The organism is Bradyrhizobium sp. AZCC 1610 (assembly GCF_036924515.1).
Lineage (GTDB): Bacteria > Pseudomonadota > Alphaproteobacteria > Rhizobiales > Xanthobacteraceae > Bradyrhizobium.
In genome coordinates this window covers 57,672-284,010 of sequence record NZ_JAZHRR010000001.1, presented here as the reverse complement: position 1 = coordinate 284,010, position 226,339 = coordinate 57,672, and the positions used below count along the sequence as shown (strand labels likewise).

The window sequence follows — 226,339 nt, the reverse complement described above, 5'->3', positions numbered from 1 at the left end:
TTGACCTCCACCTCATCGAAATGCGGCCGGTTGGCGACGTGGTAGTTGGGATTGATCTTGGCGCGGAGCATGTCGCCCGGCTTGAAATCCACGAACATATAAGCGCCGGTGCCGACCGGCTTCAGATTGTGCGGCGCCTCGCGCGACTTGGCGCCGACATAATCCTTGAACAGGTGTTTTGGGATGATCATGCCGTAGTTGCCGACAAAGGCATCGGCCCAGAACGGTGTCGGCTTGGCAAAAGTGAGGCGGACGGTGAAGTCGTCGATCTTCTCGACCGTGATGTCCTTGTAGTTGCCGATCGAGACTGCCGCTGTCTCCGGCGTTTTGGCATACTCCCAGGTGAAGACGACATCATCGGCCGTGAACGGCATGCCGTCATGCCATTTGACGCCGCGTTTCAGCTTCCAGACCACCGAGCGGCCGTCCTCGGCCAATCCGTCATTCTCCTTGCTCGGAATCTCGGCAGCGAGGATCGGAACCAGATTGCCGTCGCCATCCCATCCCGCCAGCGGCTCGTAAAAGATCCGGGAGCCTTCCTGATCCTTGGTGCCGACGGCGAAATGGGGATTGAGCAGGGTGATGGCCTGCCAATACATCAGTTTCAGCACGCCGCCGCCGCCGGCCTTGGTCGGCTTGTAGGGAAGCGCGGTCGCCGCCATCGCGACCCCGGACTGGCTCAGCATCATCCCGGCCATCGGCGCCGAAAGGCCCACGGCGATCATTCGCTGGACAAAGGCCCGCCGCGACAACCGGCCGGTCTTGACGTCTGCAATCAGGCCTCGAAGTTCCGGTTCTTTCATGGGGCCGACTCCTTAACTGTGCTGAATGGCTCGTCACTCTCGATCAGGGAAATGGATCAGGTCAGCGCGAACCTGTCAAAGCAGGATACGGGCCATCCCGTCATGCCAAGCCCAACTGAGGCAAGGTGACGCGGCGTCAGCCGGCCATGGGAATTGCGGTGGCAGTGCACTCAATCGACACGTCACGCCTTCGCGGGCAGCGGCTGCGAATTAAGTGCACCGTAATTCAGCCGGCCGATGGGGCGTATGGCGATTGTTCGCTCGCGCGCCATTCTGCGTGCAGAAGGAAACGATTTTCGGCCAGGAGCTCCAATCGCTTTTGCGCGGGGTGTCGCCACCAACAATTCTGTTGCGCAACGACTACCCGGCGCATTCACTTTTGACTGCGCCGAAGAAGCCGCGCACCGATCTCCGCCTGATCACTTCTTTCCGAACGAGCTGAACAGTCCGCCCAGCACCTTCGACGCGATCCCGCCCAGCGCGCCGAAGCCGCCGGTGGCGCCGATCACGCCGGTGATGATCGGAATCAATGTCGCCAGTGTCGAGCCTGAAACCGGCGCGGTTGTGGCGGGCGCCTGACCGGCGATCGCTCCCAGATTGAAAGGCAAACTGAGAGCGCCTATCGACTGCAGCAGCGTAACGATGCCGAGCGCGCCGGTAGAGAGCTGCACGCTCGGCCGCGACATGGCTGGCGCAAGCGGCTCGGCGGGGGCATCCGGTTTCTCGGTGCCTGGGAACGGCTTGCCGGTCAGCCGCTCATAGAGCATTGGCATCAACACCATGATGGGATCGACCGACGCCGCGGCGGCGCCCGGCTGCTGCGGCAGTACCGGTTGCGAGCCGACCGGTGCCGGGACGGTGTTGACCGGCTGCGCGAGCACCGGCGCGTTCGCGATCGGCGTGACCGCCGGCGTCGTCAGTGGCTTGCCTGTCGCAAGCACCGTCAGAAGCTGCGTGATGTCGAGTTGTTTGCCGGTAAGCGCCGACTGCAGAATCAGCGGCAGCAGCAGTTCGAGGCCTTGGCCCGGCCTGGCAGAATCGGCGGCCATCGGTTTCTCCTTCGGTAGCAACATGAGAATGAGCGGGAGCAGTTGATGCAGGTCGAACGCGGGCGGGCCGGCGGCCGAGCCCGTCTCCACCACCGCGACACCGGGCTTGACCGCCTCGGCCCCAAGGGACACGCCGAGCGCCGCCGCCGTCTCTGGCCCGACCGCGCCATCGACCACCATGCCCTCGGCTTCCTGGAAACGCAGCACAGCCGCTTGCATGTTCAGCCCAAACTCACCGTCGATCAAACCGGGATCGAAGCCCTTAGCGGCCAGCGCCGCCTGGATGCGCGCAACGACGGCCATGTCCATGTTCGGCGCGTCGACCTCATAGATGATGGCAGGCGGGTTGACCTTGATCGGCGCCGCGGCGCCATAGGAGATCCCGGGAATGAGAATGCCGGTGTGCCATCCGCGGCCATGCACGGTATCGGCCACCACGCCGTAGCGTCGCCCCTTGGCCTCGATAGTGCCGCCATTGCCGTCGCACACCGCGATGTGGCCCATCTTGCCCGGACCCGGTGGATAGCGAAGCACGATGCCACCGACAGTCGCCGCCGCCTCGTCCACGGAAACACGCTTGCCCAGCCGCTCGAGGTCGGCCTTCCAGGCGCCCGTATAGGCATCTGCCTTGGCCGGCGGCGCGGTGTCGTCAACGCATCCGTAAAGCGTGCCGGCTTCCTGATAAACCAGCCATGAGACAAACTCGGCGCAGTCCCACGGACCATGCCAATGCGGATCGTCCTTCGGTATCTGCGTGTTGACGTATTGCTCGCCGATATGCGCGCGGGCGCGCTGCACCAGACCGGCGCCCGACGGCACGCCGCTCGCGGGTGGCTGGACAACGGCTACAGCAGGCAGCCTATCGAAGAAGGCGTCGGCGCTACCGGCCTTGTACATTCGATGTGCCTGGCGCCACTGCTCCTCGGTCAAGTTGTTGCCCTTGCCCGACTCGCGGCCCGCAATGGCCTTCAGCAAGGCAATCGCCTGCACGGGATGGTCGACTATTTCCTTTGTCAGTATGGAGTTCGGATCATGGCCGGGCACGCCGAAGCCGTGCGCGCCGGTCCACTTCGTTCCGGCTTCGCCGATCCGCATGCCGACATAGCTGCGCGACAAGAGATCGAAGTTGGAGGCGGCGCCGTTCACCGGCGAGGGAAAGCGCGCGATCTTGTGGCCGCCACCGATGATGCCATAACCGGTCTGGCCGAAACGCGCGGCGCGTGCGCTGGGATATTGTGCGCCGGGATTGTTATAGCGGAACGATGCGACCTCGCTGCCTGCGACGTCGTCGCGATTATCAGCGGTTGAGGGGTCGGTAGATCTTCCGATTTGACCCATAGCGCGTTCCCCCGTTGGTGTGCCTGTTGCCGGTTTCCTCTTCGCCAATCGCTGCGTCCTCGGCCTCGGTTTGCTGCTCATTCGCCGGCCCGTTTGCCCGGCGGTGCCGGGCACCTGTCGATGCAGTTCGCTTTTCAGCACGAACATCCGATCGCCGCAGCCAATGACAGCCAGCCGGTCGCCACCCTCAGCATCGATATTGGTTCGTGCAGCCGGAGGATCATTACTCACGGCGAACAGTGAGAGCTTACATCGTCCAGTAGTATTCATGTGTGAGGTAGCTAACAGTTGTGATGCTGGATCTACTTGCGGCGATGGCTCGCGCGTCTGCTACCGCAACGCATGAAGCTTCGGTTCGAACGCAACTGCGCTCGCCTACCCATGAGACTTTACATATGCGGATTTCGGCTTTCACGGCCATCACCTGCAATTGAGTGCGTTGGCACGGCAGTTCCCGGAGTTGTTGTCTTGACCGCACTCGCGTTTGTTACAACGATTGACGATCAGTACACCAAGTTCAGGAGCTCGCATGTCCTCGACATCCGATCTGCCGCGTCTGAACCGGAGAGCTTTCGTTGCCGCGGCTGCCAGTGCGGCAATCTGCACGCCGGCGCTGGCCCAGCATTCGGGCCATGGCACGCCGTCAGGCACAGCCCTGCCTGAAGCGGCCCCCTCCTCCGACCCGTTCGCCCGGCTCCAGGGAGGCACGCCGCATCACCTCACGACCGAGCAGATTGCCCAGCGAAAGGTGGAAAGTCCCGCGCCGAAGGGCCCGCAGGGGCACTGGACTCCCAAGGCGGCATTGCCGCTGCCTCGAAGTGAGATGGCCTGGGCCACCGCCTGGGCGGGGCGCATGCATATTGTCGGCGGCTATGGCGAAGGACGCGTCGACCGCGCCTATCACCATGTTTACGATCCCGGGAATGACCGATGGTTCAACGCCGCGCCGTTGCCGCGCGGCGCCAACCACGTCGCTGTCGTGGCGGATGCCGGCCGGGTCTACGCGCTCGGCGGCTTCATCGAGCAAAATCGCAATCCGGATCCGAATGCGTTTGCTTACGATGTGGCTAATGACAAGTGGACGGCCATCGCACCGCTCTCGCGGTCGCGCGGTGCCGCCGCAGCCGTCGCGCTTGACGGAAAGATCCATCTGATCGGCGGCGCCGGAGCTCCGACCAACGAGCGCGCCAGCGTCGGCTGGCATGAGGTCTATGATCCGCAAACCGACAAGTGGGAAATCCGAAAAGCGCTACCTGCGGCGCGCGACCATGTCGGAGCTGTCGCCTATAACGGCACGATCCATATCATCGGCGGCCGCTTCAACACCTTTGAATACAACACCGACCTTCACCACGTTTACCTGCCCGTATCAGACACATGGAAGGAGCGCGCGCCGCTGCCTACTGCGCGTTCCGGCCACGGCCTCGTCGTCTATCGCGACCGCTTGTTCGCGATGGGCGGCGAATACGGCGTGCAAGACAAGGGTCAGATAACGCAAGGCGCTGTTTTCGGTCAGATGGAGAGTTACGATCCTAAGACGAACACCTGGCAGTCTCATGCGCCAATGACGACGCCGCGGCACGCGGTGGGCGCCACCACCATTGGCGACGCCATCTACGTTGCGGGCGGAGGAGCCGTAACCGGCGGGGCGGTCCAGTCGTCCGTGCATGAGGCTTTTACGCTGGCCGTTTGACGGCGTCAGTCGCTGCCGGCGCCCAAAATCGGAAACGCAAAGCCGCGCGGCGAAAGCAAAACGACCTCCGCTCCCGGCTCAGCCTTTAAGCGCAACGGCTCCCTCTCCGCTGATCGCGCGTTCCAGGGCATCGATCAGCACCTGAATCTCGATGAACTTGTTGCGGGCCCGTTCGGCCTTGTCGCGGTCGAAAGGCGCGGCCAGCACCTTCGCATGCGCGTCCCTGTCCTCGACCATGCGCGCACGGGCTTTATTCAGCGTTTCAAGTCGCTCGCTCATTTTGGGCTTCTTTCATCAGAGGGATTGGCGCCATGCTGCCGGCGCGAATCTCAGGGTATACCTGATACAGCCACTGATGCCATCGATCAGTTCATCAAGCGATGCGCGGCGCCGAATCCCGCGCGTCGGAAAAGCCGAACCAGGCAAGCGGCAATGCGAGGCCGCAGAGAAGCGCCATTGCAAGAAACGCCCCTCCTCCATAGCTCGCATAGAAGAATCCCGAAAACAGCGTCAATGCGGCAGTCACAACGCCGGAACCAAACGCGTAGAGAGCTTGGGCGGTTGCGGCCAAATGGGCGGGAATGAGACTTCCCATCATACGCATGCAAGCGAGATGAAGCAGAGCGAAGGTCAATCCGTGCAGGGGCTGCAAAATCGCGAGCACCATCACGGAGCTCGTCATTGCCGCAATCGACCAACGCATGATTCCGGCCGCGGCCGCCAAGGCAGCCGCGCCCCGCGCACCGAATCGGTTGAGCAATGCGGGACCGATCAGAAAGAACACGATGACTTCTGCAGCGACGGCTTCCGACCACAGTACGCTTATGACGAAGGTATCTATTCCGGCATTGCTCCAGCGGATGACGGCAAATGCATCGTGCATGGCGTGGCTGCCATAGACCAAAGCCGAGACGAGAATCAGGATTCGAAACCGCGCGATGCCAAGAAGTCCGTGAACCTCGCTCGCAATCTTTGATGCGCCGCTGTGCGGCGCCGATTGAGCTGCACCCCCGGGCACCAACGCGGTTGCTCCGGCGGCGACGACAAGCAGAGCAGCATTCAACCAGATCACGCGCGTGAGGTCGGTGGGGCTTATGATCTGCCCGATGACCAGCGTACCGCAAACGAAAGCCGCCGACGCCGAACCGCGAATCCAGCCATATTCAAACGGCCTCCCCGCTATCTGCGGCCTGGCTGCGTTGACCGACAACGCGTCGGCGATCGATGTCGTTGGCGCCAGCGCTGCCGCTTGAACCAACGCCACCAGAAGCAACAGCCAGAAGCCATCGGCCCAAAGCAATGCAACGGCTGTTGCGGCCGCCAGGCCAGCGCAGCATGCGAGCACAAGGCGCAACGATTGCACGACGTCGGCAAACATCCCGACAAGGGGACCAGCGACAAGCCGCATCAACAACGCAGCCGCCAGGATGATGCCGATCTGCTCTGGCGTCAGCGCTCTGGTCTCGAAATATTTCGGCCAGAACGGCGAGGCCACGCCAAACGCACCATACAGCGCGGCGTAAAGAGCGATGTAGGCAATCGGCCCACGAGAGCCTCTTCCGTTCCGATTACATCGGAACGGGTCTCTCGATTCTTGGTTTGACGCGTTTTCTTTACGCGAACCGGCTTCCACTTCGCTTGAAAACGCTCTTACGCGCATCTCCAAAAGTTCCCCTCGGTAGAACTACGGGTGCGAATACCATCTCGCTGCCGCAGTTAATCCGCGAAATGTCCACATCCGACTTCTATCCGGCCGGCCATCACCCACCACGAATGGAATGTTGATGCGATATCTCTTCGCCGTTGTGATTGCTGTGTTTGTAGTCGCCGCGGATTTTGAAAGTTCCAGTAACAAGTCAATATGGACGGAACCATCTTTCGTCGCCGAAGCGCAATCGGAACCTGCCGCACCATCGAACTCCCAAACCGGAACTGCGACTGCGTCGGCTGAATCTTCGCAAGGAGAGGAGGCAGAAAATGTCGCCGCGCCATCTGAGACGACGACGGCGGCTGATGCCGCGGCTCATGCCGCTGCGTCGACCAACGAGGAACCCGCACCATCGAATATGATCTGTGAAGCGGTCAAGGCTGCCGCCGAGGAACACGATCTCCCGATCGGATTTTTCGTGCGCCTGCTGTGGCAGGAAAGCAGGTTTCGTTCCGGGGAAGTCAGTCATGCAGGCGCGCAGGGCATTGCGCAATTCATGCCGCGGACGGCCGTCGAAATGGGTTTGAAAAACCCGTTCGATCCGTTGCAGGCGATCCCTGCGTCGGCAAAGTTTCTTCGCAAGCTCTATGATCAGTTCGGAAATCTGGGACTTGCCGCAGCAGCATATAATGCAGGCGGCGGCAGGATCGAGAAGTGGCTCTCGCGCCGTAGTTCGCTGCCGAAGGAAACGCGCGCTTACGTCAAGATCATCACCGGCCACAAGGCCGAAGCCTGGACTGAAGAAGAGAGCACCGTCCACATGCCGACCGAACTGCCGCAGAAGGCGCCATGCGAAGGCGTCGGCGGCCTGTCGCGGCAAGACCAGATCGCTGCCGTGAATGTCGACCTGACGTCTTCCGCCAGCGCACTGTTGCGCAAGGCGGAAACTGTTGTTGCCGAGAGCAAGAAGTATGTTGCCGAGAGCAAGAAGTACGCGGCGGTCAGGATACTGCGTGTCGCAAGCTCGGCGGCTCGACATGCCAGTGCGGTATCCCGAAAGACAAAGGCCCGCGCTGTGCTGTTGGCAGCAAAGGCATCGGCGCGCAAGGCGGGGAAACAATCCGTCGTGCGTCTTGCGTCAGCTTCGAACCGGACGAAGTCATCGCGGGCGGCGCGGGAACTGTAATTGTTGCCGCCAAACGAAAGAGGCCCGCTGCTCGCGGGCCTCTTTGCTGTCAGCTTGTTGTCTCACTACCAGCCGCGATAACCGCCGGTGCCGAAGCTGAAGCTGATACCGGGTCCACCGCCATAATAGCGAGGTCCTCCGTAGTAACCGTACCGACGCGGCGCATAGTAACCGTAGCTACGATAGTACGGCCTGTAGTGGTGGTGGCCCCAATGGCGATAGTAGCGGCGGTGCGCGCTGAAGTCGGTCGAGGATTGCGTAGCAATCCGGGATTGCGTGACATCCGTCGACGGTTTCGCCTTCACCGCATTATCGGCGGCGTAAGCGGCGGAACCTCCGATCAGCGTGGCAGCACCAACGGCGAACATGACAGCTAGCTTCTTCATCGTCGAACTCCAATGAACGTGTCGGAGCTAACCGATCGGCGCGCGTGACGTTCCGGCGTGCGACATAAAGACCGTGCTCGATGCTTGAACGAATGTTCATGTAGATTAACGCGCATCACGCGCCGGAATCGCTGGCGTTGGGATAGAACAACTGCTCGCCGTTGATCTTGTAGTCGGCGATCGCCTTCTGGCCTTCCGACGACACCAGCCAGTCGATGAACTGCTGGCCAAGATCCTTCTTGACGCTCGTATGCTTCTCCGGGTTCACCAGCATGATGCCGTACTGGTTGAACAGGCGCTTGTCGCCTTCGATGGCGATGCCGAGTTCGTTGCGGTTCTTGAACGACAGCCAGGTGCCGCGATCGGCGAGCACATAGGCGTTGGAGGCCGACGCCGTGTTCAGCGCCGCGCCCATGCCTTGCCCGATCTCCTTGTACCAGGGGCCTTTGTCCTTCGCGATGTCGATGCCGGCGACCTTCCAGAGGTTGAGCTCGGCCTGATGCGTGCCGGATTTGTCGCCGCGCGAGATGAAGTCGGCGCCCTTCGTCTTGATCGCACTGAGCGCTGCAACGATGTCCCTCGATCCCTTGATGCCGGCCGGATCGGCCTTCGGGCCGATCAGGATGAAGTCGTTGTACATCACGGGATAGCGCTTGACGCCAAAACCTTCGGTCAGAAATTTTTCTTCCGCTGGCTTTGCGTGGACGAACACCACGTCGGCGTCGCCCCGGCGCGCGGTGTCGAGCGCTTGTCCCGTGCCTTGCGCCACCACCTTCACGTCGATGCCGGTCTTGGCCTTGAACATCGGAAGTAAGTGGCCGAACAGGCCGGAATCCTGCGTCGAGGTGGTCGAGGCCACCACGATCGATTTGTCCTGCGCAACGGCGTGGCCGGCGAATACGAGAGCGACGACTGCGATCACCAGACGGCGTGTGAGCATGTTCATGTGTTTTCTCCCATTAAACGAGTAGTTCGCCCGCGAGGAATGTTTTGGCCTCGGCGGTTTGCGGCCTATCGAAGAACGACGCAGCCGTGGCGGTCTCCACGATGCGGCCGCGGTGAAGCATGACGACGTCGCCGGCGAGCCTGCGCGCCTCGCCGAGATCGTGGGTCGCCATCACGACCTTGATGTTGCGTTCGCTGACGGCGCGGATGATGTCTTCCACCGCCTTGGTGGAAACCGGATCGAGGCTCGCGGTCGGCTCGTCCAAGAACAGCACCGCCGGATCGCGCGCGAGCGCCCGCGCCAGCGCCAGCCGCTGCTGCTCGCCGCCGGATAACCTTCGCGCGGCGCGGTCGGCCAGGGGTCCGAGACCGACCAGTTCGAGGAGCTCGCTGGTGCGGCGCGCATGCTCCGCGTGCGGGATGCCGGCGGCGCGCAGCGCGAAGCGGATATTGGCGGCGGCGCTGCGCCGGAGCATCGCCGGGCGCTGAAACACGATCGCGCGCCTGAGCGGCGGAACATGTTCCAGGCCGCCCCAGGTGATGCGCCCGCGCGACGGCGCGAGCAGCCCCATCGCCACGCGCAGCAGCGTGGATTTCCCCGAGCCGTTGGGGCCGATCAGCACCGTGGGCGGGCCCGGCAGCAGAGTGAGCGCGATATTATCGAGGATCGTGACGGCGCCTGCCGCAACCGTCACGCCATCGAACACGATCGGTAGTTCTTCGGAAGGCGCGCGCATGGTCATCCCGCCAATCGCTCGCCGGCGCGGCGGGCGGTCCAGGCCAGTGCGTTGACGGCGATCACGATCGCGATCAGCACGAGGCCGAGGCCGACTGCGAGCGGCAGGTCGCCCTTGGAGGTTTCCAGCGCAATCGCCGTCGTCATCGTGCGGGTGAAGCCTTCGATATTGCCGCCGACGATGATGATGGCGCCGACCTCCGCCGCCGCACGGCCGAAGCCGGCGAGCAGCGCGGTGACCAGGCTGAAGCGCGCATCCCAGATCAGCGCCGCGACCCGGCCGAGGGGACTAAGATTCATCGCGGTGAGTTCGTCGCGATATTCGATCCAGAGATCCTCGATGGTCTGGCGCGTCAGGGCGGCGATGATCGGCGTGACCAGCACGGTCTGCGCGACGATCATGGCGGACGGTGTGAACAACAGGCCGAACGCGCCGAGCGGCCCGGAGCGCGACAGCGTCAGATAGACCGCGAGACCGACGACGACCGGCGGCAGGCCCATCAAGGCGTTGAGCATGACGATGACGCCCTGGCGTCCCGGGAATTTCGTGAGCGCAATCCAAGCGCCCAGGGGAATGCCGATCAGCGCGGCCAGCACCACCGCTGACAGACTCACATAGAGCGACAGCCGCACGATGGCGAACAGCGCGGGATCGCCAGAGAGCACGAGTTGAAGGGCAGTTACGTCGTTGGGCATGGAAATTCCGTTTGACTGACACCTTGCGCAGATGGTGCCGGTATGGTCAATTTCTGTATTATCTGCATTTACATGCATATTGGTGCCTATGCCAGAGCTCCTCACCACCGACGAAGCGGCCGAGTATCTGCGGCTCTCGGAGCGCAAGCTCTACGAGCTGGTGGCGGAGCGTGCGGTGCCCTGCAGCAAGGTGACGGGGCGCTGGCTGTTTCCCCGCGCAGCGCTCGACCGCTGGGTGTCCGCCGGCCTGATCGCGCCCATGGCGCTGGCGCGGGTGGCGCCACCGCCGATCGTCGGCGGCAGTCACGATCCGCTGCTGGAATGGGCGCTGCGCGAAAGCAATTCCGGCCTCGCCAGCCTACCCGAAGGCAGCGAAGAGGGCCTGCGGCGGCTGACCCGGGGCGAGGTGATGATTGCCGCGATCCATCTGCATCGGTTGGATGGCGACGACGAAACCGCCAATCTCGATGCGGTCACCGACGCGCCGGGGTTGCACGATGCGGTCGTGCTCGGCTTTGCACGGCGCGAGCAGGGCATTCTGGTCGCGCCCGGTAATCCGCTGGGCTTAAGCGACATGGCCTCGATCGCCACGTCGCGGGCACGCATGGCGCAACGCCCCACTGGGGCCGGCGCGCAATTGCTGCTGCTCGCGCTATTGGCGCGCGCCGGCATCGCGCTCGACGAGCTGAAACTGGCAAAGCCGGCCTTTCCGACCGGACCCGACATCGCCCAGGCGATCCGCGCCGGCCGCATCGATTGCGGGATCGCCACGCGATCGGTCGCGCGATCGGCCGGGCTCGATTTCCTGCCGCTCGCCTGGGAACGCTTCGACCTCGTGATGCGGCAGCGCGATTATTTCATGAAGGGGCCGCAGGCGCTGTTCGACTTCATGCGCCAGGCCGTGCTGCGCGACCGCGCGGCCGAGCTCGGCGGCTATGACGTCAGCGATGCCGGCGTGGTACGGCTCGTGAATTAGAGGATATCGATCGCCAGCGGATCGCCACCGCCGCGCCACCAAATCGCCTAACGACTCAACGACGCCTATTGCAGCGGGCCGCGGGCAGCAAGGGAGGAACTGATGGATACCCCAACGTCTGCCGCACTCGACGAGAAAACATCTCCGCCGGAGCAGGCTCTGGCGACACAACCCAGCAAAGAGAAATCGAATCCCTCCGGCCCGCTGGAGATCACCGCGGAACGATTCAACTCTTCTGTCGCCCGGTTGACCACAAATTCGATAGACGAACTTCACAAGTTGGCTTTCGAACTCCAAAAAATGCAAGAGTTCCTGAAGTCCGAGGTCGACAGCGTGCAGCGCCAAATCGACAGCGCGGTGGCCGGCATTAATATCATCGTCGAAACTATCGGTCCGTGGAAGAGCATGGCGGGCTCACAAACACCTCCATCAGGCACTCGCAATGTCCGCGCGGGAGGACCGGCAGCCAACATTGAGCAACGCAATCGCGTCGGATAGCAACGGCCGAGGCGCCGCTCAGCGACTTGCTGGCTGCGGCGGACTCTGGATGCATCACGTTTTCCAACCATTCTCAGTGCAGGCGTTGATGGAGCCGCTAACGAAAGCATCGGCAGATCAGCCGCACCGCGCACAGCTCGGCCGGATGAACGTGACGGCTGGTCAGACCAAACGCCGTCCCACTCCGCCAACCCAGCGGCGCTGAGGGATCGAGCGGTGATCTAAAGCATCAGGCTCCAGAATCCATGGTCCGCGATGGCCGCCAGCTCCGTCCTCGCATCAACCGCGCAACAGCACGGCCTCCCGAACGGTCTGGCTCGAGCCTAAGACGGAGACGACCCCGAGCGCCATCAGCAGCACGCCAAGCCAGGTTGCCATCCAACCCCGCCCGTCATCGGCCGCCTCGGCGATGGGAAAGGCGACCGGCGCGGCCGGAGGCACGGAGGCGGCAACCGCGCCGCTGGCAGCCGGTGCGGCCCCCAGAAGCGCATCGACGTCGACCTGGCGCGGCGTCGCGCGGTCGGGCGTGAGCTGATCGGTCGCGAGCTTTTCGATGGGGGCCGGCGGCACGAAGGCCACGGTCCCCGTAGCCAGGACGGAAGCCGCATCAGCCAACTTGAGCTCGCGCGCGGGCCGCATCGGCTGAGACGTTTCCGCCGGTGCGGAGCGCGGCAGCTCCGCACGCGCATCCACGACCGCTTTCCGCTTGCGCCGCGCGGCCTCATCCTCCTCGGACGCGGCGACACGCGCCTGCGCGGCGCGATGGCGAACCTGCGTCTTCACCGTCGCGATCCCCTCAGCGGCCTGGAACCAGCATTTGCGGTGGCCGTCAAAACGATACACCCAGTGCTGGCCGGCCGCCGTCGACTTGCCGGGCCGCGGCAAGCACTCCTCTTCCGCGGAAGCGGGCGGAGTGGCTTGCCGGGGAGCGGCATTGAAGAAGTCGGCAAAAGGATTCGAAGACGCAGGCGAAGTCGGGAGACTTGCGAGAAGGACAACAGCGGCGAAGCAAAATCGCAAATGACCGGACATGGAAACCCCCGGTGTTGCGCCCCCGTGAGCGCGACCTTTCGCCGTGACCTAGGTCGCAATGCGGCTCAAATCAGGCAACGCGGTGGATTCATTCAGGCCCGGAAACGAGTTTCGGGCCCGAATGCTGCACGACAAAGCAACCCAATACCGCGCTCCGGTCATCGTCGAGCCAGCGCGGGACAAACTTTCCGGACGTCGAATATCGGAAGGTGTGCTGAGTATGCCAATAGATAGCCCGACCCAAAAGAGCAGCTCAGCAGCAGGCGTTCACCGGTCACTCTGAATGCGCGGGTTTGCGCCCAGCACGTCGCTTTGACGGCGGCTTCCTTTACGCGAACCGGGATCTGCTTCGTTCGAGAACGTCACGTTACCGCCGCCCGGGTAGCCACGCGACATAGCCGGCCTCGCCGAGCCGCTTCATCACGTCCTCCAGATGCGCGCGATCTCTCGTTTCGATGACGACTTCGAGCAGCGTGCCCTTGGCCGGCAGGTCCGAGAACGTGCGCTGATGCGAGACCTCGATGATGTTGGCGCCGGCTTCGGCCAATAGCGCCGAGACCGACGCCAGTTGCCCTGGCCTGTCGACTATGTCGATGGCGATCTGCGTCAGCCGGCCCTCGCGCGCGAGTTCGCGGGTCAGCACGGAAGCGATCAGCCGGGTATCGATGTTGCCGCCGGTGAGCACGAGGCCGACATTGCGCCCGGCAAAACGCGCCGGCGCTGCCAGCACCGCGGCAAGGCCCGCCGCGCCGGCGCCTTCGACCACGGTCTTTTCGATCGCGATCAGCATCGCCACCGCACGCTCGATCTGGTCTTCGGTGACCAGAACGATGTCGTCGACGAGACGGCGGATGATCTCGGTGGTGATCCGGCCAGGCACCTTGACGGCGATGCCTTCGGCGAGCGTGTCGCCGCGCATCGGCAGGCTCTCGCCCTTGATGGCGTTATACATCGAAGGATAGAGCTGCGCCTGAACGCCTATGATCTGCAGCTCCGGCTTCAGCGATTTGGCGGCGACCGCCATGCCGGAAATCAGCCCGCCGCCGCCGATCGGAACCACCAGCGTATCGAGCTGCGGCACGGAAGCGAGCATTTCGAGCGCGATGGTGCCCTGGCCTGCGATAACATGCGGATCGTCATAGGGGTGGATCATGGTGAGGTTTTTCGCCTTGCCATGCGCGCGCGCGAACTCGGCGGCCTCCTCCAGCGTCTTGCCGGAAATAACGATCTCAGCGCCGTGACGCCTGGTGTTCTCAATCTTCACCATCGGCGTGCCCACGGGCATCACGATGGTGGCGGGAATGCCGAGCCTATGTGCGTGATAGGCCACGCCCTGCGCATGATTGCCGGCCGACATCGCGATCACGCCGCGCCGCCGCTCGTCCGGCGACAGCGCCAGCAGCCGGTTGAGCGCGCCGCGCTCCTTGAAGGTCGACGTGAACTGCAGGTTCTCGAATTTAAGCCAGAGATTGCAGCCGCAGATCTCGCTCAGCGTCCGGCTCTGGTCGCATTCGGTGACGATGACCGAGTCGCGGATCGCAGCCGCCGCGGCTGTGACGTCGCTGGACGTGACGGCAAGACCTACTTCTGAAGCGTGCTGGTCCGGCGGGGCGTTCTTGGGGGCTTTCGGCATCTCGGGGGCCTCGTTGAAAGGCAATCGTATAAGCCTTTTCCGCCGGACGCGCCTCCTCCGAATCTCGTAAAATCCCGCCCCATGAACATGGGTGTCGCAAAATGCTCTCGCGGCGTTACACTTGCGAGGGTCGCAGGGACAGGCGGCCGGAGTTTTCAGATGAATTCATTGAACGATGAGCCGAAGGTGGAGGCCATCACGGTGGTGCTGGTCGAGGACGACGCGCCGACCCTTTGGCGGCTGCAGGACGCGCTGGCCAAGGCCGGATATCAGGTCAGGGCCGCCGGCACGCTCGCTGAAGCCCGCGCCTGTCTCGCGCAGGGCGCGCCAAGAGTGCTGCTGACCGACCTGCAACTGCCTGATGGCCACGGCGTCGACCTGATCCGCGAAACGCGGCGGCGCTTTCCCGACACCGAGATCATGGTGATCTCGATCCTTGGCGATGAGGAGAGCGTGATCTCGGCGATTACCGTCGGTGCCACCGGCTATCTGCTCAAGGACGCGTTCCCGACCGATATCGCCGCCACCGTGCGCGACCTCGTCGCCGGACACTCGCCGATCTCGGCCTCGATCGCGCGCTTCATCGTGCGCCGGACCCAGAACACGCCCGAGCCGCCGCCCGGCCCCGCGCTCAACACCGCCAAGCTGACGCCGCGCGAGATCGACATCCTCTGGGGCATCGCCAAAGGTTTCAGCTACGCCGAGATCGCCAGCCATCTCGGCCTGTCGCGCCAGACCGTGCCCGGGCATATCAAGAACATCTATCGCAAGCTCGAGGTTCATACCCGGGGCGAGGCAGTGTTCGAGGCGGTCCAGCAAGGCTTGATCAAGCTGTGAACGACCACGGAGACGACGCGCAACCGGACTTGCCTGGCCGCGAGCGGCGGCGGCTGCAGACGTCCCGTCTCGTCCAATACCTTTTGCTGCAGGCGCTGATCGTGGCCGCATGCATCTTCGCGCTGCGGCAGTCGCTGCCGGAGCCTCCGGCCGAATATCAAGTCACGGCGTTCAGGCTCTCGGAAAGCGGCACTGAGCGCGCAGTGACGCTGCCGTATTTTTCACCGCTGCGCCACGCGATGAACGACCCGCCGCGCTTCGCCGGACAGTTCATCCGGCCGGCCAGTGAGGCCGCACGGGCCTGGTCGGTGTTTCTGCCGCGGTTCACCAACGGCGTCGAGCTCACCGTCAACGGCGTCGTGATCCTCGACAGCCGGCGCGACCCCGCCGCCAACCGTCCCGACCGCAACACGGCGCAGATCGCGGTGATCCCCGCGTCGGTGCTGCGCGACGGCGCCAACGACGTTTCGATCAAGTTGTTCATCTGGGGCCCGATCTCCGGCTTCCTGGACCGCATCTGGGTCGGCCCGGACGAGCTGTTGCGTCCGAGCTATAATCTGAGAACGCTGATCTTCGTCACCTTGCCGGTGGTGTTCTCGTCGTGGCAGGCGATCCTCGCGGTCATCCTCGGAATCATGTGGGTGATGCGACGCCATGAGCCGGCCTATGGCGTTCTGGCCGCGGCAATGGCGGTGGGTGTCGGGCAGGCGTTCCTGCAAACGCCGATGGGCGAGACGCCATTTTCCCGGCTCAACGTGATCCTGATTTCTTCGGCTCCGATTGAAAGCGGGCTGGTGCTGACATTTGCGCTGCTGTTCGCGGGCTGGAAATGGCAGCGCTACGGCTGGATCATTTTCATTCCCGGCGTGCTGCTGGCGCTGGCCGGCCTGTTCGGAAACCAGGCGATGGTGCGCGCGCTGTTCCTGTATCTCGCCGTGCCGATGGTTGGCGTTTCCCTTCTCATCATGGCCGTCGTCACCGCCCACTCGATGCTGAAGCGGCAGAATGTCGCGAGCCTGCTGCTGGGCTGCGCGGTCACGATCATGCTGACCTGCTGGGCTGTCGACCTGCTCTCGGTGTTTGGCGTGATGCCCAACCGCATCTTCACCGCGCGGCTGTCCTATTCGGCGATGCTGGTGGCAATCGGCGCGGGGCTGACCTGGCGGTTCGCCCGCGCGCTGAACGAGGTCGACGGCTTTGCCGGCCGCCTTGTCACCCAGGTGCGCGAGGCGGAAGAGAAGCTGAAGGCCAGTTTCGCCCGCGAGGAAGAACGCGCCCGCGCCGCGGCGCTGGCACGGGAGCGAACGCGGCTGATGCGCGACCTGCATGACGGGCTCGGCGGCCAACTCGTCAGCATCGTGGCCTTGAGCGAGCGCGGCAATGGGAGCGCGGGAATCGGCGATGCGGCGCGCGCGGCGCTGAAGGACCTGCGCCTCGTCATCGATTCGATGGACGACATCGGCGGCGATCTGATGCTGGCGCTGGGCTCGTGGCGCGAACGCGCCACGGCACAGCTGCGTCCGCATGACATCGCGCTCGACTGGCGCGCGGTCACGGCGCAGGGGCTGCCGGTGCATCCCGAACTGCGGCCGTGGCATGTGATTCAGATCGTGCGGCTGCTGGATGAAGCCGTGACCAACGCGGTCAAGCATGCCAATGCGCGGCGGATCACGGTGAGGATAGAGACGCTCGCAGGCGCCGATGGCCTCGAACGCGGCTGCATCACCGTCGAGGACGACGGCAGGGGTTTTGAGATCGCGTCGGATGGTGCGGCGGCGGGCGCGATAAAAGCGGCGCGCGGCTTGCGCAACATGCGAAGCCGCGCGGCGCGCTGTGGCGCGGAGCTGGAACTGAGCTCCTGCGCCCAAAGGACGGACCAAGGGACTGATCAAGGCACGCGCGTGAGACTGACATTGCCCCACCGCTTTCCCGACAGCGACGGCGCTGCCGGTTGACTTGCGTCTCTTCGTTTTGACGGGTTTTCTTTACGCGAACCGGAATCCATCCCCGGATCAAGTCCGAGGACATGCTTCGCTTGAAGACGCTTTGGCTCAGCGGCGGCCGACGCGATTGACCGGGCCACCGCGGTTCATGGGGGTGCCGGGACGGACGCCGACGCCGGGAGCACCGACGCCGACACGGGCGACGCCGACGACCGGTGTAGCGACCACCGCTGCCGCGACCGGCGTCGGCCGCGCCACGCAGCCCTTCGGAACGCCGACCGTCTTGCAGTAAACCACCGCGGCCTGGGCCGAACCCGCGCCCAGCGCAAACGAAGCCACGGCCGAGAACACCGCGAGCGTCAGACCAGCGCTCAGCCAACCTGTCTTTTTCAACATCTGTCATCTCTCCCGAATTGGGCGTGCAGCTCTTTGCGATGTGCCGATCGGTCACCGCAGCCGACGCGAGATGTACATGGTCCATGAGAGCCCGCAGCAACATCCCATGAAAATGGTGTGGGCGCGCGCGCAAGCTTGCAGGGCCGATTTCCGACGCCATGAACATGGCATGGACCCCGGACGCAACCTCGACGAGCTTCCGCGCGCTTTCAACTCCCTAATTCTCGTCGAAAGGTGATTCATGAAATCAATCCACGTCGCAGCCACCGCGCTGATCCTGTCGCTCGCCGCCGGCTCGCTGGCTCAAGCGCAATCCGGACCCACCCCCCAGGAGCAGATGGCCTGCCGTTCGGACGCCGGAAAATTCTGCGCCGAACATGTCGGCAAGCCGCCGCAGATGAATGCCTGCCTGAAGGCGAACAAGGCGAAGCTGTCGGATGGCTGCCGCAAGGTGGTGGAATCGCGCGGCGGCTAGCGCCTCATCCGGGAAAAGTCGTTACCGACTTTCTCCCGGGACAAACGCAAAGCGTTTGCCGGACATCATGCGCAAATAGAAGCTGGAGCGCGATGACGTTTCAAAATCATCACGCTCCAAGATGCAGTCGCGATCGCCGGAGAAGAAATCAATCATCCTGATCGAACAGCCTGATCCGGGGCATTTCGCTTCTGGCTGGCTCGGCGAACATGTCCCTTCTCCTGGGCTCGGCGAACATATCCCTTGGCTCGCCTTCTTCCCGGATTCTGATCCGCCGCGGCTCGGTCACTTCCCGGACGCTCTCTTCGGCCGCCTCGAGTTCCTGGTCGCGCGGCTGCTGGAAGCGGCGCTTGTCGGCCCAGCGCTGTCGCCGTTCCGCGCGCCGCTTTTCGGCGTCCGCGCGTTTGATGTCGGCGTCGCGGGCCCTGGCGAAGGTATCCCGAGGCGCGGCGGTCTTTTCGTCGGCCTGGTCGGCGGGTTTGGCAGGTTGCGGTGGTGGCGGTGCGGGTTGCGCGGCTGCTACTTTGTTGGTGGGCTTCTCTTCAGCAGGAGGAGCATTGGCGGCGGAGGGCGCTGCCGCCTGTGTTTGCGGCTGGGGCTGTTGTTGCGTCTGCGTCTGCGCTTGCGGCTGCTCCTGGGCGGGCGCGGGAGCGGGATTTGTCGCAGCCGCATGCGGCACCGGCTCCGCTGGTGCCGTCGAGACGGTTATCGGTTCCGCCGACATCCTGCGTTCCAGCTTGGAGACCGTCTGCGAAGGCGGGCTGACGATGTTCGCAGCCAGATATCCTCCGCCGAGACCGGCGCCGACCGCCACGATCACAGTTCCCACGCCTGCAAAATAAGCCGTCGATGTCCGCATAATTCGGCTCCCTCGTCGACGCGGGCAACGCGTGGGCTGGGCCGATGTTCCGGCACGTCACGGTGTGGAAAATGGAACCGGCGGCGCTGCAATCGCAGCGCTCGCAGCTCAGATCATCGCGGCAACTTTTTCCAGACCGATGATGCGGGCGAGCGAGCGGACTTCGCTCTTCTGGTCTTCACGCAACTGGAACAGCAGCGGCATCGCCGCCGATTTCAACTGCTGGACTTCTGCGGATTCCGGATCGATCTGCACGCCGCCTGCATTCGGGTTGGCCTGACGGCCCGCGTGAATCTTGCGGGCGACGGCGCGCAGCGCGGTTTCCACGGGCGGCCAGTAGGATTCCTGAGAGGCGGACAGCTTCAGGCGGTCCTTGATTCCAGCGATCTGGCCGTCACTCAGGAGCGCGTAGTTCTTCTGCTGCGGCTGGGGCTTGGCAACGGCCTTGGGCTTCGGCGGCGTCGCAGGTGATGATGCGGCAGGCGCCGTCGGCGCGGCAGGCGCAACTTCCTTCGGCAGCCCGATATCGACGGGAGCGGTCGACGCATACGCCTGGCGCAACGGCTCGCTCAGCGCCGCGGTGGTCTGCGGGGGCTCGTAGGCGGCCAGCGCGTAGCTCACGACGGCCAGCCGGTCCTTCTTGTTTTCCTTGTTCGAAACCGGCGTCTGGACGGCCGCCGCAGAAGCCAGTTGGGGCTGCGCTGAGGGTACGCTGTCGCGGCCGAGAATGGCGGTGGCGGCAGCGCCGACCACCAGAAAACAGATCAGCGCAACGATGGTCATCGTTTTGGTCAAAAAGGTCTCCATTCCCGCCGACGTTTGGCCCTTTTGCCGAAAACTGGACGACAATTGAGGCGTTACGATGCCAATCGGAGCCGTAACGCGATCAAAAAGCTGGGGAAATCGTCCCGAAACAGCTCGGAATCAGGCCGCCGCGCCCAGTTCGTAGGCGTCCTGGATGTCGGCAACGATGTCGGACGCCTCCCACAGGGCCTCGGGGGCGATCGCCTGCAGGGTAACGGTCCAGTTGCTCTTGCGGTTGCGGGGCATGCTGACGACCTCAAATTCGATACCACGGCACAGCGGATGCCGATCGAGCGCAAACATCACCCGCCGGGAGATCTCGTGGAGGGTCGCCGGGGTTTTGGCAGCAAGATATTGATCGAGATCCATTCCACACCCCTTCGATTTGCCGTCCGTCCGACCGTGGCGGCGGACCAACCTCTGGGGCTATTGTTGGGGCTGATGTGGTTAACGGCGCGTTAAGCCTCCCAATGGCACGAGCCGGGACCTGAGCGAACGGCGGAGAGGGAACAGCCCGGCATGGCTGAAGCGATACCTCAGACGACAACGGCCGCGACCGGGCCGTCGGTTCGCGCCGCGCTGGCGGCGGCCATCGCGATTTCAGCCTTCGCGCTGTCGACCGCGACATTCGAACTGTCGATGGCGGACTGGCCGTCCGGCTTCGTCCTGCTCGTGGTCGTGCCGCTGGTGGCGCTCGTGTTCTGCGGCGGCGCCCTGTGGTCCGCGACGCTGCTGCTGCGTATCGGAAACGGCGGCGCGAAGTTTGCTCTTCCTTTCCTGATTTACGCGCTGACGCTCGCCGTCCTCGTTTATGCGCCGCTGCAACAGATCGCCTTGCAGCAGAATTTCTACTGGCATCGGCAGAATCGCGAACGGATCGTGGCGCGGATTGAGGCCGGCGAACTCAAGCCGAACGTCAGCCACAACGAAAACCTGATCGCGCTCGGCGAGCGCGAGCCCAATGTTTCCGCAGGCGGCAACGACATCGTCGTCGAGCAGGCCGACGAAGGCACCTACGTGCTGTTCTTGACCTCGCGCGGCCTGAAGCACTATTTCACCGGCTTCCTGCACGTGCCGCCGGGCGGCGATCCCAAAAAGTTCTTCGAGTTCGAAGACAAGCCGCCGAGCCGGCTCGTCCGCTACGACAAGGATTGGTATTTCGTGGCGAATTAGGGTGATGGTTTGGCGCGCATCGTCCCGTGCGGCCAGCCGCCCGCGACGGTGCCGAGTGCGATCCCGCCGATGATCAATGTCATCGCCAGAAACAGCGACGGCTCGATCGGCTCGTTCAGCATCACGGTTGCGCTGATGATCCCGAGCAGCGGTGTCGCCAGCAGCCACAGCGAGGTGGTGACGGCGGGCAGGCTCCGGTTCACCATCGTCATCGCCCAGTTGGCGAACGCTGTGCAGACGATCCCGCTATAGAGCATCAGGCCGGCGAGGCGTGCGGTCCACACGATGTGCGGCGCGCCTTCCGTGATCCAGGCGATGGCGGAGAGCAGCACGGCCGCCAGCAAGACCTGCCAGAACACGAGCTGGAAGGGCGTCGAGATCCATTTGTGCGCCCGGACATAGACGATGTTGCCGGCCCAGCAGAACGCTGCGAGCAGAATCAGGCCGCTGCCGAACAGCGCGTTGCGGTCACCCCAGTTCAACGTCCGCGGATTGAAGATGACCGCAAGCCCGGCCAGACCACAGCCGATACCGATCGCGCGCTGTCGCGTGATGGGCTCCGACAGAAACATGGCGGCGCCGATCGCGACCCATAGCGGCGTCGTATAGCCGAGCACGATTGCCCTGCCCGCCGGCACAAACTGCAGCCCGGCCGCGACCAGCGCCGAAAACGCCACCAGGTGCAGGATTGAGGTGCAGAACACGATCGGCAGGTCGCCGCGCTTCGGAATGATGAATTGCCCCTGCGTCCACAACATCGGCGCCAGCGTCGCAGCGGCGATCATGCAGCGCAGTGCCGTCGCCCACAGCGGCGGCACGTCCTGCACGATCATCTTCGTCACCGGCCAGTTGGTCCCCCACGCGAGCACGACGCTGGCAAGCAGCACCGCCGCGCTGCGGGTTGAAAGTCCACTGGCCATCTCGAACGCGTCCCGTCATGAGCCGATCTGCATTGCCTAGCCTTCCAACTGGCCCTAGTAAAAGAACCAGTCTTTGCAAAATCACAGAGCCAGTTATGGACGAGCTGTTGCCCGGAATGCTCCATCTGTCGCGGGACGGCGGTGACACGCTGATGCGTCAGCTCAGCGACCAGTTGCGCGGGTTGATCAGCGACGGACGCCTCGCGCCCGGCCGGCGCCTGCCATCGAGCCGGCAGCTCGCGCAATCGCTCGCCCTGTCGCGCAACACCGTCTCGTTCGCGATCGAGCAATTGGCGGCGGAAGGCTATCTGAGCCTTTCGGCCGGTCGTCGTCCGGCGGTGGCGATAGGCCTGTCGCTCGACGGCGGCAAACCGCAATTGCAAGGCAACCGCGCCGCGGCCGGCCGTTTGAAACTGTCATCCTGGGCGCGCGGCCTGCCACAAACGAACTGGCCGCCTGTCCATGCCGGGCGTCCGCGGCCGTTTCAGCCCGGGCTGGCCGATGAGCGGGAATTTCCGCACGACCTCTGGAGCCGCCATCTGCGGCGTGCGGCGCGCAACGCATTATCGCGGCGTGACAGATCCATCAATCATCCGCCGCTGCAGCAGGCGCTGTTGCAGCACCTGGCGGTTCATCGCGGGATCAAGGCAAAGCCGGGCCAGATCCTGATCGTGCCGACTGCCCAGGCCGGCATCACCCTCATCGCCACGGCGCTGCTCGAACGGGGCGATCGCGCCTGGATCGAAAGCCCCGGCTATGGCGGCGCCCATGTCGCGTTACGGGCCGCAGGCGCCATCGTCGCCGCCATTCCGCTCGACGCGCAAGGCATGACGATCGGCTCACGCAAGCACGTCCCTCGCCTGATTTTCGTCACCCCGTCGCACCAGTACCCGACGGGGCGGCTGATGCCGGTCGGCCGCCGCCTCGAACTTCTTCGTTATGCCGACGCCGCGGGCGCCTGCATCATCGAGGACGACTATGACGGCGAATTTCACTACGAAGCGCGCCCGGTGGCCGCGTTGCAGGGGCGCGCGCCGTCGCCACACATTTTCTATCTCGGGACATTCTCGAAATCGACCTATGCGGACATCCGTGTCGGCTACCTCGTCGTGCCCGAAGCGCTGACCGATGTGTTCGAGATCGCGCAGCGGCACATGGGCATGTTGACGTCGGTGACGATGCAGGAGGCGCTGGCCGATTTCATCAGTTCAGGCGCCTATCTCGGCCACATCAGAAGAGTGACGCGGCTCTACAAGGGCCGGCGCGATCGCATGCTGCAAGCGCTGGCCGCGGAAGCCGGCGACCGTCTCAGCGTCGAAGCCCCGGCCGGCGGAATGCAATTGCTGGCGCGATGCCGCCCCTCGGCGAACGACCGACAATTGTCGGCGCGGCTACTCGAAGCCGGTGTCGTCAGCCGTCCGCTATCGAGCATGCTGTATCACAAGACGAATGAGCACGGCCTGTTTCTCGGCTTCGCGGCATGGAATGAAAAGGAGATCGATCAGGCCGCGCGCATCCTCGGCCGGATCGTTCGCTAGAACTTATGGCCGTATTCGCGGCGAACTAGCCGGCCGCCCGCCTCGGCTTTGCATTCGCGGCCTCGTCCGCAGGCGCCGGAACCTGCATGAGAATGGTTTGAGCTGTGGGCGCTATTTCCACGCCGCACTCCTGGAATCGCCGCTTCATGCGGCGGTTGAATTCCCGCTGCACCGGCCAGCGGCCGGCATCGGTGCAGCGAATCTGGCCGACGATCGAGGCCATCGAGCCGTCAACCTTGTCGACGCCCCACAGTTCGAGATCGCCGCGGATCAGGTGCTGGAATTCCACTTCGCGGCGCATCTCGGCGACGATGTCCTTCAGGATCTGGCCGGCGCGGTCGGTGTCTTCCTTGTAGGACACGTTGACGCTGACGGCCGCATTGCCGGCGCCGCGGCTTGAGTTGGTGATCGTCGTCACGGCACTGAACGGCACGATGTGCACCGAGCCGTCGCCGGAGCGCAGACGAAGGGTACGGATCGATACGTTTTCCACCACGCCTGACAGGCCGGACAGTGTGACATTGTCGCCGACCTGGACGGTATTTTCGAGCAGCAGAAACAGCCCGGTGATGAGGTCCTGCACCAGCTTCTGCGAGCCGAAGCCGATGGCGATACCGACAATGCCGGCGCCGGCGAGCAATGGCGCGACGTTGACGCCGATTTCGCTCAGCGCGGTGAGGCCAACGACGATGACGATCAGGCACAACAGCGCCGTTCGCAGCATCGGCTGAAAGGTACGCAGCCGCGCCGCGCGCGCGTAGTGGCCCTCGCGCGAGAGCGCATTGATCTTGCGATCCAAGAGCGCGTTGCTGATTTCCCAGATCGCCGCCGCAGCCAGCGCGGCAATGCCGACGGTCACCACCGCCGACAGCAACCGGCTGCCGATCTGGCCGCCATAGAACCAGATGATGGCGTCGACGCCCCAGACTTCCAGCAGCGCAACAAAGCCGATGAAGGCGATCACCGCCGAGACGATGTTGCGCAACAGCGGAAGATAGCGGTTGGCGCGGGTCTCCAGGCCGGGGAAGCGGCGCAACAGATCCGGGCTGATGCGAAAGCCGCGATCGATCAGGCTCAACACCAGGATGGTGGCGAGACGCATGATCAGCACGACCGCGATGGTGCCGACGAAATATTGCAGCAACAGCGCGTAGCCGTTGCGGATGTTCAGCGCCCACACCGCCCACAATGCGAGGTCGAGGGCGATCGCAAGATAATGCCAGAGGCCGGCGACGCGGTTACGTATCCTGGCCGCGGCGCCGACGCGGCCAGCCGGCGCGCGAATGGCGTCGGCAACGGGCCTTCGGCATTGCAGGATGACGACGACGACAAAGAGATGCACGACCAGCATCACCAGGCGGAGCAACGCCGCGTAGCCGGCGCGGTGCAGGCCCAGCAGCAGCGCCACATTGGCGAAGGCGATGCCCGAGACGGCGACGGTGACGATGCGCCGCGCCCATATCTCGATATAGGCGGCGGTTTCGGCGCGAACGCGAAACAGGCCGAACGGCCCGGCCAGCGCCCGCACGACGCAGATCAGCGCGCGCGACAGCGCATAGGCGTTGACGACCGCGAGGATCACGAGCCGGGTGGTTGAGAGATCGCCGATCCCAGTGCCCAGCAACATCGTGGCGATCCCGATGAAGACGAGCACCGGGAGCAATTCGAGCGCGAGACGTCCCAGCACGAAGGGCAGCCGGACCAGCGACTGCCAGGTGCGCGCCAGGCTGAGCCGGCGTTGCTGCAGCTTGGGCTCCGCGACAACGTCAGCGGCCGACGATGGCGGATCGACGATCGCCAGCGTCTGCACCGGGGCACGCGCGGTTTGCGGAAGGCGCGCTTCCAGAAGCGCCACTGGCCGCTTGATGAGGCGGAATACCAGCCACTCGGCGGCGAAGGCGCAGAGGAATACCAGCGCTAATTTCCACGCGATGTCGAACAACTGATGATAGGCGGCCGGATCATTGGCGGTTCGCACGAACCAGTAATAGAACGCCCGAAAATGCGTCAGCGTCCGCACGACGTCGGCGACCTCGCGCGAGATCTCGCCGACCTGCTCGGACACCGAAAGCAGGAGCTGCGCGCCAAGGCTGTCCGCCGTGAGCGGTATCGCGGATTTCGGCTCGCCCGCTGCGGCCTGCGGTTGCGGCGAGGCATTGGCGATCGCGCGCAACGTCTCGATGATTTGCGCGCGCTTCTTGTCGTCGGAAAGCGTATCGAGCGCCCGCTTGGCCTGATCGGGCGTCAGGGCCTCGACGTTGCCTGCGGCAGGCGCCGCCGGCGCAACGCCTGGCTGCGCGAAAGCCGGGAAGGCATACAGGGCAACGGCCAGCAGGATCAAGGGGAGGAACTTGTGCGACACGAAAGCCTCGCTGAATAAAATGCGCCCGACGGCGAAACCGGGGACGGTCTCGCCTTCGCGCATGCGTCATGTCGGATTGCCTGTTTTCGCCGTCGTCTTGTGTCGGAAGTTTGCCACGGCGGCGGTTTTCTCTTGGCATTTACCGCATCACAGCCATGCTGCAGCGCTTACTCGCCGGGAACTTCGCCAACCGCGGCTAGATGAAAGGCGCGAAATGTAACGCCCTAGCCGAGTCTTACACGCGCGGCGGCCGCACGATATTCCGCGAGCGTGCGCGCGACCATCTCATCGACGGACAACACCTCCGTCACGCCCGAGACGGAATGGCCTGCGCTCCAGATATCCTTCCAACGCTTGGGGCGGTTCTCGCGCGCGCCGATGTCGATGTCCTTGCCGATATCGATCGCGCCGCGCAGCGGCAAATTATCCGGATCGAGGCCGGCCGCCTCGATCGATGGCCGCAGCATGTTGGTCTGCAACCCCGTAAACGCCGACGTCAGCAGGACATCGTCGGCCGTGCTGGCAACCAGCAGCTCCTTGTATCTGACATCCGCCATGCTCTCGCGCGTGGCGATGAACTTGGTGCCCATATAGGCGAGATCGCAGCCGAGCGCCTCGGTCGCGCGAAGGGCGTGGCCGTCGGTGATACCGCCCGCCAGCACCAGCGGCCCATCGAAGAACGCGCGCACCGCGCACGAACACGAAGGGATTGAGCCAGCCGGTCTGGCCGCCCGCGCCGGCCGTCAGCAGCACCAGCCCGTCCGCGCCGGCGACAACGGCACGCTCGGCGTGGCGGATGGAGGCAACGTCGGCAAACACCAGCGCGCCGGCCTCATGCAGCGGCCCGATCACCGGCGCCGGTGATCCGACCGAGGTGATCACCATTTCGGGCCGGTGCCGCAGCAGCACCTGCAGATCCTGCCCCAGCCGCGCATTGGAGCGATGCACGATCAGGTTTGCGCAGACCGGTGCTGACAGTTTGCCGCTTTCATCCGCATGCGCCTTCAACCTGATGTCGATATCCGTCAGCCATTCGTCCAATTGTTCGGGACTGCGGCAGTTTGCTGTCGGGAAAGAGCCGATCACGCCATTGCGGCACGCGGCTACGACAAGCTCTGTGCCGGAGACGAGAAACATCGGCGCCGCGATCAGCGGCAGGCTGAGGCGGTCGCGAAAGCGCGAGAGAGCATCGATGGATGGCAAGACGTTTCTTCCTCGCTTGAGCAGCGTGCTTGTTGTGCTAGCGTCACCGCCAACATTGGCACGACAAAGCCAAAGACAAAAGCAAGCGGGAGGAAGAAAGATGAGCAATCCGCTCTATGCGTTTCCGGCGGTGTGCGAGCAGACGTTGCGGACGCTGGCGCGCTACCCGGAGCGGACGGCGTTCAGCTGGCCGGGCGGATCGATCACCTACCGCGGCGCGACCGACATGATCGGGCGCATGCAGGCCGTGTTCATGCAGCTCGGCTTCCAGCCCGGCACCCGCGTCGCGTTTCTCACCGCCAACCGCGCCGATACCTGGTGCGCGGGCTGCGCCGCGCAACTGTCGCGGTTCGCGATCACCTGGCTGCATCCATTGGGTTCGCTGGACGACCAGCTGTTTCAACTGGAAGATTCCGAAGCGCAGATGCTTGTCGTCGACGGCGTCACCTTCCGCGATCGCGGCGGCGAGCTCGCCGCCAGGGCATCAAGCCTGAAAACCATCTTCACACTCGGCCCGGCCGACTACGGCGCCGATCTGCTGCAGGCGATCGAGACCGCAGGCAGCGCCACGGCGCGCAGCTTCGCCAGCCCCGACGATATCGCCACGCTCAATTACACCGGCGGCACCACCGGAAAATCCAAGGGCGCGCTGCGCTATCACCGCGATGGCGGCTTTGCCAATGCGATCCTGGCCGATTTCGAAATTCCGGATACGCCACGTTATCTGACGGTGGCGCCGATCAGCCACGTCGCCGGGACAAAAGTGCTGCCGACGCTGATGCGCGGCGGTACCGTGCACATGCTGAAGGGGTTTGATCCCGAAGCCGTGTTCAAGACCATCGAGCGCGAGCGCATCAATTTTACGCTGTTCGTGCCGACGATGATCTACGTCATGCTCGATCATCCCTCGCTCGACAAGACCGACCTCTCCTCGCTCGAACTGTTGCTGTATGGTGCGTCCGCCATGTCGCCGAGCCGACTGGTCGAGGGCATCGAGCGGATCGGGCCGGTGTTCTCGCAGCTTTACGGCCAGACCGAATGCTATCCCGTGTCGGTGCTGCGTAAGGCCGATCACGATCCCAGAACGCCGGAGCTGTTTTTGTCCTGCGGCTTCCCGATCGCCGCTTGTCAGGTCAAGATTCTCGACAATGACGACCAGGAAGTCGCCACCGGCGACGCCGGCGAGATCTGCGTTCGCGCCAGCCATGTGATGGCCGAATACTGGAAGCGGCCGGACGCCACGGCGGAGACGCTGAAGAGTGGCTGGCTGCACACCGGCGACATCGCGCGATCAGACGAGCGCGGCTACATGTTCATCCTCGACCGCAAGAAGGACATGATCGTCTCCGGCGGCTTCAACATCTTTCCGCGCGAGGTCGAAGATGTGTTGTCGCAGCATGCCGACGTCGCCATGGTCGCCGTGGTCGGCGTGCCCGACGACAAATGGGGCGAGGCCGTCACCGCCGTAATCGTGGCGCGCGAGGGCGCGAAGCCGAATGCGGACGAGCTGATCAACCTGGTGAAGGCCAGGAAGGGCTCGGCGCACGCGCCCAAGCACATCAAGTTCGTTAACGAGTTGCCGATGACCGGCGTTGGCAAGGTCGACAAGAAGGTGCTGAAGGCCGGCTTCTGGGCCGGCCGCGAGCGGATGGTGGGATAGGCGCTGCTTCGTGTCCCGGACGCGGTGCAGCGCCATAAGCGCGTTCACGCGCGTCTTCGACGCGCTATGGCGCTGCTCCGCAGAGCCGGGACCTGCCGACACGAAGAAGCCATTGGCTGGGTCCCGGCTCAGCAGAGCACCACGCCGTAAGGACGGCGTGCTGCGCAGCGTCCGGGACACGAGCGAAATTGCAGGTGTAGAGCAACAGCAGAAACGAGGCGATCTCGGAACAGATCGCGCGGTGCTAACAGCCGCCCGCCATCGGCCGCGCGGGCGGAGCAGTCTTTATTCTCAACCGGCCATGCGCCTCTCGATGGCCGCCTTCGCCTTGTCAAAATTGTTGGGCACCTCGATGTCGACTTCCAGCGTCGAGACGGTCTTGCCCCGCTCCAGCTTGACGATCACCTTGTCCGGATCGAGCGCCACGTGCTTCGACACGACGGCGAGAATCTCCTCACGCAGCGTGACCAGAAGGTCCGACTGACCGAGCAGCCCGCGCTCGTGCGACAGCAGAATCTGCAGCCGCTCCCGCGCAACGGGGGCGGTCGCGTTGCGGCCGCCGAACAGGCGCAGCAGCCTCATGCTCATGCAGCCCTCCGTCCCAGCAAGCGGTTCATGAAGCCCTTGCGCTCGGCCGGCACGACCATGGCGACCTCTTCGCCCATCAACCGGCGCGAGGCGTCGATATAGGCGCGGGCCGGCGCGCTGTCGGCATTGTTCAGCGTCACCGGAGTGCCGACGTTTGACGCTTTAAGCACATCCTGACTCTCGGGAATGATGCCGAGCAGCGGGGTTGCAAGGATTTCCAGGATGTCGTCGATGGAGAGCATCTCGCCGCGCGCAGCGCGCGCCGGATCGTATCGGGTGATCAGCACGTGTTTCTCCACATGCTCGCCCCGCTCCGCCTTCACGGTTTTCGAATCCAGCATGCCGATGATGCGGTCGGAATCGCGCACCGAAGAGACCTCGGGATTGGTGACGATGATGGCTTCGTCCGCATAGCGCATGGCGAGCGTGGCGCCGCGCTCGATGCCTGCGGGACTGTCGCACAGGATCCAGTCGAACCGGCTCTTGAGCTCGCCGACGACGCGACCAACACCCTCGTCCGTCAGCGCATCCTTGTCCCTTGTCTGCGATGCCGGCAGCAGCCACAGATTTTCCAGGCGCTTGTCGCGGATCAAGGCCTGCGGCAGCTTGGCGACGCCCTGCACCACATTGATGAGATCGAACACCACGCGGCGTTCGGCCCCCATCACGAGGTCGAGATTGCGCAGGCCGACGTCGAAATCCACCACCACGACGCTTTGCCCGCTTTGCGCAAGCGCCGCACCGAGCGCGGCCGTTGTGGTGGTTTTTCCAACGCCACCCTTTCCCGAGGTAACGACCAGGACCTTGGCCATACTTGATCTCCTTAGCCGATTAGTTCAGCGGGGTAATTTTCATGGTGTCGCCCTGCAGCCAGGCCTGCGCCGGGCGGTTACGGAGCGTTTCGTCGATTTCTTCTGCAGTCTGGTAGTAGCCGTCGATGGCGAGCAGCTCCGCCTCGATCTTCTGGCAGTAGATCCGCGCATTGGAATTGCCGTTGACGCCCGCCATCGCGCGGCCGCGCAGCGTCCCGTAGATGTGGATCGATCCGCCGGCGACGATCTCCGCGCCGGAGCCAACCGAGCCGAGCACGGTGACGTCGCCCTCGATGAAGACGATCGACTGCCCCGAACGCACCGGGCTATCGAGCAGCAGCGAGGTCGACTTCGGCTTGGCCTCCGGCTCGGGCTTCTGCGCCGGTTCGTTTCGCGTGATCACGCAGGCGCGGCCGCCGGTCAGCAAGGGCGGCATGTTCGCTGCAAGGCGCTCTTCGTCCACGCCCTCGATGCCGAGAACGCGGATGCTGCGCTCGTTGAGGCTGCCGACGAGATGGGCGATGGCGGAGCTGGAGAGGTCGACGGCTGCGAGATCGAGCACGATCGGCTTGCCGACGAAATAGCCCGGCGAGCGCGCCAGCGTAGCGTCGATCTCGGCGAGCCATTCCACGATCGGCACGACGGGGCTGAATACGAACGCGACATAGGAACGGCCGCGCAGCCGGACCAGTTGACGCGTGGGATCAGCTCGGACGTCCATGATGTTCGACTCGCCTTTCTTATTGAATGGTTAACAATCGGCCAACTTGGTTAACGAGTAATTAATGCGACAACCCGCGCTACGCGCGGAAAACAGCGCAACTGACGACGAATCTGGCGCATTTGTGGCCGATTCTTGCTGCTGACCGCGAGGAATGCGCGCCAAAGCCTTTGCAAACAGGGGTCTCGTGAGTTGTAGTTAACAGGAGCTCAACTTACTTTTGTCACGTTTCCGACCTAAATTTGTCCTCGCGCGGCTCCAACAAACTTATGTGTGCTGGCGGACTCCCTGGGTCTGACAGCTCGTTCCGTCGGGCAGACGGACATTTGCCGGCAGGGGGCTTAAGGCAGTGGAAGCCGTGGGGATGGTGTGTTCGCGAGACATGAGCTCGCAGGCAGGTGTCGTCGAACGAAGAGACGACGCGCTGCACCTTGATTCAAATCTTCCAGCCACACTTGGCAGCGCCTGGAGGACGGACGTGGATTGTTCCGCGCGCCTGCTCCATCGCCTGGATCCCTTGTCCGACAAGCCCGCAGCCGTTATCGCCGCCAACAAATCCGCTGGGTAATCCGCCAAGTGTCATGAGGAGTAAGCGTATGAGTAGTGTGAGCGAGCAGGATCATCTCAATCCCCGCGATCCCCTGTACTACGCGCCGCGCTCGCTACGTGAGCGGTCGGCGATGCGCGGTGCAAGCCCCGAGACGCCGTTTTCTCCGGTGTCCTTCGACTCCCAGCTCGAGAGCGCGGTATCCGATGCGCTGCGCCATCCCCTCGATCCCGAGGTCATGCACGAACCCGACCTGGCGTCGAAGAAGGCATTGTGGACCGTCGCAGCGCGCTTCGCTGCCGCCATCGGCGTCGCGGCGCTCGTGGCGCTGTTCTTCGTCGTCGCCGTGCCCGGATCGCGGCAGAGCGACGGTGAGCCGTCGACGTTCACCAACGTCGCACAGTCGATCAAGAACGCGCTGTCTCAATCCGGAGAGGCTTCGCCAAAGCCTGCGATCAACGACTTCCAGGCCCTTCTCGCCTCCACGCCGCCGAGTGCTCCGGCAGCGTCCGAGCAGGACAGCCAATTGCTCAAGCAGTTCATGCAGTGGCGCGAGAAGCCGGATCCGGCCACACCACAACGCACCAACCCATAATCCAGACGGAGGGCTGACCATGCCCGAGAACCGACTTTCGGCGATCTTGTTCTCAAGGGAGTCTGCCATGACCTCGCTCCGCGTCACCTTGCTGGTCGGGGCCATGCTGTTCAGCATCGCAGGCAGCGCGCAAGCCGCCGGCGACATTACGATCGTGCGCGACCTTGCCGGCCGCGTCGGCCCCGTGATCGGCTCGGCACAGGCCTGCCGCGACATTGCGCGTCCCCGCATCCAGACCATTGTCGACAAGTTTTCACAGGTGATCCGGGAAGCCTCGTCGAACGAGGCGGAGCGTTCTGACCTTACCCAGACGTTCGATCGCACGGTGTCCGAAGGACGCACCGCCGTGACCTCGGGCAGGGTCGATTGCATTCGGGCCGATCGTCAGCTTGCCGATCTTGAACGCTCGATCTCCGGACCGAGCCTCTCCAGCGTCATCGGTCCGTCGCCAGCCGCCGCGGCGACCGCCGCGAATGCAGCGACCGCGCCGACAGCCAATGTCCCGGCCGGCCCGCTGCCGCGCGGCATAGGCGAAAAGGAAATCCGCTTCGGCATCGCAGCGCCCTTCTCCGGCTCGGCCCGCGAGCTGGGACGCCAGATGAAACTGGGAATCGAAACCGCCTTCAACCGGATCAACGATTCCGGCGGCGTGGACGGCCGGATGCTGAAATTGTTCGCCGCAGACGACGGCTACGAACCCTCGCGCACCGGCGAGGCCATGAAGCAGCTCTATGAAAAGGACCAGGTGTTCGGCATCGTCGGCAATGTCGGCACGCCGACCGCGGTGGTGGCGGTCCCCTACGCGCTTGAGCGCAAGATGCTGTTCTTCGGCGCATTCACTGGCGCCAACATCCTGCGCAACGATCCGCCGGATCGCTATGTCTTCAACTATCGCGCCAGCTATGCCGAGGAAACCGACGCCGTCGTTCGCTACCTCGTCAAGATACGCCGCATACCGCCCAAGCAGATCGCGGTCTTCGCCCAGCAGGATTCCTACGGCGACGCCGGATTTGCGGGAGTCGCAAAGGCGTTTCGTGCGATGGGCCTCAACGATGGCGCCATCCTCCGCCTCAACTACGCGCGAAACACCGTCGACGTCGAGGATGCGATCAACCAGTTGAAGCTTGCGAAGCCGCCGATCAAGGCAGTCGTCATGGTGCCCACCTATCGGGCCGCGGCAAGGTTCATCGAGAAGACGCGCGACCTCTATCCCGGCATGATCTACACCAACGTCTCGTTCGTCGGCTCCACCGCGCTTGCCGAAGAACTGAAGCTGTTGGGACCGCGTTACACCAACGGGGTCATCGTGACGCAGGTAGTGCCGGCCGTGTCGGGCTATTCGTCCGCCGTGCTCGAATACAAGAATGCGCTCGCCAAATACTTCCCGGGCGAGGCGCCGGACTATGTGTCGCTCGAGGGCTTTGTCGCCGCCAACGTCCTGATCCAGGGCATCAAGCGGGCCGGGCCGCAGCTCGACACCGAAAGGCTGATCGACACGCTGGAGACCATGCGCAATCTCGACCTCGGTCTTGGGACCTCGCTCGGCTTTGGCCGCTCCGAGCACCAGGCCTCGCACAAGATCTGGGGCACGGCGCTCGATGAAAGCGGACGCTACCAGCCGCTCGACCTCGAATGATCAGGAAGCCGCGATCCCGGTGATCGCGGCTTCATCATGTTTGATGTCTGCGGTCAGCGCTTTTCGATGACGAGACTTTGGATGGCGCGGCCGAAATAGCCGCGCTCATCGGCGAGCCGCGCCATCGATAGCCCCGCGCCGTCGGGACCTATCCAGGATTCAGCATCGAGCAGTATCCAGTCGCCGACCGGCTCTCGCGAAAAATTCACGGTCAGGTCGGCGTTGAGAAAGGTCCAGGCGCGAAAGTCCAGCACCGCCGAGGTGCCGTTGCAGAAATCCGCCGCCGCCATCGCCCGCATCGCCTGCGAGACCGGGGCGCCTTCCACGATCGGCCGGTCGACGCGGTACCAGATCGCGCCGGGACCGGGCGAGCCGAACCGGCCGCGAGCGGCGCGCAGCGACATGCCTGATACGAACGGACTGGAGGAAAAATCCGCGGGCTCGACACGCGATTGATCCGGCCCCGGAAGCTCGACCGGCAGGATCGCAGCCTCCGGCGGCAGTTCGTGCGCCTGCACCTTGATCTTCAGCACGGTCGCGCCGACCACGACGACGCCTTTAGCCAACAACCTGACCGCGCAAAGCTGGATCTTGCGCCCTTCGCGCAAGACATCGCTTTCGATCGTCAGCGGCGCCACCGGCACGGGGCGCATCAGGTCGACGGTCACGCGGGCGACCCGCATCGCGACCGGCGTCGGAATCCGCTCTGCCGCCCACACCACCAGCGCCGCCGGCGGCGAACCGTGCTGCATGCTCGGGTCCCATGGTCCCGCAGCAAAGGGGTTGGTGACGACGTTGCTGCCGTCAACGCGAAAGATGGCATCCATTAATGAGACGTCCTGTCGATCAAGGGGAACAGCTTCTTGCCTGCTCCGGCGGAACGAGTCGAGGCCGCGGCAGGCAGAGCGCCGTGCGCCATTCGCAAGAGACGGAGAGCAGGACGGCGCGCGTCAAATGAACGCCATGCCGCCATTGAGGACGATGGTCTGTCCGGTCATGTAGCCGTTGCCGAGCACCATCGCGACGGCTTGCGCCACTTCGTCGGCCTGGCCCATGCGGCCGAGCGGGATGTTGCGCGCCAGATCCGTGCGGCCGCCCATCATGTCGGTTGCGATCAGCGACGGCGCCACCGCGTTGACGGAGATGCCTTCCTTGACGAGACGCGCCGCGTAGCCGCGCGTCAGGCCTTCCATGCCGGCCTTGGAGGCGTTGTAGTGCACGCCGATGGCGCCGGCGCCGCGCGCGGCGCCCGACGAGATGTTGACGATCCGGCCCCATTGGCGCGCCCGCATCGCCGGCAGCACGGCCTGCGTGCACAGGAACGCGGATTTCAGGTTTACCGCGATGGTGCGGTCGAAATCGTCCTCGGTCAGATCATCGACGCCCCGCACGATCGCGACGCCGGCATTGTTGACGAGAATGTCGATCGGGCCGAGCGCGGAAGCGACCTGCTCGACCAGACCGGCAACGGAAGCGGCCTGCGAGACGTCGGCCGCAATCGCGATGGCGCGGCCGCCGCCAGCCTTGATCCGGGCAACGATCGCATCGGCATCACCCGCGCGCTCGCGGTAGTTGACCGCGACCGCGGCGCCCAATTCCGCAAGCGTCAGCGCAACCGCCGCGCCGATGCCGCGGGATGCGCCCGTCACCAGCGCGACATGCGCACTCAGATCCTGTCCGGCCATCATCGATCCTCCGTCGCATTGACGACGGGGCGCGCTCCGCAAGACGCATTACAATGCGGGGTCGACCGCCTCGTCGTATTCTTGTCTGAACCGCGCGATCAGTTCAGCGGCCGGCAAAACCTCGGCGACGCTGCCGACGCCCTGGCCGGAGCCCCAGATTTCCTTCCAGGCTTTCGGCTTGGCGCGCTCGCCGGAAGCATCGGTGCCGAAGCTCATTTTCGACGGATCAGAGGTCGGGAGGTTGTCGGGATCCATACCGGCCGCGACGATCGACGGCTTCAGATAATTACCGTGCACGCCGGTGAAAAGGTTGGAATAGACGATGTCTTCCGCGGTCGAGGTCGTGATCATCTGCTTGTAGCCCTCGACGGCGTTGGCCTCCCTGGTGGCGATGAAGGCGGAGCCGATATAGGCGAAGTCGGCGCCCAATATCCGCGCCGCGCGGATGGCCCGGCCGTTGGCAATCGCCCCCGACAACGCAATCGGACCGTCGAACCAGGCCCGCGTCTCCGCCACGAAGGCCAGCGGCGAAATCTCGCCGGCATGTCCACCGGCGCCGGCCGACACCAAAATCAATCCATCGGCGCCCTTCTCGACTGCCTTGTGCGCGAACTTCTGATTGATCACGTCGTGGAACACGATGCATCCCCAGCCATGCGCCGCCTGGTTGAGTTCCTCGCGAGCGCCGAGCGAGGTGATCATCATCGGCACCTTGTGCTTCTCGCAGAGCGCCAGATCCTGATCGAGCCGGTTGTTCGACTTGTGCACGATCTGGTTGACCGCAAACGGCGCCGACGGCCGCGTAGGGTTCGCCTTGTCGTAAGCGGCGAGTTCTTCCTTGATCCGCGCCAGCCACTCGTCGAGCAGCGCCGGCGGGCGCGCGTTGAGCGCCGGGAACGAGCCGACCACACCCGCCTTGCATTGCGCGATCACGAGATCCGGCACGGAAATGATGAAGAGCGGCGCACCGATCACGGGTAGCGACAAACGGCCCTTGAACAAGGCAGGCATGGACATTCGAAACGATCCTTCAGTTTATTCCGCAAGCACGACCCTAGAGATGCCGGACGTCATACCAACAACAAGGCAATCTTTCCAGTGTCAAGTATTGCGTTTTGGCGCTACTGGCAGAGCGCCCTCGTTACGTAATTTTCGGTCTTGCAGTCGCCCGGCTGGCGCTTGTAGCCCGGCAGGTACACTTTCGGCGAGCATTTCTCTGCCGCATCGGTGTCGAGGCTCTTGCCTTGCTTGTAGCCCTTGATCTGGCACAGCCGGTCGGCGCCGGCCTTGCAGTCCGGCGCGCCGTTGGCCGCCACAAGACATGCCGCTCGCCCGCTCACCATGATCGAGGGCCTGGCCATGTTCGACAGGCTCTGGCCGGCGTCCTTGGTGCGCGCGTTGAAATCGTCGAGGGTCTCGCTCGGGCTCTTCAGCGGCGGCAGCAGCGATTTGGATTTCTCGAACAGCTTGCCGATCTCGTTGATCAGGCCCGGATTTTCCTCGCGCGGCGGCGGAGGCGGGTCGATCTGCTGTGTCGCGGGCTGGGCCGGCACCGGTTGCTGGGCCGGCGACTGCAAGCCGAGCGACGGCTGGGGTGCCGTTTGCGTCCACCCGGCATCGGGGGCTGTCGCCAGCATCGACACTGCAAGGCCGAAGGTCGCGACCTGCGTCCCGAATAGCTTGAGAATATGGCCGGTTCGATCGGACATGTGACGAAACCTAGCTTTAAAGGCCGAGGCCCGAAAAGCCGCTCGCTAGACCAGCTTGTAGGCAATGTAGAAACCGAGCACCAGCACGACGGCGCCCAGGGCGACCCAGAAGCCAAGCCGCCTTTCCAATTCCTTCCGGATCAAGTCGCCGTAACGGTTGAGCAGGACGGCGACTATGAAGAAACGCCCGCCGCGCGCCACGATGGAGCACAGGATGAACAGCCAGATATTGTAGCCCGCGAAGCCCGAGGTAATGGTGACGAGCTTGTAGGGAATCGGCGTTAGCCCCTTCACCAGGATGATCACCGCGCCCCATTCGGCATAGGAGGCCCGGAAGGTCTCGACCTTGTCACCGAGGCCGTAAAGGGTGATGAGCCAGTGCCCGATCGAATCGTAGAGCAGCGCGCCGATCGCGTATCCGAGCACGCCGCCGGCGACGGAAGCGATCGTACACACGGTGGCGAACCACCATGCCTTCTTCGGCCGCGCCAGCGACATCGGCAGCAGCATGATATCGGGGGGAATCGGGAAGAACGAGCTTTCCGCGAAGGCGACCGCCGCCAGAATCCAGAGCGCGTAGGGCTTGTCAGCGGCGTCGATGCACCAGTCGTAGGTCCGTTTCAGCATGGCCGCATGAACCATCATGCGGCGGATTTGTCCATGCCGGAAAAAGACGGAATTCGAAAGGAAATTAGTGCCGTTTACGCAAGGAGCGGCCTTCCAGCGCGACAATTCGCCGCCGGACCGCAGGGGGTGCCGTCGCCTTGGACAACTCCTTGGGCAAAGTCTTGGGCAACGCCTTGGCGGGTAGCGCCTTGCTCGCCAGGACTTTGGGCATTTTGACCGCCGACTTCGGCAGCTTCTCGGCGATGCCGAGCATTTCCTCACGCCGCCCCATTTCGCGCCAGACGTCCTCCGGCTTCACGCCGGCCGAAGCCCACAGGACGGTCAGGTTATAGAGCAGATCGGCGCTCTCGCGGACCACCGCCTCGGTGTTGCCGTTGACGGCGTCGATGACGACTTCGATGGCCTCCTCGGCGAGTTTCTTGGCCATCCTGGAGGGACCGCGCTGAAACAGGCGGGCCGTTCGCGACGTGGCCGGATCGAGATCCCTGGCCGCGATGACAGCCTGATAAAGCCGTTCGAGCGAATCACTCATTCTCCGAACCTAATGCAAAGCCGTGGCGAGCGTGTTAACGGCCGGGCCTGCAACCACAAAAAATCCACCGGCCGGGGCGGCCGGTGGATTCATCTTTAACGGTGGCGATTTTAGCGATCACGTTTACCAGTCGGCGAGGGGATGCCCGCGAAAGTGGGGCACGCCCGATCGCCTGTAGTAGCCGCCGCCATAGTAACCGTAAGCGGGCTCGCTGTAATAGATCGGTCCGCCACCGTAGTAGCCGTAGCTGTCATAATAATAGTCGCGGCGGTTCTGCGCGGCCGCGATCGCAAGGCCCGTACCGACGATGCCGGCGAACGCCGCTGCAGCAGCGGCACCGCCGCCACGGTAGTACCTGCGCCGGGCGCTGATATCGGTCGCGTCACTGGTCCCGGTCGAAGCGGTCACGCCCTTGGCCGAAGACGCGGAGCCGGCAAAGGCCGTCGACGGCGCGACGGCCGTCAGCGCCACCGCCACAACTGTCGCCACCGCGCTGGCGCGGCCGATCGATGAAAACACACCCTTTCGCGCAAACATCTCGATATCCTCCGTGGAAGCTGGCCGACAGGCCTCAGATAGCTAACCATCGAGCGGATACTAGGTTCCCCAATCCGAACGGCAGCTGAACGATCCCTGGCAAAATCGTGGCAGTCATCGACCGTTCAGGTTAGATGCTGCAGAATGGCTCGCCCAAGGGCGATTCATGCCGTTGGCGATGTCACGAAACAGTCATCGCCAGCGCGGCAACTTGTCCCACCTCGTGCTGATGTAATCTCGATGCGTGCTATCAGGACCAACGCCATCCGCTCTCGCCTGAGCGTTCTCTTGAGCATTCTCTTGGCTTCCCTTGCCGGGCTGTGCGCAATTGCGGGCTTGATGGCAAACGATGTCCTGGCCGCGGACGATCCTCCTCGGCCTCCACTTGCGATCCAGTTTTCGCTCGACCGTCCAATCGATGCCGCCGCCGCCCCGTTCGTGATGGCCACAGCCGGCGGCCTGTTCGGCGCGGAAGCGCTGGCGGTCACCACCAACATCGCCAGCGGATCGTCGGACGCGATTGCGCGCGTCGCGGCAGGCACCAGCGATTTTGCTCTCGTCGACATCAATGCGTTGATGCGGTTTCGCGACAAGGACAAGCAGGGCGGCCCCAGGATCAAGGCGGTGTTCGTACTGTTCAACAAGGCGCCCTATTCCATCATCGCCCGCAAGAGCCGCGGCGTCCGCGCGTTGACCGATATCGAGGGCAAGACTCTCGGCGCCGCTGAAGGCGACCTGTCGATCCGGCTGTGGCCGGCGGTGGCACACCAGAACGGCATCAAGATCAAGACTGTGAAACAGAGCAGCATCAGCGCCGCGGTGCGCGAGCCGATGCTGTCGGCAGGCCAGATCGATGCTGTGACCGGATTTTCCTATCTGTCGGCGATCAGTTTGAAGGACCGCGGCGTGCCCGCCGATGACCTGGCAGTGCTGAAATTCGCCGAGTATGGCTGCGAGGCCTATGGTTTCGCTGTTATCGCCAATCCGGCGCTGGCGGCCGCCAAGCCCGAGGCGGTGAAGGGGTTCGTGCGGGCCGTGATCAGCGGCCTGCATCTTACGATCAAGGACCCCGCAGGCGCTGCGACCGAAGTCGCCAATCGCATGGACGGCGGCTCAAAGGACCTCGAACTCGAACGCCTGCAGAGCATCCTGCGCGACAACATCCTGACCAGCGAAGTGAAACGCAACGGCATCGGCGCGATCGATCCGGCGCGATTCGAACGCTCGATCGACCAGGTCGCAGAAGATTTCAAGTTTCAGAGGCGGCCGCAGGCCTCCGACATTTTCGACGACCAGTTCCTGCCGCCGCTCACCGGCCGTTTGATCAATTGAGTAAAATGTAACTCCTCACGGTGAGGAGGTCGGCGGGCGTGTCCGCGGCGATCAGAACAAAATTCATCCCGCTCTGGTTCTCCACCGCGATCCCTGATTAGTATAGTGGCCGCTGATCGCTTCCTTTGAGTCCTTATCCGAATGTCCATGCTGCGCCTTTACACCCGCGTCCTCGAGCTGCTCGGCAAGGAGGCGCGGCTGGGCTGGATTCTCGCCGTCGCCAACCTGCTGCTGGCCGCCGCGCAATTCGCCGAGCCGGTGCTGTTCGGCAAGATCGTCGACGTGCTCTCCGGCAAGCCGCAGACCGGGCCGCTGGCCTCGAATTCGGCCTGGCCGCTGCTGGCGGCCTGGGTGGCGTTCGGCCTGTTCACGATCGCCTGCAGCGCCATTGTCGCGCTCCATGCCGACAAGCTGGCGCACCGCCAGCGCCAGGCGGTACTGACCGATTATTTCGAGCACATTATGCAACTGCCGCTGACCTTCCACACCGGCACCCATTCCGGCCGGCTGATGAAGGTGATGCTGAACGGCACCGACTCGCTATGGCGACTCTGGCTCGCCTTCTTCCGCGAGCATTTTGCCGCCATCCTGTCGCTGGTGGTGCTGTTGCCGCTCGCGCTTTACATCAACTGGCGGCTGGCGATCCTGCTGTTCGTGCTGTGCGTGGTGTTCACCGTGCTGACGACGCTGGTGGTGCGCAAAACCTACGGCATGCAGAGCGAGGTCGAGGCGCAGTACAGCGATCTCTCGGCGCGCGCATCGGATGCGCTCGGCAACGTCGCGCTGGTGCAGAGCTTCGTGCGGATCGACGCGGAAGTTCAGGGCCTGCGCTTCGTCGCCGACAAGCTGCTCGCCGCGCAGATGCCGGTGTTGGGCTGGTGGGCGCTGGTCACCGTCATCACCCGTGCATCAACGACCATCACCGTACTCGCGATCTTTACCGTCGGCATCTACCTGCACGCACAGGGACAGACGACGGTCGGCGAGATCGTGATGTTCGTGAGCTTTGCGACCATGCTGATCCAGAAGCTCGAACAGGTGGTGAGCTTCATCAACAGCGTGTTCATGGAGGCGCCGCGCTTACAGGAATTCTTCGACGTGCTGGACGCGGTGCCTGCGGTGCGCGACCGGCCCGGCGCCATGGACACCGGGCGGCTTTCCGGCTTGATCGAATTCCACGACGTCTCGTTTTCCTATGACGGCAAACGGCCCGCGGTCGAAGACGTCTCGTTTACCGCCCTGCCCGGCCAGACCATCGCGCTGGTCGGTCCGACCGGCGCCGGCAAATCGACCGCCATCGCGCTATTGCACCGCGCCTTCGACCCGCAATCCGGCATCATCAAGATCGACGGCATGGATGTACGTGCCTTGAAGCTGACCGCGCTGCGGCGGAACATCGGCGTGGTGTTCCAGGAGGCGCTGCTGTTCAACCGCTCGCTCGCCGACAATCTGCGCGTCGGCAAGCCGGACGCCACCGACGAGGAAATGCGCATCGCGGCAGGCCGCGCGCAGGCGCTGGAATTCATCGAGCGCAGCGACAAGAAATTCGAGACCCATGCCGGCGAGCGCGGCCGCATGCTGTCCGGCGGCGAGCGGCAACGGCTGTCGATCGCACGCGCGCTGCTGAAAGACCCGCCGATCCTGATCCTCGACGAGGCAACCAGCGCGCTCGACGCCGTTACCGAGGCCAAGGTCAATGCCGCCCTCGACGAGGTCATGAAGGGCCGCACCACCTTCGTGATCGCGCACCGGCTTTCGACCATCCGCAACGCCACCCGCATCCTGATGTTCGACAATGGCCGGGTGATCGAAAGCGGAACTTTCGATGAGTTGGTGGCCAAGGGCGGACGCTTTGCGGAACTCGCGAAGGCCCAGTTCATGGTGCAGGAAAATGCGAGGGCCAGCATTGAGGCCCGATAGAACGCTGTTAACGTTCAACTATCGTCGAAATTGCGCCTATTTCATCCACGATTTAGTGGCTGGGCCTCTGTTCTGGATCGCCAAGCCGGTATAGGTTTGCAACCGCCGCAAAGCAACGGCGCCGGACACGCTTGAAACCCGAACGTTAGATCGAGAGGACCTCCTTTTTTCAAGGCGGGTCTCAAAGGACCGGAACGGAAAAGTGCATTTTCTTCGCCCGCTGCTTCGCGCTTCCTCGTTGAACTGGATTTTCCTGGCGACGGCGCTTGCCGTCGTGACGCCGCGCGCCGTGCACGCCGAAGCGCTGCTGGTCGTCGAAGCCGATACCGGCAAGGTCCTGCAGGCCGATAACGCCACCATGCCTTGGTATCCCGCCTCGGTGACCAAGATCATGACCGCCTACGTCACGCTGAAGGCCGTGAAGGAAGGGCGTCTGTCGCTCGACACGCTGTTGACAGTGTCGCTGGTCGCCGCCTCGGAGTCGCCGTCCAAGATGGGTTTTCCTCCGGGCACCCAGGTCACCGTCGATAACGCGCTGAAGATGATGATGGTAAAGTCGGCCAACGACATGGCCGTGGTGCTCGCCGAAGGCGTCGGCGGATCAGTCGACGGTTTCTCCGGCATGATGAACCAGACCGCCTCGAGGCTCGGCATGACGCAGACGAGCTACGTCAATCCGAACGGCCTGCCGGCGGACGGACAGGTCACCTCGGCGCGCGATCTCGCGATCCTGGCACGCGCCGTCATTCGCGACCTGCCGGAATACGAATACTTCATGCACATCCCCTCGATCCGCTACGGCCGCAGGGTGACGCAGAATTTCAACAAGCTGATCGGGCGCTATCCGGGCGCCGACGGCTTCAAGACCGGCTTCATCTGCGCTTCCGGCTACAATCTGGTCGCCTCCGCGACCCGCAACGGCAAGCGGCTGATCGCCGTCGTGCTCGGCGCATCGTCGGGACAGGCGCGCGCGGTTCGCGCGGCGCAATTGCTGGAGCGCGGCTTCGGCGGCAACGGGCTGGGCTGGCTGAAGCCCGCGCTCGGCACCGTCGACAACCTGGTTCCGATCGATGCGACGCCGCCGAACCTGCGCGATGAGATGTGCAACGGCAAACGCAAGCGTCCCGCCACCGACGAGGATGCCGACGTCGTCGCCAGCAACGGCAGCGCGTCGACCGGCGAGGCGGCGGTTACGTTCTTCACCGCCGGACTGCAGCCGCCGTTAGCCAAGCCCGCGGACCTGCTGGCGGCTGCGGCCGAGCCTTCCGAGCCCGTTCCGGTCTATACCGGTCCGACCAAGACCGGCGCCGCATTGATCGCGGCCGTTGCGGCGGAGGCCGAGAAGCAGGCGTCGGCAAAGCGCGGCAAGAAGTCGAAGATTGCAGCGAAGAAGCCCGATGCCGCGGCAGCGCCCAAGGCTGAAGCCAACGCAAAGCCGTCAGCCAAGCCTGCGGCCGTCAGGCATGCGAACGCCAAGCCGGAGACTGCCGCCAAGCCGGCCGCTGCGGCCGAACGAAAGCCACCCACCAAACCCGCAGCCACCCAACCCGCAGCCGCCAAGCCCGCGGCCGTCGGAGACAAGCCCGCGCCGAAGCCGGCCAAGCCGAAGGCCGCCGCTAAACCCAAGGGCGAAACCAAGCCGGCTGGTTAACGGCCCACGCGGCCGCGTAATTTGGCAGTTTTTCTGCCATTCGGCCGAACTATTCCAGGTCGCCGAAATGCGTCGATAGCACGCAGCCGCTTGCCATCGGCGGCGGCATTCACAATACTGCCGAAAACAAGGCGCGCCCGGCCGAGAAACAGGGAAACAACCAGAGGGGAAATACCATGGAGCGGTTCTGGCTCAAGCAATATCCGGCCGGCGTGCCAGCCGATATCGACGTCACCCAGTACTCATCGCTGGTCGAGCTGTTGGAAGAAAGCTTTGCGAAGTTCGCCGACCGCAAGGCATTCATCTGTATGGACAAGTCGATCAGCTACCGTGACCTCGACGAAATGTCGGCCGCGCTTGGCGCCTATCTGCAGAGCAAGGGCCTGCAAAAAGGCGCCCGCGTCGCGCTGATGATGCCGAACGTGCTGCAATACCCGGTCTCGACCGCCGCCGTGCTGCGCGCCGGCTATGCCGTGGTGAACGTCAACCCGCTCTACACCCCGCGCGAGCTCGAGCATCAGCTCAAGGATTCCGGCGCCGAGGCGATCATCGTTCTGGAGAATTTCGCCACCACGGTACAGCAGGTGATCGCACGGACCGCGGTCAAGCACGTGATCGTCGGCAGCATGGGCGATCTGCTCGGCTTCAAGGGCGTGATCGTCAACCTGGTGGTCCGCAAGGTAAAGAAGATGGTGCCGGCCTGGTCGATCCCGGGCGCAGTCTCGTTCAACGAGGCGCTCGCCGCCGGCCGCAGCCTGAAGCTCAGCAAGCCGAAGCTCACGCTCGATGATGTCGCCTTCCTGCAATATACCGGCGGCACCACGGGCGTCTCCAAGGGCGCGACGCTCCTCCACCGCAACATCCTTGCCAACGTGCTGCAGAATGACGCCTGGCTGCAGCCGGCGCTGAAGAAGCCGCCGATTGTCGACCAGATGGTCATCGTCTGCGCGCTGCCGCTTTATCACATCTTCGCGCTGACCGCGTGTTACCTGCTCGGAGTGCGCGCCGGTGGCACCAATCTGCTCATTCCCAACCCGCGCGACATGGCCGGCTTCGTCAAGGAGCTGGCGAAGTATCAGGTCAGCTTTTTCCCGGCCGTCAACACGCTTTACAACGGCCTGTTGAATACACCGGGGTTCGACAAGCTCGATTTCTCCAAACTGAAGATCTCCAACGGCGGCGGCATGGCGACGCAAAAGCCCGTTGCCGAGAAATGGCTGAAGACCACCGGCTGCACACTGTCGGAAGGCTACGGCCTGTCGGAGACGTCGCCGACGCTGACCTGCAATCGCGCCGACATCGAGGAGTTCTCCGGTACGATCGGCCTTCCCGTGCCCTCGACCTATCTCTCGATCCGCGACGATGAGGGCAACGAAGTGCCGCTCGGCACTCCCGGCGAGATCTGCGCCAAGGGCCCGCAGGTGATGGCCGGCTACTGGAACCGGCCGGAAGAGACCGCCAACGTAATGACCGCGGACGGCTTCTTCCGCACCGGCGACATCGGCGTGATGGACGAACGCGGCTACACCAAGATCGTCGACCGCAAGAAGGACATGATCCTGGTCTCGGGCTTCAACGTCTATCCCAACGAGATCGAGGAAGTGATCGCAAGCCATGCCGGCGTACTCGAATGCGCCGTGATCGGCGTCGCGGACGCGAAGTCGGGCGAGGCGGTGAAGGCGTTCATCGTCAAGAAGGACCCGAACCTGACTGCGGAGGACGTCATCAAGTTCTGCGGCACGCAGCTCACCGCCTACAAGGTCCCCAAGCAGATCGAGTTCAGGACCGACCTGCCCAAGACCAATGTCGGCAAGATCCTGCGCCGCGAGCTGCGCGATGAGAAAAAGGCCGCGGCGTAAGGGGTGCACGGACCGCTGTTGATGGCTGAAGCTCCTATCACGCCGGCCGGCATTTTGGCGTTCTGGCGTGATGCCGGCCCCGACCGCTGGTACACGCCCGACGACGCCTTTGACGCGGAGGTGCGCCGGCGCTTTCTCGGCCTGTGGCAGCGCGCGGCGGCCGGCGAACTATCCTCATGGGAAACGAGCGATGACGGCGCGCTGGCGCTCGTCATCGTGCTCGACCAGTTTCCCCGCAACATGTTCCGCGGCGACATCGGGACCTATGCCAGCGACCGCCTCGCGCGCGAGGTGGCGCACCGCGCCATCGATCGCGGCGTGGATGCGCGGATCGATCCCGCTTTACGTGAATTCCTCTATCTGCCCTTGATGCATTCGGAGCACCTGGCCGACCAGTTGCGCTGCATCGAGCTGTCGCGCGCGGCCGGCCACACCGAAAGCCTGAAATGGGCCGAACACCACGCCGACATCATCCGGCGCTTCGGCCGCTTCCCCCATCGCAACCGCCTTTTGGGCCGCGCGACCACGCTAGAGGAGCAGGCCTTCCTGGATGAAGGGGGCTTTTCCCCCTGATGACGGAAGCGTGAACGACCACTACCGTTGCCGTTTCGCTTGCCCTGAATATTGTGCCGGTCACCCGCCCGGTCTAAGAAACTATCCGCTCATTGAGGGAGAATTGACGATGACAATCCAAGTTGGCGACAAGCTGCCGGAGGCCAAGTTTCGCGTGATGACGGCGGAAGGCCCGCAGGTCAAAACCACCGACGATATTTTCAAGGGCAAGAAGGTCGCGCTGTTCGCGGTGCCCGGCGCCTATACCGGCACCTGCCACAAGATGCATCTGCCGAGCATCTTCCTCAACGCCTATGCCATCAAGGACAAGGGCGTGAACACCATCGCCATCGTTTCCGTCAACGACGCCTTCGTCATGAACGCCTGGAAGCGCGACACCGACCAGCGTGACGAAGCGGTGTTCCTCGCCGACGGCAATGCCGATTTCACCAAGGCGATCGGCATGGAGCTCGACGCCTCCGGCAACGGGCTGGGCATCCGCTCCAAGCGCTATTCGATGCTGGTGGACGACGGCGTGGTGAAGAAGCTCAACCTCGAGCCCGCGCCAGGCAAGGTCGAGGTCTCCGGCGGCGATACGCTGCTGGGGCAGCTCTGAGAGCAAGCGCCTTCGCCTCAAGGAATTGGTCATGGCCGGGCCTGTCCCGGCCATCCACGTCTTGATGCTCGACCGAAGTGAAGACGTGGATGCCCGGGACAAGCCCGGGCATGACGGCGGATGGCTCCCGCCATTCTCGCAGCGCGGATGGTGGGTTTCGCTGCGCTACTCACCCTACGAGCGCAACCCTACTTCCCCACCCTCTCCTGCAACCGCGCCATCGCCACGCCGTCGCGCGCCAATTGATCGGCGCGCTCGTTTTCGGCGTGGCCGGCGTGGCCCTTGATCCAGTGCCAGCGCACCTGGTGCGGTTTCAGCGCGGCATCGAGCCGCTGCCATAGTTCGACATTCTTGACCGGCTTCTTGTCGGCGGTGCGCCAGCCGTTCCGCTTCCAGCCGTGGATCCAGGCTGTGATGCCCTGGCGGACATACTGGCTGTCGGTGGTGAGGTCGACCACGCACGGCTTCTTCAGCGCTTCCAGCGCCGAGATCGCCGCCATCAGCTCCATGCGGTTGTTGGTGGTGTGTGCCTCGCCGCCTTTCAGTTCCTTCTCTTTGTCGCCGAATCTCAGGATGGCGCCCCAGCCGCCGGGGCCGGGATTGCCCGAGCAGGCGCCGTCGGTGAAGACCGTCACGTGAGGGAGTTCGCTCAAGCGACGCATCCTGGCTGGGTCAGGCCGTAATCGCGCACGCTCGCGACGTTCTGGTGGAAGCGCAGCTTGCGGACATATTCGAGCGGGTCCTTTGGCTTCACCAGCGCGCCCGGCGGCACGTTGAGAAAGTCGACCAGCCGCGTCAGCAGGAAACGCAGCGCCGCGCCGCGCGCCAGCAGCGGCAGCGCCTCCTGCTCGGTATCAGACAATTGGCGCTCGCGGCCATAGGCATTGAGCAGCGCCCGCGCCTTGGTGACGTTGAAGGCATGATCCGGCTCGAAGCACCACGCGTTCAGGCAGATCGCGACGTCGTAGGCCAACATGTCGTTGCAGGAAAACGGGAAGTCGATCAGCCCCGACAATTTATCGCCGAGGAAGAACACGTTGTCGGGAAACAGATCGGCATGGATGACGCCGGGCGGCAGATCTTTCGGCCAGCGCGCTTCGAGGTGATCGAGCTCGCGCGCGATGAAGTCCTGCAAGCCGGGCGCGACGCTGTCCGCACGCGGCGCGGCGAGATCGAACAACGGCCGCCAGCCCTCGACCGACAGCGGGTTCTTGCGGAACATCGGGAAGTCGCGCCCCGCCAGATGCATCCTGGCGAGCGCTTCGCCCACGCCGGTGCAATGCGAGGCATTGGGCCGCCGCGGCCACATGCCTTCGAGGAAGTTGATGATCGCCGCAGGACGCCCGGCTAGTTCGCTATAGACCTCGCCCTTGCGATTCCTCGCCGGCTGCGGGCAACGCACGCCGCGCTCGGCCAGATGCGCCATCAGCGACAGGAAGTACGGCAGGTCGTCCACCGCCACGCGCTTTTCATAGAGCGTGAGGATGAAGGCGCCTTTGCTGGTATGCAGCAGAAAGTTTGAGTTCTCGACGCCCTCGGCGATGCCCTTGTAGGAGAGCAACTCGCCGATGTCGTAGCCTTTCAGGTACTCCGCGAGATCTTCGGCGGCGACGTCGGTGTAAACCGCCATCGCGACTACTCGGCGGCAGCTTCGGGCCGCAGCGAACGCGGCAGCGGGAAGAACTCGTTCTCCTCCGCGGCCGACACCGTCTCCACATGCAATTCGAAGCGCTCGGCGAAGGCGCCCATGATTTCCTCGACGATCACCTCCGGCGCGGACGCGCCCGCCGTGATGCCGAGGCTCTTGATGCCCTCGAAGCGCGACCAGTCGAGATCCGAGGCGCGTTGCGCCAGCACCGAGACCGGGCAGCCCTCGCGCTCGGCGACTTCGCGCAGGCGCTGCGAGTTCGACGAATTCGGCGCGCCGACCACGATCAAAGCATCGACCACCGGGGCCACTTTCTTGACCGCGAGCTGGCGGTTGGTGGTGGCGTAGCAGATGTCTTCCTTGTGCGGCCCGTTGATGTTCGGGAAGCGCTCCTTGAGCAGCGCAACGATCTCCGCGGTGTCGTCGATCGACAGCGTCGTCTGGGTCACGAAGGCGAGGTTGTTCGGATCCTTCGGCGTGAACGTCTTGGCGTCCTCCGCGGTCTCGATCAGCGTCACCGCGCCGGCCGGCAACTGGCCGAGCGTGCCGACCACCTCCGGATGATGAGAATGCCCGATCAGCAGAATTTCTCGGCCGCGCTTGAAGTGGATCGCAGCCTCGCGGTGCACCTTCGTGACCAGCGGACAAGTCGCGTCCAGCGAAAAGAAATTACGGGCGCGGGCGTCTGCCGGAACCGATTTTGGAACCCCATGGGCCGAAAACACCACCGGAGCGTTGGTATTGTCGGGAATTTCGGCGAGTTCCTCGACGAAAATCGCGCCCTTGGTCTTCAGGCTGTCGACCACGTAGCGGTTATGCACGATCTCGTGACGGACATAGACCGGGGCGCCATAGATGGCGAGCGCCCGCTCGACGGTATCGATGGCCCGCACTACCCCGGCGCAGAAACCACGGGGAGAACAAAGCACGATTCTGAGGTGTGGTTTGGCTGGCGTTGACACAGAAGGCATCGGGGCTATCTCGGGACCGAATCACCCCTTGCCGGCGGGCAGGGAACGGCCAATTCGGATAAGGACTTGGGACTGCTTTCGGGCTCTGTCAAGGCACTTTAGCAGACCATTGCGCCAATACCCCGGGAAGGCGTATATAGCGCCCTAATTCCCGTCATCACCGATGACCATAGGCTTCGCCTCCAAAAGAGGTGGGCGAGGCACAAAGGAGATTTGCCATGAGCAATGCACCGCTGATGCCAAAAGCGACTGCCGTGTGGCTGGTTGACAATACCGCGCTGACCTTCGACCAGGTGGCCGATTTCACCAAAATGCACCCCCTGGAGGTCCGCGCCATCGCCGACGGCGACGCCGCCCAGGGCATCAAGGGCATGGACCCGATTTCGACCGGACAATTGACCCGCGACGAGATCGAAAAGGGCGAAAAGGACCCGAATTACCGCCTCAAGCTCGGCGAGAGCAAGGTCGTCCTGCCGCCGGCTGCCAAGAAGAAGGGCCCGCGCTACACCCCGGTGTCGCGCCGCCACGAGCGGCCGAGCGCGATCCTGTGGCTGGTCCGCAACCACCCCGAGCTGAAGGACGCGCAGATCATGCGCCTGGTCGGCACCACCAAGACCACCATCGCGAGCGTCCGCGACCGCACGCACTGGAACGCCTCGACCTTGACCCCGATGGACCCGGTGACGCTCGGCCTGTGCTCGCAGATCGAGCTCGATTTCGAGGTGCAGCGCGCGGCCAAGGAAAAGCCGGTGCCCGCGGCTTACGGCGGCGCGACGCTGCTGCCGGCCTCCGAGACCACCAAGAAGGAGCCGGAATTCGAACCGAGCGAAAAGCAGCAGGACGACCTCAACGTCGACGCGGTGTTTGCAAAGCTGAAGACGATCGGCGGCAAGAAGCAGGACGACGACGAGGAGTAAGGGGCTCCCCGTATTCGGGTTGCCAGATTTCGAACGCGGCGGTTCATCCCGCCGCGTTTTGTTTGCGGCGAATACTGCGGGGCCGGCTGGCTGCGCTTCAACCGTACTTGAGCTTCATCAAGAGGATTCCGCCGGCCAGCACGATCGTAATCGCATTCGCAACGATCAGCGGTGCATCTCCGGAAAGCAGGCCATACAACAGCCAAAGCAGGATGCCGAGCACCATGACGAGGAACATTCCAAGCGAAATGTCTTCGGTGGAGCGGGTTCTCCAGACTTTCACGAACTGCGGTGCATAAGCGAGGGTCGTACACGTGGCTGCGGCAAACCCCAGCAGCTTGATTGCAAGTTGTTCCATGCCGGTCTTATAGCATCGATTCGAAGATGGATTTGCGAAGGATGACCGGGTGAGCCGATCCACCCCTCACGCCTTCTTCAAGAACTCCGTGCGCAGCACCAAGCCCTTGACCTTGTCGGTGCGGCCTTCGATCTCGTCCTCATTATCGGTGAGGTGGATGTTCTTGATCGTGGTGCCGCGCTTGAGCACGGTCGTCGTGCCCCGCCAACGGGTCGCGCGAATGCGCGCCCGATGACAGGCTCCGGCGGGGTATCCAGTACGCCGCGGCTTCTCCGCTGAATCGCTGACGTCTCTGGAATACTTGTATGGGGGTGATCAAGAGTGATCGTTGTCAGATCATTGCTGTCGTCTCCTTGTTCGACGAAGACCGACATCTCCTCGTCCCGACCCCGAGACGACTAGCCGCCTGGGCGGAACGACGGTCAAGGGTGGCCGCAGGCCATCGCGGAGCGACGCAGCCCTTGACGGTCGTGAGCCCGGCGGCAGGCTTGAGGGCGGGACGAGGTTTGGCGTTAGCGGCATAGGGACGATTTCCGAGGCGAGCCCACCGTGGACGCGATACCGCGTCGCAGACTTGTATTCGGTTGATCGATCGGGACCAGAACCATGATGCATGCATGCGCATCGGGGGGCGAAGCTCCGGGGCGGCGGGTCCATTCTGGGTCGCGGCGCAAAGGCCATGTATTCCGGCGGATCACCGCCACCTCGGATGTCGTCGGCAGACTGCCGGCTGCTGAACCGTCAATCGTGTTGGAGTTGCGGAAGCTGCATGGTCAAGTGCCGGCCGGGCGCAGCCTGAGCCCCTCCGTCATCTCGCCGGTGGTTGCCAGCCGCCACAGCGCGATGAGCAGCTTGCGCGCCAGCGCCACGATCATGGTTTTGCGCGTGGCGCTGCGGCCATCTGCGGTGCGCTCGCGGAACCAGCGGACGAGCCGGCTATCCTTCTGGAAGATCAGAAAGCGCCAGGCCAGTTGGATCATGCCGCGACGGACCCGACCATTGCCGGCGCGGGTCCCTTCTCGCGCCGGCGCTTGCCGCTCTCGTCCGGCGCGCCGGTTAGTCCAGCATAGCGCGCCACGGCTCTGCGATCACGCAGCTTGCGCACCAACGCCTCATTTACCAGCATGTCGGCGGTCTCAATGCCGACGCCAAAAACCCTTGCGATCAGACGAACCATCGCGTGAGGCCTTGTCGTTGCGGCCGGCGCGAGCGCGAGCCGGCGCAACCGTTCACTTTCGATGATGTGGATCTGGTCGTGCACCAGGCGCAGCCGCTCCAGATCGCGGCGCAATTCGGCGTGGGCATTTTCCGGTAACGGTGTTCCTTCCGCGGTGTGCAGTGTCTCCAGCTTCTGCGCCGCCTTGCGCAGCCTCGGATTGAACCCGCCGATGCCGAACAGGGCGAGGACAGCCTTGATCCGGTTGACGATCCGTGTTTGCTCGCCCACGAGGCTCTCCCGCTCACGACTCGGCCGCCGCGCATCTTCTTCCGCCATGGTCGGGATCGCGACCATGCTGCAATGGCGCTTCTCGCCACGCAGCCAGCCGAGAAACGAGCGCATCAGCAGTTCCGTATCGATCCGATCGGTCTTGGCCCGGCGGTGCTCGCGGGACACTGCGATGCTTGCGGCATGGATGACGTAGGCCTCGATGGCGCGCGCCTGCAGCCAGCGCGCCAGCCAGAATCCGTCTCGCCCGGCCTCATAGGCGCAGACGATCCGCCTGACCGTCCGCCCGGCCTTGCGCGCTTCATCCTGCCAGCGCTGCAACAGCTTCAGCAGAGCGTCCGCATTTGCACCAAGCTTCTTCAGGGGCTGGCGCTCGACCCCCGGGATCACAGCCGCAACAAGCCACTTCGACTGGCTCATCTCGATCACTGCGACCAACGTGCTATCCTGTTCGAAGGCGGTGAGGGACCTGCTGGCGTCAAACGATTGCGACATGGGGTGCTCCATTGCGTGATCACGGCGCTCGAGGGTATCCACACCCTCGCCGCCGCTCCCCCCATAGCATCTGGATCACCCGCATTCGCGGGTGACGACAATGGAGTATGACTTCGCGATCTCGCGACATGAGCTGCCCGAGGTTTGCTTGAAAACTTCCCGCCCTCTTCGATTAGAGGGCGCAGGGAAGACCGGGTGCTTGCTGCACCCGCGGTCCCGTGTGCGATTTGCGCAAACAAAAGTGCACACGAGCATACAGGGCAGCGGGAGCATTCCGGCCTTCCCTGCGCAATGGCTTTACGGCTTACTTCGTGCTCTCCCTGGTGAACGGCTTTCTTGCCACCATCGCCGGCGGGACACTTCCCGCCAACTTAGCGCCAGCACCGCGGCGCCCGAACCACACGACTTCGCCGTACGCTCAAGCTGCACACGTCAGTCGCAGCTCTCGCGTCCATCGCATCTCACCGCACGTTCGTGACGATGGCCAACGCCCCTCATCTGCCGTGAGACGGGCAGAGTTATGCCGATGATTTGCTTTGGAAGTTAAGCGGAATATTTTTGCGGGAAGGGCTGGACAGGTTTTGGGTGATTTGCCCGTCGTGTTGATTTGTCGCGGTTGTGCGTCGAGATTGTGCTTGCGCGCAAAGCAAATCAGTTCGCAGTCAGTAGGGTGGGCAAAGCGAAGCGTGCCCACCATCACGAGCGAGCGTGAAATGGTGGGCACGTTGCTAACGCTCCTTTGCCCACCCTACAAAATAAAGATCGCGCGCGAACATGCGGAGCCCGCGCGTCCAGCTACCCATATCGAAGCGCGTCGACCGGATCGAGCCGCGCGGCGCGCCATGATGGATAGAGCGTCGCGAGGAATGACAGCGTCAACGCCATGACCACAACGGCGGCGGTCTCGCCGACATCGATCTCCGCCGGCAGCTTCGACAGAAAGTAGAGTTTTGGTGGAAACAATTCGGTATTGGTGATCCAGGAAAGAAATTGCCGGATAGCTTCGATATTCAGGCAAACCAGCATGCCGACGAGAAGCCCGGTCAGCGTGCCGACCACGCCGATCGCAGCACCCGCGATCAGGAACACCCGCATGATCGCCCCTCGCGAGGCGCCCACGGTGCGCAGAATGGCGATATCGCTGCCCTTGTCCTTCACGAGCATGATCAGGCCCGAAACGATGTTCAGCGCGGCGACCAGCACGATCAAGGTCAGGATCAGAAACATGACATTGCGTTCGACCTGAAGTGCAGCGAAAAAGGCTGAAGTGCGCCGGCGCCAGTCGACAAGGAACACCGGCCGCCCGGCGGCGTCTGCCACCGGCCTTCTGAATTCGTCGACCCTGTCGGGGCTGGCTTCGATGAAAACTTCGATCGCGCTCACGTCATCGGCGCGATTGAAATAGGCCTGCGCCTCGGCAAGCGGCAGAAAAACCATCACGGAATCATATTCCGACATGTCGAGGCTGAACACCGCCGCGACCTTGTACGGCTTGATACGAGGCGCTGCACCCTTCGACGTCACGGCTCCGCCAGGCGCGACCAGCGTGATGTTGTCGCCGGCCCGGAGCGACAATTGATCGGCAAGCCTGCGTCCGATGGCGACGCCTTGTCCCTGCTCAAATGCATTCAGCGAGCCCTGCTGGATGTTGCTGGCGATCGAGGCGAGTTTATTGAGATCATCGGGGCGAATGCCGCGAACGAGTACCCCTGAGGCATTCTGCGCCGACGATGCCAGCGCCGGACCGTCCACCACGGGAACCGCAAGCCGGATGCCTGAAACCTGACTGATGCGCTCAGTGACGTCCTTCCAATCCGTCAGCGGCTGTTCGAGTGGTTGCACTACAAGATGGCCGTTCATGCCGACGATCTTGTCGATCAATTCCTTGCGAAAGCCGTTCATGACGGCCATCACGATAATCAGCGTCGCAACGCCAAGCATGATGCCGAGGAACGAGAAACCGGCAATGACGGAGATGAAGCCTTCCTTGCGACGCGCTCGCAGGTAGCGCCCGGACACCAACCATTCGAATGCTGAGAAAGGCAATGGGCGCGGGGGATTCTCCATGGCCCCAATCATAGCGCGTTTTCGGCAGGATTCGAATGCTCACGCTAGTGGGGAAGCTTCATCCACTGCCATATTTCGGATGTTGTCGCCGGGGATGCCGATCCACAAAATTGAGTCAACGGCGGCTGCGCTGCATACAGGCAGTCATATAGCCCTTCAAGGCGCCCCCACCCCCATGGGGGCGAAGACCCATGTTCGCTGCCTCTTGCTCGCACCGTTCTCGCCGGGCAATCAGCCCAGGATGCTTGGCACTCAAACAGGAAAATCGGGACGGGCCGGATGGGTAGGTCCAACAATTTTGCGCGCTTGCTGACCCGGAAGCCAAAATCGCGAACATCGCTAGTGGGATCAAACAGCGTGCCATTCACAACTCAACTTGTGGCCTTGTTAAGGGTACAGCGGGTCAGCCGTTGTGTGTTACTGCGTCAGAACGACAATCAGAGCCACCATGATCGCGAAAATCAGCAGTGCCGGGAGGGATTTTCGGATCAGTGGCCTCGTCGAATGGCGCTCAGCCGATAGACCGGGCTGAGGTTTAGGCCGTCTCTGGACCCGAACGACTTTGCCCTCTGTCGTTGATGTGCGAGCTTTTGGTTCCGGCGCCGCGCCCACGCCGCCCATTTCGCTGTAATAGGCGCTGTAAATCTCGCGAACGGCCAGGGCCGTGGACTCGGCCTCGCTCATCGTCTCCAGTCGGGCCCGATAATTAGTCAGAAAGCTCTGTGCGTTTGGCGGAAGGTCATCGAACCCACCGAGCTTGGCCATCATTAGCCAAGTGGCAAAATCCGCCTCGGCCCTTGTGCGAGCTTTCTTGGCGATACTTGTGTTGGAGCTAGAGGACATGGTGGTCCGGTCGTTTCGCCCACCCAAACTCCCCGGCGTTCATGGCGATCGTTGGACAGTCCCCCGCTTGGGTATCTCGGTTGCCCGTCTCGTGCGCGATACCGATTAAATCATGGTTCTAGCCCTATACAACTGACATCCCTCCCCGACCAACACATGTCCGCTGTTGGCACCTTCTGGGACATGCCCGCCTATCCTGAGAATATCCATTCACCGGGGTAGACCGGAAGTCGCCATGGTCCGGTCAAACGACGCGAATGACCCTGGCTGTGTGAAAACGTGGAATCTCGGGAAGGGCAGAGAATCTGCTTCTGAGATGCCACGGCGCCGAAATTCAGCATGCTCTTCACGCTCCTAGAGCGAGCTTCCCAAGAAATACTTTTCTCCGCAATTTGCTCGGCGCTGCGTTTTCACACGGCCAAGACCCAAAGCCGACACCCCCGAAAAGTCGATTTTTATCCTAAACTGGACTGCCCCCTGGCTGCGGACTTGCGGGCTGATATGCTCACTGATCAGTGCGCTTGTTCGCAACGGCGCTTGTTGCGGCATATCGGTCGGCGGTAAGTCGCCGAAGGACACCATGATGACTGTTTCGGATTGCGAAATTGCCCTCGCCACGACTGATGATATTCCCGGAATCGTAGCCCTTCAGAGCCTCAATCTGCGCAGCAATGGCGGGGCACTTTCCATCGAATTTTCCAGCGACTGGTTCGAACGCGTGCTTTCCGAGATGCCAATCATCGTCGCCCGGCGGGAAGGGCGTATCGTCGGGTATCTCGTCTCAAGTCCATTGTCAGCGGCAGCGAACATGCCAATTATCCAGGCGAAGCTCCGAGCTTATCCGGGGTCGAGCAATCCTTACAATCATGGTCCGGTATGCATAGCCGAGGATGAACGGAACCGCGGACTAATTTCTGCAATGTTTCAGGCATTACGGAAGCGATTGAGGGGTCGAGAAGGCGTCGCGTTTGTCCGACGCGACAATGCCGCGTCGCTTTCGGCGCATGCAAAGCTTGGAATGCGGCAAGCTGCCGAATTCACACATGACGGCGTCGCCTATGTTGTCGTCGCCTATATTGCATGATCGATCGATGAGTCCAGGATTCTGACGACTAATGGACATAGTTGTGACCCCAAAAGAACGAAGCGTACGCCAGTCGGCTGAACTGCGGTGTTTTTTGTGGGTAGCTTATTTCCCTACGGAAATCGATCTTCCGATTGCTCTTGCTTCATTCAGGACCAGTTTTAGGGCCCCGGCCGGCTGCCTGCCTTTCAGCGTCACCGCAGCCATTGGTCCTGCGATATCGCCGAGGTCGACCGGCAACGCCTTGATGCGACCCTTCCGGCCGGGGTGGTCCATCATGAATACCCGCTCTGCAGCAGGTCCAGTCGCAACTGGATCGAAAGAGTCGTTACCATCGCTTTGGGCATCGGCAGCCCTTTGGCCTGAAAGGCCTCCAGCATCAGTTGGTAGAGGAATGAGTCAGGGGGGCCGATCACCCAGCGTTCGTCCAGCAAATCACGAAGGGCTATGTTTCGCCGGCGGGCCAGCGGGTGTGCAGCCGAGGTTACCACTGTGACCCGATCGTGGAAAAGGACCTCCGTGTCGAGGTCCGGTTGGGATCGCGCAAGCACGGCGCGCGAAATTACCACGTCAAGTGTCCGGTTACGTAGCGCCGTGAAAAGAGTGTCGCTGTCGCCGAACACGACTTTGTAGATAATCTTCGGATAACGGCGTGATGTTCGCTCCACGACTATAGAAATATACGCCGACCAAGCATCGACAGCACCGACGCGGACCTCGCCGACGGTCGGATCGGAAAGGTTCTCGATCTCCTGCAAGCCCTGTTGCAGTTCATCGAGCATCGCGCGGCCGCGCCGCAGCAAAATATATCCGCTCGGCGTCAGCTCGGCGCCGCGCGAACTGCGGTCGAACAATGCCACGCCGAGATCACGATCGAGATCCGCGATCGCCTTCGAAATGGTTGGTTGAGAGATTGCCAGCTGCTCCGCAGCGCGGGCCATGCTGCCAGCGGCCGATACGGCCTCGAGCATGTGCAAATCCCTCAGTTTGAGGCGCCGGCTCATGAAATTGACCGAGACCACCGCTATGCCTTTTTCTGATAGGAGGTTCCGCTATTTCTATTGGTTTTTTTATAGGACAGCGGCGCACTATGCCAGTGTAATTGAATTTGAGGCCGTCGATCTATGTTGCAGCGCAGACACCGATATTTTCTTGTCCTGCTCTCCTTGCTCGCCGTTGCGCTTTCCGCGAACCCATGCGCTGTGTCGGCTCAGGCATTTCCGGCCCAACCGGTTTACATCGTCGTTCCGTTTGCTGCTGGCGGCGTACTGGATTCGCTTACGCGCCTGATCGCCGAACAGTTGCAGGCGAAGTGGCGGCAGGCCGTTATCGTAGAAAATCGTGTTGGCACCTCCGGCAATGTCGGTGCGGCCTATGTCGGACAATCGAGGGCGGATGGCTATACGCTGCTTGCAAGTCCTCCGCCGCCGCTTGCGGTCAACCAGTTCTTGTTCAGGTCGCTGACTTTCAAGCCGTCCGACTTTGCCGTTGCGACCATCCTAGCCAGGTCTCCCAATGTGCTGGTTGCCAATCCGAAGCTCAAGGCTTCGAACCTGCCGGAATTGATTGCGCTCGCTAAGGCGTCACCGGGTAAGCTCAACTATGCATCAACCGGCCGGGGCGGCACGCCGCATCTGACCATGGAATGGCTTAAACTCGAAACCGGGATCGATCTGGTTCATGTTCCCTATGCCAAGGGCTATCCTCAGGCGCTGACCGATCTCGTTGGGGGCCAGGTCGACCTCATGTTCGTCAACCTATCTGATGCCAAGCAGCTGATTCAGAGCGGTCAGCTTAAGGCGATCGCGGTGGCGGATGCCAACCCGATCAAGGGTCTCACCGATGTATCGCCGATCTCCAGGCAGATACCCGGTTTCACATCCCTGACCTGGTTCGCGATCGCAGCGCCGCGTGCGACGCCACGCCCGATCGTGGAACAGATATCGGCCGATGTTGTCTCCGCCATGAAGTCGCCCGTGGTCGCCGACCGCCTGAAGGCTCTTTCACTGACGCTTGTCGAAACGGCGCCTGCCGAGGCGAGCAGCTTTGTCGAGGAGGAAGCCGAGCGATGGCACAAGGTTATCAACCGGATCGGTCTTCAGCCCGAATGATTTGCCATTGGCGGACCGCCCGTTCTCAAGCGTCTCGACCTTGCGGCCCAAAGCAATCGCGAAATGTCGGAACGTCCGGCATGACGCGTCGCGATTTTGCGCGGGCAACGGTAGTAGCTTTAATCATTAGCGCAGCCTTGACCGTCATAGCTATGGCCGATGAAGTCAGACGCATTTCCGCCAACGGCACTGAGTTTTCTTATGTTGAAGTCGGCCAAGGCGAGCCGCTAATATTTGTTCACGGCGGCCTTCAAGACTACCGAATGTGGGCCGGACATCTGCCAAAGTTCGCTGGTCGTTATCGCGCAATAGCATACAGCCGCCGCAACAATTATCCGAACGATGTAAGTCCGGACGGTATGCCGGATGGGGCTGCTGATGCGCACGGTGAAGACCTTGTTGCGTTCGTGCGGGCTCTAGGCTTATCGAAAGTTCGGGTTGTTGCGCATTCCTCGGGCGCGCATGCCGCGCTGTTTTTTGCTGCCTCGCATCCAGAGATGGTCGTCAGCCTAGCACTCAATGAACCGCCGGCCACTGGCATTTTGGTCGGCGTTCCCGACGTCGCTGATATGTTGAAAGCGTGGGCCAATGGTCTTGCGCCAGCAAGGCAGGCACTCAAGGCTGGCGACGCGAAAGCCGGCATACCGCTATTCGTAAACGCCGTCGGTGGACCGGGCGCTTATGAGCGCCGCTCCGATGCCGACAAGATGATGAATTTGGACAACGTGGCGTCGTACCAAGCCGATGCCACGACAAAACGCCCGAGGCCGATTTTCACGTGCGAAATGGCCAGGGCGATCAATGCCCCGGTACTATTGTCGAATGGCGAGCGAAGCCCCAGATTCTTTTACCGGATTGTAGATGAGTTGGGGGTCTGCTTGCCAAACCACCAGAGGATCGTCATTGCCGGAAGTTCACACACCGTGCCTTCCGAGAACCCTGACGCTTACGATGAGGCTGTGCTCGCTTTTCTAGCCAAGCACTGATGCGTTAAACGCTTAAGCGGCTCTAGAGAGTCTCCATTTCCGTTTTTGGCACATCGCGTCATTTCGGTGCGATGTGGAATTTGGTCGCGATCGGGGCACAGCGGACATCCCAGCCGCACCGATCAAACCCTCAAGACAACCGCGTTCAATCAAGCCCGGTATTGCTCGTCACTGACCTTCTCCATCCAGTCGACGGCCTTGCCGTCGAGCCGCTCCTGGATGGCGATGTGCGTCATGGCTGTGGTCGGCGTCGCACCGTGCCAGTGCTTCTCGCCGGGCGGAAACCAGACGACGTCGCCGGGGTGAACTTCCTCGACCCGCCCGCCCCAGACCTGACCCCAGCCGCGGCCGGATGTGACGATCAGGGTCTGGCCCAAGGGGTGGGTGTGCCATGCCGTCCGCGCGCCGGGCTCGAAGGTGACGCTGGCGCCGGCGACGCGCGCAGGGTCAGCCGCCTGGAAGAGCGGATCGACGCGCACGCTGCCCGTAAAATATTCGGCAGGCCCTTTGCCGGAGGGCTGTGAACCGCTTCGCTTGATTTCCATCGTTCCGTTCCTTGCCTTGGCCGGGACAGCCGGCGTGGTGCCTGCTGCCAACACCGCGAGGCCGGTGGTGGCGAGCAGGCGTCTTCGCGTGATCATGGTGCTTTCCCCTAAAGGCACTTGCGGCGAGCTTCGAGATGATACGCGGCCGCGCGCGATCCGAGCGCTCAACCCACGTCCGGCATTTGCTCCAGGAGCTTGTCGAGCGTGATCGGATAATCGCGGACGCGCACGCCCGTCGCGTTGTAGACCGCGTTGGCAACCGCTGCCGCCACGCCGCAGATGCCGAGCTCGGCGACGCCCTTGGCCTTCATCGGCGACGACATCGGATCGGTCTCGTCGAGGAAGAACATGTCCTGATGGGGGATGTCGGCATGAACCGGCACTTCGTAGCCCGCGAGATCGTGATTGACGAAGAAGCCGGCGCGCTTGTCGACCACGAGCTCCTCCATCAGCGCAGCACCCACGCCCATGGTCATCGCGCCGATCACCTGGCTGCGCGCCGTCTTCGGATTGAGGATGCGGCCGGCGGCACACACCGCAAGCATCCGCCGCACGCGGATCTCGGCGGTTGCGGCATCGACGCCGACTTCGACGAAGTGCGCGCCGAAGGTCGATTGCTGGTACTTCCTGGCGAGATCGCCGTACTCGATTTCGTCTTCGGCCGTGATGCCGCCATCGGCCGCAGCCTGCGCCAGCGGCACGCTGCGATTGCCCGCGCGCACCTCGCCATCGGCGAACTCCGCCTCCGCGGAATTGAAACCGAGCTTCTGCGCGACCGCCTCGCGCAGCTTGACACACGCGGCATAGACGCCCGCGGTGGAGCTATTGCCGCCCCACTGCCCGCCGGAGCCCGCCGACACCGGGAAGGCCGAGTCGCCAAGGCGCACCTGCACCTTTTCAAGCGGCACGCCCATCATCTCGGCCGCCGTCTGCGCGATGATGGTGTAGCTGCCGGTGCCGATATCGGTCATGTCGGTCTCGACGGTCACGACCCCTTTGTTGTCGAGCCGCACCCGCGCCGCCGACTTCATCAGCAGATTGTTGCGGAACGCAGCGGCTGCGCCGATGCCGACCAGCCAGCGTCCGTCGCGGACCCTGCCCGGCTGCGGGTTGCGCTTGCTCCAGCCGAAGCGCTCGGCGCCGGTGCGCAGGCACTCGACGAGCTGACGCTGCGAGAACCGACGCTCCGGCTTCTCCGGATCGACCTGGGTATCGTTGATGATGCGAAACTCGATCGGATCCATGCCGAGCTTCTCGGCCATTTCGTCCATGGCGATCTCCAGCGCCATCATGCCCGTCGCCTCGCCCGGCGCGCGCATCGCATTGCCCTCGGCCAGATCGAGCGTCGCGAGCCGCGTGGCGGTCATGCGGTGTGAGCCTGCATACAGCAGCCTCGTTTGGGCGACTGCGCCATCGGCCTTGCCGCCCGGCAGATCGCCCGACCAGCTTTCATGACCGATCGCCGTGATCTTGCCGTCCCGCGTCGCCCCGATGCGGATGCGCTGGATCGTTGCCGGTCGATGCGTGGTGTTGTTGAACATCAGGGGACGCTGCAGCGCCACCTTTACCGGCCGTTTCGCGGCGCGGGCGCCGAGCGCCGCCAGCAGCGCGTCGGCGCGCGGGAACAGCTTGCCGCCAAAGCCGCCGCCGATGAATGGCGAGTCGAGGCGGACGTTTTCCATTGGCATGCCCAGGATCTTGGCCATCTCGGCCTTGTTCCAGGCGATCATCTGGTTGGAGGTCCATAGCGTAAGCTTGTCGCCATCCCATTCGGCGATCGTCGCGTGCGGCTCCATCATGGCGTGCGCTTCATCGGGCGTTGAGTAGCGCACATCGAGCCGGACCGGCGCGGCAGCGAAATTGGCGGCGAAGTCGCCGACCGCCGTATCGCCGGGACCGCCGGTGATGGGATTCGGCTTCGCCTTGTCCAGCAGTGAAGCGAGATCGAACGCGCCCTGCTCCCTGACGTAATCGACGCGGATCAGCTGTGCCGCGGCGCGCGCCTGCTCAAACGTTTCCGCGACGACGACGGCGATGGCCTGGTGATAATGCTGGATCTCGGGACCGCCGAGCAGTTTTGCAGTGTTGAGCCTGCCCTTGTCGAGCTTGCCGGCGTTGTCGGCCGTGACGATCGCGAGCACGCCGGGCACAGCCTTGGCGTGGGTGAGATCGATCGAGGCGATTCGTCCCTTGGCAATGGCCGAGCCGACCACATAGCCATAAGCCGGGTTCGAAACGACATCGTGGCGCTCATAAGCATAGCGCGCGCGGCCGGTGGTCTTGAGCGGACCATCGATGCGATCGGCGGGCTTGCCGATCACCTTGAGCTGGTCGATCGGGTTTGTCGTAGCTGATGTTTCGAACTTCATGTGTCAGCCCTTCGCTTCGGTCAGCACCGCGCCGAGCGTGCGCTCGACCAGCGACAGCTTGAATGCGTTCTCGCGTGTCGGCTTCGCATCGGCGAGCAACTGCGAGGCGACGGCCCTGGCGCCGCGCGGCATCTGGGCCTCCGCGGCTTCAACGCGCCACGGCTTGGGCGCGACGCCGCCGAGCGCAACGCGCCCGGTGCCGTCGCGCTGCACGATGGCAGCAACCGACACCAGCGCGAAGGCGTAAGACGCACGGTCACGCACCTTGCGATAGATGTGCATCCCCCCGACCGGTTTCGGCAGCGTCACCGCCGTGATCAGTTCGCCTGGCATGAGCGTCGTTTCGATATGCGGCGTATCGCCGGGCAAGCGATGCAGTTCCGCGATTGGCATCGTTCGCGTCGCGCCGTCGGCACGTATCGTTTCCACCGTCGCGTCGAGCGCGCGCATGGCCACCGCCATGTCGCTCGGATGGGTCGCGATGCATGCTTCGCTGCCGCCCACCACGGCATGCTGACGGCTGAACCCGCCGATCGCCGCGCAGCCGCTGCCGGGCCGGCGCTTGTTGCAAGGCTGGTTGGTGTCATAGAAATATGGGCAGCGGGTGCGCTGCAGCAGATTGCCCGCGGTCGTCGCCATATTGCGCAACTGACCCGAGGCGCCAGCGAGCAGCGCACGCGACAATACGCCGTAGTCGCGCCGCACGCGCGCGGCGGCGGCGAGATCGGTGTTGCGCACCAGCGCGCCGATCCGCAATCCGCCCTCCGGCGTGGATTCGATCTTGTCCAGCGCAAGGCCGTTGACGTCGATCAGATGCGCAGGGGTCTCGATCTCGAGTTTCATAAGGTCGAGCAGATTGGTGCCGCCGGCAATGAATTTTGCCTCTTGGGCGCCCATGGCGGTGGCTGCGGCCTCGACGGGGGTGGCGGCGCGCTGGTAGGTGAAGGATTTCATGCCTGTCTCCCGGCAACTTCTGATATCGCCTCGGCGATGTTGGAATAGGCGCCGCAACGGCAGATGTTGCCGCTCATGCGCTCGCGGAGCTCGGCGTTGGTCAGTTGTGGGGCTGCGTTCAGGTCGGCGCTGACATGGCTCGGAATACCGGCCTTGATCTCATCCAGCACCGCGACGGCCGAGCAGATCTGCCCAGGCGTGCAATAGCCGCATTGATAGCCGTCATGCTTGACGAAGGCGGCCTGCATCGGGTGCATGCTCTCGGGCAGACCCAGCCCCTCGATGGTCGTGATGCTGTCGCCCTCATGCATGATAGCGAGTGTCAGGCATGAATTGATCCGCCGCCCACCGACAATGACCGTGCAGGCGCCGCACTGTCCGTGATCACAGCCCTTCTTGGTGCCTGTAAGATGCAAGTGATCGCGCAGCGCATCGAGCAGCGTGGTCCGCGCGTCAAGCGCGATGATCTCACGCGCCGTGCCGTTCACATTGAAGGATACGTGCGATACGGCAGAGGCTGCAGCGGTGGCGGGCCGGGCTGGAACCGCTGGAGTCTGGGCATAGGCGACCGACGCTGCGGCAGTCGTCGCCACCGATGCGGCAGTTCCCAACAACAATTTACGCCGCGATAATTCGAAGTCGCTCGGACCTTGCATGTCGTGTTTCCCATTCTGCTGTCGTGCGAATCGCGTTCGGCGCGCCCGTTTGGGCGTCCGCATCAAACATCCGGTCGCACATCGTGTAACCGCGCCGCGTTTTGGCTGTTCCTCTCCGGCGTTCACGATTGAAAGAGGCGACGCTGCCGGGATGGCGGCTACGCTTGCCGACTCACAACAAAAGCTAACGGCTGCACCGGGCTTCGATTAGGTGGTACAATCAGCTTGTACTTATGAAATGGATTCATGAATGGCGCGGCAGAACATCAATGATCTCCTCGCGTTCCTGGTGGTGGCGCGGGAGAGAAGCTTCACCCGCGCGGCAGCCCAGCTCGACGTTTCACAATCCGCGCTCAGCCATACGATCCGCGGGCTGGAGGAGCGGCTCGGTCTGCGGCTATTGACCCGCACCACCCGCAGCGTCGCACCGACGGAGGCGGGCGAGCGCCTGCTGCGAACGGTGGCGCCGAAGCTGGAGGAGATCGACGCCGAGCTGTCCGCGCTGACCGAGCTGCGCGACAAGCCGGCCGGCACCGTCCGCATCACCGCGGCCGAGCATTCGGCGGTAACGATCCTCTGGCCTGCTCTGGCGTCATTGCTGCCGCGATATCCCGACATCAAGGTGGAGGTGAACATCGACTACGGTTTCACCGACATCGTCGCGGAGCGTTACGACGCCGGCGTTCGCCTCGGCGAGCAGGTGGCCAAGGACATGATCGCGGTGCGCATCGGACCGGATTTCCGCATGGCGGTGGTCGGCACGCCCGGCTATTTCGCTGTTCACCCCAAGCCCGCCAAGCCGCAGGACCTCGTGGCCCATAGCTGCATCAATATCCGATTGCCGACCTATGGCGGGATCTACGCCTGGGAGTTCGAAAAGCGCGGGCGCGCGCTAAGGGTCCGGGTCGACGGCCAGTTGGTATTCACCAACATCACGTTGCGGATGAACGCGGTGCTGGCCGGGCTCGGCCTCGCCTATCTGCCCGAGGACCAGGTGCAGGCCCATCTCGCCGGCGGCCGCCTGATCCGGGTGCTGGCCGACTGGTGCCCGCCGTTTTCAGGCTATCACCTGTATTACCCGAGCCGCCGTCAGCTAACGCCGGCCTTTGCCGTGCTGGTCGCGGCGCTGCGTTACCGGGGCTGATGCCACCAAACGAAAAAAGGACCGCAAGCGACGCTTGCGGCCCTCTCTCCTGGAAGGGTCTGTCGTTAATTACTGGTGCAGACCTTCACGATTTTCATACTGGTTTCGGCCTCGACCAAAATCCATGACGATGCAAACCGGCAACTCGCGAAGAAATCGATTGTTCCAGTTTTTCCCGACGAGAATCTCGATTGTCCGACCATCGGCGGCGTACGCCTAGCCGGTCCGGGACCCGTCCAGCTGCTTGAGATATTTGAGACCTTCGACCGCGAGATACTCCGTCTCGTTGTCGCCCGCTTCGCAGCGCATGCGCACGAAATGCTTCAATTTGTCCCGCCGTGCGTCATTCTCATCAATGCCGCGGTTGATCAGGAGGTAAACGCCCCACGCCCGTGCGCAGGCGGTCTCCACGATATCCGAGTCAGCCATTCACCGCTCCTGCCATCGACCATCGAGGCGCACGTTGCCAAAGTTTCCCGTCAATAACCACGAACGCCCTTGTTATTTTACTTCATGCGCGCCGGAACAAAACGTTCCACAGGGAACTTGTGCCCGACGTCGCAACCACGCGAACGGGAGGACATCGTATGAGACGTATCGCCCTGATTGGTCTCGTGCTGCTGGCTATGACCATATCCGCTTCCGCCAGGCTCGGCATGGCGCCGATGGCCGCGCAGGACGGCGGAGTGATTGAGGTCAAGCACGGGCGCGGTCGTGGCCACGGCCGTTGGCACTGCGGACGCGGACACCATTACGGGTGGTACAGGGGCCGCGGTCATCACAAATGGCGTCACCATCGCCGCTGGTAAGGCTTTCGCTGCATTCGCGTTCGTCACTCCCATTGCCCGGACGACACGCGAAGGCCCGCGATGCGAACGGTCGCGCCGTCGAGGCGCGGCCGGTTCGGTGATTAAGAGTGATGATTCAGCCGGCGGTCAGCCGAGCCCCATCTCCACCGCGATCCGGATCAGATCCGAATGGTTCTTGGCGCCGAGCTTCTGCTTGAGGAGCGATGTGGTGTTGGCCACCGTCTTGTAGGAAATCTCCAGCGCATCGGCGACTTCGACGATCTTGTCGCCGCGGCCGAGCAGCCGCAGGATTTCCAGCTCGCGCGCCGTCATTTGCGATGCCGGATTGGCCTTGATCGAAGCGCCTGAAAAGGTCACCGCCTCCGCCAGTTGCGGTGAAATGAAATTGTCTCCCGCGGCCACCTTGCGGACGGCCTTCACCAGCATCCTTGGATCGTCGCTCTTCGAGACATAGCCCTGCGCGCCCATCTCGATGGCGCGAACCACGAACGCCGGATCGTCATTCATGCTGAACATGATGATCCTGGCGTCCGGGTCGTCCTTGCGGATGCGCCGCATCAGTTCGAAACCGGAGACATCCGGAAGCTTGATATCGATCACCGTGACGTCGGGCCGCTTCGTCACGTAGGCGCGGTGGCCGGACTTGGCGTCGGTGGCCTCGTCGATCTTCACGGAATTGTCCGACGCAAACAGCGACCGGCAACCCGACAGAACCACCGGATGGTCGTCGACGATCAGGACCTTCGTTGCCGATCTGGTAGAATTTTGCATCATTTAATCCCCTACCGGAATAAATAGGCGGTTGGCGATATTTGAAAAGAGAAATCTTGGGTTGCGGGAGCTAGAATAACCAAAATGTGGGCAAGGCTTTCTCTTCGAACGCGATTATTGCTGCCGCTCGGCCTGATGTTCGTGGCCGCTCTGCTGGCCGGCGGCGTTTCGCTCCAGATCTTTGCCACGGCGCAACTTATGGAAGAAACCGAGCCGGCCGCTCGCTCGGCCAGAGCGGTTGCGGCGGCGCTCAACGGTGCGCTTCGGACCTCCACCAATCCGCAAGCGACGCTGGAAGCGTTCGTGCAATCGCTGGGAGGCTCCGAGACAATCCGGTTTCGACGCCTCGGGACCGACCTCGATGTCCATCCTCCCGAGGTGCAGACCCCCCTGGGAACGATGCCTGACTGGTTCGTCCGTCTCATCGCCACACCCGAATTCAAAGCCGCCTTCCCCGTGATGATCGAGGGAAAGCAAGTCGGCGACATTGTATTTGCGCCCGACATGTCCGCCGACATCTACGAGAAGTGGATCGGATTTCTCGCGATCGTCTGCTCCGGAATTACCCTGATGCTGTTGACGGGGATCATAGCCCATTTCACCGCGCGCTCCGCATTGCGGCCGCTGCAAAATCTGGGCGACGGCCTGACCCGAATGCGAACGGGCGAATACGAACAGCCGATTCCTCCCGGCGGTCCGCCCGAGATCCGCAGGAGCGCGCAGGAAGCCAACGAACTCGCCCGCACCCTCAATCGCCTGAGCCAGGATAACCGCAGCCTGCTGCGCCGGATCGTGTCGCTGCAGGACGACGAGCGGCAGGATATGGCGCGCGAGCTTCATGACGAGCTCGGGCCGCTGTTGTTCGGGATCCGCGCCAACACGGTGGCGCTGCTGGAATCGATTCCCTCCGGCCAGGCCGAGTTGAGTAGCGCCGCCGAGGGCATTCTGCAGTCGGTCGAAACATTGCAGCAGGCGAACCGCCGCATCCTCGACCGGCTGCGGCCGCTCTACATTCAGGAGCTCGGCCTGGAGAGGAGCATCCAGACGCTGCTGCAGAACGTGAAGGCGCAAGCGGCTGACCTCAAAGTGACGTCAAAGATCGACACGACGCTGAACGAGGTCGACGGCCTGCTGTCGCAGACGATCTATCGCGTGATCCAGGAGGCGGTGACAAACGTGCTTCGTCATGCCAGGGCGAACGCGATGCATGTCGCGGCAGGGATCAACGACCGCGAGGTGATCGTGGAAGTATCCGATGACGGCATAGGCTTTCCGGCGGATCGGATGTTCGGCCGGGGATTGACGGGAATGCTGGAGCGCGTTCGCGCGCTGAGCGGGACACTTGAACTGCTGCGCGAAGAAGGTCGCACCAGCGTGCGTTGCCGTCTTCCGGCCGGAGATTCCGCCGCACATGCGCGAGGCGCAAAACCGAGCTAGGCTAATGATCAGCCAACCTAGTCCGCAACGCCGGCAACCTCCTGACGCAACGCCGGCCCCGTGGGCGCGCAGGCGGCCCGCTGGATCTTGCCGTCACGCGAAAAGATGAACGCGATACGGACCGGCTCGCCTTCGTTGCTCAGATAATCGAGCACGACGCCTTCGGCGGTCGGCGTGATTTCTTCCAGCCCGAATGCGGTGGGCGCGAGCGCATCGAGGCGCGGCCGCCAATAGGATTCGAGCGCGGCGCGGCCTTCGCTGACCTTGACCCCGCCGCAGCGGCATTCGAGCATCGCGTCGTCGGCATAGAGGTCGAGCAATGTCGTCAGGTCGCGATTCCGGCACGCGTCCAGCCAGTCCACCACCAAGCCTATCTGATCGAAATCATACGCCAATTCCACGATCCCATCCGCGTCGCCACATCCTGCCCCGGGCGCTGACGCGGGTGACGGAATATGGCTATCGTCGTGAATGGACACTGAACGGCCTATTGTCCGGAACGCACCGTGGAACTCAAACGATTGTGCGGAACAAAGGTTCCGACAAGCTAGTCCGGTTGAATACGGGGACGGAACTTTAGCCGCGTCGCTGCCCGCGCCACCACACACCGAAGGCGATGACGACCGCAAATGCCAGCGTGAACCAGGTGATGGCATATTGCAGGTGATCGTCCTTGAGATGCACGGAGAGCGGGCCTGGCTTCGGAATGCCGCTTTCGGGCGCGGGCGTTTCCAGGTCGACGTAGAACGGCGCAACAGTCTTGCCGCCCTCGACCCAGCCGAGCACACGGGACATGGCGAGATGATCGCGGGTGAACCAGAGCCGTTTTGCCACGCTCTCCGGCGGCGTCAGCGTTCCCGCGCTTTCGGGAAAACGGAGGTAGCCGCTGAGCTGCACGGGGTCACCGGTGATGAGCCGTCTCACGGCGCGATCCTGCTGGGCGCGGTCCTGCATCGTGTTCTGCACGAAACCAGTGTTGACCACGATGGTGTTGCCATCGGCGAGACGGGCCGGCAGGAAGGCCCAGGTGCCGGGGCCGGAGACGTCGTCGCGGACCGCGGAGCCCGCGCTATAGACCATCGCGTCCGGCAACGGCGCGTAGGTGGCGCTAAAGCTGATGCGGCGGAATTCGTCCCTGGCCGGCGTCAGCGAACTCCATTGCGACGACGCCGGCAACGCCTCGGGCGCGGCGCCGAGCCGCTCGTTCAGCAAGGCGATCAGCGCGTGCTTCTCGGCCCGGCGCTGCAGTTGCCAGATTCCAAGGCCCGCGAAGGCCACCACCATGACAAGTGTGAAGATGGCAAAACCGGTAACCGCCGGCCGCCGCGACAGCAGGCCGGTCATTTCGGCTCGCGGTCGATCAGCCGGCCGGGCGCCGCCTTGTGATGAAATTGTAGCGCGATCAGAAGCGACTTCATCGAGCGCAGCGGCAGCAGCGTGGTCGCGAGGATCAGCGGCAGCCAGAGCGCCGCATGCAGCCAGAACGGCGGCTGATACTTGATTTCAACGATCAGGGCCGCGGTGACGACGATGGCGCCTGCCAGCATGATGATGAAGATCGCTGGCCCGTCGCCGGCGTCGATGAAGGCATAGTCGAGCCCGCACGCTTCGCAATTCGGGCGCAGGTCGAGGAAGCCCGCATAGAGCTTGCCCTTTCCGCAACGCGGGCAGCGGCATGCGATGCCGCGGAGTGCGCTCTGGGTGAGGGTGGGTGCCGCGTTATCTGTCATGGCCTCGCTTTGCAAAGAAAAAGGGGCGGTCCTTCTGACCGCCCCTTGTAGCACGTCAAGCCTGTATCAGTGCCCGGCCACCGGTCCCGCACCACGGAACCAGACATAGATGCAGATGAACAGGAACAGCCACACCACGTCGACGAAGTGCCAGTACCAGGCGGCGAATTCGAAGCCGAGGTGCTGCTTCGGGGTGAAGTGGCCCGCATAAGCGCGGATCAGGCAGACCAGCAGGAACACGGTGCCGACCAGGACGTGGAAGCCGTGGAAGCCGGTCGCCATGAAGAAGGTCGCGCCGTAGATGTTGCCGGAGAAGCCGAACGTGGCGTGGGCGTATTCATAGGCCTGCACGCCGGTGAAGGCGGCCCCTAACAGCACGGTGAGGATCAGGCCGTACTTCAGGCCCTGACGGTCGTTCTCGAGCAGCGCGTGATGCGCCCAGGTGACCGTCGTGCCCGAGGTCAGCAGAATCAGCGTGTTGAGCAGCGGCAGATGCCAGGGGTCGAAGGTCTCGATGCCCTTCGGCGGCCAGGTGCCCGGCACGCTGCAGGCGCCCATCGCCGTTCCCGGACCGCAGCCGAACACCGCGTCGCGGGTGGCGTGGACCGCGTCGGCGGGGAACAGCGCGGAATTGAAGAAGGCCCAGAACCAGGCGACGAAGAACATCACCTCGGAGGCGATGAACAGGATCATGCCGTAGCGGTGGCTGATCTGCACGACGCGGGTGTGGTCGCCCTTGTACTGGGCTTCGCGGATCACGTCGCCCCACCAGCTCGCCATGGTGTAGAGCACGCCGATGGTGCCGATGCCGAAAACGACCGGTGCGCCGGCGAACATCTTGTGCATCCAGGCGATCGCGCCCACTGCCATGATGAAGGCCGAGATCGAGCCGACCACCGGCCACGGACTCGGATCGACAAGGTGGTAGTCGTGGTGCTTCGCGTGCGCCGTAGCCATTGCGGTCTCTCCGTTAGATGTGCCGTTCCCTTCGGCACATATTCGTCTCAAATTTCAAAGCCGAAATCCCGTTAGATACGGAATCCGGCGGTCACAGGTTTCTCGTCACAAGTTTCGCGTTACAAGTTTCCTCTGCGCTTGTCCTGTTCGCCGGCCGCAAGCGGCTTCGGCGCCGGATCGCGCACGGGATAGAAGGTATAGGATAGCGTAATGGTCTTCAGGGTGTCGTTCTCGCTGTCTTTGGCAAGCTGCGGATCGACATAGAACACCACGGGCATCTCGCGCTTCTCGCCCGGGCCCATGGTCTGTTCGGTGAAGCAGAAGCAGTTGATCTTCTGGAAATAGGCGCCAACCGTCAGCGGCGCGACGTTGTAGGCCGCAACGCCTACGGTGGCGCGCGCGGCCTGGTTGGTCACGGTGTAGAATACGGTGACGACTTCGCCGATCCGGACCTCGATCTCGTTCTGCTCGGGTTCGAATTTCCAGGGCAGGCCGGGGCCGACATTGGCGTCAAATCGCACCGCGATCTTGCGCGCCAGCGGCGCGTCTGACGGCGCCGACGTCGCGACCTGGGTGGTGCCGTTGAAACCGGTGGCGCGGCAGAACCAGTTGTAGAAGGGCACGGCGGCGTAGGACGCGCCGACCATGAACACTACGACGAAGCCGCAGATCGAGGCCACGATCGCATCGCGCGTCAGGGTACGACGCGAAGCGACCCTGTCGCTTCCCGCCGTTCCCTCGTGCGTCTGCGGCTGGTTTTTCATCTCAATCACATCGGACGGACGAGGACGCCCGGCCCCTTGACCATGGTGACCGCGAAAAACAGCACGACCAGCACGGCGAGCGCGAGCGCAATGGCGACCGAGCGATGACGGCGGCTTCTCTTCTGCGCCTCGGTGAGGACGATTCCATCTGGCTTCTGCTCGTCGTCCATTCGCGTCCCATGCGCCCCCTACCCGATCGCTGATGCGATGGCGCCGATCGCGGGGGCGACGGCGCGGACAACGACCTCGAGCAGGAGGGTCGCAAACAGCGCGAACAGATAAAAGATCGAAAAGGCAAACAGCCGGCGCGTGGCGCGCAGCGCTGCCTTGCCTTCGCGACGGCGATAGACGTTGATCGCAAGCGCCATCATGCCGGCGCCGAGCGCCAGCGAGGTGACGCCGTAGACCGCGTCGAAATAGCCGAGCGGCCAGGGCGCAACGGCGGTCGCGACCAGCACGACCGTGTAGAGCAGGATCTGCAGCCGCGTCGCATCGGGCCCGGCGACCACGGGAAGCATCGGGATCCCGGCCCGCGCATAGTCGTCGCTACGGAACAGCGCCAGCGCCCAGAAATGCGGCGGGGTCCAGAAGAAGATGATCAGGAACAGCAGCACCGGCTCCATCGACAGCGAGCCGGTGGCCGCAGCCCACGCCACCACCGGCGGCAGCGCGCCCGCGGCGCCACCGATCACGATGTTCTGCGCGGTCCAGCGCTTCAGCCACATGGTGTAGATCACCACGTAGAAGAAGATAGTGAACGCCAGCAGTCCGCCGGCCAGCCAGTTGACGAGGGTGCCTAGCGTTATCACCGAGAAGAACGCCAGCGTCAGACCGAACGCCATTGCTTCGGGCTGGGTAATGCGTCCACGCGGGATCGGCCGGTTGGCGGTGCGCGTCATCTTGGCGTCGATGTCGCCTTCCAGGGCCATGTTCAGCGCGCCCGAGGCGCCGGCGCCGACTGCAATGCAGAGGATCGAGGTAAATGCCAGGATCGGATGGACGTGGCCGGGCGCGATCACGAGGCCGACGAGCGCGGTGAAGATCACCAGCGACATCACCCGCGGCTTCAGCAGCGCGATGTAGTCGCCGACCTCGGCCTCGGAAATCCGAGGGCCAAGCTCGACGGCGTGGTGATCGACAACCGACACGATGGACTCGTTTTCCTAAAGTGCGGCGCGCCTTCCTTGAGAGCGCGCCGCGGTTTGCCTTACTGCACGCGCGGCAGCACTTCGAACTGGTGGAACGGCGGGCGGCGACGTCAGCGTCCATTCCAGCGTGGTGGCGCCAGCGCCCCACGGATTGTTTTCGGCCGCCTGCTTGCGCATGAAGGCGTTGACCACGCCGTAGATGAAGATCAGCACGCCGAAGCCCGAAACGTAGGAGCCGAGCGAGGACACCAGGTTCCAGCCCGCAAATGCGTCCGGATAGTCGACGTAGCGGCGCGGCATGCCCGACAGGCCAAGGAAGTGCTGCGGGAAGAACACGAGATTCACGCCGACGAAGGTGAACCAGAAGTGCAGTTTGCCGATGGTTTCCGAGTACATGTAGCCCGACATTTTCGGGAACCAGTAGTACCAGCCGGCGAAGATCGCGAACACGGCGCCGAGCGACAGCACGTAGTGGAAGTGCGCGACCACGTAGTAGGTATCCTGCAGCACGCGATCGACGCCGGCATTGGCCAGCACGACGCCGGTGACGCCGCCGAGCGTGAACAGGAAGATGAAGCCGATCGCCCACAGCATCGGCGTCTTGAACTCGATCGAGCCGCCCCACATCGTGGCGATCCAGGAGAAGATCTTCACGCCGGTCGGGACCGCGATCACCATGGTGGCGGCGACGAAATAGGCCTGCGTCGCCGACGACATGCCGACGGTGTACATGTGGTGCGCCCACACCACGAAGCCGATGCCGCCGATCGCGACCATGGCGTAGGCCATGCCGAGATAGCCGAACACGGGCTTCTTCGAGAAGGTCGAGACGATCTGGCTGACCATGCCGAAGCCGGGCAGGATCAGGATGTACACTTCGGGATGACCGAAGAACCAGAATAGATGCTGGAACAGCACCGGATCGCCGCCGCCGTCGGCGGAGAAGAAGGTGGTGCCGAAATTGCGGTCGGTGAGCAGCATGGTGATGGCGCCGGCGAGCACCGGCAGCGACAACAAGAGCAGGAACACCGTCACCAGGATCGACCAGACGAACAGCGGCATCTTGTGCAGGGTCATGCCCGGCGCGCGCATGTTGAAGATCGTGGTGATGAAGTTGATGGCGCCGAGGATCGAGGAGGCGCCGGCCAGATGCAGCGACAGAATCGCGAAGTCCACCGCCGGTCCCGGATGGCCCGAGGTGGATAGTGGCGCGTAGATGGTCCAGCCCGCGCCGACGCCGTTGGCGCCCGGCTCGCCCTCGACGAAGGTCGACATCAACAGCAGCGCGAAGGAGGCCGGCAGCAGCCAGAACGAGATGTTGTTCATGCGCGGGAACGCCATGTCGGGCGCGCCGATCATCAGCGGCACGAACCAGTTGCCGAAGCCGCCGATCATCGCCGGCATCACCATGAAGAAGATCATGATCAGGCCGTGCGAGGTCACGAACACATTGTAGGTGTGGGATTCGTGGAAGAACTGGACGCCGGGATACATCAGCTCGATGCGGATCGCGATAGACATCGCAGCCCCGATGACACCCGCGAAGATCGCGAAGATAAGGTACATCGTGCCGATGTCCTTATGGTTCGTCGAATAGACCCAGCGCCGCCATCCGGTCGGATTGGCATGGGCGTGGTCATCATGTCCGTGTCCTTGGGCGTGATCGTGGTGTGTCGCTGCGGTCGTTGCCATTTTAAAATCCTGCCTTGCAGTCCCTTTTCGGACCTTTTCAGGTCCCGTCGCCCTTGTCCCTTGCTTGTCCCTGGCCGCGCCTTACTGCGCGGCCTGGCCACCAGCCGAAGCGAACGTGTTCGCCGGGTTGGTCGCATATTTCTTCTTCGCCGCCTCAACCCAGGCCGCGAATTCCTGATCGGTCACCACCTTCACCGCGATCGGCATGAAGGCGTGATCCTTGCCGCACAGTTCGGAGCACTGGCCGTAATACATGCCAACCTTGGTCGCCTTGAACCAGGTCTCGTTCAGGCGGCCGGGGACCGAGTCGATCTTGATGCCGAACGACGGCACCGCGAACGCGTGAATGACGTCAGCGCCGGTGGTCTGGACGCGGACCACCTTGTCGACCGGCACCACCATCTCGTTGTCGACGCCGAGCAGGCGCGGCTGCTTGTCCTGCGCCATCAGCGAATCGAACTCGAACTTGCCGTTATCCGGATAGGCGTAGCTCCAGTACCACTGCTTGCCGGTGACCTTCACCGTCAGGTCGGCCTTGGGAATGTCGAGCTGCTGGAACAGGAGGCGGAACGACGGCACCGCAATCGCGACCAGGATCAGCACCGGGATCAGCGTCCAGGCCACCTCGATCAGCGTGTGGTGGGTAGTCCTGGAGGGGACCGGATTGGCCTTGGCGTTGAACTTCACCACCACGATGATCAAAAGCGCCAGCACGAACAGGGTGATCAGCGTGATGATCACCAGCAGCAGGTTGTGGAAGCTGATGATGTTTTCCATCACGGGCGTGGCGGCTTCCTGTAGCGTGATTTCCCACGGCTTGGGCTGCGCCCCAAAAGCCGTCCCGCCGGCTGCGAGCGCCATGCCCGCTACCGTCAACCCCAGCAACCGCCGGCCCATCTGGCCACTCGACATCTTCATGCCGCTCGCGCTCCCTTGAATAAGTCCCCAAAGCACTCCCGCCGAATGGCCGGGAATGCCGCACGATCCGCCCTCACAAACGGCCTACCGGAGGTACTTTTGGAAGTACACCTTCAAAAGTACCTGCAACAGCATTGCTACAGTACCTTGGGCCAGATCGTTAGAACGCGTCGAAATCCAGCCTCTCAAACCATAATTCCAAGGCTCTCGCAATGCAGTAGTAGGGCGCAACGCCATGCGTCACCTGCTAATCGCCGGATGTCAGATTTTCCCGGCAAATCAGCAAAAACCGGCCGTTTTGCAAGGCTTCGCCGCTTGACACCCCAATTGCCGGATGTAGGCACAGTCACGGCGCTCCCGAGCGACCTGATTCGCGTAGGGCTCCGACGGTCCTTGGACGGCGCGGACCGGCTGCGGGACCGCCTTCAAGGCGCCGTCATTGCGTATCAGTCCGGTAAGCCCAGTTACAATGTGGTGCCGGCCTGACGGAAATATCGCCGGCACCGCCGGAAATGGTAAGAGGATCGACCCGGATGGGGCGTTCGAAACATCAGGCGGGAATGCGTCAGACGGGATTTGGTCAGGAACCGGCCCGCTGGTTCGGCGGCCTGCTCGCCGCGGCATTCCTGTTCGGCCTGACCCAGGCGGCCAGCGCGCAAGGTGCCGTGCGCTCGGTCCATGGCGACTGGCAGATCCGCTGCGACACCCCGCCGGGCGCGCAAGGCGAGCAATGCGCCCTGATCCAGAGCGTGGTAGCCGAGGACCGCTCCAACGCCGGTCTCACCGTGATCGTGCTCAAGACGGCCGACCAGAAGAGCAAGCTGATGCGGGTGGTGGCGCCGCTCGGCGTGCTGCTACCCTCCGGGCTTGGCCTGAAGCTCGACAACCAGGACGTCGGCCGCGCCGGTTTTGTCCGCTGCCTGCCCAATGGCTGCGTGGCCGAGGTGGTGATGGACGAGAAGCTGCTCGGGCAGCTCAGGTCGGCCAAAACCGCGACTTTTATTATTTTTGAGACGCCGGAAGAAGGCATCGGCTTTCCGCTCAGCCTGAACGGGCTCGGCGAGGGGTATGACAAGCTGCCATGAGGGGCCGGCGCTAGCCTCAAAAGCCGGGTTTCGTCTTAATCACCCGCGCCGGCGCTGGCGTAGTAATCGAACAATCGGCCCGCCTCCTGCGAGAGCCAATCCGCTTCACCGGTGATGTAGCCTTCGACTTGCCCGGTGACGCCGAGCACGAAGGAAATCGGCATGCCGTAAAGCGCGAACGGCGTGTCGATGCCGTCGCTTGCACCGGCACGCGCCACCAGTCCGCCGGGATCAAAACCGATCGCGAGGTGGCGAAGCTTCAGTTTTTTGACGAAGGGCGAGACCAGCGATCGATCGCGATCGGTCGCGATAGCAATGACCGCGAGGTCGGCGCGGCCGTTTCCTGCGAGCCGATCCAGTATCGGCAGTTCAGTGCGACAGGCCGGGCACCAGGTCGCCCAGAAATTGACGAGCACCGCCTTGCCTCGGAAGGACGCCAGATCGAGCGCACCTCCGCCGAGGCGCGGGATTGACACCGCCGGGACCGGGCGCGCGCCGCGCACCTCCGTGAACTGATGCCTGGCCGTTGCGAACGGCGGAGGCCCACCGGCCCGCGCGCGCCCCGGCAACGCCGGCATCGCGAGCGCGGCGGCCGCCCCCATCATGCCGGCGACGACGGTGCGGCGGTTCGGCCTGCGATGCGACGTCATATCGGATGCTCCGCTGTGCAGATCTGGTCCATGCAGGTCTGATCGATTTGTCACGACCGGATGTAGGACCAGCCGGCTTCCTGCAATTCAATGATGCGCCCGGGTCCGCTCGGCACAAGATCGACGTTGTCGATCAGCGTGATCGGATGCCCCTCCTGGCGCTCCATGCCAAGCTTGGTCGCCTCGCAGACCACGAAGCGGATGTTCGAATTGACCGCCCTTAATACACGCAGCATGTCCTTCACCGGTGAAGTGTCGGCGCGGAGCATGTGAACGCCGGCATTGTAGGCGACGACTTCGATCGTGAACGCTTCGTTCCGCTCCTGATAGTACTTCGGAAGGTTGAGCGAGGTCGAGATCAGCGCCCTCATCGTGGTGGGATCATCGGTATTGATTGGCAGCACCAGCCGATGCACCTGAACCGCGGGCTTCGTCTGCGGCTTTGAGACCGCGGCCTCCGATCCTGTCAGCAACAGAGTCACGGTTAGCGGCACCACGAAGGCCAGGATCAGCCCGACGGCAATCGTCAACCTACGGCGAGTAAAGCGCATCGCAGCAGCCTCACGAGGTCTCGACAAGCAATGCGACCTGGCCGCGCTCCGCATAGGCGACCACAGCATTCAGCGCCAGCAGAACAATGGCCGGCACCGGCGAGCCACCGATGACGAATAAATGGGTGATCACCGCGCCGATCATGATGCAGATCAGCAGCAGCGCGCCGAGGGCGGCTTTCTGCGGCAAGAGCAGCAGGATCGCGCCCAGGATTTCGAGACCGCCGGTGACATAGCGAAACCATTGCCCGAGCCCGATGTGCTGGAACTCTTCCACCAGCATGGGAACGCCGTAGAGTTTCGCACCGCCGGCCGCCACAAAGGCGAGCGCAAGCAATCCCCTGACGCCCCACAGGGCGACAGAGCTCCAGTACGGTCTGGTAGGCGCAACAATCGTCGACATCGAGAAGCTCCTGGAATGGTGAAGCGGCGGTGGACAGAAGTGCCGTTAGTGCCGTTTGCGGTGGAGCCCCCTGAGGGGCTGTCAAACCCAAAATTCGGGACTAAGATGAAATTGACAAGTAGGATGATTTTTCTGGGGTAGTATGAAAAAGCAGACTAATGAGAATGAAGAGCAAGAATGCCCCTCCGAACGGGCCAGAGCGCAGTTGCATCGGGCGCTTCGCTTGCTCTCAGGCAAGTGGAAGGGCGAAATCCTCTGGCAGCTTGTTGACGGCAAGCAGCGCTTTGGCCAATTGCGGCGCGCCATCCCCGAAGTGACTCAGCACATGCTGACAACCCAACTCCGCGACCTCGAAAGCGAGGGCCTGGTAAAGCGCACGGTGTTTCCCGAAGTGCCGCCACGCGTGGAATACGAGATGACCCCGGCGGCCCGGGCGTTGCGACCGGTATTCGACGAACTGTTCCGCTGGGCCAATGCTCACGCCAGGCCGGAGCCCGGTGCGGACGCTGCCGGCAAAGCGGATGACAAGCTGCCGTGAGGGGCCTCCCCTTTCGTTGCGGTCATGACTATCTTTGAGCCGTCGTCGTCCTCGCGAACGCAGGGACCCATAACCACAGATGTCCGTGTTGTAATGTGAACTCGCCGCACGTCTGCGCTTACAATACTGGCGCTTGTGGTTATGGGTCCCTGCGTTCGCAGGGACGACGAAGCATTTACGCTGAATCGGAGCCTGCATGACCAATCCCGCCACCACCTCCCTGCTCGACCGCGCCAATCTTGACCGCGATGCCACCAGACGCGAGATCGCGCGGGGGCTTGAGGGGGCCGACGATGGCGAGCTGTTTCTGGAATACGGCCAGACCGAAGCGCTCGGCTTCGACAACGGCCGGCTGAAGCAGGCCACCTACGACACCTCGCAGGGCTTTGGCCTGCGCGCGGTGAAGGATGACGCGGTCGGCTATGCGCATTCCTCCGATGTATCTTTGCCGGCGCTGATCCGCGCGGCGGATGCGGTGGCGGCCGTGCGCGGTGGCTACACCGGCAATTTTGCCGCCGCGCCAGCGCACACCAATGTGCGGCTCTATGGCGACGACAATCCGCTGGATGCGCCGGGGTTTGAGGCCAAGGTAAAACTGCTGGCTGAGATCGACGCCTATGTGCGCGACAAGGACCCGCGGGTGCGGCAGGCCTCCATCAGTTTGGGGGCCACCTGGCAGGTGGTGGAAATCCTCCGCCCTGACGGCGAGAGCTATCGCGACATCCGCCCGCTGGTGCGGGTCAATATTTCCGTGGTCGCGGGCCAAGGCGATCGCCAGGAGAGCGGCAGCAAGGGCTATGGCGGCCGCGAGGGCTATGCGCGCTTCATCGAGACCAAGGCGTGGCGCGAGGCCGCCGACGGCGCGATCCGCGAGGCGCTGGTCAATCTCGAATCGATCCCCGCTCCCGCCGGCGAAATGGACGTGGTGCTGGGCGCCGGCTGGCCCGGCGTGATGCTGCATGAAGCTGTCGGTCACGGCCTCGAAGGCGACTTCAATCGCAAGCAGACCTCGGCGTTCGCAGGATTGATGGGCAAGCAGGTCGCGGCCAAGGGCGTCACCGTCGTCGACGACGGCACCATGGCCTCGCGGCGTGGCTCTCTCTCAATTGACGACGAGGGCACGCCGACCAACCGCACCGTGCTGATCGAGGACGGCATCCTGGTCGGCTACATGCAGGACCGCCAGAACGCGCGGCTGATGAACATGAAGCCGACCGGCAATGGCCGCCGCCAGAGCCATGCCCATGTGCCGATGCCGCGCATGACCAACACCTACATGCTGGCGGGCCAACACGACCCGGCGGAAATTCTGGCGTCGGTGAAGAACGGCATCTACGCCGCGAATTTCGGCGGCGGCCAGGTCGACATCACCTCCGGCAAATACGTATTCCAGTGCACCGAGGCCTACAAAATCGAAAACGGCAAGCTCGGTGCGCCGCTGAAGGGCGCGATGCTGATCGGCAACGGGCCGACCGACCTGCATCGGATCACCATGGTCGGCAACGATCTGGCGCTGGATACCGGCATCGGCACCTGCGGCAAGAACGGCCAGGGCGTTCCTGTTGGCGTCGGCCAGCCGACGCTGCGGATGGAAAAGATCACGGTCGGAGGAACCGGCTCATGAGCGAGGAGAAGGTGGCTGATGACCGGAAGGAAGGCTCGATCGGCAAGCCTGTGAGCTGGCGCGCGCAGGCCGTGCAGCTCGCCGCGATCGTGGCCGTCGTGTTCGTTGCCAAGGGCGCGCTGGCCGAGCCGTTTTACGTGCCGTCCGGCTCGATGGAGCCGACGCTGTTGATCGGCGACGCGCTGCTCGCCTCGAAATTTCCTTACGGCTACGGCGCAGCGTCGCTGCCGATCCAGATCACGCTGCCGGAAACCGGCCGCGTGTTCGGCGACACGCCCAAGCGCGGCGATGTCGTCGTGTTCCGCTGGCCGGGCGACCGCTCGCAAGCCTGGGTCAAGCGCGTGGTGGGATTGCCGGGCGACCGCATCCAGTTGCGTCAGGGCCAGCTCTTCATCAACGACCATGCGGCTGTGTTGAAGCCGGACGGCATGGGCGAAGCGGAAGACGATCGCGGCAACACCGACCGGGCCTATCGCTTCATCGAGACGCTGCCGAACGGCGTCAGCCACGCGATCTTCAAGATGCGCGACAATGGAAGGCTCGACAACACGCCCGAGGTGACGGTGCCGCCGGGCCAACTGTTCGTGCTCGGCGACAACCGGGACAATTCCGCCGACAGCCGCGTCGCGGTGCGCGACGGCGGCGTGGGATTGCTGCCGATCGACAATCTGATCGGCCGGGCCGATGCCGTGGTCGGCTCGTGGGATCTCGGCATGCGCAGCCAGCCGGTGTGGACCTGGCTGTCAGGTTTTCGGTTGGCGCGGTTTTTTACCTCGGTGCATTGAGACCGTCCTTCTCCGTCATGGCCGGGCTTGTCCCGGCCATCCACGTCTTACTTGCCGGCGCACCGTTAAGACGTGGATGGCCGGGACAAGCCCGGGCATGACGAAAAGGGGGCGCGCGACCGCATGACCTTCGACGACGTCAGAAAAATCGCGCTGGGCTGGCCTGAGGTTGCGGACGGCACCTCCTACGGCACGCCGGCCCTGAAGATGCGCAAGAAGTTGCTGGCTCGGCTGAAGGAAGACGGCGACAGCCTGGTGATGCCGGGCGTGCCAAGGGACGAGCGCGAGATGCTGGTGGAAAGCCAGCCGAAGCTGTTTTACTTCACCGATCACTACCGCGATTATCCGATCGTGCTGATCCGTCTGTCGAAAGCCAGCCGCGCCACCGTCGAGCCGTTGCTGCGCCGGCAGTGGCGCACGCTGGCGTCGAAGAAGGCGGTGAAGGAATTCGACGCAATATCGTAGAACTCGTAGGGTGGGCAAATGCGCGTTTGCGCCGTGCCCACCATGTTTCCACGATCGGAGAAGTGGTGGGCACGCTTCCGCCTTTGCTCGTTGAGCTACGGCGGACAAGTCGCTTTGCCCACCCTACGGCAGTACAATGAACCGAGACCAATTCCTCACTGCCGCCTTGCAAAATCCCGCCAACGAAATCATTGCCGAGGAACTGTTTCGGCTGGCGCTGCCGGATGCGTGGCTGGTCTCCGGATGCCTGGTGCAGACGGTGTGGAACGTGCTGACCAAGCGCGCGGTCGATTACGGCATCAACGATTACGACGTGTTCTATTTCGATCCCGATACGTCGTGGGAAGCGGAGGACGCCGTGATCCGCACGCTGGAGACGCGTTTCGCCACACGCGGGATCAAGGTCGAGGCGCGCAACCAGGCGCGCGTTCATCTTTGGTACCCCGAGAAACATGACCTGCCCTATCCGCCGCTGCGTTGCTCGACGCAAGGCATCGACCGGTTTCTGACGAAGAACACGCAGATCGGAATCCGCCGCACGCGCGAGGCTTACGAGGTCTACGCGCCGAATGGCTACGACGATGTCGCCGCCCTGATCGTGCGGCCCAATCCCGGCGCGAATTTTTCGGCGGCGAATTACGAAGCGAAGGCGGCGCGATGGAAGGCGCTGTGGCCGGAGATTACGGTGTTGCCGGCGGAATGAGTCGTCCGTGAAGAAGACCGATTTCACGCCGGATTATTCAGCGGGCTGAGGAAGAGTGTGGTCAGGAACAGGCGCAGCAAGAGCCTGAGCCAGCGGATGAGACGGCGGAAGTTGTAGCCGGCGGCGGCGAGGACGGCGTTGGCGGCGTCGCCGCGACGGAACCAGAGATAATTGCGGCCCATGCGGTGCTCGGCTTTGAGATGGCCGATGACGGGTTCGACTGCGGCCCTGCGGCGCAGTTCGCGCTTGATCTTCGGCGTCACCCCTCGCTTCTGGCCGGAGAGGAAGACCCTGAACTTGTAATCGGGTGGCGCATTGTGGCCGCGGTATCCCTTGTCGGCGAGGAGGCGCGCGATGATGTTGCCGATGAGCGCCTCCATGTCCGGGATCACGTTTGCCAGCGTATGGCCGTCATAGGGATTGCCGGGCAGCGACTTCACATGGGTGACGAACTGGCCACCCTTGGCGTGGCCGATCGTGGTGGCGACGGAGACTTTGACGCCGAACTCGTAAGGCCGATGAGCCTTGCCTTTGCCGATGCATTCGACCTCCGGCGCGTGCAGGGAATAGACCTTCGGTCCGCGCTGATGCTGCTTCTGCTCGCGCACGCGACGCGCCAGCGCCAGCAGCTTTGCGAACGCCATTTCGAGCACGCCGTTACCCTCGATCTTGCGGCCAATGTCGCGGATCACGCGGCCGAGACAGGTGCGCAGCTTCTTGAGCATCCTGTTGGCGCGCTTGAACTGCTTGGCGTGGGCATAGCGCTGATGCTGGATCAGGGCGAACTTGCCCACCCGCGCATAGGACTGGCGCAAAGCCACCCCGTGACGCTTCGCCAGCCGCACCAGCTTCTCGCGCGCCCGGTTCAGAAGCCTCGCATCGGTGGGGAACGTCACGTTCTTGGGCTGAACCGTGGTGTCGACGATCACCCGCGACAGCTCGGACGGCTTGATCGCCTTGGTCCTGGTGGCAACCGACAGGCTCTCCTGGATTAGCGCAGCCAGCCGCTCCTCGCCCATCCGGTTGCGCCAGCGCGTCAGCGACGAGCGATCGAACACCAGCCGGTGCTGGAAGAACTCTTCGCCGCAGAAGTATTGGTAATAGGGGTTCTCGACCCACCGCTCGCACAGCACCTCGTCGGACAGGTCGTAGGTGTGCTTGAGGATCGCCAGCCCCGCCATCAGGCGCGTCGGCAGCGGTGGCCGGCCGGGATCATCGGTGTAAACCTCGCCGAACCGCTCCTCCAGGAACCCCCAATCCACCGTCCGCCCCAGCGTCACCAGCGGATGCTTCATGTCGATGATCTGATCAAGCCGGGAGCGGAAAAGGTCCTGTTCTCCCGTCTCGCTCCGCTCCCGTGGTCGCATCGAATCCCCTCGCCAACGCCGTTCACGGCGAGTGAATCACAAATCAAGTTTGCAAGGAATCACGTTCCAAAGGCCAACTTTCCGGCAAATGCCGTTACCGCAAAATGCCGTTTCTGGATTCCAAATCAACGGTTTGGGAATTCTTCACGGACGACGAATGAAGCCGCAGCCCGGATGGAGCGCAGCGAAATCCGGGACAGTGTTGCAGTTGAGACAGTCCCCCGGATTGCGCTTCGCTCCGTCCGGGCTACGTTCTACACGTCACCGCACCACGCCCGACGTAAACCCCGCCTTCCGCCGCGGCGGCTTGATGTCTTTCTTCAGGAAGCAGTGCGCCTCTTTGCCGGCATAGCCCGGCCGCGCGTAGGTCCAGGCGCGGCATTTGTTGTCGGCGGCACAGGCGGCCTTGCAGGCGTCGTCACCATCGCTGCTCTTGAGGTCGAAGCTCTTGTAGTCGCCGCCGTAGCGGTCGATCGAGGTTTCGATGGTATCGTTGCGCCGTTCGACCACGCCGGCGCCGCGCACGCCGGAGACGCAGCAATCGCCGCTCTGCACCCGCGCCGGAACGTTGCTCTTGAGCCAGCACACCGCACCGTTGGCGAGGTCGGTCGGATAGTTGAAGCTCCAGGCGCGGCAGCGCCGGTCGCGCTCGCACACCAGCGCGCATTCCGCCGGATCGCCCGAGATCACGGGGGCGCTGAGATAGTCGCCGCCAGGGCGGTCGAATTTGGCCTGCGCCAGCGCCGGGCGCGCGCATACGGCCGCCGCCAAAAAGGCGAGCGTCACCATACACGCCCTGAGCAGGCGAACAGTCCCCATGCGCGGTTGCTTTCGAGTACGCGTTTCCAGCGCGGGATGGCTTTCCTTCGAAAAGTCGTCCCGCCCCAGCCCATTGGTTCGAGCATGATCTCCGCGCAACGCGTTTTTCGCGTTTGCGCGGAGATCATGCTTCATCCAACCGTCATTTGAGCGCCATCAACCTGTACGGTGGATGAACGGCCCAAAGGTTAGGCAACCCGTTAAATTAAAACGCGTATTCCTGATAGACGGGCTCCACGGAACCACCCCACTCGCCGTTGAATTTGTCCAGCATCTCTTCCGCCGGCGTGCGGCCCGATTCGAGGATGCGCTCCAGCGGTTCGAGGTGGCGGCTCTCGTCGCGGCCGGAATGATCGGCGCGGTTGCGCCGCCGCAAGCCGGCATGCGACAGCTTCAGGCACTCCTTGGCGATTTCGAACAAATAACGGTCCTTGATCCTGGCCTTGAAGCCGAAGCGCGGCACGTCGTCGCGCAATGCCTGACGCTCCTGCGCGGTCCAGTGGCTGACCAGATCCCAGGCCGCGTTCAGGCTTTCGTCGTCATACAGCAGGCCGACCCAGAACGCCGGCAGCGCCGGCAGCCGGCCCCACGGCACGCCATCGGCGCCGCGCATTTCCAGATAACGCTTCAGGCGGACTTCCGGGAAAATCGTCGACAAATGGTTGGCCCAGTCCGACAACGTCGGACGCTCGCCGGGAAGCGAGTTGTTGCGGCCCTCGAAGAAGGCGCGGAACGACGAGCCGGCGACATCGATATAGGTGTCGCCGCGCTTGACGAAATACATGGGCACGTCGAGCGCGTAGTCGACCCAGCGCTCGAATCCCATGCCGTCCTCGAACACCCACGGCAGCATGCCTGAGCGCGCATTGTCGGTGTCGCGCCAGATCTCGGATCGGAACGACAGGAAGCCATTGGGCTTGCCTTCCGTGAACGGCGAATTGGCAAACAAGGCGGTCGCCACCGGCTGCAGCGCGATCGACACGCGCAGCTTCTTGACCATGTCGGCTTCCGAGGAGAAGTCGAGATTGGTCTGCACCGTACAGGTCCGGTACATCATGTCGATGCCGTACTGGCCGACCTTCGGCATGTAGTTGGTCATGATCTTGTAGCGGCCCTTGGGCATCACCGGAATCTGCTCCCGCGACCAGGACGGCGTCATGCCGAGCCCGAGAAAGCCGATCCCCAAGGGCGTCGCGATCTCGCGCACCTGCGCCAGATGCGCCATCAGCTCGGACTGGGTCTGGTGCACGTTTTCGACCGGCGCACCGGACAGCTCAAACTGGCCGCCCGGCTCCAGCGAAATCGCGCCGCCCCCGGTGACGTCGTAGAGCCCGATGATGTTGCCGCGCTCCATGATCGGCTCCCAGCCAAGCAGGAGCTGCATCCCCTCGAGCAGCGCGCCGATGCCGCGCGCGCCCTCGTACGGCACGGGCTGACGGCCCTCCAGCGTGAACGGGGTCTTCTCGTGCTCGGTGCCGATGCGGAACTCGGACGGCGGCTTGATGCCGGCTTCGAGCCACGCGACGAGTTCGTCACGCGATTGCAGCGGCGTCATATCGATCTGGTCACGCGCCATGAAAAAATCCGGATATCTGGCGATTCGACCGAACGCGCCGTGTGGCCAAGGGAATGCGGACGACGCCGTCCGCATCAACGAAAAATATCAGGGCAGTCATCGCGCCGGCACGCCGTCGCGGGCAGCGGCCGCCTTGACGTCGGAGCAGGAGCAGCCCAGCCGGTCGAGCAGACCGCAAAGCTTCATGGCGTCGGCGTCGGACAGTTTGGAGCCGACGTGCTTTTCGATCGCCGCCGAATAGGCGCTCCACATTTTCTTCTGCAGTTCGCGCCCGGCTTCGGTGATTTCAACGAACTGGCCGCGCTTGTCGATCTTGCATTCACGCCGCGCCGCCAGGCCCTCGTCCACCAGGCGGTCGATCAGCCGCGAGGTGGAATATTGCGGGATCAGCATCTGCTTTTCCAGCTCTACCGGGCGCATCTCGCCGGACGGCGCGCGCGACAGTTCCAGCAGCGCGTCATACCAGGCCAGCGGCGGAAAGCCGGCTTTCTTCAGATCCTGCTCGACGGCATCGAGCACCCGGCTCTGCACCCGCATCAGGCGGATCCAGGCGGCGGTCGCCTCGGTCGATGGTTTTCGTTTCATAGTCCGGTCCGTATCTGTCACAGGTCAGTGTACCGCACTAAATGCAGCTGCATCAATCTTGACTATTCCATGCAAATGCATTTAGTCAGCCCACCCAACAATATCGAGGGAAGGAAAAGCCGATGAAATTGTATTATTCCCCAGGCGCCTGCTCGCTGTCCCCCCATATCGCGCTTCTCGAGGCCGGTCTGCCCTATGATCTAGTCAAGGTCGATCTGCGCGCCAAGAAGCTGGAAAACGGTGACGACTTTTTGAAGGTCAACCCGAAGGGCCAGGTGCCGGTACTGGCGCTAGATTCGGGCGAACTGGTCACCGAGGGGCCGGTCATCGTCCAGATGATCGCCGACAAGGCCGCGGCCAAGAACCTGGCGCCCGCCCGCGACAGCGCCGAGCGCTACAAGCTGCTGGAGTGGCTCAATTTCATCACCACGGAACTGCACAAGAATTTCGGCCCGATGTTCTCGCCAGTGCTGGCCGACGAGGCCAAGGCGTTCTTCAAGGACCGCGTGATGGGCAAGTTCAAATATGTCGACGCCCAGCTTGCGGGGCGCGACTATTTGATGGGCAGCCAGTTCACCGTCGCCGACGGCTATTTGTTCACGATGCTGTCGTGGGCGGACCGGATGAAGTTCGATCTTTCGGAAATGCCGAACCTCGTGGCCTACAAGGCCCGCATCGCCGCGCGCCCGAAGGTGCAGGAAGCGCTGACCAAGGAAGGGCTGCTGAAGGCGGCGTGAATTCTAGCGAATGACAAATATGGAAAGGGCCGGATCGGTGATCCGGCCCTTTGTCGTTACGTAGCCCGGATGGAGCGCAGCGTAATCCGAGAAAGTGCCGCAAGTGGCAAGGTCCCCGGATTTCGCTTCGCTCCATCCGGGCTACGAGTTCGCGCCGGTTACGCCGCCTGCTTCTTCGGCGGGAAGCGACCGTAGAAGGTCTCGCCGCTCGCCGCCATGTCTTCCAGGAGTTTCGGCGGGGTGAAGCGCGAGCCGTATTTGGCTTCCAGTCTGTGGCAGAGCTCGACGAACTTCCGCGTGCCCATGAAGTCGATATAGGACAGCGTGCCGCCGGTGAACGGCGCAAAGCCGAAGCCCAGGATCGAGCCGACATCGGCCTCGCGCGGATCGGTGATGACGTGATCCTCGACCGTGCGCGCGGCTTCGACCGCCTGCACCACCAGGAAGCGCTGCTTCAACTCCTCGATGTCGAGGGTATCCGGGTCGAGCTGCTTGGGCTGCAGAGCTGATAACCCCGGCCACAGGCTCTTCTGGCCCTTGCCCTTCTCGGGATAGTCGTAAAAGCCCTTGCTGTTCTTGCGGCCGAGACGGCCCTGCTTTTCGACCAGCTCCACCATCAGCTTCTTCTGATCCGGGTTGATAGAGTTGGGACCGAGATCGGCTTCCGTCGCCTTGATGACCTTCAGGCCGAGGTCGAGGGCGACTTCATCCGACAGCGACAGCGGACCGACCGGCATGCCCGCCATCTTGGCGCAATTCTCGATCATCGCCGGCGGCACGCCTTCCAGGAACATCTCGTTGCCTTCGGCGATATAACGGCCGACGCAGCGGTTGGCGTAGAAGCCGCGGGAGTCGTTCACCACGATCGGCGTCTTGCCGATCACCCGCACATAGTCGAGCGCGGCGGCGAGCGCGACATCGCCGGTGTTCTTGCCGAGGATGATTTCGACCAGCATCATCTTCTCGACCGGCGAGAAGAAATGGATGCCGACGAACTTGCCCTGCTCCTTGAAGCTTTCGGCAAGCGAGGTGATCGGCAGCGTCGAGGTGTTGGAAGCGAAGATCGTGTCCGGCTTGAGGTATTGCTGCGCCTTGGCAAAAGTCTCCGCCTTGACCTTGCGGTCCTCGAACACGGCTTCGATGACGAGATCGCAATCCCCGAGTGCGGCGTAATCCGCAGTTGGCGTGATGCGCGCCAGCAGCGCGTCGCGATCTCCGGCCTTGGCGCGGCCCTTGGCGACCTGCTCGTCGATCACCTTCTGCGCATGCGCCTTGCCCTTGTCGGCGCTTTCCTGGTCGCGGTCGATCAGGACCACGTCGAGGCCGGCACGGGCCGAGACATAGCCGACGCTCGCGCCCATGAAGCCGGCGCCGATCACGGCGACCTTCTTGATCCTGGTCGGCGGCACGCCCTGCGGACGCCGCGCGCCCTTGTTCAGCTCCTGCATCGACAGGAACAGGCTGCGGATCATCGCCGCGGCTTCCTTGGAGCGCAGGACTTTCGTGAAGTAACGCGACTCGACGCGCAGTGCGGCGTCGATCGGCAACTGCAGGCCCTCATAGACGCAGCTCATGATGGCGCGCGCCGCCGGATAATTGTCGTAGGTCTCGCGCCGGTAGATGGCGTTGCCGGCCGGGAACATCATCATGCCGGCCTTGGAGAACACCGGACCGCCCGGCAGCTTGAACCCTTTTTCGTCCCAGGGCGCGACCGCCTTGCCGCCGCCCTTGATCCAGTCCTTTGCCGCCTTGATCAGGTCGGCCGCCGGCACGATGGCGTGGATCAGGTTGAGCGCCTTGGCCTTGTCGACCGTGACCGGATCGCCCTTGAGCAGGATGGTCATCGCATCCTGCGGCGGCACCAGACGCGGCACGCGCTGGGTACCGCCGGCACCCGGGAACAGGCCGACCTTGACCTCGGGCAGGCCGAGGCGAGTTTTGGGATTTTCAGCCGCGACGCGATAGTGGCACGACAGCGTCACCTCGAAACCACCGCCGAGCGCCAGCCCGTTGATCGCGGCCGCCCACGGCTTGCCGCAAGTTTCGATGCCGCGCAGCACCAGCGAGAAGCGGCGGCTCTGCTCGAACAGCATCTGGTTGGCCGCGACCTCGCCCTTTTCCTTGAAGACCTTGGCGTATTCCTGATTCATGCCCTCGAGCATGGACAGGTCGGCACCGGCGCAAAACGCTTCCTTGCTCGAGGTGATTACGACGCCCTTCACCGCGGCATCGGCCGTGGTCTGTTTCAGGATCTCCTCGAGCTCGGTGGTCGAGGTCTCGTCCAGCACGTTCATCGAACGTCCGGGGATGTCCCAGGTGACGAGCGCAATGCCGTCGGCGTCGGTCTCTAGCTTGAAATTCTTGAAGGCCATGTTGGTTGCTCCCTCGGTGCCGGCAGCCGATGTCAGGCGCGGCGGTTGTATTGGATTTCGTGGGGTGGGTTAGCGAAGCGTAACCCACCACTTCTCTCGCCGTGGCACGGTGGGTTACGCCTTCGGCTAACCCACCCTACGGCAGCTAGACTCTTTCGATGATCGTAGCTGTCCCCATGCCGCCGCCAATGCACAACGTCACCAGCGCGGTCGACTTGTTGGTGCGCTCGAGTTCGTCGAGCACGGTGCCGAGGATCATGGCCCCCGTTGCACCGAGCGGATGGCCGAGCGCGATCGCGCCGCCATTGACGTTGATCTTCGAAGAGTCGATGTCGAAGGCCTGCATGTAGCGCAGCACCACCGAAGCAAAGGCCTCGTTCAGTTCGAAGAGATCGATGTCCGACTTCTTCATGCCGGAGCGCTCGAACAGCTTTTCGGTGACGTCGACCGGACCGGTCAGCATCATCGCCGGCTCGGAGCCGATATTGGCAAAGGCGCGGATTCTTGCACGCGGCTTCAGGCCATGCTTGGCGCCCGCTTCCTTGCTGCCGAGCAGCACCGCACCGGCGCCGTCGACGATCCCGGAGGAATTGCCGGCGTGGTGCACGTAGTTGATCTTCTCGACCTCGGGATGCGACTGGATCGCCACCGCGTCGAAGCCGCCCATCTGGCCCATGACGACGAACGCCGGCTGCAACTGGCCGAGCGACTGCATCGTCGTGGTCGGACGCATGTGCTCGTCCTTGGCGAGGATGGTGAGGCCGTTGATGTCCTTCACCGGCACCACCGACTTGTTGAAGCGGCCCTCGTCCCAGGCCTTCGCGGCGCGCTGTTGGCTCTGCACCGCATAGGCATCGACGTCGTCGCGCGAGAAGCCGTACTTGGTGGCGATCAGATCGGCCGAGACGCCCTGCGGCATGAAATAGGAAGGCACCGCCATCGAGGGATCCATCGGCCAGGCGCCGCCGGAAGCGCCGATGCCGACGCGGCTCATCGATTCGGCGCCGCCGCCGATCACGAGCTCATGCTGGCCGGCCATGATCTGGGCAGCGGCGAAATTCACGGCATCAAGGCCGGAGGCACAGAAGCGGCTGATCTGCACGCCGGGGACGGATTCGCCGAGGCCCGCCTTCAACGCCGCGAAACGCGCAATGTCGCTTCCGGCCTCGCCGACCGGATCGACCACACCGAGGATGACGTCGTCGACGACGTCTTCGCCGAGATTGTTGCGCTCCTTCAGCGCCTGCAGCGGCACCGTCGCCAGCGCCAGCGCGGTGACCTCGTGGAGTGCGCCATCGGACTTGCCGCGGCCGCGCGGGGTACGAACGTGATCGTAGATATATGCCTCAGGCATGACGCCCTCCTGGTATGAGGATCATAATATTATAGGCGAAAGGACAGGGAAGCGGCGGAAATCTCAGAACGCTTCCGCCGCCAATTCCATGGTGGTGGCGCATCCGGTCTGGATGCGCGCAAGATGGACGTGGGTTTCCGGCAACATCCGCTCCATGAAGAAGCGGCCGGTCACCAGCTTGGTGCTGAGATAGGGCGTGGCGCCGGAGGCCGCAATCTTGTCCTGCGCTACTTTGGCCATCCGCGCCCACATATAGGCGAAGGTGACGAGGCCGAACAATTGCATGTAGTCGGTGGCGGCGGCGCCGGCATTATCGGGCTTGGTCAGCGCGTTCTGCATCAGCCAGCCGGTGGCCTGCTGCAGGTGGCCGAGCGCGGCCGAGAGCGGGGTGACAAACGGCTTCATCGCCTCATCGCCGCCGTGCTCCTTGGCGAAGGCTGCAACCTCGGCAAAGAACGCCATCACGGCGCGGCCGCCGTCGCGCGGCAGCTTGCGGCCGACCAGATCGAGTGCCTGGATGCCGTTGGCGCCCTCATAAAGCATGGCGATGCGGGCATCGCGCACAAACTGCTCCATGCCGTGCTCGGCGATATAGCCATGGCCGCCATACATCTGCTGCGCCAGCACCGCGTTGGAGAATCCGACATCGGTCATCACGCCCTTCATGACCGGCGTCATCAGGCCCATGTGGTCGTCGGCCTCCTGGCGGTCCTTCGGGTCGGAAGAGCGGTGGGCGACGTCGCTCTTCAGCGCGGTCCACACCACCATGGCGCGCGCCGCCTCGTTGAAAGCGCGGATGGTCAGCAGCACGCGGCGCACGTCGGGATGCACGATGATCGGGTCGGCCGGCTTGTCCGCCTCCTTTGCGCCCGTCAGCGAGCGGCCCTGCAGACGCTCGCGCGCGTAATTGACGGCGTTCTGATAGGCGACCTCGGACTGCGCGAGACCCTGCACGGCGACGCCGAGGCGGGCCTCGTTCATCATCACGAACATGCCCTGCATGCCCTTGTTTTCCTCGCCGATCAGCCAGCCGGTGGCGCCGTCGTAGTTCATCACGCAGGTGGAGTTGCCGTGGATGCCCATCTTGTGCTCGATCGAGCCGCAGGTGACGCCATTGCGCGCGCCCAGCGAGCCGTCGGCATTGACCAGCACCTTCGGCACCACAAACAGCGAGACGCCCTTGATGCCGGCGGGCGCGCCTTCGATACGCGCCAGCACCAGATGGATGATGTTGTCGGCGAGATCGTGCTCGCCGGCGGAGATGAATATCTTGGTGCCCGTGATCTTGTAGCTGCCGTCGGGCTGCTTCACCGCCTTGGTGCGCAACAGGCCGAGATCCGTGCCGCATTGCGGCTCGGTGAGGTTCATGGTGCCGGTCCACTCGCCCGCCACCATCTTCGGCACAAACATCTTCTTCTGCTCGGGCTTGCCGTGCACCATCAGCGCCGCGGTCGCGCCCATGGTCAGGCCGCCATACATCGAAAACGCCATGTTGGCCGCGCTCTGGAATTCGGTGACGACCTGGCTCAGCGTCACCGGCAGCCCCTGCCCGCCATATTCCGCCGGCGCCGACAGGCCGAGCCAGCCGCCTTCGGCGACCTGCTTGAAGGCTTCCTTGAAGCCTTTCGGCGTGGTGACGCTGCCATCGTCATGCCGCTTGCAGCCTTCCAGATCGCCTGTGCGGTTGAGCGGCTGCAAGACCTCTTCAGAGAGTTTTGCTGCCTCGCCCAGGATCGCTTCGCGCACATCGGCGGAGGCGTCGGTGAAGCCGGGCAGATTGTCGTAGCGATCGATCTGGAACACGTCGTTGAGCAGGAAGGTGACGTCTTCCACAGGGGCTTTGTAGATCGGCATGATGTTCTCCCGGCAGGGGCATAAGAGTGGCGAAGGCGCGTGAAATGGATTCGTCGTGGCGTTCCGGAACGAGACCTTATCCGGTTCGGGCAGTCCCAGGGAGCGAGCAGGTCAGCAAATATCCGGACAGCCATTGCGACATAAACCGCCGCCGGACGTCGCAGCCTTTTCACTACTTGGCGAGTTGCTCTCCCATCAAGCGGTGCAGCAGATTGATTCCCTTCAGCGGACGCACCATCACCTTGAAGTGCGTGATCTTACCGTCATCGCTGAAGGTGATGATATCAACGCCGTTGATCTTGATCCCCTCGATCTCGTTTTCGAATTCGAGGACCGCGCCGTTCGCGCTGCGCCATTCGCCGGTATATTTGAAGCCGGGGCCGCCCAGCACCTTTTCGGCGCTAGCCAGATATTTGACGGTGATGTCGCGCCCGCGCTGCGGCGTGTGGACGACGGGGCTTTCGAACACCGCATCCGGATGCAGCAGGTCCCACAACGCCGCCGTGTCATGGGACTTCATGTAGCCGTACCACTTGTCGAGGCCGCTCATGGTCATCATGTCTCCTCTAGCGGGCGATGACAGGCTGACGCCGGGGAATGGACCTTCTCCGGATCTTATGCGCGTTGACGCATATGCAACTTTATGCATAATGTCAAATTACAACTGAAAGCCGGAGGCCAGCGTCTTGGCGCTTGGTGACGCGATCCTTGCCTGCCTGACCGAACGTCCGATGACGGGCTATGAGCTCGCCAAGACGTTCGACAACTCCATTGGATTCTTCTGGAAGGCCGACCACCAGCAAATTTATCGGGAACTCACCAAGCTTCGCGACCGAGGCCATATCCAGGGCCGCGAGGTGGTGCAATCCGGCAAGCCGAACAAGCTGGTCTATACGCTCACACCAGAAGGGCGGGCCGCGCTCCGGCATTGGGCCGCGCGGCCGAGCGTTCCGGCCTCTATCAAGGACGATCTTCTGGTGCGGCTCTACGCGCTCGACAGCGTCGACATCGAACCGTTGCGCACCGACCTGATGGCGCGGCTGGAACATCACCGCGACCGTTTCGCCCGCTACGAGCGCCTGCTCAACAAACGTTTTCCCCAAGGTACGGCGCCGCCGGCCGATGTGGGCAAACTGCTCGGACTTCGCATCGGCCTCGCCCACGAGCGCGCCGTGGCGGAGTGGTGCGAAGAGGCGATCGAAGCGTTGTCAGCCCTCACTTCCGGCGCGGAGCGGACCAACGTCGTGCCGATCGAGGATAGCCAGCGCGAAAAGAACGGCTAGAGCCTTATAGAGCCAGCCGATTTGGCCGCCCGGTAACTTTTAGGGCCGCTCGTCGCATTCCTTAACCCGTTATTTACCGTAACGAACAAAAGTCAGTTCCGAGGCAGGCGACCTGCGCGGAAATACGATTGTCTCTTCGGTGGGACGCGCGGGGAGGCTGATGGCGCAGGTGGGGCGCCGAAGCGGAACCGGACGAAAGCATGAATTCGCGCGTATCGTGGAGTGTTGACGGCATCGACCCCTCCGTCCGCGAAAGGGCCGAGGCGGCCGCGCGGCGCGCCGGCATGTCGTTGAACGACTGGCTCAATTCTACCGTCGGCGAACCAGCCCCGCCCAGTTTCAGCGTGCCTGCCGAGCCGCGGCCGGCGATGCCGCGGCAGATCCCCGACGTGGCGGACATTCACCAGCGGCTGGATTCAATCACCAAGCAGATCGAGCAGATTTCGCGGCCCGCCACGCCGCGCGGCGACACTTCGCGCGGCGAAGCCGCCCGTGGCGAGCCGACGGTGGCCCGCCAGCTCAACGAAGCCATTTCGCGCCTCGACGCGCGGCTGTCGCAGATTTCCAACCCCGCGCCGACCCGGCAGGTCCAGATGCAGGAAAAGCAGCGTCAGACCGAGATGGTCGAGCGTGCCGCAGCCCAGGTCTATCGCCCCGCGCCGCCGCCCAGTCCGGCCTCGATGGATTTTGCGATCGCCGAAATCGCCGCGCGCCAGAACGAACTCGACAGTCCACCACCGCGCCAGATGCCGCCGCGCCATGCCGCGCCGGCGGCCTCCCCCGCCCAGCCCAATTTTGCTGCGCAGCCCATGATGCAGGCGGCGCCGGCCGGTCCGGATTTTTCTTCGCTCGAACGACACCTGCTCAAGATCACCAGCCAGATCGAGGCGCTGCAGCGTCCCGATCATGTCGAGGAGTCGATTGCCGCGTTCCGCAGCGAACTCGCCGAAATCCGCCACGCCATCACCGAGGCGGTGCCGCGCCGGGAGATCGAATCGCTCGAGAACGAAATCCGCTCGCTATCCCGCCGCATCGACGACAGCCGCCAGCACGGCAGCGACGGCCAGACGCTGGCCGGCATCGAGCGCGCGCTCGGCGAAATCCGCGAGGTGCTGCGCTCGCTGACGCCGGCCGAGCAGCTCACCGGCTACGACGAGGCGATCCGCAATCTCGGCGCCAAGCTCGATTTGATCCTGCGTTCGAACGACGATCCGTCGACCGTGCAGCAGCTCGAAGGCGCGATTGCGGCGCTGCGCGGCATCGTCTCCAACGTTGCCTCCAACGACGCGCTGGCCCGGCTCGCCGAGGACGTGCACACGCTGTCGGCCAAGGTCGATCAGCTTTCCCGCTTTGACGGCAACAGCGATGCCTTCGGCATGCTCGAGCAGCGCCTGGCCGCGCTGACCTCGACGCTGGAAACCCGGCAGCCGCCGGCCGCGAGCGACAATTCGGAGCATCTCGAAAGCGCGCTGCGCTCGCTGTCGGAGCGGCTCGACCGCATCCCGACCGGCAACGACAATGCGTCGGCGTTTGCTCATCTCGAACAGCGCGTGTCCTATCTGCTGGAGCGCCTGGAAGCCTCCGGCGATCGTTCCGCCGCGCCCGCCATCGACCTCGGACGGGTCGAGGAAGGGCTGCACGATATTCTGCGTTCGCTCGAACGCCAGCACGCCAGCCTGGTCGCGCTCGCCGAGTCCAACCGCAGTTCCGGCGACACGGTCCAGCCGATGGACTCCGGCATCGTCGATCTGGTCAAGCGCGAGCTGACCGACATCCGCTTCAGCCAGTCGGAAACCGACCGCCGCACCCAGGACTCGCTCGAGACCGTTCACAGCACGCTCGGCCACGTGGTCGATCGCCTGTCGATGATCGAAGGCGATCTGCGCACGGTTCGCGCTACACCGGCTACGACCGCCTCTTCTCCTGCCGCCGCCGAAATGCGCGAGGAAGCGCCCCGCTTGATGACACCGCTGCAGACCTATCCGCAGCAATCGAAGCCGGAATTGCCGAACCCCGCCGCGCTGCAAGCCGGTCCGCAGGAGCATTTTGTCGCCGCGCCGCGCGAATTCCACGCGGCGCAGCCGGCCGCGCCGGTCGCCCCGCCATTGCCGCCGCGGGCAATCAGCGAAATCCTGGAGCCGCATGCCGCGGCGCCGCGCACCGCGATCGCGCCGGAATTGCCGCCGGATCATCCGCTCGAGCCGGGCACGCGGCCGTCAGTGCGCATGTCTTCGCCGTCGGAACGGATCGCGGCTTCCGAAAACGCAATCAGCGAGATCGCTTCCGGGCCGAAGGAGCCGGTCAGTTCGTCGAGTTTCATCGCCGCCGCGCGCCGCGCCGCGCAGGCCGCGGCCGCCGCGCCACCCCCCGAGAAGCCGGGACGTTCGGCGAAGGCCGCGCCAAAGGACAAGGGCGGCGGCAAGGCCAAGGCCGACGACAATGTCCCCTCGAACATTTCCTCCAAGATCCGCTCGCTGCTGGTCGGCGCGAGCGTGGTCGTGATCGTGCTCGGCACTTTCAAGATGGCAATGACGCTGCTCGACACCGGCAGCGTGCTGCAACTGCCGATGATGGAACATCCCGGCGAGCCGGCCGCACCGGTGCAGGCCCCCGCGCCGTCGGAGAGCAGGCCCGCAATGCCCGCGGCACCGGGGCCCTTGATGATCTCGCCGACGCCTGTCGAGAAGCAGTCGAACAATTCTTCCGCACCGAACACGCTGGATAGCGCGCGGATCGCGGTCCCGCCGCAGGCCGCGCCGTCGCCTGCTGCAGCCAGCGACATCACCGGCGCGATCACGACGATGCCGGCCACCGGTGGCAAGCTTGCCATGATCGCGGTGCCGCCGACCGAGCGGCTGCCTGACGGCATCGGCGGCCCGGTATTGCGCGCCGCCGCGCTGAAGGGCGACCCGGCCGCGGCTTATGAAGTCGGCGTGCGCTTTGCCGAAGGCAAGGGCGTTGCCTCGGATCTCGACCAGGCCGCCAAATGGTACGACCGCGCGGCGCAGGCCGGCGTGGTGCCCGCCATCTTCCGGCTCGGGACCTTCTACGAGAAGGGCCTGAGCGTGAAAAAGGACGTCGATATCGCGCGGCGTTATTATGCGCAGGCGGCCGAGCGCGGCAGCGCCAAGGCGATGCATAATCTGGCCGTGCTCGACGCCGATGGCGGCGGCAAGGGCGCCAATTACAAGAGCGCGTCGATCTGGTTCCGCAAGGCCGCCGATCGCGGCGTCGCCGACAGCCAGTTCAACCTCGGCATCCTCTATGCCCGCGGTATCGGCGTCGAACAGAACCTCGCCGAATCCTTCAAATGGTTCAGCCTCGCCGCGGCCCAGGGCGACGCGGACGCGGGCCGCAAGCGCGACGATATCGCCAAGCGCCTCGACGCCCAGTCGCTGGCGGCCGCGAGACTCGCGATCCAGACCTTTACGCCGGAGCCGCAGCCCGACGACGTCGTCAACGTGGCGGCACCCGCCGGTGGTTGGGATTCGGCTCCCGCGCCCGCCACGGGCAAGCCCGGCGCCAAGCCGGCTGCGACCAAGCGCACCGCCGCCGTGAATTAAGATTCCGTAAGTCGCGGCCATGCCGCTGGCATGGTCATCTCTCCGACCATAATTGGGTGTAGCGGATCGGATCAGCCGAATCGCGATCGGCTGGGCTTGCGAAGAGGATTGTTTGTCAGACCAGAACAGCCAGGGTGGGGAGAATAACTTCCGGAGGCCGCCGACAGGCCCTGCGGTCGCGCCGCCGCGCATACCGGCAGGCCAAGTCCCGCCGCCGCCGGTCCAACAACCACCGGTCCAGCCGCCTCGGCGCAAACGGCATTTCTGGTCGGTCGCCATCTTCATCCTGCTGGTTGCCGGGGTCTGCATTCGCGCCTACCGGGACCTGTCGCAGCCGGAGGCCTGGCACTACTGGAAGGACCAGTACGTCTCGCCCAGCCTGACATCCCAGGTGATCGACACGCTCCATCTCGATGGTTCGAGCCAGGGCCGGCGGGCGCTGTTCGTCAGCGGGACGATCGGCCCTGCCGCCGCAAACTGGTTTCGTGGCAGGCTGGACCAGGCCAATCTCGCGGCCGGCGACATCGTCCTGCTGGCCTCGCCCGGCGGCGATCTGAACCAGGCCACGATCATGGGCGAGATCATCCGGCAGCGCGCGCTCGCGACCGCGGTCGGCAGCGCCGACGCCTCGGGCCGCATCAGGCCGGGCTATTGCGCCAGCGCCTGCGTGCTGGTCTATGCCGGCGGCAAGACCCGCTTCGGCGTATTGGGCTCGGCATTGGGCGTTCATCGGTTTGTCACAAGTAAGCCCGTGGAAGACCCCGTCGCCGAGGCGCAGCGGATTTCCGGCGCGGTGCTGGGCTACATGACCAAAATGGGGGTCTCGTCCTCCATCGTGGAAGCGATGTCCGAGACCCGGGACATTCGCTGGCTCAGCCCCAAACAGGCGCTGGCGATGAACCTCGTCACCGAACCGCTCGGGAAGCCCTGAGCCGGCCAATCGCCGGGTCCGATGAACAGACCTGCGCGCGTGCCCTGCGGATTTTGTGACAGCGTTTCAAATGTCCTGACAAACGCGCGGGGCATGTACGGCAAAAATTTGCCTTCCCGGGCATTTTTAGTCCCTCATCCCCCCGAATTCAGTTATGCAAAGGCGCGGGAACCGGCCCTGCGCACGCAAAGGTGCATGCGCGAACCGGATTCCACTGCCGGCAAATACAACAGAAACCGTGCCAAGAGCGGCTCCCCGACCGTCCCTTGCGGCAAAGCTAAGAGCAGACGCGCGTGCAGCTCTACCTCCCGATCGCCGACATCCCGGTCAATGTTTTCCTCATCCTGGCGATGGGCGCGGCGGTTGGGTTCGTGTCCGGCATGTTCGGGATCGGCGGCGGCTTCCTGATGACGCCGCTGTTGATCTTCGTCGGCATTGCACCGGCGGTCGCGGTCGCCTCCGTCGCCAGCCATATCGCCGCCTCCTCGTTTTCCGGCGCGCTCTCCTATTGGCGACGGCGCGCCATCGATCCGCTGCTGGCGGCGGTGCTATTGACCGGCGGCAGTCTGGGCACCGCGCTCGGGGTCTGGACGTTCACGCTGCTGCGCGCGCTGGGTCAGCTCGATCTCATGATCGCGATGTCCTACGTCATCCTGCTGACCACCGTCGGCGCCCTGATGTTTTGGGAGGGTCTGCGGGCGCTGTTGCGGGCCCGCCGCGGCGGCCCAGTCACCACGCGCCGCCCGGGCAGCCATGTCTGGATCCATGGCTTGCCGCTGAAGATGCGCTTCAAGCGCTCGAAAATCTATCTGTCCGTGATTCCCGTCGTGGTGATCGGCCTGGTCATCGGCTTCATCGGCGCCGTGATGGGCATCGGCGGCGGCTTCATCCTGGTGCCGCTGTTGATCTACGTGCTGCGGGTGCCGACCTCGACCGTGATCGGCACCTCGATGGTGCTCACGCTGGTCACGATGGTGTTCGCCACCATGCTGCACGCCATCACCAATCATCTGGTCGATGCCGTGCTGGCGCTGATCCTGATGGTCGGCGGCGTCACCGGGGCGCAGTTCGGCGCGCGCGCGGGGCAGAAAATCCGCGGCGAACATCTGCGGCTGCTGCTCGGGCTGTTGGTGCTCGCCGTCGGCGTCCGGTTTGCCGTCGAGTTGGTGATCCGGCCCGAGGATCTCTTCACCATCCGCGAAACCGGGGTGACGGGATGACCGCGCGCCTCATCCTCATGCTCGGATGGCTTGCGCTCGGCGCCGTACTCGCGGCTTCGTCCGCGCAGGCCGAACGGCTGATCGTGTCGGTGTCGAACCACCGCGTCACCGTGACGCCGAATTACTCCGGCGAGGAACTCGTGCTGTTCGGCTCGGTGGAGAAGGACGCCACCACGCCGGCCAATCGCAGTTACGATCTGGTGGTGACGATTGCCGGCCCGCGCGCCGACATGGTCACCCGCCGCAAGGAACGCCGGTTCGGGATCTGGATCAACACCGACTCCCGGCAGTTCCTGGAAGTGCCGACCTACCTGGCGCTGTTCTCCAACCGGCCATTCGACGCCATCGCCTCGCCTGAGGTGCAGCGGCGGCAGCAGCTCGGACTGAACAACGTATTGCTGACCCAGCGCGTCAGCGGCGATTACGCCGACGTGGTGCCCGACGACGCATTCCGCAGCGCCTTCGTGCGGCTGCGCCGGCAGCACGGCCTCTATCGCGAGGAGACCTCGGCGGTGACGTTCCTGACGCCGACGCTGTTTCGCACCGGCATCCCCCTGCCGGCCGAGGTGCCGATCGGTCTCTATAACGTCGAGATCAAGCTGTTCGCCGACGGCGCGCTGGTGACCAAGACCGACACCGCGTTCGAAATCGTCAAGGTCGGCTTCGAGCAATTCGTCGCCACCACGGCGCAGCAGCACGGCTTCATCTACGGGCTGATCACCGCCGCCATGGCGCTGATGACGGGATGGATGGCGTCGATCGTGTTCCGGAAGGATTGAGCGTTAGTGCGTAGGTTTCCCGTTGTGCTCTGCCATGCCGGGTCCAGCCGCAGCAACAACGAACCTGACGGGAGCAGGTTCCGAGCCGCGAGCGCGCCGGAGCAGACAAGCAGCCTCCAATGTCGTCACGCAGCGTGCAGCGGCTCGATGATCGTCGCAACCCCCGGCTCCAGGATCCGCAAGCGCGAGCCAAAACCCAGCGTATCGAAGGTGGCGCGCAGATCGTCCGCGCCCTGGCGAAAGTGTTTCCACCCCTCGGTATGCACGGGGACGATGACCGCATCTGGAAACGCGCGCGCGGTCTCGATGGTATCGTTGGTGTCCATGGTGATGTGGAAGGGCCCGCGGGTTTGCGCCGCGCCCGCAAACGGCAGCACGACGCCTGCCTTGAAGCGTTTTGCCACTTCGGCAACGCCGTCGTACCAGACGGTATCGCCGCTGATATAGATCGGGCGGCTGCCCGGCCTGTTCGAGGCGACGACGAAGCCGATGACGTCGCCCGCCAGTGGTTCGATGCCGGCCGGGCCGTGACGCGCGGGCGTTGCGGTAATCTTGAGCGAATGCCCGTTGTGGCCAGTCAGTTCGGTGGCCTGCCATGGCGCAAAGCCTTCGGCATGGCCGCCGAGCCGCTTCGCGCCGACTTCCGTCGTGAGCACACGCTTGGCGGATTTGAGAAAATCGCGCCCCGAATGATCGAGATTGTCCGAATGCTGGTCGTGGCTGAGCAGCACGGCATCGACCTCGCCGATCGCCAGCGCGCTCAGAGCCGGGCCAACCAGCTTTTCCAGCTTCACATGCGGCAGTTGATAGGCGCCGGGCTCATCGAAGGTCGGATCGGTGAGCAACCGGAAGCCGTCGACTTCAATCAGCGCGGTGGGACCACCGATCAGGGTGATGGTAACTGTCATGACTTTGCTCCTTTAGGAAGATTGATCAGGGGCCGCCGCGGGGCGGGTCACCAGGTAAATGCCGAGGGCGACGGGGACGATGCCGAGCAGATCGCGAAACTCGACATGTTCGCCGAGCACGAGGAACGCAAACAGCATGCCGAGCGGCGGCATCAGGAAGTGATAGGCGCTCGCGGCCGTCGCGCCACAGACCTTCAACAGGTGAAACCAGAGCAGATAGGCGAGGATCGAGCCGCCGAGCACGAGGAAGGCGAACGCGCCCAGGAGCCGCGCGCTCGGCACGATGTCGCCGACGCTGGAGAAGGTGAACGCGAACGGCAGCAGCACGATTCCCGCGGCGAGATTCTGCACGCCATTGCCGACCCAGAGGCTGCCCTTCGGCGCCAGCACCTTGAACAGGATGGTGCCGGCGACGATCGATGCCAGCGATGCCAGCGTGAACAGGATTCCGTGCCAGTCATCGGTACCAACCGACATGCGGTGCCAGACGATGAAGCCGACGCCGGCGATGCCGAGCACGAGCCCCATCACCTTGCGCCAGGTCAGCGCCTCATCCAGAAAGGCCGCCGCGAGCACGGCGGTGAACACCGGATTGGCGCTGACGATCAGGCCGCCGAGGCCGGCGGATACGGTCTGCAGTCCGGTATAGCCGAGGCCGAGATAGAGCGCGTTGTTGGCGACGCCGAGGATCGCGAAAATGGCGGCATCGCGCCAGGTGAGCGAAGACCAGGCTTCGCCACGCAGCGCGGTTATGCCGAGGATCAGGACGCCCGCCAGCGAAAATCGCGCCGCGAGCAGGATCAGCGGCGGGCAATCGGTGACGCCGATCTTGCCGGCGACGAAGGCGAAGCTCCAGAGCAGGCAGAACAGGCCGATATAGAGCGGAAGCGGATTGAAGCCGGCGCGGGGAACCGCGACCGAGGGGGCGAGCGACATGGGAAGTCTCCTTTGCCCATGATCTAGGCTCGCGCCTTGATATTTGGAAATTAAATGATAAACTGATATGCAGTGGATTCATAAATGGAGCATTGACATGCTCGATCTGGAGCTCCTGCGCAGTTTCGTCTCCGTCGTCGATTCCGGCGGCTTCACCCGCGCCGGCGAACGCGTCCACCGCACCCAATCGACCGTCAGCCAGCAGATCAAGCGGCTGGAAGACGATGTCGGCCAACCGCTGTTAAACCGCAACGGCAAGGATGTGACGCCGACCGAAGCCGGCGAGCGGCTGTTGTCCTATGCGCGGCGCCTGCTGGCGCTTGCCGAAGAAGCGCGCGACGTGGTGGGGCGCCCCGAGAGCGAGGGCGCGGTGCGGCTCGGCATCCCCGAGGATTTCGCCGCCTACCGCCTCGCCAAGCTGCTGGCGACGTTTTCGCGCTCACGGCCGGGGCTGCGGCTCGACGTCCGCGCCGACCAGAGCACGAATCTGCGGCGTGACATCGAGCGCGGCGATCTCGATCTGGCGCTGCTCAAGCGCGACGCCGGCGAGAAGGGCGCGATCGCGGTATGGCCCGAGAAAGTGCACTGGGTCACCAGCAAGATCCATCCGCTCGACATCAGCTCCGGCTCGGTGCCGCTGATCGGTTTTCCCGCCGGCTGCCTTTATCGGGCGCGCGCGATCCATGCGCTCGAAAGCGAAGGCCGTTCCTGGCACATGGCCTATACGAGTTCAGGCCTCGCCGGCATCCAGGCCGCGGTCGCCGCGGGACTGGGCCTGAGCATTCTCTCCGACATCGCGATCCAGCCCGGCCATCGCGTGCTCACGGCGAAGGAGGGCTTTGCCCCGATCGACAAGACCGAAGTGGCGCTGATGGCCTCGCCCGATGCAAGTCCGGCGACGTTGCGGCTCGCCGATCGTCTTGCGGAGTTCTGCGACAGCGTCGAGGCGAAGGCGGCGTAAGGATCGGCGGACTACGTCTGCTCAACCAATGCTTCCTTGGCAAGCACCCAACCAGAGAGACCATACGACGAACTTAGAATGAAGCCCCGCACGCCCATTGCAACTAGCATCTGCCCTGCGGAGGCTAGATCCGCTGCCCAGGGACCTGGGGCACCCCCCATACGATAAGACTCCGCTATTTGTGAGCCAAATTCGGTGAGCAGTTGCTCGACGGGAACTGCGTCCAATGAATAGATGATGTTGCCGAACGCATCGTGCTCGAATTGGTATCCTTCAACACCGTTGAAAACGATAGTGCAGGTCGTCCACTTTTCGTTTCTCGGGGCTCGTGTATCAGGCTTCGCGTAAAGCTTGATTTGGCGAGCTTCGCAGTTCACTTCGTAGGCGACGAGGAAATCGTCATGGAGTGATGGCAGCATAGGCATTTCAATAGCACCGCGAGGCGGCGATGGTGTGCACGCGGTTGTCACCGAGCACATGCGCTATGAAGCCCGGCGCGCCGAAGATTTTTGAAAACGCCACATCGCGGATGCTCAAGCCGCCAGTGTAAGCGCCGAACGCCGGCATCACGGCGCGTTCGCCGTCGGAGGCGAAACATCGCCGCTCCATCGATCGTCCCCTGGTGGCGACGCGGGCCTTGGGATGCAGATGGCCGGCGATTTCGCCCGCCGCCCCGGTCGGCTCATGGCGAAATGCAATCGGGCCGATCGCGACTTCGCTCGCTACCACGCCGCCGAGATCGGACGGCAGCGCCGGATCGTGATTACCCGAAATCCAGATCCAGTCGCGCCGCGCCTGCATCGCCGAGAGCGCCTCGCGGTCGGACGCCGACAGCCGTTCATGTGCAGTGCGATCATGAAAACTGTCGCCGAGCGCAATCACCATGCGCGGGTCATGCCGCGCGATCACGGCGGTGAGACGGCTCAGTGTCGCGACGGTATCGTATGGCGGCAGCAGCACGCCGCGCGTCGCAAAACTGGAGCCCTTTTCCAGATGCAGGTCGGAGACGACGAGCAGCCGCTGCTCCTGCCAGAACAGCGCGCCGGAGAGGTCGGCGAGAAACGTCACATCCGCAACTTCCAGAGCGCTCGGCGTAGCGACGGAGAGAACCACATTCTCCGTCATGGCCGGGCTCGTCCCGGCCATCCACGCCTTGGCCTCACAAAGAAAGACGTGGATGCCCGGGTCAAGCCCGGGCATGACGATGTTGAGAGATTCGCGCGCCGTCGATTCATTTCTCTTCTCTGCGACAGCCTATCCCATCGCCTCTTTGATGAGTTCATCGGCGGCTTCCGCCAGCAACTCATCTCCTGCTTCGCCATAGACTGACTCGCGGCCGATTTCCAGCATCACGGGCACGGCGAGCGGCGAAACATGTTCGAGTTCCCGATGGGTGATTCGCCCCCGAATGCGCGAGAGCATATCACCCAGACGCTTGAGATCGAGCAGGCCGGCGGCGGCGTCCGCGCGCGCCGCGCGCAGCAGCACGTGGTCGGCCTGATGCTTGCGCAACACGTCATAGACGAGGTCGGTCGAGAACAGCACCTGTCGGCGGCTCTTCTCCTCGCCGGTGAAGCGGCGCGGAATCAGGCCGGAGATCAGCGCGCAATTGCGGAAGGTCCGCTTCATCAGCGCGGATTCCGCCAGCCACGCCTCGAGGTCGTCGCCGAGCATGTCGGCGGCGAACAGGGCGGCGAGATCGAGCTTGCCGTGGCGGATCATGAACGACATGTCGCCGAGGCCCCACACCGCCAGCGCATATTCATTGGCGACGAAGCCGAGCGGCCGCACCCGTGCGCGCTCCATCCGCCGCGTCAGCAGCATGCCGAGTGTCTGGTGTGCAAGCCGGCCCTCGAACGGATAGCACACCATGTAATGCTTGTTGCCGCGGGGAAAGGTTTCGACCAGCAGTTCCCGCACCGCCGGCACAAGTGAAAAATCCCGCTGCAGCGACAGCCAGTCGCGCACCTGCTCCGGCAGCGCATTCCATTGCCGCCGGTCGTCCAGCAATTTCCGCACGCGTTCGGCCAGATAGGTGGACAGCGGAAACTTGCCGCCCATGTACGACGGCACCTTGGCATCCCTGTCGTTGGAGCGAGAGACATAGACCTGATCCTCGACCAGCGCCTCGTAGCGCACGATCTCGCCGCCGAACACGAAGGTGTCGCCAGTGACCAGCCCCTCGATGAAATACTCCTCGATCTCGCCCAGCATCCTGCCGCCGCGGCCGATCATGCCGGTGGAGCCGGCCCCGCTGCCGCGTCCGCGCACCAGCTTTACCTTCAACATGGCCTCTTCGACGATGGTGCCGACGTTGAGGCGGTAGCTCTGCCGCACTTTTGGGTTGGCGACGCGCCAGCGTCCCTGCTTATCCTGCTTGATGCGCGCGAAGCGCTCGTAGGTCTTCAGCGCATAGCCGCCGGTGGCGACGAAATCGACCACATCGTCGAAATCGGTCCGCGTTAGCGATGCGTAAGGCGCCGACGTCAGAACTTCCGCGTAGAGTTCATCCGACAGAAACGGCTCGCCGCAGGCGCAGCCGAGCACGTGCTGCGCCAGCACGTCGAGCGCGCCGGTGCGCAAGGGCGGCGTATCCTGTGCATTTTCGGCGATCGCATCGATGGCGACGCGGCACTCCAGCACTTCGAAACGGTTGGCCGGGATCAGGACGGCGCGCGAGGGTTCATCGAGCCGGTGGTTGGCGCGACCGATTCTTTGCATCAGGCGCGAGGCGCCCTTGGGCGCGCCGACATTGACGACGAGATCGATGTCGCCCCAATCGATGCCAAGGTCGAGCGAGGACGTGCAGACCACGCCGCGCAGCTTTCCGGCCGCCATCGCGTCCTCGACCTTGCGGCGCTGGGCGACGTCGAGCGAGCCGTGATGCAGGGCGATGGCGAGGCCGTCGTCGTTCATGCGCCAAAAGTCCTGGAACAGCATTTCGGCCTGGCTGCGGGTATTGACGAAGATCAGCGTCGTCTTGTTGCGCTTGATCAGCTCGTACATTTCGCCGAGCGCATGGCGCGCGGTATGACCAGCCCATGGCAGCCGCTCTTTGGTGTCGAGCATCTCGACAACAGGCGCTGCGGCGCCGCCGGCCACGACGATGTCGGCGGAGACCTCCCGGCCGTCGCGCTGCGGCACCAGAAACCGCGCCAGCGATTCCGGCTCGGCCACGGTTGCCGACAGCCCGATCGCGCGCATCTCCGGCGCCAGCCGCCACAGCCGCGCGAGGCCAAGCGACAGCAGATCGCCGCGCTTGGAGGTGACGAGTGCATGCAATTCGTCGAGCACAATGCGCTTGAGTGAGGAGAACAGGAACGGCGCGTCGTCGGACGACAGCAACAACGCCAGTTGTTCGGGCGTGGTGAGCAGGATGTCCGGCGGATAGCGCCGCTGCCGCTGCCGCCGCGACACCGGCGTGTCGCCGGTGCGGGTCTCGACCTTGATCGGCAAGCTCATCTCGGCGATCGGCGCTTCCAGATTGCGCGCGATGTCGACCGCGAGTGCCTTCAGCGGCGAGATGTAGAGGGTGTGGAGGCCGCCGGTCCGTCTCACGGTGCGGCCGGTGGAGATGAGGCTCTTCTCGCCACCGCCCTTTGAGGCGGCGGGAGAAGAAAGCTCCACCAGCGTCGGCAGGAATCCGGCCAGCGTCTTGCCGGCGCCGGTCGGCGCGATCAGCAGCGCCGAGCGGTCGTCGCTGGCTTTTGCCAGCAACGCAAGTTGATGCTCGCGCGGCGACCAGCGGCGTGCGGCGAACCAGCGCCGGAAGCGGTCGGGCAGCAGCGCAGCCGTTTCAAGCGGCGTGAAGGGCAAGGGATCGGGCGACGGCACGGAGAAGAGGTAAGCCGTCAGGGCGGGTTCGTCGAGGGCCGGCCTCGGAAGTCACCTCGCCCCGCTCTTCGCGGGGTCGAGACGAGCGAAGCTCGCTCTTAGAGGTCGGGCGCGTAGCGCCGGGTGAGGGGCTCTCTCCGCGGGCGCTCTGGTCACCGTCCGCGCGGAGAGAGCCCCTCACCCCTGCCTTCTAAGAGCGAGCTTCGCTCGTCTCGACCCCGTGAAGAACGGGGAGAGGGAGAGGATGCAGCGGAGTAAGTCTCCTACTCCGTCACCGGCTTGTCCGAAATATCCCAGTCCTTGCCGTTGAAGATCGAGATATAGAGCGTCTTCATCGGGGTGTAGTCGTCGGGCGTGTAGCTATACGTTACGCCGTCCAGCATGTACGGGGAATGGAAGCCCGCCAGCGTCGTGGCCTGCTTCAGAACGTTGGCGCGGGTGAGCTCGTCGCCGCAACGGCGCAAAATCTCCGCCATCGCCACCACCTGGCCGTATCCGGCAAACGCGATGGTGTTGTCAGGATCGACATTGGGCAGGTACTTTTTGCGCAGCTCCTCGAACGCCATCACATCGGGATCCTTCTCGAAGCGCGGCACGCCGACCTCCTTGGCGTAGCGGATCGCGACGATGCCCGCGCAGTTCTCGAGGCCGGCGGCGCTGAGAATCGAGCGCCCCGTCGATCCCGCGGACAGGAGATGCAGCGGCTTCCAGCCGAGTTCGGCGACTCTGCGGATCGACTGCGACGACGCCTTGCCGGTCGAGATATTGTAGAAAACATCCGCGCCAGATTTCGAGAGATTGATGAGCTGCGAATCGATCGTCGGTTCGGTCAGATCGTAGGTCTGCTCCATGATCACCTTGGCGGTGCCGCCGGCATCCGCCAACACCTTCTTGAAGGGCGCGAGGAAATCGCGGCCGAAATCGTCGTTCTGGTAGAGGATGCCGATCCTGGCGTTCGGCTTCACAGCCACGACATGCCTGGCGAGAATGCGCGCTTCGGTCGGATAGAGCGGCAGGCCCGCCATGGTCCATTTGAAATTCTTCGGATCGTTCCATTTCGACGCGCCGGTATTGAGCAGCAGCTGCGGCACGCCCTTCGAGTTGAGATATTTGTGCACGGCGGTCTGGGGCGCGGTGCCGAGCGAGCCGTACAGCGCCAGCACTTCCTCCTGCTCGACCAGTCGCCGCGTCGCCTCGACGCATTTCGGCGCGCTGTAGGCGTCGTCCATGCTGAGGAACTTCACCTTGCGTCCGTTGATGCCGCCCTTTTCGTTCAGCATCTGGAAATAGACTTCGCCGACGCGACCGAGCACGCCGTAAAGCGAGCCGGGACCGGAATGCGGCACGGTCTGTCCGAGCTTGATTTCGGTGTCGCTGGCGCCCGGATCGTATTTCTTCTCCGCCGCCCAGACTGATGGCGAGGGCATGGCGGATGCGAGGACGGTGGCAAGCGCGGTGGCGCCGAATTCGCGGCGCGTTTGTTTGTTCTTCATTGTTGTTTCTCCCTTATGGGAGCCTTGATCCGGCATTCCGGCGTCAGTGGCAATAGCTGACGTGTCGCACGCAATGCGCCATTCGGCGAGCGCGTAGCGTCTAGACTCAAGTTTTTGCGGCGACGGCGACCAGCCCGGGAACCGGCGTGTTGTCCTCGTTGCGGGCCGAGCGATCTTCCAGCAGGGGCAATTTGAGGCCTGCGGATTCGACCGCAGCGCGCACATAGGCAGCCGCATGGGCGTAGCGCAGCCCTTGGCTGATGACGACGCCTTCGCCGTCATGGGTTTCGGTGGTGAAGGCGAGCAGCCCGCCGGGGGCCAGCACGCGAGCGGCCTCGGCGAGAACCGGCGCGAGGTCGGCGACGTACACCATGGCGTCCGCGGCGAGAATGAGATCGGCTCTGGCGTCCGGCCGCGCACGCAGACCCTGCAGCATGTCGGCGATATCAAGCTCGGCGTAGAGGCCCGTGGCGCGCGCCCGCTCGATCATGCGCGGCGACAGATCGACGCCGATGAAATGATCGACCCCCCTGGCGAAGGCTGATGCGGCAAGCCCGGTGCCGCAGCCGAGATCGATGGCGCGCTTGAAAAACGCCGGCTTGCGCGCCGCCGCGCGTACCGACGACACCGCGCGGAATAACAACTTCGGACCGCGATAGCCGAGTTCGTCCACCAGCGAGGATTCAAACCGCGGTGCATATTGATCGAACAGGGTCTGCACATAGGCCTGCGGCATGCTCGACACGGGCTCTGCGCCAAGCCGCATCAGCCGCAACCCGGCGCCGTGGCGGTCACCGGGATCGCCGGCCCTGGCCTTTTGAAACGCCGCAATCGCCGCATCGCGCTCGCCGAGTTCTTCGCGGATGCCGGCGAGCGTGAACCAGGCGGACGTGAAATCCGGCGTCAGCTCGATCGCCTGCATCAGCAGATCGGCGGCGGCCGGCAAGTTGCCCTTCAATTGCAGATCGCGGGCAAATTCGAACCGGCGGTCGGCCATCAGATCGCCGGAGGACAGAAGAAGGCGGGCAGGCATTTCAGAAACCAGTTGTCGCCGGGCTTAACCCGGCCATCCATCAAAAACAATGAATTCTCAAAAAATGGATGCGCGGGTCAAGCCCGCGCATGACGGCTAACATCGCACGGCTAAACATCCAAAGCAGACCGCCTATATAGACGAAATGCGTCCGCAGGACATCCTGATCCCCCTTCCCGCCGGCCTGTGCTGCAAGCCGGGCGGCTTCCACATCGACCCGGTCCGCCCGGTCGAGCGCGCCGTCATTACTCACGGCCATTCCGATCATGCCCGACCCGGCCATGGCGCAGTGCTCGCCACGCAGGAAACGCTCGACATGATGCGGCTGCGCTATGGCGACAATCTTGCTCGCACCACGCAGGCGGTGCGCTATGGCGAAGAAATTGCGCTCGGCGACGTCAAAATCAAATTCCATCCCGCGGGCCACGTGCTGGGCTCGGCGCAGATCGCGGTGACCTGCAAGGACACCTGCATCGTCGCCTCGGGCGACTACAAGGACGCCATCGACCCGACCTGCACGCCATTTGAAGTCGTGCCCTGTGACGTCTTTATCACCGAGGCCACCTTCGGCCTGCCGGTATTTCGCCATGGCGATGCGGCGGATGAGGTGAAGAAACTGCTGGCATCCGTCGCGCTGTTTCCGGAGCGCGCGCATCTGGTCGGCGCCTATTCCCTCGGCAAGGCGCAGCGCGTGATCGCGCTGCTGCGCGAGCAAGGTTACGATGCGCCGATCTATCTGCACGGCGCGATGGAGGCGATCACGCGCTATTATGAAACCCGTGGTGTCGCGCTCGGCGAGCTGCGCGCGGTCAAAGGCGTGAAGAAGGCCGATCTCGCCGGCACCATCACGCTGGCACCGCCATCGGCCACCTCTGACATTTGGACGCGACGTTTTCCCGATCCGGTCACGGCGTTCGCCTCGGGCTGGATGCGGGTGCGGGCGCGTGCCCGCCAGCGCGGCATCGAACTGCCGCTGGTGATATCAGACCACGCCGATTGGGACGGCCTGACTGCGACGATCGCGGCTACCGGTGCCGGCGAGATCTGGGTCACGCATGGGCAGGAAGACGCGCTGGTGCATTGGTGCAAGGCGCGCGGGCTTGCCGCACGGCCCCTCGATCTGGTGGGCTACGGCGACGAAGAGGAGCACGAGGTGGCCGCGGCCGACGAGGCCGAGGTATGAACCGCTTTGCCGAACTCCTGGATCGCCTCGCCTACGAGCCCGGCCGCAACAACAAGCTGCGGCTGATCACGGCCTATTTTCGCGACACGCCCGATCCCGACCGCGGCTACGCGCTGGCGGCGCTGACCGGCGCGCTGTCGTTCAAGCACGCCAAGTCTGGGCTGATCCGCGATTTGATCGCCGATCGCACCGATCCGGTGCTGTTCGCGCTGTCGTATGATTATGTCGGTGATTTATCCGAGACGGTTGCGCTGATGTGGCCGAAGATCCAGCTGCCCGGCCACAACAACCCGCCGCCGCCCACCCTCTCCGAGGTCGTCGCCACGCTCCGCACGCTCGGCAAGACCGAGCTACCAAAACAGCTCGCGCGCTGGCTCGACGAGCTCGACGAGACCGGCCGCTGGGCGCTGCTAAAGCTCGTCACCGGCGCGATGCGAATCGGGATTTCGGCGCGGCTGGCGAAAACCGCGGCTGCCGCGCTTGGCAACAAGGACCCGCACGAGATCGAGTTGATCTGGCCGGCGCTCGTCCCGCCCTATCTCGACCTGTTCGCCTGGCTCGAAGGCCGCGGCGACAAGCCGGTCAACCGCGATCCCGCGCCGTTTCGCCCTGTCATGCTGGCGCATGCGATCGAGGATGCGGATTTCGCCAGTCTCGATCCTGCGGACTTCATCACGGAATGGAAATGGGACGGCATTCGCGTGCAGGCGGTCTCGGGCCGCGATGAGCGCGGTCACATGCAGGCACGGCTCTATTCGCGCACCGGCGAGGACATCACCAAGAGCTTTCCCGACCTCGTGCCGTCGCTGCATCTGCCCGGCGCCATCGATGGCGAACTGCTGGTGCTGCGCGAGGGACGCGTGCAGACCTTCAACGTGCTGCAGCAGCGGCTGAACAGAAAGGTCGTTTCACCGAAACTGATGAAGGATTTTCCCATTCATCTGCGCGCCTACGATCTGCTCGGCGACGATGAGAACGACCTGCGCGAACTGCCGTTCGTTGAGCGCCGCGCGCATCTCGAGGCTTTCGTCAGAAAGCTTGACGACCCGCGCATCGACCTGTCGCCGACGGTTGCCTTCGATAGCTGGGAGGCGCTGATGGCCGCCCGCGCCGACCCCGCAAGCGCCGGCGCGGGCGAGGATGCCGAGGCGGTCGAGGGCGTCATGCTGAAGCGCCGCGACGCGCCCTATCTGCCGGGCCGGCCCAGGGGCCAGTGGTGGAAATGGAAGCGCGACCCGCACATCATCGATGCCGTGCTGATGTATGCGCAGCGCGGCCACGGCAAGCGCTCGTCCTATTATTCGGACTACACCTTCGGCGTCTGGACCTCGGGCGAGGACGGCGAGCAACTGGTGCCGGTCGGAAAAGCCTATTTCGGCTTCACCGACGAGGAACTGCTGCAGATCGACCGGTTCGTCCGCCGCAACACGACGGAAAAATTTGGCCCCGTGCGCCATGTCGTGCACGAGCCGGACCAGGGCCTGGTGCTGGAAGTCGCGTTCGAGGGGCTGGCCCGCTCGCCGCGGCACAAATCCGGCGTCGCGATGCGGTTTCCGCGCATCAGCCGCTTGCGCTGGGACAAGCCGCCGCGCGAGGCGGACCGGCTGGAGACGCTGGAGCGGATGCTCAAAGACGTGACAGCAAATTAACATTCCGGCGGCGCATAGCCGCCATTGACTGATACGAGCGGGTTCCCCATGTGCCCCGCCGTGCCTATAATGCGCGCGACCCGCGAGGAGAAACCGATGCCCAACGACGTCAGAGACCTGCCGGCCAGCAATGACGGCCTGTACCGCTTTCTCGGCGGCTCGCCGCTATCGGTCGCATTCCGGCTGATCCTGCTGTCGATCCTGGTGGGCGTGGTGCTCGCCGCCATCGGCTTCGACCCCTGGAATATTGTGCACAGCATTCGCATGCTGTTCCAGCGGCTGTGGGATCTCGGCTTCGACGCCGTCAACTGGCTGTGGCGCTACTTCCTGCTCGGCGCCGTGATCGTGGTCCCGATCTGGCTGCTGTCGCGGCTGTTCGGCAGCTCTCGCGGGCGATAACCACTCCATAGGCGGTAACGGCCGATGCAATTGCGATTTGTCGGCTGCGGCGACGCGTTCGGTTCCGGCGGCAGGTTCAACACCTGCTTCCACGTCACGGGCGCAAGCGTCAATTTCCTGATCGATTGCGGCGCGTCGTCGCTGCCGGCGCTGAAGCGTCTCGGCATCGCGCGCGAGGCCATCGACCTGATCCTGATCACGCATTTCCACGGCGACCATTTTGCGGGCTTGCCGTTTCTGCTGCTGGACGCGCAGTTCACGCGGCGCTCGCGGCCGCTGGTGATTGCTGGTCCACAGGGGATCGAGACGAAACTCGCCAATCTGATGGAGGCGCTGTTCGAGCATTCCTCGAAGACCAAGCCGCGCTTCGATCTTTCCGTCGTAGCACTGGAGCCGGAGCAGAGCCGGACTTTCGGCGACGTCAAGGTGACGCCTTATCCCGTCATCCACGGCGAATCGGGCGGGCCGTTCCTGGCTTACCGGATCGAGGCCGAGGATCGCGTCATCACCTACAGCGCCGACACCGAATGGACGGAGACGCTGATCCCGGCCGGGCGCGACGCCGACCTGTTCATCGCCGAGGCTTATTACTACGACAAGATCGTCAAGAACCATCTCAGCCTGAAAACGCTGGCAGCGCATCTCCCCGACATCAATCCGAAACACCTGATCCTGACCCATATGAGCGACGACATGCTCGGCAGGCTGGGCGAACTGCCCTACACGGCCGCCCATGACGGCATGGTCGTCGAGCTCTAGGCATGCATTCGCCCGTCGCTCCATCCAGGGTCACGACGGCGCAGGTGTTTGCCATCGCCGGTCCCGCGATGGTCGCGAACCTGACCACGCCGCTGATCGGCATCGTCTCGACCACGGCGATCGGACGCCTCGGCGACGCCGCGATGCTCGGCGGCGTGGCGATGGCCTCGGTGCTGTTCGACTGCATGTTCTGGCTGTTCGGCTTCCTGCGCATGAGCACGTTAGCGTTTGCGGCGCAGTCGCTGGGATCAGGCGAGACCTCGGAATTGCGCGCGATCCTGCTACGCGGGCTGATCGTCGCGGCGCTGATAGGGACGGCTCTCATGGCCTTGCAGATCCCGCTCGCGGCCCTGCTGCTCGGCGCGATGGGCGGCAGCGAAGGCGTCACGCGCGCCGCGAAGACCTATTTTACAATCCGGATCTGGTCCGCGCCGCTGGCGCTCGGCAACTATGTCGTGCTGGGATGGCTGATCGGACAGGCTCGCGCCAAACTGGCGCTCGGCACGCAGGTCACCATCAACCTGATCAACATGGCGGCAACGGTGCTGCTGGTGCTGGTACTCGACCTCGGCATTGCCGGTGCTGCGATCGCCGCGTTGATTGCGGAGGCGGCGGGCCTCGCGCTCGGTGGCCTGATCGCACACCGTCTCTCGCAAGGCCAACTCGCGATATCCAGCGCCACGCTGTTTGACAGCACCAAGCTGATGCGAATGCTCTCGGTCAATCGTGACATCCTGATCCGCACGGCATCGCTGATCGTGGCGTTCCTGTTCTTCACCTCGCAGGGTGCGCGCGCCGGCGACATGACGCTCGCCGCCAATGCGGTGCTGAACAATTTTCTCCTGATCAGCGCCTTCTTCCTCGACGGTCTCGCGAACGCCGCCGAGCAGCTTTGCGGCCGCGCCTATGGCGCACGCGACAAGAATGCTTTCGCCGGCGCAGTGAAGCTCGTTGTCATCTGGGGCTTTGGCTTTGCCCTTGCGGTGGCCGGGACTTTTCTGCTGTTTGGCCCGGCGCTGATCGACATGATGACGGCGAGCGTGGACGTACGGCGCATCGCGCGGGATTATCTGCCGTTCGTGATCTTTGCGCCGCTGCTCGGCGTATTCGCCTTTGCCCATGACGGTGTCTATATTGGCGCCACCTGGGCGCGCGACATGCGCAACCTGATGGTGCTGGCGCTTCTGATTTTTCTCGGCGCGTGGTTTACGTTGCGTTCGTTCGGAAATGCCGGGCTGTGGGCGGCGTTCCTGGTGCACTATGCGGCGCGCGGCGGGCTCGAGGCGTTGAGATATCCGGCGCTGTTGAGGAAGTCGTTCGGTTCGTAGCCCGGATGCAGCGAAGCGAAATCCGGGGCCTTTGTGCAAACGGGTGGTCCATCCCGGATTGCGCTGCGCTCCATCCGGGCTACGGCCCGTTGTCGTAGCTACTGCACCGGCCAGTCCTCGGCGGTGATCGTCGCAGCATCCGCGCCGACGATCTCCGACAGCGAGTCGCGCCCGGTGCGCAGCAACGTCGAGGCCAGATCGTTCTTGATGTCGTCGACCAGCCCGAGGCCCTTGTAGACCAGCGACGAGTAGAGCTGGATCAGGCTGGCGCCGGCGCGGATCTTTGTCAGCGCCGCGCCACCGGTGTCGATGCCGCCGACGCCGATCAGCGGAAACGCGCCTTCGGTGCGGACATAGGTCTCGGCCACCATGCGCGTCGACAGCCGGAACAGCGGCCGCCCGGATAATCCGCCCTGCTCTTTCGCGCGAGCCTGTTCGCGCAAGGTGGCGGGACGCGCCAGCGTGGTGTTGGCGACGATCATGCCGTCGACCCGGCGCGAGCGCGCGATGTGCACGACGTCGTCGAGTTCAGTCAAACTCAGATCCGGCGCGATCTTCAGCAGCACCGGCGAATCGCCGGCATTCCTGCGTACCCGTTCCCGCGCATCGATCACCTTCGCGAGGAGATCATCGAGCGCTGCGGATTGCTGCAGGTTGCGCAGACCCGGCGTATTCGGCGAGGAAACGTTGACGGTGAAATAGCTCGCGACCGGCGCAAATGTCTCGATCAGCTTGACGTAGTCAGCGACGCGGTCGGACGAATCCTTGTTGGCCCCGACATTGACGCCGACGATGCCGCCATGGTGGGCGCGGGCCGCCAGCCGGCGCAGCGCGGCCTCGGCGCCGTCATTGTTGAAGCCCATGCGGTTGATCACGGCCTCATCCCGCTCGAGGCGAAACAGCCGCGGTCGTGGATTGCCGGCCTGCGGCTTCGGCGTCACGGTGCCGATCTCGACAAAGCCGAAGCCGAGCCGCAGCAGCGCGTCTGGTACCTCCGCGCTCTTGTCGAAGCCCGCGGCCATTCCGATCGGATTGGGAAAGTTCAAGCCAAAGGCCCGCACCGCCAGCTTCGAATCGTCTGCCCGCGGCTTGACCGGGGGCAGCAGCCGCAGGCCGTGGATCGCCATGCGGTGCGCGTCTTCCGGATCGAACCAGCGCAGCAGCGGCAGCGAAAAGGCGTCGAAGGCGCGGATCACGGGGCAAGCTCCGGAATGTCGTGAGTGCCATCGGACCGCGCGCGCATGCCGAGGATCGCGGTCACCGCGCCGAGATCGAGTTCGCCGTAGAGATGCGGGAACAGCTCATCGTTGCGCGAAGGCTCCCAGCGCAATGCATCGCCGAGCGCGTCCGCGTCGACCGCGACCAGGAACAGGCCGGTCTGGCCGAAATAATGCTTTCGCGCCGTCTCGGCGACCTGGGATGCCGTGGAGAAATGAATGAAGCCGTCGCGCAGATCGTCTGCACTGCCGCGATAGACGCCTTGCCGTTCGGCCTCGCGCCAGGCCGAGGCAGGAGTGATTTTATAGATCGTGCGCACGGCTTTCCGGGCTTGTCATTGAGTCGCTTGGGATTTTCCCGGAAATGGCCGGGTGGCCGCTGACCGTAAAGGCGGCAGGCCGCCAACTCAAGCGCTGCCGCACCAGGCGCGACGCCTGTTCGGCTCTGATTCGACAGAACCGGGCACCATTTTCTTGTTTTGACGCGTTTCTTCACGCGAACCGGTATCCACCCCGCATCATGTGCGGGGCAGGCTTTCGCTGGAAAACGCCACGCGAGATTTGCGCAAGCCGCCCGAATGAGGCAATAATTCCTAGGCGATTCAGAGATTTTCGATGGCGAGACAATCCAAGGCGCAACGGATTCTGACCCACAGCCAGGTCTGGACCGCGCTCGACCGGCTGGCCGAACGCGCCGGCATGTCGCCCTCGGGTCTCGCCAGGCGCAGCGGCCTCGACCCCACCACCTTCAACAAATCCAAGCGCATTACCGGCGACGGCCGCGAGCGCTGGCCTTCCACCGAATCGGTTTCCAAGGCGCTGGCCGCGACCAATTCGTCGATCGACACCTTTGTGCAGTTGATCGGCGACGGCGCGCGCAGCCTGCAATCGGTGCCGCTGCTAGGCCTCGCGCAAGCCGGCAGCGGCGGCCATTTCGACGAGAGCGGCTTTCCCGCCGGCCGTGGCTGGGACGAGGTGGCGCTGCCACAGGCCTCTGACGAGCATGCCTACGCGCTGGAGATCTCGGGCGATTCGATGAAGCCTGCTTATCGCGACGGCGACATCATCGTGGTGTCGCCGGGGACGCCGATCCGGCGCGGCGACCGCGTGGTGCTCAAAACGTCGGACGGCGAAGTGATGATCAAGGAATTGAAGCGCCGCACCACCAAGGCGCTGGAACTGCAGTCGCTCAACCCGGCACAGGCCGACCGCACGCTGGACGCTGAAGACGTGGCCTGGATCGCAAGGATCGTGTGGGCGAGCCAGTAGGATTGCGCTCCGTGACTGATGTGCTGAGCGACCTGCTGCAACATTCCCTTCGCGTCGTGTTGTGCGGAACCGCTGCCGGGACAACGTCCGCCGCCGAGCGGGCCTACTACGCGCACCGGCAAAACAAGTTCTGGAAGATCCTGCACGAGACGCGGCTCACGCCGGAGCCGCTTCGGCCGCACCAATATCGCAGCCTGCTGCAACATGGGATCGGCCTGACTGACCTCGTGAAAGCCGGCGCGGGAATGGACCGTGCCACGCTTCCCAAACTGACGGCGGCGGATCGCGTCCGGCTTAGCAACGCAATCGCGACATTTCGTCCCCAATTCCTCGCATTCACCAGCAAGACGGCCGGACAGAAATTCTTCGACGGCAAGCGAGACTATGGCGAGCAGTTGGAGTTGATCGGCGATACCAGGGTGTGGATATTGCCGTCGACCTCGGGCGCCGCCAATGGAAGCTGGCGTCCGGAAATCTGGCATCGATTTGCGGATGAGGTCAGGGAGGCTGGCGCGCGGGCGAGCCACTAACTCCACCACAGCGTCGCCCCTGCGAACGCAGGGGCCCATAACCACAAATGTTGGTGGTGAAGCATGACGTCTCTACGCCTGCCCTTTTCCGCCGGCCGCGGCGTATGGGTCCCTGCTTTTTCGCAGGGACGACGGAAAGACTGCGACGAGCAAAACTACGTCGCGTAGTCAGGCTCTTTCCGGTCCAGCATCCGCTTCAAGGCATCGAAATGCCGCTGAGCCGGGGTCGGGCCCTTGTAGAGATGCTCGTCCTTGTAATCGCGCCTGGTTTTCTCCACCACAGGCGCAGGAAGCTGTTTCAGCTTCTGCCCGGTCCACATCGCATAGATCTGCACCTGGGCGGCGCGCTCGACGTAGTACAGCATGTCGTAGGCTTCTGCGACGGTCGCGCCGACGGTGGAGATGCCGTGATTGGCCATGAACAGCACGGTCTTGTCGCCAATGACTTTTGCGAGCCGCGCGCCTTCGGCGGGATCGAGCGCCGGGCCGGTATATTCATCGTCATAGGCGATGGCGCCTGACAGCCCGACCTCGGTCTGGCCGATCTCCTTGATGCGGGGATCTTCGAGCCGCGTTAGCGCGCTGGCATGCGGCATGTGGGTGTGAAACACCGCTTTCGCCTGCGGCAGCGCCTTGTGGATCGGCGCGTGAATGCAATAACAGGAACGCTCCACCTCGCCCTCGCCGCTTTTGACCTCGCCATCGTCGATGCCGACTTCCATGAAGCAGGAAGCCGTGACCTCGGACCAATGCGTGCCGAACGGAATCTGGTAGTAGCGGTCGCTCCTGCCCGGCACCACCAAGGTCAGATGGTTGAAGATGCCTTCGGAAAATCCCTGGATGAAGGCCAGCCGGTGGGCGGCTGCGAGATCGACCCGCGCCTGCCATTGCTCGGCACTGCTCTCGCTGAGCGCTTTAGGCGAAACCCTGAACTGCATGAGCTTTCTCCCTGATCCGCTGTGTGGCCTGCCCCCTCGGCGGAGGCTTCGATGGCGTGTTATGTCAGGCATTGTAACGCAATCCGGCGCAGACCGCGGCTGAAATTGCGGCGGACCTGCTATCCCGGTTTGCGGGTCAAAACGGTTGTCATTGCCGGGCTTGACCCGGCAATCCATCAAGAAAATAGCCTCTTGCGAAGCAGGATGGATGCGCGGATCAAGCCTGCGCATGACGACCTTCAAAGCGGCGACGATCTCCTCACGCGCTCCTTGCCAGCGCGCCGTCGATCATCGCAATCGAATTCGTGATGCCATAGACTGCGACGAATGAGCCGAAGCGCGGGCCCTTCTCCTGGCCGAGCAGCACCTGGTAGAGCATGTTGAACCAGTCGAGCGAGACGCCGGGACGGCCATCCTTGCCCTTCTTCACGGGGTCCAAAAATGGCTCGCGGCGGCCGATCTCGTAGACCACGTTCTGGATGTCTTCCGCGCTCGACCCCGCCGGCATGTTCGACAGCGCATCGCGCAGATCCTGCAGCGCGGCGCGCTCGCCGTAGGTCGGCTCGCGGAATTTTTTCGTCGGCGCCACAAAGTCGCGGTAGTAATTGATGGCGTAGCCGACCATCGCGTCCAGTTTGGGATGGGTTTGCGGCGTCACACCCGGGCGATAGCGCCCGATGAAACCCCACAGCGTCTCGGCATTCTCCGCGTTCGACGACGACACCAGCGTCAACAGAAGCTGGAAGGTGACGGGCATGTCGGCCTTCGGCGGCTTGCCGGAATGAATGTGCCAGACCGGATTGGCGAGCTGCTGCTTTGCGTCTTGCCGCGTGAATCCGTCGAGGAATTGCTGGTAGTCGTCGACATTGCGCGGGATCACGTCGAAATACAGCCGCTTCGCCGACTTCGGCTCGCGGTACATGAACAGCGACAGCGATTCCGGCGAGGCGTAGCGCAGCCATTCGTCGATGGTGAGGCCGTTGCCCTTCGACTTCGAAATTTTCTGGCCCTTTTCGTCGAGGAACAGTTCGTAGTTGAATCCCTCCGGCGGCGTGCCGCCGAGCGCCGCGCAGATCTTGCCCGACAGTTTGACCGAGTCGATCAGGTCCTTGCCGGCCATTTCATAGTCGACGCCGAGCGCGAACCAGCGCATCGCCCAGTCCGGCTTCCATTGCAGCTTGCAGTGCCCACCGGTCACCGGAAGCGTGACACGCTCCTTGGTTTCCGGATCGTCGTAGGAGACCGTGCCGGCCTTCACGTCGTGCTCAACGATCGGCACGTACAGCACCATGCCGGTGCGCGGGCAAATCGGCAGGAACGGCGAATAAGTCGCCGCGCGCTCCTCGCGCAGGCTCGGCAACATCACGGCCATCACTGCATCGAAGCGCTCCAGCACGCGCAGCAGCGCGGCGTCGAACTTACCGGAGGTATAGTAATCCGTTGAACTTGCGAACTCGTAATCGAATCCGAAAGTGTCGAGGAACGCACGCAGCCGCGCGTTGTTATGCGCGCCGAACGATGGATATTCGTTTGAGAACGGATCCGGAATCCGGCTCAGCGGCCTGCCGAGATGCGCCGTCAGCATCTCCTTGTTCGGCACGTTGTCCGGCACCTTGCGCAGGCCATCCATGTCGTCGGAGAACGCGATCAGCCGGGTCTTGATCTTGCCCTCGGTGAGCACGCGAAAAGCGTGGCGCACCATGGTGGTGCGCGCGACCTCGCCAAACGTGCCGATATGCGGCAGGCCGGACGGACCGTAGCCGGTCGAAAACAGCACCTCGTCCTTCGGGTTTTTCTTCAGCCGCGCGACAATCGCCTTGGCCTGCTCGAACGGCCAGGCGTTGGATTGTTCGGCGAGCGCGCGCAGATCGCTCGGGCTAAAGGCAAGGTCGATGGTGGACATCAGAAAGGCTCTCCAAGGCCGCGGAAACTAGCGCCTCCGCGGAAAAACGCAAAATGACGGGGCGAAACTCCGTAGGGTGGGCAAAGGCGCACTTGCGCCGTGCCAACCATCTCACCGATCTGCGTCGCCAATGGTGGGCACGCTTCGCTTTGCCCACCCTACGCAGCTCGACTCACTCCTAAAACGGACTGATGGAAAAATACCGCAGCCACAGATCGGTGAAGCGGCCTTTTTCCCAGATCCGGAACAGCGCCCAGTTCAGCGACGTCCGCAGCAGATCATTGCCCTTGCGGACGGCGATGCCGACGCCCTCGCCGAAATAGCGGCTCTCGACAAAGGGCCCGCCCGAGAACGCGCAGCATTCGGCCGAATCGGTGCCGTTGATCCAGAACGCCAGCGAGATCGCGTCGCCGAAGATGAAATCGACCTCGCTCCGCCGCAGCGCCAGCCGCAGCGCATCGTCGTTCGGATAGGATTTGATTTCGGCGTCGGTGAACATCGCCTTCAGATAGGCCTCGTGCGAGGTGCCGGCGATGACGCCGACCTTCTTGCCTTCGAGATATTCGGGACGGATCTCCGGCATCACGGCGTCGCGCCGCGACACGAAGCGCGCCGGTGCGCGGTAATAGGGATCGGTGAAATCGAGCCTTGCGCGCAAGGCCGGCGTCACCGCCATGGAGGCGATAATGGCGTCGCCGCGATTGCTTGATATCGCATCGACCAGCGTCTCGAACCGGCGCATCTGGACGGTGCAGCTGATCTTGATCTCGTCGCAGAGCGCGCGCGCCAGATCGACATTGAAGCCGGCAGGATTGCCGTCGGGGCCGGTGAAGTTGAACGGCGGGTAGTCGGTCTCGGTCAGGAACCGGATCACGGTCAGGCGCGACATGTCCGGCCGGTCTGGACGCCGCCGCGGGTCCCAGAAGCCGGGCACCGCCTGCGGGGCCGCCTCGACCGCCGGGCGGGGCTGGGTTTGCGCCTGCGCCGCAGCACCGCCAACCGCCATCAACACGGACGCGACCAACAACCCGGCCAGCCACGCGCGGACGGTTCGATGCAGTCTTGCATTGGTTAACGCGACGTTAGGGTATGGCATTTCGGCAATGCTGGCGGAATTTCATGGCCTTATAGACCATCCGGCCCGCGATGCGAGGGCCGTTTTACAGCTTTTGGCGCGCCTTACCGCTCAGAGATACCGTTTCAAATCCTTGGCGGCTTCCTCCGGCGTCCGTTTCAGGTTGAAGGGCGCGACGAAATTGCCGTCGCGGTCCATCAGATAGACCAGCGCGGTATGGTCCATGGTGTAGTCGCCGTCCTTGAGCGGGACCTTCCTGGCATAGACCCGGTAGGCCGAAATCACCTTGGCCACTGCCTGCGGATCGCCGGTCAGCCCCTTCAAATGCGGATCGAAGCTGGAGAGATAGTTCTTCATCGCGGCTGCCGTGTCGCGCTCGGGATCGACGGAAACGAACCACGCGTTGACGCGATCGGCGTCGGTGCCCATCGCCTTCAAGACCTCGGAAATCTCGAACAGCGAGGTCGGGCAAACATCGGGGCAATGGGTGAAGCCGAAGAAGATCAGCGTCGGCTTGCCCTTCAAATTCTGCTCGGTGACGGCCTGGCCGGCCTGGTCGGTCAGTTGAAACGGACCGCCGATCGCCGCCGGCGCCGTGACGGTGCGCAGGCCGCCCATCACAAACAGCATGATCACCAGCCCGGCCACAAGGCTCGCGGCGAAGGCAGCGATAATCACCAGCGGGCGGATCGTCCGGTCCATCATCGATTTCCTTATCGCCGTATCAGAAGCAGGCCGAGATGCCGGCGGCGATCATCTCGAAAAACACCGCGGTGCCGTAATGGAACCACAATGCCGCCGCGCCGAGCACGGCCAGCGCGCCGAGGCCGGCAGCGCCCCAAATAATCATGGACGCCACCCTGCCCTGCGGCCGAGCGGCCATCATGCCTTGGTGGGTGGAAACCGGCTGAGCCATGCGTTTCAGATAGGGGCAGTTCCCGGGGCCGGCAAGCGGAATGGCCGCGGTTGGGATCACGTCATAAGGAGGGAAAAGGCTGGGCCAGAGTGGTGGCTTGCATCCTTCGAGACGCGGCGAAGGCTCTGAGGTCTAAATGCGATCCTCAACGTGAGGAGCGCGGCACAGCCGCGCGTCTCGAACCATGATTTTGGGGGATTAGCTCGCCCGGATCAGGGCGCGATGCCGGCTTGCTCGACGATGCCTGCGCATCGAGGTAGCAGGGCTTGTACATGGCCTGGAGCTGTTTGCCGCGCAGGAAGATCATGCGCTGGGTCAGGCCGCCGCGCGCCGCAATCCACTTCCGGACCGCTGGCGGATACATCGAATACAGCATGTAGGTGGCTTCGGCATTGGTGACGACGCGGCCGTTGGCGCCGAAATCCCAAGCGGCATGGAAGCCGAGATTGGCGTGCGAGGTGACGCAAATCCGGTCACGGGGAACCGCGCCAAGCACGATGGTGCAGGCCGAGGCGCACAGGCCGTCGATGATCACGGTTTCGCCCGAGGTACGCAGGCCTTGATACCTGTCGACGTAGGTGCCGATCCGGCCGCCGCGATCATCGGCAATCCGCACCACGGCCTGACTCGCCCCTACCCCCGCTAGCAGCAGCACTGCGGCAAGCAACCCCGTCAGCAGCTTCATATCCCTGCCCCAGTCGAAAAATGTCGAAACCGAATCTGATCGTCTCAGTGATGCAAGACAGGACGTAGCGTCGTTTGAGATCGTGATTTTGTCTAGGCAAACACAGCACGTCAAAACAAATTCAAATTAAGTGTTGCTTGGCCGCTGCACCCTCCGCGCGAAAAGGTCCCAAACTGGAACAAACGACTCTTGCCGAGGTGGCGCCCCGGTCACAGGCGAGCCCCCTTTGCCGTTGACCGCGCGCGGGGACGCGGGCTTGAATCAAAAATGGCACGGGGGAGAAAACGATGGCTGAAGATGCAGACGTAATCGTGGTCGGCGGTGGGCTGGCGGGTCTGGTCGCGGCGACGGAGGTCGCAGACGCCGGCAAGCGCGTCATCGTCGTCGACCAGGAAGGCGAGCAAAGCATTGGCGGACAAGCCTTTTGGTCGTTCGGCGGATTGTTTCTGGTTGATACTCCCGAACAGCGCCGGCTCGGCATCAAGGACTCCCACGATCTCGCACTGCAGGACTGGATGGGGACCGCCGGCTTCGACCGCGACGACGACCATTGGCCGAAGCGCTGGGCGGAAGCCTATGTCGCGTTCGCGGCCGGCGAGAAGCGCGACTGGCTGCGCGCGATGGGCCACCGTATTTTTCCGGTGGTCGGCTGGGCCGAGCGCGGCGGCTATGACGCGATGGGCCACGGCAATTCGGTGCCGCGCTTTCACGTCACCTGGGGCACTGGTCCCGGCATCGTCGAGCCGTTCGAACGCCGCGCGCGCGAAGCGGAGAAGAGCGGACGGCTAATGTTCAAGTTCCGCCACCGCGTCGACACACTTGTGATGACCAACGGCGCAGTCGAGGGCATCAGTGGATCGGTGCTCGAACCTGACAGCGTCGAGCGCGGCAAAAGCTCCTCGCGCAAGGTGATCGGCGATTTTACGCTGCGCGCGCCGGCGGTGATCGTCGCTTCCGGCGGCATCGGCGGCAATCACGACATGGTCCGGCAGAACTGGCCGAAGCGCCTGGGCGAGCCGCCGAAATTCATGATCTCCGGCGTGCCCGAACATGTCGACGGCCGCATGATCGGCATCACCGAGGCCGCCGGCGCACGGCTGATCAACCGCGACCGGATGTGGCATTACGTCGAGGGCATCCGAAACTGGAATCCGATCTGGCCGCGCCACGGCATCCGCATCCTGCCCGGCCCGTCCTCGATGTGGTTCGACGCGACCGGAAAACGCCTGCCCGCGCCGCTGTTCCCGGGCTCCGATACGCTCGGCCAACTGCACTACATCATGGGTACCGGTTACGATTATTCCTGGTTCATCCTGACCCAGAGCATCATCAAGAAAGAGTTTGCCCTTTCCGGCTCCGAACAGAATCCAGACCTCACCGGCAAGAGCTGGCGCATGACGATCAAGCGCGCCACCAACAAGGGCGCACCCGCGCCGGTGGAAGCGTTCAAGCAGAACGGCGCGGATTTCATCGTCCGCGACAATCTTGGAGAATTGGTCAGCGCGATGAACGCGCTCGCAGGCCACGACCTGCTCAAGCTCGATCACATCAAGGCGCAGATCGAGGCGCGCGACCGCGAGATCACCAACCCTTACGTCAAGGACGCGCAGGTGATGAACCTGCACAATGCGCGGCGCTATATCGGCGACAGACTGATCCGCACGGCAAAGCCGCACCGGATTCTCGATCCCGAACACGGCCCGCTGATCGCGGTCAAGCTCAACATCCTGACGCGCAAGACGCTCGGCGGCTTCGAGACCGATCTGGATTCGCGCGTGTTCGGCAACAACGGCGAGATCATCCGGGGACTTTACGCCGCAGGCGAAGCCGCCGGCTTCGGCGGCGGCGGCGTGCACGGCTACCGTTCGCTGGAAGGCACGTTCCTCGGCGGCTGCCTGTTTTCCGGACGCAATGCGGGACGCGCGGCGGCAAAGGCGGCGGCGTGAAACGGCTTCTCGGGCACAGCCGTCTGAAGGACGGCGTCGCTTCCGCTCGCCTATGCCCAGACGTGCCGAGGTTCGATGCAAATAACGCAGTGGCGCACAAGGCATCAGCGCGCTAAGAAGCCGCCGCCCCTCACAGGAGAAAAAACATGACCATCCAGCGCTTCGAAACCGGACCTCGCATGAGCCAGGTCGTCGTTCACGGCAACACCGTCTATCTCGCGGGCGTCGTTGCCGGCAAGGCGGCCGGCAAGAGCGTGACCGAGCAGACGCAGGACATTCTCTCGATCATCGACGGCCATCTCGCCAAGGCCGGCACCGACAAGTCGAAGCTGCTGTCCGCCACCATCTACATCACCGACATGAAGACGTTCCCCGAGATGAACGCGGTGTGGGACGGCTGGGTGTCGGCGGGCAACACGCCGGCGCGCGCCACCGTCGAGGCCAAGCTGGCGGCGCCGCAGTACAATGTCGAGATCATGGTGGTCGCGGCGAAGTAGGCCACCCCAGCACGTCATCAGAAGCGATTTTCGGCCCCGGAGTGCACGCGCAGTCCGGGGCATTTTTATTCGCACCTCACGCGCTGATCCTGGCGCCGGCGGCATCGCCGATGTCGGCCTGAAGCCACCGGGCGATCCGGGGCCAGGAATGGCTCAAGACTTTGCGCCCCATGAAAAGGCTGAGGTGACCGCACGGCTCGCAGGCTCGTTCCAGCCACGCCGGTTGCGTGCCCAACAGCCGTGCCGTCGCGAACGCCTGATCGCGAGGGACGACGATGTCACTCTCGCCGGCCAGCAGGAAGACCGGCACGCGCACCTCGGCGAGATCGATCCTGCGACCGAGCGCGACGAGACGGCTTCTAGCGATCTGGTTCTGCCGGAAAACCCGCTCGGTCACCTCGAGATAGTAGGTCCCCGGCAGATCCAGCGTCGCACGGTCCCAGCGCTCGAAACGATCCAGCAGCACTCTGGCCTCGTCCGATCCGTCGCCGAGTTTCCTTTGCAGCACGGCTTCCACATCATGCTGGCCGAACGGAATGTTCCAGAAGCTGAGCATGTGCTCGCCACTGACGAGGCCGTCGCCCTGCTGCACCATCTGCTCGAAAGCTGGCTGGGGAAGTGCGGCCACCATCTTCGACAGCTCCGATGGCGTGGAGATATCGACAGGCGCGCCGGCGAGCACGAGCCGACGCACCTTGCCGGGAAAACGGGCGGCATAGACCAGCGACAGCCATCCGCCCTGGCACAGGCCGACAAGATCGACCGGCGCGCCGATCTCATCGATGGCGACATTGAGCTCGGCAAGATAATTGTCGATCGACAGATAGCGCATGTCCGGCGTCGCCGAGCACCAGTCCGGGACATAGATGCGGCTCACGCCGCCCTTTTGCAGCGCCTCGACCAGGCTGTGGCCAGGTGCGAAGTCAGCGATCAGCGCGCCGTGCAGCGCATAGGGCGCGCAGACGACAACCGGCTGCGGCGGCGTCGTAGTCCGCTGCGAAAACTCCCGCAACCGCATCGACGGAAGCTCCAGCACCACCGCGTTTGGCGTGGTCCAGGCAAGTGGCGCCTGATCCGGCGCGGGGAAAGGCGCCGGCGTCTGATCGGCAAACCATTGTGCGTAAGAGTGCAGCGCCAACCGCGTGGCTTCCAGCGGCCACAGCCAGACCTGCTGCGCCCAGTCGGCGCCCGCATGCTGCTCCTGCGGCTTTGTTTTTTCTGTCATGTCCGTCCACCGATTGATCGCCCTGCATAGTGAGGACGGCAAGGGCCAAGCTTTGACCCTGATCAACCAAACGAGGTCGAGATCATGCTTTTACGCCAAATCTGGCGCAGGCCCCAGCCCGATCAATGGTCACGCGCCCGCGATTGCGGTGCGGCACGGCCAAGGTGCGATGCTTCCTCGATGCGCTGGACGCCCACGGCCGGGGCGGCAGCGGAACGGAAGACTTGCAAAATCGAAATCCTTGACCTCGGAGGTAATCGATCGGCCCGCCCAAACCTTCGATAGTACGTTGAGCCGATCCATCCAGCACTATCGAAGGAGAGCAACATGACCGACCACAAGACCGTCGCGAACCGCTACATCGATTTGTGGAACGAGCGTGCGCCACAGCGCCGCCGCGAGATGCTGGCCGCGAACTGGACGACGGATGCGAAATACGTCGACCCCCTGATGAGCGGCGACGGCCATGACGGCGTCGACGCGCTTGTCGCCGGCGTGCAGCAGCGCTTTCCGGATTTCAAATTCAGGCTGATCGGCGAGCCCAATGGCTTTGGCGATCACGTCCGCTTCTCCTGGGGCCTCGGGCCCGACGGCGGCGACAGCCCGATCAAGGGCACGGATTTCGCCGTGCTCAGCGACGGCCGCATCCGCAGCATCACCGGGTTCCTCGACCAGGTTCCGGCGGCGTAACAGGTTTGCAGGGTGGGCACGGCGCAAACGCGCCTTTGTCCACCCACAAAATCGAAATATTTCGGGAACCGGTTTGCCCTGGCCGCATCCAACCCCAATACCCTGTTATTGGTGGACCCATCATGCGTCAGGCCCAGATACCGCAAGCAGCGCCCGTCGAATCCGGCGACACCGAGCTGGTGCGGCGGGCGCTGGCCCGCGACGAAGCCGCCGTCCGTGCCATCATGCAGGCGAACAACCGCAGGCTCTATCGCCTTGCCCGCGGCATCCTGCGCAATGATAGCGAGGCCGAGGACGTCGTGCAGGACGCCTACGTCCGCGCCTTCACGCATCTGGAAAGTTTTCGCGGCGATTCCAGCCTGTCGACGTGGCTGTCGCGGATCGCGATGAACGAAGCGCTGGGCCGGCTGCGCCGCCAGCGGCCCGCCGTCGAGATGGACGCGCTGCCGCAGGGCGCGCTCGAAGCAGAGATCATCCAGTTCCCTCTTGCCGCCTCCGACGATCCGGAAAAATCCATGGCCCAGCGTGAAATCCAGCATGTCGTCGAGCACGCCATCGACGAATTGCCGGAGGCGTTCCGTCTCGTCTTCATCACCCGCGTCATCGAGGGGATGAACGTGGAAGAGACCGCCGAGATTCTCTCGCTCAAGCCGGAGACGGTGAAAACCCGGCTACATCGCGCCCGCACGATGCTGCGCGACATCGTCGAGAGGAAGATCGGCCCCGTGGTGATGGAAGCCTTTCCCTTCGCCGGCAAGCGCTGCGAACGGCTGACGGACACGGTGCTGGAGCGGCTGGGTTTCGATTAACTTTTCCGGGAACCTCTGCACTCCACGACCATCCAACTCCTGTGCATCAACAACGCGCGGCTTGCCGCGCCACAGGAGTGTCAGACCATGTTCATTCGATTGAGCGCGGCGATCGCCGCACTAAGCCTGCTGACCGGCCCCGCGCTGGCGCAGGGCGCAAAACCCACCGATCCCCAGATCGCGCATATCGCCTACACGGCTGGCGTGATCGACATCGCCGCCGCCAAGCAGGCGATCGAGAAAGCCGGCAACAAGGATGTCAAGGCATTCGCGCAGGACATGGTGCGCGACCATGAGGCCGTGAACAAGCAGGCGCTCGACCTCGTCAAGAAGCTGAAGGTGACGCCGGAGGACAACGACACCAGCAAGGCGCTGTCGAAGCAGGCCACCGACAAGCTCGCCGAACTCGCCAAGCTGAAAGGCGCCGAATACGACAAGGCCTATGTCGCCAACGAAGTCGCCTACCACAAGGCCGTCAACGGCGCGCTGGAAACGCAACTGATTCCATCGGCCAGCAATGCCGAGCTGAAGAGCCTGCTGCAGACCGGCCTGAAGATTTTTCAGGGCCACCAGCAGCACGCCGAACAGGTCGCCGCCAAGCTGAAGTAAGGTAAGGAGCCCGCCATGCGTCCAGGACGCTATCTGCTTGCTATGGCCACCCTGCTGTTCGGCATGATGGCCGTCCCGGCGCATGCGGCGACGATTCAAATCACGACGACCGATCTGGTGTTCGCGCCGGCCGAGGTCTCGGCCAGGGTCGGCGACACCATCGAATGGATCAACAAAGACGTGTTCGTGCACACCGCGACCGCGCTCAACGGCGATTTCGACGTCGCCATGCCGACGAACAAGACCGTGACGTCGATTCTGAAGAAGGCCGGCACCGTCGAGTACTATTGCCGGTACCATCCGAACATGAAGGCAGTGCTGACGATCGCGCCCTAGCAGCGTCCGCTTTTGCGATGGCGGCTCAGGCCGCCCGCACCGAACTGAGGAACTTGCCGACCTCGCGCTTGAGCCGGTCGCTTTCGCCGGACAGCGACTTTGCCGCGCCAAGCACCTGGGCCGAGGCGGACCCGGTCTCGCTGGCGCCACGCTGCACGTCGGCGATGTTGGCGGAAACCTGCTGCGTGCCGTGCGCGGCCTGCTGCACGTTGCGGGAAATTTCCTGAGTCGCCGCGCCCTGCTCCTCGACCGCGGCTGCGATGGTCGAGGCGATCTCCGACATCCGTCCGATGGTGTCGCCGATCTCCTTGATGGCGCCGACCGATTCCTGCGTCGCCGCCTGGATGCCCGATATCTGCTGGCTGATCTCGCCGGTCGCTTTGGCCGTCTGTTCGGCCAGCGCCTTCACCTCGGACGCCACCACCGCAAAGCCGCGCCCCGCTTCGCCGGCCCGTGCCGCCTCGATGGTGGCGTTGAGCGCCAGCAGGTTGGTCTGGCCGGCGATGGTGTTGATCAGCTCCACCACGTCGCCGATCCGAGCGGCTGCCTTGGCGAGTTCAGCGACGCGGGCGTTGGTCTTCTGCGCCTGCTCCACCGCCTCACTGGCGATCCGCGCCGAGCCCTGGACCTGACGGCTGATCTCGTTGACTGACGACGCCATCTCTTCGGTGGCGGATGCGACCGATTGCACATTGGTGGAGGCTTCCTCGGAAGCCGCCGCAACCGTGGTGGCAAGCTCCTCCGAACGCTCCGCGGTCGCCGTCAACGTGCCGGCGGAGGCTTCCAGCTCGGTCGAGGCCTGTGACACGATCTCGACGATTTGGCCGATCATCGCTTCGAAGTCGCTGGTGATCCGGTCGACGCGCTGCCCGCGCTGGATCTTTGCATCCGCTTCTACCGCAGCGGCCGCGTCGGCGGCCTTCTTGGCAATCAGGGCGTCCTTGAAAATCTGCAGCGATCCCGCCATGGCGCCGATTTCGTCGGCACGCTCAATGGTCGGGATCGTGACGTCATGCCGGCCGGCGGCGAGATCGCCGACGACGCCGGTCAGCGTCGCGAGCGGCGTGATCACGCGCCGCCGCAACATCACGGTGACGCCGGCAAGCACGGCGAGCAGCGCCACAACAGCAAGGCCGGCCAGCGCCAGCATCGTCAAGGCAGCGTCGCGCGCGGCGCCCGCACGTTCGGCGGCTTCCGTGAGCGCCGCATCGCGCACAGCGAAGAAGGCCTGCACCGCCGGCACGATCGTGGTGGCGAGTTCATTAGCGCCGATCCCGTATTGACCGTCGTTGCGTCCGGCCGCCATCACTTTTTCAAGCCACGGCGCGGCCTTTCCGAAATAGGCCTCGATCGCGTCGTTCATCGCTTTCGTAAGACGCGGCGGGCTGCCGATCTGATCCACGCCGGCCTCGATCCGCTCGCGGTCGAGATCGACGCGGCCCTGGGCGCGGTCCATGGTCGATATTTCAGCCGCCGTCACTGGACGGCGGGTGCTGATCGCAAGCGATACCGTAGCAGCTCGACCGCCCGCCGAGATTCGCAGATCCTGCGACGTACGGGCGACATTCAACAGCGCCGTCAGCGACGCGTCCGCCATCGCGACCTGATTTTCAAGGCGGTTCAACAGCGGTTCGAGAATGGCCACGGTCTGGGCGATGCCCGGCAGGAAGCCTTTGATCGCCGCAGAATCGCGCGCGCTCATCGGCAGCGCCATCGCGCGATCGCTCGCTGTGCGAACCTCGGCCAGTTTGGCCGCCGCCTGGTTGAGGCCCTGCACGATCGCTGCGCCATCGCTGAGCGCGCCGACAGCGGTCCGCGCTTTTGCGAACACTGCATCTGCCGTCTGCACGGCCTTCGCGGCAATATCGAGCTGGGCCTGCGTCGCGGCGCCTTCCTGGAACAGCGGACCGACATAGGGCGCCCGGTAGCCGGCAACCTGCTGGCCAACCGCCAGCACCGTGCCGTAGGCCTCCACCGCCTTGATCGCCTCGCTCTTGCTGGCGAAGGTCCGGTACTGCGGGACAAGGACCCCGGCACCGAGAATGACCGCCAGGACCGTCACCGAAAGCATCGATACCGCAAAAAGCCTGCCGATCCGCATGTTGTGATTCCGCTGCGTGAGAGAACAGCCAACGTATGCGGAACTCGGCTAAGGCAGCCTTAATGCAGGCTTAAATGCAGGCCGGTAGAACTACGGGGCTGCACGCGGCTCTGGGCCGTCAGGACCGCAGCGCCATCACCAGCCGCACCGCGACTGCCGCCTGCCAGACCGGATAGAGGAACGAGAGCTGGTCGAGGCCGAGCGCATTGTCGAGCGCCAGCAGCGTGCCGATGAGTGTGCCCGTGATCAGCATCGGCCACCATGCGGCAGCCGCACGCGGCCCCGCCGGCAACAGGCCGATCCCCAGCGCCATAACGGCGGTGCCGACAACGCCGCCGGTCAATCCGGCGAGCAGATAGCGCATGACCGTGGCAGCGCCTGCGGTCTGTCCCTCGATAAAGATGGCCGCGTTCACCGCGCAGACAAAAGCCACCATGGTGACGATGGCGGCAAGCCCCGCCGCCCACCACGGATTGGCGCTGAAGCGCCGCACCAGAATGAAGACGAGCGCGGCAAACGGCACCGCGATCAGCGAAATGCGAAGCTGGCCGGGCAAGCCGACGATCATGTCGATCAGCGTCGGCAACAGCGGCGTGAGGATGCCTGAGATGACGCCGCCGGCGGCGACCACGAGCAGGCTGTTGCGGGAGGTGTCAGCGGAAGTGATCGCCTGGGTCAACGCGCACTCCTCTTTTGCGACACGCCTCGTGCCTAGCACGGCAGCGACGGAAACTGAAGGCAACGGGCGAGCAGTGAGCCGGGCCACAAATAAAAGCCGCGCCAACCCGAAGGCTGACGCGGCGATGGCCGTTCTGTTGCCAGGTGGACCAACCCCGAACAGGTTACGCCGCGAGGCGCACTTCGTTCAATGCAACGTTATCGTTTGCATTTAGGTTTTTGACCCGATAACGGCGGTATCATGCCGAGCACAATTCAGAGCTTCTTTGCGACCATCGATCCTGGTTCGCCCCCGCCTTAGCAGCCCTGGGATTCGACCTTTCGGCAGAATCGATCTCACCGAGATGAGACCTTTAAGCTGCTAAGGTGGAGGCGCCGGGTACTGCCCCCGGGTCTGCCCGCAGTCCACTCTAAGGTTCAGCGCCATCGTCTTGCGACGAAGCGACCCTACGCGTGATCGCCGGTGAAAGATAGGCTTCTGTCGCCCATGGTCGACGGGTTGAGCTGGCGACAGGCCTAAAGCGTCACAATCCACCCTTCGGCACGAAGAAGCAGAGCTCCATTCCCGTGTACTTATTGATGAACAGCACGGGCAGATGGTCCGGCGTATCCTCTTCCTTGATGATGTCAGGCGGGACAGTTCTCCAATGTCCATCCTTCAGGTATTGCCACTGGTCTGAGCGATCTTCAGCCACCCTGAAGCGGGTTTTGAATACGTCGCCGTTGTCGCAGCATGACTTCCACGGGACACCGAGTCGCAGCCGTGCGGCAGGGTTCATTTCCTGTCGGTTGAACCATTCGTGGTGCGCCATCGACGGATCGTGAGCGTCAGCACGAAAGGACACCAGGAGAATACCGAACATCGTTAGTACGCGACCGAACGCTTTCATGGCAGCCTCCATTGTGGACTGTCATTAATTCGCGAATCACACGAACTCTCCGGCAATTAAGGAGGCCAGATTCCAAAAAAAATGGGAGCCCATTTTCTGAGCGGCTAGCTTTTTCAGGCAAGACTGTTGCTTTCCTGTTCGTGCGGAACGAAGTCGAGGGTCCTGCCAGTGCAGGGAAGAAGCTCTCGGCGTTCTTCGTCAGCGCATCGGTTGACCGTCGAGCGAGATCTCAACCGTAGAAGCACGGGGGAGGCTGAAATGCGGACTGCACTCATCGTCGCAATCACGCTTACATTTGCGATTGGCGGTTAGCCGAAGGCGTAGTCCGCCATCGCCGCGTTATCGCTGGATTACGCCTGCGGCTAATCCACCCGCATGGGTTGGAGCGGGCGAAGGGAATCGAACCCTCGTATGCAGCTTGGGAAGCTGCCGTTCTACCATTGAACTACGCCCGCGGGTCGCGCCCCATGATTAGCCGACATCGCGCGATCCGCCAAGCTGTTCCGTTGCCCGTCCCGCCTCACTGTTAACTTTCCGAAAATTCCAGATGCGCCCGATCACGTCGGTGCTATGATCCGATCTGGGCTTGGTGGGCGTGTATGACGGGGCGTGGGTACACTATCTTTGACACGGGGATCGGCCGCTGCGGCATAGCGTGGGGCCCGTCGGGCATCATCGGCGTGCAGCTTCCTGAAGTGCGCGAGATCGATACGCGGCGGCGGCTGTTTCAGCTCTATCCGGATGCGCGCGAACTTCGCCCTCCCCCGAATGTCCCGGTCGCGATCGAAGGCATCACAGCTCTGCTGCGCGGGGAGGCGTGCGATTTTGCCGAGGTCGCGCTTGATATGACCGGCATTCCCGCCTTCAGCCAGCGCGTTTACGCCTATGCGCGCGCGATCCCGCGCGGGGAAACCCGGACCTATGCGGAAATAGCCTCGGCCTTACGCGCCTCCGGCGCGGTCTATTCGGTGACGCAGGCGATCGGCCGCAATCCCTTCATGATCATCGTGCCCTGCCACCGCGTGCTCGAGGTAGGCAACTATGCCGACAAGATCTCGCCACACGGCGGAGCGATCTCCAAGCGCCGGCTGCTGTCGATCGAAGGTACCAGCCCGACCGCCAGCAAGACGCTGTTCGATGTGCTGCTGCCGGTTGCACCGCCGCGGGCGCATACTTAAATCTGTGTGATGACCGCGACCACGCTTCTCGAACGCAAATCCATTTCCGTTTCCGACTTTCGCTGCACCGCGGGGCCCGGCGACAAGCCATTTGCGGAGCAGCATAGCCGCTATTCGATCTCCTATGTTCGCAAGGGCAGTTTCGGCCTGCATTGCCGCGGCAAGTTCAGCGAACTGGTGGCAGGATCGGTGCTGATCGGCCATCCCGGCGATGAATATACCTGCACGCACGAGCATGTCTGCGGCGACGAGTGCCTGTCGTTCTTCCTTGCGCGCGCGAACTGGTGGAAGCGATCGGCGACAGCGGAGCCCCGTGGCAGGTCGGCGCCGTGCCACCGCTGCCGGAACTCGTGGTGCTCGGGGAACTGGCGCAGACGGCAGCAGATGGCAGCAGCGACATCGGCCTCGACGAAATCGGTCAGGTGTTGGCGAGCCGTTTTGTCGAAGTGGTTTCCGGCAAGCCGCGCAAATCCGGCCCTGATGCTGCGCGCGACCGCCGCCGTGCGGTGGAGACCGCGCTGTGGATCGATGCAAACTCGCACCACCAGATCAACCTGGAAGATGCCGCTGCCCAAGCCGGCATCAGCCCGTTCCATTTCCTGCGGCTGTTCTCGGAGGTGCTCGGCGTCACCCCGCACCAATATCTGGTGCGCTCGCGGCTGCGCCATGCTGCGCGGCGGCTGGCCGACGACGACAGCCCGGTCACCGATATCGCCTATGACGTCGGCTTCGCAGACCTCTCCAATTTCGTGCGCACGTTTGGCCGAGCCGCCGGCGCCTCGCCGCTGAAGTTCCGCCAGGCCTCGCGGGGCAAGCGCAAGATTTTCCAAGAACGGCTGGCCCTCCACTAGCTAGGCTTTCTCCAGGCCGCGCGACTTCGCGCGCTTATGACTGGAGAAACTCATGTACGACCACATCGGATTACGCGTCGGCAATCTCGACGCCAGCGTGCGCTTCTATACGGCAGCGCTCGCGCCGCTCGGCTTTGTGCTGTGCTCGCGCGACGATTCCGGCGCGGGTTTTGGCCCGAAGGGCGCACCAGCGCTCTGGCTGCATCTGCACAAGGGATCGGCGGGCTCGGCCGCGCATGTCGCGTTCCGCGCCAAGGATCACGCGGCGATCAAGCAATTCCATGCCGAAGGCCTGAAAGCCGGCGGCCGCGACAACGGCGGCGCCGGGCCGCGGGCGGATTACAGCCCGACCTACTTTGCGGCGTTCCTGATCGATCCCGACGGCAACAATGTCGAAGCGGTGTGCACGTGACGCGGCGCTTGCCCACCCACCGTCATTGCGAGCGAAGCGAAGCAATCCATACCGCCGCAACGGAAGCATGGATTGCTTCGTCGCTTCGCTCCTCGCCATGACGACTTCAAACACCCTCTAATAGCAACGGATTAGACCCATGGCCTCCATCCAAAAAGAAATCCTCATCGACGCCTCCCCCGATCACGTCTGGGACGCGCTGCGCGATTTCGGCGCGCTGCATACGCGGCTGGTGCCCGGCTTCGTGACCGACACCAAGCTCGACGGCGACGCGCGCATCGTTACGTTTTCGAACGGCACGGTGGCGCGCGAGATCCTGGTCGATTGCGACGACAAGAAGCGGCGGCTGGTCTACGCCATCGTCAGCGAACGTATCAAGCAGCACAGTGCCTCGGCACAGGTTTTTGCCGAAAGCGATGGCCGCACCCGCTTTGTGTGGATCGCCGACGTGCTGCCCAACGAGATCGCGCCCTACATGAACGCGCAGATGGATCTGGGCCTCCTCGCCATGCAAAAAGCATTGGGACGGAGCGCCGCATGACCTCTGCGTTTCTAGACGCCCTCGGCGCGGACGGCCCCTCGGCCGACCGCGCCGGCAGGATGGATCTCTACGGCCGCTTCGTCGGCTCATGGGATCTCGATGTCAGGCAATTTTCCGAAGATGGCACGGAGCGCCGCCGCGCCGGCGAATGGCATTTTGGCTGGGCGCTGGAGGGGCGCGCGATCCAGGATGTCTGGATCGTGCCGCCCCGCGGCGAACTGCGGCACGGCGATGCCGCGGCCAATTTCAACTCGTACGGCACCACGCTGCGGGTCTACGATCCCGATATCGACGCCTGGCGCATCCAGTGGACCGACCCGGTGACGCGGAATTTCCTGCAGATGATCGGCCGTGCAGAAGGCCGCGACATTGTGCAGTTGGGCACGCGGCCAGACGGCCAACTGGCGCGCTGGAGTTTTGCAGACATCACCGCCGATTCGTTCCTCTGGCGCGGCGAAGTCTCGGCCGACAACGGCGCAACATGGCGTGTCATCACCGAGTTCACCGCCCGCCGCAGGGAAGCGTGATCTTTCTCACAGATAGGCTCCCCGTGCGCTCCTAGCCTCGGCGCGTGCGTCCGAATGGCGCCGCGCCCGCGGCTATCAGCGCATGAGGAGTCCGAACCATGACGGGAGCTGACAAGGTCGTCTGCCACGCAGCCACGCTGCTTTTGCTGTTCACCCTGACCTCGATGCCGGCCAAGGCGCAATTCGCCGGCATCAGTGGCGGAGGCGGCGGCGAAGACATGATGACGCAGATGGCGCCGATGCTGGAAATGATGAAGGCAAAGATGGGCAAGCGCCGCTTCGCCATGATGATGCAGACCATGGGCCCGATGATGAGCCGCATGATGGAAGGCGGCGGCGGAATCCCCGGCGGCTTCGGCAGCGGTTATGTGCCCGAGGGTAACGGCGTGAGCGCCGGCGGCATGAATTTCGGCAGCATCGGCGGCGGAGATTTCATGGGCGTGCTCGGCAGCGGAGGTGGCGGCGAGCTGATGAGCATGGTCCCGCAACTGATGCGCATGGCCAATGTCAGTGGCGACCGTCACGGCCGGCGACGCACGCGGCGGTAGTTCGCGACCTTGTCATTCCGGGGCGATGCATAGCATCGAACCCCGAATCTCGAGATTCCGGGTCTGGTGCTGCGCACCATCCCGGAATGACAGCCGTTACGACAGCGCCGGCCGCACAGCGGGCGCGGGCCGCGGCCTCGGTCCCCATCGGGTCAACATCACGCTGACGCATGACAGCACGCCGAGCAGCACCATAGACGCCGCCGCCAGCTTGAAGAAGTCCAGTGCGGTCGCGTCATGCGTCGACAGCCACCACCCTCCCGCGCCGATAAACAACAACCGTGCGGTCTGCGCCAGCACCGGGCCGATCACCTTGGCTGCGCCCTGCGACGAAAAATAGGACGTCGTGGCAAGTCCGATGAACGCATACATGGGAGCAGCCGTCGACAGATACTGGCGACTGGCGGCGCGCACGCTCGCATCGTCGGTGAAGAGATTGACCCAGATATCGGGGAATACAGCAATGAAGCTCGCGACCGCGCCGACTGAGACGAATGCGACGAGCCCCGCCGTCCAGGCGATCTTGCGGGCCCGCGCGATGCGCTGCGCACCGACCGCCATGCCGACCATCGGCACCGAAGCGATGCCGACGGCGAATGCGATCGAGGTCAGCATGAATTCGAGCCGCGCACCGATGCCGTAGCCGGCGAGGATTTCGGTACCGAAACTCGCCAGCATGTAGGTGAAGATGCTGATGGTCAGCACCGACTGCAGCGGCGAGAAGCAGGCGATGGCGCCGACCTTGAGGATATCGATGAACATCGGCATGCGAATCCGAAGGCCGCGGATTTTTGGAATGACGCGCGCGCGGCCCGAGAACAGATACCAGGACATCACGGAGATGCTGATCAGATAGGCGATCAGCGAGCCCGCCGCGACGCCGCGCATGCCGAATTGCGGGATCGGGCCGAGGCCCAAGCCCAGCGTGCCGCCGAGAATGATCTGGCAAATGGCCGACGAGAGCATCATTAACGACGGCAGCTTCATGTTGCCGGTGCCGCGCAAAATGCCGGACATCGTGTTCATCAGCCACGGCACCACGGCGCCACCGAAGAAGATCTGCGTATAAGCCACCGCCTGCGTCAGCACATTGCCGCGTCCGCCGAGCAGTTCCAGAAGCTTTGGCCCGAAGATCAGCATGCCCAGCATGAATACAAGCCCGAAGCAGAGGCCGATCAGCAGCGCATGCGCGGCCAGGGTCGAGGCGCGGTCGATATCACCGGCGCCGAGCGCGCGCGCAATCGCTGAGGCCACGCCGCCGCCCATGGCGCCGCCCGACATGGTCATGGTCAGGATCACGATCGGAAACACCAGCGCCATCGCCGCCAGCGATTCCACGCCCAGCCGGCCGATATAGGAGGTCTCGGCGATCACGACACAGGTGCCCGCGGTCAGCGCGATCACGTTCGGCCAGGCGAGCCACAGCAGCGTGCGCAGGATCGGGCCGTCCAGCAGCGCGTTCTTCGCCGGCGCTTCTGGCGGCGGAAGCGGGCGTTCCTTCTCGTCGACGGGAATTTCGGCAACGCCGATATCGGACATTTCTGCTCCCGCGCGCGGACTTGGGGCCACGCCGCGCCGCTTCCTAGCACGGCGGGGGGTGATTCCACGTGCGCCCGGCGCAATGGGGGCCTGCGGGATTGCAGGTGGGCCGCCATTTCGGACGGGTTCACGGGGAATTCATGCCGGGTCGAGAACGTTCAGGCGCGCATCGCATTGGTAATGGCAAGATCCCTCTGGGAGCGCTGCCATGCGCAAAAACATCCACCTCGCCCTGTGCGTCGGCGCGCTGGCGCTGCCGCTGGCCGCCTGCAACGACCCCAAGGAAACTGCGACCGACACTGCGACCGTGGCGCAGAGTTATGGTCCTTCGCCCGACCTGCCGCCGCCGGAACATTCCTGGATCCCGACGGTCGCCATCGCTACCGTCAACCGCTGGCCCGATGGCGCCAAGCCGATCGCCGCCAATGGCATGACCGTCGCCGCCTTCGCGACCGGGCTCGATCATCCGCGCACGGTCTATGTGCTGCCGAACGGCGACGTGCTGGTCGCCGAGAGCAACGCCCCGCCGAAGCAGGGCGGCATGAGCATCAAGGGCTTCATATACGGGTTGGCGCAGAGTCGGGCGGGCGCAGGCGTCCCGAGCGCCAACCGCATCACGCTGTTGCGCGACGCCGATGGCGACGGCGTTGCCGAGACAAGAAGCACCTTCATCAGCAACCTGAACTCGCCGTTCGGCATGGTGCTGGTTGGCGAGGATTTCTATGTCGCCAATTCCGATGCGATCATGAAATTCCCCTATTCGACCGGCGACACCAAGATCAACGCTCCCGGCGTCAAGCTTGCGGACCTGCCCGCCGGCACGCTCAATCACCACTGGACCAAGGATCTCACCGCCAGTCCGGACGGCACCAAGCTGTATGCGACCGTCGGCTCCAACAGCAATATCGGCGAGAACGGCATGGACGCCGAGAAGGATCGCGCCGCCGTGCTGGAAGTCGACCGCGCAAGCGGCCAATCGCGCATGTTCGCGTCCGGCTTGCGCAATCCGAACGGCCCGGCATGGAATCCGCAGACCGGCGAACTCTGGGTCGTCGTCAACGAGCGCGACGAACTCGGCAACGATCTTGTCCCCGACTACATGACCTCGGTGAAGGACGGCGCGTTCTACGGCTGGCCGTACAGTTATTTCGGAGATCGTGTCGACACGCGCGTCGAGCCGCGACGGCCGGATATGGTGCAGAAAGCGATGGCGCCGGACTATGCGCTCGGCGCGCATACGGCTTCGCTCGGGCTGGCGTTCAACACCGGCAATCTGTTTCCGCCGGAGATGGAAGGCGGCGCCTTCATCGGCCAGCACGGCTCGTGGAATCGCAAGCCCCGCGCCGGCTACAAGGTGATCTTCGTTCCGTTCAAGGACGGCAAGCCTTCGGGTGCGCCGCAGGACGTGCTGACCGGCTTCCTCAACGACAAGGGCGAGGCGCAGGGCCGCCCCGTCGGCGTGCGGCTCGACAAGCAGGGCGCGCTGCTGGTTGCGGACGACGTCGGCAACACGATCTGGCGCGTGACGCCGGCGGCGAAATCGGCGTCGCGGTAGGCCGACGTTCTCGTGCCCCGGACGCAGCGCAGCACGCAGTGATGCGCTGCAGAGCCGGGGTCCTGCTGAATTGGCGTACCGAGGAAGTTGGGTCCCGGCTCTGCGGAGCAGCGTTACACGCTGCACCGCGTCCGGGACGCAACACGCTACACCCGGAAATGCTTGGAGAGCTTCAGGCCCTGCGCCTGGTAGTTCGAGCCGATGCGCTGGCCGTACATGGCGTCGGGCCGCGACAGCATCTTTTCGTATACCAGGCGGCCGACGATCTGGCCATGCTCGAGGATGAACGGCACCTCGCGCGAGCGCACTTCGAGCACGGCGCGCGAGCCCTGCCCGCCGGCACCGGCGTAGCCGAAGCCGGGATCGAAGAATCCCGCATAGTGGACGCGGAATTCGCCGACCAGCGGATCGAACGGCACCATTTCCGCGGCGTAGTCCGGCGGGATCTGCACGGCCTCCTTCGAGGCCAGGATGTAGAATTCACCGGGATCGAGGATGAGGCTGCCGTCAGGACGTGCCGGGATCGGCTCCCAGAATTCATCGACCGCATAGCCGCCGCGTCGATCGATATCGACCACGCCGGTGTGGCGCTTGGCGCGGTAGCCGACGAAGCCTGAGGTATTCTCGCCGGAGAGATCGACGGACAGCGCCACGCCGTTGGCCAAATCCGCATCGTCGATATCGACCAGCCGCTCGGCGCCGTGCAGCGCGTCGAGTTCGTCGGCGTTGAGGACGGCATCTCCGGCGCGGAAGCGCACCTGTGAGAGCCGGGAGCCCTCGCGCAGCAACACCGGAAACGTCTTCGGGCTGATCTCGGCATAGAGCGGGCCGTGATAGCCGGCGCCGATCATGTCGAAGCGGCGGGTGCCGTCGGCAATCACGCGGGTGAAGACGTCGAGCCGCCCGGTGGAGCTCTTCGGATTGGCGGCCGCCACGATCTGCCGCGGCAGCGCGAGGCTTTCCAGCAGCGGCACGATGTAGACGCAGTTGGTCTCCAGCACCGCGCCGTCCGAAAGGTCGATCTCGTGCAGCTTCAACTCGTCGATGCGCTCGGCGACGGTGGCGCCCGGGCCGGGCAGAAAGCTCGCGCGCACCCGGTAGGCGATGTCGCCCAGCCGCAAATCGAGGCTCGCCGGCTGGATCTGGCTTTCGACAAAGGGATAGGCCGGCAGGATCAGCCCCGCATCCGCCATCGCCGCGATCATGCGGTCGGGCAGAATTCCGTTGGCGTCGGGCGGAAGCGTGAACGGCACGGCGCGGTCCTCTGAGGTGGCCCTTTCGGATGCCCAACTGTCATCCAGACCTCATAGATATGGGCTTTCACGGGTTATCCGAAGGCCGGCTTGACTGAAAGGGCGCAAGCGAATATCAGCATGACTTATCCCGTGGTGATTTGAGCCGGCCGGCTTGCAGCCACGTTAAATAAGTCGCTAAACAGGCCGGGGACACGTGTGATCCCGGCCTGTGGAAATTTTTCCAGGCCGGTTTTTTGTGACCATTTTCCGGTGGTCACGACGGAGGTCACATGTCTGAGACTAAGGCTACCACCCGCTATCGTCCCGAAACCAGGCTGGTGCATTCCGGCGCCCTGCGTTCGCAGTTCGGAGAGACCTCCGAAGCGCTGTTCCTGACGCAAGGGTTCATCTACGACAGCGCCGAGCAATGCGAGGCGCGGTTCAAGGGCGAAGATCCGGGCTTTCTCTACTCGCGCTTCTCCAATCCCAACATCTCGATGTTCGAGCGGCGCATGATCGAGCTCGAAGGCGCCGAAGCGGCACGCGCGACCGCGACCGGCATGGCGGCGGTGACCACCGCCATCCTCGCGCCGCTGAAAGCCGGCGACCACGTGGTGGCGGCGAAGGCGATGTTCGGCTCCTGCCGCTACGTGGTGGAAGATTTGCTGCCGCGTTACGGCATCCAGTCCACCCTCGTCGACGGCCTCGACCTCGACCAGTGGAAGCGCGCGATGCAGCCCAACACCAGGACCTGCTTCCTGGAGAGCCCGACCAATCCGACGCTCGACGTGCTGGACATTCAGGCGATTGCCGAGATCGCGCACAAGGGCGGCGCGCGGCTGATCGTGGACAATGTGTTCGCAACCCCGATCTGGCAGAGCCCGCTGTCGCTCGGCGCCGACGTCGTGATCTATTCGGCCACCAAGCACATCGACGGCCAGGGCCGCTGCCTCGGCGGCATCATCCTGTCCTCGGAAGCGTTCATCGCCGAGCACATCCATAATTTCATGCGCCAGACCGGCCCTTCGATGTCGCCGTTCAATGCCTGGGTGCTGCTGAAGGGGCTGGAGACGCTGGCGGTGCGCGTACGCGCGCAGACCGAGACGGCGGCCAAGGTGGCGGACGCGCTCGCCAAGCATCCTAAGATCTCGCGGCTGATCTATCCCGGGCGATCAGATCATCCGCAGGCCGCGCTGGTGAAGAAGCAGATGCGCGCCGGCTCGACTTTGATCGGCTTCGAAGTGAAGGGCGGCAAGGCCGGCGCCTTCCGCTGCCTCAACGCGCTGCAGATCTCGCGCATCTCCAACAATCTCGGCGACGCCAAGAGCCTCGTCACCCATCCCGCCACCACGACGCATCAACGCCTGACGCCGGAGGCGCGCGCCGAACTCGGCATCAGCGAAGGTTTCATTCGCTTCTCGGCCGGGCTCGAGCATGCCGATGATCTGATCGAGGACTTTGAGGCCGCGCTGGAGATGGCGTGAAGTAGCTGCACAATCAGCCACACAACAGGTGTCTTCCCTGCGAACGCATGCGAACGCAGGGACGACGGCGTAGATTGCACCTCGACTCACATCGGCCTATAAGCCCGCACGTCCGACGGCACGCTGACGCCGAGCTTGATCTGGCCGACCGACTTGATGATGTCGTCGCCGAGCAGTTGCGCGAAGCAGGCGTAGCCCCAGTCGCTCATGTGCAAGCCGTCGGCGATCACGAAATTCTCGATCGGGATCGCCTGCTTTTCGTGCCAGTCTTTCATCACGGCGAAGCGCGGGAAGATGCCGACCTTGCGAAGCTCGGCGGTCTTGTTCAGCAGCTTCATCATCTTGCCGGCGCTTTCGGCGTGCTCGTTGACCCGCGGCGAATATTGCGGATCGATCAGCACAATGTCGGCGCCAACGGCCTGAATGCGCGTGATCCCTTCCTCGACGAGTTTTGCCGTCTCACCCGGATCGAGGTTGCGCAGCACGGCGTTGGTGCCGACCTGCCAGATCACCAGGTCCGGACGCATGTCGATGACGGAGGTCTGCAGCCGCTTCATCATTTCCGGCGCGTCCTCGCCACCCTTGCCGGCATTGACGACGGAGATGTCGGCCGTCGGATATTGCCGGCGCAATTGCGCGGCGAGCCGGTTGGGATAGTTGAACTCCGGCGAGGTCGCGCCAAAACCGGCGGTCGAAGACGATCCGAACGCGACGATCACCACCGGCTGACCCGCGACGAGCTTGTTCGCGACGCGCGGCAGCGATCCCATCGATTTGGAAGCACCCTTTGGCGGCAAGCACGGAACACGGCTGAAGATGTCGCCGGCTGACTTCGCGACCTCCTTCACCTTGTCGATCGCCTTGCCGGTGATGCCCTTCTGCGCGGCCGGATTGGTGGCAGCCATCGGCGCGGCCTGCGGCGGGACGCTTTCAGCCGAGGGCTTGTTTTCAGCCGTGTTTTCAGTTTTGGCGCTATCGGACAGCGCCGCCCGCTGGCCGGTCTGTTGCGGGGCCGTCTGGGCGTGCAGCGGCAGCACCGAGGCAGGCGTCAACAGCGCCAGCCCCGCGGCGGAGACAGTCAGCCATATCGACAAACGAAAAGGGCAGTGAAAACTCATTAACGCTGGTCCCTAATTCTGCTGCGCCTGGTCGAGGCGGGCCGCATCGAGCACAAATTTCGACAGCGCGCGGCCGAGGCAGCCATGAACCCGCTTGGCCATGTCGGTGCCGTGAAAAGTACTGAACAGGTCAAAATCTCCGGCGTCGTTCCAGTGACGCATGATAGCAAACCGATCGAACAGCGGAACGTTGTGCTGCTGCGCCACCACGCGCATGTTATCCAGGTAGGGCGGCGCAGAAATCATCGTTTCGGTGCGCGGGCTGTATTGCAGATTGACCAGAACCACATCGGCTCCTGCATTTTGCAGCGCAACAAGTCCCTCGTCGATCGCACCGCGAAAATCGTCGGGATCGACGGATCGCATAGCATCGACGGTCCCCGTCTGCCAGATGACCAAAGTAGGCCTTTTTGCTTCCACCAGCTTAACGAGGTTGGCGTCCACCTCCTCGGCCGTCTTCCCGGTCTGGAGTTCTACGGTGAGGTTGACCGGGATCGAGGGCAGCTTCTCCTTCAGGGCCGCCTGCAGCTTGGCCGGATAGGCGCTGGCTTCGGAGGAAAGGATGGTCGATGAGCGGCTGCCCACCACCAGGACGGTCAGCGGCCGGGCGTTCTTGACGGCCTCGGCCACCTTCGGAAGCGTGCTCTCGGTGGAGAGGAGATGGCTTGGGACTTGGCAGGCCTGAGGGGCGGCATCCTGGGCGCGAGCAAAACCACCGGCTGCAAGGCCGGCAAACAGGGTCAGGACCAGCACAGCTCCGGAACCGGGCCTCATGCGCCTCCTCCCGCCATGTCGGCGTTGCCACCAGCGATCTTCGTTTTCGACGCTCCTTTGTCGGCCGAATGCTTGTACCACGAAATCACCCACGCCACGCCCCACATGATGAGGATTCCGGCAAGGCTGACCAGGGCGTGCGTAAGAGCACCCCCGGAAACTTCGGCCAGCACGAAGTGCCCGGCGAAGGCCAGGAAGATGCCGAGACAGAATATCTCAAGCGAATGCTGGCCGCACAGGATCAATGGTCGCAGCCAGGGCGATTTGAGCCCTGACCAATCCTTGCGCAGAAAGCGCACGGTGAGCGCCGCCAGCGCGAGGAAATGGGCAAAGCGCAGCACGTCCAGATCCGTCTTGGTGATCGGATACATCCACTGTTCGAGCTGCTTCGGCATCAGGAAGCTAAGCTGCGGAATGTGCCAGGTCAGCGTGACGAAGAACGCGGCCGCGAGATAGGCAACGCAAATCCACATCGTCACCGGCGACGACAGGATGCGCGACATGCGCGCCGCCCCGCCCAGCGCACACCAGGCACCGAACACGAACAGCAACTGCCAGCAGAACGGGTTGAAGATCCAGAAGCCGCTCGGATAGGCCGTCAGATACCAGTCGAAGTGCCAGGTCAGTGCGTACAGCAGCACCGACAGCCCCAGCGCGATGTCGGCCCGCCACTTCATCAGCCACAGGATAACAGGCAGAAACAGCATCAGCACGATGTAGAGCGGCAGCACGTCCATGTTGACGGGCCGGAATCTCAGGAGCAGCGCCTGCACGATGGTGACGTCAGGCTGCTTGAGAAAATCCATGATGCCCATTTCTTCGCTATAGAGCGGATTCTCGAAACGGGTCGCGACGTAGGATATTTCCGCAAGGAAGATCGTGAACAGGAACACATGCGCGACGTAGATCTGCCAGACCCGGCGCATGATACGCGCGGTGGCCACCACGAAGCCGGCCTCCAGCATCGCGCGGCCGTAGACGAACGCGGCGGTGTATCCGGAGATGAAGATGAAGATCTCGGTGGCGTCGGAAAATCCGTAGTTTCGGATCGTGAACCAGGTCAGGATGTTGGTCGGCAGATGGTCGATGAAGATCAGCCATAGCGCCATCCCGCGAAACAGGTCGAGCCGCAGTTCGCGCTCGCCAGCCACCGGCAGCGTGACCGCCGGCGCGGCAGACACCGCCTTGGCATCGCTGCGACGCGTTCCGGTAACTGGATCGGCAATGGACGACATCTGGCACCGTTAGTTGAGCTTTTACGCGTGCACGGACCGGGAAAGATAATATCGGCCCGCAACTTGCGCACAAGATACGCAAACAGATACGGGGCCGGACGGCGCGCGGGTGCGCTCTAGAATGGAACTATGTTGAAACCGCGATCAAACAACCGGCAAACCCGACGGACCGGAGATTGTTCCCCCGGCATTCTTGGCTATGATACGGCACAGGATTTCCGGAAGCTCGCCCGCATGTACCGCGCCGTCACCCGCCAGATCGAAGTCACCGTCGAACCGAACTTCCTCCCCGAGCGCTCGTCGGTCGATCGCGGCCAGTATTTCTGGTCCTACACCATCGTCATCACCAATACCGGCGCCGAGACCGTGCAGCTCCGCACCCGGCACTGGATCATTACCGACGCCACCGGCCGCAAGCAGGAAGTCCGCGGCGAAGGCGTGGTCGGCGAGCAGCCCGTGCTCGCGCCGGGCGAGCGCTTCGAATACACCTCCGGCGTGCCGCTGCCGACCGCGTCGGGCTTCATGACCGGACGCTACCAGATGGTCAGCGAAAGCGGCGAGCGGTTCGAGATCGACGTGCCGACGTTCTCGCTGGATAGCCCCGATAACAGGCGGGTATTGAACTAGGGGCATCGCGCCCTCTCTGTAGCCTGGATTCCAGGGCATCGTTCCCTCCCCGTCATTGCGAGCGAAGCGAAGCGATCCATAGCGCGGCAAGCGGAGAGGTGGATTGCTTCGCTGCGCTCGCAATGACGGGGATATAGTTTCGCGATCTCGCGGCGCGTTGCGCCCGAGGTTTGCATCTTCTTTGCCCTCCTGAAATTAGAGGGCGCAGGGAAGACCGGGTGCTTGCTGCACCCGCGGTCTCGCGTGCGATTTGCGCAAACAAAAGTGCACACGAGCATACAGGGCAGCGGGAGCATTCCGGCCTTCCCTGCGCAATGGCTTTACGGCTTACTTCGTGCTCTTCCCGGAGAACGGCTCTTTTGCCTCCGTCGTCGGCGGGACACTTCCCGCCAACTTAGCGCCAGCACCGCGGCGTCAGAACCACACGACTTCGCCGTACGCTCAAGCTGCACACGTCAGTCGCAGCTCTCGCGTCCATCGCATCTCACCGCACGTTCGTGACGATGGCCAACGCCCCTCATCTGCCGTGAGACAAGCGGAGTTATGCGAGTGATTTGGCCTGCGTGTTAAGCGAAATATTTTTGCGCGAGGGGCTGGACAGGATTCAGGTGATTTGCCCGACAAGTGAAATGGCCGCGAATTGTAGGGTCGCCTATTCCTCCACGCCCGCTTCATGCGGCGTGAACTCATATACCGAGGAGCAGAACTCGCAGGTCACCACCACCTTGTCGTCCTTGACCATCTCGGCGCGGTCCTTCGGCGCAAAGCTTTTCAGCATCGCGGAGACCGCTTCGCGCGAGCACGAGCATTGCGCGCGCAACGGCAGCGGGGTGAACACGCGCACGCCGGGTTCGTGAAACAGCCGGTACAGCAGGCGCTCGCCCGACAGATCGGGATCGATCAGCTCGACATCCTCGACGGTGCCGATCAGCGACTGGCCCTCGACCCAGGCATCATCTTCGGCAACGGAATGCGTCACCGCGCCATCAGGCGCATCGCCGGGATGCAGGTCGGCCTGCCGCGCGCGCTCCGGCGCTTTCGGCAGGAACTGCAGCAGCATGCCGCCGGCGCGCCAGCGGTGTTTTCCGCCGTCGCCGCCGCGCCATTCTTCGCCGACCGCGAGCCGCACGCGGGTCGGGATCTGCTCGGAGCGCAGGAAATATTCATGCGCGGCGTCTTCGAGGCTGCCGCCGTCGAGCGCCACCAGGCCCTGATAGCGGCTCATGTCCTGCCCCTGATCGATGGTCATGGCGAGATGACCCTTGCCGAGCAGAGCGCCTGAATCCTGGCCGTCCTTCAGCCGCTTCGCGTCGTAGCGCGCATAGGCGCGCAGGCGGTCCGGCGACTGAAAATCCACGATCAGGAACGACACCGGGCCGTCGGTCTGGGTCTGCAGGATGAAGCGGCCGTCGAATTTCAGCGCCGATCCGAGCAGCGTCGCCAGCACAATCGCTTCGCCGAGCAGCTTGCCGACCGGGGTTGGGTAATCGTGCTTGGTCAGGATGTCGTCGAGCGCTGGGCCGAGCCGGGTCAGCCGTCCGCGCAGATCGAGTTCTGCGACCTCGAACGGCAGCACCGCGTCATCGACGGGAACGGACGACGGCGCGCGAACGGAGGCCTCGGTCGTGATTTTGATGTCTGATTGTGAATCCATGGCGCCTTATCTGGGGTCGGAACATGCAAAACGAAAGGGGTTGATCCGTGTCCCGGACGCGGTGCAGCCTAGGCGATGCAAAAGCATCGTCCGGCAACGCTGCTCCGCAGAGCCGGGACTACTTGTGTCCGCGCGATATGGACCCCGGCTCTGCAGCGCACCGCCATAGCGCGTGCGTAAACGCGCTTATGGCGCTGCGCAGCGTCCGGGGAACGCAAGCTGAGAGACCTACGCCCCTTCGTTAAAACACCAAGCCAATATGCCCTTTTGCGCATGCAGGCGGTTTTCGGCTTCGTCGAACACGACCGATTGCGGGCCGTCGATCACCTCGTCGGTGACCTCCTCGCCGCGATGCGCGGGCAGGCAGTGCATGAAGATCGCGTCACTCTTGGCCAGCGACATCAGCTTCTCATTGACCTGATAGGGCTTGAGCACGTTGTGGCGATGTTCGCCGTCCTTGTCGCCCATCGACACCCACGTATCCGTGACGACGCAGTCGGCACCGCGAACCGCGGCCTCGGGATCGTTGCCGAGCACGATCGGAGCTTGCGTTGCCTTGATCCAGTCCTTCATCGCCTTGTTCGGCGCGAGCTGCGGCGGGGTCGCGACATTGAGCTGGAACTTGAAACGTTCCGCCGCATGCGCCCACGACGCCAGCACGTTGTTGTCGTCGCCGGTCCAGGCCACGGTGCGGCCCTCGATCGGCCCGCGATGCTCCTCGAAGGTCATCAGGTCGGCCATCACCTGGCAGGGATGCGAGCGCCGCGTCAGCCCGTTGATCACGGGCACGGTGGCATGCGCGGCCAATTCCAGCAGCGCGTCGTGGTTGAGGATGCGGATCATGATCGCATCGACATAGCGCGACAGCACGCGCGCGGTGTCGGCGATCGTCTCGCCGCGGCCGAGCTGCATCTCCGCACCCGTCAGCATGATGGACTCGCCGCCGAGCTGGCGCATGCCGACATCGAACGACACCCGCGTGCGGGTCGAGGGACGTTCGAAGATCATCGCCAGCGTCTTGCCTTCGAGCGGCTTCTTGCCCTTGTCACCAGGTTTTTCCTGCGCCTTGAGCTTTGCCTTCATGTCGGCGCCCAAGGCCAGCATGTTGCGCAATTCGCTCGGCGGCAGTTCGCTGATGTCGAGGAAGTGACGGACCGACTTGCTCATCATCCCGCCGCCTTCTTCAACGGTGCGCCCGACAGCGCAACGCAGGCGCGCTCGAGCATCTGAACGGACAAGTCGATCTCGGCCTCGGTCACGATCAACGGCGCGAGGAACCGTACCACATTGTCGCCGGCGCCGACGGTGAGCAATTTCTCGTCGCGCAACGCGTTGACGAGATCGCCCGGCGGCACCACGGCCTTGACGCCGACCAACAGTCCCTCGCCGCGCACTTCCGAGAGCACGGCGGGATAACGATCGACCACGGAGGCCAGTTTCTGTTTCAGCAGCAGCGACATCTTCTGCACGTGGTCGAAGAAGCCGGGCTTCAGCATCACGTCGAGCACGGCGTTGGCGGAAGCGATCGCCAGCGGATTGCCGCCGAAGGTCGAGCCGTGCGAGCCCGGCGACATGCCGGAGGCGGCTTCGGCGGTGGCCAGCACCGCGCCGATCGGAAAACCGCCGCCGAGTGCCTTGGCCAGCGACATCACATCCGGCGTCACGCCGACGCGCTTGTAGGCGAAGAGATCGCCGGTGCGGCCCATGCCGGTCTGCACCTCGTCGAACGCCAGCAGCAGGCCGTGCTCGTCACAGAGCTGGCGCAGCGCCTTGAAGAAGGCCTGCGGCGCGGAGCGCACGCCGCCCTCGCCCTGCACCGGCTCGATCAGGATGCCCGCGGTGTGCGGTCCGATCGCCTTTTTCACCGCCTCGAGATCGCCATGCGGCACCTGGTCGAAGCCGTCCATCGGCGGCCCAAAACCCTCGAGATATTTGGCGGAGCCGGTCGCGGCGAGCGTGCCCAGGGTGCGGCCGTGGAACGCGCCCTCGAAGGTGACGAGCCGATAGCGTTCGGGATGCCCCTTGGAGAACTGATAGCGGCGCACGACCTTGATCACGCCTTCCATCGCCTCGGCGCCGGAATTGCAGAAGAACACCAGGTCGGCAAAGCTCTGCTCGCAGAGCCGCGCGGCAAGCTTCTCGCCATCCGGGCTCTTGAACAGGTTCGACATGTGCCAGAGCTTCGTCGCCTGCTCCTGCAGCGCCGCAACCAGATGCGGATGGCAGTGGCCCAGCGCATTCACCGCAACCCCCGAGGTGAAGTCGAGATAGCGCTCGCCATTGGTGGCGGTCAGCCAACAGCCCTCGCCGCGCTCGAAGCCGAGATCGACCCTGGCAAAGACAGGGAGCAGATGCGACGTGGCGCTATTGGTCATGGCAATCACTGAAGGTTTGAGACCTGCTTTCAAGACCGACCGCGGAGCACACGCGTGCATAGGCGCGAACGCGGCAACGGCCGGTCTTGCGAAAACGAAACGTGCCGCCTCTTAAGGGCGGCACGTGAGAGGTATTCTATGTGGGCGGGGAGCGCTGTCAACACGCCACGAAGCCGCCTTTCCGGCACTGCAAGATAAGGAAATCCGTAAGATTGCGGTGTGGTGGAAAACACGCAGTGCAATGCCTAGATGTCGGAACATGTGGACGCCCAGGCCCGGACTCTTGCGCCAGAGTCACGCCATATTGTAGCCTCTGGGCTGTCGGGTACGACATCTCGTGCGGCAGTTCTGATCCCTAGAGTCCATTTGTGCAAGCGTAGACGTTCCGGCGCGGTTTTCGCGCCCGGCGAGGGCTAAGGGATTCTGACCGCAGGGATTTTTGAGACGAATGACGTCGCCAGTGCTGCCCCTGATTTGGCCGGCGCGATGCGAAGGGAAGAATGCGATGACGGTATTGACCTGGTCCGACGATCGCGTCGAGCAGCTGAAGAAGCTCTGGGAAGCCGGATTATCGGCCAGCCAAATTGCCGCGGAACTCGGAAATGTGACGCGAAACGCCGTGATCGGCAAAGTGCACCGGCTGGGCCTGTCCGGCCGCGCCAAGAGCCCCTCCTCGGCCGCCCCGCGGCAGCGCAAGGCGCGCCCCGCCGCCCAGCAAATGATGCGGGTGTCGCGCCCGGTTTCGCGCGGCAACACCGCGCTCGCCCACGCCTTCGATATGGAGCTGGAGCCCGATCCGGTCGCCTTCGACAATGTGGTGCCGATGAGCCAGCGGCTGTCGCTGCTCGAACTGAACGAGGCGACCTGTCACTGGCCGGTCGGCGATCCCTCGAGCCCGGAATTCTTCTTCTGCGGCGGCAAGGCGCTCGCTGGCCTGCCCTATTGCGCGCACCACTCGCGCATCGCCTATCAGCCCGCCGCCGACCGGCGGCGGCAGCAGCCGAAGCCGACGCGGTAAAGGGACGGTTATCGTAGCCCGGATGGAGCGCAGCGAAATCCGGGACGGTCTTGCGATTGGCTGACATTCCCCGGGCTGCGCTTCGCTGCACCCGGGCTACGAACTAAATCGTTCGTCGTCCCTGCGAACGCAGGGACCCATAACCACAGGTGCTTGTGGTTTGGCTGAGCTGGAGCCCCAGCGTTTTTCAACAATCGAGATTGGTGGTTATGGGTCCCCGCGCCCCGTGCGCAATTGCGCACTAGGCGGGGACGACCATCGAGAGCCCGGACGACGATGGAGCCTTTACGGCTCCACCTTCGCGAACCGATCATCCAGCGCATATCCCGCGCCGCGCACGGTGCGGATCGGGTCCTGCTCGCGGCCCGGATTGAGCAGTTTGCGCAGGCGGCCGATGTGGACGTCAACGGTGCGCTCGTCGATATAGATGTCGCGGCCCCAGACGCTGTCGAGCAATTGCTCGCGGCTGAAGACGCGGCCGGGATGCTCCAGGAAAAATTCCAGCAAGCGATATTCGGTCGGGCCGAGATCGATCTGGCGGCCCGAACGCGCGACGCGGCGTTTCTCGCGATCGAGTTCGATGTCGCCATAGGTCAGCACGGTGGCGAGCCGCTCGGGGCTCGCCCGCCGCAGCAGGCCCTTCACCCGCGCCAGCAGTTCCGGCACCGAGAACGGCTTGACGATGTAATCGTCGGCGCCGGTCGCAAGCCCGCGCACCCGCTCGCTCTCCTCACCGCGCGCCGTGAGCATGATGATAGGCAATTGCTTGGTCTCCGGCCGCGCCCGCAGGCGGCGGCAGAGCTCGATGCCTGACAGCCCCGGCAGCATCCAGTCGAGCACGACGAGATCGGGCACGCGCTCCTTCAGCCGCGTGTCGGCATCGTCGCCGCGGGCGACGGTTTCGACATCATAACCTTCGGCGTCGAGGTTGTAGCGCAACAGCGTGGTCAGCGCTTCCTCGTCCTCGACCACCATAATGCGCGCGCTCATCTTTCTTCAGCCTCTTCTGTTTGACGCGTTTTCTGCGCAGATAAGTCTACGCAATCTGCGTAAACTTGATTGCTATGCGAACCGGTCCCCACTTCGCTTGAAACGCTTTGTCAAGTATTGGGTACGGCCGTGGCAAACGTTGTCATGTCGCCCTTCGGGCGCTGGTCGAGCATCTGCTGTCCCTCGATCATGTAGAACACGGTCTCGGCGATATTGGTGGCGTGGTCGCCGATCCGCTCGATGTTCTTGGCGCAGAACATCAGGTGGATACAGAACGATATGTTGCGCGGATCTTCCATCATATAGGTCAGGAGTTCGCGGAACAGCGAGGTGCAGATGGCGTCGACTTCCTCGTCGCCCTTCCAGACCGCCATCGCCGCCGGCAGATCGTGCGCCGCGTAGGCGTCCAGCACCGACTTGACCTGCGTCAGCACCAGATCGGTCATATGCTCGAGGCCGCGCATCAGCTTTAAGGGCTGGAAGTCGTTTTCGAGCGCCGCGACGCGCTTGCCCATGTTCTTGGCGAGGTCGCCGATCCGCTCCAGATCGGTGGCGACCCGCATGGCGCCGACGATTTCGCGCAGATCGATCGCCATCGGCTGGCGCCGCGCAATGGTCAGCACCGCGCGTTCCTCGATCAGATGCTGCAGACGGTCGATCTCGACATCGTTGGCGACGACGCGCTTGCCGAGCGGGATGTCGCGGCGGACCAGCGCATCGACGGATTCAGTGATCATGCGCTCAGACAGGCCGCCCATCTCGGCGACGAGCCGGGTCAATTCCTGAAGATCGCTGTCGAACGCCTTGGCGGTGTGTTCAGAAGCCATGTGTTATCTCCTCCGGATCTTGCTCTAGCCGAACCGGCCGGTGATGTAGTCCTGGGTACGCCGATCGCTCGGCGAGGTGAATATCTTGTTGGTGTCGTCGAATTCGATCAGCTCGCCGAGATACATGAAGGCGGTCTTGTCGGAGACGCGCGCCGCCTGCTGCATGTTATGGGTGACGATGGCGATGGTGTAGTCTTCCGCCAGCTCCTGGATCAGCTCCTCGATCTTGGCGGTCGAGATCGGATCCAGCGCCGAGCACGGCTCGTCGAACAGGATCACTTCGGGCCGCACCGCGACCGTGCGGGCGATGCAGAGCCGCTGCTGCTGGCCGCCGGACAGCGACAGGCCGGAGGCGTTCAGCTTGTCCTTGACCTCGTTCCACAGCGCGCCGCCACGCAGCGCCTTCTCGACCCGGCCGTCCATCTCCGACTTCGATATCTTTTCATAGAGGCGGATGCCGAAGGCGATGTTTTCGTAGATCGTCATCGGAAACGGCGTCGGCTTCTGGAACACCATGCCGACGCGGGCCCGCAGCAGATTGAGGTCGAGCTTGGGGTCGAGGATGTTGGTCTGATCGAGCATCAGCTGGCCGGTCGCCTTCTGGCCGGGATAGAGGTCGTACATCCGGTTGAAGATCCGCAGCAGCGTGGACTTGCCGCAGCCGGACGGGCCGATGAAGGCGGTGACGCGGTGGGTGCCGAGCGTCAGGTTGATGTTCTTCAGCGCATGATTCTCGCCATAGTAAAAGTTCAGGCCGCGGGCGGTCACCTTGGGCGCGGCCTCGGGCAGCACCACCTGCGGAACGGGCCCGCTCGCGTTACTCACGGATACGGAGAGATCGGTCATTTGGATGTCCTCTCGGCGCCAAGAATGCGCGCGCCAATATTCAGGGCAAGTACGGTGAGCGTGATCAAGAGCGCCCCGCTCCAGGCGAGCTGCTTCCAGTAGACATAGGGGCTCTGGACGAAGTTGTTGATGGTGACGGGCAGGTTCGCCATCGTCTTGGTCATGTCGAGGCTGAAGAACTGGTTGGAGAGCGCGGTGAACAGCAGCGGCGCGGTTTCACCGGCGACGCGGGCGGTGGCCAAGAGCACGCCGGTGATCAGGCCGGCGCGGGCGGCGCGATAGGCGATCCGCCGGATCACCAGCGAGCGCGGCAGGCCGAGCGCGGACGCCGCCTCACGCAGCGGGTTGGGCACCAGCCCCAGCATGTCCTCAGTGGTGCGAACCACCACCGGGATCACGATCACGGCCAGCGCCAGACAGCCGGCGAGGGCCGAGAAGCCGCCCATCGGCACCACGACGGCGCCGTAGATGAACAGGCCGATGATGATCGAGGGCGCGCTCAGCAGAATGTCGTTGATGAAGCGGATCACCGAGGTGAGCTTGTCGTGCTTGCCGTATTCGGCCAGGTACGTTCCGGCAAACAGGCCGAGCGGCGCGCCGATGCCGACCCCGATCACGGTCATCATGATCGAGCCGATGATGGCGTTGCGCAGCCCGCCGTCGGTCGATCCCGGCGGCGGCGTATCCTGGGTAAAGACTGCGAAATTGATGCCGGCGAGGCCGTTGTAGAACAGCGTGAACAGGATCAAGGCGAGCCAGGTCACGCCGAACAGCGCAGCTCCCAGGCACAGGAACTTGATGATGACGTTGTTGCGGCGGCGGGATACGTAAATCGGGTTCATGATCCTAGTTCCCCGCCTTCTTTTCCAGCCGCATCAACATCAGCCGCGCGGCCGCGAGCACGAAGAACGTCAGCACGAACAGCAAGAGGCCAAGCAGGATCAGGCCGGATTGATGCAGCCCGTCGCTCTCGGCGAATTCGGACGCGATCGCCGCCGAGATCGTGGTGCCCGGTGCAAAAATCGAGGACTGGATCTTGAACGAATTGCCGATGATGAAGGTCACCGCCATGGTCTCGCCGAGCGCGCGGCCAAGCGCCAGCATGATGCCGCCGATCACCCCGACCCTTGTGTAGGGGATGACGACGTTGCGGACGACTTCCCAGTTGGTGCAGCCGACGCCGTAGGCGGCTTCCTTCAGCACCGGCGGCACCGTCTTGAAGACGTCGACCGAGATCGCGGTGATGAACGGCAAGACCATGATCGCCAGAATCAATGACGCGTTGAACAGGCTGAGATAGGAGGGCGGACCGGCGAAGATCGTCCCCAGCACGGGAACGCCGTCGAACACGCTGATCATGAACGGCTGGAAGGTGTTGGCCAGAAACGGCCCCAGCACGAAGAAGCCCCACATGCCGTAGATGATGGAGGGAATGCCGGCCAGCAGTTCGATGGCAAGCCCGATCGGACGGCGCAGCCAGATCGGGCAGATCTCGGTGAGGAACACCGCGATGCCGAGGCCGACCGGAATGGCGATCATCATCGCGATCACGGAGGTGATCAGCGTGCCGTAGACCGGGCCGAGCGCACCCAGCACCGGCGGATCGGCCGACGGCGCCCAGCGCTGCGTCCACAGGAAGGCCGCGCCGTATTCCCGGATCGCCGGCCAAGCGCCGATGATCAGCGAAATGATGATGCCGCCGAGGATGAGGAGAACCGAGATCGCGCAGGCGCGCGTGATCCAGTAGAAAGTGACGTCGCCGAGCTTGAATGCGCTGAGAGCCTTTGCGCGATCGTAAGGTCCGGCAGCGTCCATTACGTCGCTTTCAACCGCCATTTCTGCCACGCCAATCCCCTGTACTTCTACTTGATCCGGCTCGATCCGTCTCGTGCCCCGGATGCGGCGCAGCGCGCTTGCGGTGCGCTGCTATTCCGGGGTCCATTCTTGCTTGGCGACACCCGGGTCCCGGCTCTGCGGTGCACCGCTGAAGAAGCGCTGCACCGCGTCCGGGACATGAGACCTCAGCTCTTGATCTCGGAGCTCCAGGTCTTTTCGATCTGCTTGACCACCGAGTCCGGCATCGGGATGTAGTCGAGCTCTTCGGCCATCTTGTCGCCCTTCTCAAACGCCCATTTGAAGAACTTGATGGCTTCCTGGGACGCCGCCTTGTCGGTCGCGTCCTTGTGCATCAGGATGAAGGTCGCGCCCGTGATCGGCCACGAGGCTTCGCCCGGCTGGTCGGTCAGGATGACGAAGTAGTTCTTGGCACTGGCCCAATCGGCATTGGCGGCCGCGGCCTGGAATGCGCCAATCGTCGGCTGGACGGTTTTGCCGGCCTTGTTGACCATTGCGCCGTAGGTCAGCTTGTTCTGCTTGGCATAGGCGTATTCGACATAGCCGATCGAGTTCTTGGTCTGGCTGACATTGCCGGCGACGCCTTCGTTACCCTTGGCGCCAACGCCCGTCGGCCACTCAACCGCGGTGCCGGCACCGGCCTTCGTCTTCCACTCGGCATTGGACTTCGAGAGATAGTCGGTCCAGATGAACGTGGTGCCGGAGCCGTCCGAACGGCGCACCACCGTAATCGCGTCGGAGGGCAGCTTGACCTTGGGATTGAGCTTGGCGATCGCGGGATCGTCCCACTTCTTGATCTTGCCGAGATAGATGTCGCCGAGCAGCTCGCCGGAGAACACCAGCTCACCCGGCTTGATGCCTTCGAGGTTCACGACCGGCACCAGCGCGCCCATCGCCTGCGGCCATTGAATCATGCCGTCCTTCTCGAGCTGCTCCGGCTTGAGCGGCATGTCGCTGGCGCCGAAGGTCACGGTCTTGGCCACGATCTGCTTGATGCCGGCGCCCGAGCCGATCGACTGGTAGTTCAGGCCGTTGCCGGTCTCCTTCTTGTAGGCGTCAGCCCACTTCGAATAGAGCGGGAACGGGAAGGTCGCGCCTGCGCCGGTAATGTCGGCAGCGAATGCCGACGTCGATGCGGCGACGAGGCCTGCAGCGACGATAGCTTTCATGAAATTCATGGTCGTCTCCATCTGTGTGAGCGAAGCGTCTGTTACGCCCGATCGCGCTCACGTCCGCCCGTTTAGGTGCGGTCGATAGAGCTTTTACGAAGGTTAGATGACAGTTGGATGACATATCTAAGCGATTGAAATCGCTTGACTTCAATGCGTGGACGGGGCCTTCGCCTGGGGAAAACAGGCAGTAAACACTGCGCCGTTTTTGGGCACGCTTTCGATCAAAAGCCGGCCGCGATGGCGGTTAAGAATATGTTTCACCAAGGATAAACCGAGCCCGGTTCCACCCTGCGCGCGGCTATCGCCGAAGGACCGTTGGCGGGAGCGCGAGCCCAAGTTCCCAGTTAATGCCAGATGCGACATGCGCTTTGCCAGGAGCCACGGTGCGGGCCCTTCCATTCTTCAACCGCGCGGTCCCCCCAAGATGATGGCCGCACCAAACAGACAGATTGCAGCGCCCGTCATATCCCAACGATCCGGCCGGACGCCCTCAACGCTCCACAGCCAAAGCAGCGATGAAACGATGTAAATGCCGCCATACGCGGCGTACGCCCTGCCTGCGGCCTCTGTTGCGACCAGCGTCAGCAGGTACGCGAACACGATCAGGGAAAGCACACCTGGGATCAGCCACCAAGCCGGCTTGCCGAGCCGCAACCAGCCCCAAAAGGCAAAGCAACCCGCGATTTCAGCAATGGCGGCCCCAATATAGGCAACAGTCGTCTGCATCCCTGACCGCCTCACACCTTCCGCTGCCAAGTTCAATGCTCCGGAACCGAGCCTTCGTTATGCCCTCAGCGCGCGGGCAAGTTGATGCTCGATAAGTGGCCAGAGCACCGCGACACTCAACAAGACAGTCGCTACGGCCATCATGTAAAGAGTCGACACGGCTGGTAAGCATCGAGTTCGCACCGACTGCCAAACGATCCAACTCCACGCGCCGACAACAGCGAGTACCGTCAAGCCCGTCACCCAAGCGTGCGCGCTGGCCACGAATGCGAGTATGCTCCCTGTTCCTGCGACTGCCACAGCAGGCAAGGCAAATGGGAGCACGCAACACGCGCCGCACGCCACTGCTCCAATCGCGAGGGTGACGGCGGCCAATCCGGCGACTTTCTCGCCGGGCCGCTTCTCGGCAATTAGGGACGTCGTATTCGATGGTGCTGCGCACCCGGGTGCCGACGGGGCTGGCGCTCCCGTAAGGAACTGCTCAAACAGCGTGTCGGCAGCTTCGCGCGACGATTCCGGCGCTGTGATCGAAAGGCGGATTTCTTCCGCTGCTGGCCGGACATCGAAGGTTAGGAATGCGCAACACACTTGCTCTTTGCGAACCATCTCCCTGACGCGCTCGGCGGCTTCCGGGGCGTAGTAAAGGTCTAGAACCAAGCCCCGGCGCTCGTGGCGACGCAGCGCATCACAGGTCAAGGCACGGATCGATGCCAATCGATCCTTATATTCACCAGCGGTTAAGGTGCAGGCGATCGGCGGGTCTTCAACTGAAGTCATTTCTTGCTGTCTCCTCTCGGTTCCCTGACGAGGTCCTTGCCCATAGGTTACTTCCTCAAGTAACTTGAGGTTCAAGAGGAAAAATCGCTGTGAGCCCAAGCATGTCGAAAGTGAAGATTGGAGTCCTTGCAAAGCGGACGGGGACTAACGTGCCGACTATTCGTTACTACGAAGAGATTGGCTTGCTTCGCCCAGCGGACCGGCAGGCCGGCGGTCAGCGCGTATATGACGATGCTGACGTGAAACGGCTGACATTCATTCGCCGCTGCCGAGATTTTGGGTTCCCGATCGAACAAGTTCGTTCGCTCGTCGGGCTAGTGCAGGACCCGCAAAGTTCTTGCATGCATGCGCGCAATATGGCGGAAGCGCATCTCGCGACCGTGCGCGCGAAGCTGGCTGAGTTGAAGGCGCTTGAGCGCAGCATTGCTGCATTCGTTGTGAACTGCAATTCTTCCTGCGCTGGCGGGCCAGGACCCGACTGCGTGATCCTTGATGACCTCGCAAGCGGCCCCTGCAAATCGCAGATCTCCACCATGTAGCGGACTGTTAGCAGGAAGACATGCGAACTTTGGTCGCCTCAGCTACAGCAGCGCTCTTACCGTTCTCTTGGATCGGCGGGCACGGCACGGCCCCGTAGGAGCAGAAGACGCAGCAATCGCCGGGAAGCGGCTTAAGCCTCTCCCCGCAGCCGCTGCAGTCGTAGAAGAACTGGCAGGCGTTCGTTGGCATGGTCTCGGTGGACTGATGTCCGCAGGCGGGGCAAGTCAGAGTTGCTTGAAGCTGCATCGCGTGTCCTCCGTCTGATTGGACGACCGCCCCTCCGCCGGGCAGATTTCAAACCGAGGCACGCCCCCTAGTGCACTGAAGGCGGCTTGGCCTGGGGAAAACAGGCAGTAAAGACGGCGCCGTTTTTGGGCACGCTTTCGATCAAGAGCCGGCCGCGATGGCGGTTAAGAATATGTTTCACCAAGGATAAACCGAGCCCGGTTCCACCCTGCGCGCGGCTATCGCCGACATCGACCCGGTAGAAGCGCTCGGTCAGCCGCGGCAGGTGTTCCGGAGCAATGCCGGGGCCGAAATCCCGGACCATGATGCGGATTTCCGGCGCGCCCTCGCCCGAGGTCGCCTGGATCAGGGAGACGATCACCCGTCCGCCGGACGCGCCGTATTTGAGCGCGTTCTCGATCAGGTTCTCGAACAGCCGCAGCAGTTCCTCGCGATCGCCCGCGATCGCGACCTGTGCGGTCGGCAGGTCGATCTCGATTTCGACCTGGCGTTCCCGGGCGAGCGGCTCCAGCCCGTCGGCGACCTGGCGAATGATCGGCACGATATCGACGCAAGCGTCGGGCCGGACATGGGCCGATAATTCGACCCGCGACAGCGACAGCAGATCGTCGATCAGCCGCGCCATCCGCGTCGCCTGCGTATGCATGATGCCGAGGAAGCGTTCGCGTGCCTTGGTGTCGTCCTTGGCCGGCCCCTGCAGCGTATCGATGAAGCCGGACAACGCCGCGAGCGGCGTCCGCAGTTCGTGGCTGGCATTGGCGACGAAATCGGCGCGCATTTCCTCGACCCGCCGCAGCGGCGTCTGGTCGTGGAAGGTCATCAGCATGCATTTCTCGGTGCCGCCGAACAGCGTCGGCACCGGCACCGGCGTGATGATCAATTCCATCCAGCGGTCGACCGGCACCTGGTCGAGATAGGTCGTCCGACGCGGTTCGGTGGTTGCGATCGCCTCGCGCAACGCGGTGATGATCTCCGGCGAGCGTAGCGCGAACTGCGCGAGTTCGTTCTTGCGCAGCGCGGGCGCGAGTTGGGCAGCCGCCGCATTGAGATGGAGGACGCGCCCGGCGCGGTCGAGCAGCACGGCCGGATCCGGCATGCCGGCAACGACGGCGCTGACGGCTGCAGACTCGACCGGACTGACGGCGCGGACGTCGTCACGGGAGGCCGCCGCATGATGCAGCCGCCACGGCACCAGCGCTGCGGCGGCGATACAGATGAAAACGGCCACGGCGCGCGCCGGCGAGAGATCGGCCAACAGCACGAGCGCGCAAAGCGCGAGGCCGGCGGCGAGCAGGATAATGGCCGAATGCCGCAACCGGTCCGGCCACGGTGCAAAGAAGGAGGAAGAGCTGGAATCGTCGATCGCCATGGCGCAGGCTGTTTCCTCTATTCGCGAAGCCGCTTCGTCAGGCGCCCGTGTCTCCACGCTCGCGCACATAGACAGCGGCCTCATGCCTCGGCTCGGCGCCGGCCGCCAACTGGCGCAGGCGCTTCGATCGCGCGCCGAGGATAATCTCCCGAAGCGTCAGCAAGATTACAGATATGACAAAAGGACCAATATAATAGAGGAGGCGGAACAGCAGCATGCCGGCGAGCAGTTCCTCCCGATCCATCTGCCAGAGGCCGACCAGCATGGCGGCATCGAACACGCCGAGCCCGCCCGGCGAATGGCTGGCGAACCCCAGCAGCGTGGCCGAGACGAAGATCACCGCCACGACGATAAAGCCCACATTGGGCTCGTCCGGCACCAGCACATACATCGCCAGCGCACAGAAGCCGAGATCGACGATGCCGATGGCGATCTGCAGCAGCGTCAGCGGCCCGCCTGGCAGCGTGACCGTCCACGGCCCGCGGCCGACGCCGCGCGGCTGAACCCAGACCCAGGCCACATAGCCGATCAGCGCAATGATGATGCCGAACGCCGCGACGCGGTTGAGCCAGACCGGGAGCTGATCGATCGAGGCGGCGGCTTCCGGGTGATAGGCGATGCCCAGCCCCAGCACGGCGGCATTGCCGAGCCAGAAGGTCAGCCCGGCGAGGAAACAGATCTTGGCGACATCGATCGCGTTCAGCCCCCAGGCCGAATAGATCCGGTAGCGCACCGCGCCGCCGGTGAAGACGCTGGCGCCGACATTGTGTCCGATCGAATAGGAGGTAAAGGCGGCCAGCGCGTTGACGCGGTAGGGAATGTGGCCCTGACCGATCGCGCGGACCGCGAACCAGTCATAGAAGGTCAGCGTGAAATAGCCCGCCGCCACGAACAGGGCCGCCAGCGCGATCTGGCGCGGCGCGGTTCCCTTGATGGCGTCGATCACCTCATGGGTGTCGATGCCGCGGAGCATGTGATAGAGTACGTAGCACGCAACGGCAATGACCGTGATGCTGATCAAGACCCCGAGCTTGTGCAGGACCTGCTTCTGGCGCAGAAACGAGATCGCCCTGCGTATTGCTTCCAGCATCTACACCTCGAATTGCGCTTCTGCGACGACGGCAATGGCGTGAACCCCGCCGGCGCTACGCTGCTCCCTTGCCCCTCTTGCCCCTCTGGTAGCGCGTTTTGAGCCGGAGTGGAATTCGACTGACGACGATAAAACACGCTTCTTCAACATATTAGGCGTAGTTGATGACCGCGGTAGCACAGTTTTGCTGCATTCCCGCCGCCCGATGGGGATTCCGGACCATAGAAGGGATCGGTCAACAACCCGTGACAATGATGGTGGTGAAGCTGGCCGGCTCATGCTGCGGTCAGGCCGATGGCGCACTGCGCGAGACCACCCAGCCGCGCAACCATGATCCGACCGTACAGCCGCAGAGATAAAGCGCGAACATGATCAGCCCGAGATCGAGCCAGTAGCCGAAACGGCCGGGCACGACGCGCGCGAGCGCGGCTCCAATCAGCGCCGCGACCAACGCCGAAAGCGCCCATCGCAGCTTCCGCGAGACGCCATCGCCGTGCTGAACCACGGATATCCAGCCCATGGCGAAGCCGAGCAGCACCGATCCCAACAGCCAGCCCCAGTAGAATGTGGTCAGATAGGCCATGCTCACTTCACCACGAAATCGATGCGGCGGTTCTGCGCCTTGCCCTTGTCGTTATCGTTACCCGCAATCGGCTGCGTCGAACCATAGCCGACCGCGCTGAACCGGTTGGCCGGCAATCCCGCCTTGACCAGGTGGTCGGCGACCGCCTGGGCACGCTTCTCGGACAGCTCCTGGTTGGCCGCCTCGTCGCCATCGGTATCGGTATGTCCTGATATCTCGATATTGGCGGTCGGACAGCGCAACGCGGTTTCGATCAGGCGGTCGAGCAGGCCGGCGGAATCCGCAACAATGTCGGCCTTGCCGGGCTCGAAGCGGATCCGGGCCTTGCCGAGCAACTCGGAGAATAATTGCTGGCAGACGGTTGCATCCACCGGCGCCGCGGGCGGCTTGACCGAGATTTCCGGCTTGAACTGCCAGCCCTGCGGAAAGTCCTTGCCGAGGCCGGCGCGGATCTGAACGGCGGCGGTTTCATAGAGCGCATCGCCTGACAGCTTGACCTCGCGGTCCGACACGACCAGCGTGCCGGTCGACAGCCGCGACAGCGCGCCGAGCGCTGATACCGCCGCGTTGGCAAAGCCTGAGGGCGCGCCGATGCTCTCCTTGAGGTTGTCGACGACCTTTTCGCTGAAGAACTTGCGTCCCGCCGCCGCCGCCAGCGCGGCGTGGACGTTGTCGTCGGGCGCGTTGCCGGTCAGCGTCAGCGTCACCGCAACCGGATCCTTGTAGGCCTGGAAGATGTAGGGCGGCGCCTTGACCTCGTTGGCTGCGACCGAAAAGCCCTCGGGCAGGTTTTTCAGCGCGGCGGCGATGGCTTCCCGGCCGCCGAGTTCGCGCGTCATGCCCGACAGGCTGACCTTGGTGTCCGACAGCGTGATCTTGCCGTCCTTCAGCTTGCCGACCTGGTCGAGCAGCAACAGCACGGCATTGTCGAAACGCGGCGGCGCCCCGCGCGACAGATTCATCCGGTCGACCACTTCGACGCCGCCGAGGTTGGCGCGGGCCGCCTCCATCAACCGGCCCCTGCTCGCCGGCAGGGGCGAACTGCCCGACAGCGTCACCCGAAGGACGTCGCGTTCGGCCGACCAGACAAACGGCTTGGCTTCGGGAACGAGCCGGGTTTCATCGTTAACCAACCGCACGCCCGGCACCGTTTCCACCGACGCCACCGCACCCTGCCGGCCGTCTTCCGAGAAAGCATCCGCCGCAAGCGTCACGTCGCGGCCCGCGACCGAGATTCGCCTTTTGTCGAGGATGGTGTCCTTGAGTGCGGCGGTCGAACGCTGCACCAGGTCGGCTTCAAGCGGTTCGGTGCTCGTCCAGGCCGCGATAGCCCAAAACATGACCAAAGGAATGATGCCCGGCCACCATTTGCCACTCCACCTGAAAAGTCCGTGCATTCGAGTTCCCGCATGGTCCGGAACGGAGAGAAAACAAACCCTTGCAGGGCTGTCAAACTCGAAATGTCGCAGGAGCCGAAACGCGCTGAAATTGGTTCGGCTAACTGTTTCTTCAGCGGTCTTTCGCTAATTTCTCCCCGTAAATAACCGGGCGGTCCTGCATCTCGATGAAACTGCTTCGCAACACCGTCATCCGCGCCGGCCTGGAAGCGCTGTACTTATCCGGAGCGCATTACCTGCTGCGACCAATCTTCGCAGGCGTCGGCGTCATTTTCATGCTGCACCATGTCCGCCCGAGGCGCGACGGCGAGTTTCAGCCCAATCATCATCTTGAGATCGAGCCGGAGTTCTTGCGGGCGATGCTGGCGCATCTTCGTAACCTCGACGTCGACGTCGTCACCCTGGACGAGGTGCATCAGCGACTCCAGGAGCGCAAATTCGCGCGGCGCTTCGCCTGCTTCACCCTCGACGACGGCTATCGCGACAACCGCGATTTCGCCCTGCCGGTGATGCGTGAATATGACGCGCCCCTCACCGTCTACGTGACCGGCGATTTCGCCGAAGGCACCGGCCGGTTGTGGTGGGTCGCGCTCGAGAGGGCGATCGCAAAGGCATCCTCGATCGAAGTCCCGATCGGCGGCGTCACGACCCGCTTCGACGCCTCGACGCCGGCGGCCAAGCAGGCGGCTTTCGACCGCATGCACGACTGGCTGCGCGCGCTACCAACCGAACACGACATGCAGCGTGAAATCTCCGCGCTATGCCGGCGATATGACGTGGACGAGACTCCGATCGCCCGCGAGCTCTGCATGTCCTGGGAGGAATTGAAGGCATTCGCGGACGATCCCCTGGTGACGATCGGCGCGCATACGATCACGCATTGCAATTTGGCGCAGCAGAGCGAGGAGACCGCTTCGTTCGAACTGACCACCAGCCGCGCGCAGATCGAAGCGGCATTGCAGCGGCCGGTGCTTCATCTCGCCTATCCCTATGGCGACCGGATCGCGGCGGGCCGGCGCGAATTCAAACTGGCGAGAATGGCCGGCTACAAAACCGCGGTCACGACGCGGCCGGGCATGATCTTCCCGGAAAGCGCCGATCACATGACCGCGCTGCAACGGGTTTCGCTCAACGGCAACTACCAGGACGCGCGTATCCTCCCGGTCCTGACCTCCGGCGCCGCCACCGCCATGTGGAACGGCTTTCGTCGCATCGATGCGGCGTAGCGGACGACCGTAGCCCGGATGGAGCGAAGCGCAATCCGGGGCCGCCTCACAAGCTGACAGACCTATCCCGGATTTCGCTGCGCTCCATCCGGGCTACGGAGCCATTTCCCTTCCTTGACTCGCACTGCTCCGCCGCCCAAAACCACGGGCAAAGCAAAGGAGGAACGCATGTTCAAGGATCTGTTCTCGCTTAACGGCCGCGTCGCGCTGGTGACGGGCGGGTCGCGCGGCATCGGCAAGATGATCGCGGCCGGATTTCTCGCGCAGGGCGCGGCGAAGGTCTACATCACGGCGCGCAAGGCAGGCCCCTGCGAGGCGACTGCGAAAGAACTCTCCGCCGCCTATGACGGCGAATGCATCGCGCTGCCGATCGACATCTCCACGGTCGAAGGCTGCGACAGGCTGGCCTCCGAGATCATCAAGCTGGAGCCGAAGCTCGACATCCTCGTCAACAATGCAGGCGCTGCATGGGGCGCGGAGTTCGACGAATTTCCCGAAAGTGGCTGGGACAAGGTGATGGACCTCAACGTCAAGTCGCTGTTCTTCCTGACCAAGGCGCTGGCGAAACCGCTGCGCGCGGCGGCCTCGCACGAACGGCCCGCCAAGGTCATCAACATCGCCTCGGTCGACGGCATTTTCGTCAACCCCAGCGAGACCTATTCCTACGCCGCGAGCAAGGCCGCCGTGATTCATCTGACGCGGCGGATGGCGACCAAGCTGGTCAAGGACAATATCAATGTCACCGCGATCGCGCCGGGCGCGTTCAAGTCGGACATGAACCGGGCCGCGCGCGACCACTCGGACGAAGTCGCAAAGCGCATTCCGGCGCGGCGTATCGGTACCGACGAGGATATGGCGGGGGTGGCGATCTATCTCGCCTCGCGCGCCGGCGACTACGTGGTCGGCAACACCATCGCGGTCGATGGCGGCGTGGTCTACGCAAATGCGGGGCTTGAGATCGCGGGGTAAGAGCGGTGCGCTCCCTCGCCCCGCTCTTGCGGGGAGAGGGTTGGGGTGAGGGGCTCTCTCCGCAGATGAGATCGTCGAGATACCTGTACCCCCTCACCCGCCGCGCAAGAGCGCGGCGACCTCTCCCCGCAAGCGGGGCGAGGTTAAGACCGAGATCAAGTCTTGTTCTTCTCGTATTCGAAATCAGCCTTGGGCGCGTTGGGCAACTCGCGCTCCAGCGCCTCCCGATAGCGCAGACACCCGCGAAGGAATTTCGGCCAGGGCGGCACGGCCACTTCAGGCGTGACCCGCTCGGGCAGCAACCCCCAGAGATCGGGATGGTGCCAGCACAGGTCGTGACCGGTGCTGTCCCGGTGCGCGCGGATACCCGCCCTTAGACGCTTCACCTCCGCGACCAACTGGTCGCGGTTCAGTGCTTCGAGGTCGCTGTCGGGGTCCATGTTACTGCTCCCCGATGACGGGGCGGTTCAGGTTTCGATTTTCACGTATTCGAAATCGCCGGGCTTGTTGTCGATGCCGACCTTCGGCGGCGAGATCCAGTTGGCGTAGACGCCGGCTTCGGTGACCGGCTTCATCAGCGAGGCGATGAAGTCGCCGTCCTGCGTCGAAGGCAACCATTCGCCCTTGCTTTGGTTCCAGGTGGCGTCGTCGATCAGGATGCCTTCCGGCGTGGCATTGATATCCTTGAACTCGCCGATGTGGCGATGGAACGCGACGTTCGGCAGCGTCAGCTTGTACTGGTAGCCGGCGAGCGAAATGATCTTGTTCCAGCGCAGCATGCCTTTGACGCAATCCTGCGTGTAGTCGTCGCGCAGCCGCATGTTGAGCGCGGTCAGCGCCGGCTCGTCGACGCGCTTGATCACGCCGTCGACCAGCTTGAGCACCGGATAGGTGGCGTTCTTGAGCTGATGGTCGTCGTCGATCTGGGTTTCCTTGTAGCGGCCCTTGATGCCGGCATTGAAGGCATTCGCCGCGTTGGTCGAGACCTCCGAGCCGAACAGGTCGAGCGACAGCGAATAGTGCAGGTGCAGCTTCTTCTGGATGGTCGGCAGGTCGATGACCCCTAGCGCACGCACCTTGGCGATGTCGGTGGGATCGGTGATGCCGGCTTCCTTCATCGCCTCGCAGGTGCGCTGCACGACGCGACTGATGCCGGTCTCGCCGACGAACATGTGATGCGCCTCTTCGGTCAGCATGAAGCGGCAGGTGCGTGACAGCGGATCGAAGCCGGACTGCGCCAGCGAGTGCAGCTGCATCTTGCCGTCGCGGTCGGTGAAGTAGGTGAACATGAAGAACGACAGCCAGTCCGGCGTCGCCTCGTTGAAGGCGCCGAGCATGCGCGGTGAGTCCGCGTCGCCGGAGCGGCGGCGCAACAGATCGTCGGCTTCCTCGCGGCCGTCGCGGCCGAAATATTTCTGCAGTAGGTAGACCATGGCCCAGAGATGGCGGCCTTCCTCGACATTGACCTGGAACAGGTTGCGCAAATCATAGAGCGAGGGCGCGGTCTTGCCGAGATGGCGCTGCTGCTCGACGGAAGCGGGCTCGGTGTCGCCCTGTATCACGATCAGACGGCGCAACGTGGCGCGGTGTTCGCCCGGGACTTCCTGCCAAGCCGGCTTGCCGTAATTCTCGCCGAAGGGAATGACGCGGTTCTCCTCCTGGGGCGCCAGCAAAATGCCCCAGCGATATTCCGGCATCTTGACGTAGTCGAACTTGGCCCAGCCGCGCGGGTCGACCGAATAGGCGGTGCGCAGGTAGACCAGCGACTGCTGGAAACCTTCCGGCCCCATGTCGCCCCACCAATCCATGTAACCGGGATGCCAGCCCTCAAGCGCTTTCAGCACCTGGCGATCCTCGCTGAGATTCACGTTGTTGGGGATTTTGGTGCTGTAGTCGACGTTCATGTAGTTCATTGGGGGCCTCCCGTGGTTCGGTCTCGTGTCCCGGACGCGGTGCAGCGCTCTTCACGATGCACCGCAGAGCCGGGACCTGTTTCGGTGGCTGAGGTGGGTCCCGGTTCTGCGAGCCGCGTCACTTGCGTGCCGCGCAGCGCCCGGGACACGGACTTAAACTCGCGTCATGTCGAATTGCGCCTTCTGGCCGGTGCCGTAGCGGCGCAGCGCGCCGTCTTCACCGACTGCATTGGGGCGCTGGAAGATCCAGTTCTGCCACGCCGTGAGGCGCGAGAAGATTTTCGATTCCATGGTCTCGGGACCGACGAAGCGCAGGTTCGCTTCCATGCCGGTGAGGCCGTCGGGCGAGAAGGACGTGCGCTCCTCCAGGAACACCCGCACCTCGTCGTCCCAATCGATGTCATCGAGCGCGAAGGTGACGAGACCGAGCTCTTCGGCTTCCTCCGCATCGAGTGTCGTGCCGATGGTGGCTTCCGCGCGCTCCAGATCGGACGGATCGGCCTGGAAGCGCGATTGCAGCCGGGTCAGGCCGTGGCTCATCGGATAGGGGCCGAAATTCATGGCGGTGAGCTGTATCGCGCAAGGCGCGTGGTTGTCGCCCTGCCGCGAGCCGATCAGCATGTAAGAGCGGTCGGCGGCGAACACGAGTTCGGCGAGCGTGCCGGCAAAGCAGGAGCCGGGCTCGACCAGCGTCACCAGCGTGCGCGAGGTGACGTCGATGCGCTTCAACACTCGCTTCCAGTAATGCCTGATCTCGTTGACCAGCCAGTGCGCCTTGTTGGCTTCGAGAAAGGCGTCGCAGGCCACCACATTGGCGGCATCGCCGTGCGACTTGAACAGCAGCATTGCGATTTCGAGTTCGTTGATGCGCAGGTGCAGAATCGCATCATCAAGCTCGCGCGCCACCTGCAGCGGCCAGAACGACGCGCCTTGCGCGACCAGGCCGTCGATATCATCAGGCGGGGCCGCTTCAGGCGCCTTGATCGAAATGGTCGCAATCCGCGCGGCGCGGTCGATGTCGACGCTGACAAAGCCGTAGCGGATGCCGCTGTCGTCTATGGTGCGATTGAGCGGCGAAAGCGTGATGCCCGAGCCTGAGCCGTTGCGCTTCGAGGCGGCGGCAAATTCCCTGGCGCGATCGGCGACTTTGCCTTCGAGCTTGCTGTTGGGCACGATTTCATCGACCAGCCGCCATGCCACGGCCCGCTTGCCCTTGATGCCTTCCTCGATGGTGCAGAAGAAGTCGGCATGGTCGCGGCGGACCTTGCGCTTGTCGACCACGCGGGTCAGGCCGCCGGTGCCCGGCAACACCGCGAGCAGCGGCACTTCCGGCAGCGATACGGCGGCCGCGCCGTCATCAGCCAGCATGATGTGATCGGTCGCCAGCGCCAGCTCGTAGCCGCCGCCGGCCGCGGTGCCGTTGACGACGGTGATGAAGCGCTGTCCGGAATTTTCCGATGAATCTTCCAGGCCGTTACGGGTCTCGTTGGTGAATTTGCAGAAGTTGACCTTGTGGGCGTGGGTGGCGCCCGCCAGCATGCGGATATTGGCGCCGGCGCAGAACACGCGGTTCTTGCCCGAGCGCATCACCACTACCTTTGCTTCCGGATGCTCGAAACGCAGCCGCTGCACGGCATCAGCGAGTTCGATGTCGACGCCGAGATCGTAGGAATTCAGCTTGAGCTGATAGCCTTCGAACAGGCCGGCATTCTCGTCGACGTCCATGGTGAGCGTCGCGACATCGCCCTCGACGGCCAGCTTCCAGTGCCGGTAGCGCGACGGATCGGTTTGAAAATCGATGTATTTCGCGCCGCCTGCGAGGACGCGATCTTCACCGGCCATGAGCCACCCTCTGTCGTTTTCTCAGGATTTGCTTGGTTCGTTAGATGCACAATAGTGCATGTTTTGGAGCCAGTCTAGTCTAAAACGTTGAAACATGCATTTTGTTGCATATTATAACCTTGACAAAGCAGGCGACTATAGGTAGATTTTTGTCATTGGAGCAACCCGATGACCGATTTACTCAAAAACCCCATCTTCCACGACGAAACCGCAGCCCGCGAATGGCTTGAAGCCCGCGTTTGGGCGAACGGTCGGGTTTGCCCGCATTGCGGCAACGCAGATCAGGAGAAGCTCACCAAGCTTGAAGGCAAGGCGCACCGTCCCGGCGTGTACCAGTGCAATGAACCAGCGTGCCGCCAACAGTTCACCGTGACCGTCAACACCGTGTTCGAGCGCTCCAAAATCCCGCTGACCAAGTGGCTTGCGGCGCTGTTCCTCATGACCGCTTCCAAGAAGGGCATTAGCGCGCATCAGGTCCATCGCATGCTGGGCATCAGCTACAAATCGACTTGGTTTCTTATGCACCGCTTGCGTGAAGCAATGCGCGTTGGCGGGCTTGTCCCGCAGATGGGCGGCGAAGGCGGCGCGGTAGAAGTTGACGAAACGTACATTGGCCGTTTGAAAGGCGTTAAGAAGGGCCGCGCTGGCGCGGCTCATAAGAACACCGTTCTTTCGCTGCTCGATCGCGACACTGGCCAAGTCCGCAGCTTCCACGTTGCGAACGCGACCGTTAATGAGGTTGCGCCGATCGTCCGCGCCAACATTTCAAAAGAGGCGCATCTGATGACCGATCAAGCGAAGGTCTATCAGAAGCTCGGCGCTGAGTTCTCGCGTCACGATACGGTCAACCACCAAGAGGACGAATACGTTCGCCGCGATGGCGATATCAAGATCACCACCAACACCATCGAAAGCTATTTCGCCGTATTCAAGCGCGGCATGCTCGGCACCTACCAGCACTGCTCCGAGAAGCATTTGCATCGCTATCTGGCGGAGTTTGATTTCCGCCATAACAACCGCACCGCGCTTGGTGTAACCGATGGCGAGCGCGCTAACGAGCTTGCTAAGGGCATCGCTGGCAAGCGCCTGACCTATCGACGGCCTAACAGCAAAAACGTTCAAGCTTAAGGCGCTGCGCTTCCTGCGCTGGCGCTCAAAGCTGGCGAAACCCAAGCCGAAATTCGTCAAATACTGGCGGACAAGTTAAAGTCCGTGTGGACTCTCGCGCGCGGAAAGCTAATATTTCAGCCGGGGGTTGTTCTATACCTTCTCTGGGGCTGGGGATGCGCCAAAAGCCATGCATGCTTGCGGCGTTCGTTTCGCATTCCAAGCAACAAACAACCCCATTTGAGTAGAGCCAGAATGCGTGACTGCCGCACCGGCATTGCCACACGTCCGGCTCTGCACGTCTATGTGCCGCAAAATCAATTATTCCCATTGGAGGAACCTATGAATTCTAAAGACAAGGAACCGAAGAAAACCGTCCGCCGCGATTCCGAGGATGGGCAATTTGTCACGAAGCGATACGCGGAGACCCACCCAAGGACGACGGAGACCGAACGCGTTAGGGTAAAACCCCCGTCGCCACCAAAGAAGCCGAGCAGGTAATCAGAAGCCCGGCCTACTTGCCGGGCTTCTTCTTTGGTGCAGATTTTTTCGCCGCTGCCGTTTTCTTCTTCGCTACCCGATGCTGCGGCGGGCTTTTCGCCACCACCTTCACCGCGCGCTCAAAGCGCTGCATGGCGTCGGGGTGAAATTCAATTTCCTTACCTGGATCGGATTTGGGCATGAATAAACCCCGTCAGCCGAGTGAAGATTTCCTTGCCGCCATAGGGCGGCTGACCATTTCATGGGCCGAAATCGAATTTGGAATCGACCTCATTCTGTTCGTTGCCTACCATGAACTCGGCGGGAATGAAATTGAGAAGGAAAAGCCTTGGGCCATGGAGCGCAAGATCAAGCTGTTGCGTAAATGCTTTTCCAATCTTCCCGGCCTTGCTAGCGCTCGCGAGGTGGGTCTGGCAATCCTAGACGAGGTAAAATCTACGTCCGAAACTCGGCAGGACATAATTCATGGCATAACCATCGAACAGTTCGATGCGAGCGACAAGACAACCATGATTAGACTTCTGCGCGGCAGCACACCAAACGCACACAAAAGATTTTCTATAGATACAACCCAGATACTCACGTCGGCGGTCGCCGCTAGCAAATTAGCTGGGCGCGCGATGGCGCTCGGCAACCTTCTCTTGGAGGTTCGCTCTGAACCTCTCAACCAGACGAGCAGCGAACTCCCCGGCTAGCTCGTCACTGCTTTCCCAGTCCGAGACCATCTTCGCTACTTCGTCCACAATTTCGGGCGCGCCATCCCCTTGCGGGGCGGCCTCAGAACTACATTTCGTCATTTGCTTTGTCAAGGTTATAATATGCATTTTGTTTCATGTTCGGCCGGCAGCGGCGAATGCCACCAAATCGGCCGTTGAGAGCAGCGACCGGGTCAGTCTGGCCTTGATGAGCGCCGCCAGCGCTGCGCCCGGGAAGCAGTCGGCAAACCCGTCGCCACCGGCACCACGCGCACCCAGCGCATCGAGCTCACCGAGCGCTTCGCCGAACAGGCGCGACGCGACGTGTGGCTTTTGCATGCGCAGCCGCAGATTCGCGGTCGCGATCAGGATGCAGGCGCGCAGCAGAATCCGCTCGCGGCCGCCCTGCGGCGCCGCCGCCCACACCGCCTCCAGGATCTCCTGCGATTCCCAGAAGTAGCCGTGGTCGTTGAGCATGATGCCGTAGCGCAGCGCCGGGTGGCGCGCCGGCACGTAGCCGCCGAAGCGCGGCGGCACGAGAGCTGTGATCTGCGCCAGCGTTTCGTAATCGGCACTGGCTTTGTCGGACTCGCCGGGCACGTAGGCCCATCGCGGCAGCGGCAGATTGCCTGCGGCTGGCGGCGGCGTGGTCATCGGGGCGCGGCCCCGGAAAAAAGAAGAGCGTTACGCGGCCCGCCCATGCGAGCCGTCATCGACGTGCAACACCGCATTTGCGAATTCCGAAATCGCATCCAGCGTCGCCCCCGGGGCTTCACGGTGCGGCTGATGTCCCGCTCCCGGAACGACAGTCACATCGACCGGACAGTAGCACTCTTCCTGCGCGATCTCGACCTGGCGCATGGTCCCATACTGGTCGTCCACACCCTGCAGGATCGCCACCGGTACGCGGATATAGGCGAGGTATTCGGAAATGTCCCAGTTGCGGAAATCAGGATCGAGCCAGGCGCCGTTCCAGCCATAGAAGGCGTTATCGACATCCCGGTGCCAGCGCGACAGCTTTCCCTTCAGGTTCGTGGTCTCGTAGGCGTTTCTTATCTGCGCAATCGAGGCCACCGAAATATCCTCGACGATGAAATGCGGGGCGATCAACGCGAGGCCCTGGACGCGGTGATCCTGATGCGAGCCTGTATAGATCGTAGCGATCGAAGCGCCGTCGGAATGTCCGAGCAGGAGGCCGCGGCGAAAGCCGATCTTGTCGAGCAGTTTTGGCAATACGTCGAGCGCCTCGACATGCATGTAGTCGAGCGGCCGCGGCAGTTTCACCGGTGTCGATGCACCGTAGCCAGCGCGCGAATAGACGAACACGCCCGCGCCGGTCGCGGCCTGAAGCTGATCCGGAAAGTCGCCCCACAGCCCGGTCGATCCGAGCCCCTCATGCAGCACCACGATGGTCGGCGCCGCCTCGGGCGACGGGCCGATCATGCGGTATTCGAGATGGGAGGCGCCGATGGTCAGGAAGCCTGAGGGGGTTAGGGTTGTCATGCTATTGACTCTCTGAGACTGATCACGACGTTGCATCCTCACCGCCGTCGTCCCGGCCCATATGCGCAATTGCGCATCAGGAGCCGGGACCCATACTCCGCGGCCTCTCGTAGAGGCAGGTTCGCCGACGCCTTCCTTCAACAATGACGGACGGTGGTTATGGGTCCCCGCGCCAAGTGCGCAATTGCGCACAAGGCGGGGACGACTCGTTGAGAGATCGTGCTTCCTTCTACGACTACGCACCATCCCGCAACTTGAACCGTTGAATCTTCCCCGTCGCCGTCTTCGGCAGGCTGTCCACCACGTCGATCCAGCGCGGATATTTCCACGGGCCGATCTTCTGCTTGACGTGCTCCTTCAGCGCCTCATGCAGACCGTCGGTCTTGGCATCGGCGCGCAGCACGACGAAGGCTTTCGGCTTCAGCAATCCTTCCGGATCGGCCTCGGGCACGACGGCGGCCTCAAGCACGGCCGGGTGGGTGATCAGCGCGCTCTCGACCTCGAACGGCGAGACCCAGATGCCGGAGACCTTGAACATGTCGTCGCTGCGGCCGCAGAAGGTGTAGCGACCATCGGCGTCGCGAATATATTTGTCGCCGGTGCGGGTCCAGTGGCCTTCGAAGGTCGAACGGCTCTTGCTGCGCTGGTTCCAGTAGCCCTCGCCGGCCGAGGGCGCATCCACCAGCAGTTCGCCGACCTCGCCATCGGGCACGTCGCCGCCTGCCTCATTGACCAGCCGCACCTTGTAGCCCGGCACCGGGCGGCCGGAGCAGCCGTATTTGATGTCGCCGGGCGCGTTGGAAAGGAAGATGTGCAGCAATTCGGTCGAACCGACACCGTCGAGAATGTCGACGCCGAAGCGCGCCTTCCAGGCGTTGCCGACAGACTCCGGCAGCGCTTCGCCGGCGGAGGTGCAGATGCGGAGCCGGTTGCCGGCGCGCGCGTCCTTCACCGTCTCGTCGTTGAGCATCGCGGCGAACAGTGTCGGCACGCCGTAGAAGATGCTGGGGTTATACTTGTTCATCAGCGCGAACATCGTGGCCGGCGTCGGGCGCTCGGCATTCAGGACGGTGGAAGCACCGACCGACATCGGGAACGTCAGCGCATTGCCGAGGCCATAGGCGAAGAACAGTTTTGCCGCCGAGAGGCAGACATCGTCCCCGCGAATGCCGAGCACCTGTTTGGCGTAGGTTTCGGCCGTCGCGGCGAGATTGGAATGCAGATGGCGCACGCCTTTGGGCATGCCGGTCGAGCCGGATGAATAGAGCCAGAACGCAGGCTCGTCGGGATGGGTTGGCGCCGTCGCAAATGAATCGCTCTTGCGCGCCAGCTCGTCGGAGAGCTTTTTGTGGCCGAGCGCATCCTTGCCGGACACGACGACGTGCTCGAGATCGGGCATCCGCCCGACCATATCCTTCACCACAGGCAGCAGCGCTTCTGAAATGAACAGGATGCGCGCGCGGCAATCCGCCAGCACGTAGGCATACTGCTCCGAAGTCAGAAGGGTATTGAGCGGCACCGGCACGATGCCGGCGCGGATCGCGCCGAGGAACACGCATGGAAAATCCACGGTATCCAGCATGATCATCGCCACGCGCTCTTCGCGGCGGACGCCAAGCCGGCGCAGCATGTTGGCGACGCGGCAGCTCTGCCGCTGCAGATCGCCATAGGTCAGATCGGAGATGGTATCGGTGAAGGCTAGCTTGGCCCCACGACCCTCGTCGACATTGCGGTCGAGCAGCCAGGTCACCGCATTATACGAACCGGACGTGCCGTTCACGACGCCTCTCCCTGAGTTTTAAGAATTATAATTCATACAAAGACACCGGCCGCGCTTGCTGTCAATCCTCATCGGCATTATGTTTCCGAAATCCGTTCACCCCTGAGGCAAAGCCGAACGAGGGAAATGACCGAGGCCAACGACCCCGAAACCGGCTTTCTCGAGCAGCTTGGCCAGCGTGTGCGCACCATGCGCGCCCTTCGCGGCATGTCGCGCAAGGTGCTCGCCAAGGTATCGGGAATCTCCGAGCGCTATATCGCGCAGCTCGAAAGCGGCAAGGGCAACGTCTCGATCGTGCTGCTGCGGCGCGTGTCGAACGCGATGGGCGCGCATCTGGAAGACCTCATCCCCGCAACCGAGCCGGCGCCCGACTGGGCCATCATCCGCGACCTGCTGCGCAAGGCGACGCCCGCCCAGATCGCGCAGGCCAAGGACGCGCTTGCCGGCGGCGGCATGTCGGCACAGCGGCGGATCTCCTTCGCCGGCATTGCCTTGATCGGCCTGCGCGGCGCCGGCAAATCCACGCTCGGCAAGATGCTGGCGAAGAAAATCGGCTGGAAGTTCGTCGAGCTCAACAAGGAGGTCGAGGCGCAGAACGGATTATCCGTCGCCGAGATCATCGCCCTCTACGGCCAGGAAGGCTTTCGCCGCATGGAGCAGGCGGCGCTGACGCAACTATTGGCGCGCAAGGAATTGATGGTGCTGGCGACCGGCGGCGGCATCGTCTCCGAGCCTTTGACATTCGACCTGATCCTGTCGTCGTTCTACACCATCTGGCTCAAGGCCGAGCCGGAAGAACACATGGCCCGCGTCCGCGGCCAGGGCGATTTGCGCCCGATGGCGGATGATCGCTCCGCGATGGCGGAGCTGCGCAACATCCTGGTCAGCCGCGAACCGCTCTACGCCCGCGCCTCTGCCGTGGTCGATACCGCGGGGCTTTCCGTCGATGCGGCGGCGGCGCGGCTGAGCGATGCGGTGGCGCCGGTGCTGCACGACAAGCACGCGTTCGGCCTGCACAGCGCGGTGTCCTGACCTCCTCGCAATAACCACCTATAGAGGCGGATTCCGCCCGCACAACCGCGTGGCAGCATTAACCACCACGTGAGTTTCACGCAGCAACACACCCTTGAATTGTGTTACCAATTCGTTAACCGAAGAGAGAGGAACCATGCTCGATCGCCGTCAGCTACCCAGAAACCGCGTCTATTACGGCGGCCTCGTCACCTTCAACGGCCGCAGCTCGACGATCGCCTGCGCCGTGCGCAACTTCAGCATGTTTGGCGCGAAGATCGAATTTGAAGGCGCGGCCCTCGTCCCCGACGAGGTGGACTTCGAAATCGAGCGCAAAGCAATCTCGTGTACGGCGCGCCTCGTCTGGCGCAGCCGCGATGCGGCGGGCCTGGTGTTCGCCAATGTGCATGAGGAGAGCGGCGTCGTTCCGCTGGCCTGGGCGCGCAAGCTGCGCGCCAGCGAGCAGGCCAACCGGCGGCTCCAGTCCCGCCTCGATCAGCTCCTTTCCGAATACTGAGTGCGGTCATGTCCGGTCGGACCGCATGAGTACGGTTAAAGGCGAAGACGCTCATCTCCTTGCTGCCGCCAAGGCGCCAAAAGTCCGGCGGCGCCGGCTGCGCGCGATACTGCTGGCCGTATTGACGACGCAATACACGATCATTGCGATGGTCGTCGGCCTGTCGGTCGCCGGCACGCTTCGCTATGTCGTGACCCCGCAGATCGTCGCCAAGTTCGAAGCGATTGAAGCTGCGCTCAAGCGGTTGCCCTCTCCATAACGCGTCTGGGCCGCCTGAAAATTGTTTCACGGCACTACAATTCCCGATTCCCGCGGATCGAACTGTTCGCGATACTGATGGCGCATGAAACTGCTTTTTCTCCATGGGGCGCCCGCGGTCGGCAAGCTGACGGTTGCAAAGGCGCTGCTCCGGATTGTGCCGGGGCGGCTGATGGACAATCACGCCGCCATCGACCTCGCGCGCACGATCTTCGAGTTCGGCGCGCCCGGATTCTGGGAGCTTGTCCATAACGTCAGGTGTTCGGCCATCGACGCTGCCGCCGAACACGGCGTGCCGCTGCTGGTCACGACCTTCTGCTATGCCGAACCTGACGACCGTCCGCAATTCGGGCGGTTCGAGGAGATCGTGCAACGTCGCGGCGCAAAATTGCATCCGGTCTTCCTGCACTGTTCGCGCGAAGAAGCCTTGCGCAGGGTCGGCAATCCCGACCGGGTGGCGCGACGCAAGATGACTTCAGGGGAACATTTGATCCGGGAGCTCGACCACTACGACCTCACCGCCGTGCCGCGGCCCGATTGCCTCAAGCTGGATACGGAGGCGGTCCCGGCGGAAGTGACCGCACACTACATCGCCAGCCATTTCGGGCTCATACCAGTATCGACTTGACCGAGGCCGCCGCCTCGCGCAAACGCGGCAGGAAGCGTTCCACCATCTCGGCTGACGACACGCGGTCGACATGCGCGCCCATGTTGATGGCGGCGACGATCGCGCCGTCATAGCGGCGGATCGGTACCGAGATCGAGCGAAAGCCGGGCTCGGCTTCGCGATCGACCAGCGAATAGCCTTTCGCGCGATCGGCGATGATCGTTTTCAGCAACAGCTTCTTGTCGGTGACGGTGAACGGCGTCAGCGGCACGAGGTCCATTTTGTCGAGCGCCGCGGCCAGTTCGTCGTCAGGCAGCCGCAACAGCAGCGCACGGCCGACCGAGGTGCAGAACGCCGGCAATCGGTAGCCGATGTCGATGCCTGCGGAAAATATCCGCGTCGGGCTGGCGCGCGCGATGAAGACGACGTCGTTGCCGTCGAGGATCGCCATCGACGAAATTTCCTGTGCCTCGGCCGAGAGCCGGTCGAGCGCAGGCTGCAGCACCGAGACGACATGGTTGGAAGCGAGATAGCTGGAGGCCAGCACCAGCACACGCGGCATCAGGCGGAACAGCTTGCCGTCGGTTGCGACGAAGCCGGCGCGTTCGAGCGTGAAGAGAATCCGCCGCGCGGTCGCGCGCGGCAGGTCGGCGGCCTTGGCAAGATCGCTCAACGTCATCGGCTGCCGGCTGCCGCCGAACACCTCCAGCACGCGCAGGCCGCGATCGAGGCTTTCGATGAAATCGGTCGCGCCGCGGTTGTCTGCGTCCCCCACGCGCTTAAGCTTCGGCATCGCTGCCTCCATAATCCGCTTGCCTAACGCTCAGCCTACGCTAAAATCGCACAGAAGTTCAATAAGCGAACAAATCTCCCGGAGACCTCTCGCCATGATGAGCCAGGAAGCGAACGACCTGATTACCCGCACCGGGCGCAAGGACCCCTGCGGCAAGCTGATGCGGATGTACTGGCAGCCGGCGGCGCTGGTGGATGAGCTGCAGGGTCCGCGGCCGGTTCGGCCGGTCAAACTGCTCGGCGAAAACCTCGTGCTGTTTCGCGACGAGGGAGGCCACTACGGCCTGATCGATCGCCACTGCGCACATCGCGGCGCCGACCTCGCCTTCGGCCGGTTGGAGAATGGCGGGCTGCGCTGCGCCTTCCATGGCTGGCTGTTCGACGTCTCAGGCCAATGCCTGGAGACGCCCGCAGAGCCAAAGGACTCAAAGCTTTGCCATGGCATCAAGCAGCGCTCGTATCCCGTGGTCGAGAAGAGCGGCATCCTCTGGGCATATCTGGGCGAAGGCGAACCGCCGGCATTTCCTGAGATCGACTGTTTTGTCGCGCCCGACAGCCATACCTTTGCGTTCAAGGGCCACATCAATTGCAACTGGCTGCAGGCGCTGGAAGTCGGCATCGATCCGGCCCACGCCTCGTTCCTGCACCGCTTCTTCGAGGACGAGGACACTTCCACTGCCTATGGCAAGCAGTTCCGCGGCGCTTCCGCCGGAAGCGATATGCCGATGACGAAGATTTTGCGCGAATACGACAATCCGATCATCAATGTCGAGCACACCGAATACGGACTGCGCCTGATCGCGCTGCGTGAGATCGACGAGGAACGGACGCATGTGCGCGTCACCAACCAGCTCTTCCCGCACGGCTTCGTCATTCCGATGAGTCAGGAGATGACGATCACGCAGTGGCACGTGCCTGTCGATGACGAGAACTGCTACTGGTACGCGATCTTCACCAGCTACACAGCGCCGGTCGACAAGAAGAAGATGCGCGACCAGCGGCTCGAATTGTACGAGCTGCCGGATTACAAATCGCGCAAGAACAAGAGCAACGATTACGGCTTCGATCCGCACGAACAGGCGACCGAGACCTATACCGGCATGGGGACCGACATCAACGTGCACGACCAGTGGGCGGTGGAATCGATGGGCGCGATCCAGGACCGCACCAACGAGCATCTCGGCACATCGGACAAGGCGATCGTGCAGTATCGCCGCCTGCTGCGGCAGGAGATCGAAAAGGTTGTCGGCGGCGAGAAGCCGTTCATGTTCCTGGACGCCGCGCATGCGCGCAGCATCCAGGGCCCGGCAACCATGGACGGCATCGGGCCGACGCGCGGTTGGGAAATTTACTGGATGGAAGTCGACGTGAAGCGACGCCGCGGTGCGCCCTGGGCCGCGCCGGTGCCGACCGAGATCGCCGGCAAGATCCGGCATTTGTCGGCGGCGGAGTGATGGTCTCTCCTCCGTCATTGCGAGCGCAGCGAAGCAATCCATGCCAACGCTTGCGGCACTATGGATTGCTTCGCTGCGCTCGCAATGACGGCCGATATAGCAATTTCAATTGTTCAATTCAGACTCGGGGAGTGACGCGTTGAGTTTCGTTGAACGTCACGGTCTGTGGTCGAAAGAACAGCAGGAGGCCGCCAGCCGCCTGCGCAAGATCGTCGAAGAGCAGAAGCTCGAAGTCGTCAGGCTTTCATTCCCCGATCAGCACGGCATCCTCCGCGGCAAGACGCTGGTCGCATCTGAAGCGATTGCGTCGCTGGAGAGCGGCTGCTCCATCACCACCACGATGCTCGCCAAGGACACCTCGCACAAGACGGTGTTCCCGGTGTTCACCGCCGGCGGCGGTTTTGGCATGAAGGAGATGGAAGGCGCCGCCGACGTGTTGATGGTGGCCGACCCGACAACATTTCGCGTGCTGCCGTGGGCGCCGACCACGGGCTGGCTGCTGTGTGACCTCTATTTCAGCGACGGCCGCCCGGTGCCGTTTGCCACGCGGCATCTCTATCGCAAGGTGCTCGATCAACTGGGCAGCCGCGGTTACGATTTCGTCGCAGGCCTTGAGGTCGAATTCCACCTTTTCAAGCTCGACGACGCGCACATGACGCCGGAGGATGCCGGCCAGCCCGGGCGTCCGCCATCCGTCAGCCTGCTATCGCACGGCTACCAATACCTGACCGAGCAGCGCTACGACCAGATGGAGCCGGCGCTCGAAATTATCCGCCGCGACGTGCTGGCGCTCGGCCTGCCCTTGCGGTCGGTCGAGGTCGAGTTCGGCCCAAGCCAGTGCGAATTCACCTTCCAGCCGACCAAGGGCCTCGCTCCCGCAGACAACATGGTGCTGTTTCGTAGCGCCGTGAAGCAGACCGCCCGTCGCCATGGTTATCACGCGACCTTCATGTGCCGGCCGAAACTGCCCAATGTATTTGCTTCCGGCTGGCACCTGCATCAATCGCTGGTGTCGCGCGCAAGCGGCGAGAACGCGTTCATGGCCAGCGACAAGGACGAGGTGCTGAGCCCGTTCGCAAAACACTATCTTGCGGGACTTCTGGAGCACGCGCGCGCGTCAACCGTGTTCACGACGCCGACCATCAACGGCTACAAGCGCTACCGCTCCTACTCGCTGGCACCGGATCGCGCGATCTGGGGTCGCGACAACCGCGGCGTCATGATCCGCGTGCTCGGCGGCGCGGGCGACACTGCGACGCGGCTGGAAAACCGGATCGGCGAGCCCGCGGCCAATCCCTATCTCTACATGGCCTCGCAAATTCTCTCAGGGCTAGACGGCGTCGACCGCAAGCTCGATCCGGGGCCATCGGCGGATACGCCTTACGAAACCAAGGCGGCGCTGTTGCCGAAGAGCCTGCGCGAGGCCGTGTTCGCGCTGCAGGACGATCCGTTTTTCCGCGGTGCGTTCGGGCCCGAGTTCGTCGATTACTACGTTCATATCAAGAACGCCGAGATCGAGCGGTTTCAAGCCGAGGTGTCGGACTGGGAGCACCGCGAATATTTCGAGATGTTTTGAGGAGGCTTGCTCCGCCCTCTCAACTCGTCATTGCGAGGAGCTCAGCGACGAAGCAATCCATGCCTCGGCAAGTGGATAAATGGATTGCTTCGCTGCGCTCGCAATGACGGCGGGAATACCGTCTCAAATCCCCAAATACCGGTGCTGCAGATCCGGCTCCGCAATCAACTGCTCGCTGGTCCCGCTCCACACCGTCCGCCCGCGCTCGATGATGTAGTGGCGGTCGGCGATGCGGGAGAGGTTGGCGACGTTCTTGTCGATGACCAGCACCGACTGACCGCGCCCCTTCAGCATCGACAGGCAGTTCCAGATTTCCTCGCGGATCAGCGGCGCGAGGCCTTCAGTGGCTTCGTCCAGGATCAACAGTTTTGGATTGGTCATCAGCGCGCGGCCGATCGCCAGCATCTGCTGCTCGCCGCCGGACAGGGTGACGCCCATGTTGCTGCCGCGCTCGGCGAGCCGTGGAAACAGCGCATGGATTTTCTCGATGGTCCAGGGATCGGAATTGCCGGCGCGATTGCCCGACGCCGCCACCAGATTTTCGTACACCGTCAGGTTCGGAAAGATCTGGCGGCCTTCCGGCACCAGGCCGATGCCGAGCTTTGCAATCTTGTACGACGGCAGGCTGCGCACTTCCTCGCCCGCGAAGCGGACCTTGCCGGCACGGGCCGGCGTCATGCCCATGATGGAACGGATGGTGGTGGTCTTGCCCATGCCGTTGCGGCCCATCAGGGCGACCATCTCGCCCGATTGGACCTTCAACGAAAGCCCGAACAGCACCTGGCTGAGGCCGTAGCAGGTCTCGATGCCGTCGATTTCCAGCAAGGTTTCAGCCATGACCGACCACCACATGCTGGTCGCCGAGATAGGCGCGCTTGACTTCCTCGTTGTTCCTGATGGCGTCGGGATCGCCGGACGCGATCACGCGGCCATAGACCAGCACGGTGATGCGGTCGGCGAGCGCGAACACCGCTTCCATGTCGTGCTCGACCAGCACGATGGTGACTTCCTTCCGCAATTCCTTCAGCAGCGCCACCATGCGCGCCGATTCGGTGACGCCGAGGCCAGCCATCGGCTCGTCCAGCAGCAGCAATTGCGGTTTTGTGGCGAGCGCTACCGCCAGCTCAAGCTCGCGCTGTTCGCCGTGGCTCAATTCGGACACCGGCACATCGCCCCGCTGGGCGAGCCCCACCCGCGTCAACGCGGCCTGCGCCGCATCGCGAAGATGCTTTTCCTTGCGCGCACTGCCCCAGAATCGGAACGAGTGTCCGTCATGCGCTTGGGCTGCGAGCGCGACATTGTCGGCGGCCGTGAAATCCGGCAGCAGCGAAGTGATCTGGAACGAGCGCGCCAGCCCGAGCCGGCTGCGCTGATAGGACGGCAGCCGGGTGACGTCACGGCCGGCGAAGTGAATGGTGCCGGAATTCGGCGTCAACTGTCCGGTCAACTGGCTGATCAGCGTGGTCTTGCCGGCGCCGTTGGGGCCGATAATGGCGTGCAGTTCGCCCGGCACGACGTCGAGCGACAGATTGTCGGTGGCCTTGATGCCACCAAAGCTGCGGACCAGGTTTTCGACGCGGAGCAAGGGATCAGGCACGGCTCAACCTCCCCAGCAAACCCATGATGCCGCCGCGCGCGAACAGCACGATCAGCAGCAACAGCGGGCCCATGATCAACGCCCAGTATTCGGTGAACTGCGACAGGACTTCTTCCAGCAGGAGGAACACGATGGTGCCCAGGACAGGCCCGAACAGCGAGCCCATGCCGCCGAACACCACCATCACCATGAGTTCGCCGGAACGGGTCCAGTACATCCCGGCCGGGCTGATGAAGTCGGTATTGTTGGCCAGCAGCGCGCCGGCAAGGCCGCAGATGGTGCCTGAGATGACGAAACAGACGAGACGATATCTGTTGGCATGAAAACCGATCGCCTGCATGCGCTGCTCGTTGGAACGCACGCCCTGCACCACCATGCCGAAGCGAGAATTGATGATACGCCAGATCAGATAGACGCCGCCGAACAGGCAGGCGAGGCAGAGGTAGTAGAACTGCACGCGGTTCGACAGGTCGATCAGGCCGCCGAAAGTGCTGCGCTTGTAGATGGTGAGGCCGTCATCGCCGCCATAGCGAGAAAGACCCGAGGCGATGTAATAGGCCATCTGCGCGAAGGCGAGCGTGATCATGATGAAATAGACGCCGCGGGTGCGCAGGCTAAGCGCACCGATCACGAGCGCATAAAGCGCCGACAGCGCCAGCGCGACCGGCCACTGGATGAAGCCGGAGCCGATGCCTTCATGGGCGAGGATGCCCACCGCATAACCGCCAATGCCGAGATAGGCGGCATGGCCAAAACTCATCATGCCACCGTAGCCCATGATGAGATTGAGGCTGGCGGCGGCGAGCGCAAAGATGACGATGCGGGTGAACAGCGTCAGGATGAAGATGTTGCCGGTCGCCGCGGAATAGACCGGCAAAAGCGCGAGGCCAAGCGCGACGAGCGCCACGACGGCGTTGCGGAGGTTGATTTGAGATTTCATCGCTTGGCGGCCGGAAACAGCCCCTCCGGCCGCACCACCAGGACGATGGCCATCAGCAGATAGATCAGCATCGAGGACAATGCCGGTGCCGCGGTGGAGGCTGCAGCAGAACTCAACACCATGCGCAGCAGATCCGGCAAAAAGGCGCGGCCGAGCGTATCGATCATGCCGACGAAGATCGCGGCCATGAACGCGCCGCGGATCGAGCCGATGCCGCCGATCACGATGATGACGAAGGCGAGAATCAGGATGTTCTCGCCCATGCCGATCTGCACGGTGAGGATCGGCGCCTGCATCAGCCCGGCAAGGCCGGCGAGCGCCGCGCCAAGCCCGAACACCAGCGTGAACAGCAGCTTGATGTTGATGCCGAGCGCGCCGATCATTTCGCGGTTGGAGGCGCCGGCGCGGATCAGCATGCCGATGCGGGTCCGCATGACGACGACATAAAGCAGCGCTGCGACCGTGAGCGCAACCACGATGATCGACAATCGATAGGCCGGATAGAACACGCCGGGAACGATCTGCACCGGCACGGTCAGCCAGGCCGGCAGCGGCAGCGACAGGCCGGCCGGTCCCCAGATCAGCCGCACCGCGTCATTGAAGAAAAGAATCAACCCGAAGGTCGCCAGCACCTGGTCGAGATGGTCGCGGCCGTAAAGATGCCGCAGCGCGATGAATTCGAGCGCGATCCCGAGCAGCAACGTGGCGCCCAGTGCCAGCAAGATGCCGAGCACAAAACTGTTCGTCCACGCCACGAAGGTGGCGGCGAAATAGGCGCCCATCATGTAGAGCGAGCCGTGCGCCAGATTGACGAAATCCATGATGCCGAACACCAGCGTCAAGCCGGCTGCCAGCAGGAACAGCAGCAGGCCGAACTGCAGGCCGTTCAGCGATTGTTCTACGAGGACGAGCATGAATTCCTTGAAACTCTGGGCCTAGAGCGTGATGACTCGTCATCCCGCTCTATCTCTATGATTTGAGCATGATCTTATCGGAAAACCGGGGTCCACTTTTCCGGATCATGCTCCAACAAAACAGCGGCAGCACATCTGCGCCGCCGCCATTTTCTTGTTGGGCGGATGATCTGTCGCAAACCGCCCCCGGGTCAAGCCCGAGGGCGGGTCCGCGAGATCATGCACCGGCCATGCCAACCATCACTTCATCGGGCATTTGTCGTGGAAGCGGTCCTGGTCGTCCTTGACGATGGTGGCCACCGTCTTGAGCGAGAGTTGACCGTCGGCGTCCTTGACCACGTCCTGCAAGTAGAAATTCTGGATCGGAATGTGGTTCTTGCCGTATTTGAACGGCCCGCGCACCGACTTGAAGTTAGCCTTCTCCATCTCGGCCTTCATCTCGTCCTTCTTCGAGGTATCGCCCTTCACGGCGACAACGGCGCTGTTGATCAGGTTAGCGGCGTCATAGGACTGCGCGCCGTAGAAGGTCGGGCGCAGGCCGGTGTACTTCTTGCGGTAGTCCGCGACGAACTTCTTGTTCTCCGCGTTCGGCAGGTCGTTGACCCACTGCTGCGCGCCGGGCACGCCGATCGCGTTTTCCTTCTGCAGCGGCAGCGACAATTCGTCGATCGTGAATGCCGTATAAAGCGGGATCTGCTGCTTGAGCCCGGCCTGCGCGTACTGATTGAGGAACTGCACGCCGGCAGCGCCCGGATAGAACACGAAGATCGACTCGGCCTTGGAGTTCTTGGCCTTGGTGAGTTCGGCGGAGAAGTCGAGCTGGCTCGGCCACACCGTATATTCCTCGCCCACGACCTGGCCCTTGAACGTGCTCTTGACGCCGGCCAGCATGTCCTTGCCGGCGGCGTAGTTCGGGCCGATCAGGAACACCGACTTGACGCCCTTCTGGTTCATGTAGGTGCCGACCGCCTGCGGGGTCTGGTCATTCTGCCAGGAGGTAGAGAACACGTAAGGCGAGCAGAGCTCGCCGGCGAGCTGCGAGGGTCCGGCATTGGCCGAGATCAGAAAGGTCTTGGAATCGACCGCGGTCTTGAGCGAGGCCAGCAGCACGTTCGACCAGATATAGCCGGCGATGAAATCGACCTTGTCGGACTGGATCAGCTTTTCGGTCTTCTGCTTGCCGACGTCAGGCTTCTGGCCGTCGTCCTCATAGATCACCTCGACCGGCTTGCCGCCCATCTTGCGGCCGAGATGGTCGAGCGCCAGCTCGAACGAGTTGCGCATGTCGTTGCCGATCACAGCGGTCGGGCCGCTGAAGGTCGAGACAAAGCCGATCTTGATAGTGTCGCCTGCGAGCGCCGTCTGCGTCAGCGCCAAGACGGTTGCGCCCGCCAGCCAGAATGCCTTTTTCATAATCACTCCCCTCCTCGTTATCGAACCAGACCCGGCTCTACCGGGCGACCGCGCTTATCTCGCGCGCCTCATTATCAGGTGAGGTATTTTGTGCGCGAAATCGCCAGTCTGCGGCAAGCATGAACCAAAGGCCCCTCTTAGAACCTTCGGCCCATACCGCCGTAGCCTGCACCATAATTCGTGGAGGCGGGAGATGGCAAGAACTATAGTTCCGGTTGCCGAGGCAACAATTGTCGCACCAGGCGAGCGATTCAGACCGAATATTCCGCACCGTCGATCGCATAGGACGCGTGGCGGAAATCCCGGATGGTCGCGACCTTGCCGGCGGTCCAGCCCAGCAGCATGAAGTATTTCGGGGCCCTATCAAGCTCGTTCGGATCGAACACCAGGATGGCGGGATGTCCCTCCACCAGGCCCGGGACCAGGCGCCAGTCGCTCACCTTGGCGTAATTGCCGAAATAGCGGGACACTTCGGCCTTGCCGTTCAGGCGGGACTTGCTGACGAGATCGAGCCTGACGTCGTCCGCGATCATGGCGCGAATTGCGTCAAAGTCGCGCGCGTTGAAATGGGCAACATAGGCGCCGAGGCGCTCGCGATCGGCATCCGATAATCTCTGTTGCGGCGTATCCTCCGGCTCATCGGCGATTTCCCGCAACTGCGTGCGTCCGCGATGCAGCGCAGCCTTGGCCGCGGGCAGGCTGCAATCCATGATTTCGCAGATCTCCTTGAGCGAGCAGCCGAGCACGTCCATCAGGATCACGCTTGAGCGCTGCGCTGCGGGCAGGCGCATGAAGGTACGCAAGGAGGTGGCGGCGATCTGGCGACTCTCCACGGCATCGAGTTGGTCAACCATCATGTCCACCTCCTCCACCGATCGCAGCGCCTCCTGCCGGTGGCGCCGCCGCAGGAAATCCAGCGCCGTATTGTGCGCGATCCGAAACAGCCAGCCTTCGGGATTGCCGATGTTGCCGGCGGAGGCACGCGCCTCCACCGCCTTGATCAGCGCGTCCTGCAGCACGTCCTCGCCGTCGATGACAGAACCGACCATGCGCGCGCAATAGCGATGCAGTTTTGGCCGCATCGCGACCAGCAGGCGTTCGATGTCGGAGGCGGCGGACGTCTCGGGCACGGCTGTCATTCTGCCTCCGGCAAGCGGGTTCAGTTCTCGCCCAGCATGCGATAGTTGCCGACGACGGTGGCGCCCTTAGGCAGCGGCGGCTCGGCGCAACGCTCCCGAATGCCGTTCTGGAATGCGGCGAAAGCTGCCAGCTTCGGCAAGGGGCTGGAGCCGTCATCGGCTGCGGTCTCAACGACATGGACGAAGGTGTCGTCCTCCAGCCGCAGCGACATATAACGCAGGCCTTCCGGCTGCGCCGCCTTCAGTTCCGCAAACACCGCCGCGACCAGTTCGGCATTCCTGTCGGCCATTTCGGGCTTGGTCTTGTACCTTATCACGGTCCGTCTCATTGACCTCTCCTCGTTGGCGGCTGCGAAGCCAGCGCGCTTCGATCCCAAGGACGTTTGGAACCAGCCAAAGGATGCGGTGCGAGGAAGAAATATTTTCTCACCGTCGTCCCTGCGAACGCAGGGACCCATAACCACAGGGCGATGTTGTTGTGAAAGCCGGAGCCACAGCACGGCGCAACAACAATGCCCTGTGGTTATGGGTCCCGGCGCAAGGCCGGGACGACACCGTCATACACATTCGCTATCGATCGATTAGCAAAGGCGTCTTGGACCGGAGGCGCAAATGGCTACATAATCCAATGCGTTGAGAGAACTGAAACCGAGGTCGCGCCCCATGACGACAGCGCCGAAACAGCCCCATCACGTGGTGATCGTCGGCGCCGGTTTCGGCGGGCTGGAGGCTGCCTTCGGCCTCGCCGGTGCGCCAGTCAAGATCACGCTGATCGACCGCCGCAACCATCACCTGTTCCAGCCGCTGCTTTACCAGGTCGCGACCGCTTCGCTGGCGACGTCGGAAATTGCCTGGCCGATCCGCTATCTGCTGCGCGGACGCAAGGAAGTGACGACGCTGTTCGCAAATGTCAGCGGCGTCGATGCCGCGGGCAAGCGCGTGCTGCTCGATGACGGCGAAGCGCTGCCTTATGACACGCTGGTGCTCGCCACCGGCGCCCGCCACGCCTATTTCGGCCACGACGAGTGGGAGCCGTTCGCGCCGGGCCTGAAGACGCTGGAGGATGCCACCACGCTCAGACGTCGCATCCTGGTCGCCTTCGAGCGCGCCGAGCGCGAGACCGATCCGACGCGGCGCGCGGCGCTGTTGACTTTCGTCATTATCGGCGCCGGCCCGACCGGCGTCGAAATGGCCGGAACCATCGCCGACCTTGCCAGGGACACGCTGCCGCCGGATTTTCGCAACATCGACACCCACAAGACCCGCGTCGTCCTGGTCGAGGCCGGCCCGCGTGTGCTGGCAGGCTTTCCCGTTGACCTCTCCGCCTATGCGCAGCGCTCGCTGGAGGAGATCGGCGTCGAAGTGGTGCTGGGGCAGCCCGTCACCGAATGTGCGATCGATGGTGTCGTCTATGGCGGCAACAAGCTGGAGGCCAGAACCATCGTCTGGGCGGCCGGCGTGCGCGCCTCGCGCGCGGCGGAATGGCTGAACGCACCCGCCGACCGCGCCTATCGTTTGAAGGTCGAGCCCGATCTCACCGTGCCCGGCCATCCCGACATCTTTGCCGTCGGCGATACCGTGACGATCGCCGGCCCCGATGGCAACCCGGTGCCGGGCATCGCGCCGGCGGCCAAGCAGCAGGGGCGCTACGTGGCGGCGCTGATCAAGGCGCGCCTCGGCGGCGGCACGCGGCCGCCATTCCGCTACAAGCATGCCGGCAGCCTCGCCCAGATCGGCAAGCGCAAGGCCGTGATCGATTTCGGCCGCATCAAGCTGCGCGGCAACCTCGCCTGGTGGATCTGGGGCATCGCCCACATCTACTTCCTGATCGGCCTGCGCAACCGCCTCAGCGTAGCCCTGAGCTGGCTGTGGATCCACGCCCGCGACCAGCGCGCCGCGCGGCTGATCACGCAGGGCTCCAGCAAGGTCACGGGATAGGTCTCTTCACGGCGCGCAGGCAAAACTGGCCGCGCGATCGATCGGCCCCGATTTGTAATGGGGCCAAGCCGGCCACTGGCAGAGCGGCAGTGCCCGCGTCGTTTCGAACGCCGGCGCTTCGACCTTCTGCTCGGTCACCTCGAGATCGCCGGGCGCCTTGCCATTCTCGACCCAGTCGACCAGCACGCCCAGCATGTCGACATTGGCGGGTGCGCCGGAGCCGACATGATCGACGCCGGGCGCCGTATAGAGCCGGGCAAACTCCGCCGTCTTCTCCCTGCCCAGCGTGCGCTGCACGTTTTCGAAGTAGCGGATTCCCGCGTAGGGACTCTGGGCGTAGTCGGCCATGTTCTCGAGAATCACGAGCTTGCCGCCGCGCGCGGCAAAGCGGCTCAGGTCCGGATTGGTCGAGTCCATCAATCGCGATACCTGCAGCAGGCGCTCCTTGTGCTCTTCAGGCTTGTATGTCCTGACATCGAGCTTCGGATCGCGCGCAAAGACATATTGGATGCCGCCCGCGCCATAGATCCAGGCGATGCCGTTTGCCGGCACCGGCGGCTGTGCAGGCGCCGCCTTGCCGAGCCACCAGGCGATCCAGCCGCCGGTCGGACCGAAGGCAGGCGTGTTTTCACCCGAGACGCCCCAGCCCGGATAATCATCAAGCCCGTTCTCCAGTGCGAACGGGAACTTGTAGGTCGAGTGAAGCGTCTTGATCGCCGCGATCTGCGGCTCGGTCAGGCACTGGTCGCCGCTTTGGCCCGCCGCGCAACGCAGCGACTCCGGCTGGAATTTCACCTTGCAGCCGACTGGATCCAGAACGAGGATATCCTCGGCGCCGTCGGCCTTGTCGCAGGCCTGCAGCACTGCCTTCGCTACGAGTTCGACCTGCGCAGGGCGGATCCAGCCTTCGCCCATCGTCGCTAACCCCGACCGCGTCCCGGCATGCTGCAATCCAACCCAGTTGATGACGGGCACGCGGGCGAAGATGCCGTCAAAGTCATCGGGATAGCGCTGCGCCATCGTCAGCGCCTCGCGGCCGCCTTCCGACGATCCCATGAAGTACAGTTTGGCCGGCGGGTTGCCGTAGGCGCGCACCATCAGGGCGACGGCGGCGTCCCGCACGCGCTTGTAGGATCGATGTGCGAAATTCTCGAACGCCTCGTCGTTGAGCGCAAACACCTGCGGCGGTTCGCCCGGCTTGGTCTCATGACCGGAATCCGTGCCATAGGTGACAAAGCCGCGCGCCAGCGGCGAAGGCGCGCCGAATGGATAAGCCGGCGGCAAAGCAAGCCCGGTGATCAGCACGCCATTGAAGCCGCCGCCGCCATATTGCAGCGAGCGGCCGTTCCACTCGACCGGGAGATTCACCTGGAATTTGATCGGCGGCGCCTTTGGATCTGATGACGCGATCTGGCCGAGGACCTTGCAAAACTCCGGATTGGCCGGGGTGACCCGCGCTGCCGGCGTCGGCCCTCTTTCGGCGACCGCGAGCGATGTAGGCGCGATCATTGAGGCGGAGTCGATCCGGACGGCGTTATCGGTCGGTCGGATAAGGCCGCTGCAGGTCGCAGCCGGATCGCCGGCCATCTTCGCCGCGATCGCATCCGCACTAAAGAGCGAGGTCGCAGCGACCAGCGAGGCCAATTGAGTCCACGCGCGCGTACCGAACTTGAAGTGTTGCATCGCTTCCCCCGTTATCGTCTTGCAGCCAAGTTTTGACCGGCGTCAGGCTTACAATGGTTCGCGCCGCGCGGACGTCAATCGAAATAAGATCGGTGGTGTGCCCGCCTCACGTCTGACAACGGTTATGCGGCGACACCCTCACCCCGCCCTCTCCCGCAAGCGGGAGAGGGCGCAGCAGAGCCTCACTTCACCAGCGAGCAGCCACCATCCGCGAGCGGGCGGAACGCCTGGTCGGCTGGAATCGTCGAAACCAGCTTGTAGTAATCATAAGGATATTTCGACTCTTCCGGCTTCTTCACTTCGAACAGATACATCGGGTGAATGACGCGGCCGTCCTGGCGGATGGTGACGTCGCCGAACAGTTTGTCCTTGCCCTTGAACTTCTTCATCTGCGGCACCGCATCCTTGGCGTGGTCGCTGCCGGTCGCCGCCACCGCGTTGAGATAGGCCAGCGTGGAAGCATAGACGCCGGCCTGGTTGCCGCTCGGCATCTTGCCGTTCACGCCCGGCCGCGCCGCAAAGCGCTTTGCAAACGCGCGGGTGTCGTCGTCCATGTCCCAGTAGAACGCCTCGAACAGCTGCAGGCCTTGGCCTACCCTCAGCCCCATGCCGTGGACGTCGTTGATGAACAGCAAAAACGCCACCATGGTCTGACCGCTTTGCTGAAGACCGAACTCGGCCGCCTGCTTCACCGCGTTGACGGTGTCGCCGCCGGCATTGGCGAGCCCGATCACCTTGGCCTTCGAATTCTGCGCCTGCAGCAGAAGCGAAGCAAAATCCGCCGTGTTGAGCGGATGCTTGGCCGAGCCCAGCACCTTGCCGCCGTGCTTTTCGATGTAGTTGGTGGCCTCGGCCTCGATGCCCTGGCCAAGGGCAAAATTCACCGTGATGAAGTACCATTCCTTGCCGCCGCGCGCCATCATCGCCGCCGCCGTGGAGTTGCCGGTCGCCCAAGCGTCGTTGACCCACTGGATGGTGTTGGGCGAACAGGCCTTGCCGGTCAGGTCGGAGCTGGCGGTCGATGACGCGAGAAACGTCATGCGGCTGTCGCGGAGCAGCGAATTGATGGTGAGGCCGACCGCCGAGTTCGGCACGTCGACCACGGCGTCGACGCCGTCGACATCGAGCCATTTGCGGACGATCGCGGATCCCACGTCGGCCTTGTTCTGGTGATCGGCGTAGACGATCTCGACCTTGATACCTTTGCCGCCGCCGTTGAAATCTTCCGCCGCCATCCGCGCGGCCTCCACCGAACCCATGCCGTTGGTGTCCTGGAAGATGCCGGAAATGTCGTTGAGCACGCCGACGCGCACGACATTGTCCGAAATCTCCGCGCGCGCCGCGCCCCACGTCGCGCAAGACAAGACAAGCGCCAGACCGAACCTGTAACCCTTCATTGTTTTCTCCCTTTGGAATTTGATCTTGAGATCCCGGACTTCGCCGGGTTTGACTTCACTGCGCGATATCGGGCGATGGCGTCGTCACAATTGCCGGTCCGGCAGGCTGAGGACCAAACCGTCGAGATCGGCTGCGAACTCGATCTGGCAGGATAGGCGGCTGTTGGCCCGCCGTTCAGCGGCGGCGCCGTCCAGCAGCGCGTCCTCATCGCCGCCCATGGCCGGCAGACGGGCGAGCCAGTCCTCGTCGACATAGACATGGCAGGTGGCGCACATGGCGTTGCCGCCGCATTCGGCGAGAATTCCATTGATGTCCTGCCGCGTCGCCGCCTGCATCGCGCTTTCGCCCACGCTCACCTCGATGGGCTGCCGGCTTCCGTCGGAATGGATGAAGGTGATGCTTGGCATTTGCGGTCCGTCAGGCCGGAGAGATGGTGATGGGGAGACTTTCGAGGCCGCGCAGTGTGTTGTTGTAGCGGCGCTTCACCGGGCCGGTGATCTCGATTGAACCAACCTTGCGTGCGATCGCCGCCAGCATCACCTCGCCTTCCACGCGCGCCAGAAGCTGGCCGACGCACATATGGATGCCCGAGCCAAAACCGACATGGCCGGAGGTGCGGCGGGTCACGTCGTAGCTGTCAGGATTCTCCCAGCGGCGCGGATCGCGGTTGGCGGCGCCAAGGAACATCAGAACCTTCTCGCCTTCACCGATGCGATGGCCCGCGAGTTCAACTTCCCGCGTCGTGGTGCGGAAGAAGGTCTGCACCGGGCTTTCGTAGCGGATCGCCTCCTCGAACGCATTGCGCGCCAAGGTCGGATCGCTGCGCAGCCGCGCGAGCTGATCGGGGAAGCGCGCCAGGCAATAGACCGCGGCGCCGATGCCGTTGACGGTGGTGTCGAGGCCTGCCGAAAGCAGCGAGCGCACCAATAGCGGCGCCTCTTCCGCCGTGATGTCACCCGCATCGGCGCGGGCATGGACACAGGCGCCAAAACCGCCGGGCGCGAGATTTTCGCGCTGGCATTGCGCGGCAACATAGGCCTGGTGCGGCGCCGAGCGATCGATCGCCTCCTGGCGCAACTGGTTCGGCGGCCCGAAGGAGTTGAACACCAGGCTCGCATAGGGCAGCAAGTTCTCCCGCCCTTCCTGCTTCAAGCCCATCGCATCGGGAAACACCGAGAGCGGATAGGCTTCCGCGAGATCAGCAACCGCGTCGAAACTGCCGCGCGCCAGCAACTCGTCGACCTTGGCGGCGGCCATCGCCGTGAAATGTTCGCGGACCCCTTTCATCGCAGTCGGCGACAGCACGTTGCTCAGCACGGCGCGCGTCCTGGTGTGCGCCGGCGGATCCGCCTCGAGGATGATGCTTTGCGGACGCCACGGCTTTTCCTTGGCGAAATCGCTCAGACCCACGCCGCGGCTCGAACAGAACGTCAGGGGATCGTTGAGAACGGCATGCACTTCGGCATAGCGCGCGACGCCGTAGACGCCCCATTTGCCGAGCCATACCAGCGGCCCAGCCTCGCGAAGGACTTGGTGGATCGGGTGCGGATCCTCGAAAAACTCGGTCGAGAACGGATCCTCGTCCAGGTTTGGTACGCCGGCCGGCGCGCCCTGCGCCGAGGTTGCATGGTCTATCCGGGAGGTCGCGCTCATGTGGGTCTCCTGCATAATGTTCTTGCAGAGCGGTGCACGCTGTCTCTATGTCTGGAACGCTGGAGCAGTTTCGGAAGAGCATGAACAGGAACAGACAGGCGCGCGCCCCCCGCGCGGGCGCGGCAGGCAGGAGCGGACGGGCCGAACAGGTGCTCGACCTCGACCGTTACGTTCCGGCGCTCATCACCTTCATTGCCAATAAATTGTCGCGCAGCGCGACGGTGGTCTATCAGAAGCGCTTTGGGGTCAACGTCACGGAATGGCGGATCCTGTCGCTGCTTGCGATCGAGCCGGAAATTTCGGCGGCCCGCATCTGCCACGTGATCGGTTTCGACAAGGGACCGGTCAGCCGGACCTTGGCAGGAATGGAGGAGCGCGGGCTGGTCAGCATCAGGGCCGACCGGCAGGACGGGCGCACCCATTCGATCTCGCTGACCGCGAAGGGATTTACCACCCACGACCAGGTCATCGCGGTCGCGCTCGAACGCGAACGCCGCCTGCTGTCCTGCCTGAGCAAGCCGGAACGCGAGACCCTGATTGGGCTGCTGCTGCGGGTACACGGCAATCTCGACGCCGTGAAAGGCGCGGGCGAAGTCGACGACCGGGACTGAGCGGAACGCGCTGGCCGCGCCGCGCTGAATGACGCCGCCGCCATCGCGCTGCGTACGCCGTACCGCACTGTGTCGTGACGAGCCGACACGCCCGAACATCCGTTTCTCCCTGCGCGGCCCGGCAATCTCTGTGCTCTGCGATCGGCCGTCTTGCGACAACACGCACGCTCGCACAAATTAGTTGCCTTGGCAACATATACCGCATGCCTCGATAGCCGCTTTGGAGGGCGGCCGGTTCCCGCCGACCGCCCTCAGTCAGTTCATTTCTTGACCAGCGGGCAGTTGCCCTCGCTCTCGGGACGAAACGCCTGATCTCCCGGGATCGTTGCAACGACCTTCAACAGGTCCCATTTCGACGAGGATTCTTCCGGCTTCTTGACCTCGAGCAGATAGAACGGGTGAATCTTGCGCCCGTCGCTGCGGATGGTTCCCTTGCCGAACAGCGGATCGTCGGTCGGCATCGCCTTCATCGCTGACACCACGGCCTTGCCGTCGACGGCGCCGCCTGTCTTGTCGACGGCCTTCAGATAATGCAGCACGGCGGCATAAACGCCGGCCTGCATGTCGTTCGGATAATTCTTCTGCGGATGGCGTTCGGCGAACCGCTTGGCGAAGGCGCGCGTGCCATCGTTCAAATCCCAGTAGAACGGATTCATGATCTGCGCGCCCTGCGCGGCCTTCAGGCCGAGCGCGGGAATGCCGTTCATGCCGAGGATCAACCCGACCAGCTTCTGCTTCCGGGTCAATCCAAATTCCGCCGCCTGCTTGATCGAGGTGATGGTGTCATCGCCGGCATTCGCCACGCCGACGATATCGGCGCCCGAGGCCTGCGCCTGCAGCAGGAACGAGGCGTAGTCAGCCGTGCCGAGCGGGTGCCGCACGGCGCCGAGCACTTCGCCGCCGGACGCCTTGACGCCCTCGGCGGCCTGCTTCTCCAGATCATGGCCGAAGGCGTAATCGGCGGTCAGGAAGAACCATTTCTTGCCTCCCTGTGCCACCACGGCTTTGCCGAGGCCGCGGCCATAGGCATAGGTGTCGTAGGTCCAGTGCACGGTATTCGGCGTGCATTTCTCGCCGGTGAGAAGCGCCGTGCCGGCGCCCGAGCCGATGAAGACCTTGTTCTTCTGTTCGCTCATGTTGGCGACCGCGAGCGCGATCGCGGAATTCGGCAGATCGAAGATGGCGTCGATGTTTTCGGTGTCGTACCAGCGCCGCGCGATGCCGACGCCTGTGTCGGTCTTGTTCTGGTGATCGGCGGTAATGACGTCGACGGGCTTGCCGGCGGCCTTGCCGCCGTAATCTTCCACCGCCATTTGCGCTGAAATGACCGAGCCTACGCCCTGATAGGTCGAAAACACGCCCGACTGGTCGTTAAGCACGCCGATCCGGACGCGGTCCTGGGCTTGAGCTTGGCCTTGGGCGCTACTGGCGAATATGCCGCCGAGCGCGGCAACGAGCATTGCTGTGCGAAAAAACTGTCGCATCGTTCCCTCCTGGATGGAAAAGGCGGCCTTCGGGACCACTTCGAAATTGCTTATAACTTATAAGCATTTTGAGGATTGTCAATTCATGTGATGGCGTGCGAGCTATTGCCATGGGAAGAATCGCCAAAGTTTCGACGCGCAAGGGCAACGGGGCAACCAGACCGGCCGAGGCGGATCGGGAGCTGGACCTCACCGCGCTCCAGCAGACCCCGGGATTCATGATCCGGATCCTGCAGTTGCAGAATTTCGAGGCGTTTTATCCCTATTTCGAAGCGCTAAAACTTTCGCCGCTCGAATACGCCATCCTCGTCACCGTCCGCGACAACAAGACGGTGACGCAGAGCGAGCTTGCCGCCGTGCTGAAAATGCAATTGCCCAATTTGGTGAAGATCCTGTCGCGGATGGAGGAGACCGGCATTCTCAAGCGCAAGCGGTCCGTGCGGGACCGGCGGGCGGTCGAACTCAGCCTCAGCGCGGCGGGCGAGAGGCGCGCCGACGAGGCCAGCCGGCTCGGCGAGCGTTTCAACGCGCAGACGCTTTCCGCGCTCAGCAAGCCCGAACAGGCCGCCTTTCTCCAGATGCTGGTGCGGCTGGTCGAAGCGCACAAGAACGGATTTTGAGGCGCAGGCAGGTCTCAGCCGGCGAAGCCGATCCATTCGGCCGACGCATCATCGTCCAGCGTTGCCACCGCGCCCGCGCGCGAACGACGGCTGCTGCCCACCTATAGAAGGACGGCAAATTCTGATCGACCTACTACGCGCGGCTGCCCGAGAATCTCGGCGCCGTGACTGGACAAGCAGCTGCGCTGAGCCCCGGTCGCCGTCTCTCGCATCCGTATTCACCCACACGGCGCGGCAGTGAGCTGCCCTATCGATGAGCTGCGCGATGCACGGAAGATTCAAAGAGTAGTTTCCGCTACAACAAAGTTGGAATATCGTCACGACTGTAACGAGTCTCTTCCCGGCACCCGGCGGCGCCATTCACCTGCCTTAGCGGTCGAGGGAAACAGCTTTGTTGTTTATTCTCGGTCCAAGTAAAAGAGATATTTTCAATGCTCCGCCTACCTAAGCTCATTGGGGCCGGATTGACTGCCGCTGTGATCGTTCCGGTCGTCGGCAGTTTTTTTTCGGAATGGGCCAAAGAAAAGGGGTTCTATGAACGTCCAAGCGCAAAGTTCGAGAGCGCTGTGGATTGGATCATCAGTCTTGGCGCAAACCCAAATTATCTAATTTTTGTTGGGTTCATGTGCGGAGTGGCCGTTGGGTTTTGCTTCAATTGGATTAGGCGAAAAGACCAGCGCGGAGCGGCGACCACAAGCAACGCGAAAGAAAACGAGAGCGAAATTGAATATGCGCATGGTCTTGCACTGGAGCGAGTGCAGCCAAGTTTGGATTTACGAAACACACAAAACACCCTCGAGACTCGGCTAGTCTTGAGAAATGCCTCGGGCGCTCCGGTGAAATTCTTAATTGAGAGATTTGACGTCGTAATGTTTGGTAACGTCGTCAAATCCCATGGAATGACTGCCATCATTCCCAAAGATGGCGAGGTTACTTTATTCCCAGGTTCAGGTTTTTCTAAGAAGCAGTATGCAGCGTTTGACAGCAGGGGAATCGGTAGTGTGGAATACTCAATTGTATATGGGCACCCTAACAAACCGCCTAGTAGGCGTACTTATAAGCTGATGAGTTTGGACCTGTTCAAAGCTAAACAGAGTTTCAATCTCAACTGGATAATCCAAAATGAGAGCGATGAACCCATTTAGGTTCAGCCGGCGCAGCCGATCCATTCGGCCGACGAATCGTCGTCCAGCGTTGCCACCGCGCCCGCGCGCCGTGTCAGCACCGCGCGCTGGTTGATGTAGCCCTTGTCGGTGATCTCGCCGCCGTCGACCGAGGCCGGCTCCGCCAGCAGCAATGCACGCGTGGCGTGACCGGACGAGTGGCCGCTCTGCGCCTTCAGTCTTGCAAGGCCCAGCGCGACCGCACTGCGGACCTTGTCATGGCCAATCACGTCGTTCGCGTCGGCGCTGTCGGGCAGACCGGCATGCGCCCGGCAGGCCGCGATGTTCGGAAACACGAGAAAACGGACCTCGTCGCCGTCATGGCCGGTGACGACGATGTCCTGCGCCAGCGGTGCCAGCGCGGCGATGCCCGCGACACGCAGGGTACCGACACTGACCCAGGTGCCAGAATTGAGCTTGAAGTCTTCGGCGACGCGGCCGTCGAAGAACAGCCCTAGTTCGGGATGCGTCGGATCGGCAAAGGTCACGGCATCGCCGATCAGATAGAAACCTTCATCGTCGAACGCCTGCGCGGTCAATTCCGGCGCCTTCCAGTAGCCGGGCGTAACGTTCGGGCCGCGCACACGCACCTCCAGCTTGTCGCCCGACGGCACCAGCTTCAACTCGGTCCCCGGGATCGGCACGCCGATATTGCCGGAGCGTTTAGCCTGGAAATGGCAGTCCGTCGCCAAAGGCGACGTCTCGGTCGAGCCCCAGGCCGACACCATCGGCATCGCGCGGCCGACGGTCTTGATCGAGAGCTCTTCCAGCGCATCCCAGAGATTTTGCGGTAGCGCAGCGCCGGCGTAGAACGCGAACTTCACTTCGCCGAAGAATTTCTGCCGCAACTCGTCATCGCCGCGCAGCGCTGCGATCAGCATATCAAAACCGCGCGGCACGTTGAAATAGACCGTCGGCATCACGCTGCGCAGATTGGCGAGCGACGTCGCAAACAGCCCGGGCGCCGGCTTTCCGCCGTCGACATAGAGCGTGCCGCCGTTGCGCAGCACCAGATTGAAATTGTGGTTGGCGCCGAAGGTGTGGCTCCACGGCAGCCAGTCGAGGATTACGAGCTTCTCGCCGATATCTCCGAGGAACGTCCAGGTCTGCGCCTTGGCCTGCTGGCTCGAAGTCAGCATGCGCTGGGTGTTGATGACGGCCTTTGGCGTGCCGGTCGAGCCTGACGTGAACAGGAATTTTGCGATCGTATCGGGCGTGATCGCGCCAAATGCCTTTTCGACATCAGGCGTTTCCGGCGTGGCCGCGATGTTGCGAAACGAGATGGCGTCGGTGTCCCCGGCGCTGCCGCTGACGATCGCGGCCGAATGCAACGGCTGGATCGCCGCCAGCGCCGCCGCGAATGGTTTTGTGGCGGAAACATAGATCGCGCCGGGCCCGAGCAGTTCGACCATGCTCCTGAGCTTGTCGAAGTCTTTCGACATCAGCGAATAGGCCGGCGAGATGGCGGCCGATGGCACGCCCACGTGCTGGGCCGCGAGCGCGAACAGCGCATGCTCGACGCTGTTGTCGGACAGGATCACCAGCGGCCGCTCTGCGCTCAGGGCTTGTGCGAGTATCCACGCGGCGCTCGCGCGCACCTGCTTCAACGCGGCCTTGTAGGTGACGGTTGACCACGGCGCATCAGCGGCGGCGCGATCCGCAAGAAAGATCCGGTCCGGCGCCTGCCGCGCCCAATGCTCCAGCCAGTCGCCGATGCAACGCGTACCCGGCTGTAGCGGCACGGTCGACTTCACCAAAATGCTGCCGTCGGCGCGGCGGTCGGCGACAATCGCGGGCGTCGCGAACAGGTCACCGCTGGTGGCGGCGATGGTCATGGGTTTCCTCCTCACCCGAACCGTTCGGGATTGCCGTGCGTCGTGCCGGCCTGCAGCTCAAAGGGCTGCTTGGCCCTAATGTTGAGCACAACAATTGTTGTCGTCAACAACAATCTTCCCCTTGGGCCCGCGACGCGTTAGAAGGAACACGACGACGGAGAGCATCCACGTGTCGAACCGGGCAGCCAAATCGCGAGCAGAGACGCCGGTGCCTCGCGGCCGGAGGCGGACCGTCAACGGCGGTTCGCGCCCCGATGCCGGCGATCTCGACATCGGCCTCGATGCGCTGGCGGGCCACGCCGGTTATGCGGTGCGGCGCTTCCAGATCTGGATTTTTCAGGATTTCATCCGCACGCTGGCCGCCGTCGACATCCGCCCGACGCAGTATTCGGTGATGACCGTGATCGGCGCCAACCCGGGGCTGAGCCAGATGGCGGTGGCCAAGCGGCTCGGGATCGAGCGCGCCAGGCTGGTGCATCTGTTGGACAGTCTCGAACAGCGGGAACTGGTCAGCCGCCTCAGGTCGGCCACCGACCGGCGCTCCCACGCCTTGCACCTGACCGCGCGCGGCAGGACCGCGCTGGCACAGTTCAGGCGGCTCGCCGCCGAACATGAGCGCCATGTGGCCGATAAAATCGGCAAGGAAAACCGGGAGCGGCTTCTGCAAATCCTTTCCGCGTTCACCTGATCGCAGCCGTCGCCTCGCCATGGGTCTTTTCGCCTAAATTTTATGCAATCGCTCGGCCGCGCCAGGCCCGCAGAGCGGGCACGCTCGCATCCTAAATACCTGATACTACGAACCTATCTTTCATGGTCGCCTCCATCCAACCATTGTACACAATGGCACATCGCTTGCTTCATTCCCGGTAACCTTCGCTCGCTGGAGTTTTGCCCGCCATGGGGTCTGATGCGCCTGAAACCGTTGCCGCCATCGTCGCCGCGCATCGCGCCGCGACCATGACCCCAGCGCAAACGATAGCGCGCAGCTATCAGCGCATCCGCGCCCATAACGATCCCGCCGTATTCATCAGCCTGCGCGACGAGAAGGACGCACTGGCGGACGCCGAAGCGCTCGCCTCGAAGGACGCGGCGTCGCTTCCCCTGTACGGCGTGCCGGTTGCCATCAAGGACAATATCGACGCGCAGGGCATGACGACCACGGCGGCCTGCCCGGCATTCTCCTATTCGCCCGCGCAGGATTCGACGGCGGTTGCAAAGCTGCGGGCGGCCGGCGCCATCATCATCGGCAAGACCAATCTCGACCAGTTCGCGACCGGCCTGGTCGGGGTCCGCTCGCCCTACGGCATCCCCGTCAATCCGATCCGCGCTGATTTGATTCCGGGCGGATCGAGCTCGGGATCGGCGGTCGCGGTTTCCGCCGGCCTGGTGCCGCTGGCACTCGGCACCGACACCGCGGGTTCAGGCCGCGTGCCGGCGATGCTCAACAACATCGTCGGGCTGAAGCCGAGCCTCGGGCTGATCTCCAACGCCGGGCTGGTGCCGGCGTGCCGGACGCTGGACTGCATTTCGGTGTTCTCGCTCACCGTCGACGACGCGATGACCGCGCTGGCGGCGATGGCGGGACCCGATCGCGCCGATCCGTTCTCGCGCGACCGGCCGCTGGAGAAGATGTCCGCCTTTCCCGAAAAACTCCGGCTCGGCGTGCCGCGCAACGGCCAATTGATCTTCTTCGGCGACCGCGCCGCGGAGAAGGCCTATGGCGAGGCGCGTGAACGCTGGACAGCGCTTGGCGCTACGCTGGTCGAATTCGATCTGGAGCCGTTTTATGAGACCGCGCGGCTGCTCTACGAGGGCCCGTGGGTCGCCGAACGTTATCTTGTCATCCGCGACCTGCTGGCATCCTCACCGGATTCGATCCATCCGGTGACGCGCGAGATTACGGCCGCCGGCGCGCGGCTGACCGCAGCCGACACATTCGCCTCGCTCTATCGGCTGCAGGCACTGCGCCGCGTCGCCGAGCGCAGCTTCGCCAATTTCGACGCGATGGTGCTGCCGACGGCGCCGACCGCCTATTCGACCGCGCAGGTGCTGGCCAATCCGATCGAGTTCAACTCCAGGCTCGGCACCTATACCAATTTTGTCAATCTGCTCGATCTCTGCGGCCTCGCATTGCCGGCCGCGATGCGCGCCGACGGCGTCCCGTTCGGCATCACGCTGCTGGCGCCTGCGGGCCGCGACGCAGCGCTCGCCAGCATTGGCCGGGTGTTTCACGCCGATACCAAACTGAAGATGGGAGCCAAGGGCCTGACGCAGCCCGTGCTCGCTCCGTTACCGGCAGCGGTCGTCGGCGACGAAATCGCCATCGCCGTGGTCGGCGCGCATCTCTCCGGCATGGCGCTCAACGGCGAACTGCAGACGCTCGGCGGACGCCTGATCGAGGCGACAACGACCGCGCCGGACTACAAGCTCTATGCGCTCGACACCACGCCGCCGAAGCCCGGCATGCTGCGCGTGGACGCCGGCGCGGGACATTCGATCGAGCTGGAGCTATGGGCATTGTCGGCGGCAGCGTTCGGCAATTTCGTCGCCGCGATCCCGCCGCCGCTCGGGATCGGCACGATACGGCTGGAAGATGGGCGCGGCGTGAAGGGTTTTGTCGTCGAACTCGTGGCGATCGAAGGCGCTCGTGATATTTCGGCTTACGGCGGCTGGCGCGCGTTCATGGCGGAAAAGGCGGGGGTGTGAGCCTCCACCGTGTCCCGGACGCGATGCGGCACGAAGTGACGCTTCGCAGAGCCGGGACCCATCTCTGGGCCCCGGCTCAGCAGCGCATCACTTCGTGCTGCGCTGCGTCCGGGGAACGCAAGGCGAGAATTCCTACAGCGACACCGCGTAGAGCTCATATTCCCCGCGCACCAGTTCGATATGCGCGCGCATCGCAGCCGCAGCACCCGCCTTGTCGCCGCGCATGATCGCTACCACGACGCGGTCGTGTTCGGCGTGCGATTTCGCCAGCCGCCCGAGATTGCGGAACTGGGCGCGGCGGAACGGCTGCACCCGCACCCGCGTCGCCAGTGTCATCTCGGCGATGTAGCCGTTCTGCGAGCCGGCATAGATCGCGTTGTGAAAGCGCTCGTTGACTTCGTGAAAGCGCTCGGGATTGCCGGCATGGCTCAGGACCCGCAATTCCTCATGGATCGCTTCCAGCTTCTGGCGATCGGCCGGCGGCATACGTTCGGCGGCCAGCCCGGCGCACAGCGCTTCCAGTTCCGCCATCGCCTCGAACATTTCGGTCAAGCGGTCGAGCGAAGGCTGCGCCACCACGGCGCCGCGATGGGCGCGGGCTTCGACCAGACCGCTCGCCACCAGTTGCCGCAGCGCTTCGCGGACCGGCGTGCGCGACACCGAAAACCGCCGCGCGATATCGGTCTCGTCGAGCGCCGAACCGGGCGGCAGCACGCCACGCACGATCTCGTCGGCAAGCTGCAGCCGCAGTTCCTCCGCGCGCGTGACCTTGTCGTGTGGCGCCGACGGGCGATCGACGCGGCGAACCACCGTCCCGGATTCTGCGCCGGACTGCGCTGCGCGGGCGGCAGGATCATCCAGGCTCATGTCGCTTGATCCTTCAGCTCATCGATGATGCTGACGTGCGCGGCGACGATCTTCCACCCTTCCGGAAACCGTATCCAGGTCTGCATCTGCCGCCCTACCCGGCCCGGTGCGCCATCGCGATAGAACAGCGTCGAGGCGACAGCAGTATCCCGCCCATAGGTCGTGATCACGGTCCTGTCGGTCCGACGCATCAGCCCGACCGGCGAGCGCCCGGCGCGGAACGCCATGATCGCATCATAGCCGTAGAGATTTTCACCAATGCCATAGCGCAGCGTGCGGGGATCGTTGCGGAACAGTTCGTCGAGCACGGCCACGTCGTTCGACACCAGCGCCTTTTCATAGCGCGCGAATTGCGCGGTCACTTCGGCCAGCACGTCGGGAAGATCGATCTCCATCGCTACAATCCTCTCGGCGGCGGCGCGGCCGCGACACCCATCCGCTCCAGCGCTTGCGCAACCCGCAACGCGATATCCTCCCGCCACGGTGCTGCGATGATCTGCACGCCGATCGGCATCGGCTCCAGCGGCACCGGCACCGCAACCACGGGCAGGCCGATGAACGAAATCGGCTGGGTGTGGATGCCGATATTGGCGCGCACCGGCAGTTCGACGCCATCGAGCACGAAATTCATCTGACCCAGCTTGGGCGCGGTGCAGGGCGTGGCCGGTGCGATAATCACGTCGACCGACCTGAACAGCTCCAGCACCTTTGCGCGATACCAGCGGCGGAATTTTTGGGCGCGATCGACCAGCGGCGCCGGAACCATGGCGCCGGCGATCAGGCGGTCGCGCACCGCCGGATCGAAATCGTTCGGACGCTTGCGCAGGCGATCGAGATGCAGCGAAGCGCCCTCGGTCGTTGTGATCACGTAAGCCGCGGCGCGGGCGCGGGCGGCCTCGGGAATTTCGATCGTTGTGGTGGCATCGAGCGCTTTCGCGACACGCGACACGGCCTCGACCGCTTCGGGAAAGACGTTCTTCTGGAAATAGCCGCCGGCCACAGCAACCCGCAGGCCGGAGATACCTTGCGCCAGCAGCGGCGTCACCGGCTCAACCGGTCGCGTGGTGCACGCGGCGTCATCGGCATCAGGCCCCTGCATGGCGTCATAGGCCAGCGCGAGATCGCCGACATTGCGCGCGAACGGGCCGAGATGATCAAGGCTTGCGACAAAGGGAAACGATCGCGCGCGCGACAGCCGGCCGTAGGTCGGCTTCAGTCCAAAGATGCCGCAGAATGACGACGGCACCCGGATCGATCCGTTGGTGTCGGATCCCAACGCGATCGGAACCAGCGCACCGCCGACCGCGCTGCCCGAGCCGCCGGAGGAGCCGCCGGTCATCCGCGTCGGATCATGCGGATTGCGCGACGGGCCGTCGTGCACATTCTCGCCCGTAAAATCGTAGGCGTATTCGCCCATGTTGAGCGCGCCGACCAGCACGGCGCCAGCCGCCTCCATGCGCTCGATCAGCGTGGCGTCGCGCGGCGACGGAGCGAGATCGCGGTTGATCTTCGATCCGGCGCGGGTGGAAAGGCCTTCTACGTCGAAGAGGTTCTTCACTGCGAACGGCACACCGGCGAGCGGTCCCACCTTCTGTCCCGTGGCGATCACGGCGTCGACCGCGCGGGCTTTTGCACGCGCGCGTTCGGCGGTGACGTCGGTGAAAGAGTTTAGCACGGGATCGTGTTTGGCGATCCGCGCCAGGGCGGCTTCAGTCGCAGCGAGCGCAGAAAGCTTGCGGTCAGCTACGGCCTGCGCGATTTGCTGTGCTGACAACTCGTCGGTGTTCACGGTCATGGCACTGTCAGGCTGTAGACACTGGCCGGCTCGGTTTCGTCCGGCAGCGGGAATTCATCGACCAGCCGCGCCAGCCTCAGCGACACTTCGAGGTTCGCCCGCACCGCGGGACGCCAGGCTTCCTCGACCGGCAGCGCCAGCGCCTTGGCGACGGCATCGATGTAATTGTCCAGGGGTTCGGCAGCCATTTCGTTCCCACTCAAGTTTCTAGTGAACCGGCAACGGCGGATGCGGGATCGCCGTCAGCAATTCCTTTGTATAGGCATCCTGCGGATCGCCGAGCACCCGCTCGGATAAACCTTGCTCGACGATTCGTCCCGCACGCATCACGATGACACGGTCGCACAGCAAACGCACCACATTCAGATCATGCGACACGAACAAATAGCTCATACCCATCGATTGCTTGAGATCCTGCAGCAGATTGAGCACGACGGCCTGAACAGAGACGTCGAGCGCCGCCGTCGGCTCATCGAGGATCACGAGTTTGGGATGCAGCGCAATCGCGCGTGCGATGCCGACGCGGGCCTTCTGGCCGCCGGATAATTGGTGCGGAAAGCGATCGAGCAGGTTGACGGGCAGGCCGACCAGGCCGGCAAGCTTCTCGCAACGGGCGCGCAGCGCGTCGCGTCCCCTGATGTCGCCGAGCTGCATGATCGGGTCGGCGATGGCGCGTGCAGCGGTGAAACGCGGGTTGAGGCTGTCGGTCGGGTCCTGGAACACCATCTGGATGCTCTTGCGCAGCGGCAGCCGCGCAAACGCTTGCGGCAGAATCGCGCCGATCTCCTCGCCATCGAACAGGATGCGGCCGGAAGTCTGGTCCAACAAACGCATCACCATCATCGACGTCGTCGACTTGCCGCAGCCGGATTCACCGACGAGGCCAACGCTTTCACCGTGACCGACGGTGAAACTGATGCCATCGACCGCGCGGAACACTTCCGCCTCGACCGGCGGCTTGCGGGAGAACAGTTTTGACAGCACCGCGGTCGCGCCCTGGCGTGGATATTCCTTGACGAGCTTTTCGACGAGGAGGAGCGGCTTTGAATCTTCGTCACCCCCGGGCTTGACCCGGGGGGCCATCGCCTTTGAAGAGTCTTGCAAAGAGAGATGGATGGCCGGGTCAAGCCCGGGGGTGACGGAAGGAGAGCGGGGCGGGATTGAAGCAAGAGCCTCCTCCTCCGGCAACAAATCCCGAAGCGACACGCCAACCCTCGGCGTCGCGCGCATCAGCTTTCTTGTATAGGCGTGCTCGGGCTTCGCAAAAATATCCGCCGACTTCGCCGTCTCCACCACCCGGCCCTTCTCCATGACGACCACGCGATCGCAATAGGCGGCGGCAAGGCCGAGATCATGCGTGATCAGGATGGTCGACATATTCCGGCGCTTGGTGAGTTCGACGATCAGGTCCATCACCGCCTTCTGCGTGGTGACGTCAAGCCCGGTGGTCGGCTCGTCGGCGATCAGAAGCTGCGGATTGCAGGCCAGCGCCAGCGCGATCACGACGCGCTGGCACATGCCCCCCGAAAGTTCGAACGGATAGGCGTGATAGCGCTCGCGGGGTCGGGCGATCTTGACCTGCTCCAGCGCCTCGATCGCCTTCTCGCCGCGGTCGCTGGCCGCGCTCTGCACGTGCTGGCGCAACACGTCCTCGATCTGGTCGCCCACTTTTCGGATCGGATTGAGGGCGGCGCGCGGATTCTGGAAAATCATCGAGATTTCGCGGCCGCGCAAATCGCGCATCTGGTTTTCGGTCGCGGCCTTGACGTCGATGCCGGAAAACACCACCGAGCCCTCGGCGATCCGGCCGGCGCGGTCGAGGATCCGCATCACGGCATATGAAGTCACCGACTTGCCGGAGCCGGATTCGCCGACGATGCCGAGCGTCTCGCCCTTGGTCACGGAGATGTTGACGTGCTGCACGGCTTTCACGATGCCGCGCCGGGTAGAGAATTCGACGGTGAGGTCATGGACGTCGAGCAAGGGCTGCGCGGTCATCGATGCCTCCCAACTCTCAGATCGTCATGCGCGGGCTTGACCCGCGCATCCATCAAAGAGTCAAACCTGCGCTTCGCGCGATGGATTGCCGGGTCAAGCCCGGCAATGACGAGGATGTGAAACGCCGCGCCCATCACGTCCTCCGCTGCGGATCGACGATGTCGCGCAGGCCGTCGCCGAGCAGATTGAAGCAGAACACCGCGATCATCAGCGCCAGCCCCGGGAACAGCGCGATCCACCATTCGCCCGAAACCATGAAGCCCGCGCCTTCCGCGACCATGATGCCCCATTCCGCCGTCGGGGGCCGCACGCCGAGCCCGATGAAGGAAAGCCCGGCGGCGTTGAGGATCGCATAGCCCATGGTCAGCGACATCTGCACGATCATGATCGGCATAATGTTGGGCAGGATGTGCACCAGCAGAATCCGCATCTCGCCATTGCCCGACAGCCGCGCCGCCTGCACGAAACCCGCATTGCGGCGCACATTCGCCTCGGCGCGCGCGACGCGGGCATAGAGCGGAAAGTTCACGATCGCGGTGGCGATGATGATGTTCTGCACGGTATTGCCAAGCGCCGCGACGATGCCCATCGCCAGCACGAACAGCGGAAACGCCATGATGGTGTCGGCGATGCGGCCGACGAAGCGGTCGGTCCAGCCGCCGAAATAGCCGGCGGCGATGCCGGCAAGTCCGCCCATCAGAAACACCAGCGCTACGGAGGCGACCGCGATGAAGGTATCGAGCCTTGTGGCGACGACGACGCGGCTGAAGATGTCGCGGCCCAATTGATCGGTGCCGAACCAGTGCGCCGCCGATGGCGGCTTCAGCGCCGCGGCGGTATCGCTGGCAAGCGGATCGTAGGGCACGATGTAGGGGCCGAAGATCGCGGCGAACAGGATGACAACCAGGAGGCCGAAGGCAAACGCGGTGACGCGGTTCTCGCCGAGCACGTAGCGGGTGTGCTCAAACATCGCAGTCAGGCCCGAGGTACGCGCGGGTACGATGGGTTCAACGGCAGGCGCAACGCTACTCATGTTCCAACCTCACCCTTCAAGCCGGACGCGCGGATCGATCACGCCATAGAGAATGTCGATGACCAGGTTGAGCAGCACGTACATGACCGCCATGGTCAGCACGAAGCCCTGCACCGGGGCGAAATCCGACGAGATCAGCGCTTCGACGGCGTAGGAGCCGATGCCCGGCCAGGCGAAAACTTTTTCGACCAGCACGTTGGCGCCCAGCAGGAACGAGAACACCATGCTGAGCGTGGTGATGACCGGCAGCATGGCGTTGCGAAACGCGTAGGTAACGATCACGGTTGACGGCGACAGCCCGCTGGCGCGCGCGGTGCGGACGAAGTCGGATGCCAGCACCGCCAGCATCGAGGCCCGCGTCATGCGCGCGATCGGCGCCAGCGAAAAGATCGCCAGCGTCCCCGCCGGGAGGATCAACTGGCTCAGCGCCGAACGAAACGTTTCGAGATCGCGCGCGATCAGGGCGTCGATCAGGTAAAGACCGGTCACGGTGGGTGGCGCGCTGTAGAACACGTCGAGCCGGCCGAGCGGCGCCGGCGACCAGCCGAGCCTGAAATAGAAGACATAGACCAGCACCAGCCCGGTGAAGAACACCGGCAGCGACACGCCGGCGGTCGTGGTGATGCGACAGAGATGGTCGATCCAGGAGCCCGGCCGCGTCGCGGCCAGTACGCCGAGCGGGATCGCGATCATGACCGAAACGACGAGGCCGAGCAGCGTCAGTTCGGCGGACGCCGGCAGGCGGTTGCGGATTTCGGTCGCGACCGGCTGGCCCGTGGTCAGCGAATTGCCGAAATCGCCATGGGCGAGATCGTTGGTGTAGCGGAAGAACTGCTCGATCAGCGGCTTGTCGAGGCCGAGTTTCTTGCGGATCTGCTCGATGGCTTCCTTGCCCGCCGCGGGCCCGGCGAAATAGGCGGCCGGGTCGCCCGGTAGCGCGCGCGTCAGGAGGAACGTGACGATCACGACGCCGATCAGCGACGGGATCGCAAACATCAGCCGCTTGCCGATCATGGTCAGCATGGTGCTCGCCTCTTATGCCTTCACGAGCGCACGATAATCCAGCCTTCGGTGGAACCAGTATTGATAGCCCGAGACATTCTTCTGCATCGCGACGTTGACGTAGGGCTGATACAGCGGAATGCGCGGGATGTCCTTGAAGGCGAGATCGACAAAGCCCTTTACGTCGGTGTCGTATTTGCTGGTGTTGCCGACCGCCGCCGCGTCGACGGCGCCGTGGATGAATTCGTCCATCGCCTTCGACTGGTAGCTCATGGTGTTGAAGATCGAATTCTTGCCGTCGTAACACCAGATGAAGAAGTACTCGGGATAATCGAGCCAGCCGGAGAACACGTTGGTGTAGAGCGGCAGCACCTTCTTGTTGAGTTCGGTGCGCCAGTTGGCGCCGGGAATCTTGTTGATGGTGGTCTTGATGCCGATTTGCGCAAGGCTCTCCTGCACCAGCACGCAGAGCGGTTCGTTGACGCCGGCGAAGCCGAGGTCGAACGACAGCGTGGTCTCGAAACCGTTGGGATGGCCGGCCTCCGCCAGCAATGCCTTGGCCCTGGCGATATCGGTGACGTATTTGGTCGGCTGCGGCCACGCCACCTCGGTCGCCTTGTTGGCAGCGGCGCCGAACATCGGCTTTGCGAGGCCGAACAGCACCGCATCCATGATCTTCTGGTAGGGGATCGCACAGGCTACCGCCTCGCGAACCTTGGGGTTGTCGAACGGCGGTATCTTGACGTTCATGCCGATATACTGGACGCCGTTGGAATAGGGCACCGAGACGATGTTGAGCTTGCCGCTGTCCTTCAGCTCGACGAAATCCTTGTTCGGCAGATCGTAGGAGATATCGGCGTCGCCGCGTTCCAGCAGTGCGCGGCGGTTGCCGGCCTGCGGCACCATGCGCCAGATCACGCGCTTGACCTTCGGTAAGGGACCGCCGACCCACGCGTCGTTGCGCTCCATGATGACTTCAGTGCCGGCGGTCCACTTCGTCACCTTGTATGCGCCGGAGCCCGCGGTCTGCTGCTTGGTATATTCGAGACCCCACGGATCCTTCTCGGTGGCGCTCTTCTTCACCAGTTCGGAATTGACAATGCACGGCACGATGACCGCGAGATCGGGCAGAGTCAGGCGATCTTTCTTGGCGAAATCGACCCGCACCGTGTTGTCGTCGACAACGACGAACTGCTCGGTCTTGGTCAGGGAGCCCGCGCCCATCTGGAACGTCGGAAAACCGCCGACGCTCACCGCGCGATCGAGCGACCACTTGACGTCCTTGGCCGTGACCAGCGCGCCGTCGTGGAATTTCGCGTTCTTCTTCAGCTTGAAGGTGACCGACATGTCGCCGACCTTCATGTCCTCGGCGAGCTCAGGCTTGAACTTGTCGCGGTCGTAATACGGCACCCCGCCCGGACCGCTCTTCATCTCGTGGCTGATCAGGCGGTCGTAGCAATTCCACGACACCTCGTAGCCGGGCACGTTGGTGCCGACGCCGTGAATGTCGAGATTGTTGGGGCCGCTTTCCGAGACGATCAGCAGCGTCTCCGACCGCGCATCAGCCTTGGCCGCGGACCAGATCGCCGGCGCCGGCACCATCGCGCCCGCGGCAACTCCGGTGACGGATTTCAGGAAATCGCGACGCTTCATGGGTGATGCTCCAAACGCCTGAGGGAAAGCGGCTTTGGAACTGGAATCGCAAGGTTTGTGCCAACCGTTAAAGGAAAGCTTACTTTTACGCCAACTCATTGATGCTACTAGCGAATGCATCCGAAGCGAATGATGTCCGGGGATGCGGCACCTTGGTGGATTGCATACAAAGAGGTATATTTGCCCAACAGATGAGCAGTTATTTTAGGCGCACCATTGCGGTGCTCCGCTCAAATTGGCCAGCGCAAATCCTGCAATTTATGGAGGTCCGCGGCCTTCTCCTGCCATCCCTCGATGGAGAAAGCCCTGACCGGATCACTAGCCCGATGCAGCAGCATCAGCGCCATCAGCCGCCGCTTCAGCTCGGGCGTGATATCCGCGGGTGAATATCCAAAACCCTCGAACAGGCTTCGCACCCGCCGCGGCATGCCGGCAGTCATGAAGGCGCTGGGGCCAAGCAGGTCATACTCGCGCCTGCCCGTCATCACGTCGCCGAAATCGATGAGCCCTGCAACCCGCCAACCCGGACCGCTGCGGCTCAGCAGGAAGTTTTCCGGGATGTATTCGCCGGTCAGGATCACGGCTGGCGTGTCCAGCGCAACCAGCGAGCGCGCATCGCGCAGCAATTCGTCCAGACCGTCGAGAAATTTCTGCGGCAATCCGAGACGCGCGTGCCGGGCGCGGCACCCTTCGATCTGTCGGCGCATGAAGACGTCCCAGCCCGGCTCGATCTGCCCGAGCGGTCCTGCCGGAACGCGTTGTACCTCGGCGATGGTTTCGCCAATCTCGGCAAGCACACGCTCCTTGTCCGTTTCCGGCAGCGATGGCCAGACATCGGCGCCCAACACGCCCGATAGCCGCGTGATGACGAGATATGGCCATCCGTCGCGCTCGCCTTCGACGACGATTTCGGGAATCGCGACACGAAGCCGTCCATGAAGCTGCGCCAGCGCGCCACGTTCCGAGACGAATTGGGCGCGAAGAAATGGCGGGAAAATTTTGAGGATGAGTTGCTCGTCGAGGGCAATGACGAGATTGGTACCGGTGGAGAAGACATGCGGCGCCACGCATGCCAGGCCGTGGCCGCGGGCGATATCGCGCGCGATCGGCAGCCATTGCGCCGGATCGGCGCGCCAGGCGCGGAAGGGCGCGTAGCCTGTGAGTGTCGGTAGTGATGGCACCATTGGCTCCGTGTGTAGCCCGGATGGAGCGCAAGCGAAATCCGGGACCGGGGCCGCGGCTGAATCCCGGGTTACGCTGCGCTTCACCCGGGCTACGCAACAACTACCGGTCCGGATTGGCCCGTTCGAACTGGCGCAGCAGGCGGTTGCCGCGCTCGACGGCGAGGTCGAGGGCTGCCTGCGCGGACTGCTTGCCGCGGAAAACCTGCTCGAGTTCTTCGTCGATCACGCCGCGGATCAGCACAAAGGACCCGAGCCGGATTCCCTTCGAATTCCCGGTCGGCGGCTTGAAGGTCAGCTGCTCGATTCCGATCGCCGCACCGGGATCGCGATCGTAGAAGCCCTGCGCGCGGGTGAGGTCGAAGGCGGCGCGGGTGATCGGCAGATAGCCGGTGTTCTGGTGCCAGGCGGCCTGCACTTCCGGCTTCGAGAGATAGGCGAAGAACCGCGCGACGCCGGTGTATTCGCCGCGCGGCCGGTCGCGCAGCACCCATAGCGTGGCGCCGCCGATGATGGAGTTTTGCGGGGCGCCGGCGATTTCGGGCCGGTGCGGGATCATGCCGTAGCCAACCTCGAACCTGGAATTGGCCTTGATGTCCGCGCGCGTTCCGGACGAGCCGATGAAGATGGCGCATTCGCCCTTCTGAAAACGCGGCTCGGCCGATTGCCCGCGGCCGCCATAGTCGAAAACTTTCGTCGCCTGCCATTCCGCGAGTTGCGCGATGTGCCGCACCACGTCCGGATTGTTGAAGGTCAATTCCGCATCGAGCCCGCCAAAGCCATTGGCCCGGGTCGCCAACGGCAGATTGTGGAATGCGGAAAAATTCTCGACATGCACCCAGGAGGGCCAGGATGTGGTGAGCCCGCAGGGCGAACCGGCCGCGCGCAGACGCTTCGCCGCAGCGCCGACCTCGGCCCAGGTCTTCGGCGCCACCTCCGGATCGAGACCCGCAGCGCGGAACAGATCCTTGTTGTAGTAAAGGATCGGCGTCGAGACATTGAACGGGAACGACAGCATGTTGCCGGCAACATCGGAATAATAGCTGGTCACCGCCGGCAGATACGCCTCAGGCGAGAACGGCTCCGACTGATCGCGCATCAATTCGAACACCGGATAGATCGCGCCCTTGGCCGCCATCATGGTGGCGGTCGCGATCTCGTTGACCTGAACGATGGCGGGCTGGCTTCTCGAACGGAATGCGAAGATCGCCGCCGTCACCGTCTCGGTGTAGTTGCCCTTGTATGTCGGCACGACCCGGTAATCGGACTGCGACGCATTGAAATCGGCAGCCAGCTTTTCAAGCTGCTTGCCGAGTTCCCCCGACATCGCGTGCCACCACATGATCTCGGTGGCGGCCTGTGCCGGAGACGCAAGCGCCGTGGCGGCGAGCGCCGCGAATTGCAAGAATCTCAAGGCCAATTTCACTGGTGATTTTCCTGCTCTGCCGCGCCGGCGATGGTATCTGCTCGCTGCGACCTCATAAATGCCTCAAGCTGTGGTTTTAGTCCGCCCGAAATCGCCGCAGCGCACAACACAATTTAAGATTGCAGCGAGATTATCAAGATTACCCACCGCATACCGCCTGCCAGCCCAGCCGCCAATAGCCAAGCATCGGTAAATTCTGCTAAAAATGTTGAACCTTTTCTCCCCGCCGCAGACTCCATCTCTAAGGGGATTTGTCGCTGTGTATCGCCGCGCCGACCTTTCGCGGATCATCGTGCTTGTTGTTGCGCCGTTGCTTACGGCGGTCTCAACGGGCGCTTTTGCGCGCGAGTTTCGTATCCCCGATCCCCAAAACGAGAGGCATCCGATCGAAATGGTCCATCCCCGCCGACTCGGCGCGGAAAAGGAAGCCCTCGAACATATCAGGACCGGCGCGGCCGATCTCAACCGTACCAACGTTGCATTGATCGGGACGATGACGCCGGTATTGATCGGGCGCCTTCGTAGAGTGGAGCGGATTTGACCGGCGCACCGCAACAGCACCGAGCAGCGGAACGGCCGGCGACCTTCGCCGCGCGGGGCCGTTTTCGCGTCGTCCAGTGGCTGCGCGCGGTGCCGATCCGCTGGCGCATCCTGTCGATCGCGGGATTGAACTCCGCCGTCGTCGTGGTGCTCGCCATTTTGATCTGGAACGGTGCCAAGGTGCTGGGTTCGGCCTGGGACGACGTCCGGCAGGTGCGGGAGTCCGACAAGATCCTGGCACTGCTGGAAAGCGAAACCAGCCGGCTGCAGAACCTGATCCATCGCTACATCAACCAGCCGAGCCCCGACCTGTTCGCCGAGATCCTGCTGCTTCGGGAAGCGGTTCTCGGCACGCTCACCACGCGCGCCGCGAACGACCCCATGCTATCAGGATCGGTCGAGCGGCTCGAACAGGTCACCGACCGTTTCCTCAACGGCTTCGGCGAATTGCGCGCCGTGCAGGCCACCATCACCAAGACCTATGAGCAGCAAGTGCTGGGGCCGGCCCGGGAAATGGCCGGGTTGTACTCGATCATCGAGGGCGCCACCGGGCATCGCGATGCGCAGATCTGGCCGGCACTCGGGAAATCACGCGAGGCGTTCACGGCCATGCTGGTCGCCACCAACGCCTATTATCTGTCACGCGCCTCGGCCTCCGCCGAGGACGCCCGCAGGAACACCGAGACGATCGAGAACACCATCCCCGCGATGGCCGACCTCGCCGACAATGATTTGCAGCGCATGGCGCTGACGCGGCTGAAGGCGCGGACCGTGGCGCTGCGCGAAGGGATGGCCAAATTGACCGAGCAGCTCACGATCCGGACCGAGCTCTTGCGCAATACCATCGATGCCAGCCAGGCCGAGGCCATCGGCGTCATCGACGAGCTGTCGGTCAAGATGCGCCAGCGCGAGCAGAAGGCGCAGGAGACGTTCGACAGGACACTATCGGCCATCTCGCGCCGCGTGCTGTCGATCGCCGTGATGTTCCTCGGCATTATCCTGTCCGCCGGCGTCCTGATCGCGCTCTCGATCCGCCTGCCGCTGCAGCAGATCCTGGCGGCGATGCATGCGATCACCTCGGGCAATTACGATCGCCGCGTGCAGGGTACCACCGCCAGGGACGAGGTCGGCGCCATGGCGCGCGCGGTAGACGTATTCCGCGAGAACGCCATCGCCAAGCGCAAGACCGAGGACGAACTGCGCGCCTCGAAGGAGAGGGCCGAAAGCGCGCTGCTTGAACTCAATACCGCGCAGCAGAACCTGATCGACGCCGAGCGGCTGGCGGCGCTCGGCGGGCTGGTCGCCGGCGTCGCCCACGAGGTGAACAACCCGATCGGCATCAGCCTGACGGTGGCGTCGAGCTTTGCGCGCCGCGCCGATATGTTCGAGCAGGAACTGCGGACGGAGCCATTACGCCGCTCCAAGCTCGACGACTTCGTCAGGACCTCGCGCGACGCAGCAGGGCAATTGGTGGCGAACCTGCACCGCGCCGGCGAGCTGATCCAGTCGTTCAAGCAGGTGGCGGTGGACCGCTCGCTCGCCGAGCGCCGGCAATTCAACCTCAGCGAGGCCACCGACCAGATCGTCGCGAGCCTGAAACCGGTGCTGAAGAAGGCGGCGATCACGCTGTCGGTGGACGTGCCGGAAGGGCTTTTCATCGACGGCTATCCCGGCTCCTACGGCCAGATTTTAACCAATCTTTTCCTCAACGCCGCCAATCATGCCTTTGCCGACGGCCGGTCCGGGGCGATCACGATCTCGGCGCGGGCCCGCGGCAGCGACGATATCGAGATCATTTTTGCCGACAACGGGGCCGGAATGACGCCGGACGTGCAGCGGCAGGCGTTCGACCCCTTCTTTACGACGCGCCGCAACGAAGGCGGTACCGGGCTGGGCTTGCATATCGTCTATAATCTTGTCACTCAACAGCTCGGCGGCCGGATGATGCTGGAGTCAAGGCTGGGACAAGGCACCACCTTCCGCATTATCATGCCTAAAGTCGCCCGGGGCGAACCCACGATTACAGACCAGACAGCAGCCGACGGAACTCCTCAATGGCCGAACAGGACGATGTCCTCCACCTGATCGACGATACCGGGACCGTTCCGGAGGACTCGTCCGCGCGCAAATGGAAGATCGCCGTCATCGACGACGATGCCGCGGTGCACGAGGGCACCCGCTTTGCGCTGAGCGACTACAATCTGCACGGCGCGACGCTCGAAATCCTGTCGGCCTATTCCGCGGCCGAAGGCCGCACCTTGATGCGCAACAATCCCGACGTCGCGGCCGTGCTGCTCGACGTCATCATGGAAACCGACGTCGCGGGCCTGGACCTCGTCGAATACATACGCAACGAGCTCAAGAACGAAACCGTCCGCATCATCCTGCGCACCGGCCAGCCGGGACAAGCGCCCGAGCGCCGCGTCATCGTCCAGTACGACATCAACGACTACAAGGCCAAGACGGAGCTCACCGCCGACAAGCTGTTCACCTCGCTCACGGCTGCGCTGCGCAGCTACCAGCAGCTCGAGCGCATGGTGCAGACCAGGCGCGGGCTTGAAATCATCATCGACGCCGCCTCGACGCTCTACGACTTCAAATCGATGCAGCGGCTTGCGGAAGGCGTGCTGACGCAGCTCGCTTCGCTGCTCAATGTCGACTGCGCCGGCATCCTGGTGTTGCGCGACGACGGCGCTCCTGGCAGCGAATTCTCGGTGCTGGCGGGTTCGGGCTGCTACAGCCGCTTCATCGGCACCACAAGCTCCAAGGCGCTCGATCCGGATTTGCGGCAGATGGTGGAAGCCGCCTTCCAGCGCCGCAAGAACGAATTCGCCGACCACCGCAGCGTGCTTTACCTGCGCACCGGCTCTGGTCGCGAGGTGGTGGTGCTGTTGCAGGCCGAGCGCCAGCTCTCCGATACCGACCGCGCGCTGGTCGAGATTTTCTCCAGCCGGCTGTCGATCGCATTCGACAACGTCATTCTCTACCGGCAACTGCACGAGGCCAACACCCAGCTCGAGGACCGCGTCGCCCAGCGCACCCGCGCGCTGATGCAGGCCAACCGGCGGCTGTCGGCGCAATGGCTGCGGCTGCAGCGCGCCAACGGCTTCAAGAACGAGATTCTCGGCACCGTCGCGCACGATCTGAAAAACCCGCTCGGCGTGATCCTTGGCCGCACCGAAATGCTGACCGAGCTGATCGGCGCCGGCTCGCCCAAGGAGAACGTCACCGCGCAGGTCGAGCATATCCGCGACGCCACCAAGCGCCTGACCTCGATGGTTGATCACCTGATTTCCGATGCGATGGCGGACGCCTTCGACATCACGATCCGGCGCGAGCCGGTCGATATCGCGGCCCTCGTTGCCGAAGTCACCGATTCGAACCTGCCTTCGGCGGTCAACAAGCAGCAGTCCATCGCCGTGTCGGCGCCGCCGAATTTCGTCACCATGTGCGACGCCGACCGGATCCGCGAGGCGATCGACAACCTCGTCAGCAACGCCATCAAATATTCGCCGATCGGCGGCAAGATCACGGTGGCCGTCACCCATGAGGTCGGCGACACGGTGATCCGCATCGCCGACCAGGGCGCCGGCCTTTCGCCGGAGGATCTCGGCCGGCTGTTCGGCCGGTTCCAGCGGCTCTCGGCCAAGCCCACGGCCGGGGAAAGTTCGACCGGCCTCGGCCTATCGATTGTCAAACGCATCATCGACATGCATGGCGGCCATGTGACTGCGGAAAGCGCCGGCCCCGGACAGGGATCGACGTTTACGGTTACACTGCCCGCGACAGAGACGACATGACCCAGAGCCCGCACATCTTCATTGTCGATGACGAGCCACCGGCCCGCGAGATGGTCGGTGATTACCTCAAGATGCACGGTTTCAGCGTCACGCTGTGCGACGGCGGAAAAAGCCTGCGCCGCGAGATCGAGACCAACGTGCCCGATCTCGTCGTGCTCGACCTCAACATGCCCGAGGAAGACGGGCTTTCGATCATTCGCGACCTGAAGAGCCGCATCAACGTCCCCGTCATCATGCTGACGGCGACCGCGAGCCCGATCGACCGCGTCGTCGGCCTCGAACTCGGCGCCGACGACTATATCGCCAAGCCTTGCGAGCTGCGCGAGCTGATGGCGCGCATCCGCTCGGTGCTTCGTCGCAGCACGCCGGCCAAAGCGGCCGCGCCCGAGGCTGCTCCGGCAAAGGCAGAGAAGGAGCAGTTGGTGCGGTTCGGCACCAAATGGCTCGACCTCGAAGCCCAGGCGCTGCGCGACGACGAAGGCAACGAGCATCCGCTGACGGCCTCCGAGTTCGGCCTGTTGAAGGTGTTCGCAGCGAATCCGAAGCGGGTGTTGTCGCGGGAGCGGCTGTTGGAATTGGCCAATGCGCGCGACGCCGAAGCCTTCGACCGCGCCGTCGATCTCAGGATCATGCGCATCCGGCGCAAGATCGAGATCGACCCGACCAAGCCCGCCGTGATCCGCACGATCAGAGGCGGCGGTTATCTATTCTCGCCGACCGGCGAGAAGGGTTAGGCCTTCTTCGTCGTCCCTGCGAACGCAGGGACCCATACCGCGTGATCTGCCGATAAGACGTGTTGGTCGACGCCTTCGGCAAACAACAACTCCCTGTGGTTATGGGTCCCTGCTTTCGCAGGGACGACGATAGGCTTGTGCCTATGCCCGAAATCTTCCAATTTTCCGCATATTGAAATTACTGGCCTTTTACTCCCGAATGTTTCGTCGCAGGCCCCGCGACGAAACAATTCTCTCGGGCACGAAACCATTTTCCCCCTTTGGTGCAGACGTCCCGAAACCGAGCCTGATTAACAATCCTCCCAACGAAACGCCTGTTGGCGTCGGAATTGGGGAGCCTGTCATGTCGAACGTCGTCGCCATCAACGCCGCAGCCAAGAAGTCGATTGCCGCCGCCCGCGCGACATCAGACGAAATGCTGCTGCAGAGTATTGCCAAGGGCGACCGCACGGCGATGCATGTGCTTTATTCCCGCCATAACGTCCGGGTTTACCGCTTCGTGCTGCGCATGGTGCGCGATACCACGATGGCGGAAGACCTCGTCAGCCAGGTCTTCCTCGACGTGTGGCGGACCGCCAGCCAGTTCGAGGGCCGCTCGCAGGTTTCGACCTGGCTGCTGTCGATTGCCCGCTTCAAGGCGCTGACCGCGCTGCGTCAGCGCAAGCATGAGGACATCGAGCAGGAAGACGTGCTGGAGATCGCCGATGAGGCCGACACGCCGGAAGCCTCACTCGACCGCAGCAACACCAGCGCCATCCTGCGCGCCTGCGTCGCCAAGCTGTCGCCGGCCCATCGCGAGATCATCAATCTGGTCTACTACCACGAGAAGTCGGTGGAAGAGGCCGGCGCGATCATCGGTATTCCCCAGAGCACGGTGAAGACCCGGATGTTCTATGCCCGCAAACAATTGGCCGAGTTGCTTAAGGGCGCCGGCGTGGACAGCCTCGCCGCATAAACTTCAGCTACTTCAACAGGTTAAGATGGTATTGGGGACAAGAAGCGGGTCGGTTTCGACGGACAAAGATTACCTCCGACGAAGCAAATGAAACAATCGGCGACATCACCCGGAAAAACTCAGCCCCTATACCTTTCGTCAACAACTTGAACGCCAACGCCGAACAGGAGAGCGAACATGCTGAAGCCGTCCTTCCGCCTTTTCATCGTCCCGCTCGGCGCCGTCGCGACCCTGGCCACCCTGTCAGCCCAGAACGTCCAGCCCCGCGCCCAGCGCGACACCGGTTCGACGTTCGTGCGTGAACAGGTGGTCGATTGCGGCACCAAGAGTCCCAAGGAGGTCTGCGTGATCTCCTACGACAGCGAGACCCCCCGCTGAATTTCTAGACCTCCCAAGCTCTAGACCTCCCAAGTAACCTCCAACGACCCGGCCGGGATGCCCCCCAGCCGGGTCGCTCTGCGTTTGGCGCCTGATTTCGTGTGCGTAGCGCGAAAAGGGTCTCACAGAGACGTGACGCCTCCCGCGCCGTCGCGCGCGTAACGCCCTGCCCCATCACCGCGAAGTTCATCAGGCACCCGGCAATGGTCTCGCCGGGGACCGGTGATGGATGCCTTCGATGCTCAATCTTGTTCTTGCGCTGCTCGCAGGTGTCGTCACCGTGGCCGCCCCTTGCACGCTGCCGATGCTGCCTATCCTCCTCGGGGCATCGGTCGGCCAGACCGGCAAGATGCGGCCGGCGATGATCGCGCTCGGCTTTGTGATGTCATTCTCGATGGTGGCATTGCTGCTGGGTGCGATCACGCGCGTGTTCGATTTCGATCCCAATCACCTGCGAAACGCCGCGGCGATCCTTTTGATCGGCTTTGGATTGCTGATGATCTGGCCGACGCCCTTCGAATGGCTCTCGATCCGGATCGGCGGCTTCACCGGCCATTCGGCCGCCTCCCGTCAAGGCGTGATCGGTGGCTTCGTTCTGGGCACGACGCTCGGCCTGGTCTGGACACCCTGTGCCGGGCCCGTGCTGGGCTCGATCCTGACCGTCATCGCGACCTCGCAGGATACCGCCTGGGCGAGCCTGCTGCTGATTGTCTATGCCGTCGGCGCGGCGCTGCCGATGCTCGCCATCGCCTATGGCGGCCAGGCCGTCACCACTCGAATCCGCAGCGTCGCGCGGATCGCGCCGCGGATGCAGCAGGGGTTCGGCGCCATCGTGATCGCCTTCGCGCTGCTCTCCTACTTCCAGTACGACACGCTGATCTTGGCGTGGCTCACCGGATTTTACCCCAATGGCCAGATCGGCCTCTGATTCAATGGAGACCACCATGACCCTACGCTCACTCGCCGCATCCGCCGCGATCGCCACGCTCTCTCTCGCGGGCTCAGCGATGCCCGCCTTCTGCGGCGACGCGTCACGCGTGACGGAAACACCGTTCACCGTCGCCGCGACGCAGGCCACCGCGCCCGACTTCGTGGGCCTCGGCAACTGGTTTAATTCCGCGCCCCTTAAACTGGCCGAACTCCGCGGCAAGGTGGTGCTGGTGAATTTCTGGACCTATGGCTGCGTCAACTGCGTGAACACGCTGCCGCACGTCACCGGGCTCTACGCCAAATACAAAGACCGCGGTTTCGTCGTCGTCGGCATCCACACCCCGGAATTTCCGTTCGAGCGCTCCGCCTCCAACGTTCAGTCCGCGCTGAAGCGGCACGGCATCACCTATCCGGTGGCGCAGGACAACGACTCGCAGACCTGGAAAGCCTACCGTAACCGCTATTGGCCGGCGCAATATATCGTCGACCAGAACGGAAAGATCGTGTTCCAGCACGATGGTGAAGGCCAGTACGAGCAGATCGACCGTACCGTGGCGCGGCTGTTGAACGCTGCGAGCTGAGATTAGTCAACTCAGGCTGGTCGCACTACGGCCGCACAGTTTATCGCTTGACGTGCCCGGGCCAGTCGTGATGCTTGCCGCTGTCGATGGATGCTGCCGCTAACGAGAATGAAGTCAGGCTACGCAAGGGCACGTCGCTCAACGAGCGGCTCGCTCTCGCAGGCGCTGCTCTGCTTCTGTGTTTGATTGCCCTGCCTGGCCTAGCTCACCTGGCGGGCGATCATTGGCTTGGCATCGCCGCTCTCTTTGCGCTGCTATTCGGATGCCTCCTGCTGGGCGCAGCCCTCCTTGAGCGCAACGTCGTTTGGATCATTACATCAGGCGAAATCCTGATTGGCGAACAACGTCCCTTCGGGAAGTTGCACCGAAGATTGATCAGGGATGACGAAATATCGGGGATGCATCTGCGAAAGCACAACGGCAGATCAATTGAGTTCAGTCTCATATTCGAGATCGAATCGGGGGAATTGCTCAACTCACCTCCTCTGCCAGACGTCACCCGGGTGCACGAAACCACCGTCCGAATCGCCCGGCTGCTGCGACTTCCTGATCCCGAACCGGCCGAGAACCCGCTCGACGCCGTCAATGCCGGGATACGACTAGGCAAGCCGGTCAATCCCAAAAGGGTACGAGGACTCAAGGTTCTCTTCGTGCTGCTCGCCGGCACGCTGAGCCTTCCATTGATCTATGCGCTGGGGAGCGGCAAATTGTCCGCCTTCGGGATCGCCGTCTGGTCGCTCGGCGTGATCGTCACCTTCGTGCTGCTCAGATATCTGCATCGGATAAGTGCATGCTGGATCGTCCACGATGGCGCGATCAGGATCGAACGGCTTTCATGGAAAGGCACAACAGAGGTGGAGACGATCGGCGGTGACGATGTCGAGGCCATCGACGTCGAGAGCGGCGGTCGCAAGGATAGCCTCTACGTGATCACCATCCGACTTCGCGCGGGAAAGAAAATCCGCAGCCCGCCGCTGGCCGGCAAGGATCAGACGCACGCCGTGCAGGCCGAGATCATTCGGCGACTGAGACTAAACTCATCGGGTGACGCATAGGCTTGCACGCCTGTTCCGCGCGGCGCGCGGGTACAATCGTCGCATCGGGCGTGGTAGGCTGCACACCTGGTTCGGGCGCAATTTTTCGAAAACTGTAGTTCCGTTTTCGAAAAGATCGCGCCCGGCGAAATTTGCGACAGGTGGTGCCGATGTTCGAAGGCTGGGATGCGGTCGTATTGGCCCGGGCGCAGTTTGCCTTCACGATGTCGTTCCACATCATATTCCCTGCCTTCTCGATCGGGCTCGCCAGCTATCTGGCGGTGCTCGAAGCGCTCTGGCTCGCGACCGGGCGCGAGGTCTATATCAACCTGTTCAATTACTGGCTGAAGATCTTTGCCGTCGCCTTCGGCATGGGCGTGGTGTCAGGCATCGTGATGTCCTACCAGTTCGGCACCAACTGGTCGGCCTTTTCAGACAAGACCGGCCCGGTGATCGGCCCGCTGATGGCCTACGAGGTTTTGACCGCTTTCTTCCTTGAAGCCGGCTTCCTCGGCGTGATGCTGTTCGGTCTGCAGCGCGTTGGTCCAAAACTGCATTTTCTGGCGACGCTGATGGTCGCGATCGGCACACTGATTTCGGCATTCTGGATTTTGTCCGCCAATTCCTGGATGCAGACGCCGGCCGGCCACGCCGTCAATGCCGACGGGCAGTTCATCGCCGCCGACTGGCTGAAAGTGATCTTCAACCCGTCATTCCCCTATCGCCTCGTGCACATGGTGCTGGCGGCGTATCTGACCACGGCGCTGGTGGTCGGCGCGGTCGGCGCCTGGCATCTGCTGCGCGACCGGCACCTTGCTGGTCCCCGCGTGATGTTCTCGATGGCGATGTGGATGGCGACGCTGGTGGCGCCGATCCAGATACTCGCCGGCGATCAGCACGGGCTCAACACGCTGGAGCATCAGCCGGTGAAGATCATGGCGATGGAAGGCCATTTCCAGAGCCACAAGGACGGTGCGCCCTTGATCCTGTTCGGACTGCCCAACCAGAGCGCCGGCAGGGTCGATTATGCGATCGAAGTGCCGAAGCTGGGTTCGCTGATTCTCAAGCACTCGCCTGACGCGCCGATGGCCGGCCTCGACACCGTGCCGCGCGAAAACTGGCCGCCGGTGGCGATCACATTCTGGTCGTTCCGGATCATGGTCGGCATGGGATTGCTCATGCTGGCGCTCGGCCTGTTCAGCCTGTTGATGCGCGTACAGGGCAAGCTCTACGATTCCCGGCTGCTGCACATATTCGCGGTCGCGATGGCTCCCGCGGGCTTCATCGCCGTGCTCGCAGGCTGGATCACCACCGAGACCGGACGCCAGCCGTTCACGGTGTACGGATTGCTGCGCACGGTTGAATCGGCCTCGCCGCTGGCAGCGCCGGCGGTCGCCTCCTCGCTGATCGCCTTCATCATCGTCTATTTCGCTGTATTCACGGCCGGCGTGATCTACCTGCTGCGCCTGATGGCGGCGCCGCCACATCCCGGCGAAGAGGGACCGTCGCACGAGGTCCCGATCCGCACGGCCGGCATCACCCCCGCCGCGGGCGCGGTAACCGAGGGAGCCGCCCAATGATCCCGATCGACCTCCCAACCATCTGGGCCTTCATCATCGCCTTTGCGGTGTTCGTCTATGTCGTGATGGACGGCTTCGACCTCGGTCTCGGCATCCTGTTTCCGCTCTTCCCGGAGAAGCGCGATCGCGACGTCGTCATGAACAGTGTCGCGCCGGTCTGGGACGGCAACGAAACCTGGCTGGTGCTCGGCGGCGGCGGGCTGATGGCGGCGTTTCCGCTGGCCTATGCGGTGCTGATGCCGGCGCTTTACACGCCCATGATCGTGATGCTGCTCGGCCTGGTGTTCCGCGGCGTCGCCTTCGAATTCCGTTGGCGCACGACGGCCCAGCGTAACCGCTGGGACATCGCCTTTTTCGGCGGATCGCTTTTGGCGACGCTAGCGCAGGGAATCGCACTCGGCGCCATCCTGCAAGGCGTGCATGTCGAGGGCCGAAGCTATGCCGGCGGCTGGTGGGACTGGCTGACGCCGTTCAGCATCCTGACCGGTGTATCGCTGGTGGTTGGCTATGCACTGTTAGGCGCGACATGGCTTGTCATGAAGACGGAAGGCGAGTTGCGCGACCGCGCCTATCACCTGAGCTGGGTCCTGTTGCTCGCAATGCTCGGGGCCATCGCCGCGGTCAGCATGGCGACGCCGTTCCTCCATATACAGTACACCGAGCGCTGGTTCGCCTGGCCGAACGTCCTCATGACGGCACAGGTACCGATTTCGGTTGCTGTAGTCACCGCCCTGCTGCTGCGCAGCCTTGCCAGGAAATATGACTACCAGCCGTTCTTCCTGACGCTGGCGCTGTTCGCGCTGTCCTATGCCGGGCTCGGCATCAGCATGTACCCCTATATCGTGCCGCAGAGCATTACGATCTGGCAGGCGGCGGCACCGCAGAACAGCCAGCTGTTCATGCTGGTCGGCGTCGCCGCGCTGATCCCGTTGATCCTCGGCTATACCGCCTGGGCCTATTGGGTGTTTCGCGGCAAGGTCAAACCAGAGAGCGGGTATCATTGATGCCGACGGAGCCAAACCCGCGCCCGTTGACACAGCGCCTGCTGTGGTTCGCCGCGCTCTGGCTCGGCGGCGTCGGCACCGTGGCGCTGATTTCGTTTTGCCTGCGGCTGTGGATCGCGCCGAAATAAGGCGGGCTACAGTCCCATGAATATGGCGGCTTGCGGAAACGAAAGACATTTCAGTGGGATATCCGCCTCATTCGCCCTAAACTTGCCAACAAGCCGGCCCTGAGATTTGATGGTTCCGCTGATTTGGCCAACGCGCCATGAGGAGAGCTCTGCGATGACGAAATTTCGGTACCTGATCTGGATGGTGATCGCTGCAGGCGGTCTGGTCCTTTCGGCC

Annotated in this window: 220 protein-coding genes, 1 tRNA gene, 1 other RNA gene, 6 pseudogenes and 1 riboswitch (2 of these 229 only partly in view); of the genes and pseudogenes, 92 read left to right on the top strand and 136 right to left on the bottom strand. The window is 63.5% G+C overall.

Annotated elements, in window-relative coordinates; genetic code table 11:
* Together V1279_RS01405 and V1279_RS01400 are read right to left on the bottom strand one after the other, a co-directional pair.
* On the bottom strand, positions 1-803 hold the beginning of the coding sequence (locus tag V1279_RS01405; protein ID WP_334431798.1) for a peptide ABC transporter substrate-binding protein. 988 nt of this gene lie to the left of the window's left edge; only the first 803 of its 1,791 coding nucleotides appear in the window; its start codon is at positions 801-803; its stop codon lies off the left edge, out of view.
* Positions 804-1,222: 419 nt separating this feature from the next.
* Positions 1,223-3,190, bottom strand: a complete 1,968-nt coding sequence (locus tag V1279_RS01400; RefSeq protein ID WP_334431797.1) for a peptidoglycan-binding protein — start codon at positions 3,188-3,190, stop codon at positions 1,223-1,225.
* 120 nt (positions 3,191-3,310) lie between these two features.
* On the opposite strand from V1279_RS01400, the gene V1279_RS01395 reads away from it, so the two are divergent.
* Both V1279_RS01395 and V1279_RS01390 read left to right on the top strand, forming a co-directional pair.
* The gene (locus V1279_RS01395; protein ID WP_334431796.1) at positions 3,311-3,433 is read left to right on the top strand and encodes a hypothetical protein; all 123 of its coding nucleotides are present in this window, start codon (positions 3,311-3,313) and stop codon (positions 3,431-3,433) included.
* 286 nt (positions 3,434-3,719) lie between these two features.
* Positions 3,720-4,883 carry a Kelch repeat-containing protein gene (locus V1279_RS01390; protein ID WP_334431795.1) on the top strand — a complete coding sequence of 388 codons (1,164 nt, stop codon included), beginning with the start codon at positions 3,720-3,722 and terminating at the stop codon, positions 4,881-4,883.
* Positions 4,884-4,961: 78 nt separating this feature from the next.
* Here the strand turns inward: V1279_RS01390 and V1279_RS01385 are convergent, their stop codons facing one another.
* Positions 4,962-5,162, bottom strand: a complete 201-nt coding sequence (locus V1279_RS01385) for a hypothetical protein (RefSeq protein WP_334431794.1) — start codon at positions 5,160-5,162, stop codon at positions 4,962-4,964.
* 94 nt (positions 5,163-5,256) lie between these two features.
* On the bottom strand, positions 5,257-6,543 hold the full coding sequence (locus tag V1279_RS01380) for an MFS transporter (protein WP_334446145.1): 1,287 nt from the start codon (positions 6,541-6,543) through the stop codon (positions 5,257-5,259).
* Positions 6,544-6,949: 406 nt separating this feature from the next.
* Between V1279_RS01380 and V1279_RS01375 the strand changes: the two genes are divergently transcribed.
* Entirely contained in the window at positions 6,950-7,717 is a 768-nt protein-coding gene (locus tag V1279_RS01375) for a lytic transglycosylase domain-containing protein (RefSeq protein ID WP_334431793.1), read from the top strand.
* A gap of 65 nt (positions 7,718-7,782) precedes the next feature.
* Here the strand turns inward: V1279_RS01375 and V1279_RS01370 are convergent, their stop codons facing one another.
* From V1279_RS01370 to V1279_RS01355, 4 genes are all read right to left on the bottom strand, one after another.
* Positions 7,783-8,103: a hypothetical protein gene (locus V1279_RS01370; protein WP_334431792.1), complete on the bottom strand. Its 321-nt coding sequence runs from the start codon at positions 8,101-8,103 to the stop codon at positions 7,783-7,785.
* Between the two features lie 115 nt (positions 8,104-8,218).
* Positions 8,219-9,043: a substrate-binding domain-containing protein gene (locus V1279_RS01365; RefSeq protein ID WP_334446143.1), complete on the bottom strand. Its 825-nt coding sequence runs from the start codon at positions 9,041-9,043 to the stop codon at positions 8,219-8,221.
* Positions 9,044-9,062: 19 nt separating this feature from the next.
* Positions 9,063-9,785 carry an energy-coupling factor ABC transporter ATP-binding protein gene (locus V1279_RS01360; RefSeq protein WP_334431791.1) on the bottom strand — a complete coding sequence of 241 codons (723 nt, stop codon included), beginning with the start codon at positions 9,783-9,785 and terminating at the stop codon, positions 9,063-9,065.
* 2 nt (positions 9,786-9,787) lie between these two features.
* Positions 9,788-10,480 carry an ABC transporter permease gene (locus V1279_RS01355; RefSeq protein ID WP_334431790.1) on the bottom strand — a complete coding sequence of 231 codons (693 nt, stop codon included), beginning with the start codon at positions 10,478-10,480 and terminating at the stop codon, positions 9,788-9,790.
* A gap of 88 nt (positions 10,481-10,568) precedes the next feature.
* On the opposite strand from V1279_RS01355, the gene V1279_RS01350 reads away from it, so the two are divergent.
* Positions 10,569-11,456 carry a helix-turn-helix transcriptional regulator gene (locus V1279_RS01350; RefSeq protein ID WP_334431789.1) on the top strand — a complete coding sequence of 296 codons (888 nt, stop codon included), beginning with the start codon at positions 10,569-10,571 and terminating at the stop codon, positions 11,454-11,456.
* A 102-nt stretch (positions 11,457-11,558) separates the two neighbouring features.
* A complete protein-coding gene (locus V1279_RS01345) occupies positions 11,559-11,954 on the top strand; it encodes a hypothetical protein (protein ID WP_334431788.1) in 396 nt (131 codons plus the stop codon).
* A 279-nt stretch (positions 11,955-12,233) separates the two neighbouring features.
* On the opposite strand, the gene V1279_RS01340 is transcribed toward V1279_RS01345, so the two are convergent.
* Positions 12,234-12,839, bottom strand: coding sequence for a hypothetical protein (locus V1279_RS01340; protein WP_334431787.1), 606 nt, complete (start codon positions 12,837-12,839; stop codon positions 12,234-12,236).
* A gap of 514 nt (positions 12,840-13,353) precedes the next feature.
* Positions 13,354-14,619: a threonine ammonia-lyase gene (locus tag V1279_RS01335; protein ID WP_334431786.1), complete on the bottom strand. Its 1,266-nt coding sequence runs from the start codon at positions 14,617-14,619 to the stop codon at positions 13,354-13,356.
* A 159-nt stretch (positions 14,620-14,778) separates the two neighbouring features.
* Here V1279_RS01335 and V1279_RS01330 point away from each other — a divergent pair, with 159 nt between their 5' ends.
* On the top strand, positions 14,779-15,456 hold the full coding sequence (locus V1279_RS01330) for a response regulator (protein WP_442894718.1): 678 nt from the start codon (positions 14,779-14,781) through the stop codon (positions 15,454-15,456).
* A complete protein-coding gene (locus V1279_RS01325; RefSeq protein WP_334431785.1) occupies positions 15,453-17,411 on the top strand; it encodes a sensor histidine kinase in 1,959 nt (652 codons plus the stop codon). The genes V1279_RS01330 and V1279_RS01325 overlap by 4 nt, the downstream gene beginning before the upstream one ends.
* Positions 17,412-17,507: 96 nt before the next feature.
* Here the strand turns inward: V1279_RS01325 and V1279_RS01320 are convergent, their stop codons facing one another.
* Positions 17,508-17,795 (bottom strand): hypothetical protein, encoded by a 288-nt coding sequence (locus V1279_RS01320; RefSeq protein ID WP_334431784.1) that lies wholly within the window; start codon positions 17,793-17,795, stop codon positions 17,508-17,510.
* 241 nt (positions 17,796-18,036) lie between these two features.
* Here V1279_RS01320 and V1279_RS01315 point away from each other — a divergent pair, with 241 nt between their 5' ends.
* Entirely contained in the window at positions 18,037-18,270 is a 234-nt protein-coding gene (locus tag V1279_RS01315) for a cysteine rich repeat-containing protein (RefSeq protein WP_334431783.1), read from the top strand.
* A gap of 148 nt (positions 18,271-18,418) precedes the next feature.
* On the opposite strand, the gene V1279_RS01310 is transcribed toward V1279_RS01315, so the two are convergent.
* From V1279_RS01310 to V1279_RS01300, 3 genes are all read right to left on the bottom strand, one after another.
* Positions 18,419-19,129 carry a hypothetical protein gene (locus V1279_RS01310; protein WP_334431782.1) on the bottom strand — a complete coding sequence of 237 codons (711 nt, stop codon included), beginning with the start codon at positions 19,127-19,129 and terminating at the stop codon, positions 18,419-18,421.
* 108 nt (positions 19,130-19,237) lie between these two features.
* Positions 19,238-19,924, bottom strand: a complete 687-nt coding sequence (locus V1279_RS01305) for a hypothetical protein (RefSeq protein WP_334431781.1) — start codon at positions 19,922-19,924, stop codon at positions 19,238-19,240.
* A gap of 129 nt (positions 19,925-20,053) precedes the next feature.
* Positions 20,054-20,302 carry a hypothetical protein gene (locus V1279_RS01300; RefSeq protein WP_334431780.1) on the bottom strand — a complete coding sequence of 83 codons (249 nt, stop codon included), beginning with the start codon at positions 20,300-20,302 and terminating at the stop codon, positions 20,054-20,056.
* A gap of 150 nt (positions 20,303-20,452) precedes the next feature.
* On the opposite strand from V1279_RS01300, the gene V1279_RS01295 reads away from it, so the two are divergent.
* The gene (locus V1279_RS01295) at positions 20,453-21,106 is read left to right on the top strand and encodes a hypothetical protein (protein WP_334431779.1); all 654 of its coding nucleotides are present in this window, start codon (positions 20,453-20,455) and stop codon (positions 21,104-21,106) included.
* On the opposite strand, the gene V1279_RS01290 is transcribed toward V1279_RS01295, so the two are convergent.
* On the bottom strand, positions 21,103-22,026 hold the full coding sequence (locus V1279_RS01290; protein ID WP_334431777.1) for a DMT family transporter: 924 nt from the start codon (positions 22,024-22,026) through the stop codon (positions 21,103-21,105). The genes V1279_RS01295 and V1279_RS01290 overlap by 4 nt on opposite strands.
* A gap of 95 nt (positions 22,027-22,121) precedes the next feature.
* On the opposite strand from V1279_RS01290, the gene pdxR reads away from it, so the two are divergent.
* The gene (gene pdxR, locus V1279_RS01285; RefSeq protein WP_334431774.1) at positions 22,122-23,564 is read left to right on the top strand and encodes a MocR-like pyridoxine biosynthesis transcription factor PdxR; all 1,443 of its coding nucleotides are present in this window, start codon (positions 22,122-22,124) and stop codon (positions 23,562-23,564) included.
* 25 nt (positions 23,565-23,589) lie between these two features.
* On the opposite strand, the gene V1279_RS01280 is transcribed toward pdxR, so the two are convergent.
* Positions 23,590-25,926: a mechanosensitive ion channel domain-containing protein gene (locus V1279_RS01280; protein WP_334431771.1), complete on the bottom strand. Its 2,337-nt coding sequence runs from the start codon at positions 25,924-25,926 to the stop codon at positions 23,590-23,592.
* 224 nt (positions 25,927-26,150) lie between these two features.
* Positions 26,151-27,129: pseudogene (locus V1279_RS01275) on the bottom strand (NAD(P)H-dependent flavin oxidoreductase).
* Positions 27,130-27,229: 100 nt separating this feature from the next.
* On the opposite strand from V1279_RS01275, the gene V1279_RS01270 reads away from it, so the two are divergent.
* Entirely contained in the window at positions 27,230-28,789 is a 1,560-nt protein-coding gene (locus V1279_RS01270) for an AMP-binding protein (protein ID WP_334431769.1), read from the top strand.
* A 291-nt stretch (positions 28,790-29,080) separates the two neighbouring features.
* Here V1279_RS01270 and minE read toward each other — a convergent pair whose 3' ends face one another.
* From minE to minC, 3 genes are read right to left on the bottom strand one after another with little or no spacing between them, the layout of a single operon-like run.
* Positions 29,081-29,377, bottom strand: coding sequence for a cell division topological specificity factor MinE (gene minE, locus V1279_RS01265; RefSeq protein WP_334431767.1), 297 nt, complete (start codon positions 29,375-29,377; stop codon positions 29,081-29,083).
* Positions 29,374-30,189: a septum site-determining protein MinD gene (gene minD, locus V1279_RS01260; protein WP_334431766.1), complete on the bottom strand. Its 816-nt coding sequence runs from the start codon at positions 30,187-30,189 to the stop codon at positions 29,374-29,376. The genes minE and minD overlap by 4 nt, the downstream gene beginning before the upstream one ends.
* Positions 30,190-30,208: 19 nt before the next feature.
* Positions 30,209-30,910 carry a septum site-determining protein MinC gene (minC, locus tag V1279_RS01255; RefSeq protein WP_334431765.1) on the bottom strand — a complete coding sequence of 234 codons (702 nt, stop codon included), beginning with the start codon at positions 30,908-30,910 and terminating at the stop codon, positions 30,209-30,211.
* A 596-nt stretch (positions 30,911-31,506) separates the two neighbouring features.
* Between minC and V1279_RS01250 the strand changes: the two genes are divergently transcribed.
* Together V1279_RS01250 and V1279_RS01245 are read left to right on the top strand one after the other, a co-directional pair.
* On the top strand, positions 31,507-32,052 hold the full coding sequence (locus tag V1279_RS01250) for a hypothetical protein (RefSeq protein WP_334431763.1): 546 nt from the start codon (positions 31,507-31,509) through the stop codon (positions 32,050-32,052).
* A gap of 67 nt (positions 32,053-32,119) precedes the next feature.
* A complete protein-coding gene (locus V1279_RS01245) occupies positions 32,120-33,688 on the top strand; it encodes an ABC transporter substrate-binding protein (protein WP_334431761.1) in 1,569 nt (522 codons plus the stop codon).
* A gap of 53 nt (positions 33,689-33,741) precedes the next feature.
* Here the strand turns inward: V1279_RS01245 and V1279_RS01240 are convergent, their stop codons facing one another.
* The 7 genes from V1279_RS01240 to V1279_RS01210 all read right to left on the bottom strand — a co-directional run bounded on the left by V1279_RS01240 (position 33,742) and on the right by V1279_RS01210 (position 38,778).
* On the bottom strand, positions 33,742-34,515 hold the full coding sequence (locus V1279_RS01240; RefSeq protein ID WP_334431759.1) for a thioesterase family protein: 774 nt from the start codon (positions 34,513-34,515) through the stop codon (positions 33,742-33,744).
* Positions 34,516-34,638: 123 nt separating this feature from the next.
* Complete coding sequence (locus V1279_RS01235) at positions 34,639-35,373, bottom strand: SDR family NAD(P)-dependent oxidoreductase (protein ID WP_334446140.1); 735 nt, start codon at positions 35,371-35,373, stop codon at positions 34,639-34,641.
* A gap of 48 nt (positions 35,374-35,421) precedes the next feature.
* Complete coding sequence (locus tag V1279_RS01230) at positions 35,422-36,390, bottom strand: NAD(P)H-dependent flavin oxidoreductase (RefSeq protein ID WP_334431757.1); 969 nt, start codon at positions 36,388-36,390, stop codon at positions 35,422-35,424.
* A gap of 104 nt (positions 36,391-36,494) precedes the next feature.
* Positions 36,495-37,082 (bottom strand): hypothetical protein, encoded by a 588-nt coding sequence (locus V1279_RS01225; RefSeq protein ID WP_334431755.1) that lies wholly within the window; start codon positions 37,080-37,082, stop codon positions 36,495-36,497.
* Between the two features lie 45 nt (positions 37,083-37,127).
* Positions 37,128-37,709: a YqaA family protein gene (locus V1279_RS01220; protein ID WP_334446138.1), complete on the bottom strand. Its 582-nt coding sequence runs from the start codon at positions 37,707-37,709 to the stop codon at positions 37,128-37,130.
* Positions 37,710-37,773: 64 nt separating this feature from the next.
* A complete protein-coding gene (gene hisE / locus V1279_RS01215) occupies positions 37,774-38,241 on the bottom strand; it encodes a phosphoribosyl-ATP diphosphatase (protein ID WP_334431753.1) in 468 nt (155 codons plus the stop codon).
* 123 nt (positions 38,242-38,364) lie between these two features.
* A complete protein-coding gene (locus tag V1279_RS01210; protein ID WP_334431751.1) occupies positions 38,365-38,778 on the bottom strand; it encodes a hypothetical protein in 414 nt (137 codons plus the stop codon).
* A 240-nt stretch (positions 38,779-39,018) separates the two neighbouring features.
* Here V1279_RS01210 and V1279_RS01205 point away from each other — a divergent pair, with 240 nt between their 5' ends.
* From V1279_RS01205 to V1279_RS01180, 6 genes are all read left to right on the top strand, one after another.
* A complete protein-coding gene (locus tag V1279_RS01205; RefSeq protein ID WP_442894717.1) occupies positions 39,019-40,110 on the top strand; it encodes an ABC transporter substrate-binding protein in 1,092 nt (363 codons plus the stop codon).
* 141 nt (positions 40,111-40,251) lie between these two features.
* Positions 40,252-42,030: a glucan ABC transporter ATP-binding protein/ permease gene (locus V1279_RS01200; RefSeq protein ID WP_334431747.1), complete on the top strand. Its 1,779-nt coding sequence runs from the start codon at positions 40,252-40,254 to the stop codon at positions 42,028-42,030.
* 202 nt (positions 42,031-42,232) lie between these two features.
* Positions 42,233-43,681 carry a D-alanyl-D-alanine carboxypeptidase family protein gene (locus V1279_RS01195; protein ID WP_334431743.1) on the top strand — a complete coding sequence of 483 codons (1,449 nt, stop codon included), beginning with the start codon at positions 42,233-42,235 and terminating at the stop codon, positions 43,679-43,681.
* 176 nt (positions 43,682-43,857) lie between these two features.
* Positions 43,858-45,540 carry a long-chain fatty acid--CoA ligase gene (locus tag V1279_RS01190; RefSeq protein ID WP_334431740.1) on the top strand — a complete coding sequence of 561 codons (1,683 nt, stop codon included), beginning with the start codon at positions 43,858-43,860 and terminating at the stop codon, positions 45,538-45,540.
* Positions 45,541-45,561: 21 nt separating this feature from the next.
* Positions 45,562-46,113, top strand: coding sequence for a DUF924 family protein (locus V1279_RS01185; protein ID WP_334446135.1), 552 nt, complete (start codon positions 45,562-45,564; stop codon positions 46,111-46,113).
* A gap of 109 nt (positions 46,114-46,222) precedes the next feature.
* Positions 46,223-46,708, top strand: coding sequence for a peroxiredoxin (locus V1279_RS01180; protein ID WP_057854710.1), 486 nt, complete (start codon positions 46,223-46,225; stop codon positions 46,706-46,708).
* A gap of 188 nt (positions 46,709-46,896) precedes the next feature.
* On the opposite strand, the gene rnhA is transcribed toward V1279_RS01180, so the two are convergent.
* From rnhA to ispH, 3 genes are read right to left on the bottom strand one after another with little or no spacing between them, the layout of a single operon-like run.
* Positions 46,897-47,361, bottom strand: a complete 465-nt coding sequence (gene rnhA, locus V1279_RS01175) for a ribonuclease HI (protein ID WP_334431738.1) — start codon at positions 47,359-47,361, stop codon at positions 46,897-46,899.
* Positions 47,358-48,338, bottom strand: a complete 981-nt coding sequence (locus tag V1279_RS01170) for a homoserine kinase (protein WP_334431736.1) — start codon at positions 48,336-48,338, stop codon at positions 47,358-47,360. Before V1279_RS01170 ends, rnhA begins: the two co-directional genes overlap by 4 nt.
* Positions 48,339-48,343: 5 nt before the next feature.
* Complete coding sequence (ispH, locus tag V1279_RS01165; RefSeq protein WP_334431733.1) at positions 48,344-49,327, bottom strand: 4-hydroxy-3-methylbut-2-enyl diphosphate reductase; 984 nt, start codon at positions 49,325-49,327, stop codon at positions 48,344-48,346.
* A 218-nt stretch (positions 49,328-49,545) separates the two neighbouring features.
* Here ispH and V1279_RS01160 point away from each other — a divergent pair, with 218 nt between their 5' ends.
* The gene (locus V1279_RS01160; protein ID WP_334431731.1) at positions 49,546-50,244 is read left to right on the top strand and encodes a DUF1013 domain-containing protein; all 699 of its coding nucleotides are present in this window, start codon (positions 49,546-49,548) and stop codon (positions 50,242-50,244) included.
* A gap of 97 nt (positions 50,245-50,341) precedes the next feature.
* Here V1279_RS01160 and V1279_RS01155 read toward each other — a convergent pair whose 3' ends face one another.
* The 5 genes and pseudogenes from V1279_RS01155 to V1279_RS01130 all read right to left on the bottom strand — a co-directional run bounded on the left by V1279_RS01155 (position 50,342) and on the right by V1279_RS01130 (position 55,454).
* On the bottom strand, positions 50,342-50,602 hold the full coding sequence (locus V1279_RS01155) for a SemiSWEET transporter (RefSeq protein WP_334431728.1): 261 nt from the start codon (positions 50,600-50,602) through the stop codon (positions 50,342-50,344).
* A 66-nt stretch (positions 50,603-50,668) separates the two neighbouring features.
* A pseudogene (locus V1279_RS01150) lies at positions 50,669-50,803 on the bottom strand (PhnA domain-containing protein); the annotation flags it as partial.
* Between the two features lie 572 nt (positions 50,804-51,375).
* Positions 51,376-52,544, bottom strand: a pseudogene (locus V1279_RS01140) (IS110 family transposase).
* A 795-nt stretch (positions 52,545-53,339) separates the two neighbouring features.
* The gene (locus V1279_RS01135) at positions 53,340-54,623 is read right to left on the bottom strand and encodes a lipoprotein-releasing ABC transporter permease subunit (protein WP_334431723.1); all 1,284 of its coding nucleotides are present in this window, start codon (positions 54,621-54,623) and stop codon (positions 53,340-53,342) included.
* 405 nt (positions 54,624-55,028) lie between these two features.
* Positions 55,029-55,454, bottom strand: a complete 426-nt coding sequence (locus V1279_RS01130; protein WP_334431721.1) for a hypothetical protein — start codon at positions 55,452-55,454, stop codon at positions 55,029-55,031.
* Between the two features lie 580 nt (positions 55,455-56,034).
* Between V1279_RS01130 and V1279_RS01125 the strand changes: the two genes are divergently transcribed.
* Positions 56,035-56,538, top strand: a complete 504-nt coding sequence (locus V1279_RS01125; protein ID WP_334431719.1) for a GNAT family N-acetyltransferase — start codon at positions 56,035-56,037, stop codon at positions 56,536-56,538.
* 275 nt (positions 56,539-56,813) lie between these two features.
* On the opposite strand, the gene V1279_RS01120 is transcribed toward V1279_RS01125, so the two are convergent.
* Complete coding sequence (locus V1279_RS01120; RefSeq protein WP_334431717.1) at positions 56,814-57,542, bottom strand: LysR family transcriptional regulator; 729 nt, start codon at positions 57,540-57,542, stop codon at positions 56,814-56,816.
* Between the two features lie 198 nt (positions 57,543-57,740).
* Here V1279_RS01120 and V1279_RS01115 point away from each other — a divergent pair, with 198 nt between their 5' ends.
* Entirely contained in the window at positions 57,741-58,649 is a 909-nt protein-coding gene (locus tag V1279_RS01115) for a Bug family tripartite tricarboxylate transporter substrate binding protein (protein ID WP_334431714.1), read from the top strand.
* Between the two features lie 80 nt (positions 58,650-58,729).
* A complete protein-coding gene (locus tag V1279_RS01110; RefSeq protein WP_334431712.1) occupies positions 58,730-59,635 on the top strand; it encodes an alpha/beta fold hydrolase in 906 nt (301 codons plus the stop codon).
* Positions 59,636-59,784: 149 nt separating this feature from the next.
* Here V1279_RS01110 and V1279_RS01105 read toward each other — a convergent pair whose 3' ends face one another.
* From V1279_RS01105 to paoA, 4 genes are all read right to left on the bottom strand, one after another.
* The gene (locus V1279_RS01105; protein WP_334446134.1) at positions 59,785-60,180 is read right to left on the bottom strand and encodes a (R)-mandelonitrile lyase; all 396 of its coding nucleotides are present in this window, start codon (positions 60,178-60,180) and stop codon (positions 59,785-59,787) included.
* Between the two features lie 164 nt (positions 60,181-60,344).
* A complete protein-coding gene (paoC, locus tag V1279_RS01100) occupies positions 60,345-62,549 on the bottom strand; it encodes an aldehyde oxidoreductase molybdenum-binding subunit PaoC (RefSeq protein ID WP_334431709.1) in 2,205 nt (734 codons plus the stop codon).
* Positions 62,550-62,552: 3 nt separating this feature from the next.
* Positions 62,553-63,503, bottom strand: coding sequence for an FAD binding domain-containing protein (locus V1279_RS01095; RefSeq protein ID WP_334431707.1), 951 nt, complete (start codon positions 63,501-63,503; stop codon positions 62,553-62,555).
* Positions 63,500-64,159: an aldehyde dehydrogenase iron-sulfur subunit PaoA gene (gene paoA, locus V1279_RS01090; RefSeq protein WP_334431705.1), complete on the bottom strand. Its 660-nt coding sequence runs from the start codon at positions 64,157-64,159 to the stop codon at positions 63,500-63,502. The genes V1279_RS01095 and paoA overlap by 4 nt, the downstream gene beginning before the upstream one ends.
* A 250-nt stretch (positions 64,160-64,409) precedes the next feature.
* Here paoA and V1279_RS01085 point away from each other — a divergent pair, with 250 nt between their 5' ends.
* Positions 64,410-65,303 carry a LysR family transcriptional regulator gene (locus tag V1279_RS01085; RefSeq protein WP_334431703.1) on the top strand — a complete coding sequence of 298 codons (894 nt, stop codon included), beginning with the start codon at positions 64,410-64,412 and terminating at the stop codon, positions 65,301-65,303.
* A 216-nt stretch (positions 65,304-65,519) separates the two neighbouring features.
* On the opposite strand, the gene V1279_RS01080 is transcribed toward V1279_RS01085, so the two are convergent.
* On the bottom strand, positions 65,520-65,732 hold the full coding sequence (locus tag V1279_RS01080) for a hypothetical protein (protein ID WP_334431700.1): 213 nt from the start codon (positions 65,730-65,732) through the stop codon (positions 65,520-65,522).
* A 158-nt stretch (positions 65,733-65,890) separates the two neighbouring features.
* On the opposite strand from V1279_RS01080, the gene V1279_RS01075 reads away from it, so the two are divergent.
* Positions 65,891-66,112: a hypothetical protein gene (locus tag V1279_RS01075; RefSeq protein WP_334431698.1), complete on the top strand. Its 222-nt coding sequence runs from the start codon at positions 65,891-65,893 to the stop codon at positions 66,110-66,112.
* Between the two features lie 126 nt (positions 66,113-66,238).
* Here V1279_RS01075 and V1279_RS01070 read toward each other — a convergent pair whose 3' ends face one another.
* Positions 66,239-66,883, bottom strand: coding sequence for a response regulator transcription factor (locus V1279_RS01070; protein WP_334446132.1), 645 nt, complete (start codon positions 66,881-66,883; stop codon positions 66,239-66,241).
* 84 nt (positions 66,884-66,967) lie between these two features.
* On the opposite strand from V1279_RS01070, the gene V1279_RS01065 reads away from it, so the two are divergent.
* Positions 66,968-68,320 carry a histidine kinase gene (locus V1279_RS01065; RefSeq protein ID WP_334431696.1) on the top strand — a complete coding sequence of 451 codons (1,353 nt, stop codon included), beginning with the start codon at positions 66,968-66,970 and terminating at the stop codon, positions 68,318-68,320.
* A 17-nt stretch (positions 68,321-68,337) separates the two neighbouring features.
* Here V1279_RS01065 and V1279_RS01060 read toward each other — a convergent pair whose 3' ends face one another.
* From V1279_RS01060 to coxB, 9 genes and pseudogenes are all read right to left on the bottom strand, one after another.
* Positions 68,338-68,685: a nuclear transport factor 2 family protein gene (locus V1279_RS01060; protein ID WP_442894716.1), complete on the bottom strand. Its 348-nt coding sequence runs from the start codon at positions 68,683-68,685 to the stop codon at positions 68,338-68,340.
* Positions 68,686-68,896: 211 nt separating this feature from the next.
* Positions 68,897-69,664 carry an SURF1 family protein gene (locus V1279_RS01055; protein ID WP_334431694.1) on the bottom strand — a complete coding sequence of 256 codons (768 nt, stop codon included), beginning with the start codon at positions 69,662-69,664 and terminating at the stop codon, positions 68,897-68,899.
* Entirely contained in the window at positions 69,661-70,050 is a 390-nt protein-coding gene (locus tag V1279_RS01050; protein ID WP_334431691.1) for a DUF983 domain-containing protein, read from the bottom strand. Before V1279_RS01050 ends, V1279_RS01055 begins: the two co-directional genes overlap by 4 nt.
* A 66-nt stretch (positions 70,051-70,116) precedes the next feature.
* Positions 70,117-71,007, bottom strand: a complete 891-nt coding sequence (locus tag V1279_RS01045) for a cytochrome c oxidase subunit 3 (RefSeq protein ID WP_334431689.1) — start codon at positions 71,005-71,007, stop codon at positions 70,117-70,119.
* Positions 71,008-71,126: 119 nt separating this feature from the next.
* Positions 71,127-71,771, bottom strand: coding sequence for a cytochrome c oxidase assembly protein (locus tag V1279_RS01040; RefSeq protein ID WP_334431686.1), 645 nt, complete (start codon positions 71,769-71,771; stop codon positions 71,127-71,129).
* A gap of 5 nt (positions 71,772-71,776) precedes the next feature.
* The gene (locus tag V1279_RS01035; protein ID WP_334431684.1) at positions 71,777-71,941 is read right to left on the bottom strand and encodes a CoxF protein; all 165 of its coding nucleotides are present in this window, start codon (positions 71,939-71,941) and stop codon (positions 71,777-71,779) included.
* Between the two features lie 18 nt (positions 71,942-71,959).
* Entirely contained in the window at positions 71,960-72,919 is a 960-nt protein-coding gene (locus V1279_RS01030; protein WP_334431682.1) for a heme o synthase, read from the bottom strand.
* Between the two features lie 59 nt (positions 72,920-72,978).
* Positions 72,979-74,611: pseudogene (gene ctaD / locus V1279_RS01025) on the bottom strand (cytochrome c oxidase subunit I).
* A gap of 81 nt (positions 74,612-74,692) precedes the next feature.
* On the bottom strand, positions 74,693-75,529 hold the full coding sequence (coxB, locus tag V1279_RS01020) for a cytochrome c oxidase subunit II (protein WP_334431680.1): 837 nt from the start codon (positions 75,527-75,529) through the stop codon (positions 74,693-74,695).
* 560 nt (positions 75,530-76,089) lie between these two features.
* Between coxB and V1279_RS01015 the strand changes: the two genes are divergently transcribed.
* Positions 76,090-76,614: an invasion associated locus B family protein gene (locus V1279_RS01015; RefSeq protein WP_442894866.1), complete on the top strand. Its 525-nt coding sequence runs from the start codon at positions 76,090-76,092 to the stop codon at positions 76,612-76,614.
* A gap of 35 nt (positions 76,615-76,649) precedes the next feature.
* Here V1279_RS01015 and V1279_RS01010 read toward each other — a convergent pair whose 3' ends face one another.
* Genes V1279_RS01010 through V1279_RS01000 form a run of 3 tightly spaced genes read right to left on the bottom strand, consistent with a single transcriptional unit; the run spans position 76,650 to position 78,218 of the window.
* Entirely contained in the window at positions 76,650-77,264 is a 615-nt protein-coding gene (locus V1279_RS01010) for a TlpA family protein disulfide reductase (protein WP_334431677.1), read from the bottom strand.
* 50 nt (positions 77,265-77,314) lie between these two features.
* Positions 77,315-77,815, bottom strand: coding sequence for a DsrE family protein (locus V1279_RS01005; RefSeq protein WP_334431676.1), 501 nt, complete (start codon positions 77,813-77,815; stop codon positions 77,315-77,317).
* A 10-nt stretch (positions 77,816-77,825) separates the two neighbouring features.
* Positions 77,826-78,218: a DoxX family protein gene (locus V1279_RS01000; RefSeq protein ID WP_334431675.1), complete on the bottom strand. Its 393-nt coding sequence runs from the start codon at positions 78,216-78,218 to the stop codon at positions 77,826-77,828.
* Between the two features lie 223 nt (positions 78,219-78,441).
* Here V1279_RS01000 and V1279_RS00995 point away from each other — a divergent pair, with 223 nt between their 5' ends.
* From V1279_RS00995 to V1279_RS00975, 5 genes are all read left to right on the top strand, one after another.
* Positions 78,442-78,756, top strand: coding sequence for a winged helix-turn-helix transcriptional regulator (locus V1279_RS00995; protein ID WP_442894715.1), 315 nt, complete (start codon positions 78,442-78,444; stop codon positions 78,754-78,756).
* Between the two features lie 196 nt (positions 78,757-78,952).
* Positions 78,953-80,380 carry a metalloprotease TldD gene (tldD, locus tag V1279_RS00990; RefSeq protein WP_334431671.1) on the top strand — a complete coding sequence of 476 codons (1,428 nt, stop codon included), beginning with the start codon at positions 78,953-78,955 and terminating at the stop codon, positions 80,378-80,380.
* Positions 80,377-81,165, top strand: coding sequence for a signal peptidase I (gene lepB, locus V1279_RS00985; protein WP_334431669.1), 789 nt, complete (start codon positions 80,377-80,379; stop codon positions 81,163-81,165). The genes tldD and lepB overlap by 4 nt, the downstream gene beginning before the upstream one ends.
* A gap of 123 nt (positions 81,166-81,288) precedes the next feature.
* Positions 81,289-81,630, top strand: a complete 342-nt coding sequence (locus V1279_RS00980) for an MmcQ/YjbR family DNA-binding protein (protein WP_334431667.1) — start codon at positions 81,289-81,291, stop codon at positions 81,628-81,630.
* A 136-nt stretch (positions 81,631-81,766) separates the two neighbouring features.
* Entirely contained in the window at positions 81,767-82,333 is a 567-nt protein-coding gene (locus V1279_RS00975; protein ID WP_334431665.1) for a nucleotidyltransferase family protein, read from the top strand.
* Positions 82,334-82,356: 23 nt separating this feature from the next.
* Here the strand turns inward: V1279_RS00975 and V1279_RS00970 are convergent, their stop codons facing one another.
* The 4 genes from V1279_RS00970 to V1279_RS00955 form a co-directional block, all read right to left on the bottom strand.
* On the bottom strand, positions 82,357-83,700 hold the full coding sequence (locus V1279_RS00970) for an IS5 family transposase (RefSeq protein ID WP_334431663.1): 1,344 nt from the start codon (positions 83,698-83,700) through the stop codon (positions 82,357-82,359).
* A gap of 261 nt (positions 83,701-83,961) precedes the next feature.
* Positions 83,962-84,519, bottom strand: a complete 558-nt coding sequence (locus V1279_RS00965; protein WP_442894714.1) for a PAN domain-containing protein — start codon at positions 84,517-84,519, stop codon at positions 83,962-83,964.
* A 205-nt stretch (positions 84,520-84,724) separates the two neighbouring features.
* On the bottom strand, positions 84,725-86,095 hold the full coding sequence (locus V1279_RS00960; protein ID WP_334431661.1) for a glutamate--cysteine ligase: 1,371 nt from the start codon (positions 86,093-86,095) through the stop codon (positions 84,725-84,727).
* Between the two features lie 96 nt (positions 86,096-86,191).
* Complete coding sequence (locus tag V1279_RS00955) at positions 86,192-86,680, bottom strand: MarR family winged helix-turn-helix transcriptional regulator (protein ID WP_212422353.1); 489 nt, start codon at positions 86,678-86,680, stop codon at positions 86,192-86,194.
* A gap of 122 nt (positions 86,681-86,802) precedes the next feature.
* On the opposite strand from V1279_RS00955, the gene gstA reads away from it, so the two are divergent.
* On the top strand, positions 86,803-87,417 hold the full coding sequence (gstA, locus tag V1279_RS00950; RefSeq protein ID WP_334431658.1) for a glutathione transferase GstA: 615 nt from the start codon (positions 86,803-86,805) through the stop codon (positions 87,415-87,417).
* Positions 87,418-87,575: 158 nt separating this feature from the next.
* Here the strand turns inward: gstA and V1279_RS00945 are convergent, their stop codons facing one another.
* The 4 genes from V1279_RS00945 to V1279_RS00930 form a co-directional block, all read right to left on the bottom strand.
* The gene (locus tag V1279_RS00945; RefSeq protein WP_334431656.1) at positions 87,576-89,789 is read right to left on the bottom strand and encodes an FAD-dependent oxidoreductase; all 2,214 of its coding nucleotides are present in this window, start codon (positions 89,787-89,789) and stop codon (positions 87,576-87,578) included.
* A 145-nt stretch (positions 89,790-89,934) separates the two neighbouring features.
* Positions 89,935-91,143, bottom strand: a complete 1,209-nt coding sequence (locus V1279_RS00940; protein WP_334431654.1) for an acetyl-CoA C-acetyltransferase — start codon at positions 91,141-91,143, stop codon at positions 89,935-89,937.
* A gap of 63 nt (positions 91,144-91,206) precedes the next feature.
* Positions 91,207-92,997, bottom strand: a complete 1,791-nt coding sequence (locus V1279_RS00935; RefSeq protein WP_334431652.1) for an acyl-CoA dehydrogenase C-terminal domain-containing protein — start codon at positions 92,995-92,997, stop codon at positions 91,207-91,209.
* 172 nt (positions 92,998-93,169) lie between these two features.
* Positions 93,170-93,553, bottom strand: coding sequence for a nuclear transport factor 2 family protein (locus V1279_RS00930; protein WP_334431650.1), 384 nt, complete (start codon positions 93,551-93,553; stop codon positions 93,170-93,172).
* Between the two features lie 130 nt (positions 93,554-93,683).
* Between V1279_RS00930 and V1279_RS00925 the strand changes: the two genes are divergently transcribed.
* From V1279_RS00925 to V1279_RS00905, 5 genes are all read left to right on the top strand, one after another.
* Positions 93,684-94,280, top strand: coding sequence for a PadR family transcriptional regulator (locus tag V1279_RS00925; protein WP_334431648.1), 597 nt, complete (start codon positions 93,684-93,686; stop codon positions 94,278-94,280).
* A gap of 200 nt (positions 94,281-94,480) precedes the next feature.
* Positions 94,481-97,843 (top strand): hypothetical protein, encoded by a 3,363-nt coding sequence (locus tag V1279_RS00920; protein ID WP_334431646.1) that lies wholly within the window; start codon positions 94,481-94,483, stop codon positions 97,841-97,843.
* A 112-nt stretch (positions 97,844-97,955) separates the two neighbouring features.
* Entirely contained in the window at positions 97,956-98,774 is an 819-nt protein-coding gene (locus V1279_RS00915; RefSeq protein ID WP_334431644.1) for a hypothetical protein, read from the top strand.
* A gap of 293 nt (positions 98,775-99,067) precedes the next feature.
* Positions 99,068-99,994, top strand: a complete 927-nt coding sequence (locus V1279_RS00910; protein ID WP_334431642.1) for a sulfite exporter TauE/SafE family protein — start codon at positions 99,068-99,070, stop codon at positions 99,992-99,994.
* On the top strand, positions 99,991-100,773 hold the full coding sequence (locus V1279_RS00905; protein WP_442894713.1) for a TIGR02186 family protein: 783 nt from the start codon (positions 99,991-99,993) through the stop codon (positions 100,771-100,773). Before V1279_RS00910 ends, V1279_RS00905 begins: the two co-directional genes overlap by 4 nt.
* A gap of 125 nt (positions 100,774-100,898) precedes the next feature.
* Here the strand turns inward: V1279_RS00905 and V1279_RS00900 are convergent, their stop codons facing one another.
* Together V1279_RS00900 and V1279_RS00895 are read right to left on the bottom strand one after the other, a co-directional pair.
* Positions 100,899-101,681, bottom strand: coding sequence for an MBL fold metallo-hydrolase (locus tag V1279_RS00900; protein ID WP_334431640.1), 783 nt, complete (start codon positions 101,679-101,681; stop codon positions 100,899-100,901).
* A gap of 12 nt (positions 101,682-101,693) precedes the next feature.
* Positions 101,694-102,617, bottom strand: coding sequence for a DMT family transporter (locus V1279_RS00895; RefSeq protein ID WP_334431638.1), 924 nt, complete (start codon positions 102,615-102,617; stop codon positions 101,694-101,696).
* A gap of 97 nt (positions 102,618-102,714) precedes the next feature.
* Between V1279_RS00895 and V1279_RS00890 the strand changes: the two genes are divergently transcribed.
* Positions 102,715-103,578 carry a LysR family transcriptional regulator gene (locus V1279_RS00890; protein ID WP_334431636.1) on the top strand — a complete coding sequence of 288 codons (864 nt, stop codon included), beginning with the start codon at positions 102,715-102,717 and terminating at the stop codon, positions 103,576-103,578.
* A gap of 11 nt (positions 103,579-103,589) precedes the next feature.
* On the opposite strand, the gene V1279_RS00885 is transcribed toward V1279_RS00890, so the two are convergent.
* From V1279_RS00885 to V1279_RS00865, 5 genes are all read right to left on the bottom strand, one after another.
* Positions 103,590-103,997, bottom strand: coding sequence for a hypothetical protein (locus V1279_RS00885; protein WP_334431634.1), 408 nt, complete (start codon positions 103,995-103,997; stop codon positions 103,590-103,592).
* 7 nt (positions 103,998-104,004) lie between these two features.
* A complete protein-coding gene (pdeM, locus tag V1279_RS00880; RefSeq protein ID WP_334431632.1) occupies positions 104,005-104,703 on the bottom strand; it encodes a ligase-associated DNA damage response endonuclease PdeM in 699 nt (232 codons plus the stop codon).
* Between the two features lie 129 nt (positions 104,704-104,832).
* Positions 104,833-107,412, bottom strand: coding sequence for a ligase-associated DNA damage response DEXH box helicase (locus V1279_RS00875; protein WP_334431630.1), 2,580 nt, complete (start codon positions 107,410-107,412; stop codon positions 104,833-104,835).
* A gap of 263 nt (positions 107,413-107,675) precedes the next feature.
* The gene (locus V1279_RS00870; RefSeq protein ID WP_334431628.1) at positions 107,676-108,905 is read right to left on the bottom strand and encodes an ABC transporter substrate-binding protein; all 1,230 of its coding nucleotides are present in this window, start codon (positions 108,903-108,905) and stop codon (positions 107,676-107,678) included.
* A gap of 106 nt (positions 108,906-109,011) precedes the next feature.
* Positions 109,012-109,938: a class I SAM-dependent DNA methyltransferase gene (locus V1279_RS00865; RefSeq protein ID WP_334431626.1), complete on the bottom strand. Its 927-nt coding sequence runs from the start codon at positions 109,936-109,938 to the stop codon at positions 109,012-109,014.
* 145 nt (positions 109,939-110,083) lie between these two features.
* Between V1279_RS00865 and V1279_RS00860 the strand changes: the two genes are divergently transcribed.
* The 5 genes from V1279_RS00860 (at position 110,084) to V1279_RS00840 (ending at position 115,256) form a co-directional block, all read left to right on the top strand.
* Positions 110,084-111,121 (top strand): ligase-associated DNA damage response exonuclease, encoded by a 1,038-nt coding sequence (locus tag V1279_RS00860; protein WP_334431624.1) that lies wholly within the window; start codon positions 110,084-110,086, stop codon positions 111,119-111,121.
* On the top strand, positions 111,118-112,770 hold the full coding sequence (locus V1279_RS00855) for a cisplatin damage response ATP-dependent DNA ligase (RefSeq protein ID WP_334431622.1): 1,653 nt from the start codon (positions 111,118-111,120) through the stop codon (positions 112,768-112,770). The genes V1279_RS00860 and V1279_RS00855 overlap by 4 nt, the downstream gene beginning before the upstream one ends.
* A gap of 96 nt (positions 112,771-112,866) precedes the next feature.
* The gene (locus V1279_RS00850) at positions 112,867-113,169 is read left to right on the top strand and encodes a DUF6460 domain-containing protein (RefSeq protein WP_334431620.1); all 303 of its coding nucleotides are present in this window, start codon (positions 112,867-112,869) and stop codon (positions 113,167-113,169) included.
* 24 nt (positions 113,170-113,193) lie between these two features.
* Positions 113,194-113,928: an MBL fold metallo-hydrolase gene (locus tag V1279_RS00845; RefSeq protein WP_334431618.1), complete on the top strand. Its 735-nt coding sequence runs from the start codon at positions 113,194-113,196 to the stop codon at positions 113,926-113,928.
* A gap of 2 nt (positions 113,929-113,930) precedes the next feature.
* Complete coding sequence (locus V1279_RS00840) at positions 113,931-115,256, top strand: MATE family efflux transporter (RefSeq protein WP_334431616.1); 1,326 nt, start codon at positions 113,931-113,933, stop codon at positions 115,254-115,256.
* 98 nt (positions 115,257-115,354) lie between these two features.
* Here the strand turns inward: V1279_RS00840 and V1279_RS00835 are convergent, their stop codons facing one another.
* Complete coding sequence (locus V1279_RS00835; protein ID WP_334431614.1) at positions 115,355-116,452, bottom strand: quinone-dependent dihydroorotate dehydrogenase; 1,098 nt, start codon at positions 116,450-116,452, stop codon at positions 115,355-115,357.
* Positions 116,449-116,793 carry a DUF952 domain-containing protein gene (locus tag V1279_RS00830; RefSeq protein WP_334431612.1) on the bottom strand — a complete coding sequence of 115 codons (345 nt, stop codon included), beginning with the start codon at positions 116,791-116,793 and terminating at the stop codon, positions 116,449-116,451. Before V1279_RS00830 ends, V1279_RS00835 begins: the two co-directional genes overlap by 4 nt.
* A 295-nt stretch (positions 116,794-117,088) precedes the next feature.
* Here V1279_RS00830 and V1279_RS00825 point away from each other — a divergent pair, with 295 nt between their 5' ends.
* Both V1279_RS00825 and V1279_RS00820 read left to right on the top strand, forming a co-directional pair.
* Complete coding sequence (locus V1279_RS00825) at positions 117,089-117,742, top strand: S24 family peptidase (RefSeq protein WP_334431610.1); 654 nt, start codon at positions 117,089-117,091, stop codon at positions 117,740-117,742.
* Positions 117,743-117,753: 11 nt separating this feature from the next.
* On the top strand, positions 117,754-118,272 hold the full coding sequence (locus tag V1279_RS00820; RefSeq protein WP_334431608.1) for a mismatch-specific DNA-glycosylase: 519 nt from the start codon (positions 117,754-117,756) through the stop codon (positions 118,270-118,272).
* Positions 118,273-118,427: 155 nt separating this feature from the next.
* Here the strand turns inward: V1279_RS00820 and V1279_RS00815 are convergent, their stop codons facing one another.
* The 6 genes from V1279_RS00815 to V1279_RS00790 form a co-directional block, all read right to left on the bottom strand.
* Positions 118,428-119,210, bottom strand: coding sequence for a class II aldolase/adducin family protein (locus tag V1279_RS00815; protein WP_334431606.1), 783 nt, complete (start codon positions 119,208-119,210; stop codon positions 118,428-118,430).
* 259 nt (positions 119,211-119,469) lie between these two features.
* Positions 119,470-121,113, bottom strand: a complete 1,644-nt coding sequence (locus V1279_RS00810) for a lysine--tRNA ligase (protein WP_334431604.1) — start codon at positions 121,111-121,113, stop codon at positions 119,470-119,472.
* Between the two features lie 178 nt (positions 121,114-121,291).
* A complete protein-coding gene (locus V1279_RS00805; protein WP_442894712.1) occupies positions 121,292-122,209 on the bottom strand; it encodes a transporter substrate-binding domain-containing protein in 918 nt (305 codons plus the stop codon).
* Between the two features lie 90 nt (positions 122,210-122,299).
* Positions 122,300-122,890 carry an SCO family protein gene (locus V1279_RS00800; RefSeq protein ID WP_334431602.1) on the bottom strand — a complete coding sequence of 197 codons (591 nt, stop codon included), beginning with the start codon at positions 122,888-122,890 and terminating at the stop codon, positions 122,300-122,302.
* 22 nt (positions 122,891-122,912) lie between these two features.
* A complete protein-coding gene (locus tag V1279_RS00795) occupies positions 122,913-123,038 on the bottom strand; it encodes a hypothetical protein (RefSeq protein ID WP_334431601.1) in 126 nt (41 codons plus the stop codon).
* Between the two features lie 211 nt (positions 123,039-123,249).
* On the bottom strand, positions 123,250-123,789 hold the full coding sequence (locus V1279_RS00790; protein ID WP_334431598.1) for a hypothetical protein: 540 nt from the start codon (positions 123,787-123,789) through the stop codon (positions 123,250-123,252).
* Positions 123,790-124,076: 287 nt separating this feature from the next.
* On the opposite strand from V1279_RS00790, the gene V1279_RS00785 reads away from it, so the two are divergent.
* Entirely contained in the window at positions 124,077-125,735 is a 1,659-nt protein-coding gene (locus V1279_RS00785) for an FAD-binding dehydrogenase (RefSeq protein WP_334431596.1), read from the top strand.
* 146 nt (positions 125,736-125,881) lie between these two features.
* Positions 125,882-126,232 carry a RidA family protein gene (locus V1279_RS00780; RefSeq protein WP_171579275.1) on the top strand — a complete coding sequence of 117 codons (351 nt, stop codon included), beginning with the start codon at positions 125,882-125,884 and terminating at the stop codon, positions 126,230-126,232.
* Positions 126,233-126,308: 76 nt separating this feature from the next.
* Here the strand turns inward: V1279_RS00780 and V1279_RS00775 are convergent, their stop codons facing one another.
* The gene (locus V1279_RS00775; protein ID WP_334431593.1) at positions 126,309-127,457 is read right to left on the bottom strand and encodes an alpha/beta fold hydrolase; all 1,149 of its coding nucleotides are present in this window, start codon (positions 127,455-127,457) and stop codon (positions 126,309-126,311) included.
* Between the two features lie 327 nt (positions 127,458-127,784).
* Between V1279_RS00775 and V1279_RS00770 the strand changes: the two genes are divergently transcribed.
* The 4 genes from V1279_RS00770 (at position 127,785) to V1279_RS00755 (ending at position 129,901) form a co-directional block, all read left to right on the top strand.
* Positions 127,785-128,147 carry a nuclear transport factor 2 family protein gene (locus V1279_RS00770; RefSeq protein WP_334431591.1) on the top strand — a complete coding sequence of 121 codons (363 nt, stop codon included), beginning with the start codon at positions 127,785-127,787 and terminating at the stop codon, positions 128,145-128,147.
* Positions 128,148-128,269: 122 nt separating this feature from the next.
* The gene (locus tag V1279_RS00765; protein ID WP_334431589.1) at positions 128,270-128,956 is read left to right on the top strand and encodes an RNA polymerase sigma factor; all 687 of its coding nucleotides are present in this window, start codon (positions 128,270-128,272) and stop codon (positions 128,954-128,956) included.
* A gap of 87 nt (positions 128,957-129,043) precedes the next feature.
* Positions 129,044-129,565, top strand: a complete 522-nt coding sequence (locus V1279_RS00760; protein ID WP_334431587.1) for a DUF4142 domain-containing protein — start codon at positions 129,044-129,046, stop codon at positions 129,563-129,565.
* 15 nt (positions 129,566-129,580) lie between these two features.
* Positions 129,581-129,901 (top strand): cupredoxin domain-containing protein, encoded by a 321-nt coding sequence (locus V1279_RS00755; protein WP_334431585.1) that lies wholly within the window; start codon positions 129,581-129,583, stop codon positions 129,899-129,901.
* A 25-nt stretch (positions 129,902-129,926) separates the two neighbouring features.
* On the opposite strand, the gene V1279_RS00750 is transcribed toward V1279_RS00755, so the two are convergent.
* The 5 genes from V1279_RS00750 to V1279_RS00730 all read right to left on the bottom strand — a co-directional run bounded on the left by V1279_RS00750 (position 129,927) and on the right by V1279_RS00730 (position 134,025).
* Positions 129,927-132,002 (bottom strand): methyl-accepting chemotaxis protein, encoded by a 2,076-nt coding sequence (locus tag V1279_RS00750; RefSeq protein ID WP_334431583.1) that lies wholly within the window; start codon positions 132,000-132,002, stop codon positions 129,927-129,929.
* Between the two features lie 118 nt (positions 132,003-132,120).
* Positions 132,121-132,681 (bottom strand): hypothetical protein, encoded by a 561-nt coding sequence (locus V1279_RS00745; RefSeq protein WP_334431581.1) that lies wholly within the window; start codon positions 132,679-132,681, stop codon positions 132,121-132,123.
* A gap of 120 nt (positions 132,682-132,801) precedes the next feature.
* Positions 132,802-133,157, bottom strand: a transfer-messenger RNA (tmRNA) gene (ssrA, locus tag V1279_RS00740).
* A gap of 47 nt (positions 133,158-133,204) precedes the next feature.
* The gene (locus tag V1279_RS00735) at positions 133,205-133,570 is read right to left on the bottom strand and encodes a hypothetical protein (RefSeq protein ID WP_334431579.1); all 366 of its coding nucleotides are present in this window, start codon (positions 133,568-133,570) and stop codon (positions 133,205-133,207) included.
* A gap of 381 nt (positions 133,571-133,951) precedes the next feature.
* Positions 133,952-134,025, bottom strand: a tRNA-Gly gene (locus tag V1279_RS00730).
* Positions 134,026-134,169: 144 nt separating this feature from the next.
* Here V1279_RS00730 and V1279_RS00725 point away from each other — a divergent pair.
* From V1279_RS00725 to V1279_RS00700, 6 genes and pseudogenes are all read left to right on the top strand, one after another.
* Positions 134,170-134,748 (top strand): methylated-DNA--[protein]-cysteine S-methyltransferase, encoded by a 579-nt coding sequence (locus V1279_RS00725; protein ID WP_334431577.1) that lies wholly within the window; start codon positions 134,170-134,172, stop codon positions 134,746-134,748.
* Between the two features lie 9 nt (positions 134,749-134,757).
* Positions 134,758-135,599 (top strand): annotated as a pseudogene (locus V1279_RS00720) (helix-turn-helix transcriptional regulator).
* A gap of 52 nt (positions 135,600-135,651) precedes the next feature.
* The gene (locus V1279_RS00715) at positions 135,652-136,011 is read left to right on the top strand and encodes a VOC family protein (protein ID WP_334431575.1); all 360 of its coding nucleotides are present in this window, start codon (positions 135,652-135,654) and stop codon (positions 136,009-136,011) included.
* A gap of 139 nt (positions 136,012-136,150) precedes the next feature.
* A complete protein-coding gene (locus V1279_RS00710) occupies positions 136,151-136,552 on the top strand; it encodes an SRPBCC family protein (protein WP_334431573.1) in 402 nt (133 codons plus the stop codon).
* Positions 136,549-137,079, top strand: a complete 531-nt coding sequence (locus V1279_RS00705; protein WP_334431571.1) for a hypothetical protein — start codon at positions 136,549-136,551, stop codon at positions 137,077-137,079. The genes V1279_RS00710 and V1279_RS00705 overlap by 4 nt, the downstream gene beginning before the upstream one ends.
* A gap of 98 nt (positions 137,080-137,177) precedes the next feature.
* A complete protein-coding gene (locus V1279_RS00700; protein ID WP_334431569.1) occupies positions 137,178-137,627 on the top strand; it encodes a hypothetical protein in 450 nt (149 codons plus the stop codon).
* Between the two features lie 96 nt (positions 137,628-137,723).
* Here the strand turns inward: V1279_RS00700 and V1279_RS00695 are convergent, their stop codons facing one another.
* Positions 137,724-139,166: an MATE family efflux transporter gene (locus V1279_RS00695; protein ID WP_334431567.1), complete on the bottom strand. Its 1,443-nt coding sequence runs from the start codon at positions 139,164-139,166 to the stop codon at positions 137,724-137,726.
* A gap of 208 nt (positions 139,167-139,374) precedes the next feature.
* On the opposite strand from V1279_RS00695, the gene V1279_RS00690 reads away from it, so the two are divergent.
* Complete coding sequence (locus V1279_RS00690) at positions 139,375-140,721, top strand: PQQ-dependent sugar dehydrogenase (protein ID WP_334431565.1); 1,347 nt, start codon at positions 139,375-139,377, stop codon at positions 140,719-140,721.
* A gap of 146 nt (positions 140,722-140,867) precedes the next feature.
* On the opposite strand, the gene V1279_RS00685 is transcribed toward V1279_RS00690, so the two are convergent.
* On the bottom strand, positions 140,868-141,974 hold the full coding sequence (locus V1279_RS00685; protein ID WP_334431563.1) for a 2'-deoxycytidine 5'-triphosphate deaminase: 1,107 nt from the start codon (positions 141,972-141,974) through the stop codon (positions 140,868-140,870).
* Positions 141,975-142,096: 122 nt separating this feature from the next.
* Positions 142,097-142,176: riboswitch (SAM riboswitch) on the top strand.
* 70 nt (positions 142,177-142,246) lie between these two features.
* Between V1279_RS00685 and V1279_RS00680 the strand changes: the two genes are divergently transcribed.
* Positions 142,247-143,440 carry an O-succinylhomoserine sulfhydrylase gene (locus V1279_RS00680; protein WP_334431561.1) on the top strand — a complete coding sequence of 398 codons (1,194 nt, stop codon included), beginning with the start codon at positions 142,247-142,249 and terminating at the stop codon, positions 143,438-143,440.
* A gap of 86 nt (positions 143,441-143,526) precedes the next feature.
* Here the strand turns inward: V1279_RS00680 and V1279_RS00675 are convergent, their stop codons facing one another.
* The 3 genes from V1279_RS00675 to V1279_RS00665 are packed head-to-tail and all read right to left on the bottom strand — an operon-like array spanning position 143,527 to position 146,567.
* Positions 143,527-144,558: an SGNH/GDSL hydrolase family protein gene (locus V1279_RS00675; RefSeq protein WP_334431559.1), complete on the bottom strand. Its 1,032-nt coding sequence runs from the start codon at positions 144,556-144,558 to the stop codon at positions 143,527-143,529.
* 12 nt (positions 144,559-144,570) lie between these two features.
* On the bottom strand, positions 144,571-145,332 hold the full coding sequence (locus tag V1279_RS00670; RefSeq protein ID WP_334431557.1) for an SGNH/GDSL hydrolase family protein: 762 nt from the start codon (positions 145,330-145,332) through the stop codon (positions 144,571-144,573).
* Entirely contained in the window at positions 145,329-146,567 is a 1,239-nt protein-coding gene (locus tag V1279_RS00665) for an OpgC domain-containing protein (RefSeq protein WP_334431555.1), read from the bottom strand. Before V1279_RS00665 ends, V1279_RS00670 begins: the two co-directional genes overlap by 4 nt.
* A gap of 234 nt (positions 146,568-146,801) precedes the next feature.
* Between V1279_RS00665 and apaG the strand changes: the two genes are divergently transcribed.
* Positions 146,802-147,194, top strand: a complete 393-nt coding sequence (gene apaG, locus V1279_RS00660) for a Co2+/Mg2+ efflux protein ApaG (RefSeq protein WP_334431553.1) — start codon at positions 146,802-146,804, stop codon at positions 147,192-147,194.
* A gap of 652 nt (positions 147,195-147,846) precedes the next feature.
* On the opposite strand, the gene V1279_RS00655 is transcribed toward apaG, so the two are convergent.
* The 3 genes from V1279_RS00655 to V1279_RS00645 all read right to left on the bottom strand — a co-directional run bounded on the left by V1279_RS00655 (position 147,847) and on the right by V1279_RS00645 (position 151,223).
* Positions 147,847-148,848, bottom strand: a complete 1,002-nt coding sequence (locus tag V1279_RS00655; RefSeq protein WP_334431551.1) for an Hsp33 family molecular chaperone — start codon at positions 148,846-148,848, stop codon at positions 147,847-147,849.
* Between the two features lie 228 nt (positions 148,849-149,076).
* Positions 149,077-150,015: an ornithine carbamoyltransferase gene (gene argF / locus V1279_RS00650; RefSeq protein WP_334431549.1), complete on the bottom strand. Its 939-nt coding sequence runs from the start codon at positions 150,013-150,015 to the stop codon at positions 149,077-149,079.
* Complete coding sequence (locus V1279_RS00645; RefSeq protein ID WP_334431548.1) at positions 150,015-151,223, bottom strand: aspartate aminotransferase family protein; 1,209 nt, start codon at positions 151,221-151,223, stop codon at positions 150,015-150,017. Before V1279_RS00645 ends, argF begins: the two co-directional genes overlap by 1 nt.
* Before the next feature lie 505 nt (positions 151,224-151,728).
* On the opposite strand from V1279_RS00645, the gene V1279_RS00640 reads away from it, so the two are divergent.
* Positions 151,729-152,241, top strand: a complete 513-nt coding sequence (locus V1279_RS00640) for a GcrA family cell cycle regulator (RefSeq protein WP_334431547.1) — start codon at positions 151,729-151,731, stop codon at positions 152,239-152,241.
* A 285-nt stretch (positions 152,242-152,526) separates the two neighbouring features.
* On the opposite strand, the gene phoB is transcribed toward V1279_RS00640, so the two are convergent.
* The 9 genes and pseudogenes from phoB to V1279_RS00595 all read right to left on the bottom strand — a co-directional run bounded on the left by phoB (position 152,527) and on the right by V1279_RS00595 (position 159,433).
* The gene (phoB, locus tag V1279_RS00635) at positions 152,527-153,231 is read right to left on the bottom strand and encodes a phosphate regulon transcriptional regulator PhoB (RefSeq protein ID WP_057853529.1); all 705 of its coding nucleotides are present in this window, start codon (positions 153,229-153,231) and stop codon (positions 152,527-152,529) included.
* 110 nt (positions 153,232-153,341) lie between these two features.
* A complete protein-coding gene (gene phoU, locus V1279_RS00630; RefSeq protein WP_334431545.1) occupies positions 153,342-154,058 on the bottom strand; it encodes a phosphate signaling complex protein PhoU in 717 nt (238 codons plus the stop codon).
* Positions 154,059-154,082: 24 nt separating this feature from the next.
* Positions 154,083-154,904, bottom strand: a complete 822-nt coding sequence (pstB, locus tag V1279_RS00625) for a phosphate ABC transporter ATP-binding protein PstB (protein ID WP_334431543.1) — start codon at positions 154,902-154,904, stop codon at positions 154,083-154,085.
* On the bottom strand, positions 154,901-155,746 hold the full coding sequence (pstA, locus tag V1279_RS00620) for a phosphate ABC transporter permease PstA (RefSeq protein ID WP_334431541.1): 846 nt from the start codon (positions 155,744-155,746) through the stop codon (positions 154,901-154,903). Before pstA ends, pstB begins: the two co-directional genes overlap by 4 nt.
* Before the next feature lie 4 nt (positions 155,747-155,750).
* Positions 155,751-156,740, bottom strand: a complete 990-nt coding sequence (pstC, locus tag V1279_RS00615) for a phosphate ABC transporter permease subunit PstC (protein ID WP_334446123.1) — start codon at positions 156,738-156,740, stop codon at positions 155,751-155,753.
* A gap of 185 nt (positions 156,741-156,925) precedes the next feature.
* Positions 156,926-157,936, bottom strand: coding sequence for a phosphate ABC transporter substrate-binding protein PstS (gene pstS, locus V1279_RS00610; RefSeq protein WP_334431539.1), 1,011 nt, complete (start codon positions 157,934-157,936; stop codon positions 156,926-156,928).
* A 141-nt stretch (positions 157,937-158,077) separates the two neighbouring features.
* Positions 158,078-158,236 (bottom strand): annotated as a pseudogene (locus V1279_RS00605) (ATP-binding protein); the annotation flags it as partial.
* Between the two features lie 96 nt (positions 158,237-158,332).
* A complete protein-coding gene (locus tag V1279_RS00600) occupies positions 158,333-158,656 on the bottom strand; it encodes a YnfA family protein (protein ID WP_334431537.1) in 324 nt (107 codons plus the stop codon).
* Positions 158,657-158,713: 57 nt separating this feature from the next.
* Positions 158,714-159,433, bottom strand: coding sequence for a hypothetical protein (locus tag V1279_RS00595; protein WP_334431535.1), 720 nt, complete (start codon positions 159,431-159,433; stop codon positions 158,714-158,716).
* 101 nt (positions 159,434-159,534) lie between these two features.
* Between V1279_RS00595 and V1279_RS00590 the strand changes: the two genes are divergently transcribed.
* On the top strand, positions 159,535-159,972 hold the full coding sequence (locus V1279_RS00590) for a MerR family transcriptional regulator (protein ID WP_334431533.1): 438 nt from the start codon (positions 159,535-159,537) through the stop codon (positions 159,970-159,972).
* A gap of 7 nt (positions 159,973-159,979) precedes the next feature.
* Here V1279_RS00590 and V1279_RS00585 read toward each other — a convergent pair whose 3' ends face one another.
* The 5 genes from V1279_RS00585 to V1279_RS00565 all read right to left on the bottom strand — a co-directional run bounded on the left by V1279_RS00585 (position 159,980) and on the right by V1279_RS00565 (position 164,658).
* A complete protein-coding gene (locus V1279_RS00585; RefSeq protein ID WP_334431531.1) occupies positions 159,980-160,219 on the bottom strand; it encodes a GDCCVxC domain-containing (seleno)protein in 240 nt (79 codons plus the stop codon).
* A 67-nt stretch (positions 160,220-160,286) separates the two neighbouring features.
* On the bottom strand, positions 160,287-161,588 hold the full coding sequence (locus V1279_RS00580) for an ATP-binding protein (RefSeq protein ID WP_334431529.1): 1,302 nt from the start codon (positions 161,586-161,588) through the stop codon (positions 160,287-160,289).
* A gap of 37 nt (positions 161,589-161,625) precedes the next feature.
* Positions 161,626-162,678, bottom strand: a complete 1,053-nt coding sequence (locus V1279_RS00575) for a lysylphosphatidylglycerol synthase domain-containing protein (RefSeq protein WP_334431527.1) — start codon at positions 162,676-162,678, stop codon at positions 161,626-161,628.
* 286 nt (positions 162,679-162,964) lie between these two features.
* Entirely contained in the window at positions 162,965-163,261 is a 297-nt protein-coding gene (locus V1279_RS00570) for a hypothetical protein (RefSeq protein ID WP_334431525.1), read from the bottom strand.
* Between the two features lie 2 nt (positions 163,262-163,263).
* The gene (locus V1279_RS00565; RefSeq protein WP_334431523.1) at positions 163,264-164,658 is read right to left on the bottom strand and encodes an OmpA family protein; all 1,395 of its coding nucleotides are present in this window, start codon (positions 164,656-164,658) and stop codon (positions 163,264-163,266) included.
* A gap of 167 nt (positions 164,659-164,825) precedes the next feature.
* On the opposite strand from V1279_RS00565, the gene V1279_RS00560 reads away from it, so the two are divergent.
* Complete coding sequence (locus tag V1279_RS00560) at positions 164,826-165,884, top strand: polysaccharide deacetylase family protein (RefSeq protein ID WP_334431521.1); 1,059 nt, start codon at positions 164,826-164,828, stop codon at positions 165,882-165,884.
* Positions 165,885-166,052: 168 nt separating this feature from the next.
* Positions 166,053-166,853 carry an SDR family oxidoreductase gene (locus tag V1279_RS00555; RefSeq protein ID WP_334431519.1) on the top strand — a complete coding sequence of 267 codons (801 nt, stop codon included), beginning with the start codon at positions 166,053-166,055 and terminating at the stop codon, positions 166,851-166,853.
* 155 nt (positions 166,854-167,008) lie between these two features.
* Here V1279_RS00555 and V1279_RS00550 read toward each other — a convergent pair whose 3' ends face one another.
* The 3 genes from V1279_RS00550 to boxC all read right to left on the bottom strand — a co-directional run bounded on the left by V1279_RS00550 (position 167,009) and on the right by boxC (position 170,608).
* A complete protein-coding gene (locus V1279_RS00550) occupies positions 167,009-167,293 on the bottom strand; it encodes a hypothetical protein (RefSeq protein ID WP_334431517.1) in 285 nt (94 codons plus the stop codon).
* Between the two features lie 27 nt (positions 167,294-167,320).
* On the bottom strand, positions 167,321-168,757 hold the full coding sequence (boxB, locus tag V1279_RS00545; protein ID WP_334446121.1) for a benzoyl-CoA 2,3-epoxidase subunit BoxB: 1,437 nt from the start codon (positions 168,755-168,757) through the stop codon (positions 167,321-167,323).
* Positions 168,758-168,919: 162 nt separating this feature from the next.
* A complete protein-coding gene (gene boxC, locus V1279_RS00540; protein WP_334431515.1) occupies positions 168,920-170,608 on the bottom strand; it encodes a 2,3-epoxybenzoyl-CoA dihydrolase in 1,689 nt (562 codons plus the stop codon).
* Positions 170,609-170,776: 168 nt separating this feature from the next.
* Here boxC and V1279_RS00535 point away from each other — a divergent pair, with 168 nt between their 5' ends.
* Positions 170,777-171,736 carry an IS1595 family transposase gene (locus V1279_RS00535; RefSeq protein WP_334431513.1) on the top strand — a complete coding sequence of 320 codons (960 nt, stop codon included), beginning with the start codon at positions 170,777-170,779 and terminating at the stop codon, positions 171,734-171,736.
* A gap of 493 nt (positions 171,737-172,229) precedes the next feature.
* Here V1279_RS00535 and V1279_RS00530 read toward each other — a convergent pair whose 3' ends face one another.
* The gene (locus tag V1279_RS00530) at positions 172,230-172,397 is read right to left on the bottom strand and encodes a hypothetical protein (RefSeq protein ID WP_334431511.1); all 168 of its coding nucleotides are present in this window, start codon (positions 172,395-172,397) and stop codon (positions 172,230-172,232) included.
* On the opposite strand from V1279_RS00530, the gene V1279_RS00525 reads away from it, so the two are divergent.
* Entirely contained in the window at positions 172,396-172,911 is a 516-nt protein-coding gene (locus V1279_RS00525; RefSeq protein WP_334431509.1) for a hypothetical protein, read from the top strand. The genes V1279_RS00530 and V1279_RS00525 overlap by 2 nt on opposite strands.
* Positions 172,912-173,046: 135 nt before the next feature.
* Here the strand turns inward: V1279_RS00525 and V1279_RS00520 are convergent, their stop codons facing one another.
* The 3 genes from V1279_RS00520 to V1279_RS00510 form a co-directional block, all read right to left on the bottom strand.
* Positions 173,047-173,565: a DUF309 domain-containing protein gene (locus V1279_RS00520; RefSeq protein WP_334431507.1), complete on the bottom strand. Its 519-nt coding sequence runs from the start codon at positions 173,563-173,565 to the stop codon at positions 173,047-173,049.
* A 30-nt stretch (positions 173,566-173,595) separates the two neighbouring features.
* Positions 173,596-174,414, bottom strand: coding sequence for an alpha/beta fold hydrolase (locus V1279_RS00515; RefSeq protein ID WP_334431505.1), 819 nt, complete (start codon positions 174,412-174,414; stop codon positions 173,596-173,598).
* Positions 174,415-174,649: 235 nt separating this feature from the next.
* A complete protein-coding gene (locus tag V1279_RS00510; RefSeq protein WP_334431503.1) occupies positions 174,650-176,194 on the bottom strand; it encodes a benzoate-CoA ligase family protein in 1,545 nt (514 codons plus the stop codon).
* A gap of 102 nt (positions 176,195-176,296) precedes the next feature.
* On the opposite strand from V1279_RS00510, the gene V1279_RS00505 reads away from it, so the two are divergent.
* The 4 genes from V1279_RS00505 to V1279_RS00490 all read left to right on the top strand — a co-directional run bounded on the left by V1279_RS00505 (position 176,297) and on the right by V1279_RS00490 (position 178,608).
* Positions 176,297-177,226 carry a helix-turn-helix transcriptional regulator gene (locus tag V1279_RS00505; protein WP_334446119.1) on the top strand — a complete coding sequence of 310 codons (930 nt, stop codon included), beginning with the start codon at positions 176,297-176,299 and terminating at the stop codon, positions 177,224-177,226.
* Positions 177,227-177,362: 136 nt separating this feature from the next.
* Positions 177,363-177,722 (top strand): PilZ domain-containing protein, encoded by a 360-nt coding sequence (locus tag V1279_RS00500; RefSeq protein ID WP_334431501.1) that lies wholly within the window; start codon positions 177,363-177,365, stop codon positions 177,720-177,722.
* 25 nt (positions 177,723-177,747) lie between these two features.
* A complete protein-coding gene (locus tag V1279_RS00495) occupies positions 177,748-177,981 on the top strand; it encodes a hypothetical protein (RefSeq protein WP_334431499.1) in 234 nt (77 codons plus the stop codon).
* An 84-nt stretch (positions 177,982-178,065) separates the two neighbouring features.
* Positions 178,066-178,608: a hypothetical protein gene (locus V1279_RS00490; RefSeq protein WP_334431497.1), complete on the top strand. Its 543-nt coding sequence runs from the start codon at positions 178,066-178,068 to the stop codon at positions 178,606-178,608.
* On the opposite strand, the gene V1279_RS00485 is transcribed toward V1279_RS00490, so the two are convergent.
* Positions 178,589-179,380: an IclR family transcriptional regulator domain-containing protein gene (locus V1279_RS00485; RefSeq protein ID WP_334431495.1), complete on the bottom strand. Its 792-nt coding sequence runs from the start codon at positions 179,378-179,380 to the stop codon at positions 178,589-178,591. The two genes, V1279_RS00490 and V1279_RS00485, sit on opposite strands and share 20 nt — an antisense overlap.
* Before the next feature lie 94 nt (positions 179,381-179,474).
* Here V1279_RS00485 and V1279_RS00480 point away from each other — a divergent pair, with 94 nt between their 5' ends.
* Together V1279_RS00480 and V1279_RS00475 are read left to right on the top strand one after the other, a co-directional pair.
* Positions 179,475-180,833, top strand: a complete 1,359-nt coding sequence (locus V1279_RS00480) for an aromatic ring-hydroxylating dioxygenase subunit alpha (protein ID WP_334431493.1) — start codon at positions 179,475-179,477, stop codon at positions 180,831-180,833.
* A gap of 139 nt (positions 180,834-180,972) precedes the next feature.
* Positions 180,973-182,409, top strand: coding sequence for a glutamine synthetase family protein (locus V1279_RS00475; protein ID WP_334431491.1), 1,437 nt, complete (start codon positions 180,973-180,975; stop codon positions 182,407-182,409).
* Between the two features lie 123 nt (positions 182,410-182,532).
* On the opposite strand, the gene V1279_RS00470 is transcribed toward V1279_RS00475, so the two are convergent.
* The 7 genes from V1279_RS00470 to V1279_RS00440 all read right to left on the bottom strand — a co-directional run bounded on the left by V1279_RS00470 (position 182,533) and on the right by V1279_RS00440 (position 188,741).
* The gene (locus tag V1279_RS00470) at positions 182,533-183,246 is read right to left on the bottom strand and encodes an ABC transporter ATP-binding protein (RefSeq protein ID WP_334431489.1); all 714 of its coding nucleotides are present in this window, start codon (positions 183,244-183,246) and stop codon (positions 182,533-182,535) included.
* On the bottom strand, positions 183,239-184,006 hold the full coding sequence (locus V1279_RS00465) for an ABC transporter ATP-binding protein (RefSeq protein ID WP_334431487.1): 768 nt from the start codon (positions 184,004-184,006) through the stop codon (positions 183,239-183,241). Before V1279_RS00465 ends, V1279_RS00470 begins: the two co-directional genes overlap by 8 nt.
* Positions 183,999-184,946, bottom strand: a complete 948-nt coding sequence (locus V1279_RS00460; RefSeq protein ID WP_334431485.1) for a branched-chain amino acid ABC transporter permease — start codon at positions 184,944-184,946, stop codon at positions 183,999-184,001. Before V1279_RS00460 ends, V1279_RS00465 begins: the two co-directional genes overlap by 8 nt.
* On the bottom strand, positions 184,943-185,860 hold the full coding sequence (locus V1279_RS00455) for a branched-chain amino acid ABC transporter permease (protein ID WP_334431483.1): 918 nt from the start codon (positions 185,858-185,860) through the stop codon (positions 184,943-184,945). The genes V1279_RS00460 and V1279_RS00455 overlap by 4 nt, the downstream gene beginning before the upstream one ends.
* 240 nt (positions 185,861-186,100) lie before the next feature.
* Positions 186,101-187,273 carry an ABC transporter substrate-binding protein gene (locus V1279_RS00450; RefSeq protein ID WP_334431482.1) on the bottom strand — a complete coding sequence of 391 codons (1,173 nt, stop codon included), beginning with the start codon at positions 187,271-187,273 and terminating at the stop codon, positions 186,101-186,103.
* Positions 187,274-187,524: 251 nt separating this feature from the next.
* On the bottom strand, positions 187,525-188,412 hold the full coding sequence (locus V1279_RS00445) for a sigma-70 family RNA polymerase sigma factor (RefSeq protein ID WP_334431480.1): 888 nt from the start codon (positions 188,410-188,412) through the stop codon (positions 187,525-187,527).
* A gap of 20 nt (positions 188,413-188,432) precedes the next feature.
* On the bottom strand, positions 188,433-188,741 hold the full coding sequence (locus V1279_RS00440) for a hypothetical protein (protein ID WP_334431478.1): 309 nt from the start codon (positions 188,739-188,741) through the stop codon (positions 188,433-188,435).
* Positions 188,742-189,075: 334 nt separating this feature from the next.
* On the opposite strand from V1279_RS00440, the gene V1279_RS00435 reads away from it, so the two are divergent.
* Positions 189,076-190,350: an NAD(P)/FAD-dependent oxidoreductase gene (locus tag V1279_RS00435; protein ID WP_334431477.1), complete on the top strand. Its 1,275-nt coding sequence runs from the start codon at positions 189,076-189,078 to the stop codon at positions 190,348-190,350.
* A gap of 6 nt (positions 190,351-190,356) precedes the next feature.
* On the opposite strand, the gene V1279_RS00430 is transcribed toward V1279_RS00435, so the two are convergent.
* The 4 genes from V1279_RS00430 to V1279_RS00415 form a co-directional block, all read right to left on the bottom strand.
* Positions 190,357-192,033 (bottom strand): tannase/feruloyl esterase family alpha/beta hydrolase, encoded by a 1,677-nt coding sequence (locus tag V1279_RS00430; RefSeq protein ID WP_442894711.1) that lies wholly within the window; start codon positions 192,031-192,033, stop codon positions 190,357-190,359.
* Between the two features lie 182 nt (positions 192,034-192,215).
* Positions 192,216-193,430, bottom strand: a complete 1,215-nt coding sequence (locus V1279_RS00425; protein WP_334431476.1) for an ABC transporter substrate-binding protein — start codon at positions 193,428-193,430, stop codon at positions 192,216-192,218.
* Positions 193,431-193,514: 84 nt separating this feature from the next.
* Positions 193,515-193,838: a 2Fe-2S iron-sulfur cluster-binding protein gene (locus V1279_RS00420; RefSeq protein ID WP_334431475.1), complete on the bottom strand. Its 324-nt coding sequence runs from the start codon at positions 193,836-193,838 to the stop codon at positions 193,515-193,517.
* A gap of 10 nt (positions 193,839-193,848) precedes the next feature.
* On the bottom strand, positions 193,849-195,084 hold the full coding sequence (locus V1279_RS00415; RefSeq protein WP_334431474.1) for a cytochrome P450: 1,236 nt from the start codon (positions 195,082-195,084) through the stop codon (positions 193,849-193,851).
* Between the two features lie 80 nt (positions 195,085-195,164).
* Between V1279_RS00415 and V1279_RS00410 the strand changes: the two genes are divergently transcribed.
* Entirely contained in the window at positions 195,165-195,695 is a 531-nt protein-coding gene (locus V1279_RS00410; protein ID WP_334431473.1) for a MarR family winged helix-turn-helix transcriptional regulator, read from the top strand.
* A gap of 260 nt (positions 195,696-195,955) precedes the next feature.
* Here the strand turns inward: V1279_RS00410 and V1279_RS00405 are convergent, their stop codons facing one another.
* Positions 195,956-197,155: an ABC transporter substrate-binding protein gene (locus V1279_RS00405; RefSeq protein WP_334446116.1), complete on the bottom strand. Its 1,200-nt coding sequence runs from the start codon at positions 197,153-197,155 to the stop codon at positions 195,956-195,958.
* A 134-nt stretch (positions 197,156-197,289) separates the two neighbouring features.
* Between V1279_RS00405 and V1279_RS00400 the strand changes: the two genes are divergently transcribed.
* On the top strand, positions 197,290-197,799 hold the full coding sequence (locus V1279_RS00400; RefSeq protein ID WP_334431472.1) for a MarR family winged helix-turn-helix transcriptional regulator: 510 nt from the start codon (positions 197,290-197,292) through the stop codon (positions 197,797-197,799).
* 431 nt (positions 197,800-198,230) lie between these two features.
* Complete coding sequence (locus tag V1279_RS00395; protein ID WP_334431471.1) at positions 198,231-198,944, top strand: hypothetical protein; 714 nt, start codon at positions 198,231-198,233, stop codon at positions 198,942-198,944.
* Between the two features lie 2 nt (positions 198,945-198,946).
* Here V1279_RS00395 and V1279_RS00390 read toward each other — a convergent pair whose 3' ends face one another.
* Positions 198,947-200,797 (bottom strand): feruloyl-CoA synthase, encoded by a 1,851-nt coding sequence (locus tag V1279_RS00390; RefSeq protein WP_334431470.1) that lies wholly within the window; start codon positions 200,795-200,797, stop codon positions 198,947-198,949.
* 208 nt (positions 200,798-201,005) lie between these two features.
* Between V1279_RS00390 and V1279_RS00385 the strand changes: the two genes are divergently transcribed.
* Positions 201,006-201,485, top strand: coding sequence for a MarR family winged helix-turn-helix transcriptional regulator (locus tag V1279_RS00385; RefSeq protein WP_334446115.1), 480 nt, complete (start codon positions 201,006-201,008; stop codon positions 201,483-201,485).
* 209 nt (positions 201,486-201,694) lie between these two features.
* Complete coding sequence (atzF, locus tag V1279_RS00380; protein WP_334431469.1) at positions 201,695-203,503, top strand: allophanate hydrolase; 1,809 nt, start codon at positions 201,695-201,697, stop codon at positions 203,501-203,503.
* Positions 203,504-203,635: 132 nt separating this feature from the next.
* On the opposite strand, the gene V1279_RS00375 is transcribed toward atzF, so the two are convergent.
* The 10 genes from V1279_RS00375 to ugpB form a co-directional block, all read right to left on the bottom strand.
* Positions 203,636-204,370 carry a GntR family transcriptional regulator gene (locus V1279_RS00375; protein ID WP_334431468.1) on the bottom strand — a complete coding sequence of 245 codons (735 nt, stop codon included), beginning with the start codon at positions 204,368-204,370 and terminating at the stop codon, positions 203,636-203,638.
* Complete coding sequence (gene hpxZ, locus V1279_RS00370; protein ID WP_334431467.1) at positions 204,367-204,765, bottom strand: oxalurate catabolism protein HpxZ; 399 nt, start codon at positions 204,763-204,765, stop codon at positions 204,367-204,369. The genes V1279_RS00375 and hpxZ overlap by 4 nt, the downstream gene beginning before the upstream one ends.
* Before the next feature lie 2 nt (positions 204,766-204,767).
* The gene (locus tag V1279_RS00365; protein WP_334431466.1) at positions 204,768-206,165 is read right to left on the bottom strand and encodes an AtzE family amidohydrolase; all 1,398 of its coding nucleotides are present in this window, start codon (positions 206,163-206,165) and stop codon (positions 204,768-204,770) included.
* Complete coding sequence (locus V1279_RS00360; protein ID WP_334431465.1) at positions 206,162-206,353, bottom strand: DUF4089 domain-containing protein; 192 nt, start codon at positions 206,351-206,353, stop codon at positions 206,162-206,164. The genes V1279_RS00365 and V1279_RS00360 overlap by 4 nt, the downstream gene beginning before the upstream one ends.
* 19 nt (positions 206,354-206,372) lie before the next feature.
* Positions 206,373-208,163, bottom strand: coding sequence for an ABC transporter ATP-binding protein (locus V1279_RS00355; RefSeq protein ID WP_334431464.1), 1,791 nt, complete (start codon positions 208,161-208,163; stop codon positions 206,373-206,375).
* A 133-nt stretch (positions 208,164-208,296) separates the two neighbouring features.
* Positions 208,297-209,196 (bottom strand): ABC transporter permease, encoded by a 900-nt coding sequence (locus V1279_RS00350; protein WP_334431463.1) that lies wholly within the window; start codon positions 209,194-209,196, stop codon positions 208,297-208,299.
* A 9-nt stretch (positions 209,197-209,205) separates the two neighbouring features.
* Positions 209,206-210,219: an ABC transporter permease gene (locus V1279_RS00345; RefSeq protein ID WP_334431462.1), complete on the bottom strand. Its 1,014-nt coding sequence runs from the start codon at positions 210,217-210,219 to the stop codon at positions 209,206-209,208.
* A gap of 12 nt (positions 210,220-210,231) precedes the next feature.
* Positions 210,232-211,851, bottom strand: a complete 1,620-nt coding sequence (locus V1279_RS00340; RefSeq protein ID WP_334431461.1) for an ABC transporter substrate-binding protein — start codon at positions 211,849-211,851, stop codon at positions 210,232-210,234.
* A gap of 230 nt (positions 211,852-212,081) precedes the next feature.
* A complete protein-coding gene (locus V1279_RS00335) occupies positions 212,082-213,035 on the bottom strand; it encodes a phosphotransferase (RefSeq protein WP_442894710.1) in 954 nt (317 codons plus the stop codon).
* 100 nt (positions 213,036-213,135) lie between these two features.
* A complete protein-coding gene (ugpB, locus tag V1279_RS00330) occupies positions 213,136-214,446 on the bottom strand; it encodes a sn-glycerol-3-phosphate ABC transporter substrate-binding protein UgpB (protein ID WP_334431459.1) in 1,311 nt (436 codons plus the stop codon).
* A gap of 271 nt (positions 214,447-214,717) precedes the next feature.
* Here ugpB and V1279_RS00325 point away from each other — a divergent pair, with 271 nt between their 5' ends.
* The 13 genes from V1279_RS00325 to V1279_RS00265 all read left to right on the top strand — a co-directional run.
* Positions 214,718-214,999 (top strand): hypothetical protein, encoded by a 282-nt coding sequence (locus V1279_RS00325; RefSeq protein ID WP_334431458.1) that lies wholly within the window; start codon positions 214,718-214,720, stop codon positions 214,997-214,999.
* A gap of 89 nt (positions 215,000-215,088) precedes the next feature.
* Positions 215,089-217,083: a sensor histidine kinase gene (locus V1279_RS00320; protein WP_334446113.1), complete on the top strand. Its 1,995-nt coding sequence runs from the start codon at positions 215,089-215,091 to the stop codon at positions 217,081-217,083.
* The gene (locus tag V1279_RS00315; RefSeq protein WP_334431457.1) at positions 217,053-218,798 is read left to right on the top strand and encodes an ATP-binding response regulator; all 1,746 of its coding nucleotides are present in this window, start codon (positions 217,053-217,055) and stop codon (positions 218,796-218,798) included. Before V1279_RS00320 ends, V1279_RS00315 begins: the two co-directional genes overlap by 31 nt.
* Positions 218,795-219,532 (top strand): response regulator, encoded by a 738-nt coding sequence (locus tag V1279_RS00310; protein WP_334431456.1) that lies wholly within the window; start codon positions 218,795-218,797, stop codon positions 219,530-219,532. The genes V1279_RS00315 and V1279_RS00310 overlap by 4 nt, the downstream gene beginning before the upstream one ends.
* 343 nt (positions 219,533-219,875) lie before the next feature.
* Complete coding sequence (locus tag V1279_RS00305) at positions 219,876-220,487, top strand: sigma-70 family RNA polymerase sigma factor (RefSeq protein WP_334431455.1); 612 nt, start codon at positions 219,876-219,878, stop codon at positions 220,485-220,487.
* A 177-nt stretch (positions 220,488-220,664) separates the two neighbouring features.
* Entirely contained in the window at positions 220,665-220,865 is a 201-nt protein-coding gene (locus tag V1279_RS00300) for a hypothetical protein (RefSeq protein ID WP_212420139.1), read from the top strand.
* Between the two features lie 238 nt (positions 220,866-221,103).
* On the top strand, positions 221,104-221,793 hold the full coding sequence (locus V1279_RS00295) for a cytochrome c biogenesis CcdA family protein (RefSeq protein ID WP_334431454.1): 690 nt from the start codon (positions 221,104-221,106) through the stop codon (positions 221,791-221,793).
* Positions 221,794-221,872: 79 nt separating this feature from the next.
* Positions 221,873-222,376, top strand: a complete 504-nt coding sequence (locus V1279_RS00290; protein ID WP_442894865.1) for a thioredoxin family protein — start codon at positions 221,873-221,875, stop codon at positions 222,374-222,376.
* Between the two features lie 74 nt (positions 222,377-222,450).
* Positions 222,451-223,431 carry a hypothetical protein gene (locus V1279_RS00285; RefSeq protein WP_334431452.1) on the top strand — a complete coding sequence of 327 codons (981 nt, stop codon included), beginning with the start codon at positions 222,451-222,453 and terminating at the stop codon, positions 223,429-223,431.
* 149 nt (positions 223,432-223,580) lie between these two features.
* Complete coding sequence (locus V1279_RS00280; RefSeq protein ID WP_334431451.1) at positions 223,581-224,990, top strand: cytochrome ubiquinol oxidase subunit I; 1,410 nt, start codon at positions 223,581-223,583, stop codon at positions 224,988-224,990.
* Positions 224,987-225,994 (top strand): cytochrome d ubiquinol oxidase subunit II, encoded by a 1,008-nt coding sequence (cydB, locus tag V1279_RS00275; protein ID WP_334431450.1) that lies wholly within the window; start codon positions 224,987-224,989, stop codon positions 225,992-225,994. Before V1279_RS00280 ends, cydB begins: the two co-directional genes overlap by 4 nt.
* Complete coding sequence (locus tag V1279_RS00270; RefSeq protein ID WP_334431449.1) at positions 225,994-226,122, top strand: DUF2474 domain-containing protein; 129 nt, start codon at positions 225,994-225,996, stop codon at positions 226,120-226,122. The genes cydB and V1279_RS00270 overlap by 1 nt, the downstream gene beginning before the upstream one ends.
* A 154-nt stretch (positions 226,123-226,276) precedes the next feature.
* On the top strand, positions 226,277-226,339 hold the start of the coding sequence (locus V1279_RS00265; protein ID WP_334431448.1) for a L,D-transpeptidase. It continues 537 nt past the right edge of the window; 63 of the gene's 600 nt are visible here — the first part of the coding sequence; its start codon is at positions 226,277-226,279; its stop codon lies beyond the right edge, outside the window.

Bases quoted from the DNA above. Each gene is read 5' to 3' on its own strand.
- V1279_RS00675 (WP_334431559.1), bottom strand. From the start codon at position 144,558: ATGAGTTTTCACTGCCCTTTTCGTTTGTCGATATGGCTGACTGTCTCC.
- V1279_RS01230 (WP_334431757.1), bottom strand. From the start codon at position 36,390: ATGTCCATGCCTGCCTTGTTCAAGGGCCGTTTGTCGCTACCCGTGATC.
- ispH (WP_334431733.1), bottom strand. From the start codon at position 49,327: ATGCCTTCTGTGTCAACGCCAGCCAAACCACACCTCAGAATCGTGCTT.
- phoB (WP_057853529.1), bottom strand. From the start codon at position 153,231: ATGAGCGCGCGCATTATGGTGGTCGAGGACGAGGAAGCGCTGACCACG.
- V1279_RS00680 (WP_334431561.1), top strand. From the start codon at position 142,247: ATGTCTGAGACTAAGGCTACCACCCGCTATCGTCCCGAAACCAGGCTG.
- paoC (WP_334431709.1), bottom strand. From the start codon at position 62,549: ATGAAGTTCGAAACATCAGCTACGACAAACCCGATCGACCAGCTCAAG.
- V1279_RS01015 (WP_442894866.1), top strand. From the start codon at position 76,090: ATGCGTCAGACGGGATTTGGTCAGGAACCGGCCCGCTGGTTCGGCGGC.
- V1279_RS00420 (WP_334431475.1), bottom strand. From the start codon at position 193,838: ATGCCAAGCATCACCTTCATCCATTCCGACGGAAGCCGGCAGCCCATC.
- pdxR (WP_334431774.1), top strand. From the start codon at position 22,122: ATGGACGAGCTGTTGCCCGGAATGCTCCATCTGTCGCGGGACGGCGGT.
- V1279_RS00595 (WP_334431535.1), bottom strand. From the start codon at position 159,433: ATGACTTCAGTTGAAGACCCGCCGATCGCCTGCACCTTAACCGCTGGT.
- pstA (WP_334431541.1), bottom strand. From the start codon at position 155,746: ATGAACCCGATTTACGTATCCCGCCGCCGCAACAACGTCATCATCAAG.
- V1279_RS01290 (WP_334431777.1), bottom strand. From the start codon at position 22,026: ATGGCCAGTGGACTTTCAACCCGCAGCGCGGCGGTGCTGCTTGCCAGC.
- V1279_RS01395 (WP_334431796.1), top strand. From the start codon at position 3,311: ATGCAGTTCGCTTTTCAGCACGAACATCCGATCGCCGCAGCCAATGAC.
- V1279_RS01035 (WP_334431684.1), bottom strand. From the start codon at position 71,941: ATGGACGACGAGCAGAAGCCAGATGGAATCGTCCTCACCGAGGCGCAG.
- V1279_RS00845 (WP_334431618.1), top strand. From the start codon at position 113,194: ATGCAATTGCGATTTGTCGGCTGCGGCGACGCGTTCGGTTCCGGCGGC.
- minE (WP_334431767.1), bottom strand. From the start codon at position 29,377: ATGAGCATGAGGCTGCTGCGCCTGTTCGGCGGCCGCAACGCGACCGCC.
- V1279_RS01360 (WP_334431791.1), bottom strand. From the start codon at position 9,785: ATGCGCGCGCCTTCCGAAGAACTACCGATCGTGTTCGATGGCGTGACG.
- V1279_RS01135 (WP_334431723.1), bottom strand. From the start codon at position 54,623: ATGATTGGGGCCATGGAGAATCCCCCGCGCCCATTGCCTTTCTCAGCA.
- V1279_RS00885 (WP_334431634.1), bottom strand. From the start codon at position 103,997: ATGCTGCCATCACTCCATGACGATTTCCTCGTCGCCTACGAAGTGAAC.
- pdeM (WP_334431632.1), bottom strand. From the start codon at position 104,703: ATGACGGAGAATGTGGTTCTCTCCGTCGCTACGCCGAGCGCTCTGGAA.
- V1279_RS00560 (WP_334431521.1), top strand. From the start codon at position 164,826: ATGAAACTGCTTCGCAACACCGTCATCCGCGCCGGCCTGGAAGCGCTG.
- V1279_RS00490 (WP_334431497.1), top strand. From the start codon at position 178,066: ATGAAACTGCTTTTTCTCCATGGGGCGCCCGCGGTCGGCAAGCTGACG.
- V1279_RS00310 (WP_334431456.1), top strand. From the start codon at position 218,795: ATGACCCAGAGCCCGCACATCTTCATTGTCGATGACGAGCCACCGGCC.
- V1279_RS00525 (WP_334431509.1), top strand. From the start codon at position 172,396: ATGAATAAACCCCGTCAGCCGAGTGAAGATTTCCTTGCCGCCATAGGG.
- cydB (WP_334431450.1), top strand. From the start codon at position 224,987: ATGATCCCGATCGACCTCCCAACCATCTGGGCCTTCATCATCGCCTTT.
- V1279_RS00290 (WP_442894865.1), top strand. From the start codon at position 221,873: ATGCCCGCCTTCTGCGGCGACGCGTCACGCGTGACGGAAACACCGTTC.
- V1279_RS00495 (WP_334431499.1), top strand. From the start codon at position 177,748: ATGAGTACGGTTAAAGGCGAAGACGCTCATCTCCTTGCTGCCGCCAAG.
- V1279_RS01225 (WP_334431755.1), bottom strand. From the start codon at position 37,082: ATGTCCGATCGAACCGGCCATATTCTCAAGCTATTCGGGACGCAGGTC.
- V1279_RS00340 (WP_334431461.1), bottom strand. From the start codon at position 211,851: ATGAAGCGTCGCGATTTCCTGAAATCCGTCACCGGAGTTGCCGCGGGC.
- V1279_RS01075 (WP_334431698.1), top strand. From the start codon at position 65,891: ATGAGACGTATCGCCCTGATTGGTCTCGTGCTGCTGGCTATGACCATA.
- V1279_RS00890 (WP_334431636.1), top strand. From the start codon at position 102,715: ATGCTCGATCTGGAGCTCCTGCGCAGTTTCGTCTCCGTCGTCGATTCC.
- V1279_RS00855 (WP_334431622.1), top strand. From the start codon at position 111,118: ATGAACCGCTTTGCCGAACTCCTGGATCGCCTCGCCTACGAGCCCGGC.
- V1279_RS00980 (WP_334431667.1), top strand. From the start codon at position 81,289: ATGACCTTCGACGACGTCAGAAAAATCGCGCTGGGCTGGCCTGAGGTT.
- V1279_RS00840 (WP_334431616.1), top strand. From the start codon at position 113,931: ATGCATTCGCCCGTCGCTCCATCCAGGGTCACGACGGCGCAGGTGTTT.
- hpxZ (WP_334431467.1), bottom strand. From the start codon at position 204,765: ATGGAGATCGATCTTCCCGACGTGCTGGCCGAAGTGACCGCGCAATTC.
- V1279_RS01390 (WP_334431795.1), top strand. From the start codon at position 3,720: ATGTCCTCGACATCCGATCTGCCGCGTCTGAACCGGAGAGCTTTCGTT.
- V1279_RS00350 (WP_334431463.1), bottom strand. From the start codon at position 209,196: ATGAGTAGCGTTGCGCCTGCCGTTGAACCCATCGTACCCGCGCGTACC.
- V1279_RS00960 (WP_334431661.1), bottom strand. From the start codon at position 86,095: ATGGCGCGTGACCAGATCGATATGACGCCGCTGCAATCGCGTGACGAA.
- V1279_RS00600 (WP_334431537.1), bottom strand. From the start codon at position 158,656: ATGCAGACGACTGTTGCCTATATTGGGGCCGCCATTGCTGAAATCGCG.
- V1279_RS00755 (WP_334431585.1), top strand. From the start codon at position 129,581: ATGCGTCCAGGACGCTATCTGCTTGCTATGGCCACCCTGCTGTTCGGC.
- V1279_RS00825 (WP_334431610.1), top strand. From the start codon at position 117,089: ATGGCGAGACAATCCAAGGCGCAACGGATTCTGACCCACAGCCAGGTC.
- V1279_RS00750 (WP_334431583.1), bottom strand. From the start codon at position 132,002: ATGCGGATCGGCAGGCTTTTTGCGGTATCGATGCTTTCGGTGACGGTC.
- V1279_RS00940 (WP_334431654.1), bottom strand. From the start codon at position 91,143: ATGCCTGAGGCATATATCTACGATCACGTTCGTACCCCGCGCGGCCGC.
- V1279_RS00520 (WP_334431507.1), bottom strand. From the start codon at position 173,565: ATGACCACGCCGCCGCCAGCCGCAGGCAATCTGCCGCTGCCGCGATGG.
- V1279_RS00955 (WP_212422353.1), bottom strand. From the start codon at position 86,680: ATGAAACGAAAACCATCGACCGAGGCGACCGCCGCCTGGATCCGCCTG.
- V1279_RS01045 (WP_334431689.1), bottom strand. From the start codon at position 71,007: ATGGCTACGGCGCACGCGAAGCACCACGACTACCACCTTGTCGATCCG.
- V1279_RS01205 (WP_442894717.1), top strand. From the start codon at position 39,019: ATGCGTGCTATCAGGACCAACGCCATCCGCTCTCGCCTGAGCGTTCTC.
- V1279_RS00390 (WP_334431470.1), bottom strand. From the start codon at position 200,797: ATGACCATCGCCGCCACCAGCGGTGACCTGTTCGCGACGCCCGCGATT.
- V1279_RS01355 (WP_334431790.1), bottom strand. From the start codon at position 10,480: ATGCCCAACGACGTAACTGCCCTTCAACTCGTGCTCTCTGGCGATCCC.
- minC (WP_334431765.1), bottom strand. From the start codon at position 30,910: ATGGACGTCCGAGCTGATCCCACGCGTCAACTGGTCCGGCTGCGCGGC.
- V1279_RS00425 (WP_334431476.1), bottom strand. From the start codon at position 193,430: ATGAAGGGTTACAGGTTCGGTCTGGCGCTTGTCTTGTCTTGCGCGACG.
- V1279_RS00415 (WP_334431474.1), bottom strand. From the start codon at position 195,084: ATGAGCGCGACCTCCCGGATAGACCATGCAACCTCGGCGCAGGGCGCG.
- V1279_RS00770 (WP_334431591.1), top strand. From the start codon at position 127,785: ATGACCGACCACAAGACCGTCGCGAACCGCTACATCGATTTGTGGAAC.
- V1279_RS00870 (WP_334431628.1), bottom strand. From the start codon at position 108,905: ATGAAGAACAAACAAACGCGCCGCGAATTCGGCGCCACCGCGCTTGCC.
- V1279_RS00480 (WP_334431493.1), top strand. From the start codon at position 179,475: ATGATGAGCCAGGAAGCGAACGACCTGATTACCCGCACCGGGCGCAAG.
- V1279_RS01370 (WP_334431792.1), bottom strand. From the start codon at position 8,103: ATGAAGAAGCTAGCTGTCATGTTCGCCGTTGGTGCTGCCACGCTGATC.
- V1279_RS01105 (WP_334446134.1), bottom strand. From the start codon at position 60,180: ATGGAAATCAAGCGAAGCGGTTCACAGCCCTCCGGCAAAGGGCCTGCC.
- V1279_RS00975 (WP_334431665.1), top strand. From the start codon at position 81,767: ATGAACCGAGACCAATTCCTCACTGCCGCCTTGCAAAATCCCGCCAAC.
- V1279_RS01320 (WP_334431784.1), bottom strand. From the start codon at position 17,795: ATGTTGAAAAAGACAGGTTGGCTGAGCGCTGGTCTGACGCTCGCGGTG.
- V1279_RS00735 (WP_334431579.1), bottom strand. From the start codon at position 133,570: ATGAAAGCGTTCGGTCGCGTACTAACGATGTTCGGTATTCTCCTGGTG.
- V1279_RS00270 (WP_334431449.1), top strand. From the start codon at position 225,994: ATGCCGACGGAGCCAAACCCGCGCCCGTTGACACAGCGCCTGCTGTGG.
- V1279_RS01375 (WP_334431793.1), top strand. From the start codon at position 6,950: ATGATCTGTGAAGCGGTCAAGGCTGCCGCCGAGGAACACGATCTCCCG.
- V1279_RS01005 (WP_334431676.1), bottom strand. From the start codon at position 77,815: ATGCGCTTTACTCGCCGTAGGTTGACGATTGCCGTCGGGCTGATCCTG.
- V1279_RS01070 (WP_334446132.1), bottom strand. From the start codon at position 66,883: ATGCAAAATTCTACCAGATCGGCAACGAAGGTCCTGATCGTCGACGAC.
- V1279_RS01235 (WP_334446140.1), bottom strand. From the start codon at position 35,373: ATGGCCGGACAGGATCTGAGTGCGCATGTCGCGCTGGTGACGGGCGCA.
- V1279_RS00530 (WP_334431511.1), bottom strand. From the start codon at position 172,397: ATGCCCAAATCCGATCCAGGTAAGGAAATTGAATTTCACCCCGACGCC.
- V1279_RS00710 (WP_334431573.1), top strand. From the start codon at position 136,151: ATGGCCTCCATCCAAAAAGAAATCCTCATCGACGCCTCCCCCGATCAC.
- V1279_RS01050 (WP_334431691.1), bottom strand. From the start codon at position 70,050: ATGACAGATAACGCGGCACCCACCCTCACCCAGAGCGCACTCCGCGGC.
- argF (WP_334431549.1), bottom strand. From the start codon at position 150,015: ATGAGCAAGTCGGTCCGTCACTTCCTCGACATCAGCGAACTGCCGCCG.
- V1279_RS00850 (WP_334431620.1), top strand. From the start codon at position 112,867: ATGCCCAACGACGTCAGAGACCTGCCGGCCAGCAATGACGGCCTGTAC.
- V1279_RS00430 (WP_442894711.1), bottom strand. From the start codon at position 192,033: ATGCAACACTTCAAGTTCGGTACGCGCGCGTGGACTCAATTGGCCTCG.
- V1279_RS01210 (WP_334431751.1), bottom strand. From the start codon at position 38,778: ATGTTTGCGCGAAAGGGTGTGTTTTCATCGATCGGCCGCGCCAGCGCG.
- V1279_RS00790 (WP_334431598.1), bottom strand. From the start codon at position 123,789: ATGAAGCTGCTGACGGGGTTGCTTGCCGCAGTGCTGCTGCTAGCGGGG.
- V1279_RS00300 (WP_212420139.1), top strand. From the start codon at position 220,665: ATGCTGAAGCCGTCCTTCCGCCTTTTCATCGTCCCGCTCGGCGCCGTC.
- V1279_RS01300 (WP_334431780.1), bottom strand. From the start codon at position 20,302: ATGGATCTCGATCAATATCTTGCTGCCAAAACCCCGGCGACCCTCCAC.
- V1279_RS01315 (WP_334431783.1), top strand. From the start codon at position 18,037: ATGAAATCAATCCACGTCGCAGCCACCGCGCTGATCCTGTCGCTCGCC.
- V1279_RS01295 (WP_334431779.1), top strand. From the start codon at position 20,453: ATGGCTGAAGCGATACCTCAGACGACAACGGCCGCGACCGGGCCGTCG.
- pstS (WP_334431539.1), bottom strand. From the start codon at position 157,936: ATGAATTTCATGAAAGCTATCGTCGCTGCAGGCCTCGTCGCCGCATCG.
- V1279_RS00365 (WP_334431466.1), bottom strand. From the start codon at position 206,165: ATGACCGTGAACACCGACGAGTTGTCAGCACAGCAAATCGCGCAGGCC.
- V1279_RS00585 (WP_334431531.1), bottom strand. From the start codon at position 160,219: ATGCAGCTTCAAGCAACTCTGACTTGCCCCGCCTGCGGACATCAGTCC.
- V1279_RS00705 (WP_334431571.1), top strand. From the start codon at position 136,549: ATGACCTCTGCGTTTCTAGACGCCCTCGGCGCGGACGGCCCCTCGGCC.
- V1279_RS01120 (WP_334431717.1), bottom strand. From the start codon at position 57,542: ATGAGCCGGCGCCTCAAACTGAGGGATTTGCACATGCTCGAGGCCGTA.
- V1279_RS00945 (WP_334431656.1), bottom strand. From the start codon at position 89,789: ATGGCCTTCAAGAATTTCAAGCTAGAGACCGACGCCGACGGCATTGCG.
- V1279_RS01365 (WP_334446143.1), bottom strand. From the start codon at position 9,043: ATGCTCACACGCCGTCTGGTGATCGCAGTCGTCGCTCTCGTATTCGCC.
- V1279_RS00930 (WP_334431650.1), bottom strand. From the start codon at position 93,553: ATGACCATGAGCGGCCTCGACAAGTGGTACGGCTACATGAAGTCCCAT.
- V1279_RS01180 (WP_057854710.1), top strand. From the start codon at position 46,223: ATGACAATCCAAGTTGGCGACAAGCTGCCGGAGGCCAAGTTTCGCGTG.
- pstB (WP_334431543.1), bottom strand. From the start codon at position 154,904: ATGACCGATCTCTCCGTATCCGTGAGTAACGCGAGCGGGCCCGTTCCG.
- paoA (WP_334431705.1), bottom strand. From the start codon at position 64,159: ATGCAAGGTCCGAGCGACTTCGAATTATCGCGGCGTAAATTGTTGTTG.
- V1279_RS00815 (WP_334431606.1), bottom strand. From the start codon at position 119,210: ATGCAGTTCAGGGTTTCGCCTAAAGCGCTCAGCGAGAGCAGTGCCGAG.
- V1279_RS01160 (WP_334431731.1), top strand. From the start codon at position 49,546: ATGAGCAATGCACCGCTGATGCCAAAAGCGACTGCCGTGTGGCTGGTT.
- V1279_RS00970 (WP_334431663.1), bottom strand. From the start codon at position 83,700: ATGCGACCACGGGAGCGGAGCGAGACGGGAGAACAGGACCTTTTCCGC.
- V1279_RS00640 (WP_334431547.1), top strand. From the start codon at position 151,729: ATGACGGTATTGACCTGGTCCGACGATCGCGTCGAGCAGCTGAAGAAG.
- V1279_RS01170 (WP_334431736.1), bottom strand. From the start codon at position 48,338: ATGGCGGTTTACACCGACGTCGCCGCCGAAGATCTCGCGGAGTACCTG.
- V1279_RS01400 (WP_334431797.1), bottom strand. From the start codon at position 3,190: ATGGGTCAAATCGGAAGATCTACCGACCCCTCAACCGCTGATAATCGC.
- V1279_RS00360 (WP_334431465.1), bottom strand. From the start codon at position 206,353: ATGGCTGCCGAACCCCTGGACAATTACATCGATGCCGTCGCCAAGGCG.
- V1279_RS00580 (WP_334431529.1), bottom strand. From the start codon at position 161,588: ATGGCGATCGACGATTCCAGCTCTTCCTCCTTCTTTGCACCGTGGCCG.
- V1279_RS00860 (WP_334431624.1), top strand. From the start codon at position 110,084: ATGCGTCCGCAGGACATCCTGATCCCCCTTCCCGCCGGCCTGTGCTGC.
- V1279_RS00725 (WP_334431577.1), top strand. From the start codon at position 134,170: ATGACGGGGCGTGGGTACACTATCTTTGACACGGGGATCGGCCGCTGC.
- V1279_RS00280 (WP_334431451.1), top strand. From the start codon at position 223,581: ATGTTCGAAGGCTGGGATGCGGTCGTATTGGCCCGGGCGCAGTTTGCC.
- hisE (WP_334431753.1), bottom strand. From the start codon at position 38,241: ATGAGTGATTCGCTCGAACGGCTTTATCAGGCTGTCATCGCGGCCAGG.
- V1279_RS01310 (WP_334431782.1), bottom strand. From the start codon at position 19,129: ATGCGGACATCGACGGCTTATTTTGCAGGCGTGGGAACTGTGATCGTG.
- V1279_RS00440 (WP_334431478.1), bottom strand. From the start codon at position 188,741: ATGAGACGGACCGTGATAAGGTACAAGACCAAGCCCGAAATGGCCGAC.
- gstA (WP_334431658.1), top strand. From the start codon at position 86,803: ATGAAATTGTATTATTCCCCAGGCGCCTGCTCGCTGTCCCCCCATATC.
- V1279_RS00500 (WP_334431501.1), top strand. From the start codon at position 177,363: ATGCTCGATCGCCGTCAGCTACCCAGAAACCGCGTCTATTACGGCGGC.
- V1279_RS00905 (WP_442894713.1), top strand. From the start codon at position 99,991: ATGACCGCGCGCCTCATCCTCATGCTCGGATGGCTTGCGCTCGGCGCC.
- V1279_RS00690 (WP_334431565.1), top strand. From the start codon at position 139,375: ATGCGCAAAAACATCCACCTCGCCCTGTGCGTCGGCGCGCTGGCGCTG.
- V1279_RS00405 (WP_334446116.1), bottom strand. From the start codon at position 197,155: ATGCTCGTTGCCGCGCTCGGCGGCATATTCGCCAGTAGCGCCCAAGGC.
- V1279_RS00665 (WP_334431555.1), bottom strand. From the start codon at position 146,567: ATGTCGTCCATTGCCGATCCAGTTACCGGAACGCGTCGCAGCGATGCC.
- V1279_RS01350 (WP_334431789.1), top strand. From the start codon at position 10,569: ATGCCAGAGCTCCTCACCACCGACGAAGCGGCCGAGTATCTGCGGCTC.
- V1279_RS00810 (WP_334431604.1), bottom strand. From the start codon at position 121,113: ATGTCCACCATCGACCTTGCCTTTAGCCCGAGCGATCTGCGCGCGCTC.
- V1279_RS00670 (WP_334431557.1), bottom strand. From the start codon at position 145,332: ATGAGGCCCGGTTCCGGAGCTGTGCTGGTCCTGACCCTGTTTGCCGGC.
- V1279_RS01335 (WP_334431786.1), bottom strand. From the start codon at position 14,619: ATGCCGAAAGCCCCCAAGAACGCCCCGCCGGACCAGCACGCTTCAGAA.
- V1279_RS01095 (WP_334431707.1), bottom strand. From the start codon at position 63,503: ATGAAATCCTTCACCTACCAGCGCGCCGCCACCCCCGTCGAGGCCGCA.
- V1279_RS01065 (WP_334431696.1), top strand. From the start codon at position 66,968: ATGTGGGCAAGGCTTTCTCTTCGAACGCGATTATTGCTGCCGCTCGGC.
- V1279_RS00895 (WP_334431638.1), bottom strand. From the start codon at position 102,617: ATGTCGCTCGCCCCCTCGGTCGCGGTTCCCCGCGCCGGCTTCAATCCG.
- V1279_RS00920 (WP_334431646.1), top strand. From the start codon at position 94,481: ATGAATTCGCGCGTATCGTGGAGTGTTGACGGCATCGACCCCTCCGTC.
- V1279_RS00590 (WP_334431533.1), top strand. From the start codon at position 159,535: ATGTCGAAAGTGAAGATTGGAGTCCTTGCAAAGCGGACGGGGACTAAC.
- V1279_RS01080 (WP_334431700.1), bottom strand. From the start codon at position 65,732: ATGGCTGACTCGGATATCGTGGAGACCGCCTGCGCACGGGCGTGGGGC.
- V1279_RS01240 (WP_334431759.1), bottom strand. From the start codon at position 34,515: ATGGATGCCATCTTTCGCGTTGACGGCAGCAACGTCGTCACCAACCCC.
- V1279_RS00400 (WP_334431472.1), top strand. From the start codon at position 197,290: ATGGGAAGAATCGCCAAAGTTTCGACGCGCAAGGGCAACGGGGCAACC.
- phoU (WP_334431545.1), bottom strand. From the start codon at position 154,058: ATGGCTTCTGAACACACCGCCAAGGCGTTCGACAGCGATCTTCAGGAA.
- V1279_RS00410 (WP_334431473.1), top strand. From the start codon at position 195,165: ATGAACAGGAACAGACAGGCGCGCGCCCCCCGCGCGGGCGCGGCAGGC.
- V1279_RS01200 (WP_334431747.1), top strand. From the start codon at position 40,252: ATGTCCATGCTGCGCCTTTACACCCGCGTCCTCGAGCTGCTCGGCAAG.
- V1279_RS01155 (WP_334431728.1), bottom strand. From the start codon at position 50,602: ATGGAACAACTTGCAATCAAGCTGCTGGGGTTTGCCGCAGCCACGTGT.
- boxB (WP_334446121.1), bottom strand. From the start codon at position 168,757: ATGAACGTCGACTACAGCACCAAAATCCCCAACAACGTGAATCTCAGC.
- V1279_RS01125 (WP_334431719.1), top strand. From the start codon at position 56,035: ATGATGACTGTTTCGGATTGCGAAATTGCCCTCGCCACGACTGATGAT.
- V1279_RS00455 (WP_334431483.1), bottom strand. From the start codon at position 185,860: ATGCTCGTCCTCGTAGAACAATCGCTGAACGGCCTGCAGTTCGGCCTG.
- V1279_RS00305 (WP_334431455.1), top strand. From the start codon at position 219,876: ATGTCGAACGTCGTCGCCATCAACGCCGCAGCCAAGAAGTCGATTGCC.
- V1279_RS01220 (WP_334446138.1), bottom strand. From the start codon at position 37,709: ATGCTGAAACGGACCTACGACTGGTGCATCGACGCCGCTGACAAGCCC.
- V1279_RS00315 (WP_334431457.1), top strand. From the start codon at position 217,053: ATGGCCGAACAGGACGATGTCCTCCACCTGATCGACGATACCGGGACC.
- V1279_RS00295 (WP_334431454.1), top strand. From the start codon at position 221,104: ATGCTCAATCTTGTTCTTGCGCTGCTCGCAGGTGTCGTCACCGTGGCC.
- V1279_RS00515 (WP_334431505.1), bottom strand. From the start codon at position 174,414: ATGACAACCCTAACCCCCTCAGGCTTCCTGACCATCGGCGCCTCCCAT.
- V1279_RS01185 (WP_334446135.1), top strand. From the start codon at position 45,562: ATGGCTGAAGCTCCTATCACGCCGGCCGGCATTTTGGCGTTCTGGCGT.
- V1279_RS01130 (WP_334431721.1), bottom strand. From the start codon at position 55,454: ATGTCCTCTAGCTCCAACACAAGTATCGCCAAGAAAGCTCGCACAAGG.
- V1279_RS00335 (WP_442894710.1), bottom strand. From the start codon at position 213,035: ATGGTGCCATCACTACCGACACTCACAGGCTACGCGCCCTTCCGCGCC.
- V1279_RS00645 (WP_334431548.1), bottom strand. From the start codon at position 151,223: ATGACCAATAGCGCCACGTCGCATCTGCTCCCTGTCTTTGCCAGGGTC.
- V1279_RS00655 (WP_334431551.1), bottom strand. From the start codon at position 148,848: ATGGATTCACAATCAGACATCAAAATCACGACCGAGGCCTCCGTTCGC.
- V1279_RS00565 (WP_334431523.1), bottom strand. From the start codon at position 164,658: ATGCACGGACTTTTCAGGTGGAGTGGCAAATGGTGGCCGGGCATCATT.
- lepB (WP_334431669.1), top strand. From the start codon at position 80,377: ATGAGCGAGGAGAAGGTGGCTGATGACCGGAAGGAAGGCTCGATCGGC.
- V1279_RS00795 (WP_334431601.1), bottom strand. From the start codon at position 123,038: ATGATTATTTGGGGCGCTGCCGGCCTCGGCGCGCTGGCCGTGCTCGGC.
- V1279_RS01000 (WP_334431675.1), bottom strand. From the start codon at position 78,218: ATGTCGACGATTGTTGCGCCTACCAGACCGTACTGGAGCTCTGTCGCC.
- V1279_RS00470 (WP_334431489.1), bottom strand. From the start codon at position 183,246: ATGGCTGAAACCTTGCTGGAAATCGACGGCATCGAGACCTGCTACGGC.
- V1279_RS01385 (WP_334431794.1), bottom strand. From the start codon at position 5,162: ATGAGCGAGCGACTTGAAACGCTGAATAAAGCCCGTGCGCGCATGGTC.
- V1279_RS01245 (WP_334431761.1), top strand. From the start codon at position 32,120: ATGACCTCGCTCCGCGTCACCTTGCTGGTCGGGGCCATGCTGTTCAGC.
- V1279_RS01270 (WP_334431769.1), top strand. From the start codon at position 27,230: ATGAGCAATCCGCTCTATGCGTTTCCGGCGGTGTGCGAGCAGACGTTG.
- V1279_RS00555 (WP_334431519.1), top strand. From the start codon at position 166,053: ATGTTCAAGGATCTGTTCTCGCTTAACGGCCGCGTCGCGCTGGTGACG.
- V1279_RS00460 (WP_334431485.1), bottom strand. From the start codon at position 184,946: ATGAAATCTCAAATCAACCTCCGCAACGCCGTCGTGGCGCTCGTCGCG.
- V1279_RS01110 (WP_334431712.1), top strand. From the start codon at position 58,730: ATGACGCGTCGCGATTTTGCGCGGGCAACGGTAGTAGCTTTAATCATT.
- V1279_RS00575 (WP_334431527.1), bottom strand. From the start codon at position 162,678: ATGCTGGAAGCAATACGCAGGGCGATCTCGTTTCTGCGCCAGAAGCAG.
- V1279_RS00965 (WP_442894714.1), bottom strand. From the start codon at position 84,519: ATGGGGACTGTTCGCCTGCTCAGGGCGTGTATGGTGACGCTCGCCTTT.
- V1279_RS00395 (WP_334431471.1), top strand. From the start codon at position 198,231: ATGCTCCGCCTACCTAAGCTCATTGGGGCCGGATTGACTGCCGCTGTG.
- V1279_RS00355 (WP_334431464.1), bottom strand. From the start codon at position 208,163: ATGACCGCGCAGCCCTTGCTCGACGTCCATGACCTCACCGTCGAATTC.
- coxB (WP_334431680.1), bottom strand. From the start codon at position 75,529: ATGAAGATGTCGAGTGGCCAGATGGGCCGGCGGTTGCTGGGGTTGACG.
- minD (WP_334431766.1), bottom strand. From the start codon at position 30,189: ATGGCCAAGGTCCTGGTCGTTACCTCGGGAAAGGGTGGCGTTGGAAAA.
- V1279_RS00450 (WP_334431482.1), bottom strand. From the start codon at position 187,273: ATGAAAAAGGCATTCTGGCTGGCGGGCGCAACCGTCTTGGCGCTGACG.
- apaG (WP_334431553.1), top strand. From the start codon at position 146,802: ATGTACCGCGCCGTCACCCGCCAGATCGAAGTCACCGTCGAACCGAAC.
- V1279_RS01250 (WP_334431763.1), top strand. From the start codon at position 31,507: ATGAGTAGTGTGAGCGAGCAGGATCATCTCAATCCCCGCGATCCCCTG.
- V1279_RS00570 (WP_334431525.1), bottom strand. From the start codon at position 163,261: ATGGCCTATCTGACCACATTCTACTGGGGCTGGCTGTTGGGATCGGTG.
- V1279_RS00550 (WP_334431517.1), bottom strand. From the start codon at position 167,293: ATGGACCCCGACAGCGACCTCGAAGCACTGAACCGCGACCAGTTGGTC.
- V1279_RS00780 (WP_171579275.1), top strand. From the start codon at position 125,882: ATGACCATCCAGCGCTTCGAAACCGGACCTCGCATGAGCCAGGTCGTC.
- V1279_RS00775 (WP_334431593.1), bottom strand. From the start codon at position 127,457: ATGACAGAAAAAACAAAGCCGCAGGAGCAGCATGCGGGCGCCGACTGG.
- V1279_RS00760 (WP_334431587.1), top strand. From the start codon at position 129,044: ATGTTCATTCGATTGAGCGCGGCGATCGCCGCACTAAGCCTGCTGACC.
- V1279_RS01085 (WP_334431703.1), top strand. From the start codon at position 64,410: ATGGCGCGGCAGAACATCAATGATCTCCTCGCGTTCCTGGTGGTGGCG.
- V1279_RS00900 (WP_334431640.1), bottom strand. From the start codon at position 101,681: ATGACAGTTACCATCACCCTGATCGGTGGTCCCACCGCGCTGATTGAA.
- V1279_RS00765 (WP_334431589.1), top strand. From the start codon at position 128,270: ATGCGTCAGGCCCAGATACCGCAAGCAGCGCCCGTCGAATCCGGCGAC.
- V1279_RS01010 (WP_334431677.1), bottom strand. From the start codon at position 77,264: ATGACGTCGCATCGCAGGCCGAACCGCCGCACCGTCGTCGCCGGCATG.
- boxC (WP_334431515.1), bottom strand. From the start codon at position 170,608: ATGGCCGGTGAAGATCGCGTCCTCGCAGGCGGCGCGAAATACATCGAT.
- V1279_RS00805 (WP_442894712.1), bottom strand. From the start codon at position 122,209: ATGCCATACCCTAACGTCGCGTTAACCAATGCAAGACTGCATCGAACC.
- V1279_RS01345 (WP_334431788.1), top strand. From the start codon at position 11,559: ATGGATACCCCAACGTCTGCCGCACTCGACGAGAAAACATCTCCGCCG.
- V1279_RS00700 (WP_334431569.1), top strand. From the start codon at position 137,178: ATGACGGGAGCTGACAAGGTCGTCTGCCACGCAGCCACGCTGCTTTTG.
- pstC (WP_334446123.1), bottom strand. From the start codon at position 156,740: ATGGCGGTTGAAAGCGACGTAATGGACGCTGCCGGACCTTACGATCGC.
- V1279_RS01190 (WP_334431740.1), top strand. From the start codon at position 43,858: ATGGAGCGGTTCTGGCTCAAGCAATATCCGGCCGGCGTGCCAGCCGAT.
- V1279_RS01330 (WP_442894718.1), top strand. From the start codon at position 14,779: ATGAATTCATTGAACGATGAGCCGAAGGTGGAGGCCATCACGGTGGTG.
- V1279_RS01380 (WP_334446145.1), bottom strand. From the start codon at position 6,543: ATGCGCGTAAGAGCGTTTTCAAGCGAAGTGGAAGCCGGTTCGCGTAAA.
- V1279_RS00435 (WP_334431477.1), top strand. From the start codon at position 189,076: ATGACGACAGCGCCGAAACAGCCCCATCACGTGGTGATCGTCGGCGCC.
- V1279_RS01055 (WP_334431694.1), bottom strand. From the start codon at position 69,664: ATGACCGGCCTGCTGTCGCGGCGGCCGGCGGTTACCGGTTTTGCCATC.
- V1279_RS00485 (WP_334431495.1), bottom strand. From the start codon at position 179,380: ATGCCGAAGCTTAAGCGCGTGGGGGACGCAGACAACCGCGGCGCGACC.
- V1279_RS00800 (WP_334431602.1), bottom strand. From the start codon at position 122,890: ATGGACCGGACGATCCGCCCGCTGGTGATTATCGCTGCCTTCGCCGCG.
- V1279_RS01040 (WP_334431686.1), bottom strand. From the start codon at position 71,771: ATGAAAAACCAGCCGCAGACGCACGAGGGAACGGCGGGAAGCGACAGG.
- V1279_RS00695 (WP_334431567.1), bottom strand. From the start codon at position 139,166: ATGTCCGATATCGGCGTTGCCGAAATTCCCGTCGACGAGAAGGAACGC.
- tldD (WP_334431671.1), top strand. From the start codon at position 78,953: ATGACCAATCCCGCCACCACCTCCCTGCTCGACCGCGCCAATCTTGAC.
- V1279_RS00375 (WP_334431468.1), bottom strand. From the start codon at position 204,370: ATGAGCCTGGATGATCCTGCCGCCCGCGCAGCGCAGTCCGGCGCAGAA.
- V1279_RS00785 (WP_334431596.1), top strand. From the start codon at position 124,077: ATGGCTGAAGATGCAGACGTAATCGTGGTCGGCGGTGGGCTGGCGGGT.
- V1279_RS00935 (WP_334431652.1), bottom strand. From the start codon at position 92,997: ATGCCGATCTACAAAGCCCCTGTGGAAGACGTCACCTTCCTGCTCAAC.
- V1279_RS00345 (WP_334431462.1), bottom strand. From the start codon at position 210,219: ATGCTGACCATGATCGGCAAGCGGCTGATGTTTGCGATCCCGTCGCTG.
- V1279_RS00445 (WP_334431480.1), bottom strand. From the start codon at position 188,412: ATGACAGCCGTGCCCGAGACGTCCGCCGCCTCCGACATCGAACGCCTG.
- atzF (WP_334431469.1), top strand. From the start codon at position 201,695: ATGGGGTCTGATGCGCCTGAAACCGTTGCCGCCATCGTCGCCGCGCAT.
- V1279_RS00715 (WP_334431575.1), top strand. From the start codon at position 135,652: ATGTACGACCACATCGGATTACGCGTCGGCAATCTCGACGCCAGCGTG.
- V1279_RS00865 (WP_334431626.1), bottom strand. From the start codon at position 109,938: ATGCCTGCCCGCCTTCTTCTGTCCTCCGGCGATCTGATGGCCGACCGC.
- V1279_RS00535 (WP_334431513.1), top strand. From the start codon at position 170,777: ATGACCGATTTACTCAAAAACCCCATCTTCCACGACGAAACCGCAGCC.